The sequence below is a fragment of the Streptomyces sp. NPDC034086 genome, assembly GCF_055575515.1.
In genome coordinates this window covers 279,135-465,880 of record NZ_JBVISM010000001.1, presented here as the reverse complement: position 1 = coordinate 465,880, position 186,746 = coordinate 279,135, and the positions used below count along the sequence as shown (strand labels likewise).

At 73.7% G+C, this 186,746-nt stretch carries 163 protein-coding genes, 2 tRNA genes, 1 pseudogene and 1 riboswitch (1 of these 167 only partly in view); of the genes and pseudogenes, 75 read left to right on the top strand and 91 right to left on the bottom strand.

The window, feature by feature from the left end; all coding sequences use genetic code 11:
• Positions 1 to 131: 131 nt before the first annotated feature.
• On the bottom strand, positions 132 to 1,370 hold the full coding sequence (locus ACZ514_RS02125; RefSeq protein WP_468163098.1) for a PucR family transcriptional regulator: 1,239 nt from the start codon (positions 1,368 to 1,370) through the stop codon (positions 132 to 134).
• A 454-nt stretch (positions 1,371 to 1,824) separates the two neighbouring features.
• Here ACZ514_RS02125 and ACZ514_RS02120 point away from each other — a divergent pair, with 454 nt between their 5' ends.
• From ACZ514_RS02120 to ACZ514_RS02100, 5 genes are all read left to right on the top strand, one after another.
• Positions 1,825 to 2,820 (top strand): hypothetical protein, encoded by a 996-nt coding sequence (locus ACZ514_RS02120; protein ID WP_469123847.1) that lies wholly within the window; start codon positions 1,825 to 1,827, stop codon positions 2,818 to 2,820.
• A complete protein-coding gene (locus tag ACZ514_RS02115; RefSeq protein WP_469123846.1) occupies positions 2,817 to 4,268 on the top strand; it encodes an NADH-ubiquinone oxidoreductase-F iron-sulfur binding region domain-containing protein in 1,452 nt (483 codons plus the stop codon). Before ACZ514_RS02120 ends, ACZ514_RS02115 begins: the two co-directional genes overlap by 4 nt.
• Positions 4,269 to 4,421: 153 nt before the next feature.
• Positions 4,422 to 5,456, top strand: coding sequence for an SCO0930 family lipoprotein (locus ACZ514_RS02110; protein WP_469124181.1), 1,035 nt, complete (start codon positions 4,422 to 4,424; stop codon positions 5,454 to 5,456).
• A gap of 108 nt (positions 5,457 to 5,564) precedes the next feature.
• On the top strand, positions 5,565 to 6,011 hold the full coding sequence (locus ACZ514_RS02105; protein WP_469123845.1) for a hypothetical protein: 447 nt from the start codon (positions 5,565 to 5,567) through the stop codon (positions 6,009 to 6,011).
• A gap of 194 nt (positions 6,012 to 6,205) precedes the next feature.
• Complete coding sequence (locus tag ACZ514_RS02100) at positions 6,206 to 7,771, top strand: alpha/beta hydrolase (protein ID WP_469124180.1); 1,566 nt, start codon at positions 6,206 to 6,208, stop codon at positions 7,769 to 7,771.
• An 88-nt stretch (positions 7,772 to 7,859) separates the two neighbouring features.
• Here ACZ514_RS02100 and ACZ514_RS02095 read toward each other — a convergent pair whose 3' ends face one another.
• The 7 genes from ACZ514_RS02095 to ACZ514_RS02065 form a co-directional block, all read right to left on the bottom strand.
• Positions 7,860 to 8,600: a class I SAM-dependent methyltransferase gene (locus ACZ514_RS02095; RefSeq protein ID WP_468695271.1), complete on the bottom strand. Its 741-nt coding sequence runs from the start codon at positions 8,598 to 8,600 to the stop codon at positions 7,860 to 7,862.
• Between the two features lie 141 nt (positions 8,601 to 8,741).
• A complete protein-coding gene (locus ACZ514_RS02090; RefSeq protein WP_469123844.1) occupies positions 8,742 to 9,155 on the bottom strand; it encodes a PaaI family thioesterase in 414 nt (137 codons plus the stop codon).
• Between the two features lie 55 nt (positions 9,156 to 9,210).
• On the bottom strand, positions 9,211 to 11,235 hold the full coding sequence (locus ACZ514_RS02085) for an oxidoreductase (RefSeq protein WP_469123843.1): 2,025 nt from the start codon (positions 11,233 to 11,235) through the stop codon (positions 9,211 to 9,213).
• A gap of 245 nt (positions 11,236 to 11,480) precedes the next feature.
• Complete coding sequence (locus tag ACZ514_RS02080) at positions 11,481 to 14,504, bottom strand: alpha-mannosidase (protein ID WP_469123842.1); 3,024 nt, start codon at positions 14,502 to 14,504, stop codon at positions 11,481 to 11,483.
• Between the two features lie 121 nt (positions 14,505 to 14,625).
• Positions 14,626 to 15,468 carry a carbohydrate ABC transporter permease gene (locus ACZ514_RS02075; RefSeq protein WP_468163114.1) on the bottom strand — a complete coding sequence of 281 codons (843 nt, stop codon included), beginning with the start codon at positions 15,466 to 15,468 and terminating at the stop codon, positions 14,626 to 14,628.
• Positions 15,465 to 16,358, bottom strand: a complete 894-nt coding sequence (locus ACZ514_RS02070; RefSeq protein ID WP_468163355.1) for a carbohydrate ABC transporter permease — start codon at positions 16,356 to 16,358, stop codon at positions 15,465 to 15,467. The genes ACZ514_RS02075 and ACZ514_RS02070 overlap by 4 nt, the downstream gene beginning before the upstream one ends.
• An 89-nt stretch (positions 16,359 to 16,447) precedes the next feature.
• Complete coding sequence (locus ACZ514_RS02065) at positions 16,448 to 17,779, bottom strand: ABC transporter substrate-binding protein (RefSeq protein ID WP_469123841.1); 1,332 nt, start codon at positions 17,777 to 17,779, stop codon at positions 16,448 to 16,450.
• Positions 17,780 to 18,103: 324 nt separating this feature from the next.
• Here ACZ514_RS02065 and mdlC point away from each other — a divergent pair, with 324 nt between their 5' ends.
• From mdlC to ACZ514_RS02035, 6 genes are read left to right on the top strand one after another with little or no spacing between them, the layout of a single operon-like run.
• Positions 18,104 to 19,714, top strand: a complete 1,611-nt coding sequence (gene mdlC, locus ACZ514_RS02060; protein ID WP_469123840.1) for a benzoylformate decarboxylase — start codon at positions 18,104 to 18,106, stop codon at positions 19,712 to 19,714.
• 55 nt (positions 19,715 to 19,769) lie between these two features.
• Complete coding sequence (locus tag ACZ514_RS02055) at positions 19,770 to 21,185, top strand: FAD-binding oxidoreductase (RefSeq protein ID WP_469123839.1); 1,416 nt, start codon at positions 19,770 to 19,772, stop codon at positions 21,183 to 21,185.
• Positions 21,182 to 22,534, top strand: coding sequence for a cytochrome P450 (locus ACZ514_RS02050; protein ID WP_468695285.1), 1,353 nt, complete (start codon positions 21,182 to 21,184; stop codon positions 22,532 to 22,534). Before ACZ514_RS02055 ends, ACZ514_RS02050 begins: the two co-directional genes overlap by 4 nt.
• A 12-nt stretch (positions 22,535 to 22,546) precedes the next feature.
• On the top strand, positions 22,547 to 23,911 hold the full coding sequence (locus ACZ514_RS02045) for an alpha/beta fold hydrolase (protein WP_468163125.1): 1,365 nt from the start codon (positions 22,547 to 22,549) through the stop codon (positions 23,909 to 23,911).
• Between the two features lie 9 nt (positions 23,912 to 23,920).
• A complete protein-coding gene (locus ACZ514_RS02040) occupies positions 23,921 to 25,837 on the top strand; it encodes a peroxidase family protein (protein WP_469123838.1) in 1,917 nt (638 codons plus the stop codon).
• Positions 25,834 to 26,046, top strand: a complete 213-nt coding sequence (locus ACZ514_RS02035; RefSeq protein WP_468163129.1) for a hypothetical protein — start codon at positions 25,834 to 25,836, stop codon at positions 26,044 to 26,046. The genes ACZ514_RS02040 and ACZ514_RS02035 overlap by 4 nt, the downstream gene beginning before the upstream one ends.
• Before the next feature lie 91 nt (positions 26,047 to 26,137).
• Here the strand turns inward: ACZ514_RS02035 and ACZ514_RS02030 are convergent, their stop codons facing one another.
• The 3 genes from ACZ514_RS02030 to ACZ514_RS02020 form a co-directional block, all read right to left on the bottom strand.
• Positions 26,138 to 26,497, bottom strand: coding sequence for a hypothetical protein (locus tag ACZ514_RS02030; protein WP_469123837.1), 360 nt, complete (start codon positions 26,495 to 26,497; stop codon positions 26,138 to 26,140).
• Positions 26,498 to 26,622: 125 nt separating this feature from the next.
• Positions 26,623 to 27,543, bottom strand: coding sequence for a serine/threonine dehydratase (locus tag ACZ514_RS02025; protein WP_468695292.1), 921 nt, complete (start codon positions 27,541 to 27,543; stop codon positions 26,623 to 26,625).
• A 22-nt stretch (positions 27,544 to 27,565) separates the two neighbouring features.
• Positions 27,566 to 28,222 carry a TetR family transcriptional regulator gene (locus tag ACZ514_RS02020; RefSeq protein ID WP_468163137.1) on the bottom strand — a complete coding sequence of 219 codons (657 nt, stop codon included), beginning with the start codon at positions 28,220 to 28,222 and terminating at the stop codon, positions 27,566 to 27,568.
• 213 nt (positions 28,223 to 28,435) lie between these two features.
• Between ACZ514_RS02020 and ACZ514_RS02015 the strand changes: the two genes are divergently transcribed.
• From ACZ514_RS02015 to ACZ514_RS02005, 3 genes are all read left to right on the top strand, one after another.
• Positions 28,436 to 30,121: a ricin-type beta-trefoil lectin domain protein gene (locus ACZ514_RS02015; RefSeq protein ID WP_469123836.1), complete on the top strand. Its 1,686-nt coding sequence runs from the start codon at positions 28,436 to 28,438 to the stop codon at positions 30,119 to 30,121.
• A gap of 303 nt (positions 30,122 to 30,424) precedes the next feature.
• On the top strand, positions 30,425 to 30,604 hold the full coding sequence (locus tag ACZ514_RS02010) for a hypothetical protein (RefSeq protein WP_468695298.1): 180 nt from the start codon (positions 30,425 to 30,427) through the stop codon (positions 30,602 to 30,604).
• A gap of 68 nt (positions 30,605 to 30,672) precedes the next feature.
• Entirely contained in the window at positions 30,673 to 32,280 is a 1,608-nt protein-coding gene (locus ACZ514_RS02005) for a molybdopterin-dependent oxidoreductase (RefSeq protein WP_469123835.1), read from the top strand.
• Between the two features lie 11 nt (positions 32,281 to 32,291).
• On the opposite strand, the gene ACZ514_RS02000 is transcribed toward ACZ514_RS02005, so the two are convergent.
• Both ACZ514_RS02000 and ACZ514_RS01995 read right to left on the bottom strand, forming a co-directional pair.
• Positions 32,292 to 33,092, bottom strand: coding sequence for a hypothetical protein (locus ACZ514_RS02000; protein WP_469123834.1), 801 nt, complete (start codon positions 33,090 to 33,092; stop codon positions 32,292 to 32,294).
• Between the two features lie 202 nt (positions 33,093 to 33,294).
• A complete protein-coding gene (locus tag ACZ514_RS01995) occupies positions 33,295 to 34,041 on the bottom strand; it encodes a class I SAM-dependent methyltransferase (RefSeq protein ID WP_469123833.1) in 747 nt (248 codons plus the stop codon).
• A 273-nt stretch (positions 34,042 to 34,314) separates the two neighbouring features.
• Between ACZ514_RS01995 and ACZ514_RS01990 the strand changes: the two genes are divergently transcribed.
• Complete coding sequence (locus tag ACZ514_RS01990) at positions 34,315 to 35,058, top strand: TetR/AcrR family transcriptional regulator (RefSeq protein WP_468163155.1); 744 nt, start codon at positions 34,315 to 34,317, stop codon at positions 35,056 to 35,058.
• Between the two features lie 152 nt (positions 35,059 to 35,210).
• Here the strand turns inward: ACZ514_RS01990 and ACZ514_RS01985 are convergent, their stop codons facing one another.
• Together ACZ514_RS01985 and ACZ514_RS01980 are read right to left on the bottom strand one after the other, a co-directional pair.
• Positions 35,211 to 36,287 carry an enoyl-CoA hydratase/isomerase family protein gene (locus tag ACZ514_RS01985; RefSeq protein WP_469124179.1) on the bottom strand — a complete coding sequence of 359 codons (1,077 nt, stop codon included), beginning with the start codon at positions 36,285 to 36,287 and terminating at the stop codon, positions 35,211 to 35,213.
• A gap of 131 nt (positions 36,288 to 36,418) precedes the next feature.
• Positions 36,419 to 37,459, bottom strand: a complete 1,041-nt coding sequence (locus ACZ514_RS01980; RefSeq protein ID WP_469123832.1) for a saccharopine dehydrogenase family protein — start codon at positions 37,457 to 37,459, stop codon at positions 36,419 to 36,421.
• Positions 37,460 to 37,577: 118 nt separating this feature from the next.
• Between ACZ514_RS01980 and ACZ514_RS01975 the strand changes: the two genes are divergently transcribed.
• Positions 37,578 to 38,561, top strand: coding sequence for a helix-turn-helix domain-containing protein (locus ACZ514_RS01975; protein ID WP_469123831.1), 984 nt, complete (start codon positions 37,578 to 37,580; stop codon positions 38,559 to 38,561).
• Positions 38,562 to 38,577: 16 nt separating this feature from the next.
• On the opposite strand, the gene ACZ514_RS01970 is transcribed toward ACZ514_RS01975, so the two are convergent.
• Together ACZ514_RS01970 and ACZ514_RS01965 are read right to left on the bottom strand one after the other, a co-directional pair.
• Positions 38,578 to 39,057 (bottom strand): ATP-binding protein, encoded by a 480-nt coding sequence (locus tag ACZ514_RS01970; RefSeq protein ID WP_468163161.1) that lies wholly within the window; start codon positions 39,055 to 39,057, stop codon positions 38,578 to 38,580.
• A 15-nt stretch (positions 39,058 to 39,072) separates the two neighbouring features.
• On the bottom strand, positions 39,073 to 39,438 hold the full coding sequence (locus tag ACZ514_RS01965) for an STAS domain-containing protein (RefSeq protein WP_468163163.1): 366 nt from the start codon (positions 39,436 to 39,438) through the stop codon (positions 39,073 to 39,075).
• A 517-nt stretch (positions 39,439 to 39,955) separates the two neighbouring features.
• Between ACZ514_RS01965 and ACZ514_RS01960 the strand changes: the two genes are divergently transcribed.
• Entirely contained in the window at positions 39,956 to 41,425 is a 1,470-nt protein-coding gene (locus ACZ514_RS01960) for an amino acid permease (protein WP_468163165.1), read from the top strand.
• An 84-nt stretch (positions 41,426 to 41,509) separates the two neighbouring features.
• Here ACZ514_RS01960 and ACZ514_RS01955 read toward each other — a convergent pair whose 3' ends face one another.
• Positions 41,510 to 42,622 carry a carboxylate-amine ligase gene (locus tag ACZ514_RS01955; protein WP_469123830.1) on the bottom strand — a complete coding sequence of 371 codons (1,113 nt, stop codon included), beginning with the start codon at positions 42,620 to 42,622 and terminating at the stop codon, positions 41,510 to 41,512.
• 64 nt (positions 42,623 to 42,686) lie between these two features.
• The gene (locus ACZ514_RS01950) at positions 42,687 to 43,223 is read right to left on the bottom strand and encodes a cysteine hydrolase family protein (protein WP_468695312.1); all 537 of its coding nucleotides are present in this window, start codon (positions 43,221 to 43,223) and stop codon (positions 42,687 to 42,689) included.
• Positions 43,224 to 43,364: 141 nt separating this feature from the next.
• Here ACZ514_RS01950 and ACZ514_RS01945 point away from each other — a divergent pair, with 141 nt between their 5' ends.
• Entirely contained in the window at positions 43,365 to 44,549 is a 1,185-nt protein-coding gene (locus ACZ514_RS01945) for an alcohol dehydrogenase catalytic domain-containing protein (RefSeq protein WP_469123829.1), read from the top strand.
• On the opposite strand, the gene ACZ514_RS01940 is transcribed toward ACZ514_RS01945, so the two are convergent.
• The 4 genes from ACZ514_RS01940 to ACZ514_RS01925 are packed head-to-tail and all read right to left on the bottom strand — an operon-like array spanning position 44,527 to position 47,840.
• On the bottom strand, positions 44,527 to 45,561 hold the full coding sequence (locus tag ACZ514_RS01940) for an NAD-dependent epimerase/dehydratase family protein (RefSeq protein WP_469123828.1): 1,035 nt from the start codon (positions 45,559 to 45,561) through the stop codon (positions 44,527 to 44,529). The genes ACZ514_RS01945 and ACZ514_RS01940 overlap by 23 nt on opposite strands.
• On the bottom strand, positions 45,558 to 46,232 hold the full coding sequence (locus tag ACZ514_RS01935) for an HAD family hydrolase (protein WP_469123827.1): 675 nt from the start codon (positions 46,230 to 46,232) through the stop codon (positions 45,558 to 45,560). Before ACZ514_RS01935 ends, ACZ514_RS01940 begins: the two co-directional genes overlap by 4 nt.
• A gap of 23 nt (positions 46,233 to 46,255) precedes the next feature.
• Positions 46,256 to 46,579, bottom strand: a complete 324-nt coding sequence (locus ACZ514_RS01930) for a plasmid stabilization protein (RefSeq protein WP_467884369.1) — start codon at positions 46,577 to 46,579, stop codon at positions 46,256 to 46,258.
• Entirely contained in the window at positions 46,551 to 47,840 is a 1,290-nt protein-coding gene (locus ACZ514_RS01925) for a cytochrome P450 (protein WP_468163178.1), read from the bottom strand. The genes ACZ514_RS01930 and ACZ514_RS01925 overlap by 29 nt, the downstream gene beginning before the upstream one ends.
• Before the next feature lie 128 nt (positions 47,841 to 47,968).
• Between ACZ514_RS01925 and ACZ514_RS01920 the strand changes: the two genes are divergently transcribed.
• Genes ACZ514_RS01920 through ACZ514_RS01905 form a run of 4 tightly spaced genes read left to right on the top strand, consistent with a single transcriptional unit; the run spans position 47,969 to position 50,274 of the window.
• Complete coding sequence (locus ACZ514_RS01920; protein ID WP_469123826.1) at positions 47,969 to 48,643, top strand: nucleotidyltransferase family protein; 675 nt, start codon at positions 47,969 to 47,971, stop codon at positions 48,641 to 48,643.
• A complete protein-coding gene (locus tag ACZ514_RS01915; RefSeq protein ID WP_468163182.1) occupies positions 48,640 to 48,894 on the top strand; it encodes a hypothetical protein in 255 nt (84 codons plus the stop codon). Before ACZ514_RS01920 ends, ACZ514_RS01915 begins: the two co-directional genes overlap by 4 nt.
• Entirely contained in the window at positions 48,891 to 49,697 is an 807-nt protein-coding gene (locus ACZ514_RS01910) for a metallophosphoesterase family protein (protein ID WP_469123825.1), read from the top strand. Before ACZ514_RS01915 ends, ACZ514_RS01910 begins: the two co-directional genes overlap by 4 nt.
• A gap of 37 nt (positions 49,698 to 49,734) precedes the next feature.
• Complete coding sequence (locus ACZ514_RS01905; RefSeq protein WP_468163186.1) at positions 49,735 to 50,274, top strand: hypothetical protein; 540 nt, start codon at positions 49,735 to 49,737, stop codon at positions 50,272 to 50,274.
• Between the two features lie 31 nt (positions 50,275 to 50,305).
• Here ACZ514_RS01905 and ACZ514_RS01900 read toward each other — a convergent pair whose 3' ends face one another.
• Positions 50,306 to 50,824 (bottom strand): SixA phosphatase family protein, encoded by a 519-nt coding sequence (locus ACZ514_RS01900; RefSeq protein WP_468695322.1) that lies wholly within the window; start codon positions 50,822 to 50,824, stop codon positions 50,306 to 50,308.
• A gap of 172 nt (positions 50,825 to 50,996) precedes the next feature.
• Here ACZ514_RS01900 and ACZ514_RS01895 point away from each other — a divergent pair, with 172 nt between their 5' ends.
• Complete coding sequence (locus ACZ514_RS01895) at positions 50,997 to 52,028, top strand: glutathione S-transferase family protein (protein ID WP_469123824.1); 1,032 nt, start codon at positions 50,997 to 50,999, stop codon at positions 52,026 to 52,028.
• Here ACZ514_RS01895 and ACZ514_RS01890 read toward each other — a convergent pair.
• Together ACZ514_RS01890 and ACZ514_RS01885 are read right to left on the bottom strand one after the other, a co-directional pair.
• The gene (locus ACZ514_RS01890) at positions 52,018 to 52,518 is read right to left on the bottom strand and encodes a hemerythrin domain-containing protein (RefSeq protein WP_469123823.1); all 501 of its coding nucleotides are present in this window, start codon (positions 52,516 to 52,518) and stop codon (positions 52,018 to 52,020) included. The two genes, ACZ514_RS01895 and ACZ514_RS01890, sit on opposite strands and share 11 nt — an antisense overlap.
• 113 nt (positions 52,519 to 52,631) lie before the next feature.
• Positions 52,632 to 53,075: a flavin reductase family protein gene (locus tag ACZ514_RS01885; protein WP_469124178.1), complete on the bottom strand. Its 444-nt coding sequence runs from the start codon at positions 53,073 to 53,075 to the stop codon at positions 52,632 to 52,634.
• Between the two features lie 230 nt (positions 53,076 to 53,305).
• Here ACZ514_RS01885 and ACZ514_RS01880 point away from each other — a divergent pair, with 230 nt between their 5' ends.
• Complete coding sequence (locus ACZ514_RS01880; protein WP_468163193.1) at positions 53,306 to 53,851, top strand: type 1 glutamine amidotransferase domain-containing protein; 546 nt, start codon at positions 53,306 to 53,308, stop codon at positions 53,849 to 53,851.
• An 87-nt stretch (positions 53,852 to 53,938) separates the two neighbouring features.
• Here ACZ514_RS01880 and ACZ514_RS01875 read toward each other — a convergent pair whose 3' ends face one another.
• Entirely contained in the window at positions 53,939 to 54,094 is a 156-nt protein-coding gene (locus ACZ514_RS01875; RefSeq protein WP_388931438.1) for a hydrophobic protein, read from the bottom strand.
• Positions 54,095 to 54,217: 123 nt separating this feature from the next.
• Between ACZ514_RS01875 and ACZ514_RS01870 the strand changes: the two genes are divergently transcribed.
• Positions 54,218 to 54,406, top strand: a complete 189-nt coding sequence (locus ACZ514_RS01870; RefSeq protein ID WP_469123822.1) for a hypothetical protein — start codon at positions 54,218 to 54,220, stop codon at positions 54,404 to 54,406.
• An 18-nt stretch (positions 54,407 to 54,424) separates the two neighbouring features.
• Here ACZ514_RS01870 and polX read toward each other — a convergent pair whose 3' ends face one another.
• The 9 genes from polX to ACZ514_RS01825 form a co-directional block, all read right to left on the bottom strand.
• Positions 54,425 to 56,161, bottom strand: coding sequence for a DNA polymerase/3'-5' exonuclease PolX (gene polX / locus ACZ514_RS01865; protein ID WP_469123821.1), 1,737 nt, complete (start codon positions 56,159 to 56,161; stop codon positions 54,425 to 54,427).
• Between the two features lie 78 nt (positions 56,162 to 56,239).
• Positions 56,240 to 57,748, bottom strand: a complete 1,509-nt coding sequence (locus ACZ514_RS01860; RefSeq protein WP_469123820.1) for a DUF4246 domain-containing protein — start codon at positions 57,746 to 57,748, stop codon at positions 56,240 to 56,242.
• Positions 57,749 to 57,867: 119 nt separating this feature from the next.
• Positions 57,868 to 59,340 (bottom strand): non-reducing end alpha-L-arabinofuranosidase family hydrolase, encoded by a 1,473-nt coding sequence (locus ACZ514_RS01855; RefSeq protein ID WP_469123819.1) that lies wholly within the window; start codon positions 59,338 to 59,340, stop codon positions 57,868 to 57,870.
• Positions 59,340 to 60,062, bottom strand: a complete 723-nt coding sequence (locus ACZ514_RS01850; RefSeq protein ID WP_468163203.1) for a cupin domain-containing protein — start codon at positions 60,060 to 60,062, stop codon at positions 59,340 to 59,342. Before ACZ514_RS01850 ends, ACZ514_RS01855 begins: the two co-directional genes overlap by 1 nt.
• Before the next feature lie 17 nt (positions 60,063 to 60,079).
• On the bottom strand, positions 60,080 to 60,637 hold the full coding sequence (locus ACZ514_RS01845) for a Gfo/Idh/MocA family oxidoreductase (protein WP_469123818.1): 558 nt from the start codon (positions 60,635 to 60,637) through the stop codon (positions 60,080 to 60,082).
• Positions 60,634 to 61,692: an endo-1,4-beta-xylanase gene (locus ACZ514_RS01840; protein WP_468163207.1), complete on the bottom strand. Its 1,059-nt coding sequence runs from the start codon at positions 61,690 to 61,692 to the stop codon at positions 60,634 to 60,636. The genes ACZ514_RS01845 and ACZ514_RS01840 overlap by 4 nt, the downstream gene beginning before the upstream one ends.
• Positions 61,693 to 61,930: 238 nt before the next feature.
• The gene (locus ACZ514_RS01835) at positions 61,931 to 62,761 is read right to left on the bottom strand and encodes a carbohydrate ABC transporter permease (protein WP_468163209.1); all 831 of its coding nucleotides are present in this window, start codon (positions 62,759 to 62,761) and stop codon (positions 61,931 to 61,933) included.
• On the bottom strand, positions 62,758 to 63,654 hold the full coding sequence (locus ACZ514_RS01830; protein WP_469124177.1) for a carbohydrate ABC transporter permease: 897 nt from the start codon (positions 63,652 to 63,654) through the stop codon (positions 62,758 to 62,760). Before ACZ514_RS01830 ends, ACZ514_RS01835 begins: the two co-directional genes overlap by 4 nt.
• 85 nt (positions 63,655 to 63,739) lie before the next feature.
• The gene (locus ACZ514_RS01825; protein ID WP_468163211.1) at positions 63,740 to 65,032 is read right to left on the bottom strand and encodes an extracellular solute-binding protein; all 1,293 of its coding nucleotides are present in this window, start codon (positions 65,030 to 65,032) and stop codon (positions 63,740 to 63,742) included.
• A gap of 331 nt (positions 65,033 to 65,363) precedes the next feature.
• Between ACZ514_RS01825 and ACZ514_RS01820 the strand changes: the two genes are divergently transcribed.
• The 3 genes from ACZ514_RS01820 to ACZ514_RS01810 are packed head-to-tail and all read left to right on the top strand — an operon-like array spanning position 65,364 to position 70,111.
• On the top strand, positions 65,364 to 66,377 hold the full coding sequence (locus tag ACZ514_RS01820) for a LacI family DNA-binding transcriptional regulator (RefSeq protein WP_469123817.1): 1,014 nt from the start codon (positions 65,364 to 65,366) through the stop codon (positions 66,375 to 66,377).
• 9 nt (positions 66,378 to 66,386) lie between these two features.
• On the top strand, positions 66,387 to 68,606 hold the full coding sequence (locus tag ACZ514_RS01815) for a beta-glucosidase (protein ID WP_469123816.1): 2,220 nt from the start codon (positions 66,387 to 66,389) through the stop codon (positions 68,604 to 68,606).
• A complete protein-coding gene (locus tag ACZ514_RS01810; protein WP_469123815.1) occupies positions 68,603 to 70,111 on the top strand; it encodes a glycoside hydrolase family 43 protein in 1,509 nt (502 codons plus the stop codon). The genes ACZ514_RS01815 and ACZ514_RS01810 overlap by 4 nt, the downstream gene beginning before the upstream one ends.
• A 94-nt stretch (positions 70,112 to 70,205) precedes the next feature.
• Here ACZ514_RS01810 and ACZ514_RS01805 read toward each other — a convergent pair whose 3' ends face one another.
• Positions 70,206 to 71,237: a LacI family DNA-binding transcriptional regulator gene (locus ACZ514_RS01805; RefSeq protein ID WP_469123814.1), complete on the bottom strand. Its 1,032-nt coding sequence runs from the start codon at positions 71,235 to 71,237 to the stop codon at positions 70,206 to 70,208.
• A 271-nt stretch (positions 71,238 to 71,508) separates the two neighbouring features.
• On the opposite strand from ACZ514_RS01805, the gene ACZ514_RS01800 reads away from it, so the two are divergent.
• On the top strand, positions 71,509 to 72,480 hold the full coding sequence (locus tag ACZ514_RS01800) for a glycoside hydrolase family 6 protein (protein ID WP_468695359.1): 972 nt from the start codon (positions 71,509 to 71,511) through the stop codon (positions 72,478 to 72,480).
• Between the two features lie 342 nt (positions 72,481 to 72,822).
• Positions 72,823 to 74,265, top strand: a complete 1,443-nt coding sequence (locus tag ACZ514_RS01795) for an endo-1,4-beta-xylanase (RefSeq protein ID WP_469123813.1) — start codon at positions 72,823 to 72,825, stop codon at positions 74,263 to 74,265.
• Between the two features lie 127 nt (positions 74,266 to 74,392).
• Here the strand turns inward: ACZ514_RS01795 and ACZ514_RS01790 are convergent, their stop codons facing one another.
• Complete coding sequence (locus ACZ514_RS01790; protein WP_469123812.1) at positions 74,393 to 76,864, bottom strand: glycoside hydrolase family 9 protein; 2,472 nt, start codon at positions 76,862 to 76,864, stop codon at positions 74,393 to 74,395.
• Positions 76,865 to 77,001: 137 nt separating this feature from the next.
• Entirely contained in the window at positions 77,002 to 79,926 is a 2,925-nt protein-coding gene (locus ACZ514_RS01785; RefSeq protein ID WP_469123811.1) for a glycoside hydrolase family 48 protein, read from the bottom strand.
• Positions 79,927 to 80,485: 559 nt separating this feature from the next.
• On the opposite strand from ACZ514_RS01785, the gene ACZ514_RS01780 reads away from it, so the two are divergent.
• A complete protein-coding gene (locus tag ACZ514_RS01780; protein ID WP_468695370.1) occupies positions 80,486 to 82,222 on the top strand; it encodes a glycoside hydrolase family 6 protein in 1,737 nt (578 codons plus the stop codon).
• A 163-nt stretch (positions 82,223 to 82,385) separates the two neighbouring features.
• Here ACZ514_RS01780 and ACZ514_RS01775 read toward each other — a convergent pair whose 3' ends face one another.
• Positions 82,386 to 83,441, bottom strand: coding sequence for a LacI family DNA-binding transcriptional regulator (locus tag ACZ514_RS01775; RefSeq protein WP_469123810.1), 1,056 nt, complete (start codon positions 83,439 to 83,441; stop codon positions 82,386 to 82,388).
• 427 nt (positions 83,442 to 83,868) lie between these two features.
• Here ACZ514_RS01775 and ACZ514_RS01770 point away from each other — a divergent pair, with 427 nt between their 5' ends.
• From ACZ514_RS01770 to ACZ514_RS01755, 4 genes are all read left to right on the top strand, one after another.
• Positions 83,869 to 85,236, top strand: a complete 1,368-nt coding sequence (locus ACZ514_RS01770; RefSeq protein WP_469123809.1) for an ABC transporter substrate-binding protein — start codon at positions 83,869 to 83,871, stop codon at positions 85,234 to 85,236.
• A gap of 119 nt (positions 85,237 to 85,355) precedes the next feature.
• Positions 85,356 to 86,408, top strand: coding sequence for a carbohydrate ABC transporter permease (locus ACZ514_RS01765; RefSeq protein WP_468163235.1), 1,053 nt, complete (start codon positions 85,356 to 85,358; stop codon positions 86,406 to 86,408).
• A gap of 4 nt (positions 86,409 to 86,412) precedes the next feature.
• Positions 86,413 to 87,306, top strand: a complete 894-nt coding sequence (locus ACZ514_RS01760) for a carbohydrate ABC transporter permease (RefSeq protein WP_468163237.1) — start codon at positions 86,413 to 86,415, stop codon at positions 87,304 to 87,306.
• A 149-nt stretch (positions 87,307 to 87,455) separates the two neighbouring features.
• On the top strand, positions 87,456 to 88,898 hold the full coding sequence (locus ACZ514_RS01755) for a GH1 family beta-glucosidase (RefSeq protein ID WP_469123808.1): 1,443 nt from the start codon (positions 87,456 to 87,458) through the stop codon (positions 88,896 to 88,898).
• A 174-nt stretch (positions 88,899 to 89,072) separates the two neighbouring features.
• Here ACZ514_RS01755 and ACZ514_RS01750 read toward each other — a convergent pair whose 3' ends face one another.
• Entirely contained in the window at positions 89,073 to 89,783 is a 711-nt protein-coding gene (locus ACZ514_RS01750) for a TetR/AcrR family transcriptional regulator (protein ID WP_468163241.1), read from the bottom strand.
• Between the two features lie 92 nt (positions 89,784 to 89,875).
• Between ACZ514_RS01750 and ACZ514_RS01745 the strand changes: the two genes are divergently transcribed.
• Positions 89,876 to 91,510, top strand: coding sequence for an amidohydrolase (locus ACZ514_RS01745; protein ID WP_468163243.1), 1,635 nt, complete (start codon positions 89,876 to 89,878; stop codon positions 91,508 to 91,510).
• Here the strand turns inward: ACZ514_RS01745 and ACZ514_RS01740 are convergent.
• A complete protein-coding gene (locus ACZ514_RS01740) occupies positions 91,477 to 92,568 on the bottom strand; it encodes a LacI family DNA-binding transcriptional regulator (RefSeq protein ID WP_468163245.1) in 1,092 nt (363 codons plus the stop codon). The genes ACZ514_RS01745 and ACZ514_RS01740 overlap by 34 nt on opposite strands.
• 148 nt (positions 92,569 to 92,716) lie before the next feature.
• On the opposite strand from ACZ514_RS01740, the gene ACZ514_RS01735 reads away from it, so the two are divergent.
• From ACZ514_RS01735 to ACZ514_RS01715, 5 genes are all read left to right on the top strand, one after another.
• Positions 92,717 to 94,333 (top strand): ABC transporter substrate-binding protein, encoded by a 1,617-nt coding sequence (locus ACZ514_RS01735; RefSeq protein WP_468163248.1) that lies wholly within the window; start codon positions 92,717 to 92,719, stop codon positions 94,331 to 94,333.
• Positions 94,330 to 95,283 (top strand): ABC transporter permease, encoded by a 954-nt coding sequence (locus ACZ514_RS01730; protein WP_469123807.1) that lies wholly within the window; start codon positions 94,330 to 94,332, stop codon positions 95,281 to 95,283. Before ACZ514_RS01735 ends, ACZ514_RS01730 begins: the two co-directional genes overlap by 4 nt.
• Complete coding sequence (locus ACZ514_RS01725) at positions 95,280 to 96,158, top strand: ABC transporter permease (protein WP_469123806.1); 879 nt, start codon at positions 95,280 to 95,282, stop codon at positions 96,156 to 96,158. The genes ACZ514_RS01730 and ACZ514_RS01725 overlap by 4 nt, the downstream gene beginning before the upstream one ends.
• A gap of 95 nt (positions 96,159 to 96,253) precedes the next feature.
• Positions 96,254 to 97,210 carry an ABC transporter ATP-binding protein gene (locus ACZ514_RS01720; protein WP_469124176.1) on the top strand — a complete coding sequence of 319 codons (957 nt, stop codon included), beginning with the start codon at positions 96,254 to 96,256 and terminating at the stop codon, positions 97,208 to 97,210.
• 74 nt (positions 97,211 to 97,284) lie between these two features.
• The gene (locus tag ACZ514_RS01715) at positions 97,285 to 98,052 is read left to right on the top strand and encodes an ABC transporter ATP-binding protein (RefSeq protein ID WP_468163365.1); all 768 of its coding nucleotides are present in this window, start codon (positions 97,285 to 97,287) and stop codon (positions 98,050 to 98,052) included.
• 14 nt (positions 98,053 to 98,066) lie between these two features.
• Here ACZ514_RS01715 and ACZ514_RS01710 read toward each other — a convergent pair whose 3' ends face one another.
• Entirely contained in the window at positions 98,067 to 98,753 is a 687-nt protein-coding gene (locus tag ACZ514_RS01710; protein ID WP_469123805.1) for a helix-turn-helix domain-containing protein, read from the bottom strand.
• Positions 98,754 to 99,025: 272 nt separating this feature from the next.
• Here ACZ514_RS01710 and ACZ514_RS01705 point away from each other — a divergent pair.
• From ACZ514_RS01705 to ACZ514_RS01695, 3 genes and pseudogenes are all read left to right on the top strand, one after another.
• A pseudogene (locus tag ACZ514_RS01705) lies at positions 99,026 to 99,232 on the top strand (universal stress protein); the annotation flags it as partial.
• A 109-nt stretch (positions 99,233 to 99,341) separates the two neighbouring features.
• Complete coding sequence (locus ACZ514_RS01700) at positions 99,342 to 99,728, top strand: DoxX family protein (protein WP_468163367.1); 387 nt, start codon at positions 99,342 to 99,344, stop codon at positions 99,726 to 99,728.
• Between the two features lie 133 nt (positions 99,729 to 99,861).
• Complete coding sequence (locus tag ACZ514_RS01695; RefSeq protein ID WP_468163256.1) at positions 99,862 to 100,506, top strand: carbonic anhydrase; 645 nt, start codon at positions 99,862 to 99,864, stop codon at positions 100,504 to 100,506.
• Between the two features lie 75 nt (positions 100,507 to 100,581).
• On the opposite strand, the gene ACZ514_RS01690 is transcribed toward ACZ514_RS01695, so the two are convergent.
• Both ACZ514_RS01690 and ACZ514_RS01685 read right to left on the bottom strand, forming a co-directional pair.
• Positions 100,582 to 102,987, bottom strand: coding sequence for a phosphoketolase family protein (locus tag ACZ514_RS01690; protein WP_468163258.1), 2,406 nt, complete (start codon positions 102,985 to 102,987; stop codon positions 100,582 to 100,584).
• Between the two features lie 266 nt (positions 102,988 to 103,253).
• Positions 103,254 to 103,616 (bottom strand): DUF1304 domain-containing protein, encoded by a 363-nt coding sequence (locus tag ACZ514_RS01685; protein WP_468163260.1) that lies wholly within the window; start codon positions 103,614 to 103,616, stop codon positions 103,254 to 103,256.
• A 123-nt stretch (positions 103,617 to 103,739) separates the two neighbouring features.
• Here ACZ514_RS01685 and ACZ514_RS01680 point away from each other — a divergent pair, with 123 nt between their 5' ends.
• The 5 genes from ACZ514_RS01680 to ACZ514_RS01660 all read left to right on the top strand — a co-directional run bounded on the left by ACZ514_RS01680 (position 103,740) and on the right by ACZ514_RS01660 (position 111,435).
• Positions 103,740 to 105,302, top strand: a complete 1,563-nt coding sequence (locus tag ACZ514_RS01680; RefSeq protein WP_468163262.1) for a sigma-70 family RNA polymerase sigma factor — start codon at positions 103,740 to 103,742, stop codon at positions 105,300 to 105,302.
• 344 nt (positions 105,303 to 105,646) lie between these two features.
• Positions 105,647 to 105,808 carry a hypothetical protein gene (locus ACZ514_RS01675; RefSeq protein WP_468163264.1) on the top strand — a complete coding sequence of 54 codons (162 nt, stop codon included), beginning with the start codon at positions 105,647 to 105,649 and terminating at the stop codon, positions 105,806 to 105,808.
• Positions 105,805 to 108,174, top strand: coding sequence for a non-reducing end alpha-L-arabinofuranosidase family hydrolase (locus tag ACZ514_RS01670; protein ID WP_469123804.1), 2,370 nt, complete (start codon positions 105,805 to 105,807; stop codon positions 108,172 to 108,174). The genes ACZ514_RS01675 and ACZ514_RS01670 overlap by 4 nt, the downstream gene beginning before the upstream one ends.
• Positions 108,175 to 108,214: 40 nt before the next feature.
• The gene (locus ACZ514_RS01665; RefSeq protein ID WP_469123803.1) at positions 108,215 to 110,842 is read left to right on the top strand and encodes an RICIN domain-containing protein; all 2,628 of its coding nucleotides are present in this window, start codon (positions 108,215 to 108,217) and stop codon (positions 110,840 to 110,842) included.
• A 188-nt stretch (positions 110,843 to 111,030) separates the two neighbouring features.
• On the top strand, positions 111,031 to 111,435 hold the full coding sequence (locus ACZ514_RS01660) for an STAS domain-containing protein (protein WP_468163270.1): 405 nt from the start codon (positions 111,031 to 111,033) through the stop codon (positions 111,433 to 111,435).
• A 204-nt stretch (positions 111,436 to 111,639) separates the two neighbouring features.
• On the opposite strand, the gene ACZ514_RS01655 is transcribed toward ACZ514_RS01660, so the two are convergent.
• The gene (locus ACZ514_RS01655) at positions 111,640 to 112,056 is read right to left on the bottom strand and encodes a hypothetical protein (protein WP_468163272.1); all 417 of its coding nucleotides are present in this window, start codon (positions 112,054 to 112,056) and stop codon (positions 111,640 to 111,642) included.
• Between the two features lie 225 nt (positions 112,057 to 112,281).
• Positions 112,282 to 112,355 (bottom strand) — tRNA-Pro (locus ACZ514_RS01650).
• A 116-nt stretch (positions 112,356 to 112,471) separates the two neighbouring features.
• Between ACZ514_RS01650 and ACZ514_RS01645 the strand changes: the two genes are divergently transcribed.
• Complete coding sequence (locus tag ACZ514_RS01645; protein ID WP_469123802.1) at positions 112,472 to 112,975, top strand: DUF309 domain-containing protein; 504 nt, start codon at positions 112,472 to 112,474, stop codon at positions 112,973 to 112,975.
• On the opposite strand, the gene ACZ514_RS01640 is transcribed toward ACZ514_RS01645, so the two are convergent.
• The 4 genes from ACZ514_RS01640 to ACZ514_RS01625 are packed head-to-tail and all read right to left on the bottom strand — an operon-like array spanning position 112,972 to position 116,234.
• The gene (locus tag ACZ514_RS01640; RefSeq protein ID WP_388931210.1) at positions 112,972 to 113,361 is read right to left on the bottom strand and encodes a VOC family protein; all 390 of its coding nucleotides are present in this window, start codon (positions 113,359 to 113,361) and stop codon (positions 112,972 to 112,974) included. The two genes, ACZ514_RS01645 and ACZ514_RS01640, sit on opposite strands and share 4 nt — an antisense overlap.
• Before the next feature lie 4 nt (positions 113,362 to 113,365).
• Positions 113,366 to 113,992: a LutC/YkgG family protein gene (locus ACZ514_RS01635; protein WP_468163277.1), complete on the bottom strand. Its 627-nt coding sequence runs from the start codon at positions 113,990 to 113,992 to the stop codon at positions 113,366 to 113,368.
• The gene (locus ACZ514_RS01630; RefSeq protein WP_469123801.1) at positions 113,989 to 115,482 is read right to left on the bottom strand and encodes a lactate utilization protein B; all 1,494 of its coding nucleotides are present in this window, start codon (positions 115,480 to 115,482) and stop codon (positions 113,989 to 113,991) included. Before ACZ514_RS01630 ends, ACZ514_RS01635 begins: the two co-directional genes overlap by 4 nt.
• Positions 115,479 to 116,234, bottom strand: a complete 756-nt coding sequence (locus tag ACZ514_RS01625) for a (Fe-S)-binding protein (protein WP_468163281.1) — start codon at positions 116,232 to 116,234, stop codon at positions 115,479 to 115,481. Before ACZ514_RS01625 ends, ACZ514_RS01630 begins: the two co-directional genes overlap by 4 nt.
• 18 nt (positions 116,235 to 116,252) lie before the next feature.
• On the opposite strand from ACZ514_RS01625, the gene cobF reads away from it, so the two are divergent.
• Positions 116,253 to 117,005 carry a precorrin-6A synthase (deacetylating) gene (cobF, locus tag ACZ514_RS01620; RefSeq protein ID WP_468695417.1) on the top strand — a complete coding sequence of 251 codons (753 nt, stop codon included), beginning with the start codon at positions 116,253 to 116,255 and terminating at the stop codon, positions 117,003 to 117,005.
• Here the strand turns inward: cobF and ACZ514_RS01615 are convergent.
• Positions 116,992 to 118,149 (bottom strand): aminotransferase class V-fold PLP-dependent enzyme, encoded by a 1,158-nt coding sequence (locus ACZ514_RS01615; protein ID WP_469123800.1) that lies wholly within the window; start codon positions 118,147 to 118,149, stop codon positions 116,992 to 116,994. The two genes, cobF and ACZ514_RS01615, sit on opposite strands and share 14 nt — an antisense overlap.
• 207 nt (positions 118,150 to 118,356) lie before the next feature.
• Positions 118,357 to 120,027 carry a glycoside hydrolase family 71 protein gene (locus ACZ514_RS01610; protein ID WP_469123799.1) on the bottom strand — a complete coding sequence of 557 codons (1,671 nt, stop codon included), beginning with the start codon at positions 120,025 to 120,027 and terminating at the stop codon, positions 118,357 to 118,359.
• A gap of 97 nt (positions 120,028 to 120,124) precedes the next feature.
• On the opposite strand from ACZ514_RS01610, the gene ACZ514_RS01605 reads away from it, so the two are divergent.
• Entirely contained in the window at positions 120,125 to 120,484 is a 360-nt protein-coding gene (locus tag ACZ514_RS01605; protein ID WP_469123798.1) for a hypothetical protein, read from the top strand.
• A gap of 135 nt (positions 120,485 to 120,619) precedes the next feature.
• On the opposite strand, the gene ACZ514_RS01600 is transcribed toward ACZ514_RS01605, so the two are convergent.
• The 7 genes from ACZ514_RS01600 to ACZ514_RS01570 form a co-directional block, all read right to left on the bottom strand.
• Positions 120,620 to 122,839 carry an NADP-dependent isocitrate dehydrogenase gene (locus tag ACZ514_RS01600; protein ID WP_469123797.1) on the bottom strand — a complete coding sequence of 740 codons (2,220 nt, stop codon included), beginning with the start codon at positions 122,837 to 122,839 and terminating at the stop codon, positions 120,620 to 120,622.
• Between the two features lie 182 nt (positions 122,840 to 123,021).
• The gene (locus tag ACZ514_RS01595; protein WP_468163293.1) at positions 123,022 to 123,375 is read right to left on the bottom strand and encodes a DUF805 domain-containing protein; all 354 of its coding nucleotides are present in this window, start codon (positions 123,373 to 123,375) and stop codon (positions 123,022 to 123,024) included.
• Between the two features lie 182 nt (positions 123,376 to 123,557).
• Positions 123,558 to 123,695 carry a hypothetical protein gene (locus tag ACZ514_RS01590; RefSeq protein WP_469123796.1) on the bottom strand — a complete coding sequence of 46 codons (138 nt, stop codon included), beginning with the start codon at positions 123,693 to 123,695 and terminating at the stop codon, positions 123,558 to 123,560.
• 279 nt (positions 123,696 to 123,974) lie between these two features.
• Positions 123,975 to 125,057, bottom strand: a complete 1,083-nt coding sequence (corA, locus tag ACZ514_RS01585; protein WP_468163369.1) for a magnesium/cobalt transporter CorA — start codon at positions 125,055 to 125,057, stop codon at positions 123,975 to 123,977.
• A 126-nt stretch (positions 125,058 to 125,183) separates the two neighbouring features.
• A complete protein-coding gene (locus ACZ514_RS01580; protein WP_469123795.1) occupies positions 125,184 to 126,869 on the bottom strand; it encodes a serine/threonine-protein kinase in 1,686 nt (561 codons plus the stop codon).
• A gap of 39 nt (positions 126,870 to 126,908) precedes the next feature.
• Positions 126,909 to 127,460: a dihydrofolate reductase family protein gene (locus ACZ514_RS01575; RefSeq protein ID WP_469123794.1), complete on the bottom strand. Its 552-nt coding sequence runs from the start codon at positions 127,458 to 127,460 to the stop codon at positions 126,909 to 126,911.
• 62 nt (positions 127,461 to 127,522) lie between these two features.
• Positions 127,523 to 128,428, bottom strand: coding sequence for a LysR family transcriptional regulator ArgP (locus tag ACZ514_RS01570; protein ID WP_469123793.1), 906 nt, complete (start codon positions 128,426 to 128,428; stop codon positions 127,523 to 127,525).
• Positions 128,429 to 128,496: 68 nt separating this feature from the next.
• Here ACZ514_RS01570 and ACZ514_RS01565 point away from each other — a divergent pair, with 68 nt between their 5' ends.
• From ACZ514_RS01565 to ACZ514_RS01550, 4 genes are all read left to right on the top strand, one after another.
• Entirely contained in the window at positions 128,497 to 129,120 is a 624-nt protein-coding gene (locus tag ACZ514_RS01565; RefSeq protein WP_468174400.1) for a LysE/ArgO family amino acid transporter, read from the top strand.
• Positions 129,121 to 129,240: 120 nt separating this feature from the next.
• Positions 129,241 to 130,287 (top strand): NUDIX domain-containing protein, encoded by a 1,047-nt coding sequence (locus ACZ514_RS01560; protein WP_469123792.1) that lies wholly within the window; start codon positions 129,241 to 129,243, stop codon positions 130,285 to 130,287.
• Between the two features lie 109 nt (positions 130,288 to 130,396).
• A complete protein-coding gene (locus ACZ514_RS01555) occupies positions 130,397 to 130,846 on the top strand; it encodes a DUF6153 family protein (protein ID WP_469123791.1) in 450 nt (149 codons plus the stop codon).
• Positions 130,847 to 130,913: 67 nt separating this feature from the next.
• Complete coding sequence (locus tag ACZ514_RS01550) at positions 130,914 to 131,588, top strand: DUF305 domain-containing protein (protein ID WP_469123790.1); 675 nt, start codon at positions 130,914 to 130,916, stop codon at positions 131,586 to 131,588.
• Between the two features lie 86 nt (positions 131,589 to 131,674).
• On the opposite strand, the gene ACZ514_RS01545 is transcribed toward ACZ514_RS01550, so the two are convergent.
• Positions 131,675 to 133,738, bottom strand: a complete 2,064-nt coding sequence (locus ACZ514_RS01545) for a SpoIIE family protein phosphatase (RefSeq protein ID WP_468174408.1) — start codon at positions 133,736 to 133,738, stop codon at positions 131,675 to 131,677.
• A gap of 261 nt (positions 133,739 to 133,999) precedes the next feature.
• A complete protein-coding gene (locus ACZ514_RS01540; protein WP_468174410.1) occupies positions 134,000 to 134,152 on the bottom strand; it encodes a hypothetical protein in 153 nt (50 codons plus the stop codon).
• 533 nt (positions 134,153 to 134,685) lie between these two features.
• On the opposite strand from ACZ514_RS01540, the gene ACZ514_RS01535 reads away from it, so the two are divergent.
• A complete protein-coding gene (locus tag ACZ514_RS01535; protein ID WP_469123789.1) occupies positions 134,686 to 135,291 on the top strand; it encodes an endonuclease in 606 nt (201 codons plus the stop codon).
• Between the two features lie 44 nt (positions 135,292 to 135,335).
• Here ACZ514_RS01535 and ACZ514_RS01530 read toward each other — a convergent pair whose 3' ends face one another.
• Positions 135,336 to 137,165 carry an ABC transporter ATP-binding protein gene (locus tag ACZ514_RS01530; RefSeq protein ID WP_468174414.1) on the bottom strand — a complete coding sequence of 610 codons (1,830 nt, stop codon included), beginning with the start codon at positions 137,163 to 137,165 and terminating at the stop codon, positions 135,336 to 135,338.
• A gap of 116 nt (positions 137,166 to 137,281) precedes the next feature.
• Positions 137,282 to 138,337: a serine hydrolase domain-containing protein gene (locus tag ACZ514_RS01525; RefSeq protein ID WP_468695444.1), complete on the bottom strand. Its 1,056-nt coding sequence runs from the start codon at positions 138,335 to 138,337 to the stop codon at positions 137,282 to 137,284.
• Positions 138,338 to 138,591: 254 nt separating this feature from the next.
• On the opposite strand from ACZ514_RS01525, the gene ACZ514_RS01520 reads away from it, so the two are divergent.
• The 4 genes from ACZ514_RS01520 to ACZ514_RS01505 all read left to right on the top strand — a co-directional run bounded on the left by ACZ514_RS01520 (position 138,592) and on the right by ACZ514_RS01505 (position 141,473).
• Positions 138,592 to 139,194 (top strand): RNA polymerase sigma factor, encoded by a 603-nt coding sequence (locus ACZ514_RS01520; protein WP_468695447.1) that lies wholly within the window; start codon positions 138,592 to 138,594, stop codon positions 139,192 to 139,194.
• Between the two features lie 5 nt (positions 139,195 to 139,199).
• A complete protein-coding gene (locus ACZ514_RS01515) occupies positions 139,200 to 139,508 on the top strand; it encodes a hypothetical protein (protein WP_468174546.1) in 309 nt (102 codons plus the stop codon).
• Positions 139,509 to 139,661: 153 nt separating this feature from the next.
• Positions 139,662 to 140,639 carry a GlxA family transcriptional regulator gene (locus ACZ514_RS01510; protein ID WP_468695449.1) on the top strand — a complete coding sequence of 326 codons (978 nt, stop codon included), beginning with the start codon at positions 139,662 to 139,664 and terminating at the stop codon, positions 140,637 to 140,639.
• 75 nt (positions 140,640 to 140,714) lie between these two features.
• Entirely contained in the window at positions 140,715 to 141,473 is a 759-nt protein-coding gene (locus ACZ514_RS01505) for an MBL fold metallo-hydrolase (RefSeq protein WP_468695451.1), read from the top strand.
• A 119-nt stretch (positions 141,474 to 141,592) separates the two neighbouring features.
• On the opposite strand, the gene dnaK is transcribed toward ACZ514_RS01505, so the two are convergent.
• Both dnaK and ACZ514_RS01495 read right to left on the bottom strand, forming a co-directional pair.
• Positions 141,593 to 143,482 (bottom strand): molecular chaperone DnaK, encoded by a 1,890-nt coding sequence (gene dnaK, locus ACZ514_RS01500; RefSeq protein ID WP_469123788.1) that lies wholly within the window; start codon positions 143,480 to 143,482, stop codon positions 141,593 to 141,595.
• Positions 143,483 to 143,615: 133 nt separating this feature from the next.
• The gene (locus tag ACZ514_RS01495; RefSeq protein ID WP_468697950.1) at positions 143,616 to 144,047 is read right to left on the bottom strand and encodes an Hsp20/alpha crystallin family protein; all 432 of its coding nucleotides are present in this window, start codon (positions 144,045 to 144,047) and stop codon (positions 143,616 to 143,618) included.
• Positions 144,048 to 144,330: 283 nt separating this feature from the next.
• Here ACZ514_RS01495 and ACZ514_RS01490 point away from each other — a divergent pair, with 283 nt between their 5' ends.
• From ACZ514_RS01490 to ACZ514_RS01460, 7 genes are all read left to right on the top strand, one after another.
• The gene (locus ACZ514_RS01490) at positions 144,331 to 144,612 is read left to right on the top strand and encodes a polyprenyl synthetase (RefSeq protein ID WP_468697953.1); all 282 of its coding nucleotides are present in this window, start codon (positions 144,331 to 144,333) and stop codon (positions 144,610 to 144,612) included.
• Complete coding sequence (locus tag ACZ514_RS01485) at positions 144,605 to 145,657, top strand: polyprenyl synthetase family protein (RefSeq protein WP_468697955.1); 1,053 nt, start codon at positions 144,605 to 144,607, stop codon at positions 145,655 to 145,657. Before ACZ514_RS01490 ends, ACZ514_RS01485 begins: the two co-directional genes overlap by 8 nt.
• A gap of 33 nt (positions 145,658 to 145,690) precedes the next feature.
• The gene (locus ACZ514_RS01480; protein ID WP_469123787.1) at positions 145,691 to 146,893 is read left to right on the top strand and encodes an oxygenase MpaB family protein; all 1,203 of its coding nucleotides are present in this window, start codon (positions 145,691 to 145,693) and stop codon (positions 146,891 to 146,893) included.
• Between the two features lie 283 nt (positions 146,894 to 147,176).
• On the top strand, positions 147,177 to 148,004 hold the full coding sequence (locus ACZ514_RS01475; RefSeq protein ID WP_469123786.1) for a helix-turn-helix transcriptional regulator: 828 nt from the start codon (positions 147,177 to 147,179) through the stop codon (positions 148,002 to 148,004).
• Between the two features lie 46 nt (positions 148,005 to 148,050).
• The gene (locus ACZ514_RS01470) at positions 148,051 to 148,986 is read left to right on the top strand and encodes a sterol desaturase family protein (protein WP_468174436.1); all 936 of its coding nucleotides are present in this window, start codon (positions 148,051 to 148,053) and stop codon (positions 148,984 to 148,986) included.
• Between the two features lie 119 nt (positions 148,987 to 149,105).
• Positions 149,106 to 150,944, top strand: a complete 1,839-nt coding sequence (locus ACZ514_RS01465) for an ABC transporter ATP-binding protein (protein ID WP_469123785.1) — start codon at positions 149,106 to 149,108, stop codon at positions 150,942 to 150,944.
• Positions 150,941 to 152,653, top strand: coding sequence for an ABC transporter ATP-binding protein (locus tag ACZ514_RS01460; protein WP_469123784.1), 1,713 nt, complete (start codon positions 150,941 to 150,943; stop codon positions 152,651 to 152,653). Before ACZ514_RS01465 ends, ACZ514_RS01460 begins: the two co-directional genes overlap by 4 nt.
• A gap of 138 nt (positions 152,654 to 152,791) precedes the next feature.
• Here ACZ514_RS01460 and ACZ514_RS01455 read toward each other — a convergent pair whose 3' ends face one another.
• The 5 genes from ACZ514_RS01455 to ACZ514_RS01435 form a co-directional block, all read right to left on the bottom strand.
• Positions 152,792 to 155,665 carry an AAA family ATPase gene (locus ACZ514_RS01455; protein WP_469123783.1) on the bottom strand — a complete coding sequence of 958 codons (2,874 nt, stop codon included), beginning with the start codon at positions 155,663 to 155,665 and terminating at the stop codon, positions 152,792 to 152,794.
• Positions 155,666 to 155,774: 109 nt separating this feature from the next.
• Positions 155,775 to 157,439 (bottom strand): peptidoglycan-binding protein, encoded by a 1,665-nt coding sequence (locus ACZ514_RS01450; protein WP_469123782.1) that lies wholly within the window; start codon positions 157,437 to 157,439, stop codon positions 155,775 to 155,777.
• Between the two features lie 163 nt (positions 157,440 to 157,602).
• Positions 157,603 to 158,715: a S8 family serine peptidase gene (locus ACZ514_RS01445; protein WP_469123781.1), complete on the bottom strand. Its 1,113-nt coding sequence runs from the start codon at positions 158,713 to 158,715 to the stop codon at positions 157,603 to 157,605.
• 569 nt (positions 158,716 to 159,284) lie between these two features.
• Positions 159,285 to 159,782, bottom strand: coding sequence for an allene oxide cyclase barrel-like domain-containing protein (locus tag ACZ514_RS01440; protein WP_468174446.1), 498 nt, complete (start codon positions 159,780 to 159,782; stop codon positions 159,285 to 159,287).
• 252 nt (positions 159,783 to 160,034) lie between these two features.
• Positions 160,035 to 160,108, bottom strand: a tRNA-Pro gene (locus ACZ514_RS01435).
• A gap of 160 nt (positions 160,109 to 160,268) precedes the next feature.
• On the opposite strand from ACZ514_RS01435, the gene ACZ514_RS01430 reads away from it, so the two are divergent.
• Positions 160,269 to 160,970 (top strand): transketolase, encoded by a 702-nt coding sequence (locus ACZ514_RS01430; RefSeq protein ID WP_469123780.1) that lies wholly within the window; start codon positions 160,269 to 160,271, stop codon positions 160,968 to 160,970.
• Between the two features lie 12 nt (positions 160,971 to 160,982).
• Entirely contained in the window at positions 160,983 to 161,879 is an 897-nt protein-coding gene (locus ACZ514_RS01425) for a transketolase family protein (protein WP_468697971.1), read from the top strand.
• Positions 161,880 to 161,903: 24 nt separating this feature from the next.
• Here the strand turns inward: ACZ514_RS01425 and ACZ514_RS01420 are convergent, their stop codons facing one another.
• The 5 genes from ACZ514_RS01420 to ACZ514_RS01400 all read right to left on the bottom strand — a co-directional run bounded on the left by ACZ514_RS01420 (position 161,904) and on the right by ACZ514_RS01400 (position 165,924).
• Positions 161,904 to 162,449, bottom strand: a complete 546-nt coding sequence (locus tag ACZ514_RS01420) for a GAF domain-containing protein (protein ID WP_468174452.1) — start codon at positions 162,447 to 162,449, stop codon at positions 161,904 to 161,906.
• Positions 162,446 to 163,066, bottom strand: a complete 621-nt coding sequence (locus ACZ514_RS01415) for a GTP-binding protein (protein ID WP_468697976.1) — start codon at positions 163,064 to 163,066, stop codon at positions 162,446 to 162,448. Before ACZ514_RS01415 ends, ACZ514_RS01420 begins: the two co-directional genes overlap by 4 nt.
• Positions 163,044 to 163,385: a DUF742 domain-containing protein gene (locus tag ACZ514_RS01410; RefSeq protein WP_469124175.1), complete on the bottom strand. Its 342-nt coding sequence runs from the start codon at positions 163,383 to 163,385 to the stop codon at positions 163,044 to 163,046. Before ACZ514_RS01410 ends, ACZ514_RS01415 begins: the two co-directional genes overlap by 23 nt.
• 122 nt (positions 163,386 to 163,507) lie before the next feature.
• Positions 163,508 to 163,939 carry a roadblock/LC7 domain-containing protein gene (locus ACZ514_RS01405; protein WP_468174548.1) on the bottom strand — a complete coding sequence of 144 codons (432 nt, stop codon included), beginning with the start codon at positions 163,937 to 163,939 and terminating at the stop codon, positions 163,508 to 163,510.
• A 23-nt stretch (positions 163,940 to 163,962) separates the two neighbouring features.
• Positions 163,963 to 165,924: a sensor histidine kinase gene (locus ACZ514_RS01400; RefSeq protein ID WP_469123779.1), complete on the bottom strand. Its 1,962-nt coding sequence runs from the start codon at positions 165,922 to 165,924 to the stop codon at positions 163,963 to 163,965.
• A gap of 261 nt (positions 165,925 to 166,185) precedes the next feature.
• On the opposite strand from ACZ514_RS01400, the gene ACZ514_RS01395 reads away from it, so the two are divergent.
• Positions 166,186 to 166,428 (top strand): hypothetical protein, encoded by a 243-nt coding sequence (locus ACZ514_RS01395; RefSeq protein ID WP_468174460.1) that lies wholly within the window; start codon positions 166,186 to 166,188, stop codon positions 166,426 to 166,428.
• 82 nt (positions 166,429 to 166,510) lie between these two features.
• On the opposite strand, the gene ACZ514_RS01390 is transcribed toward ACZ514_RS01395, so the two are convergent.
• Positions 166,511 to 166,885 carry a hypothetical protein gene (locus ACZ514_RS01390; RefSeq protein WP_468174462.1) on the bottom strand — a complete coding sequence of 125 codons (375 nt, stop codon included), beginning with the start codon at positions 166,883 to 166,885 and terminating at the stop codon, positions 166,511 to 166,513.
• A 116-nt stretch (positions 166,886 to 167,001) separates the two neighbouring features.
• Here ACZ514_RS01390 and ACZ514_RS01385 point away from each other — a divergent pair, with 116 nt between their 5' ends.
• The gene (locus ACZ514_RS01385; protein ID WP_469123778.1) at positions 167,002 to 168,135 is read left to right on the top strand and encodes an amidinotransferase; all 1,134 of its coding nucleotides are present in this window, start codon (positions 167,002 to 167,004) and stop codon (positions 168,133 to 168,135) included.
• Between the two features lie 89 nt (positions 168,136 to 168,224).
• On the opposite strand, the gene ACZ514_RS01380 is transcribed toward ACZ514_RS01385, so the two are convergent.
• A complete protein-coding gene (locus tag ACZ514_RS01380) occupies positions 168,225 to 168,848 on the bottom strand; it encodes a flavodoxin family protein (RefSeq protein WP_468174466.1) in 624 nt (207 codons plus the stop codon).
• Positions 168,849 to 168,903: 55 nt separating this feature from the next.
• Between ACZ514_RS01380 and ACZ514_RS01375 the strand changes: the two genes are divergently transcribed.
• A complete protein-coding gene (locus ACZ514_RS01375) occupies positions 168,904 to 169,809 on the top strand; it encodes an oxygenase MpaB family protein (RefSeq protein WP_469123777.1) in 906 nt (301 codons plus the stop codon).
• A 139-nt stretch (positions 169,810 to 169,948) separates the two neighbouring features.
• The gene (locus ACZ514_RS01370) at positions 169,949 to 170,809 is read left to right on the top strand and encodes an alpha/beta fold hydrolase (protein WP_469123776.1); all 861 of its coding nucleotides are present in this window, start codon (positions 169,949 to 169,951) and stop codon (positions 170,807 to 170,809) included.
• Positions 170,810 to 170,856: 47 nt separating this feature from the next.
• Here ACZ514_RS01370 and ACZ514_RS01365 read toward each other — a convergent pair whose 3' ends face one another.
• From ACZ514_RS01365 to ACZ514_RS01355, 3 genes are all read right to left on the bottom strand, one after another.
• Complete coding sequence (locus ACZ514_RS01365; RefSeq protein WP_468174472.1) at positions 170,857 to 172,092, bottom strand: MBL fold metallo-hydrolase; 1,236 nt, start codon at positions 172,090 to 172,092, stop codon at positions 170,857 to 170,859.
• 137 nt (positions 172,093 to 172,229) lie between these two features.
• Positions 172,230 to 173,015, bottom strand: a complete 786-nt coding sequence (locus ACZ514_RS01360) for an SGNH/GDSL hydrolase family protein (RefSeq protein ID WP_468174474.1) — start codon at positions 173,013 to 173,015, stop codon at positions 172,230 to 172,232.
• Positions 173,016 to 173,178: 163 nt separating this feature from the next.
• On the bottom strand, positions 173,179 to 174,192 hold the full coding sequence (locus ACZ514_RS01355) for a LysM peptidoglycan-binding domain-containing M23 family metallopeptidase (protein ID WP_468174476.1): 1,014 nt from the start codon (positions 174,190 to 174,192) through the stop codon (positions 173,179 to 173,181).
• Between the two features lie 4 nt (positions 174,193 to 174,196).
• Positions 174,197 to 174,359: riboswitch (cyclic di-AMP (ydaO/yuaA leader) on the bottom strand.
• Between the two features lie 318 nt (positions 174,360 to 174,677).
• Between ACZ514_RS01355 and ACZ514_RS01350 the strand changes: the two genes are divergently transcribed.
• Positions 174,678 to 175,496, top strand: a complete 819-nt coding sequence (locus ACZ514_RS01350) for a tyrosine-protein phosphatase (RefSeq protein ID WP_469123775.1) — start codon at positions 174,678 to 174,680, stop codon at positions 175,494 to 175,496.
• A 75-nt stretch (positions 175,497 to 175,571) separates the two neighbouring features.
• On the opposite strand, the gene ACZ514_RS01345 is transcribed toward ACZ514_RS01350, so the two are convergent.
• The 10 genes from ACZ514_RS01345 to ACZ514_RS01300 form a co-directional block, all read right to left on the bottom strand.
• Positions 175,572 to 176,975, bottom strand: coding sequence for an aspartate aminotransferase family protein (locus ACZ514_RS01345; RefSeq protein WP_469123774.1), 1,404 nt, complete (start codon positions 176,973 to 176,975; stop codon positions 175,572 to 175,574).
• Positions 176,972 to 178,003: an adenosyl-hopene transferase HpnH gene (gene hpnH / locus ACZ514_RS01340; protein ID WP_468174482.1), complete on the bottom strand. Its 1,032-nt coding sequence runs from the start codon at positions 178,001 to 178,003 to the stop codon at positions 176,972 to 176,974. Before hpnH ends, ACZ514_RS01345 begins: the two co-directional genes overlap by 4 nt.
• Positions 178,004 to 178,009: 6 nt before the next feature.
• Positions 178,010 to 178,645 carry a phosphorylase family protein gene (locus tag ACZ514_RS01335; protein ID WP_468174484.1) on the bottom strand — a complete coding sequence of 212 codons (636 nt, stop codon included), beginning with the start codon at positions 178,643 to 178,645 and terminating at the stop codon, positions 178,010 to 178,012.
• Positions 178,645 to 180,684, bottom strand: a complete 2,040-nt coding sequence (gene shc, locus ACZ514_RS01330) for a squalene--hopene cyclase (RefSeq protein ID WP_469123773.1) — start codon at positions 180,682 to 180,684, stop codon at positions 178,645 to 178,647. Before shc ends, ACZ514_RS01335 begins: the two co-directional genes overlap by 1 nt.
• 114 nt (positions 180,685 to 180,798) lie before the next feature.
• The gene (locus ACZ514_RS01325; RefSeq protein WP_388930993.1) at positions 180,799 to 181,899 is read right to left on the bottom strand and encodes a polyprenyl synthetase family protein; all 1,101 of its coding nucleotides are present in this window, start codon (positions 181,897 to 181,899) and stop codon (positions 180,799 to 180,801) included.
• Between the two features lie 47 nt (positions 181,900 to 181,946).
• On the bottom strand, positions 181,947 to 183,326 hold the full coding sequence (gene hpnE, locus ACZ514_RS01320; protein ID WP_468174488.1) for a hydroxysqualene dehydroxylase HpnE: 1,380 nt from the start codon (positions 183,324 to 183,326) through the stop codon (positions 181,947 to 181,949).
• 289 nt (positions 183,327 to 183,615) lie between these two features.
• A complete protein-coding gene (gene hpnD, locus ACZ514_RS01315; protein WP_469123772.1) occupies positions 183,616 to 184,566 on the bottom strand; it encodes a presqualene diphosphate synthase HpnD in 951 nt (316 codons plus the stop codon).
• Positions 184,563 to 185,456 (bottom strand): squalene synthase HpnC, encoded by an 894-nt coding sequence (gene hpnC, locus ACZ514_RS01310; protein WP_468698372.1) that lies wholly within the window; start codon positions 185,454 to 185,456, stop codon positions 184,563 to 184,565. Before hpnC ends, hpnD begins: the two co-directional genes overlap by 4 nt.
• Before the next feature lie 475 nt (positions 185,457 to 185,931).
• Positions 185,932 to 186,714 carry an ABC transporter ATP-binding protein gene (locus tag ACZ514_RS01305; protein WP_468174492.1) on the bottom strand — a complete coding sequence of 261 codons (783 nt, stop codon included), beginning with the start codon at positions 186,712 to 186,714 and terminating at the stop codon, positions 185,932 to 185,934.
• A protein-coding gene (locus ACZ514_RS01300) for an ABC transporter permease (RefSeq protein ID WP_468174494.1) crosses the window boundary here: on the bottom strand, positions 186,707 to 186,746 show its 3' end. It continues 890 nt past the right edge of the window; the window shows 40 of its 930 coding nt (coding positions 891–930); its start codon lies beyond the right edge, outside the window; it ends in the stop codon at positions 186,707 to 186,709. Before ACZ514_RS01300 ends, ACZ514_RS01305 begins: the two co-directional genes overlap by 8 nt.

The following is a 186,746-nucleotide window of genomic DNA, read 5'->3' as shown; positions in this document are numbered from 1 at the left end:
TTAAACAAAGGGGGGCGGCGCTTCCCACCAAACCGCGCCGTCCCCCCCCCTGAGGGGCGGCTCCCAGAACCCGCCCCCCCCCGCCCCACCGCCCGTACGCGTGCGTGCGTCCGAGGACGGGCCGCCCCGTCTCACAGTCCGTTGACGCGGGCCATCCGTCCCCCCGGAGGGGCGAAGTCGGCGGTGAGCACCCGTCCGTTCCTGCGGCCGCCGCGGGAGTTCTGGCGTCGTACCTGGGCCATCAGCCGGCGGCTGCGCAGGGCCATCTCCAGCTCGAAGCGGGTGCGGGGGTCGCGCAGTCCGGGTCCGAAGAGCTTCTCGAGCTGCCGCATCCGGTAGCGCACCGTCTGCGGGTGCACGCTCAGCGCCTTGGCCGCCTCCGGGGCGCCGCCGCCCTCCAGCCAGGCGAGCAGCGTGACCTCCAGCCGCTCGCTCTGCCGCGGGGTGAGGTCGGCGAGCGGTTTGAGCCAGCGGGCGGCCAGGGCGTGCGCGAGGGGTTCGTCCTGGAGCAGCAGCAGGGTCGAGAGGTGGTCGTCGACGAAGACGGCCCGGGCGTCCAGGCCGCCGCGGTGCGGTGTCAGGGTCAGCAGGCGCAGCGCCCAGCGCATGGAGGAGGCCGTGTCGCGCAGCGGGACGGCGTGGCCGACGGCCGCGAACCGCCCGCGCAGCGGGAGCTCGAGGGCGGCGCGGGCGTCGGGTTCGGGGCTGGGCAGCAACAGGCACGGCCGGCCCGCGAACATGCCGGCGAGGGCGTCGTCGAGTACGGCGGCCAGCTGCTGGGTCTCGCCGGGGGTGGCCAGGGCGACGGCCCGTACGGCGGGCGGCAGGGGCCAGTGGGCTGCCTCGGCGAGTGCGCCGAGGGAGTTCTCGCACGGGGCGCGGTCGTCGGTGAGGGCCCGGAAGAGCTCCTGCCGCGCCCGCTCGGGCGGGGCGGCGGGATCCTGGCGGGGCGGATGGCCCGGGCCGGAGCCGGGGCCGCCGGCGGGGTCGTGGTCGCGCGCGGTCTCGCGTACGTGCTCCCGCACGTCGGCCCGGGCCTCCTCGACGCGGCCGTCGTGGCGGTCCTCGTCGGGAGCGGTGACGGGAGCCGGGACGGGGGGCGCGGCGGGTTCCGCGGCGGGGGGCGGGCACTGGGGGCCCCGTCCGCCCGCGTCGCGGTATCCGAGAGCGGAAAGAAGGGCTTCCTCCACCCTCAGCCTGAGCAGATCGTCATCGATGGCATCGTTGTCATCGACAAGTGCGGAAAATCCCGGAATTCCATGCAGAAGCTCCTCCACTATCTCCGCGGCCAGCGCGGGGAGTTCCCTGCGCAGGACACGGGTCCACTCTCCGCGCGGGCGGGACCAGATGCGGTTCAGAAGTTCGCACATCGTTTCCTCGTTCTTGCCGGGGTGAGGCCTGTCCGGTGCAGGGGTGACAGGCTCTCCAGGGTTGCCTGCCTCGCCAACCACCCTGTGTGCCAAGAGAGTTGCAGCCACCGCATCCCCTTCTGGAGGGTTCCGGCCACTTTGGGTCCCGCGGATTTGCCTTGTTTTTGCCGTCGGGGACGCATGGATGGCCGGCGATGCGGTGGCCTGTCACGACCTCCACTGGAGGGGAATCTTCCGGGGTTGTTCGATGCGCCGTAGACGCGGCGCGAGAAATTATCACGTTTCGATAAATCCTGTGGAGATGCTGCGCAGCTCCACGATGCTGCTGCACTCCGGCCCCCGAGCCCTTCGGCCGGCGCGGGAATTCACAGCGCTGCCGGCCGCCCCCGTCCCCAACCCCCGGGTGCCGAGCGCCAGGTGGACCGCTCGGAGCCCGGGTGCACAGGAGAACCGCATGCCCCTGCCCCAGCCGCACATACCCCGCTCCCACAGGGCCCGACGCAGGAGTCGCCACGCGGCGGAGGCCGCCGCGGCTCCGGCCGCCGGCCGGCGGGCCGCCCGGCGGCCCCCGCTGCTGCCCGCCCCCGGAAGGCTGCGCCCCAGCGCTCTGTGCGCCGCCGGCGCGGCCCTCGTCTCGTTCCTCGTGGCGGCCCGCGCGGGCGTCCTGACCCGCCTGTGGGAGTTCCTCGACTTCGGGGCGGGCGTGCTCTCGCTCGTCTGCCTGACCGCCACCGTCCTGTGGGGGCTGGTGGCAACCGACCGGGTGCTGCTCGGGTCAGGCCACCGGCTGCTGGCCCAGGGCGTGCACCGCGGCCTCGCCGTGGCCGGGCTGGGCTTCCTCGGCCTGCACATCTGGGTCAAGGTGGCCGAGCGGCAGGCGGACGCCGCCGCCGCCGTGGTGCCGTTCGCGGACCCGGACCGACCCGTCGTCATCGGCCTGGGCACCCTGGCCGGATATCTCTTCGTGGCCGTGGCGGTCTCCGGGGCCCTGCGTAGTGTGTTCGCCACCAAGAGCCGGTCCCTGTGGTGGCGGGCCCTGCACATCGGGGCCTATCCGGCATGGGGCGCGTCGCTGCTGCACGGGCTGAAGGCCGGCCGCGCCGCCGACACCTGGGTGACGGCGGCCTACGGGCTGTGCCTGGCCGGGGTCATCGGCCTGCTCTCCTTCCGCCTCCGGGCCCGCGGGCTCGGCGCCGCCTGGCGGCCCTCGGCCCCGCAGCGCACCGGGGCCGGGGACGCGCCCGCCCCGCCCGGCCGCGTCCGCCCGTTCTTCATCCAGGACGTGCCGCTCGCCGACCTGCTGGTGCGCCCCCGTACGAGCAGGGGTGCGGCTCCCGTTCCCCCGCCGCGCACGGCGCCGCCCGGGTCCGCGCCGTACGCGGGCGCCGCGGCGGGGCCCGGCGCCGGGCGGCGGGCCGGGCGGAGCGGCGACGTGGAGCGGTGGTCGTGAGCGGCTCCGCCCGTCCCGCCCTCGGCTGCGTGGGCACCCCCCGGCTGCTCGCCGGGCTCGACCGGGATCCACGGCTCGGCCGAGACGCCCATCTCGCGGCGCACGGGCCGCTGCCCCGTTCCACCCCGGAGGAACTCGCCGACCTGGCCGCCGACATCGACCTGCGGGGCCGCGGCGGGGCCGGTTTCCCCTTCGCCCGGAAGTTACGGGCCGTCATGGGCTCCGCCCGGGAGCGGGAGGGGCCGACGGCCGTCGTCGTCAACGGCAGTGAGGGCGAGCCGAGTTGCCTCAAGGACACCGCCCTGCTGCTGCACGCCCCGCACCTGGTGCTCGACGGCGCGCTGCTGGCCGCCGCCGCGGTCGCCGCCCAGGAGGTGGTGGTGGCCGTCACCCGGGCGGACGTGGAGCGCTCGGTACGCGACGCCGTCGCCGAACGCGGCCCGGGCGGACGCCGGGTCCGCGTGTCACGGCTGCCCGAGCGTTTCGTGACGGGCGAGGGAACGGCCCTGGTGGGCGGGCTGAACGGCGGCGCGGCCCTGCCGTCGGGGCGACGGGTGCGGACCAGCGAACGGGGTCTGGGCGGGGTGCCGACGCTGCTGTCGAACACCGAGACCTACGCCCAGCTCGCCGTCGCCGCCCGGATGGGAGCCTCCGGCTACCGGACGGCCGGCCTGCCCTCCGAGCCGGGCACCGTGCTGCTGACCGTCGCCGGCCACACGGTGGTCGAGACCCCGACGGGGACCTCGCTGGCGTACGTCCTCGACCTGTGCGGCACCCGCACCGGCCAGGGCGTACTGGTCGGCGGGTACCACGGGCGCTGGCTGGACCCGGGGGCGGCCCGCTCGGCGGACGTGTCCCGGGGGTCCCTGTCCGCCTTCGGCGCGGTGCTGGGGGCGGGGGCGGTGCTGCCGCTTCCCGAGGACACCTGCCCGGCCGGGGAGGTCGCGCGGGTGACGCGCTGGATGGCGCAGGAGTCGGCCGGGCAGTGCGGGCCCTGCGTACGGGGACTGCCCGCGCTGGCCGACGTGCTCGAGGACGCCGTACGGGGCGGGGGGCGCGGTGCGCTCGACGCCGTGGAGGCGCGGCTGAGAGCCGTGCGGGGCCGCGGCGCGTGCAGCCACCCCGACGGCACCTCGCACTTCGTGGCCTCCGCGCTGGCCGCCTTCCCGGAGGAGTTCCGCGACCACGCCCTCGGCAGCGGCTGCGGGCGGCGGACCGTGGGGGCACTGCCGTTGCCCCGGGGCGAGAGCCCCCCGGAGCGGCTGGTGGTGGACTGGACCCTGTGCAAGGGGCACGGGCTGTGCGTGGACGTCCTCCCCGAGGTCGTACGGCTGGACGCGGACGGCTACCCGGCGGAGGCGTCGATGCCGGTGCCGGATCCGCTGCGGCCCAAGGCACTGCGGGCGGTGCGGCGCTGTCCCGCGCTCGCGCTGCGCATCCAGGAATGAGCGGGCGCACGTGCGCGGAACGCTTCCGAGTTCATTCTTGGCGCGATCTGACAAATTCCCGCGGACATCGGCTCCGGCGGCATTTCGCCCCGTATCAATGACCCAGGAAACGAGCACCACGGGACCGAATCCCAAGGAGAGATCGTGAAGACAATGCGCCGGGAGAAAATCGCCGGGTCGGCGATGGCGGTACTGCTGCTGACGGCCGGTTGCGGCGTCGCCGACAAACCCGCGTCGAAGGCGAACGCGGTCCAGCCCGCGGGATCCGGAAAGCAGCTCGGCGCGTACGGATCCGACGGCGGTCCGGGATACGGACCGGGATCCGGAGCCGGCGAGGGAGCCGGCGCCGGCGAGGGATCCGGAGCCGCACCGGCGGCCGGTACGGGGCAGAACGGTCCCGCCGGGCAGCTCCAGGTGCGGGAGACGGCGAACGTGGGCTCCGGCGTCACCGACGGCGAGGGGTTCACCCTCTACCGCTTCGACAAGGACACCGCCAAGCCGCCCAGGTCCAACTGCGAGGGCGACTGCGCCAAGGCCTGGCCGGTGGTCCCCGCGGACGGGGCCTCGGCGGGGGCGGGCATGGACGCGGCCCTGCTCGGTGCCGTCACCCGGGCCGACGGCACCAGGCAGCTGACGGTCGGGGGCTGGCCGGTGTACCGCTACGCCAAGGACACCAAGGCCGGGGACGCCCTCGGTGAGGGCGTCGGCGGCACCTGGCACGTCCTGGGACCCGACGGGAAACCGGCCGGTGCCGCGAAGACCCCGGGGACGGGGGGACACGGAATGGAGAAGGAGGGAGGAAAGGGAACCGAGGAAGAGGCGAAAGCCGCCGCGCTTTCGGTCCGGCAGGATTCCCGGCTCGGCACGATCGCCCAGAACGCGGAAGGCTGGACCCTCTACCGTTTCGACAAGGACAGCGCCTGGCCGATGAAAATCGGCTGCGTCGATTCCTGCACGGACAGCTGGAAGCCCGCCGGACCCGTCGACGCGTCCCGGGTGTCGGGAATCGACGCGAAACTGGTCGGCTCGGTGAAAAGGCCCGACGGCACGGAGCAATTGACGATCGACTGCTGGCCGGTCTACACGTTCACCGGTGACAAGGCGCCCGGAGACGTCAACGGGCACGGCAAGCAGGGACTGTGGTGGGCCGTCACCGACAAGGGGAAGAAGGCCGGGGCCGCCGGCTGAGCCGGCCGGCCCGCGACACCCGAGAGCCGTGGTGCCCGGCCCCCTCCCCTCCCCGCCGGGCACCACACCCCTCCTCCCGCCGCTCCCCCGTCAGTCAGTGAGGTCGCCATGCCCCTGTACGACCGCCGAAGCCGCCGCGTCCTCGCGGCCGGTGCCGCGCTGTGCGGTGCGCTGCTGACGGGGGGCTGCGCCGGAGGTCCGCCCGGGCACGGCGGCGCGGCGGCCCACGCGGAGCACCCGGGCGACGGCCCGCCGGGGAGGACCGCCACGGTGGAGGAACTCGCCGCCGCCCTCGGCTGCACCGCCGAGGTGAGCACGGAGGCCGACGAACTGCGCCAGGGGGCCTGTTCCACCGGCCGGGGCGCCTACCGCCTGACCACCTTCGCCGCCGAGCGGGGGCTGCGGTCCTGGCTGGCCGAGACCCGGGTGTACGGCGGCGTCTACCTGGTCGGGAACCGGTGGGTGGTCACCGCGCCGTCGGCGGACGCCCTGGCCGCGCTCCGCGAACGCCTCGGCGGCACGCTGGAGTCCGGCACGGAGCACTCCGGGCACTGACCCGCGGGGGCCGCCGGTGCGCCGGGAGCCCTTCAACGGGCTCGGCGCGTCGGCCAGTTGTCCGGATCTTCCTCGTTCGCGAGGTGCACGAAGACGTACGAGAGCCGCCCTGAGGGATGATTCGCCCCGCCGCCGGCTTAGCCCAAGGTGGGCAGGGACCGCCCCCTCTCCGAAAGGAACGGCTCTCCGTGCGCATGAAACGGCTCGCGCCCCTGCTCGCCACCGCCGGCCTCCTCGCCACCTCCGTCCCCCTGCTCTCCGCCACCCAGGCGGCCGCCGCCCCCGGCCCCGGCGACTACCGGCCGCGGCAGCCCTCCTGGCACCGCTGCAGCCCGGACCAGCCGGCCGCGTACGAGTGCGCCACCCTCACGGTGCCGCTCGACTACCAGCGGCCCCGCGGCCGGACCATCGACCTCGCGATATCCCGGGTCAAGAGCCAGAACCCGGCCAAGCGGCACGGGGTCATGCTCCTGAATCCCGGCGGTCCCGGCGGCCCGGGGCTCGATCTGCCTCTGATGATGGACCAGGCGATGCCCAAGGAGGTCAAGGAGCGGTACGACCTGATCGGCTTCGACCCGCGGGGCGTCGGGGCCAGCAGCCCGATCAGCTGCGGGCTGAACGACGCGGAACAGAACTTCCAGCGCCCGTACCGGCCCGAGACCTTCGCCTCCGACGTCACCTGGGCGCGGACCGTCGCGGACAAGTGCCGGGAGAAGGCCGGTTCGGTGCTCCCGTACATCACCACCCGCAACACGGCCCGCGACATGGACGCGATCCGCCAGGCCCTGGGCGAGCGGAAGATCTCCTACGTGGGGTACTCGTACGGCACGTACCTCGGCGCGGTCTACACGCAGATGTTCCCGTCCCGGACCGACCGCTTCGTCCTGGACAGCGGGGTCGACCCGCAGCGGCTGTGGCGCGGCATGTTCCAGGTCTGGGCCACGGAGGCCGGGCCGGCCTTCGACCGCTGGGCGCGGTGGACGGCGGAGCGTGATGCCGAGTACCGGCTGGGGGCGACGCCGGAGGCGGTGTCGGCGGCGTTCTGGGGACTGGTGGCCCGGGCCGACCGGGAACCGGTCGAGTACCAGGGCATGAAACTGACGGGTGACGACATCCGTACGATGCGCCCGCTGTTCTTCTCCCCGCAGCAGGCCGCTCCCTTCGTCAGCGCGCTCAAGGCGGCCGCCGAGGGCGTCCCGCAGCCCGCCGGCCTGTCGGTGCCGGACCCGAGGAAGGTGCTGCGCGCGGCGGACCCGGCGTCCGACAACGGCACGGCCGTCTTCTGGTCCGTCGTGTGCGGGGACACCGATTCCTGGCCGCGCGATCCCCGTCAGTACGCGCGGGAGGCGGCGCGGGACAAGGCCCGGTACCCGCTGTACGGGGACTTCGCCTCCAACATCAAGCCCTGTGCCTTCTGGCAGCGGCCCGCCGAGGCGGCCACGCCGATGAGGACCCGGGCGGACGTGCTGACCGTGCAGAACGAGTGGGATTCGCAGACCCCGCTGGTCAGCGGGCAGGGCCTGCACCGGGCGCTGACGGGTTCGCGGATGGTCCTGGCGATGGGCGGTGAGGGGCACAGCGTGTACCTGGCCGAGCCCAACTCGTGCGTCAACGCCCCGGTCAGCTCCTACCTGTCGACGGGCCGGCTGCCCGCCCGGGACGTGACCTGCCGGTCGGTCCCGGCCCCGGCGCAGCGCCAGGACGTCCGGCCGTCTCCGGTGTCGCCGCTGCCGTTCCCGGCCGGCCCCCTGCGGTTCTGACGGCGGCCCCGCCGCGCGGCCGGCCCGCGCGCGTTCCGCCGTACGGAACGCGGGCGGGGGCCGCGCGGGCGGGGACCGGGCCCCGGCGTCAGGCGCGGCAGCGCAGCATGGTCAGCGGGGGGTTGGCCGCGAAGTCGGCCCAGAACTCCTCGCCGTACTCGCGCAGGCCGGCCTCGGAGATCTCCAGGGGGACCCAGGTCAGCTCGGTGAAGCCGGCCGCCCGCAGCGAGTTCTCGTAGACCTCGCGGCGGGGCGGGTGGACGGTGAACGAGATCGGCGGGTCGAGGAGCGCGGTGACCCTGGTGTGGGGCCCGATCTCGTTCTCCCCTCCGACGGCCTCGCAGGTGAAGCCGTACTTGGCCAGGGACGGACCGTCGAAGCGGAAGTCAGGGTTCTGGCCGAAGAGGAAGAACTCGGCCCCCTTCGCGAGACTGCGGTGGACGGCGCGGCACATCCGCTCGATGGTGGCGACGCCGTCGGCGTAGTTGAACGCCTGGACCGCGACACCGATGTCGAACGGCTCGTCGAACGCGCGCAGTTCGGCGATGTCCCCCACCTCGTAGGAGATGCCCAGCGGCTCCTTGGCCTCGATGGACCGGGCGGCGGCGATCATCTCGCCGGAGATGTCGACGCCGAAGACCTCGGACGCGCCTCGGCGCTTGAACTCCCGGCTGTAGAAGCCGGTTCCGCAGGCCAGGTCGAGGACGGACCTGTCCTTCACGTCACCGACGAGGGCGAGGAAGCCGGGGACCTCCCCGTACCGCGCGAGGGGGAGGGTCTTGAAGCCCTCGAACGCCTCGCCGATCTCGTCGTACAGCTGACCACTCATCGCACTGCTCCCCGTGTTCACGGGCGGCGGCCCTTCCCGCGGGCCGCGGCCTCTGACGGAGAGTCTCCACTCTGGCCGGCGGGGCGCCGTACTGGCGGAAAACACGAATACCCGATGTCTTCGTGCTCGTATCGAATGACGTCAGCCGAGCAGGGCGTAGACGGTGGAGGCCTTCGCCGCCGGGTCATCGGCGCCCTCGGGGGTCATGGTGATGTCGGCGAAGGCCATGCGCCTGCCGAGTTTGGTCACGCGTACGTCGATCAGTACGTCGGCGCCGGTCACCGGACGCTGGAAGCTCGTCGACTGCTGGACCGTGGTCATCGGACCGTACGCCCCGCGCGCGGCGCAGACCGCGATGACGGTGGCGGTGTCGGCCGCGGCCATCAGGGCCTGGCCGCAGAGGCCGCCGCCGTCCCGGGCCAGGGAGTCCGACCAGGGCAGCCGCAGGACCGCGTGCCGCTCGCCGGTCTCCTCGACCCTGAGGCCGAGGGCGAGCACCCAGGGGGCGAAGTTGTCGGTGAGGATCTTGTCCGTGTCTGCCGGTGTCAACGTCACCCGCCGATTGTGGCGGCCCGGTGCGGGCCGCCACAACTCCCCCGCGGGGGCGGCCTCAGAAGCCGGCGGCCAGTTCGGTGCCCTGGCGGATGGCGCGCTTGGCGTCGAGTTCGGCGGCGACGTCGGCGCCGCCGATGAGGTGCGCCTCGATGCCTTCGGCGCGCAGCGCCTCGTACAGGTCGCGGCGCGGCTCCTGGCCGGTGCACAGGACGACCGTGTCGGCGGGCACGAGACGCGGTTCGCCGTCGACGGTGATGTGCAGGCCCTCCTCGTCGATCCGCTCGTACGTCGCGCCGGCGACGGAGACGACCCCGCGGTGCTTGAGTTCCGCGCGGTGGATCCAGCCGGTGGTGGTGCCGAGGCCGGCGCCGACCTTGGTGGTCTTGCGCTGGAGCAGGGTGACCCGGCGCGGCGTCGCGGGCCGCTCGGGGGCGGTGAGGCCCCCGGGGCCGGCGTACGCGGTGTCGACGCCCCAGTGCCGGAAGTAGACGTCGGGGTCCTGGGCGGCGCCCTCTCCGCTGTCGGTGAGGTATTCGGCGACGTCGAAGCCGATGCCGCCGGCGCCGACGACGGCCACGCGTTCGCCGACGGGGGCACCGTCGCGCAGGACGTCGAGGTAGCTGACGACGTTGTCCCGGTCCACGCCCTCGATGGCCGGGGTGCGGGGGGTGACGCCGGTGGCGACGACGACCTCGTCGTAGCCGCGCAGGGCCTCGACGTCGGCGCGGGTGTCCAGCCGGACGTCGATGTCGTGTGCGGCGAGCTGGGTGCCGAAGTAGCGGATGGTCTCCTCGAACTCCTCCTTGCCGGGGATGCGGCGGGCCACGTCGAGCTGGCCGCCGATGTGCCCGGAGGCCTCGAAGAGGGTGACGGCGTGGCCGCGTCCCGCCGCGGTGACCGCGCAGGCGAGGCCGGCCGGGCCGGCGCCGACGACCGCGACGCGCTTCTTCGTCCGGGTGGGCGACAGGACGAGTTCGGTCTCGTGGCAGGCGCGCGGGTTGACCAGGCAGCTGGTGATCTTGCCGCTGAAGGTGTGGTCGAGGCAGGCCTGGTTGCAGCCGATGCAGGTGTTGATGGTCTCCGAGCGGCCGGCCGCCGCCTTGGCGACGAAGTCGGCGTCGGCGAGGAAGGGGCGTGCGAGCGAGACCAGGTCGGCGCGGCCGTCGGCGAGGATCTCCTCGGCCTTCTCCGGGGTGTTGATGCGGTTGCTGGTGACGAGCGGCACGCTCACCGCGCCCATCAGCCGCTTGGTGACCCAGGTGTAGGCGCCGCGCGGGACGGAGGTGGCGATGGTGGGGATGCGGGCCTCGTGCCAGCCGATGCCGGTGTTGATGATGGTGGCGCCGGCCGCCTCGATCTCCTTGGCGAGGTGGACGACCTCGTCGAGGGTGGAGCCGCCGGGGATCAGGTCCAGCATCGAGAGCCGGTAGATCAGGATGAAGTCGTCGCCGAGGGCCGCGCGGGTGCGCCGGACGATCTCGAGCGGGAAGCGCACGCGGTTCTCGTACGCGCCGCCCCAGCGGTCGGTGCGCTTGTTGGTGGCGGCGGCGATGAACTCGTTGATCAGGTAGCCCTCGGAGCCCATGATCTCGACGCCGTCGTAGCCCGCGAGCCGGGCGAGGCGGGCGGCGCGGACGAAGTCCTCGATGGTGCGCTCGACCTCGGCGTCGGTCAGCTCGTTCGGGACGAAGGGGCTGATGGGGGCCTGGATGGCGCTGGGGGCGACGAGGTCCTTGTGGTAGGCGTAGCGGCCGAAGTGGAGGATCTGCATCGCGATCTTCCCGCCCTCGGCGTGGACCGCGTCGATGATCACCCGGTGTTCGGCGGCCTCCTCCTCGGTGGTGAGGCGGGAGCCGCCCTCGAAGGGGCGCCCGGCGTCGTTGGGCGAGATGCCGCCCGTGACGATCAGGCCGGCGCCGCCGCGGGCGCGCTCGGCGTAGAAGGCGGCGAGGCGCTCGAAGCCGTGCGCGTGCTCTTCGAGGCCGGTGTGCATCGACCCCATGATCACGCGGTTCGGCAGGGTGGTGAAGCCGAGGTCCAGGGGGCTCAGCAGGTGCGGGTACCGGCTCTGGGAACTCATGAGGGGGCGCCTCCTCGCGCGGGGGTGATGAACCTGTTCTAGCGAGGAGGGCCGGGTTTTGCAACTAAGTGCATAACCGAGCCGGGGTGCCGGAGCCCCGCGCGCCGGTGCCACGGGGCCCGGACGGAACGGGCTGTGGCGCAGTTCACGCGCGGAGAGGGCGGCGGACCGGGGCGGACGCGCACCGGGCGAACCCCCGGGAACGGCCCCGGGAGCCGCCCCGGACAGGCCCGGCTCCCCGGGCCTCACCCGCGCCGGAGGCGGACCGTCACGATCTGGAACGGCCTCAGGCTGAGGGGCACCCCGCCGTCCGGGGCGGGCGTGCCCACCGCCGTACCCGCCAGCGGGCGCTCCAGCAGGTCGCTCTCGACCGCCGCCGCGACCGGGAAGCCCGGCGAGAGCGTGGCCCGTGCGCGGCCGCCCCGCGATTCGTAGAGCCGCACGACCACGTCCCCGCTGCGGTCCTCCGCGAGCTTGACCGCCTCCACCACCACCGCGTCGGCGTCGACGGCCAGCAGCGGGGCGACCGGGCCCGCGCCGGGCAGGACCCGTTCGGGCAGGTTGAAGGCGTGCCCCTCGCGCACCGCGTCCCCGATGTCCGCGCCGGGCGCGAGGGCGAAACGCAGGGTGTGCCGGCCCTGGTCGGTCTCCGGGTCCGGGTAGCGGGGGGCGCGCAGCAGGGAGAGGCGGACGGTGGTGGTCTGGCCGCCGTCCGCCCGGATCCGGCGGGTGACGTCGTGCCCGTACGTGGAGTCGTTGAGCAGCGCCACGCCCCATCCGGGTTCCCCGGCGTGGATCCAGCGGTGCGCGCAGATCTCGAACTTGGCCGCCTCCCAGGAGGTGTTGGTGTGGGTGGCGCGGTGGACGTGCCCGAACTGCGTCTCGGAGGCGGTCCGCTCGGCCTTGACGTCCAGCGGGAAGGCGGCCTTGAGGAACTTCTCCGTCTCGTGCCAGTCCACGTCCGTGGTGATGTCCACGGTCTTCGCCCCGGCCCGCAGGGTCACGGCCTGGGTGACGGCGGAGGAGCCGAAGGAGCGGGTGACCGTGACGGTGCAGGAGTGCGGCTCCCGCTCGGTGACCTCCAGGGAGTCGAGGGCGGTGAGGTCGGTGACCTTGTTGCGGTAGAAGGAGTCGATGTCCCAGGCGTCCCACATGTTCGGGAAGTCGGGGTGGATCTGGAGCAGGTTCGCCGCGCCGCCCGGGGCGAGCGCCTCGCGGCCGCCCTCCAGGTCGTACGCGGAGACGAGCAGCCCCCGCCCGTCGATCTCCACCAGCAGCCGCCCGTTGGCCAGGACGTGCCCGCCGCCGTGCCGCTCCTCCACCGTGACCGGCTGCCCGGCCGCCCGGGCCCGGCCCGCGCCGCCGGCCGGGACGCCGCGCCGCTCGTGGGGGGCGCAGTTGAAGACCAGTTCCTCCTCGCCCCGTCCCGCGAGGGCGGTCTGTGCCGCGAGGATGAGGGCGGTCAGCTCCTCGCGGACCCCCTCGTAGACCGCGCGGGCCTCGCGGTGCACCCAGGCGATGGAGGAGCCGGGCAGGATGTCGTGGAACTGGTGCAGCAGGACGGTCTTCCAGAGGCGCTCCAGGTCCTCGTACGGGTAGCGGAAGCCCGGGACGCGGACGGCGGCCGTCGCCGCCCACAGCTCCGCCTCGCGCAGCAGCGACTCGCTGCGCCGGTTGCCCTGCTTGGTGCGGGCCTGCGAGGTGTAGGTGCCGCGGTGGAGCTCCAGGTAGAGCTCGCCAGCCCAGACGGGCGCGTCCTCGTACTCGGCGCGCGCCTTCTCGAAGAAGGCGTCGGGCCGCTCGATCTCCACGCGCGGGGAGCCCTCGAGGTCCCGCTGGCGCCCGGCTCGGGCCAGCATCTCGCGGGTGGGGCCGCCACCGCCGTCGCCCCAGCCGAAGGGCACCAGGGAGCGTGAACCCCGGCCTTTCTCTCGGTAGTTGCGGGCGGCGTGGCCGAGCTGGGCGCCGCCGAGGTCGCTGTTGTAGGTGTCGACGGGCGGGAAGTGCGTGAAGACGCGGGTGCCGTCGATGCCCTCCCACCAGAAGGTGTGGTGCGGGAACGCGTTGACCTGGGACCAGCAGATCTTCTGGGTGAGGAACCACTGCGCGCCGGAGAGCCGGACGATCTGAGGCATCGCGGCGGTGTAGCCGAAGGAGTCGGGCAGCCAGACGTTCCTGGTCTCGATGCCGAACTCCTCCAGGAAGAACTTCTTGCCGTAGAGGAACTGGCGGGCCATGGCCTCCCCGCCGACCATGTTGGTGTCGGACTCCACCCACATGCCGCCCACGGGCACGAACTGCCCGTCGGCCACCTTCTTCTTGACGCGTTCGAAGAGTGCGGGCCGGTGCGTCCTGATCCAGTCGAACTGCTGGGCCTGCGACATGGCGAAGACGAACTCGGGGTGCTCGTCCATGAGGGCGAGCATGTTGGAGGTGGTGCGCGACACCTTGCGGACGGTCTCGCGCAGCGGCCACAGCCAGGCCGAGTCGATGTGGGAGTGCCCGACCGCGCTGATCCGGTGCGCGGAGGCGTGGGCGGGGGCGGCCAGCACCCCGGCGAGCCGGGCGCGGGCGGCCGCGGCGGTCCCGGCGACGTCCCCGAGGTCGATCTCGTCGAGGGCGGAGTCGACGGCGCGCAGGATCGCGTAGCGGCGTGCGTCGTCCTCGCCGAGCTGGGTCATCAGGTCGTGGAGGACGTCGAGGTCCTGTACGAGTTCCCAGACCTCGGTCTCGAAGACGGTGAGGTCCATCCGGGCGAGCCGGTAGAGGGGCCGGTCCCCGCTGGTGAGCCGGTCGCCCTCGTAGGTGGGGGCGTGCTCGACCAGGACCGGGTTGGAGGCGGCCTCGACGTACCACTCGATCCGCTCGCCGCCCGCCGCGGAGGCGGCCACGCGCACCCAGTCGTTGTACGGGTTGAGGGCCTTGACCTCGCCTCCGTCCGCACGGTGGACCAGTCCCTCGCACTGGAAGCCGGGCATCATCCGGTCGAAGCCGAGGTCGAGGACGGCCTCGACGGTACGGCCCGCCCAGTCGGCGGGCACGGTGCCGGTGACCCTGAACCAGGTGGTGCCCCAGGCCGGGCCCCAGGCGTCGCCGGCCGCGCACGGCGTGTACGGGGCGGCCAGCGCCTCGGCGACCGGGACGGGTTCGCCGGGGGCCTCCCAGCGCTCGATGGTGAGGGGGACGGGGCGGGAGTGGACGGCGGGCCGGATGCGCTCCTTGAGGACCCGGCGGAGACGGTGTTCGGTGATGCTGCGGTCGTCGTGCATGACGGCGGCTCCAGGAGGTCGTTCGGCGACGGGGACGGGACGGGGCGGGGCGCGGGGGCCAGGCGGGGATCGGGGGCGGGCGGCGGACGGGACGGACCGCGGGCGGAGGCGGGCGCGCGGTTCAGGTCTTGACGGCCCCCTCGCCCACTCCCTTGAAGAAGAAGCGCTGGAGGGCGAGGAACAGCAGCACCATCGGCGCGAGCGCGGCCATCGCCCCGGCCGCGACGATCCGCTGGTCGCTGGTCGTGGTGGCACCCGCCAGGGTCTTCAGACCGAGCTGGAGGGTGTAGTGGTCGCTGTCGGTCAGGACCAGCAGGGGCCACAGGAAGTCGTCCCAGGCGCCCATGAAGCTGGTGACGCAGACGACGGCCAGGGCGCCCCGGGCACCGGGGAGGAACACCCGGGTGAAGCGGGTCCACTCCCCCGCGCCGTCCAGCACCGCCGCCTCCTCGATCTCCCTCGGGACGGCCAGGAACGCCGCCCGCATGATCATGACGTTGAGGACGGAGACCGCGCCGGGCAGCCACACCCCGACCAGGGTGTCGACCAGGCCCATCTCCCGGACCGTGAGGAACATCGAGATCATCACGGACTCGAAGGGGAACATCAGCGTCGCCACGAGGACGGTGAAGACCGCCCCGCGTCCCTTCCAGCCGGCCCGGGAGAGGGCGTAGCCGCCCATCGCCGCGAACAGGGCGTTGGAGGCGACCGCCAGCACCGCCACCACCAGGGTGTTGCCGACGTACTGCGCGAGCGGGAAGGACTCCGCGACGCGCAGGTAGTTGTCGAGGGTGGGCCGCGAGGGCAGCAGGCCGTCGTACACGTTCTCGGTGCGGCCGCGGATCGAGGTCAGGAACTGCCAGACGATCGGCCCCACCATCAGCACGAGCGTGAGCAGCAGTACGGCGTACCGTGCGGCGAGGCCGCTCCGGCGGCGTCCGCGTCCCGTCCGTGTGGCGCTCACGCGTCGTCCCCCTTCGACAGGCGGCGGCCCAGCAGGCTGAAGACCAGGGTCAGCAGGAACAGCAGCAGCGAGATCGCGCAGGCGTAGCCCGTCTCACCGGCGAAGCCGAGGCCGACCTGCCGGATGAGGAAGGGCAGGGTGCGGGCGCCGCCACCGGGGCCGCCGCTCTCGCCGCCGAGGACGTAGATCTCGGTGAAGACGCGCAGTGCGGAGATCGCCGAGAGGGTCCCGACGAGCAGCATCATCGGCTTCACCTGGGGGACGGTGATGCTGAAGAAGCGGCGGACGGCGCCCGCGCCGTCGAGGGCGGCCGCCTCGTGGAGGGAGGCCGGGACGTTCCCGAGGGCCGCCAGGTAGAAGACCATGTAGTAGCCGAGGCCCTTCCACACGGTCACGAGCATGGCGGAGAACAGCAGCAGGGTGCTGTCGGTGAGGAAGGGGATCGGCTCGGAGATGAGGCCGAGCGCCTCGAAGACGGTGTTGACCAGCCCGTCGCTGCGCAGCACCCACTGCCAGATCAGACCCACGACGACGGCCGAGGCGATCACCGGGGTGTAGAACGCGGAGCGGAAGAGGCCGATGCCGGGGACCTTCGTCCGGACGAGTACCGCGAGGGCCAGCGGCAGCAGCACCAGGCAGGGGACGACGACCACCAGGTACAGGACGCTGTTGCCGGTGGCGGTCCAGAAGTCGGGATCGGCGAGGGCCCGGGTGTAGTTGCCGAAGCCGATGAAGGAGCCGCCGCTGAGGATCCGGGCGTCGGTGAAGGACAGGAGGACGGTGTTGAGGAACGGCCAGACGCTGAACAGGGCCACCATCACCAGGCCGGGGGCGAGGAAGAGGTAGGGGGTCCACCAGCTGCGGTGGACCAGGCCCGGTTCGGCCTCCATGGCCCGTCGTGCCCGGCGCCGCCGCTTCGCTGCGGACCGGCCGGACGCCGTGGCGCGGTGGGCGGCGGGGGGCGCCGGGGCGGGAGCGGTCACTTCCGCGTCCCGGCGGCCAGCAGCCGGTTGGCCTCTTCCTGGGCCTTGCGCACCGCCGTCCGCGCGTCCTGCTCGCCCTGGATGGCCTTCTGCACCTCCCGCACCACCGCGTCGCCGACCTGGTTGGTCCACTGGACGGGGGTGTTGGCGTCGAGGTCCGCCGTCTTGAGCTGCTCCGCGCCGATGGCCCTGGCCAGGGTCTCGGCGTCCTTGCCGTCGCCCCGGTCGGCGAAGCGCGGGTCGGCCAGTCCCCTGGCGTTGGAGGGGTAGATGGTGGCGTTCTTCGAGAACTCCACCTGGTTGGGGCCGTTGGTGACCCACTTGGCGAACTCGACTGCCGCGTCGGGGTGTTCGGTGTCCTTGCGGATGCCGAGGGACTGGGCGTAGATGCCGATGTGGCCGAGCGTGCCAGTGACGGCTCCCGCGACCCCGGTGCGCGCGTAGACCTGCGGGGCGTTCTGCCTGATGTCCCTGACGAAGCCCGGGGAGCCGGGGCCGAAGACGAGTTTGCCGGCGCCGTAGAGCTGGTTGATGTCGTCGGCCTTCAGGAGGGACTCCTTGGGCATGGCGCCCTTCGCGTAGAGGTCCTTCATCCGTTCGACCCAGGCGACGGCGCGGTCCGTGTCGAAGGTGAACCGGTCCCGCGCGCCGTTGAGCAGCGGGACGCCCATCTTCTGCCAGTCGCCGGGGAGCCGGCCCTTGGGGTCGGCCATGAAGGCGGTGTACTGGCCGCCGGAGCGGGCGGCGATCTGCTCGGCGTAGTCAAAGAACTGCTCGACGGTGACCGGCGGCCTGCCGGCGTCCAGGCCGGCCTTCGCGAAGAGGTCCTTGTTGTAGGTGAGGATCTCGGGGGTCACGTACCAGGGGTAGGCGTACACGCCGTCGCCCTTGCCGGGCAGTTTGAACTGTTCCCAGGCGCCCGGGACGTAGTCCTTGGCGGCGTCCGGGTCGAGCCGGGCCACGTCGGCCAGCATGCCGCGGTCCCCGAGGAGCTGGAAGGAGTCGGTGGAGAGGTTGACCACGTCGGGCAGGGCGCCGGCCTGGGCGTCGGCGACGAGCTTCTCGTTGTAGCCGTCGCCCGGTACGTCCTCCCACTTCACCCGGACCCCGGGGTGCTTCGCCTCGAAGGAGTCGATGACGCCCTGCACGTAGGCGGTGAATTTGGGTTTCAGCTGGAGGGTCCGGAAGGTGATCGCTCCGCTCACCTCACCGGTTCTGCGGGCCTCCTCGCCGGCGCCGCCTGCGTCCAGACCGCATCCGGACGCGGCCAGGAGGCCGGCGGCCACCAGCGTGGCGATGGCCGTGCGGGTCACGGGGGTACGAGTCATCGTCGCCGCCTTCGGGGAGGTTCCGGCTCCGCTGCCGGAGGGCGGTGCCCACGCTGGCGGCGCGGCGGGGAGCCGTCAACGAGGCCCGCGCCGTGATGGCCTGAAGCGGTTTGTCCGACGCGCCGCCGGCGCGCCTGCCGCTCCGCCGTGTCCGGCCCGGCCGGCCTCCCGCGGCTCGGCCCGGACGTCCCGTAACACGCGTGACAAGCGGCTGCCGGGTCTTTTTCGGTGTCCGACCCGAACGGATCATGGATTTTGCCTTGATCAACGCTATGTGATGGATTGATCACCCCCCGCTTCCACCCGCTCCGCGAAGGAACGCCCATGCGCACGGTCCGCGAGTCGGTCCTCGACGTCCTCCGAACCCGTGGGATGACCACGGTCTTCGGCAACCCCGGATCGACCGAACTGCCCATGCTCAAGAAGTTCCCGGAGGACTTCCGCTACGTCCTGGGGCTCCAGGAGGCCGTGGTCGTCGGCATGGCCGACGGTTTCGCCCTCGCCTCCGGCACCACCGGCCTGGTCAACCTGCACACCGGCCCCGGCACCGGCAACGCCATGGGCGCGATCCTGAACGCCCGCGCCAACCGCACCCCCCTGGTGGTCACCGCCGGCCAGCAGGTCCGCGCCATGCTCACCATGGAGGCCCTGCTCGCCAACCCGCAGGCGACCCTGCTGCCGCAGCCCGCCGTGAAGTGGGCGTACGAGCCGCCGCGCGCGGCGGACGTCGCCCCTGCGCTGGCCCGCGCCGTGCAGGTCGCCGAAACCCCGCCGCAGGGCCCGGTGTTCCTCTCCCTGCCGATGGACGACTTCGACGTGGTCCTGGACGAGGCCGACGACCGGGCCGCCCGGCGGACCGCGGCCCGCACCGTGACGCACGCCGCCGCCCCCTCCGCCGAGGCGGTCCGGCGGCTGGCCGCCCGCCTGGCCGGCGCCCGCAGCGCCGTCCTCGTCGCCGGCAACGACGTGGACGCCTCCGGGGCCTGGGACGCCGTCGTGGAACTGGCCGAGCGCACCGGCCTGCCCGTCTGGTCGGCGCCCACCGAGGGCCGGGTCGCCTTCCCCAAGTCCCACCCGCAGTACCGGGGGACGCTCCCCCCGGCCATCGCGCCGCTGTCCCGCTGTCTGGAGGGCCACGACCTGGTCCTGGTGATCGGCGCCCCGGTGTTCTGCTACTACCCCTACGTCCCCGGCGCCTACCTGCCCGAGGGTGCGGAGCTGGTGCAGCTCACCCGGGACGCGGACGAAGCGGCCCGCGCCCCCGTCGGTGACGCGCTGGTCGCCGACCTCGCCCTGACCGTACGGGCCCTGCTCGCCGAGCTGCCGGTACGGGAGGCCGCGGCTCCGGCGGGGAGGATCGCGCGGGCCGAGTCCCCGGAGGAGACCGACGGGGTGCTCACCCCGCTCGCCGCGATGACGGCCATCGCCCAGGGAGCACCCGCGAACACCCTCTGGGTCAACGAGTCCCCGTCCAACCTGGGCCAGTTCCACGACGCCACGCGCATCGACACCCCCGGCTCCTTCCTCTTCACGGCCGGCGGCGGCCTCGGCTTCGGTCTCGCCGCGGCCGTGGGCGCCCAGCTCGGCGCGCCCGGCCGGCCCGTGGTCTGCGTGATCGGCGACGGCTCCGTCCACTACGCCGTGCAGGCGCTGTGGACCGCCGCGGCGTACGAGGTCCCGGTCACCTTCGTCGTCCTCAGCAACCGGCGCTACGCGATCCTCCAGTGGTTCGCCCAGGTGGAACGCGCCCAGGGCGCCCCCGGACTCGAGATCCCGGGCCTGGACGTCACCGCCGTCGCCACCGGCTACGGCGTCCGCGCCCACCGCGCGACCGGCTTCGGCGAACTGACCAAGCTCGTCCGCGAGTCGGCCCTCCAGCAGGACGGCCCGGTACTCATCGACGTACCGGTCACCACCGAGCTCCCCACCATGTAGCCCTCCCCAGCCCTGCGCCCCGTTCCGCCGCACCACACCGCCCCGGAAGGCCCGCATGCCCCCCACCAGTGACACCGCCTCCCCGCTGCTCGGCAGGCTCCGCTCCGCGCTCCCCCCGGAAGCCCTGCTCACCGGCCCGGCGGAACTCGCCGCGCACGCCCGGGACTCCGCCCCCTTCTCCGCGTACGGCACGCCCGCCGTGGTCGCCGTCCCCCGCACGGCCGAGCAGGTCGAGCACGTCATGCGCACCGCGTACGCGCTGGACGTTCCCGTCGTCCCCCAGGGCGCCCGCACGGGCCTGGCCGGCGCCGCGAACGCCGTCGACGGGTGCGTGGTGCTGTCCACCGCCGCGCTGGATCGGATCCTGTCCGTCGACCCCGCCAACCGCCTCGTCCGCTGCGAACCCGGGGTCACCACCCGGCGCCTCGCGGAGGCCGTGGCCGAGCACGGGCTGGCGTACCCGCCGGACCCGGCCTCGTGGGACCGCTGCACCATCGGCGGGAACATCGCCACCGGCGCGGGCGGCATCTGCTGCGTGAAGTACGGGGTCACCGCCGACTACGTCCTCGGGCTGGACCTCGTCCTGCCCGACGGGCGGCGCCTGCGCACCGGCCGGGACACCGCCAAGGGCGTCGCCGGATACGACCTGACGCGGCTGATCGTCGGCTCGGAGGGCACCTTGGCGGTGGTCGTCGGCGCCACCCTCGCCCTGCGGCCCGCCCGCCCCCCGGCGCTGTCGCTGCTGGCCCAGTTCCCCAGCCTGACCGCCGCGGGCGACGCCGTCGCCGCGATCACCGCGGCGGGCCACACCCCGTCGGCGCTCGAACTCCTCGACCGGGCCACGACGCAGGCGATCGTGGACCTCGGCACCCATCCGCTGCTGCGCCCCGGCAGCGCCGCCACCCTGATCGTCGAGAGCGACACCGCCGACCCCTCCGCGGACCTGTCCGCCATGGAGATTCTCTGCAAGGAGGCCGGCGCCGAACACATCGCGGGCTCCGCCACCAGCGAGGAGGCGTACGAGATCATCGAGGCGCGCCGGCTGGTCAGCCCGGCCCTCGCCGCGTACATGGCCGCCCGGGGCGGGGGCCTCACCGCCTTCATCGAGGACGTCGCGGTCCCTCGGACGGCCCTGCCCGGGCTGATCGGCCGGATCGAGGAGATCGCCGAGCGGTACCGGCTGAAGATCTTCACCCTCGGTCACGCCGGGGACGGCAACCTGCACCCCACGGTCGTCTTCGACGAGTCCGACGCGGACGAGTTCCGCCGCGCACAGGAGGCGTACGACGCCATCATGGCCGCCGGGCTCGAACTGGGCGGCACCACGACCGGCGAACACGGCATCGGCACGCTGAAGCGGGACTGGCTGGAGCGCGAACTCGGCCCGGTCTCCCTGGAGCTCCAGCGCGGCCTCAAGCGGCTCTTCGACCCGAAGAACCTGCTCAACCCCGGCAAGGTGGTCACGGTATGACGCAGTCCATCGACGCCCCGGACACCGCGCGCGGCGAGGCGCCGGCGCTGCCCCCCGTCCGGGCCGGCCTGGCGGAGACCGTCCGCTTCGTCGCCACCCACACCCTGCCCGTCTTCGTGCGCGGCGTCGCCAGCCCCCGCTTCCCGGTCATGGCGCTGTACTCCCGCGTCAACCAGCCGGCCTGGTCGAACGCCACGCTGCGGGCGATGCGGGCCCGGCACCGGGGCGCACCCGTGATGGTGCGCGCGCTCTCCGGCGAGATGCTGGTCCTGTTCGACCAGGCCGACATCCGGCGGTTCTTCGAACTGCCCGTCCGGGACCTCGCCATGGACGCGGACGACAAGTACGCCAGCCTGTCCGTCTTCGAACCCACCGGGGTGATCTGCTCGCACGGCCGGGTGCGCGAGGACCGGCGCCGGGTCAACGACCACGCGCTCGCCGCGGACCAGCCGGTGCACCCCTCCTGCGCGGAGTTCCGGACCGTCGTCGAGGAGGAGTGCCGGCGGCTCACCTCCCGCCCGGTCGTCGGCTTCCCGCTGCTGTGGAAGACCCTGACCCGCATCTCCCGGCGGGTGGTCCTCGGCGACCAGGCCTCCGACGACCAGGAGCTGTCCGACTGGCTCGCCACCCTGCGCGGCCAGGCCAACTGGATGGGCCGCAGCAGGCCGGAGGCCGCCAGGGCGCTCTACTCCAGGATCGAAGCCCGGATCACCCGGTACGCGGCCGACGCGCCCGCGCACACCCTGGCTGCCCGCGCCCTGGCGGAACCCTCCCCGGAGGGCACCGACCCGCTGGGCCAGACCCACCACTGGCTGCTGGGCATCGACCTCGCCGCGCCCGTCGTCGCCCGGACCCTGCTGCTGCTCGCGCACCACCCGGCCGAGCAGGACGCGGCCCACGCCGAGGCGGCCGGCGGCGTCCCCGGACTGCCGCGGCTGCGGGCCTGCCTGGAGGAGTCGGTGCGGCTGTACCCGATCGTGCCGGATCTCGTACGGGTGACCCGTACGGAGACCGAGTGGCGCGGGGTGCCCTACCCGGCCGGCACCAACGTCCTGGTGCCGATGGGGTTCCACCAGCGCGATCCGGAGCAGGTCGACGGGGGGAACCTGTTCGCGCCGGGCCGCTGGCTGGCCGCGGACATCCACCGGGACACCCGGGTGGCCCCGTTCAGCCACGGCGGCGCCCGCTGCCCGGGCGAACACGTCGCCCTGCTGCTCACCTCCCTGGTCTGTGCCGAGGTGCTGCGCGGCCACCGCCTCACCGGGGCGCGCCCGGTGCTCGACCCGGGGCGTCCGCTGCCGGGGATCCTCGACACGGCGGGCATCAGGCTCCGCCTCGGCCGGCTGTAGGGGGAATCCGACATGACCGAAGCCGACGCGCCCGTCACCCAGCCGGACATCGCCTCCCTGCACCACGTCTGCCGCGAGCTGGCCGAAGCGGCCGACGCCGTACGCGACGCCGCGCGCCACGCCTCCCGGGTCGCCCTCGGGTCCCGGCTGCCGCTGGCGGCGGCCGGGACCCGCCGGGCCCGCGCCGCCCAGCGCGGCCTGCTGCGGACCCTGATGGACCCGAAGGGCCTGGGCTGGGCCCCGCAGGGCGGCGGCCCGCTCGCCGGGGCCCTCTGGCTGGCCGGGGTGCTGGCCGGCCGCGAGAGCCTGGCCGTCAGCCTGGCCGTCGCCGGGCTCAAGGCACGGATCCGGGCGGCCGCCGTGCGCCACCCGGAGCTGCTCGACAACCCCACCACCTCGCGGCTGCTGCGCGCCATCGACGAGGACCGGCAGGCCGAGGCGGTACGCCTCTTCAGGGGGCTGCTGACCGAGAAGGGCGCGGAGTACGCCCTGGCCCTGCTGGCGCCGTCCTTCACCGACATCATGGCCTGGAACGCGCTGACCGACGAGAACCCCTTCAACGACGCCGCCGGCTGGCAGATCGCCACCGGCCGGCCGCTGACCTCCGACTACCTCCTGGGGGTGAGCAACTCGGTGTGGACGTTCCTCAACCGGGGCCGCGGCCGCGCCGAACCGCACACGCCCTCGGCCGCGCTGCTGGGCAGCATCGACACCTCGTGCACCATCGTCGGCTACGTGCGCAACATCGGCCGGATCGGGGACCGCGGCATGCTCCTCGTCCAGCAGGTGTCGGGGCCGGACGGCGAGCGCCGGTTCGTCGTCCAGCTGCCCGGAATGGGCCCGAGCTTCAACCAGGAGAGTCCGCAGGACCTGCTGGGCGCCATCGACGCGGTGGGCGCCCTCGACACCACCTACACCCGCGCGGTGGTCAGGGCCCTGCGCCGGCTCGTCCCCTCCGGTTCGCAGGTCGCGCTGGTCGGCCACAGCCAGGGCGGGATCACCGCGATGAACCTGGCGGCGAGCCGCGACTTCAACGCGCTGTACACGGTGACGCACGTGGTGGCGATCGGGTCGCCCATCGACCAGAAGCGGGCCGCCGATCCGCGCACCCGGGTCGTGTCGCTCGTCAACGAGCACGACATCGTGCCGAGCCTGGAGGGCCGCTCGTCGGTGTCCCCGTACGAACTTCCGAAGGAGTTCACGGAGTTCACCTGGACCGACGACACCCACGCCTTCCCGCTGTGCCATGCCGCCGAACGGTACGCGCACAACCTCGAGCACGACGTCCCGCACGCGCGCACGCACGTCGACTCCGAGCTCGCCGCCTTCCGCGGCCGGGTCACCGGCACGCACCTCTTCACCCTCCACGACCGCTGAGGACCCCGTATGACGGACACCGACTCCCGTACTCCCCCGACGGACACGGCGCGGTCCGCGCCGGAGCTGCCGTCGCAGACCTCCCGACGGCACCAGCCGCCGCCCGAGCCGCCGCAGCCGTACGGACCGCCCGGCCTGCTGGAGCGGCTGGAGTCGGCGGCCTTCGCCCGGATCAACCGCACCCGCGAGTGGTACGAGCTGCCGGGCCCGCTCGGCCTGCTGAACCTGTCCGTGATCCGCGGGGACCTGCGCCGGCACAACCTGCACGACACCTTCGGAGCGGGCGGCGAGCGCGACCGGCGGCCCACCAAGGACCTCGCGCCGTACCGCTCGTACGACGGCTCGGGCTACGACCCGTACGACGAGGACATGGGCCGGGCCGGCACCCGCCTGGACCGCAACACGCCGCTGCACCTGGCGTACCCTGACGAGGACGAGGCGCTGATGACGCCCAGTCCCCGCGAGGTCAGCCGGCAGCTGCTGGCCCGGCGCGGCTTCACCCCGGCGCCCACCCTGAACCTGCTGGCCGCCGCGTGGATCCAGTTCCAGAACCACGGCTGGGCCAACCACGGGGACAACGAGGAGGCCGAGCCCTTCACCGTCCCGCTCGCCGCCGACGACGACTGGGCCGAGCGGGGCGGCACCTGCCCGATGCAGGTGCGCCGCACCCGCCCCGACCCGGTCGCGCACACCACCCCGGACGTCCCGCCGACGTACGAGAACACCGTCAGCCACTGGTGGGACGGCTCGCAGCTGTACGGGTCCGACGAGGCCCGCTGCCGTTCGCTGCGCACCGGGGAGCACGGGCACCTGATCGTCGACGGCGGGCGGCTGCCGGCCGATCCGCGGCCCGGGATGGGCTGCCTCGACGCCACCGGGATGAACAGCGACTACTGGACCGGGCTGTCGCTGCTGCACACCCTCTTCGCCAAGGAGCACAACTCCATCTGCGACCTGGTCCGTTCGCACCACCCCACCTGGGACGACGAGCGGATCTTCCACACGGCGCGGCTGGTCAACACCGCCCTCATGGCGAAGATCCACACCGTGGAGTGGACGCCGGGGATCCTCGACCACCCCGTGGTGCACCGGGCGATGCGCGCCAACTGGTACGGGCTGCTGCCCCGCTGGGTCACCCGGACCTTCGGCCGGATCGGCGGCGAGGCGCTCAGCGGCACCCTGGGGTCCGGAACCGACCACCACGCCGCGCCCTTCTCCATGACGGAGGAGTTCGTGTCGGCGTACCGGCTGCACCCGCTGATCCCCGACGAGATCACCGTCCGCGACCACCGGCGGGGGGAACGGCGCGAGGTCATCGGCTTCGACGACATGCAGGGCGCGACCACGCGCACCGCGATCGACGCGTACGGGATGAGCGACCTGTTCTACACCTTCGGCGTCTCGAACCCGGGGGCCCTGGTCCTGCACAACCACCCGGACGCGCTGCGCGGCCTCAAGCGGCTCTCCGGCGAGCACGTCGACCTCGGGACCGTGGACGTCCTGCGCGACCGCGAGCGGGGCATCCCCCGCTACAACGCCCAGCGGCAGATGCTGCGCAAGCGGCCCGTCACCTCCTTCGAGGAGCTGACCGGGGGCCACCCGGGCGACACCCCCCTGCTGCGCGAGCTCTACGACGGCCGCCTCGACCGGGTGGACACCCTGGTCGGGAACCTGGCGGAGCCGCGGCCGGCGGGCTTCGGCTTCAGCGACACCCTCTTCCGGGTCTTCGTCCTGATGGCCAGCCGCCGGATCAAGAGCGACCGGTTCTTCACCACGGACTACCGGCCGGAGGTCTACACGGCCGAGGGGCTGCGCTGGATCGACCGGAACTCGATGGTCACGGTGCTGCTGCGGCACCACCCCGAACTGGGCCCGGCGCTGGCCGGAGTGGCCAACGCCTTCGCGCCCTGGAAGGAGCGGTCGTGAGCGGGCACCCCGCCGACGGCCTGCGCAGTCACGCGGCCGCCCTGCGCGAGCGGGCGGACCGGCTGCGCGGTGCCTGTGACGTCCTGGAGTGGAGGGGCCCGCAGGCCGACGCCTTCCGGGCCCGGATCGAGGAACTGGCCCGGCGGTGCGTCACGGCCGCCGACGGTCTCTCCCGCTCGGCCGCCCGGCTGGACGGCCGGGCGGGCTGAGGCGGAGGCGACGGCGACGGCGACGGCGAGGCCGGGGAACGTGGGCGGCATCGGGGGCGGGCGGCAGGCCCGGCCCCGTTCCGCACGGGTGCTACTTCATGCGGTACTGGGCCTTCTCCGCGAGCCTGCCGTCCTTGAAGCAGAACCGGAGCACGTCCTCGGTCCGCCCGTCGGCGGCGGAGAGGTACCAGGCGCAGACGCTGCCGGCGGGCTCGGCCGGACCGCCGTCCTTGAGGGCGTCCTTGACGAAGGTGTCGCCCGAGGGCAGCTTCGCGCGCACCTCGCCCTCGGCGTCGCCGACGCGCACCTCCTCGTAGACCTTCGGGTCGAGCAGGGTCTTGTCGGCCACGTCGAGGACCTTGGCCGCCCCGAAGAAGAGCGCCACGAGCAGCCCCACCCCCACCACCAGCGCGATACCGCACCCGATGAGACAACCCTTGCACTGAGCCATGGCCCCGTTCCTCCGTGCCCTCGACGTGGCGGTGCGGTGCGCACCGGTGCGTCAGAGCCTCGCAGGGACGGGGTGGGCGCGCCGTACTCGAAAGTCGCGGGGCGGGGCGACCATCGTCGCTCCGTTCACAGGTCCCGGGGGTCGGTGTTCGCCCCGCACAGGACGACGGCGACCCGCTCGCCCAGCGGCTCCGGCGCGGTGCGCAGCGCCGCCAGGGCGGTGGCGGCCCCGGCCTCGACCACGATGCGGTGCTCCTCCCACAGGGCCCGGCGGGCGGAGACGATCGCCTCGTCCGGGACGAGCACCGACAGGGCGCCGCCGTGCCGGGCGGCGGCGTAGGCGTCGGCCGAGACCCGGGTGGCGCCGAGGGAGTCGGCCGCCACGGAGGACACGGGGACGTCCACGGGCCGGCCCGCCTCCAGGGCGGCGTTCAGGGCCCGGCAGTGTTCCGGTTCGGCCGCGACCACCCGGACGCCGTGTTCGCGGGCGGCGGTGGCGACTCCGGCGAACAGCCCGCCGCCGCCGACCGCGACGACGACGGCGTCCAGGCCGGGCAGCGCGGCCCGTACCTCGTCGAGCAGGGTTCCGGCGCCGGCGGCGACGAGCGGGTGGTCGTAGGCGTGGCTGCAGAGCGCGCCGCTCCGGCCGGCGAACTCCCGGCAGGCGGCCAGCGCTTCGGCGTACCGGTCGCCGACGAGCCGTACCTCGGCCCCGTAGCCGCGCAGCCGGTCCACCTTGACGCGCGGGGCGTTGACGGGGAGGAACACGGTGGCGGGGACGCCCTGTGCGCGGGCCGCCCAGGCGCAGGCCAGACCGGCGTTGCCGCCGGAGGCGATGGTGACCCCGGCGTCGGGGAGGCCGCCCGCCTCGCGGTGCGCGGCGAGGAAGTTGTGCGCGCCGCGGGCCTTGAAGGAGCCGGTGTGCTGGAGGTACTCCAGGGCGTACCAGACTCCTTCGGCGGCGGGTACCACGGCGGCGGGCCGGACGGCCCCGGCGGTACGGACGGCCGCGGCGCGGACGGCGGCGTAGTCGAGGTGCTGCTCCATGGGGCGGTCTGCCTTTCGCGGTTCAGGACGCGGGCCGCCGGCCGGAGGGCCGGGCGGCCTCGATGAGCTGGCGCAGGGCGCCGTAGTACACCTCGTGGTCGGTCAGCGGGGGCAGTACGTCGCCCAGCGCGCCCGCGAGGACCGGGAACGCGGCCGGGTCCAGCGCGGCGAGGGCGGCCCGGGAGGCGGCGGTGGCCCCGGCCGGGTCGCGGTGGTCGACGAAGGCGGCGCTGCCCAGGGTGAGCAGGTACATCCGCCGGTAGACGGTCATGGCCTCGGCCGGGCTCATCCCGGCGGCGACGCTGTCGGCGAGGGCGGGTTCGACGAGGCGGGCCAGCAGCTGCCGGCCGAGCCAGGGCCGTCCGCCGCGCAGGACCAGCAGTCCGGGGTGGGCGGTGAGCAGCCGGTAGAGGGCGCCGAAGCGCAGCTCGGCGGCCTCGGCCCAGTCGGTGCCGGCGGGGATCTCGGGCAGCTGCCCCGCGAGGTGCTCGGTGCACAGGTCGAGCAGGCCGGCGAGGTCGGTGCAGCGGCGCTGGACGGTGGCGTGGGAGACGTCGAGCCGCTCGGCGAGGGCGCGGAAGCTGAGGGCTCCGGGGCCTTCCTCGTCGAGGAGGCGCAGGGCGGCGGCGGCGATGGCCTCGGGGGTCGCGCGGTCCAGGGCGGCTGATCTCCTCGGCATGAGATACAGCGTATCAGCTGCCGTATCAGCCCACCGTACCGGCCATGGTCTCCGCGCGCGCCCCGGTGCGCGTCCGCCACGGACGTGTGACGTCGACCGCGGCCATATTGCTGGTCATGGGGCCATAACCATCGACTTATGTTGACAGCGGGTAGTCGCACCGCTGCACTGGGCACGAACGTCCGCCGGTACCCCCCACGCCAAGGAGGCCCCGTGCCGCCTCGCCCGCGCGCCTCGCTCCCCTGTCTGACCGCGGCCGCCCTGCTCGCCCTCGCGCTCGGCCCCGCCCCGGCGGCGGCCGAGCCGACCGCGACCTGGGACACCCCGCTCGCGCTCACCCCTCCGATGGGGTGGAACAACTGGGCGCACTACATGTGCGACATCGACGAGGCCACCGTGGTCGCCAACGCCGACGCGCTCGTCTCCAGCGGCCTCGCCGCGAAGGGCTACGACACGGTGACCGTGGACGACTGCTGGATGCTCAGGGAGCGCGACGCGCGGGGCAACCTGGTCGTCGACACCCGGAAGTTCCCGCACGGCATGGCCTGGCTCGGGGAATACCTGCACGCCAAGGGCCTCAAGTTCGGCATCTACGAGGACGCCGGCTCCCTCACCTGCGAGCGCTACCCGGGCAGCGGTTCGCCCGAGGGCGGCGGCCCGGACCACTACGCCCGCGACGCGCGGCAGTTCGCGTCGTGGAAGGTGGACTACGTCAAGATGGACGGCTGCAACCTGTGGATCCCGCCCGGGAAGACCAAGGAGCAGGCCTACCGGGACGCCTACAACTCCGTGGCCCGGGCCCTGCGCGACAGCGGCCGGCCCATGGTGCTGTCGGCCTCCGCGCCCGCCTACTTCCAGCAGGGCGAATGGGGCGGCTCCGACTGGCACAGGGTCCTCGGCTGGGTCGGGGAGACCGGCCAGTTGTGGCGCGAGGGCCGGGACGTCAAGGTGTACGCCCCAAACGCGCCCGCCACCTCCCGGTGGAGTTCGGTGCTCGGCAACTACGGCTACAACCGCTGGCTCGGCCGGTACGCGGGCCCCGGCAACTGGAACGACCCGGACTTCCTGATCGCGGGCGCCCCCGGCCTCACGGACGCGGAGAGCCGCAGTCAGGTCGGGCTGTGGGCGATGATGGCGGCCCCCTTCATCCTGTCCTCCGAGGTGTCCGCGCTCACCCCGGCCGGGCTCGCGGCACTCGGCAACACCCGTCTGATCGAGCTGGACCAGGACCCGCTGGGCCGGCAGGGCGCCGTGGTCTCCTCCAACGCCACCTTCGAGGTGCTGGCCCGGCCGCTGGCCAACGGCGACCGCGCCGTGGCCGTGCTCAACCGCTCCGGCAGCGCGCGGGACATCTCGGTGCCGCTCGCCGACGTCGGACTGCCCGCACCCTGCGCGGTGGACGCCGAGGACCTCTGGAGCGGGCGGCGCGCCAGGGTGGGGGACTCGCTCACCGGACGGCTCGGCGCCCACGACACGATGGTGTGGCGGCTCACCCCGCGCGGCTGCGCCGAGGCGGTGCCGACCGGGCAGATCAACGGGCTCAGCGCGAAGTGCGCGGACGGGGCCAGTGCCGCCGGGGTGGGCGCGGTGGTCCTGGGAACCTGCACCGCCGGGGCCGACCAGCGCTGGACCCTGGGCGGCGGCGGCCGGCTGCGGCTGGCCGGCGAGTGCCTCACCGCCCGCTCGGGCGGTCTGGTGGAGCTGGCCGACTGCGCGCCGGGCCGGTACGCCGGGCAGAGCTGGAGCCACCGGCGCGACGGGACCCTGGTCGAGGAGACCAGCGGTCAGTGCCTGACGGCCGTGGCCCCGCCGGCGACCCCCGACGCCCCGGCCGAGCGGCTGCGGCTGGCCGCCTGCGGCGACCACCGGGTGGACCAGGCCTGGTCCCTGCCGGTCTGACGGGCCCGGTCCCCGCCGGCCTGACGGGCCCGGTCCCCGCCGGCCTGACGGGCCCGGTCCCTGCCGGCCTGACGGGCCCGGTCCCTGCCGGCCGGTCCGAGGCTCGGCCGCCCCGCCACGGCGGCGGGGCGGCCGCCCGTACCGTGCCCCGCCCTCACCCTTCCGGGGGAACCGGCGCCGGGCCGCCCCCGCCCGGCCGGTGCGCTGGGTTCACTGGCCCAGGCCGGGAGGGGGGAGGGCCGGAACGATTCGGCGGGCTCCCCTCCCGCGCCCAGGGCCACGAGGCGACAGGAGTGCACCGACATGTCCGACACCGCGCACGAGCTCACCCCGGCCCCCGTACCGGCCGCCGGCATCACCGACGGTGTCGTCGAGCTGCGCAAGCGCCGCCCGGCGCGCCCCGCCCCGGAGGCGCGCGCCGCCGCCGGGAGCCGCGGCCGCGAGACCGGACGGGCCCAGCAGCCCGGAGCCGCGCACCGGTGACGGCGCCGGCGCTACCGTGACAGGACGGGGGAAGACGGCCGGCCCGTCCCCGGAGGAGGTGGCTCCGGATGACTCGTACGCGGCAGGGACCGGGGCGCCGCCCGCCGGCCCGGGCGGGCGCCGCCGGCGTGACGGCCGCCTCGTTCGCCGGTCTGGCCGCCGCGCTCGCCGGCCTGGCGGCGGCGGAGCCGGCCGCCGCGCTCGTACGCCCCGAGGCGGCCCCGCTCACGGCGGTCGGCGGGGCCGTGGTGGACCGTACCCCGGCGGCCGTCAGGGAATGGGCGGTACGGGCCTTCGGCACCTCCGACAAGCTGGTGCTGACCCTGGGGACACTGCTCCTGCTGGCCCTGCCGGCCGCCGCGGCCGGAATCCTCGCGGTACGCCGTCCCCGCGCGGGCTGCGCGCTCGCCGCGTCCGTGGGGGCGGCCGGAGCGGTGGCCGCGCTCAGCCGCCCCGGGGCGGCCTGGCAGGACGCGCTGCCCTCACTCACGGGCGGGGCGGTGGCGGCCGCGGTGCTGTACGTCCTGGCCGCCGCCCTGCGCCGGCCCCGCCCGGGCGCGGGCCGCTCCGGCGGCACCCGGCCCCTGGACCGGCGCGCCTTCGGCCGGCTGCTCGCGGCCACCGTGGCCGCCTCGGCGGCGGCCGGATACGCGGGCCGGCGTCTCGGCGCCCACGGCTCCGCCGGGGCCACGGCCTCCCGCGCGGACCTGGTCCTGCCGCCCCCGGCCGTCCGCGCGGCGCCGGTACCCCCCGGGGCCGACCTCGGCGTGCCGGGCCTGGGGCCGTTCCTCACCCCCGCCCGGGACTTCTACCGCGTGGACACCGCCCTGGTGGTACCCCGGGTGGACGCGGACACCTGGCGGCTCGACATCCGGGGGGACGGGGTCACCGAACCGCTGACCCTGACCCTCGCGGACCTGCTGTCCCGCCCGCTGACCGAGCACGACATCACGCTGTGCTGCGTCTCCAACGAGGTCGGCGGCCCCTACGTGGGGAACGCCCGCTGGCTCGGCGTACGCCTCGCCGACCTGCTGCGCGAGGCCGGGGTGCGGCCGCCGTCGCGCGGCGGCCCCGCCGACCAGCTGGTGGCCCGCTCCGTGGACGGGATGACGATCGGCACCCCCGTCGAGACGGTCATGGACGGCCGGGAGGCGCTGCTGGCCGTCGGGATGAACGGGCGGCCGCTCCCCTTCGCGCACGGATTCCCGGTACGGATGGTCGTGCCGGGCCTCTACGGGTACGTCTCCGCCTGCAAGTGGCTGCGCGAGCTGCGGCTGACCACCTTCGACGCGTACGACGCCTACTGGGTGCGCCGGTCCTGGGCCCGGCGGGCCCCGGTCAGGACGCAGTCCCGCATCGACACCCCGCGCCCCTTCGCGCGGTTGCCCGCCGGCCCGGTGGCCGTGGCCGGGGTGGCGTGGGCGCAGCACCGGGGGATCGCCCGGGTGGAGGTACGGGCCGACGGCGGGCCCTGGCGGGAGGCCCGGCTCGGCACGGCGGACGGGGTGGACACCTGGCGGCAGTGGGTGTGGCCGTGGGAGGCGGCGCCCGGCCGGCACACCCTTCAGGTCCGGGCCACCGACGGCCTGGGCGCGGTGCAGCCGGAGCGGCGCCGGGGCACCCTGCCCGACGGGGCCACGGGCCGGCACTCCGTCACGGTGGACGTGCGCCCGTAGGCCCTGTGCGCTCAGTACGGGCCGTCGTCCCGGGGGCGGGCCAGGTGGAGCCGGGTGTGGAAGTGTCCCGCCGACTCCTTCCCTGCGGGGTCCTCGCCGAGGGCGGTCACGGCGGCCTCGGCGAGGGCCTGCTCGCGGGGGTCGGTGAAGCGGCGCTGGGGATGGGTCTCCGGGGCGCGTCCGACGGCCAGTCCGTGTGACTCCAGGCAGGCGGTGACGGCCCGGTAGTCGTGCGTGCGCAGGACGAAGGCCGCCACCGGGACGGGGGTGCCGATGGCGGTGAGCAGCCGGCCGAAGGTGCGACCGGTGAGGAAGGTGGTCCCGCCCGTGACGGTGATCAGGCCGACGCCGGGGAGGGAGCGGCGCAGCCGCTCCCCCGGCTCGGCGGTCTCCAGGTCCTCCGCGTAGCCCTCGTCGAGCAGTCCGGCCGCCAGGGCGTACCGCACGGCGGGCCGCGAGACGTCGGTGCCGATGACCCGTACGGCGTCGGGGCGGCGGCGGCCGGCGTAGAAGCGGCGGTCGCGGAGGAGGAGTTCGGCGGTGCTCAGGCGCGCGGCGGAGGGTGAGGTGTAGTGCGCGTACAGCTCGTCCAGGGTCACGTCGTGGTTGAGGAGCGCCGCGTTGATCCCGTACGAGCAGCAGACGTCGAGCACGGTTCGGCGGCCGGGTGCGAGCGCGCCGGCCAGGGCGCGGAACACCGGCTGGGCGTGTGCGGGGGTCTGGTAGGCGTACGGCTGGAGCCGGGTGAAGTAGCCGCGCGGGTCGGGCAGTCCGTAGACCTCGTCGAAGCCGGTCATGGCGGGTGCGTTCATCGGCCTGTGCCTTCCTGGGAGCGGGGGCGGGAGGGGCTTCGGGGCCGGGGCTCCCCCGCCATCCAGCCGTACCCGCGCCGCGCCGGAAAGAGCGCCGATCCGGCCACGCCAGGGGTTCCCGGACCTCGACGGGGGACGGCCGGACGCCCGGCGGCATGCGGTCGAGGTCCGGGAGGCGGGGCCGGCCGGCGGGCACCACCGGCTACCCCTGGGCCGCCGGCGGCCTGCGGAAGAGGGCGGTCCAGAGGAAGGGCTCGCCGAAGAGCGGGGAGCCGGCGTCCTCGTCGCGCATCCGGCGCAGTTCGGTCTCCTCCAGCCCGGAGAAGATCAGGCGCAGGGACTCCGGCGTGTAGGCGAGGCCGCCGCCGAGGACCCCCTGCCGGTAGAGGTCGGCGTCGGGCACCTCGCACCCCATGGCGCCGGAGGCGAAGCAGGTGAGGGCGAAGTGGCCGCCGGGGGCCAGGACGCGTTCCAGGAGGGCCAGGTAGCTGACGCGGCGGTGGGGCGGCAGGTGGTGGAAGCAGCCGGAGTCGTAGACCAGGTCGTACGGGCCGGCCAGTTCGGCCACGGTGAGCCGGAAGGCGTCGCCGCGGTGGAAGCGGATGCCGGTGGCGCCGGCTTCGCGGGCACGCTCCTCACCCCAGGCGATGGCCGTGGGCGACAGGTCGACGGCGTCCACCTCGTAGCCGAGGGAGGCCAGGTGGAGGGCGTTGCGTCCGGCTCCGCAGCCCAGGTCGAGGGCGCGGCCGGGGCGGATGAGCCCCCGGTCGGCGTACGAGGCCAGGTTCTCGTCGGGCTTCGCGACGAAGAACGGCACGGGCTTGGAGCGGTCGGCGTAGAAGCCGTCCCACCAGGAGGCGCCCGCGTCCGTCCAGCGGTCGGCCTCCTGCGCGAAGAGGCCGTCCAGGAGGTCCAGTACGTCCTCCACCGAGCGTATGGTGCGGTCCATCAACTCCCCTTTCTCCAGGGGCAATCATAGCCGGTCCGGGTACATCTCCCCAGGTGGGAAGGGGTGTTGGCGGGGGGCGGGCGGGCCCGTGAAGGCCTGCGGCGAGGGCGGCGGCCGGGGGCGCCCCGGCCAGGGCGGGCGGGGTCGTACGGCCCGCCGGAGGGGCCTGGCGGGGGCGCTCCGGGGGGCGCTCGGGCCGGTTTTCGGGCGGACGTGCGAAACGGGTGTACGCATGCTGCGTACACTGTGCGCACGGGGAGCTAGGGTGAGGGCATGTCCTCTCCAGAGCAGCAGACCGCCGCGCCCGTGCCCTCCGTCTGGACCCGGCCGCGCCGCCAGAAGGAACAGCCCGCGCTCAGCCAGGAGCAGATCGTCGCGGCCGCCGTGCGGCTGCTGGACGCCGCGGGCATCGAGGCGCTGAGCATGCGCAGGCTCGGCGCCGAGATGGGCACGGCCGCCACCTCGCTGTACCGGCACGTGGCCAACAAGGACGAGCTGATCGAGCTGGTCGTGGACGAGGTGTACGGAGAGCTGGAGCTGCCCGCGGGCGGCGGCCCGGACGGGTGGCGCGAGGCGCTGTCGCAGTGCGGGCACAGCCTGCGCGACATGGTGCTGCGCCACCCCTGGGTGGCCTCGGTCCTCGGCCAGGTCGGACTGGCGTACCTGGGACCGAACCTGATCCGGATGTCGGACCGGCTGCTGAGGCTGGCCCTGTCGGCCGGGTTCCCGGCGGCCGAGGCGGACCTCGCGGTGAAGGCCGTCATCTCGTACGTGATCGGCGCCACGACCAGCGAGGCCTCCTACCTCTCGCTGCTCGCCCGCAGCGGGAAGAGCGAGGCGGAGTGGCTGGACTCCCTGCTGCCCGCCGCCGAGGCGGCCCTGGAGGACCACCCGGTGGTGAGGGACCACGCCTACTCCCGGCACGGGCAGGATCCGGAGCGGCTGCGGGAGGAGAACTTCGACTACGGGCTCCAGCGGGTCCTCGACGGTCTTGCGGCCCGGCTCGAGCGGGGCTGAGGCGGGAGCCGCGGCCGGACGGCCCGGCCGGTCCCGTCACGGGGGCGGGAAACGCGGGCCGGGCCCTCGGACGGGCGGCCGCCGGGGCTGACACGGAAGGCCGGGTGGCCCGGGCCGGCGCGCGGCCGCTCCGGGACGCCCGGTGACCCGGATCAGCCGCGGCCGGCCGGCCCGGACTCCGGGAAGGTCAGCTCGCGGCCCTCGCCGAGCGGGGCGAAGTGCCGCTCCACCGAAGCCTGCCGGACCTGGAAGAGGGCGGCCGGGGACCAGCACGGACGCCGGTCCTTGTCGATCACCTGGGCCCGGATCCCCTCCACCAGGTCCGGCATGGACAGCGCGGCGGCGGAGACCCGGTACTCCTGCTCCAGCACGCGCTCCAGCGAGTCCAGCCCACGGGCGCGGCGCAGCGCGGCCAGGGTGACCTTGAGGGAGGTGGGCGACTTGGCGTGCAGGAGTTCGGAGGCCTCCCGCGCGGCCGACAGGCCGGAGCCGCGCAGCCGGGAGTGGATCTCCTCGACGGTGTCGGCGGCGTAGCAGCGGTCGATCCACTCCCGCTCGGCGGCGAGGGGGGACCCGGGCCGGGTCGCGCCGCCGAACTTGGGCAGCACCTCGGCCACGGGCGCGGCGGTCAGCTCGCGGGTGAACTCCTCCAGCCAGTCGGAGGGCAGGTAGTGGTCGGCGAGTCCGCACAGCATGGCGTCGCCGGGGCCGATCGCGGTGCCGGTGAGCGCCAGGTGGGTGCCGAGTTCACCGGGGGCGCGGGAGAGCAGGTAGGTGCCGCCGACGTCGGGGACGAAGCCGATGCCCGTCTCGGGCATGGCAACGCGGGAGCGTTCGGTGACGATGCGGACGCCGCCGTGGGCCGAGAGCCCCACGCCGCCGCCCATCACGATCCCGTCCATGAGGGCCACGTACGGCTTGGGGTAGCGGGCGATGCGGGCGTTGAGCCGGTACTCGTCCCGCCAGAAGTCGAGGGAGCCCGTGGTGCCGGCCTTCGCGTCGGCGTGGATGGCCCTGATGTCCCCGCCCGCGCACAGGCCGCGCTCGCCGGCCCCGCGCAGGAGGACCTGGCTGACGGCCGGGTCGTGCTCCCAGGCCGTCAGGGCGTCGCCGATCCTCAGCACCATGGAGTGGGTGAGGGCGTTGAGGGCCTGGGGACGGTTGAGGGTGATCAGCCCCGTACAACCGTCGGTCTCGATGAGAACGGTGTCTTCGGTCACGTCCGTCAGTATGTCTCGTCCACCGCCCTATGAAGATCGTTTCTGACGATCTTGTCAAGTCTGATCGGGTTTGGGGCGAACGGGCGCACGGGGGCCGCCGGTCCGGCGAACGCGTGCGCGGACCGGCGCGCGCCCGGGGCTCACGACGATCCCCGGGAACCCGTGTCCAGCGAGATGTGCGGGGACAGCGCGCGCAGGAAGTCGGCCGCGTCGAACATCCGGCCCGCGGACGCGACGCCGACCGCGCGGGTGCGGCCGCCGAGGACGCGGTCGAGGGCCTCCACCACGAGGGGCGCGGTGACGGCGTAGATGTCCTGACCGCGGGCGACGGCGCGCCGCTCGGCGCCGCCGGAGCGTACGACGGCGTCGACGAGGAAGGTCTGGCCGGAGCGGCCGCTCCCGTCGGCGGCGGCCGGCGCGGGCGTGTCGGGCGAGACGACGTCGTGGGCCGCCCCGGCGGTCATGTACGTGGTCACGTCCGGGACGGACAGGTGGCTGGGGATGGTCACCACGTCGGCCATGGTGAACTCCCCGATCACCCGGCGCGGCCCCATCGGCTCGGGGAAGGACCACTCCAGGACGGGCGGGGCGTCGGTGCGGCGCTCCCACCGGCCGCCGGTGTAGCGCAGGCGGTGGCCGCCGCGCCGCTCCCGGGAGACCGCGCCGGACAGGCGGGTGCCGGCGGTGGGGTGCCAGTGGCTCAGCCCGTAGGCGACGTGCGCCGAGTCGGCCCCGGTCCAGTCGCCCATCGCCGCCGTGACGAGCAGGTCGCCCAGACCGCCGAAGAAGGCCATCGCCGGGACGATGAGCGCTCCCGCTCCGCGCGCCCGGTCGGAGAAGTGCGCGAACGTGTCGAGGTTGGCCTCGATCTCGGCCGCGACGTCCAGGTACGGGATCCGCGCCCGCAAGGCGGCTTCGACGACGGGGCCCGCCGTCGACGCGAACGGCCCGGCGCAGTTGATCACGGCGGACGTGCCGGCCAGGGCGCGGTCGAGGGAGGCCGGGTCGCCGGCCGAGGCCACCCGGGCGTCCAGGCCGGCCTCGTGCGCCAGCACCTTGAGCTCGTCCGCGTCACGGCCGCTGAGCACCGGGGTGTACCCGCGCCCGAGCAGCTCCGCCACGACGAACCGTCCGGTGTGCCCGTACGCGCCGAAAACCGCCACCCGCTGGTCCGATCCCATGAGTTGCTCCCCGTGTCCGCTGGTCCGCGGCAGCTCCGCGGTGCCGTCACGGACATCCTGTCGCCGGGAGGCACCTCCCACGAGCGTCCGGAACGACACGCCTCGTACACTTCCGGACATGCACACCGTCGCGCTGGCCGTCACCGAGGGCATGCTGCACTTCGAACTGTCCCTGGCGACCGAAGTGTTCGGCTCGGACCTGACCCACCTCGTGGACCCCTGGTACGACTTCTCCCTCTGCGGGCCCGGCTCGGTGCGGCTCGGCCGCTACCGCGTGGACATGGACCACGGCCTCGACCGCCTCCCGCGCGCCGACACCGTGATCGTCCCCGGCTGGGCCGACACGGACGCGGAGCCGCCCGTGGAACTCCTCGACGCGGTGCGCGCGGCCCACGCGGCGGGCGCACGCGTGGTCTCCCTGTGCACGGGCGCGTTCGTGCTGGCCGCCGCGGGCCTGCTGGACGGGAAGCGCGCCACGACGCACTGGGCGCACACGGGGGAACTCGCCCGGCGCCATCCCCGGGTCACGGTGGACCCGGACGTCCTCTACGTCGACGACGGCGACGTGCTCACGTCCGCCGGCAAGGCCGCCGCCATGGACCTGTGCCTCCACCTCGTCCGCCTCGACCACGGCGCGGCGAACGCCAACAAGGTCGCCCGCCGGCTGGTCGTGGCGCCGCACCGCGACGGCGGGCAGGCCCAGTTCGTCTCCACCCCGGTCCCCGATCCCGGCAACCACCCCCTCGCCGGCCTCTTCCCCTGGGTCCTCCGGCGCCTGGACGAGCCGCTCACCGTGGAGGACCTGGCCCGGCGGGCGGGGATGAGTTCGCGCCACCTGGCCCGCCACTTCACCTCGCTCACCGGCACCACCCCGCTGAAGTGGCTGCACGCCCAGCGGATCCGCCGCGCCCAGGAACTCCTGGAGACCACGGACGACACCATCGAGGCCATCGCCGGCGCCACCGGCATGGGCACCTCCACCACCCTGCGACGGCACTTCCACCGGACCGTCGGCGTTCCTCCGGACACCTACCGCCGCACCTTCCGTACCGGCACCGGCACCGGCACCGGCACCGGCACCGAGCGTTTCGGCGGGGGGTGACACCGCGCGGCCGGCGTCAGGTCCACCCGCGGGACCGGCGCGGCTCGGGAAGGCCTCCGCCGAGGGCGGCGGGGCAGGCCACCTCCAGCCAGACGCACTTGCCGATCACCCCGGGCCGCGAACCCCACCTCCGGGCCAGCCGGTCGACGATCATCAGCCCGTGGCCGCCCGGCTGCCGCGGGTCCCTGCCCTCGCGGTCGGCGGGCCGCGTGGGCGGCGTGGGACTGCTGTCGGTGACCTCGATCCGCAGCCGCTCGTCCGTCCAGTCCAGGACGAGGGCTCCGGGCCCGCCGCCGTGCAGGCAGGCGTTGGCCACCACCTCCGACACCAGCAGCATCACGTCCTCCGCCGCCTCCCGGGCGGCCTGCCCCTTCGCCGGCAGCCAGTGCCAGGCCGTCAGCGCCCGCCGGGTGAAGTCACGGCTGCGCAGGACCGGGTCGGGCATCCCCTCGAGAACCAGGAGCCAGTTGCGTCCGGCCGGGCCACGCTGCTCCACGGTTCCCGCCCCCTCTCATCGGCCCCGTACTGATCCCAGCGCCTGGTCCACGTCGGCGTGGACCGGGAAGACCCCGTCCGCGCCGGTGATGCGGAACATGCGGGCGACCGGGCCGCTCAGCCCGGCCAGCTCCAGACTGCCTCCGGCCTCCTGGACGGCGAGGCGGCCGTGCAGCAGGGCGTTCAGGCCGGTCGAGTCGCAGAACTCCAGGCCCGCCATGTCCACCAGCAGCCGGCCGCCCCGGGCGGCCGCCGCGTCCAGGGCCTCGCGCAGCGGGGCCGCCGTGTCGTGGTCCAGCTCTCCGCCGAGGGTGAGCAGTACGGCGTCGTCCACCGTCCGCACCGCGACGGTGAACCGCTCGTCGTCCGTTCCGGAGACCATCCGCCATCACCTTCCGTCAGCCGCCCCCTACGCCTTCCCCGGCCGCGGCGCTCTATGCGGCGTGGCGGAACTCCCGGGGACCTCCGCGCGCCCTCGGCTTTTCCCCCGCGTCCCGCCGCCGGCGCGGCGGCGCGGGCCCGGCCGTGCGCGGGCTCCGCGCTCACGCTGGGTGACGGGGCGCCCCGGCCGCGCGGACACCGGTGGCACGGGTTGCCCGGCTGTCATTCTGCGTTCGCTCAGCGGAGGCTCAGATCCGGATAACGATGACGTCACCGTGCAAGGGTCTTTGGGCCTGGTCACGGGCGAATGGCCGATTTGCCGGTGATGTTCGCCACGGTGCGGAGCCGGACACCGTGGTACATCTTCTCGACCGCCTGCCGGACCACCCACGTCCGGGCAGGGGCGCTGAAGTCGGCCGACCGCCGGCATGCAACTCCATCAGCATCCGGGGGATCGGAACCCGATCCGCTGCCGAGCACGGCGCGGATCGGCATGGAGCGGAAAGGCGCACCAGAGCATGACCTCGACGCAGGTCGAACACCACCACGGCGACGACGCCGCCCCGGGCACCACGCCCGAGGAAGGCTACGAGCGCGGCCTCGGCAGCCGCCAGGTCCAGATGATCGCCATCGGCGGCGCCATCGGCGTCGGCCTCTTCCTGGGGGCCGGGGCGAACATCGCCAAGGCCGGCCCCAGCCTCATCCTCATGTACGCCCTCGCCGGCGTCATCGTCTTCTTCATCATGCGAGCGCTCGGCGAGCTGCTCCTGTACCGCCCCGTCTCGGGCTCCTTCGCGGAGTACGCCCGCGAGTTCCTCAGCCCGTTCTTCGGGTTCGTCACGGGCTGGACGTACTGGCTCATGTGGGTGGTCACCGGCATGGCCGAGCTGACCGCCGCGGCGATCTACATGCACTACTGGTTCCCGAGCGTGCCCCAGTGGGTGACCGCCCTGATCTTCCTGGTGGTCCTGTACGTCGCCAACCTCATCTCCGTGAAGATCTTCGGCGAGATCGAGTTCTGGTTCTCGATGGTCAAGGTCACCGCCCTGATCGGCATGATCGTGATCGGCATCGGCGTCGTGACCTTCGGGTTCAGCGCGGCCGGTGACACCGCCGCGGTGTCCAACCTGTGGGCCTTCGACGGCATCTTCCCCAAGGGCGTCGGCTCCAGCCTGATGACCCTCCAGGGCGTCATGTTCGCCTACCTGGCCGTCGAACTCGTCGGCGTCACCGCGGGCGAGTCCGAGAACCCGGAGAAGACCCTCCCCAAGGCCATCAACACCCTGCCGTGGCGCATCATCGTCTTCTACGTCGGTGCCCTCAGCGTGATCCTGATGGTCGTCAAGTGGACCGAGTTCCAGCCGGGCGTCAGCCCGTTCGTGGCGGCCTTCGCCAAGATCGGCATCCCGGCCGGCGCGGCCATCGTCAACTTCGTGGTGCTCACCGCGGCCCTGTCGTCCTGCAACTCCGGCATGTACTCCACCGGCCGCATGCTGCGCGACCTGGCCGCCAACTCCGAGGCGCCCAAGCTGCTGGGCAGGCTCAGCTCCACGAAGACCCCGGCCGTGGCCATCACCCTGTCCGCCGCCCTCATGGGCATCGGCGTGGTCCTGAACTACGTCGTCCCGGAGAAGGCCTTCGGCTACGTCATGTCGGTGGCCACCACGGCCGGCATCTGGACCTGGCTGATGATCCTGGTCAGCCACATCCTGTACCGCCGCGCGGTGGTCGCGGGCAAGCTGCCCGCCTCTTCCTTCCCGGCGCCGGGCGGCACGGTCTGCAGCTGGATCGCCGTGGCCTTCCTGCTGCTGGTCACCGTGATGATCGCGATCGACCCCGACAGCCGCGTCTCCCTGTACGTGGGCGCCGGCTGGGCGGTCTGCCTGGCCGTCGGCTGGGCCGTGCTGAAGTCGCGCAACCCGCAGATCGCGGCGCGTGCGGCGGCGGGCACCGCCGACGAGGCCCCGGAGCCCGCGGCCCGGTCCTGACCGCTGACCGCACTCCCCCGGCGGGGGCGTGCCGGCCCACCCGGCCGGTGCGCCCCCGCCGGCGCGTGCGGGCCCGGGGGCACCTCAGGCGGCCTCGACGGCGAGGCTCCCCGTGGCCGCGTTCAGGCTGTCGACCACCGCTTCCAGGCTGCCCGTCGCCGCGTACACGGCCCGCTGGCGGCGGGCGCCGGTGCCGCGCCGGCGCAGCGCGGCCCACAGGGCTTCCACCGCGCCCAGGTCGCCGGCCTTCTCCAGACCCGGCGCCGCCCGCTCCACCAGCCGGTCGACGAGCAGGCCGGCGTGCGCCGGCCCGCCGGTCCACACGTCCAGGCCGGGTCCGTCGATCCCGTGCCGCGCGGCCAGGCGGTGGGCGACCCGCAGCACGCGCTCGGGCGGCTCCGGCGGCGGTACGCCCGCGTCCGCCTCTTCGAGCAGCACCGAGGCGAGGCCGCGTACGAGGACGGCCGTCAGGACCACGGTGTCGAGGTCGGCGTTGACGTCGGAGATGCGGATCTCCAGCGTCGGCACGTGTTCCGAGGGGCGGGCGTGCCAGTAGATCATCTTGCGGTCGAGCAGCACCCCCGCGCTGATCAGCCCGTCCACGTGCGCGAGGTACTGGCGCTCGTCCAGCAGCGGCGGCGGTCCCACGGTCGGCCAGGAGGAGTAGGCCACCGAGCGCCAGCTGTCGAGGCCGGTGTCGCGGCCGCAGACGAACGGGGAGTTGCCGGTGATCGACTGGAGCACCGGCAGCCAGGGCCGCATCTGGTTCGCCAGCGCGAGGGCGCGGCCCCGGTCCAGGGAGCCCACGTGGACGTGGCAGCCGCAGACGAGGCGCTCGGGGCCCACGAGCCCGGAGAACCGGCTCGCCATCAGGCGGTAGCGGGCGTTGTCGGTGATCGTGAGCGGCTCGTGCGGCATGATCACGGGGCTGCCGGAGGCGACCGCGAGGCAGCCGGCCCCGTCGGCGGCCCCGGCGACCGAGTTCCGCAGCCGCAGCAGTTGCTCGCGCAGGTCCTCCCGCTCGACGGCGGGCCGGGTGCAGACCTCCACCTGGGTCGTGTAGAGCTCGGCCTGGACCTGACCGCCCAGCTCCGGGACCAGCTCGCGGATCACCTGCGGGGCCCGGTTCACCGGTGCCCTGCTGGCGCGGTCGACGAGGTGGAACTCCTCCTCCACGCCCATGGTCAGTACGTCCATCGGGTCCTCCTAGCCGAGTGCCCCGCACCTACCCGCAGGCCGTGACCCCATGCCGCGGGCCCGGTCAGAAGGACACGTCCGCGGCGTCGCGGACGTCCGCGTCCATGTTCGTCTCCATCATGCGCAGGGCCGCGTCCGCCAGGTCCGCGTGGATGTGGGCCACGGCGTCGCGGACGACGGTCACCTCCAGGTGGCGGATGTGGGCGTCCAGCGCGGAGTAGAGGACGCACTGCTCGGTCACCTGGCCGCACAGCACCAGCCGGCCGACGCCGAGCCGGCCGAGGAGGTAGGCGAGCGGGGTCTCGTAGAAGACCGAGTGGCGCGCCTTGACGACGAAGAGGGAGTCCTCGTCGGGCCGGACCGGCTCGACGAGGTCGGCGTGGGGCCCGTCGAGGGCCGTCTCCAGGATCTCCCCGTGGTGGGAGCGCCACAACCCGAAGTTGTCGTTCACGTAGATCACCGGGACCTCCCGCTCACGGGCGCGGCGGAGCAGGGCCGCGATGGCGGGCAGGGCGCGGCGCGCCGACGGCAGCAGCAGTTCGGCATCGGCGTACTCGTAGGTGTTGATCATGTCGATGACGATCAGGGCGCTGCCCGGCATGCCGCTCACCTCCTGGGTCCCGGATCCGTGCGGCGCCTGCCCCCGCGGGGGGCGCATACTCACGCCGGGGCAAGGGAAGGCGCCGACTGTCGGTTATACCCCCTTTGCACCTTTTCCGGACCCCCTCAGGGAGGCAGGACCATGCGCGCGTTGACCTGGCAGGGCACGCGGGACGTCCGGGTGGAGACCGTCCCGGACCCCCGCGTCGAGCAGCCCACGGACATCGTCGTCAAGGTGACGTCCACCGGGATCTGCGGTTCCGACCTGCACCTCTACACGGTGCTGGGGCCGTTCATCGACCCTGGTGACATCCTCGGGCACGAGGCCATGGGCGTCGTCGAGGAAGCCGGTCCGGAGGTGTCCGCGCTGCGGCCCGGAGACCGGGTCGTGGTCCCGTTCAACGTCTCCTGCGGGCAGTGCTTCATGTGCGACCGGGGCCTGCACTCGCAGTGCGAGACCACCCAGGTCCACGCGCACGGCAAGGGGGCCGCGCTCTTCGGCTACACCCGCCTGTACGGCCAGGTCCCCGGCGGGCAGGCGCAGTACCTCCGGGTGCCGTTCGGCAACACCCTTCCCGTCAAGGTCCCCGACGGGCCGCCCGACGAGCGGTTCGTCTACCTCTCCGACGTGCTGCCGACCGCCTGGCAGGCGGTGGAGTACGCCGACGTCCCGCCGGGCGGCTCGGTCACCGTCCTGGGCCTCGGGCCGATCGGGCAGATGGCCGCCCGGGTCGCCCTGCACCGCGGCGCCGGGCTGGTGATCGGCGTCGACCTCGTGCCGGCCCGGCTGGAGCGGGCCCGCGCGCACGGCGTGCACACGCTGGACCTGCGGGGGCACGGCAAGGGCCTGGCGGACGAGGTCCGGGCGCTGACCGACGGCCGGGGCACGGACTCGGTGATCGACGCGGTGGGCATGGAGGCTCACGGCGCACCCCTGGCCGCGGCGGCGCAGCGCATGACGGCACGGCTGCCGGACGCTCTGGCCCGGCCGCTGATGGAGCGCGCCGGGATCGACCGGCTGGAGGCCCTGCACACCGCCGTCGAGGTGGTGCGCCGGGGCGGCACGGTCTCCATCTCCGGCGTCTACGGCGGCGCCGTCGACCCGATGCCCCTGATGACGATGTTCGACAAGCAGATCCGGCTGCGGATGGGCCAGGCCAACGTACGGGCCTGGGTGGACGACATCCTGCCGCTGCTGGACGACGCGGACCCGCTCGGGGTGGAGGGCTTCGCCACGCACACCATGGGCCTGGAGGAGGCCCCCCGGGCCTACGCGATGTTCCAGGCCCGGGAGGACGGCATGATCAAGACGCTGCTGAAGCCCTGAGCCGGTCGGGTGCGAGCGGGGCGGTGTCCATGCCCTCGCCGCCCCGCAGGCCGTCGAGGAACTCCCTGACGGCCTCCACGGAGGTGTGGCGCGGCTCCCAGGCCAGCACCTCCCGCGCCCGCGCGCAGTCCATCAGCGGCAGCCGCAGTACGGCGTCGAACAGGTCGGGGGACGCCGGTACGAGGCGCAGCCGCCAGGCCGCCGCGAGCGCCGCGCGTACCGGAGCGGTGGGCACCGGCAGGCTCCGGGCACCGAGGATCCGGCCGAGGACGGCGGCGTCCACCGGCGGGCCGGCGGCCAGGTTGAACGCCCCGCGCACCGGGAGCAGGACGGCCGCCCGGTAGGCGGCGGCGGCGTCGTCGGTGTGCATGGCCTGGAAGCGCAGGCCGGGCAGGTCGGGCACGACGGGCACCAGTCCGGGCCGTACCAGGCGGCCGGGCAGCAGCCGGCCCGCGAAGATGCGGCGCTGTTCGGAGGCGGATTCCCGCTTGAAGAGGAAGGCGGGCCGCATCCGCACCACGCGGATACCGGGGTGGGCGGCCTCGTAGGCGTCCAGGACCCGTTCCAGGTAGGCCTTCTCGCGCGTGTACGCGGCCTGCGGCCAGCCGTGCGTGGGCCAGGACTCGTCCACCGCGCGGTCCTTCGGGCCGGGCGAGTACGCCCCCACGGAGGAGGCGTGGACGAGGGCCGGGACGCCCGCGGCGGCGACGGCGTCGAAGACGCGCAGACCGCCCAGGACGTTGGTGCGCCACGTCTCGGCGGGATCGTGGGTGGGCTGGAACTTCCAGGCCAGGTGGACGACCGCGTCCGCGCCGTCGAAGAGCGGCTCGAGGGGGGTTCCGCCGGGCTGGACGTCCACCGCCTCCCACCGCGTCTTCGGCGGCCGCCAGTGGGGCAGCCGGCGGGCCAGGCCCAGCACGGACTCCACCGCGGGGTCCTCCGCCAAGGCCCGCACCACGCTGGTGCCGACGTTCCCGGTGGCCCCCGTGACCACCACTCGGATCCCGGTCATCGGACCGCCTCCCCCAGGGCGAAGGGACTCTCGTCGAGATGGGCGAGCAGGTCGGCCGGGTGCCGGTACACGGCGCGGGCGCCGGCCTCCTCCAGGTCGGCCCGCGGAATGCCTCCGCACAGCAGCCCCACGCAGGCGACGCCGGCCCGGGTGCCGGCCCGCATGTCCCACACCGTGTCGCCGACGAGGACCGAGCCGCGGGCGGGGGCGTCCGCGAGGCCGAGGGCGTGCCGCACCGGGTCGGGGGCGGGCTTGCCCTCGTCGACGTCGTCGGAACTGGCCGTCGCGGTGATGGCGTCACCGGCGTCGACGGCCCGCAGCAGGGCGCCCAGTTCGGCGTCCTTGGCGGAGGTGACGAGCACCACCCGCCAGCCCCGGCGGTCCAGCTCGCGCAGCAGCCGGGCCGCCGAGTCGAGCGCGGGCAGCCGGTCGAAGTAGGTGCCGTAGAGGGTCTCGTGCGCGGCGGACAGCGCCCCGTCCTGTTCCCTGTCGCGGTCCTCGCCCAGCAGCCGCGCGATCAGGTCCTCGCCGGGGAGGCCGATCGCGCGGTGGATGTCGTGCATCGCGACGTCGTGGCCCGCCTGCCGCAGGGCCTCCCACCAGCAGGTGACGTGGAGGTGGTTGGTGTCGGCGAGGGTGCCGTCGACGTCGAACAGCGCGGCCCGGTTCATGCCGGCCTCCCGGGGTTCGGCGGTCAGTAGCCCAGCTCCCGCTTCAGTTCGGCCTTGTCCATGGAGGAACGGCCGTGCAGGTTGCGGCGCTTGGCCTCGGCGTAGAGCTGGTCGTACGTCGGACCCTGCGCGCCGCTGTGGGAGTGCAGCCCGCCCCTCCGGGAGGAGGAGATGTCCTCCAGCGAGGTCCGGCTCGCCGTCTTGGACTCGCCGGCACGGGCCCGTTCCTTGTTCACGGTGCGCGCCGCGATCTCCTTGGCCCGCTCGGGGCTCTCGCCGCGCTCCTCCGCGCTCTCCTTGATGTGCTCGTACTGCCGTTCACGCTTGGGACTGGAACCGCGGGGCATGGTGACTCCTCTGCCGGGACGGGACCGCCACGGTGAAACCGCTGCGCGGCCGGGTCGGGACGCGGTGGAGCGGGATCCTCAGGTCCTGCTCGGGAACGTCGGTGTCCAGGTCGGCCAGGGCGGAGGCGAACTCCGCGAGCAGCCCGACGGTGATGTCCTCGCCGGGGCAGCGGTGGCCGGTGCGGGCGTCTCCGCCGCCCTGGGGGATGATCTCGCCGGGGCCGGGCTCCCGGCCGACGAAGCGGAGCGGGTCGAACCGGTAGGGGTCGGGCCACAGCTCCGGGTCGTGGTGGTGGCCGTACACGTCGAGGAGCACGAGGGTGCCCTCGGGCACCGCCTCCCGGCCGAAGCGCAGGTCGCGGGCCGCGAGACCGCCGACGAACGGCACGAAGGGGTAGAAGCGGCGCACCTCGTGGGCGAAGGCCCTGGCGTAGGTACCGTCGTCGTCGCGCAGTCCGTCGGCGAGGCGCGGGCGCCGGTGCAGGGCGTGCGCGGCGAAGGCCACCAGCCAGGCGACGGCGACGGTGGGCCGGATGACGTTGAGCAGTTCCACGGCGGCCGTGCGCGCGTCCAGCAGACGTCCGTCCGCGTCGCGGTGCCGGGCCACCGTCTCCAGCGCCGTGTCACCGTTCCCCGTGGGCAGCGCCTGGTGCAGGCGGGTCACTCCGCCGCGGAGCTCGTCGATGGTGCGCGCCAGGGACTCCTCCTGGCGGGCCCGGGCCCGGCGGGCCCGCCAGTGGCGCGGTGCCGGCGTCGCGAAGCCGTCGACCATGGCCACGCAGTCCTCGGAGATCTCGCGGGCGGCGTCCTCGGGGACCGCCAGGCCCGTCCAGTCGCAGACGGCCCGGGCGAGCACCACGGCCGCCTCGTCGAAGAGGACGGCCGGACGGCCCCGCCAGCCGTCGACGGCGGCCGTCCAGTGCCCGCGGACGAGTGCGGCCAGCTCGTCCACCGAGCCGTCCCGCATCAGCAGCGACACGAACAGGGCCTTGCGGACGCGGTGGGTGTCACCGTCCAGGGTGTGGACCGCGCCGCGCCCGAACAGGGTGTCGAGTACGGGGCCGGGGAGGGCTCCGTGACGCAGTACGTGCCGCTCGTCGTAGAAGAACTCCACGGCGGCCGGCCCGTGCAGCAGCAGCGCGGGCCGGCCCATCAGCCGGGTCCGGACGGCGGGCGGGTCGCCGTGGCGGCGCCGCAGGTCGGGGGCCCAGGCGTAGCCCTGGGCCAGCAGGGGGACCGTGCTGTCGATCAATCGGGGCATGGCGGGCGCCTACCCGCGGTCCTCCCGCGCACTCCTGGCACCCGGGGGGTTTCGACGGGCCCCGAACCGGTTAGGCGGCATCCATGCCCGACCGTGACACCGCGCAGGCGGAACCAGGGAGGCGCCCCATGGCCGCTCGGACCTCCTCCCTCGGAGGCGTCGCCCCGCCCGAGAGCCTGCGCCCTCCCGCGCCGGCCGAGGGTCCGTTGCCCAAGGACCACACCCAGGCGATCCTGGAGACCACCAAGCGGGTGGCGGCCCTCCTCAAGCGCTCCGGCCCGCCCTTCGCCCTGGCCGGGAGCGTGGCCGCCTTCGCCCACGGGCTGCCGGCGCGCTTCCAGCACGACACGGACTTCTGCGTACGGCCGGAGGACGCCGACCGGGCCGTGAAGGCCCTGGAGGACGGCGGCATCTCCATGCGCCGCGCTCCGGAGGACTGGCTGGTCAAGGGCCGCTCGGGTGGAGAGGAGATCGATCTGATCTTCGAACTGGCCCGGCGTCCGGTCAGCACGGAACTGCTGGAGCGGGCCAGCGTCAAGGCGGTCGACTCGGTGTGGATGCCGGTCCTCTCCCCCACCGACCTCATGGACAGCCGGCTCGCCGCCCTGTGCGAGCACTACTGCGACTTCGGCGACCTGCTGCCCATGGCCCGCATGCTGCGCGAACAGATCGACTGGGCCCGGCTGGAACGCGACCACCGGGCGGCGCCGCTGCCCGACGCGTTCTTCCACCTGCTCGAAAGGCTCCACGTCATCGACCGCGCGGACGGGGCGGGAGATGGACCGACGGGAGAGAGTGCATGAGCGCCACCCGCATCATCGAGTACCGCATCGAGCACCTGCGCGAGCGGCTGGCCCGGGACGAGCTCGCCGAGCTGGGCGTGCGCGTCGAGCTGCACGGCGCCCGCGCCGTCGTCCGGGGCTGCGTCGGCGACGAGGAACGCAAGGCGGCCGTACTGCGGATCGCGGATGAGGAACTGGCGGGCGTCGACTGGTACGACGACATCACCGTGAGCCGCGCCTGCCCGCCCGACCACGCCGAGGAGCTGTCATGATCCGCGTCGCGGCCGTCGGCGACATCCACCTCGGCCCGGGCAGTGCCGGACTGCTGCGGCCCGCCTTCGACACCCTGGGCGAGTGCGCGGACCTGCTGCTCCTCGCCGGCGACCTGACCCGGCACGGCACCCTCGACGAGGCACGCGTGGTGGCCGCCGAGACGGCCGGGCTGCCCGTGCCCGTGGTCGCGGTGCTGGGCAACCACGACTACCAGAGCGACCAGCAGGAGGCCGTCGCGGACGAACTGCGCTCGGCGGGCCTGTGCGTACTGGAGGGCGACGGCGTCCTCCTCGACATCGGCGGCACCGCGGTGGGGATCGCCGGCACCAAGGGCTTCTGCGGCGGCTTCGCCGGACGCAGCGCCAGCGAGTTCGGCGAGCCGGAGATGAAGTCCTTCCTCCGCTCCACCCGTGCCAGCGCCGAGTCCCTCGGGCGCGCCCTGCGCGAACTGCGCGAGGCCGGCAGCGCGGTGCGCATCGCCCTGACCCACTACTCCCCCGTACCGGACACGCTCGCCGGCGAACCCCGGGAGATCTACCCCTTCCTCGGCAGTTACCTGCTCGCGGAGGCGATGGACGAGGAGGGCGCCGACCTCGCCGTGCACGGCCACGCCCACCTCGGCACCGAGCACGGCATGACGGCGGGCGGGGTCCAGGTCCGCAACGTGGCCATGCCCGTCATCGGCCAGGCCTTCTCGGTGTACCACCTCTCCCCCCACGCCTCCCCGGACGGGGGCCCCGACGGGTCGCACCGGGGCGCGCCGCGCTGGGCTCCGGTCGCCGTCCGGGAGACGAGCGGATGACCGGCACCGTCACCGTCACCGGCCGGGAGGGACCCCGATGACCGGTCGGCCCTCCCCCGCCCGCCCCGCCCAGGACCTGCTGCGGGTCTATCTCAACGACCACCTCGCCGCGGCGACCTCGGGCGTGGAGCTGCTGCGCCGCGCGGCCGGAGCCCGTCGTGGCACGGCCCTCGGACCGCCGCTGGCGGCACTGGCGCAGGAGGCCGCGCAGGACCGGGAGAGCCTGCGCCGCGTCATGGCCGCGCTGGACGTTCCGGAGAAGCGGGGGCGCGCCGCGCTCGGGCGGATCGCCGAGAGGATGGGGCGGCTCAAGCTCAACGGGCGCCTGTTCACCCGGTCGCCCCTCAGCGACGTGCTGGAGCTGGAGGCGATGCGCCTGGCCGTCGAGGGCAACGCGTGTGTGTGGCGCTCGCTGCGCGCCGTGGCGGCCGCCGACGGCCGGATCGACGGCGTACGCCTCCGCGAGCTGCTGCGCCGGGCGGAGCGTCAGCTGCGGATCCTGGAGACCCTGCGCGAGGAGCGTGCCGCCGAGGTGTTCGGCCCGGGGGCGGCGCGGACCACGGCCGGCCGGACCTGACACCCGGCCGGCCGCCGGGGACCGGGCCGCTTCAGTCGCCGGGGGCCAGGAGCATGGTCAGCCGGCCGGTGCCGGGGGCGATGTCCGCCCAGCCGCCGGCGAACTCCAGGACGGCGACGGCGCAGGTCGGCATCGACGCGCGGATCCGCCGCAGGAGGTCCTCCGGGCCGTCCCCGGGCAGGGCGGCGGCCAGTTCGTGGATCCCGGGGTTGTGGCCCACCAGCAGGAGTCCGCTCACGCCGTCGTCCGTGGCGGTGACCGCGGCGAGCAGGGTGTCCATCTCCGCGTTGTAGAGCCTGTCCTCGTACACGACCGGCGGCTGGTCCGGCAGCGGGGGCCGCATCAGCTGCCACGTCTGCCGGGTGCGCGCGGCCGGGGAGCACAGGGCCAGGCCCACCCCGAGCGGGGACCCGCCCAGCCGGTGTCCCATCGCCTCCGCGTCCCCGCGTCCCCGGTCGGCCAGGGGCCGGTCGAAGTCCTCGATGCCGCCCTTGGGCACTGCCTTGGCGTGCCGTACCAGGACCAGTCGTCGCTCCTGCTTCGCGGACACCTCTGCCTCCTCCGGGCCGATGCGGGCGCCTGCCGGGTCAGCCGGCCGGCGCCGTGCCCCTGCCCCGGGACCCCTCGGCCAAACCCGCCCCTCCGCACATGGGGCGCGCCCCCGGGCCCGGCCGGGACGGTCCCCCGCGTTCGCCACGGCACCGCGCGGGTAGGCGCACGCAATGAGCTACGTGAATCCCGGCAGGGAGTACACCCGCGACAGCCGGTACATCGGGACGCGGATCACCGCCGACGGGCGCGAGGGCTTCCCCGTGGAGCCCGGGCGCTACCGGCTGGTGGTGAGCCGGGCCTGTCCGTGGGCGAGCCGGGCGGTGGTGGTACGGCGGCTGCTCGGTCTGGAAAGCGCCCTGCCGATGGCCGTCGCCGGCCCGGTGCACGACGACGACAGCTGGACCTTCGACCTCGATCCGGGCGGCCGGGACCCGGTGCTCGGCATCGAGCGCCTCAAGGAGGCCTACCTGGCCCGGGACCCCGGATACGACCGCGGCATCACGGTGCCCGCGATCGTCGACGTCCCGACCGGCGCGGTGGTGACCAACGACTTCGCGCGGATCACGATCGACCTGTCGCTGGAGTGGACCGCCCACCACCGTCCCGGCGCGCCCGCGCTGTACCCGCCGCCGCTGCGGCCGGAGATCGACGCGGTGAACGAGGCGGTCTACCAGGACGTGAACAACGGCGTCTACCGGGCCGGTTTCGCCGGGACCCAGGAGAAGTACGAGGAGGCGTACGAGCGGCTGTTCGCGCGGCTCGACCGGCTGTCCGGCCGGCTCGCGCACTCCCGTTACCTGGTCGGGGACACCATCACCGAGGCGGACGTACGGCTGTTCACCACGCTCGTGCGCTTCGACGCGGTCTACCACGGCCACTTCAAGTGCAACCGGAACAAGCTCGCCGAGATGCCGGTCCTGTGGGAGTACGCGAGGGACCTGTTCCAGACGCCCGGTTTCGGCGACACCGTCGACTTCGACCACATCAAACGGCACTACTACCTGGTGCACTCCGACATCAACCCCACCGGCATCGTGCCGGCCGGTCCGCGGGCGGAAGCCTGGCTGGCCCCGCACGGCCGGGCCCGCCTGGGCGGGCGGCCCTTCGGCGACGGCACCCCGCCCGGGCCGCCGCCCGCGGCGGAGCGGGTGCCGGCGGACCACAACCCCCTGACGGCCCGGTCGCAGGCGCTCACCGGTTGACGACGGCGCGGACGTTCTCGACGCTGCCGCAGTCCGCGTCCAGCAGCCTCTGGCGTTCCTTCAGGAACGCGGCGCCGAGCTCGGCCCGGCGCTCGTCCGGGACGTTCTCCCGGGCGCCGTTGAGGATCGTCCGCTCCTCCTCGTCCAGGTGGTGGGAGACGGCCTTGACCAGGTCCTCCAGCTTGGAGCCCCAGTCCTCGGAGCCGATGTCGTCCACCTCCAGCAGCGCGAGAAGCGCCTCGTTGCCCTCGTCGTGCTCCTCCACGCCGTGCTCGACTTCGTCGTCGTCCACGTTCTTGTAGCGCTTCAGCGCGCCGTAGACCTCGGCTTCCTCCGCCTCGCCGTGGGCGATGAGCAGCGCCGAGAACCGCGCGAGCGCTCCCGCGCGGTCCGCCTCGACGCTGCGCATCTGCCGGAACAGCTCTTCCATGGTCCGGTGGTCCTTGAGGATCACCTCGACGACGTCCTGTTCCTTCGCTTCGGCGGTCATGGGCCGTGCCTCCTTCGTCGGGGTCCGTGTCGTGTGGCGGTTGCTCGTTCGCGGGCGGTTGAAACCCCTGGTGGCGCCATTCGGCGGCCGCCGCAGGGGGCAGGAGGGACGGGTCAGGCGGGGTGGCCGGCCTCGAGGTCGCGGACCCCGCCGAAGCGCAGCGGCCCGGAGCCGTCGGATCCGCCGCCCTGTTCGACCGGGGACAGCACGAAGCCGACGTGGTCGCCGCCCACCGCGAGGGTCTCCTCGACCCGGCCGGTGAACCAGACGCGCACGTCCGACAGCACGGGGCTGCCGTCCCGGCCGGGCCGCCAGCCCGTGCGGGCGAACTTGTCGACGCTGTCGCCCGTCTGCTCGCCGAACAGTTCCGCCAGGGCCCGCTGCTCCCGGCCCAGCACGTGCACGGTGAGGTGGCGGGCCGTGCGGGCGACGTCGTAGGTGTGGTTGGCGGTGGACAGCCACACCGTGAAGAGCGGCGGTTCGATCGAGCACTGCGAGGCGAAGCCGACCAGACAGCCGGCCCGCCGCCCGCCCGAGGCGGCCGTGACGACGTACATCGTGCCGTCCACCGCTTCGGCGAAGGCGCCGAGGCCGGGGGCGGAGCCGGGTCGGGGATGGGGGTCCGTCACGGTGGTCTCCCGGTGGTGTGGGGGCCGCGCCGGGCGGCGCGGGGGTGTCGTCGCCCATCCTCCGCCGCCGTCACCCGAACGCGGGTGCTTGGGCGGCGCGTGTCCGGGCAGGGGCGGGGGGTACGCCCGATCCGTACGATCCGAAGGAGGTGGATTCGGTGCGCATCGCCTTTCTGACCGCGCCCGAAGGCGTCGAGGAAGTGGAACTGACCGCGCCGTGGAAGGCCGTCGAGGGGGCCGGCTGGAACCCCCAGCTGGTGTCGACCGGGGCCGGGCAGGTGCAGGCCTTCGACCACTTCGACAAGGGCGGCCGCTACACCGTCGACCACGTCCTCGCGGGGGACACGTCCGAGGCCTTCGACGCGCTGGTGCTGCCCGGCGGGGTCGCCAATCCGGACGCCCTGCGGATGGACGAACGGGCCGTCGGCTTCGTCCGCAGCTTCTTCGCCGCGGGCAAGCCGGTCGCCGCGATCTGCCACGCCCCCTGGATGCTGGTCGAGGCCGATGTCGTGCGCGGCCGGACCCTGACCTCCTGGCCGAGCCTGGCCACCGACGTCCGCAACGCCGGCGGCACCTGGGTGGACGAGGAGGTGCGGGTCTGCCGCGCGGAGCCGTCGACGCTGGTCACCAGCCGCAAGCCGGACGACCTGGAGGCCTTCTGCGGCGCCGTGCTGCGGGAATTCGACCGGCACGCGCACCCCTAGGGGTGCGGCCCGCTCACCCGAACGGCGGCGGGCACGTCCGGGGGCCCGCCGGACCGGGCGGGCCCCCGGACGATGCCGTGGGCCGCGCTACCACCGGTACCAGCGCCCGCCGCTGCCGCGGGCGACGAACCCGACCAGCCACAGCACGAGCACCGCGATGGCGACCCACCAGAGGACCTTCACCGCGAAACCCGCGCCGAGGAGCAGCAGAATCAGCAACAGGACCAGTAGGAGCGGAACCATGACCCACCTCCGGATCGAACGGGCGGAAAGCGGCGCCCGGGGGCCGGGTCACCGCACGCAGCGCTTGCCCCGGCGCGCCCGCCTCATTCCCGGGCCGGCCGCGCCGGAAGAAAGGTGAACACCGTGACACGTCCCACCCCGCCCGCGCCGGACGGCCCGCAGCCGGACGGCCCGCAGCCGGACGGCCCGGAGCCGGTCCCGTCCGGACCGCAGCCCGTCCCCCGCGAGCCGGAGCCGGCGGAGCCCCCGTCGGCACCCGCCGCTCCCCCGGACGGCAACCCCGAGGAACCGGTGCCGGAGCCCCCGGACTGAGCGCCGGGTACGCCCCGGTCAGCGCGTCCGGCCCCCCGGCTCGCCCAGGAACCGGCGCAGCCTCGCCAGGGGCCAGGTGTTGATGACGTCGTCCGCCGTGAGCCAGCCGCGCTGCGCCGTGGCCACCCCGTAGCGCATGTACGGCAGGTGGGTGGTGGCGTGTGCGTCGGAGTTCACGGCGAACTTCACGCCGTAGCGCCTCGCGCGCAGGACGTCCTCGTCGCACAGGTCGAGCCGCTCGGGATGCGCGTTGATCTCCAGCGCGGTGCCCGTGCGCGCGCAGGCCTTGAAGACCTCGTCGAAGTCGGCGTCGAGGGGCGGGCGCCTGCCGATCCGGCGGGTCGTGGGGTGGCCGATGATGCCGACGTGCGGGTTCTCGCAGGCGCGGACGAGGCGGCGGGTGAGGTCCTGCCGGCTCTGGTCGAAGTGGGAGTGCACGGAGGCCACGCAGACGTCGAAGCCGGCGAGGAACTCGTCGGGCCAGTCCAGGGTGCCGTCGGGGCCGATGTTGAGTTCGGTGCCGTGCAGCAGCCGCATCGCGCGGTGCGCGCCGTCGAGCGCGCGGACCCGCTCCCGCTGGGCGAGGATCTTCTCGCTGGTCATGCGTTGCATGTACAGGTCCGGGGCGTGGTCGGTCACCGCGTAGTAGGCGTAGCCGCGGGCGGCCGCGGCGGCGGTCATCTCCTCCAGCGTCGCCAGGCCGTCGGTGAGGTCGGTGTGGGTGTGCAGATCGCCCCGGACGTCCTTCTCGGTGAGGAGATCGGGCAGTTCACCGCGCAGCCCGGCCGCGATCTCGCCGCGGTCCTCGCGGAGCGTCGGCGGTATCCAGGGCAGTCCGAGGCGGGCGTAGACCGCCTCCTCCGTCGCGGAGGTGACGCTCTCGCCGGTCCCGGCGTCGAAGAGGCCGTACTCGGAGAGCTTGAGGCCTTGGCGCAGGGCGAGCGCGCGGGTGCGGATGTTGTGCGCCCTGGACCCGGTGAAGTACTGGAGCCCGGCGCCCCAGGAGGCCGGGGGAAGGACCCGCAGGTCCACCTGGAGGCCGGTGGCGGTCCGTACGGAGGTCTTCTTCTCCCCCCGCGCGATGATCTCGGCGGTGTCCGGGAGGCCGGTCAGCGCGTCCATGAACGGGCCGGGCCGGCCGGCCGCGACCAGGATGTCGATGTCGCCGATGGTCTCCTTCATGCGGCGCAGGGATCCGGCGTACGTGCACCGGACGCAGCCGCGGACGTCCGACAGCTCGGCGACGAGCTGCTCGGCGAGGTCCATGGCGGCGCTGATCAGGATCCGGCCCTCGCCGGCCTTCCTGAGGAGGGAGACGCCGTGCAGGATCTTCTCCTCGGTCCGCTCCCCGAAGCCCTTCAGGTCGCGCAGCCGTTCCTGGTGGACGGCCTCGACCAGCTGGCCGACGGAGGTGATGCCGAGTTCCTCGTACAGGAGCATCGCCCGGCGGGGGCCGAGCCCCGGAACCGCGATCAGCTCGCGGACTCCGGCCGGCACGGACGCCCGGGCCTCGTCGACGACCGACATGCGGCCGGTCCGCAGGTACTCCAGGATCTTGTCGGCGACGGACGCGCCGACGTTCGGGATCTCGCGCAGGCCTTTCGCGTCGAGGGTCGAGACGTCCCGCGGGTGGCCGCCGACGGCACGGGCCGCCTTCTCGTAGGCACGGGCCTTGAAGGCCTCCCCGCCCCGGATGGCGATGAGGTCGGCGTACTCCTGGAGCATCGCCTCGACCCGGTCGTTGGCTCGGCCCATACCTCCAGGGTGCCCCGCCCGCCCCCGCCGGGCACGCCGGGCGCCCTTTGCGTGGCGGGTGGCGGGTGGCGGGTCGGTTCAGTGCTCGCAGAGGGAGAATTCCCGTTCGTAGAGCTGCTCGTTGTGTTCGTCGACGAAGAACCTGCGCTCCCGCATGAGCTGCTCGCGGTGCTCCTCGGCCTGCGCGCGCGTCATGGTGGAGGTGTCGGACCACGGTTGCTGCGGCGGTACGTCCGAGGTCGAGACGATCCTCCGCGAGGGGTCGACCAGGAAGAACGCCAGGATCTTGCGGTGTCCCGGGCGGGTGGGGTCCGCGAGGCGGAACGGGCCGACCCGGTGTTGCAGGACGTTCGGGAACGCCAGGCAGCGGCCCGCCGGCGTCGCCACCGATCCCAGCACCTGGTTCAGCGCGTCCTCGTCCTCCAGGCCGTACACCTCGCGCAGGCCGTTGTCGTCGTTCTGCTCGTAGTCCGGGTCGTCGAGCGCGGCCCGGAAACCCAGCCGGCTTTCGGTGATGTTCTCGCTGTCCCAGTAGTAGATGCCGGTCGAGACGATCCGCTCGTTCAGCATGCCCTCGACGTGCCACGAGCCGCCGGGGTACTCGGGCTTCCCGGGGGTGAGGTGGACGGTGGCGAGCTTGACGATGACCTGGAGGCGGCGGCCGCGCAGGTCGACCCGGTCGGCTTCGCCGGGCGGCTCGGGCGGGGTGAAGGCCGGGGCGTCCGGGACGACCGGCCGGCGGTTCTCCCACCACTCGTCCAGGGCCGCTTCCCACGCGCGGCGGGCCTGGGCGTAGGCCTCGTCGTCACCGTAGGCGGACTTGTCCGGGTACTCCGGCTCCGAGTCGTACCACCCGTAGGGATCGGTCTCGATCCGCAGGGGCCGCGGGTGGCGCAGGTCGGTCAGTACGTTCTCGAGCAGCGGGCGCAGGCGGGCGAACAGGTCCGGGAGGACGGCGGCCAGTTCGCGGTGGGTCTCGGGGTGGACGTTGTTCACGTACGAGAGGAAGGTGACCTCGCCGTCCGCACTGACGTCGACGTCCGTGGGGAGCCACTGGTACGTCTCCGAGAACTCGTACTTCGAGTAGCGGTCCGCCGGATTCCGCCAGGCTTCCTCAGGCCCCCCGCTCACGCCGCGCACCAGGCAGAACAGTGAGGGGTGCACCAGGTCCAGCACCTGCCCGTCGGATCCGGGATGCCAGTCCCGTTCGGCCTCGGGGACCTCCTCCAGGACCCGGACCGCCTCGCGCAGCCGGGACCTCAGCTCCTCGTCGACCAGCGTGTCCGACTGCCAGACCCCGTCGACGGCGGACACCTCGATGCCGGTCCGGGCGTCCCGCAGCGCCGCGTAGTGCGCGAGCTCGTCGAGCACGTAGCGGACCTGCGCTTCGGTCATGCCCTGGGCGACCGCTTCCCTGGTCCACCTGGCGACGATGGCCTCGTCGTTCCTCTTGTCCGCCCAGCCGGGCTTCGCCCGGATGTGCGCGCTGCACTCCGTCATCTGCAGTTCGCGCAGCGTGCGGGGCTTGGCGAAGGCTATGGAACGGGTCGCCTGGAAGGGCAGGGGGAAAGCGGGCAGGCCGGTCAATTCTCTTGGTCCCTACGGTCGGTGTGCGGTGGCGGGAAGGATAGCCCAGCACGCCGACACCGCTGCCGCGGGCGGGGGCACGGGCCGGCTCCGCGGTGGGGCCGGCCCGTGCCGCGCCGTCAGCGACGCAGTGTCAGCAGGCCCGGCCGGTAGGGCCACAGGCCGTAGTCGCCGCCGACGTTGGGGTCACGCCCCTGGTAGAGGAACTGCAGGTTGCAGGGGTCGACGGTGAAGGTCTGGTCGGCGGTGGTGCGGATGAGTTCTCCATGGCTGATGTCGTTGGTCCAGGTGGCACCGCTGTTGGCCTTGCCGGCGAAGGGGCTGCTCTCGCTCCCGGCCTGGGGCGTCCAGGTGCCGTCCAGGCTGGTGGCCGTGAACGAGCGGAAGTAGCGGCCCTGCGAGCCGTCCGCCTCGACGATCATGAGGTAGCGGTTCTGGCCCTGGAGCTTGTAGACCTGAACGGCTTCGAACAGGTTCTTCGTGGTGTCGCTCATGATCACGGAGGCGTTCGACCCGAAGCTGCCCGGGAAGTTCCCGATCGGCATGGCGGCGCGGTAGATCTTGCCGTTGTCACCGGCGAAGAACAGGTACATGTGGGTGCTGTCGCCGATGATCGTCTGGTCGATCGGTCCCGTTCCGGAGTCGGCGATGCTTCCGGAGAAGAGCACCTGCTGCGGTGACCAGCCATTGGGGTTGGTGGGGTCGCTCGACGTCCGGTAGGAGAAGGCGCTCCCGCCGCCCCACTGGTAGGTGAGCACCCAGATGTTCTTCGGCGCGAAGTAGAAGAGCGTCGGCGCCACGGCGGACGCCGACATCGCGTTCTGGCCGGCCGTGGCCATCTCCGACCAGTTCGTGAAGGGGCTGAAGTTCATCGAGCCCCAGCTCTTGCCGGTGTCGTGGGTCGTCGCGTAGACGAGCTGGCGGCCGTTGTAGGGGGCGACGGTGAAGTCCTTGAGCGAGGCCCACCCGGGCTTGGGCTGCGCCAGCGGGCCCGTGGACGTCCAGCGGTAGGCCGAGGGGAGATCGCACGTGCCGGGGGTGCCGGCGCCGACCCGGACGAGCCGCCACTGCTGGTTGGTGCCGCCCCAGTCGTCGTACTGGACGACGTTCGCGTTGTCGGCGGTGGAGCCGCCCTGGACCTCGAGGGCCTTGTTGCTGTGGCGCGCGATGAACCTCACGTGGCCGTCCGGGCCGTCGGCCAGCCGCCACTGCTGGTTCGTGCCGTTCACGTCGGCCCACTGGACGATCGCGGCGCCGTTCGCGGTGGACCCGTTCTGGACGTCCAGCACCTTGCCGGAGTGACGGGACTTGATGCGGTAGTAACCGCCGCCGGAGTCGACGAACTGCCACTGCTGCTGGAGCTGGTCGTTCCTGGTCCACTGGGTGATGCGGGCGCCGTCACCGGTCGCCAGGTTGTAGACGTCCAGGGCCTTGCCGCTGTTGCGGTTGACCAGCACGTACGAGGCGTCGGGGTCGACGGCCGCGGCCGCCGCGGGCTGCGCGCCGAGGAAGGCGACCAGGAGCAGCAGGGGTGCGAGGACGGCGAGCAGGCGTCGTCCCGGGTGGACCGGGGATGGAGGGCGGGACCACATCAGAAGGGCTCCTTCGGGAGGTGGGTGCGGGGTGATCCCGACGGACCGCGGGGCGGACGCGTCGAGGGGTCGGGTACGGGAGGGGTGTGGAGGCGGCCGCAGATGCCGAAGCGCTGGTGCTGCGGGCGCTCCAGCCGTGACACCTCGCCTTCGTCGAGGTGGGAGAGGTCTCCGGCCCTCAGCCGTTCCAGCTGGCGGCCGGTCGTGACGGCCGCGGCGAGGGCACCGTCGCGCCAGCGGATCCGCCAGGCGTCCAGGAGCCCGCTCTTCAGCCGGTGGGCCGCGAGGTGGAACTCCCGGAGTCCGCCCCCGCGCAAGGCGAGGAAGCCCTCCAGTGCCAGGTCGCGGCGGCGGCGGGCCGCTGCCGCACGGTCGCCGCTCAGGCCGGCCGCCCTGCGGTAGGCGTGGGGATCGGCCAGTACGGGAGCGGGGAAGGTGAAGACGGCGTCGCCCGCCTCGGGCAGTCCGCCGTTCTGCATGAGCACGACGAGGCGCAGGTCTCCGTCGTTGACGAGGCGGTGGATCGTGCCGGGGGTGAACCAGACGACGTCGCCGGGGAGCAGCGGGGTCTCGTCGGCACCGGAGGTGGTGAGGGTCTGTACGCTGCCGGCGCCGGCGATGACGACGTAGGCCTCGGAGCAGACGAGGTGCATGTGGGGCGTGCCGCCGCACAGCCCGTCGGCGGCTTCCCAGTCGTAGACGGTGAGCCCGGAGATCCCCACGCCCCCGGGGAACGGGCTCACCACGGGTGGTCCGCGAGGTGGCGGGTGACGCGGCCGGCGGTCCACGCGCCGTCGGCCACGGCGATCCGGTGGCGGCGCGCCAGGGTGTCGCCGGGGGCCGGTGGCGGTTCCTCGTCGGGCGAGCCGTAGAACGGGTCGGTCGCGCCGGTCTCGCCGCGCCGGACCGGCAGGCCGGTGATCGCGGCCTCGTACAGGGCGGTGACCCGTACCGGCGCGATGGCTCCGTCCCCGAACCGGACCAGGGCCGCGGACGCGTCCTCGGTCTGGACCCCGCGTGCGGGGCGGCCGGCCATCGCCCGTACCCCCACCGCCCGTTCGGCGTGCGGGAACGGAGGCGTGCACAGGTGCACGAGGTCCGGCTCCTGCTCCTCGGGCACCGTGCGCGGGCCGGTGTGGACCGCGGGGACGCCGTGTTCGGCCGCGGGCTCCCCGGCGCGGGCGGGGTCCACGTCGACGGCCGCCACGACCCGGGCCCGGTGCGCCCGCGAGCGGAGGGCCGGGCCGTGGCAGGGGCCCGCGGTCCCGCCCGTTGCGACGATCGCCGTCATGATCATCCGCCCAGCACCTTCCTGATCGCGTGGTAGGCGGGCTTGGGCAGCAGGTTCTCGTCGTAGGGCAGCGCCGCGCCCTCGCCGGGGAAGGCGGAGGGGATCCACGAGTACTTGTCCGTGTAGTCCCAGAGGGTGACGCCGACGCACCTCCTGACCGCCAGGCAGGCCCTGACGTAGTCGGCGTACCAGGTGGCCTGGGTGGCGAGCGTCGCAGGGGTCGCGGGGAGGGTCATCCGGATGTCGAGCTCGGTGACGGCGACGTCGACCCCGAGGTCGGCGAAGCGCTGCATGTTCCGCTGGACGTCGGCCGGGAAGCCGTACTGGAGTGCCAGGTGGCCCTGGATGCCGAAGCCGTGCACCGGGACCCCGTCGGCCTTCAGCTGTTTGATGAGGGTGTGGTAGGCGTCGCTCTTGGGTCCCACGCCGTCGACGTTGTAGTCGTTGAGGTACAGCTTGGCGTGCCGGTCGGCCTCGTGGGCCCAGCGCAGGGCGTCGGCGATGTAGCCCGGGCCGAGCGTCTTGTAGAAGAGCGATTCGCGGTAGGTGCCGTCCTCGTTGAAGGCCTCGTTGACGACGTCCCAGTGGATCACCCGGCCCTTGAAGTGCCGGACCTCCGTCTGGATGTGGTTCTTGAGGACGGCGCGCAGTTCGTCGGCGCTCCAGGTGCCCTCGGTGAGCCATGCGGGGAGCTGGCTGTGCCAGACGAGGGTGTGGCCGCGGACCTTCTGGTGGTGGGCCTTGGCGAACGCGACGACCTTGTCGGCCTCCGTGAAGTCGAAGACGCCGCGCTCGGGCTCGGTGGCGTACCACTTCATGGCGTTGCCGGGGGTGGTCTGGCCGAATTCGCTGCCGAGGACCTTCAGGTAGGGGGCGTCGGTGAACTCGGGGTTGTCGGTGGCGGAGCCGAAGTACTTGTGGTGCGCGGCGGCCAGTTCGCCGAGCGTCCCGGGCCGGGGCCCGGCGGCCGCGGGCGCCGCGGCGAGACCGGCCGTGAGGCAGGCGGCGGCGGACAGGGCGGTGAGGATCCGTGAGAGGGGAACGGGCAGGTGAACGGACATGGCGGGTGGCTCCTCGGGGTGCGGGCGGCTCGGTCGAGGACGATCGGGGTGCGGGTCGTGCGCGCCGCGGAGGGAGAGGGCGGCGGAGACTCCGGTGGCCGCGGCGGTCCCCGCACGGCGCCGTGCGCGGGGGCGGCGGCCTCGGCCGGCCGCGATGTGAGCGCTAACAAAGCTGGCCGTGCGAGTGCGGTCAGTCGTTTCACGGGGTCTCCTCGGGGGTGGAGGCGCGCGGGACGGGTCAGCCCTTGGTGGCGCCCGCGGTGAGGCCGCCGATCAGCTGCCGCTCGGCGACGGCGTAGAACGCGAGGGCGGGGACCATGGCGAGCACGACGTAGGCGAGCACGAGCGCGTAGTCGGTGGAGTACTGGCCCTGGAACTGCTGGACTCCGACCGGGATCGTCTGCCATTTCGGGTCGTTGAACACCAGCAGCGGCAGGAAGAAGTTGTTCCAGCTCGCGACGATCGCCAGCACCGACACCGTGCCGAGCGCCGGACGCGCCATCGGCAGCAGGATCTGCCAGAAGAAGCGGAACTTGCCGCAGCCGTCCATCACGGCCGCCTCCTCGACCTCCGCCGGGATGGTCCGGAAGAAGCCGCGCAGAATGATGATCGTCATGGGTAGCCCGAAGGCCGCCTGAGGGAGGATCACTCCGAGCGGGTTGTCGAGCAGTTCGAAGCCGCGCAGCAGCAGGAACAGCGGCAGGACGGCCACCGCGAACGGGAACATGAGCCCGATCGTGAACAGGGTGTAGAACAGTTCCCTGCCCCGGAAGGCGTAGCGGGCCAGTACGAACGCCGCCATCGCGGACGCCGCCACCGTGCAGCACGTCGTGCCGATCGCGATGCCCGCGCTGTTGGCGATCTGCCGCCAGAACATTCCGTCGCCGAGGATGCCGGTGTAGTTGCCGGTCTCCCAGTGCTCCGGCAGTCCGAACGGATTGGTCGTCAGCTCACCGGTGCTCTTGAAGCCGGAGACCACCGCATAGAGCAGCGGCACGACGACGAACGCGCCGATCAGCCAGACCACGGCGTGCAGCGACAGGCCCCGTGCCGTCCTGCGGGCGTTCATCGGCCGCCTCCCGAGGTGATGGCCCCGCTCAGGTCACGGCGGAGCACGTAGCGCTGGTAGAAGAGGGAGAAGACCAGACTGATCATGAACAGCACCACGCTGATCGCACTGGCGTAGCCGACCTGGTAGCGCTTGAACCCGAACTGGAACATCGAGAGGGCCATCGTCTCCGAGGAGTGGTTGGGCCCGCCCGCGGTCATGACCCAGACGAGGTCGAAGAGCTGGATGGCCCCGATGACCGAGAGGAAGACGCTGATCCGGATCGTCGGCCCGAGCAGCGGCAGCGTCACGTTCCGGAAGCGCTGCCAGGCACCGGCGCCGTCGATGGACGCGGCTTCGAGGATCTCGGCCGGAATGCCCTGCAGGCCGGCGAGGAAGAGCATCATGTGGAACCCGAAGTACTTCCAGGTCATGACCACGAACAGGGTCGGCATGACCGTCGAGGGATCGGCGAGCCACTTGCCCCGCAGCCCCTCCAGGCCGAGGAGGCCGGCGAGGTGGTCGGCCATGCCCGCATCGGGGAGGAAGACCATCGTGAAGAGGACGGCCGTGACCACCTCGGACAGGACGTACGGCGCGAAGAACAGCATCCGGTAGACGGCCCGGCCCCGCAGCCGCTGGTTGAGCAGGACCGCGGTGAAGAGCGCGAAGGGCAACTGCACCGTGACCGACAGGACGATCAGGTACAGCCCGCGCCCCAGATCACCGAGGAACACCTGGTCGTCGAGGAGCTTGGCGTAGTTCCCGAAGCCGGCGAAGTCGTCCATGGGGCCGACGCCGCCCCACGTGAAGAAGCCGGTCCAGACGGCGATCGCGATCGGTGCGAGGACGAAGACGAGGAAGAGGACCAGAGCCGGGACCAGGAACCAGGCGACCGACGCCCAGCTCCCCAGCCCGCGCAGGAGCGACCGTACGGGGGCGGACGGGTGCACCGGCCCGGCGTCCCGCGTCCGCTCCCGGGTCAGGGTGGACACGGGGCTAGGCACCCTTCGCAGCCTCGGTGATCGACGTGGTGACCTGCTCGGGCGTCTTCTTGCCCGCCAGGAGGTCGGCGACGCTGTCGTTGACCTCCTGGCCCACCGCGGGCGGGTAGGCCTGGTCGAGGAAGAGCTGGAAGCCCGTCGCGTTCACCAGACTGTCGGCCACCACCTTCCTGGTGGGCTCGGTGAGCCGGCTCTCCGCGCCCTTGACCACCGGCAGGTAGCCGTTGGAGGCCAGCAGCTCGGACTCGTTCTCCAGGACGAAGAACTTCAGGAAGTCGAGCGTCTCCTTCGGGGCGCCCTTGCGCAGCGCGAACGCGCTGCCACCGCCCAGTACCTCGGTGACCTGGCCGGCGCCGCCCTCGACCGTCGGGAAGGGGAAGAAGCCCAGGTCCGCTCCGAGGTCCGCGCCCGCGTCCTTCTGCACCGACGGCGCCCACTGGCCCATCAGCTCCATGGCGGCCCTGCCGTTGCCCATGGTCGCGGCCTGGCCGCCGGGGGTGGAGTAGCCGGCGCCGAGGAATCCCGTCTGGAACGGCTGGAGGCCGACCAGCTCCTCGAGGTGGGCTCCGGCCCGGACGAAGCCGGCACCGGTGAAGTCGTCGGTGGCCGCCGCCCGCTGGAGCGCGGGGAGGCCCGCGACGCGCATCGCGAGGTAGGCCCAGTAGTAGTGGCCCGGCCATTTCTCCTTGCCCGCGAGGGCGATCGGAGTGACACCCGCCGCCTTGAGCTTCCTGACGTCCTCGAGGAACTCGGCCCAGGTGGCCGGCGGAGCGGTGATCCCGGCCCGGGCGAAGAGCTTCTTGTTGTACCAGAAGCCGACCATGCCGATGTCGTACGGCACCCCGTAGGTCCGGCCCTCGAACTGGTAGGCCTGCAACGAGACCGGGGTGAGCTCGGACGACCAGCCGAACGCCTCGGTGAGGTCCTCGACCAGCCCGGCGTCGACCTGCTGCCGCAGAACGCCGCCGCCCCACGTCTGGAAGACGTCGGGGAGCCTGCCCGAGGAAGTGGCGGCCGTCAGCTTGGACTTGAAGGCCTCGTTCTCCAACGAGGTCGTCCTGATCGTGACGTCGGGGTGCGCGGCCGTGAACGCGGAGGATATCTGCGGGAACAGCGACTTGCCCGGCTCCGTCGTGGCGATGTTCCACCACGCGAAGGACACCTTGCCACCGGCCGCCGGCCCCGGGCCGGGCCCCCCGCCGCCGCAGGCCGCGGTGAGCGGGACGGACAGAGCGGTCAGGCCCGAGAGCGCGAGGAAGGTTCGTCGACTCGGGGGTGTGCTGGCCATGGGACCTCCGGGGTGCGGAATGCCGGTACGGGTCGGTCAGTCGGTTCATCGGTCCGGCCGGTTCAGCGGGTCAGCCGGTTCAGCGGGTCAGCCGGTTCAGCGGGTCAGCCGGTTCAGCGGGTCAGCCGGTTCGAAAATGTTTCGTAACATTCTCGAATTGACGCTGCCACAAACTAGGAACGTCAGGGCCCACGGTCAAGGCTTCTCACCGAATTTCCTTGAGCAGCAAGCCTCTTGTGCCTTGACAACGCCGTCGCGCCGCCCGGAAACTCTTCGAAAGTTTGCGATTACCTGTCGACATCTCACGGCGTTTCCGCGCGAAGGAGAGAAGTTGAGCGAGCAGCGCCCGACCCTGGCCGTCATCGCCGCCGAGGCGGGGGTCTCCCAGGCCACCGTGTCCAAGGTGGTCAACGGCCGCTCCGACGTCGCCCCCGCGACACGCGAGCGGATCGAGGGCCTGCTGCGCTCCCACAACTACCTCCACCCCGGCGCGCAGGCCAGGGCGCGCCGGTCCGGCCTGGTCGACCTGATCATCGGCGGCCTGGACAGCGCGTGGGCGGTGGAGATCCTGCGCGGCGTCGAGGCCGAGTGCGCCCGGCGCAGCGTCGGCACCGTCGTGTCGCTCGTGCCGCCGGGCGAGGCCACGCCTTCCAGCTGGGCCGCGCTGCCGGTCCTGCACCACAGCGACGGCGTCATCCTCGTCACCGCCTCGGTCACCCAGGCCCAGCGCGCCCAGGTCGAACGGGCCGGGGTGGCGCTGGTCGTCATCGACCCGATCGACCTGCCGGGCAACGGTGTGCCGAGCATCGGCGCGACCAACTGGGCGGGCGGCCTCGCCGCCACCGAGCACCTGCTGGAGCTGGGGCACCGCCGGATCGCCGCGATCGGCGGGCGCAAGGAGATGCTCTGCAGCCAGGCCCGCATCGACGGGTACCGCGCCGCGCTGGAGCGGGCCGGGATCGAGGTCGACCGCGACCTGGTCCGGTTCGGCGACTTCCAGCACGAGGGCGGGTTCCTGCGCGCCCGGGAACTGCTCGCCCTCCCCGAACCGCCGACGGCCGTCTTCGCCGGGAGCGACCAGCAGGCGATGGGCGTCTACGAAGCCGCCCGGCAGGCCGGGCTGAGCGTCCCCCGGGACCTCAGCGTGGTCGGCTTCGACGACCTGCCGATGTGCGAGTGGCTGTCACCGCCGCTGACGACGGTGCGCCAGCCGCTGGAGGAGATGGGCCGGCTCGCCGCCCGCGCCCTCTTCCAGCTCCTGGACGGCCAGCCCCTGGTCAGCCCCCGGATGGAGCTCTCGACCGAGCTCAGGGTCCGGCTCTCCACCGCCCCGCCCCGTTCCTAGGAGAACTCCTTGACCGAGCCCTGGCGTGACCCCCTCCTGCCCGCGTCCGTACGCGTCGCCGATCTGCTGGAACGGATGACGCTGGAGGAGAAGGCGGGGCAGCTCGCCGGCTTCTGGGCGCTGCCCTCGGATCCGGGCGCCCCCGTCGCCCCGATGGAGGACGACTCCGGCGAGTCCGCGCCCGCTCTCGACGACATCGTCGCCCAGGGCCTCGGCCAGCTCACCCGGGTGTTCGGCACCGCGCCGGTCACCGCGGAGGCCGGCATGGAGCGGCTCGCCTCGCTCCAGCGGCAGGTGACCGGAGCCGGGCGGTTCGGGATACCGGCGATCGCGCACGAAGAGTGCCTCACCGGGTTCATGACGTTCGGGGCGACGGTCTTCCCCGGGCCGCTGGCCTGGGGCGCCTCCTTCGACCCCGGGCTCGTGCGCCGGATGGCCGCCGCCATCGGCGCGGGCATGCGGCGGGTCGGCGTCCACCAGGGGCTGGCCCCGGTGCTCGACGTGGTCCGCGACTACCGGTGGGGCAGGACCGAGGAGTGCATCGGCGAGGACCCCTACCTCGTCGGGGCGATCGGCGCCGCCTACGTGCAGGGCTTGGAGGGCGCCGGGATCGTGGCGACCCTCAAGCACTTCGCCGGGTACTCGGCCTCGCGCGGCGGCCGGAACATGGCCCCCGTCGCCTCGGGGCCGCGCGAGTTCGCCGACGTGCTGGTCGAGCCCTTCGTACGGGCACTGCGCGAGGGGGGCGCCCGGTCGGTGATGAACAGTTACACCGACGTGGACGGCGTCCCGGTGGCCGCCGACCAGGGGCTGCTGACCGGACTGCTCAGGGACGGGCTCGGGTTCGGCGGTGTGGTCGTCGCCGACTACTACGCCGTCTCCTTCCTGGAAACCCGCCACGGTGTCGCCGGATCGCGGGGCGCGGCCGGCGCGCTGGCGCTGACCGCGGGGATCGACGTCGAACTGCCCACGGCCCGGTGCTACGGCGAGCCGCTCACCGGACTCGTACGGGCGGGCAGGGTGCCCGAGGAGCTCATCGACCGGGCCGCGGAGCGGGTCCTGCTGCAGAAGGCCGGACTGGGCCTGCTCGACCCCGACTGGGAACCCGTCGCACCCGAGCCGGTCGACCTCGACCCGCCGGAGAACCGGGCCCTGGCCAGGCTGCTGGCCGAACGGTCCACCGTACTGCTCGCCAACGACGGCATCCTGCCGCTGCGGCCGTGCCGGGTCGCGATCAGCGGGCCCCACGCCGACGACCCCCAGGCGTTCCTCGGCTGCTACTCCTTCCCCAACCACGTCGCGCTGCCCGGTGACCCCGGGCTGGAGATCCCGACGCTCGCCGAGGCCCTCACCGCCGCCGGGTTCACCGTCACCTCGGACGATCCGGACGTCAACCTGCTCGTGCTCGGGGACCGGGCGGGCATGTTCGGCCGGGGCACCTCCGGGGAGGGCTGCGACGCCGAGACCCTCGAACTGCCCGGCGGACAGGCCGCGCTCGCCTCCGCCGTCCTGGACTCGGAGGTACCGACCGTCCTGGTCGTCGTCTCCGGACGGCCCTACGCGCTCGGCGCGCCGGCCGGACGCGCGGCGGCCGTGGTGCAGGCCTTCTTCCCCGGCGAGGAGGGCGGGACGGCGCTGGCCCGGATCCTCAGCGGTGCCGCGGAACCGTCCGGGCGGCTGCCCGTCTCCGTCCCCCGCCACGCCGGCGGCCAGCCCGGGACCTACCTGCACGCCCGGCTCGGCGGGCGCACGGACTGGAGTTCGGTGGACCCGACCCCGCTGTTCCCGTTCGGGCACGGGCTGAGCTGGACCCGCTTCACCTGCTCGGAGCTCTCCGTGGACCCCGTCGCCGCGACGGACGGGGCCGTCGCCGTCGCGGTCACGGTGCGCAACGTCGGCGAGGTGACCGGAACCGAAGTGGTCCAGCTGTACCTCTCCGACCCGGTGGCGTCCGTCGTCCGGCCGCGGCGGTGGCTCGCCGGCTTCGCCCGGGTCGAACTGCGGCCGGGCGCGGCCGCCCGGGTCACCTTCTCCGTCCACGCCGACCGGACCTCCTTCACCGGGCTCGACCTGCGCAGACGGGTGGAGCCCGGGGAGATCGGCGTGGCCGTCGGACGGTCCAGCGGCGATCTCCCGCTCCGGGGCTCCTTCGTCCTGGAGGGCCCCGTACGTCACCCGGGGGCCGACCGGGTGCTGTCCGTGCCGGTCGAGATCGTCCCGGTTCCATGACCGGTCACCACGGCGATCCCGTGCTCCCGGGGTTCCGGCCCGACCCGTCCGTCTGCCGGGTGGGAGCGGACTACTACCTGGTGACGTCCAGCTTCGAATGGTTCCCGGGGCTTCCCGTGTTCCACAGCCGCGACCTCGTGAACTGGCGGCGCATCGGCTCCGCGCTGGACCGGGCGTCCCAGCTCGACCTCGACCGGTGCGAGCCCTCCCGGGGCCTGTTCGCGCCGACGATCCGGCACCATGACGGGGTCTTCCACCTCGTCTGCACGCTGATGGACGGCCCCGGTCACTTCGTCGTCACCGCGACCGACCCGGCGGGGCCGTGGTCGGAGCCCCACTGGCTGGACGGCGAGGGCTTCGACCCGTCGCTGTTCTTCGACGACGGACCGGACACCGGCGACGGCGACGGCGGGAACGGCGACGGCGACGGGCTCGGCGGGAGCGGGGGCCGGGCGTGGTTCACGGCCGCACGGGTCGTGGACGAAGCCGCGGGCCGCACCGAGATCTGGATGCGCGAGTACCTCCCGCGCGAACGACGGCTGACGGGGCCGGAACACGTCCTGTGGTCGGGGAGCCGCCCCGGCGCCCGGTGGTCGGAGGCCCCGCACCTCTACAGGACCGGCGGCGGCTATCTCCTGCTCACCGCCGAGGGCGGCACCGATGTGGACCACAGCGTGGTGGCCGCCCGCGCCGGCCGGGTGACCGGCCCCTACGAGGGCGCCCCCGGCAACCCGGTGCTGCCGCCCGCCACGGGCCCGGTCACCTGCACCGGACACGCCGACCTCGTCCGGACCCCGGACGGCGAGTGGCGGGCCGTCCTCCTGGGCGTCCGCCCCGGCTCCGCCCTCGGCCGCGAGACGTTCCTCAGCCGGATCACCTGGGACGCGGGCTGGCCGGTCTTCTCCCCCGTCGTCCACACCGACCCCCGCCGCCCCGTCCATGACGACTTCGCGACGCTCTCCGCGGACTGGAGCTGCCTGCGCACACCGCCGGAGCGGTTCTGGAGCACCGGCGACGGGCTCCGCCTCCGGCTCCGCCCCGAACGCCTCGGCGAACGCACCACCCCCTCGCTCCTGGCCCGCCCCCAGGAACAGCCCGACTGCGACGTCTCCGCCGAACTGTGTTTCACCCCCACCGCACCGGGCGAAGAGGCGGGCCTCGCCGTCGTCGTGGACGACGACACCCACCTCCTCTTCCTCCGCACCGCGGAAGGGCTCAGCCTCCGCCGCGGGGCCGAGGTGCTGGCGGAGGTCCCCGTCTCCCCGGGCCCGGTCCGCCTGGGGGTCCGCATCCGCGGCTACAGCCACACCTTCGCCCACGCGGCGCCCGGCGGAACCTGGCAGGACCTGACCACCGTCGACGCCACCTTCCTCACCCCGCTGTTCACCAGCGTCCAGCTCGGGCTCTACGCCACCTCCAACGGCCGTCCCTCCGCCGGCCACGCCCGTTTCACGGGGTTCGACATCACGTACCCGCACCCGCGGAAACCGCCGGGCGGGCCCTGACGCCGCCGGCGCCGCGGGAGAGCCCGGGCCGTCCTCTGGGACGACGACGGCACGGCCGACCACCTGTGGAGCTTCGTCTGAGCCGCCCCGCCGGTCAGGCGGGCGCGGGCGGGCCGGGGGCCGATTCGCGGACGGTCAGGCGGGTCGGGAGGATCAACGGGCTGGGGCGGTGCCCTTCGACGACACCGACGAGCATCCTGGCCATCTCCTGCCCCAGTGCCCGTACCGGCTGATGGACGGTGGTCAGCGGCGGGCTGGTGTGCCGCGCGCTCGCCAGGTCGTTGAAGCCGATCACCGCGACGTCCTCGGGTACCCGGAGCCCGCGTTCGCGCAGGGTGCGCAGGGCGCCGATGGCCATCGCGTCGGAGGCCGCGAACACGGCGTCCGCGTCGGGGTGTTCGCGGAGCAGCCGCTCCATGGCCACGGCGCCGCCCTCCTCGGTGAACTGCCCGGACCCCACCCCGAGCAGCGGCAGGCCCGACAGGGTCAGACCGTCGGTGAACCCCTGCTCCCGATCGACCGCGGCCCTGGTGTCCACCTGTCCGGTGATCATGACGGGCCTTCGGCGGCCCGTGCGCGCGAAGTGTTCGGCGGCCAGCCGGGCACCGCCCCGGTTGTCGGCGTCCACGTACCAGGCGGGCTCCCCGGTGAGCGGGAGTCCGCCGAAGACCACGGGCAGATCGGCCTGCTCCCCGAGGCGCCCCAGCGGATCGTCGCCCCGCAGCGCCATCAGCATCACGCCGTCGGCCCGGCGGGAGCGCAGCAGCCGCTCGAACTTCTCCCGGCCGCGCGGGGTGTTGGCCAGCAGCAGGATCAGTTCCAGTTCGGTCCGCTCCAGCGCCGCGCTGACGCCGACGATGACCTCCGCGAAGAACGGGTCCGCGAACAGCTCCGGTTCGTCGCTGGCGACCGCCAGCACCACCGCTCCGACCCGGCGGGTCGCGAGGGCCTGTGCGGACTGGTTGGGCACGAAACGCAGCTCGCGCACCGCCCGTTGGACCGCCTCCCGCTTGGCCCGGCTGACGTTCGGGGCGTTGTTGATCACGCGGGAGGCCGCCGTGCGCGACACACCGGCGCGTGCGGCCACCTCGTCGAGCGTCGGCATGCGCTTGGGTGACGGCTCCATGGAAGGACTGCTCCTCGGGCTCACGCGGACGGCGAACAGCGGCCATGATTCCATGCGCCGTCCCGGTTCGGACCTGCCCCGGCGGACGCCTCCCACGCCTGGATCCCGGAAGCGCTTCCAACCCATGACGGCAGAGCGGCCACTCCCGGTGATTCTGTGTTCAACCTCTTGACACACCTTGGCGACGGCGCCAATCATCCCCTCAGCGCGATCCGACCCCTCATCAAACTGGAAGCGCTTCCACTTCCCCACCCCCACCGGAGGAAGACCCATGCGCAAGTCCGTCCGAGCCGCGTCCACCCTGCTGGCCGGTGCGCTCACCGCCGGTCTCGCCCTGCTCAACGCCGGCCCCGCGTACGCCGCCGACCCGACCACCATGACCAGCGGCTTCTACGCCGACCCCGACAACTCCGCCCTGCGCTGGGCCGACGCGAACCCCGGCGACGGGAGGGCCGCGGCGATCCGGACCTCCATCGCCCACACCCCGGCGGCCCGCTGGTTCGGCAACTGGAGCGGCGACATCGCCACCGCCGCCGGCGCCTACGTCGGCCGCGCGGACGCCCACGACAAGCTGCCGGTCCTGGTCGCGTACAACATCCCCAACCGGGACATCTGCGCCGGCCACTCCGGCGGCGGGGCGGGGAGCCGCGCCGCGTACGACGCCTGGATCGCCGCCTTCGCCGCCGGCATCGGCAGCCGCCCGGCCGTCGTGGTCCTCGAACCCGACGCGCTCGGCCACGAGAGCTGCATGACCCCCGCTCAGGTCGCCGAGCGCAACGCCATGCTGAAGAACGCGATCGCCCAGTTCCGCACCAAGGCACCCCACACCTGGGTCTACCTCGACGCGGGGAACCCCGGCTGGGTCGACGCCCCGACCATGGCCCGGCAGCTCGCCGCCGCCGGGGTCGCCGGGGCGCGCGGCTTCGCGCTGAACGTCTCCAACTACTTCACCACCGACCAGAACACCTCCTACGGCAACGCGGTCAACTCCGCCCTGCGCGCCTACGGCTACACCAAGCCGTTCGTCGTCGACACCAGCCGCAACGGCAATGGGTCCGACGGCCAGTGGTGCAACCCCGCCGGGCGCCGGATCGGTACGCCCACCCAGCGCGGCGGCGGTGCCGAGATGCTGCTGTGGGTGAAGATCCCCGGCGAGTCCGACGGCAACTGCGGCGTCGGGGCCGGCTCCACGGCCGGACAGTTCCTGCCGGAGGTGGCCTACAAGATGGTGTACGGCTACTGACGACCGTTCCGACGTCATCCGGGCTTTCAGCCGCAGCCCGGCCGAGCGATCCTCATCGAAATGTTTTCGGTGAGGATCGCTCCATGAAAAGCGGCTGCCGGCCTATTCAGAAAGGGGCCGGATTCTCGAAACACTTACGAAACTCTTGACATGTTTCTGCGGTGTTTCCAGACTGAGGCCGAGGCGATACCCCCCGTCTGCGTCCGGGTGCCGGGTGCCGGCCTCGGAAATTCACGCCCCGACGGTGAGCGTCCTTCGTCAATGGACCCGGGCGTCGTTCACGCGGATTCACATTTCCGCGCTCCCATCCTTCCGCGGAATTTCTCTCCTGGAGGCTCTTTCATGGGCTCGAATGCCATTCCCCCGTCCACCGTCCGCCGGAAGGCCGGTGTCCTCCGCACGGCGCTGGTCGCCGGCGTCCTCGGTTCGGCCGCCCTGCTGGTGGTTCCGCTGACCTCGCACGCCGCCGAGAGCACGCTCGGCCGGGCGGCCGGGCAGAGCGGCCGCTACTTCGGCACCGCCGTCGCCTCGGGCAGGCTCGGCGACCCCGCGTACACCTCGATCGCGGCACGCGAGTTCACCATGGTGACGCCCGAGAACGAGATGAAGATCGACGCCACCGAACCCCAGCAGGGCCGGTTCGACTTCGCCGCGGGCGACCGCGTGTACAACTGGGCGGTGCAGAACGGGAAACAGGTGCGCGGCCACACCCTGGCCTGGCACTCGCAGCAGCCCGGCTGGATGCAGAACCTCAGCGGAAGCGCCCTGCGCCAGGCGATGACCAGCCACATCAACGGGGTGATGGCCCACTACAAGGGCAGGATCGCCCAGTGGGACGTCGTGAACGAGGCCTTCGCGGACGGCAGTTCGGGAGCCCGGCGCGACTCCAACCTCCAGCGCACCGGCAACGACTGGATCGAGTCCGCCTTCCGCACCGCCCGCGCCGCCGACCCGGCCGCCAAGCTCTGCTACAACGACTACAACGTCGAGAACTGGACCTGGGCCAAGACGCAGGCCGTGTACGCCATGGTCCGGGACTTCAAGCAGCGCGGAGTCCCGATCGACTGCGTCGGCTTCCAGGCCCACTTCAACAACGACAGCCCGTACCACAGCAACTTCCGCACCACCCTGCAGAGCTTCGCCGCCCTCGGCGTGGACGTGGCCGTCACCGAACTCGACATCCAGGGTGCCCCGGCCACGACCTACGCCAACGTGACCAACGACTGCCTGGCCGTCCCGCGTTGCCTCGGCATCACCGTCTGGGGCGTGCGCGACACCGATTCCTGGCGGTCGGAGCAGACACCGCTGCTGTTCGACGGCAACGGCAACAAGAAGCCCGCCTACACCTCCGTGCTCAACGCGCTCAACGCCGGATCCTCCACCCCCGCTCCGACCCCCACACCCGGCACCGGACAGGTCAGGGGCGTCGGTTCGGGCCGCTGCCTGGACGTCCCCGGCGCCAGTACCACGGACGGCACCCAGCTCAACCTGTGGGACTGCAACAACCGGGCCAACCAGCAGTGGTCGTACACCGCCCAGGGCGAGCTCAGGGTCTACGGCGACAAGTGCCTGGACGCCGCGGGCACCGGCAACGGCACCAAGGTCCAGATCTACGGCTGCTGGGGCGGCGACAACCAGAAGTGGCGCCTCAACTCCGACGGCTCCATCGTCGGGGTCCAGTCCGGCCTCTGCCTGGACGCCGTCGGCAACGGCACCGCCAACGGCACCCTGATCCAGCTCTACTCCTGCTCGGGCGGCGGCAACCAGCGCTGGACGCGCACCTGACGACCCGCCCCGGCGAGGTGCGGGGCGCCTCCACCGCCGACGGCGGCCTCCGCGTCACCACGGCGGAGAAAGCGGCCCGCCCGCACCGGGGAATCCGGTGCGGGCGGGCCGTCCGCGTGGTGACCGGTCAGGCGCAGAGCGCCCCGTTCAGCGTGAAGCGCGCCGGGACCGCGTTGGTCCCCGCGTACGTCGCCTGGAAGCCGAAGGACACGCCGGCGCCGGGCTCCAGCGTGCCGTTCCACCCGGCGTCCCGGGCGGTGACCGTGCTGCCCGACTGGGTCACCGCGGCGTTCCAGCCGTTGCTGATCCGCTGGTCACCCGCGAAGCTCCAGCCGAGGGTCCAGCCGGAGACCGTCGAGGTTCCGGTGTTCCTCAGGGTCACGGTCGCGGTGAATCCGTTGCCCCAGGCGTTGTCGATCCGGTACGCCACCGTGCAGGAGGCCGCCGGCGCGTCGTCGTCCGCCTCCGTCGCCGTGAACGTCGCCGGCCGTACGCCGGGACCCGCGGCCGTGAACGTCGCGCTGCCCGGCGACGCGTCGGCGTCCTGCGCGGCGAGGACCGGAACCTGCTGCGCCGTCGCCCAGTCGGCGGGGGTGAACACCAGGGCCGCGGCGGCCGACAGGTCCTCGTCGCCGGAGTCCCGCGCCACCGTCACCGTCACGTTCTGCGCGGGAGGGGCCGAGAGGCGCACGCCCACCGGCACCGAACCGCCCTCCGGGACCGTCACGGCCGCCGGGGTCACCTGGACGACGGCCGCCGCCGGGGCGCCGCGCCGCTCGGCCGCGAAGGCCGCCAGCCAGGCCAGCGAGGCGTTCCAGTTGATGGCCACCTCGTTGGTGGAGTACGAGCCGATGTCGTCCACGTAGCACGCCGCCGGGGCGCAGCCCGCCAGCTTCTCCCTGGCCACCGGGTCCTCCAGCCCGGCGTTCGGCCCTCCGGCGAAGGACCCGGCCGGCGGGTGCGGCAGCGAGGCGTCGTTCTGGTGCGCCCAGAACCGGTGGTGCTGGTTCTCGGAGGAGCGGTCGCCGTAGCCGGTGACGTAGGAGAGGCCGAGCGCGTTGCGGCCGAGCAGGTAGTCCAGGGTTTCCAGTGCTCCGGCCCGGTAGCGCTGCTGCCCGGTGATCTCGTACGCGACGGCCAGCACCATGGCGTTGTTGGTGACGGCTCCGTTGGAGCCCCACACGTACCCGGTGGCGGGCAGCGGCACCGCGTAGCCCTGGCCGGCCATGGTGGACAGGTGGCCGTCGGCGGCCGCGGTCAGCAGGCCGCGCAGCCGGGTCACGTCGTCGGCCGGCAGGGGCACCCCGGGGACGGTGGCGAGGGTGATGCGGCCGAGCGTCGCGGTGCCGCCCCACCAGAACGGGTCGACGGGCCTGGTGTGGTGCGGGGAGGAGGTGACGGCGTCGCGGTAGGCGGACTCGCCGGTGGTGGCCAGGAGTTCCGCCGCCGCCCAGTAGAACTCGTCGGAGACGTCGGCGTCCTCGTACGCACCGCCGCCGGTGTTGTCGCTCGCCGGGGCGAGCACGTCCGGCTGGGCCTTGGCGGCCGTCCAGGCGCGGCGGGCCGCGTCCAGGCAGCGGGCGGAGAACGCGGCGTCGTACGGTGCGTACACGCGGGCGCACTGCGCGGCCGACGCCGCCAGGTTCAGCGTCGCGGCGGTCGACGGCTTGTGCAGCTCGCGCTGCTCGGCGTCCAGCTCCGGCCGGGTCGGCAGGGCGGTCCACTGGGCGTCGTGCATCTTGTGGAAGGCCATCCCGGCCATCGGCTTCCCGGCCGGGACCTGCATCCGCAGCAGGAACTCCAGCTCCCAGCGGGCCTCGTCCAGCACGTCCGGCGTCCCGTTGCCGCGCTCGGGCACCCGTAGCGTCGCGTCGCCGAGCGCCGCCTCACCGCCCGCACGGCGGGCGCGTTCGTAGGAGTTGACCATTTCCCAGACCGAGATGCCGCCGTTGACCACGTACTTCCCGTGGTCGCCCGCGTCGTACCAGCCGCCGCGCACGTCCAGCCGGTAGTCGCACGCCCCGGGCCGGCAGGGGACGCCGGTGTCACCCTTGTTCGGGGCGACGCCCAGGTGCCCGGCGGGGCGGGCGTACGCGCTGCCGCCCGCCAGGGCGGCGTCGATCGCGATGCCGCTGCGCTGCTGGTAGAAGAACGACATGCTGTCGGCCCGCAGCCCGTCGTACAGGGACGCGGAGATGTCGAAGGGGTGGCTGGTCCGGCCGTCGACGACCAGGGTGAAGCCGGTACCGGTGCCGGTGTACGCGCCGAAGTCCACCAGGTGCGTCGACTGGCCGGACGCCCGGTCGGCGCCGTGCACGGTGGTGGGGCCCGAGGCGGCCACCGCGCCGGAGGCGTCGCGCAGTTGCCAGGTGAGCGGGGCCGTCGCGGAGGCGACCACGGTGGCCCGCTTGGGGCCGTCGGGCAGGTAGCCGAGCTGGTTGACGCGGACGGGCGGGTCGACGGGGGCGGTCACGGGGGCGGCCGCCGCGACCGGGACGGTCAGGGCGGTCGCGGCCAGGCCGCCGACCGCCAGCGCGATGCCGGCGAGCAGGGCGGCCGCGCGACGTGGCACGCCGCGCGCGGAGAGGACAGGAGACACGGTGATGCCTTCCTCGGTGGGGGGGCTGATGGAGCCCTCGGCTGACGGGTTCTCCGCGGACGCGCCGGGGCCGGGCAGGCCCTGGGGGCCTGCCCGGCCTCGTCGTGCGCGGAGCGGTCTCCGGGCGGGGCGCTCCGTTATTCGAGCAGCTCCGCGTACGAGCCCATGGCCAGGGCGATGTCCGCCTGGGCCCAGAACCGGTGGTAGGTGAAGACGGGCGCGGCGCCGCCCGCGAGGTAGGCCTCGACCTTCGGCCAGGCCGGGTCGTTCTTGTAGAAGCCGCGGATCGAGGCGAAGGTGGAGGAGGAGTTCACCGCGTCGCCGTTCGGCATCTTCCCGGTCCACGTGCCGGGCACGTACACCGGGTCGTTGAAGCGCTTGTAGTCGGTCCGGGTCTCCTGGACGGAGAGGCCCAGCGGGTCCCGGTGGTGGGTCCACATGCCGTCGAGCAGGGCCTTGGCGACCCGCTTGGCCTCGGCGTTCCCGGACTTCGCGGCGTAGTAGGTCAGGGTCTTGGCGTACGCGGCGGCCACGCCCACGTCGTCGGTGTAGTCGGCGACGGTGACGTGCAGGCCCGCGTTGGCGCCGGGAGCCGCCGGGTTCCAGGTGTCGGGGGCGCCGGACCACTTGAGGGTGGAGGGGATCCGGTAGGTGCCGTCGGGGTTGACCGTGGTCTTCGACAGGGCCCAGCCCACCCACTTGTCGAGCAGGGTCTTGGCGCCCGCGTCGCCGGTCCGCTCGTAGAGCTCGGCGACCCGCTCCATCGACCAGGCCTGGAAGCCGAACCACTGGTTGGACGGCGGGTCCTGGTAGACCGGCTTCTCGTCGTAGAAGAGGCCGTGGAAGGTGGGGGTGCCGGCAGGCGGCTGTGCGTAGCGCCCCTGCCAGCTGTTGGTGGCGCCGCCCGCGATGGCGCCCTCGTCGGACTGGAGCCAGCGGTAGAACTCCAGCTGCCGGTCGAGGCTGGTCGCCCAGTCCGCGGCGGCGGAGGGCGACGTGGGCTTGAGCGGGGCGTACTCGCTGAGCGCGTAGGCGGCGAGGGGGTTCTGGTACCCGCTGTGCGCGTGGCTCGAGCCGATCCGCCAGGACCAGCCGGCCGCGGTGTCGGCGGCCCCGCCCCAGGCGTAGTACCAGGACATCAGGTAGTGCGCGCTGTCCTTGCCGGTTCCGGCGGGGCAGACGGTGGGGCCGACGCAGTTCCCGGCCTTCTTGAAGTACTTGTCGAACATGGAGTACCGCAGGTAGTCGCCCATCTTCGCCGCCTTGGAGACGGTCGCGGCGACCTGGGTCCCCTTGCCCTGTTCCTTGGCCCAGAGGTCGGCCCAGTAGGCGGCCTGGACGGCACGCGCGTCGGCGTCGGGGGCGTTGGTGAACTTCCACTGCCTGGCGTAGGAGGCGTCGCCGGTGAAGAGGTCGAGGTAGCCGTTCTTGCCGCCGTAGGTGAAGTTGTCGCAGGTGGGGTGCGGCACGGTCTCCCAGACCGATTCCTCGGGTCCGCGCTGGAAGGTGTTGATGTACGAGGGTCCGGTCGCGGCCGGTCCGGCGGAGCACTTCCCGGGCTCGTTGCCGTAGCCGTAGACGTTGTCGACGTCCTGGAGCCAGTGCATGCCGTAGATGTCGTCGGTGCCGTACGCGCTCTTCAGCTCACCGGCGATCGGGTCCGCGCCGGCGGCGACTCCCCCGTCGAGCCTGGCCGGGTACTGCGAGGGGAGGTCGTGTTCGGGTGCGTAGGTGGCGGGTTTGGAGGCGTTGTAGGAGCCGGTCGTCGGCTGGTCGGCATGGGTGGGGATCATGAACTTCTCCATGGTCTCCCACGCGCCGTTGAACTTGGACCAGTCCCCGGTGATCTTCCCGTACATCGCCTGGAGCCAGATCAGGTAGCTGTAGGCCTCCGAGGTCGTCTGGTGTCCGTGGTCCGGGGCCTCCACGATCAGCGTCTCGACGGAGTGGTACGGAATGCCCTCGGGCGAGAAGTAGCCGTTGGCCGGGTCGGTGATCTTCCCGTGGAGGTCGAGGAAACGGGCGTCGTACGTGGACCCGGCGGCCAGCTCGGTGACCGTCACCTCTGCCTTCGCGTGGCCGGGGGCGGTCACGGTGAAGACGGCGGAGCCGCTGCCGGTGGTCCCGGCGGTGACCGTCACCTTCTGGGCGGTGTTCCAGTTCGCCGGGGTGAACGTGAGCGCGGCGGGTGCCGCGGTGAGGTCGGTGTTGCCCGAGGTGCGGGCCACGCCCACCGTGACGTTCGCGGCGGGCTGCTTGGAGAGCTTCACGTCGAAGGCGCCCGTCTCGCCGCGGCGTACGGAGAGCCGCGCCGGGGCGGCGACGAGCGCGGGGCCGGCGGCGACGGTGATGCCGACGGGGGCCGACTCGGCGGAGGCCCCCAGGCTGTCGTAGGCCTTCGCGTAGAGGGAGTGGGGACCGGCCGCGAGACCGGTGGTGTCCAGGGTGAAGGGTGCCGTGGCGTCCGTGCCCAGGAGCGTGGTGTCACTGTAGAACTCGACCTTGTTCACGGTGGCGCCGTCGGCCGCGGCGGCGGTGGCGGCCAGCGGGACGGGAGTGCCCGCCGTGTAGACGGCGCCCGCGGTGGGGCTGGTCAGGACGGCGACCGGGGGCTGGTGGGCTCCCGTGCACGGGGTGCCGTTGACGGCGAAGGAGGTGGGGGCGGCGTTGGTCCCGCTGTAGCTGAACTGGGCGCCGGTGGTGACGGCCGCCCCGGCGGCGATGGTCCTGCTCCAGTCGGGGGCGGCGACGCGGACGCTCTTGCCGGACTGCGTCCACACGCCGTTCCAGCCGTTGGTCAGCCGCTGGTCGCCGGAGTAGTCGTAGGTGAGGTTCCAGCCGTCGAGAGCGGTCGTCGAGCGGTTAGTGAGGGTGAGCTCGGCGGTGAAGCCCGAGCCCCAGTCGTTGGTCTTGTAGTCGACGCTGCACTGCACCGCCGCGGCAGCGGCGGTGGGGGCGCCGACGGCCGTGAAGCCCAGGGGGAGGCAGAGGGCCACGGCCGTGGCGGACGCGGTCAGCAGTCCGCGCCGTCCGTGGGATCCGGGTGGGGGATGTGACGACATGCGGATGGTTCTCCTCGCGGCTCGGGGAGACGGGATGGAGGAACGTTTGCGCACAAGCTCCGAACCAGTGGGAGCGCTCCCACTGTGCAGAGGCGTTCCGGCGGCGTCAAGACGCGTGAAGAGTCGAAAGGAATCCTCGAGGAATTTGCCCGCCCCCTCTTTTGCTTGGCGGCCCTTGACGCTACGGTCTGGCCCCAACCAGTGGGAGCGGTCCCATCAGTCGGCGTGCCGTGAGGGCGCATCCGGCCGGGAGGGCCCGCTCATCGGCTCCCCCGGTCCCCGGGATCGCCCACGACGGCCCGAGCCGGTGCTCACCCACCCCGCCCCGGTCGCGGACCGGGCCCCCGGCCGGGGGCCGGGCGGCGGGCGCACTCCCCGCGGACACGCGTTCACCGGCCGCCCCACGGCCCGGTTCCGACGGCCGCATCCGCTCCGTACGCCGGCACTCCCCGCACGACGGCACCCCTCAGCACGACGGCACTCCCCGCACGACGGCACTCCCCATCCGGCACCGGGCGCGCTACCGCCTGCGCGCCCCGAACTGAGAGGCACCCCCGACATGAGCCGCACCATCCCCCGCACCGCCTTACTGGCGGCCCTCAGTCTCGTCACGGCCGCCGGCGCCACCGCCACGGCGTTCGGCACCAGCGCCGGCGCCGCCACCGCCGGCTGCAAGGTCGAGTACCAGATCTCGAACCAGTGGGGCACCGGCTTCGGTGCCAACGTGATCGTCACCAACACCGGTGACCCGGTCGCCTCCTGGACCCTGGAGTGGTCCTACGCGAACGGCCAGCAGGTCACCCAGGGCTGGAACGCCGCCCTCACCCAGTCCGGGGCCGCGGTGACCGCGAAGAGCATGTCCTACAACGGAGCGCTGGCCACGGGCGGTTCGGCCTCCTTCGGGTTCAACGGTTCGCACACCGGCACGAACGCCGTCCCCGCGGCCTTCAAGCTCAACGGCGTCACCTGCAACGGCGCCACCGACCCGACCACACCCCCTACGACCCCGCCGACCACCCCGCCGACCACGCCTCCGCCCACCGGCGGCAAGGTCGACAACCCCTACGCCGGCGCCAAGATGTACGTGAACCCCGAGTGGTCCGCCCATGCCGCCGCCGAGCCGGGCGGCAGCAGGGTGTCCAACCAGCCCACCGCCGTGTGGCTGGACCGCATCGCCCTCGTCACGGGCACGAGCGGCACGATGGGTCTGCGCGACCACCTGGACGCGGCTCTGACGCAGAAGGGCAGCGGCGAACTCGTCGTCCAGCTGGTGATCTACAACCTGCCCGGGCGGGACTGCTCCGCGCTCGCCTCCAACGGCGAACTGGGCCCCACCGAGATCGACAAGTACAAGACGCAGTACATCGACCCGATCGCCGCCATCCTCGCCGAACCCAAGTACGCGGGGCTGCGGATCGTCACCACCGTCGAGATCGACTCACTGCCGAACCTGGTCACCAACGTCTCCGGCCGCCCCACCGCGACGCCCAACTGCGACGTGATGAAGGCCAACGGCAACTACGTCAAGGGCGTCGGCTACGCCCTGAACAAGCTCGGCTCCATCGCCAACGTCTACAACTACGTCGACGCCGGCCACCACGGCTGGCTCGGCTGGGACGACAACCTCGGCGCCTCCGCCGAGATGTTCAAGCAGGCCGCGACCGCCGAGGGTTCCACCCTCGCCAAGGTGCACGGCTTCGTCGTCAACACGGCCAACTACAGCGCCCTGAAGGAGGACCACTTCAAGATCGACGACTCCGTCAACGGCACCTCGGTGCGCCAGTCGAAGTGGGTCGACTGGAACCGCTACACCGACGAGCTGTCCTACGCCCAGGGCATGCGGGCCAAGCTCGTCTCCCTGGGCTTCGACGCCAACATCGGCATGCTCATCGACACCTCCCGCAACGGCTGGGGCGGCACCGCCCGCCCGACCGGACCCGGCGCGCTGACGAGCGTGGACACCTACGTCAACGGCGGCCGCTACGACCGGCGCATCCACCTCGGCAACTGGTGCAACCAGTCCGGCGCCGGACTCGGCGAGCGGCCGAAGGCGGCCCCGGCCCCCGGCATCGACGCCTACGTGTGGATCAAGCCCCCGGGCGAGTCCGACGGGGCGAGCAAGGAGATCCCGAACAACGAGGGCAAGGGGTTCGACCGGATGTGCGATCCCACTTACACGGGCAACGTGCGCAACGGCAACAGCATGTCGGGAGCCCTCCCGGACGCACCGCTCGCCGGCCAGTGGTTCTCCGCCCAGTTCCAGGAGCTCATGAAGAACGCCCACCCGGCGCTGTGACGCGGGGCGGGTGACGAGCCCGGAGCCTCGTGGAAGCACTCCTTCCGCGGGGTTCCGGGCCTCGGCGCGCTCCGGGCGCGGCGACGGCGGGCCGCCGCCGCTCCGCAGGAGTCCCGCTCCGCAGGAGTCCCGCCGAGGGGGACCCCGCTCAGGCAGACCCCGCTCAGGAGGAGTCCCGCACGACCAGTTCCGTCGGGAGCACCCGGCGCGGCTCCTCGCCCCCGTCCCGGCGCGGGGCGGCGCCGGTTCCGGGGTCCTCCGCGATCTTCCGGAGCAGGAGCCGGGTCATCGTGCGGCCCATCTCCTCGATCGGCTGGCGCACGCTGGTCAGCGGCGGGTCCATCAGACGGGCCACCGTGGAGTCGTCGACCCCGACGAGGGCGACGTCCTCGGGGACCCGCCGCCCGGCCTCGCGCAGCACCCCGCGCGCGCCGGCCGCCATCACGTCGGAGGCGGCGAAGACGGCGTCCAGGCCGGGGGCGCGTTCCAGGAGTTCGCGCATCGCCAGCCGGCCGCCCTCCTCGGTGAAGTCCGCGGTCGCCTCGAGCGACTCGTCGGGCCGGAGCCCGGCCTCGGCCAGGCCCGCGCGGTAGCCGCCCAGCCGGGCGCGCGCCACGTACATGTCCAGCGGCCCGGTGATGGTCGCGATCCTGGACCGGCCGCGCCCCGCGAGGTGGGCGACGGCCGCCCGTCCCGCACCGATGTTGTCGGAGTCCACATAGGCCACCGGCTCGGCCTCCGAGCGCCGCCCGTTCATCACCACCGGCAGGCCCAGCCTGGCGATCCGGTCGGGCAGCGGGTCGTTCCCGTGGACCGATGCCAGCAGGACGCCGTCGACCCGCTGGGCCGCCAGGTAGTGCTCGAACCGCTGCCGCTCGGCCTCGGTGCGGACGAGGGTGAGCAGCAGCTGCTTGTCCGCCTCGGCCAGCTCGGCGCTGACCCCGCGGATCAGGTCGAGGAAGTAGGGCTCCGAGAACAGCCGGGCCTCGGTCTCCGGGATGACCAGGGCCACCGCGTCGGTCCGGCTGCCTGCCAGCGCCCTGGCCGCCTGGTTGGGGACGTACCCCAGTTCCGCGACGGCCCGGGCCACGGCGTCCCTGGTCCGCTCGCTCACCCGCGGCGAACCGTTGATGACCCGGGAGACCGTGCCCCGGCCGACACCGGCCAGGGCCGCGACCTCTTCCAGAGTGGGTCTGGCGCCGCTCTGCCGTCCGCTCACGCTCGTGGACTCCCCTCGTGTTCCCTCGCACTCCGCACCGGGCGCGGGCCCGGCCCGCTGATCAGTTCAGCAGGACGGGGCACCCGCCCGCAGCCGGGGGACACGTTACGCCGACGAACGGGTGGGAGCGCTCCCACAATAGCGCCACATCCCCTGCCGCCACCACGGTCACGCTCAGCCCCCGGCAGGGACAGCACGCCTACGCGGGAGGGAACCCGCACCCGTGACCCCTGTGTAATGAATTCCCGTTCCTCTCTTGACACTTGCACCCGCGAGGCAGCAACCTTCCGGCAACGACGTGGGAGCGCTCCCATCCATGGGTGCGACAACGGCTTTCACATCAGGTCCGGACGGGCCCTGGCCGAGCCGCGAACAGCCCGCCGGACCCTGGCGCACAAACGGCAGCACCTTGGACGAGGAGAGTGGCATGCGCACTTCCAGCAGCAGACACGGACGCGGACGCGGACGCCGCACCGTGGTCAACGCGGTCGCCGCGGTCGCCGCCGTGGCGACCGGTACGGCCCTGCTCGCCGGCTGCGGCGGTGACGGCGACGGGGGCAAGGGCGGCGGCGCGGCCGGCGGCGAGCAGATCACGCTGCGGATCGGCACCTTCGGTTCCTTCGGCTACGACGACGCGACCGGAGCCAAGCTCTACGCCGAGTACATGAAGGCACACCCGAACATCAAGATAGAAGAGTCGAACGTCGCGGACGGCCAGAAGTACTGGGACACCCTCAAGCTGCGCCTCTCCCGCAACAGCGGCCTCGCGGACATCCAGGCCCTGGAGGTCGGCTACATCGCGGAGGCCACCGGACCCGCCATGGCCGACAAGTGGACCGACCTCGGCAAGACGGGCGGCGCGGACCTCGGCGCGTTCCTCGGCTGGAAGGTCAAGCAGGCCACGACGGGCGACGGCAAGGTGATCGGCCTCGGCACGGACATCGGCCCGATGGCGATCTGCTACAACAAGGACCTCTTCGCCAAGGCCGGCCTGCCGACCGACCGCACCGAAGTGGGCAGGCTCTGGGCGGGCGACTGGACGAAGTTCATCCAGGCCGGTGAGGCGTACAAGAAGAACGCCCCCGAGGGGACCTCCTTCCACGACTCCGCGAGCGGCCTGTTCAACGCCGTGATCGCCAGCGAGCCGGTGCAGTACGCCAACGCCAAGGGCGAGCTGGACTACGAGAACAGTCCGGGCGTGAAGAAGGCCTGGGACACCGCCGTGACGGCGGCCAAGGGCGACTTGACCGCGAAGCTGCGCCAGTTCGACGAGAAGGGCACGTGGAACGCGGCCTTCAAGAACGCGAAGTTCGCCACCGTGGCCTGCCCGAGCTGGATGACCGGCATGATCAAGGAACAGGCGGGCGCGGAGAACCAGGGCAAGTGGGACATCGCCTCACCGCCCGTGGCCGGGAACTGGGGCGGCTCCTTCCTCGCCGTCCCGAAGTCGGGCAAGCACGCCAAGGAGGCTGCCGAACTCGCCGCCTGGCTCACCGCTCCGGCCCAGCACGCCAAGGTCTTCGGCGTGAACGGCAACATCCCCTCCTCCAAGGACACCCTCGGCTCCCCGGCGGTGCAGGGCGCCAAGCTGGCGTACTTCGGCGACACCCCGGTCGGCAAGATCTACTCGGAAGCCGCGGCTGGCATCACGCCCGCTCCGATCAGCCGCTGGGACGGACAGGTAAAGACCTTCCTCACCGACAACGGCATCCTCGACATCGAGCAGCGCGGCACCGACCCGGCGAAGGCCTGGGAGAACGTCAGGAAGCTGGTCGCGGACAAGATCGACAAGTAGTGGGCCCGCGGCGCCCCGCCCCCGCCCGCCTCCCGCCGCCTCCCCGCGGACGGCGGCGGCGGGCCGCCGCCGTCCGCGCCACCGCGCCACCGCACGCATCGACCTGGAAGGACGCCCCCGTGGCCACCTCCGTACGGGCGACCAGTGGCGGCCCCCCGCCGCCCGCCGCGCAGCCCCCGGCCCCCAGCACCGGCTCCCGCGAGCAGCGGCCCTCCGGCCGGGGCGGACTGCGCAGCACGCTCTACCGCCTGGACCTGAAGGCGGTCCCCTACGTCTTCCTCGCCCCCTTCTTCCTCACCTTCGCCGCCTTCGGACTCTTCCCGCTGATCTACACGGGCTGGCTCTCGCTCCACCGGGTGGAGCTCGGCGGCAGCGCTCAGTGGAAAGGGCTGGAGAACTACACCTCCCTGGCGGGCAGCGAGTTCTTCTGGAACGCCCTCGCCAACACCTTCACCATCGGCGTCGTCTCCACCGTTCCCCAGCTGCTGATGGCCCTGGGCCTCGCCCACCTGCTCAACTACCGGCTCCGCGGCCGCGGTTTCTTCCGCGTGGCGGTGCTCGCCCCGTACGCCACCTCGATCGCGGCGGCGACGCTCGTCTTCGCGCAGCTGTTCAACACCGACTACGGGCTGATCAACACGCTGCTGGGCTGGGCCGGCTTCGATCCGGTCGCCTGGGAGTCCTCCAAGTGGCCCTCCCAGATCGCGATCTCGGTCATCGTGACCTGGCGCTGGACCGGCTACAACGCCCTCATCTACCTGGCCGCGATGCAGGCCGTCCCCCAGGACCTCTACGAGGCCGCCGCGCTGGACGGGGCTTCGCGCTGGCGCCAGTTCCTCAGCGTGACCATTCCCTCGATCCGGCCGACGATCCTGTTCACCGTCGTCGTCTCGACCATCGGTGCCACCCAGCTCTTCGGCGAGCCGATGCTCTTCGGCGGCAGCGTCGGCATCAGCGGCGGCAGCGGCAACCAGTTCCAGACGCTGAGCCTGCTCATGTACGAGAAGGGCTGGGTGACCGGCGCACTGGGCCAGGCCTCCGCCATCGCCTGGGTCATGCTCCTGCTCCTCCTGCTCATCGGCGGCCTCCAGGCGCTGGTCTCCCGCTCGAACCGCAACCGCGCCCGCAGCCGCGAGCGGGCCGGCCGCACGCACACGAAGGCGGGGAGCTGAACCCATGAGCCGCACACTCGACACGGCCCCCGCCAGGCCGCCGCGCGCCGGGCGTCTTCGCCCGGCGGCCGGCCGCCAGCACCACGCCGGACCGCTGACCTACGTCCTGCTCGGCCTCGCCGCCCTGGTCTCCCTCTTCCCCCTGTACTGGAACCTCGTCGCCGCCTCCCACACCGGTGAACGCGTGGTCGAGGCTCCGGCCCCGCTCCTGCCGGGGCCCCGGCTGTTCGACAACCTCTCCTTCGCCTGGAACCAGGTCGACATGGGCGAGGCACTGGTCAACACGACGGTCGTGGCCGGGCTCGTGGCCCTGTCCACCGTCCTGTTCTCCACCCTGGCCGGCTTCGCCTTCGCCAAGCTGCCCTTCCGGGGCAAGGGCGCGCTGCTGGCGCTCGTGGTGGCCACCATGACGATCCCGCCGCAGCTCAGTGTGATCCCGCTCTACCAGATCATCACCGGCCTGGGCTGGGTCGACCAGCTCCAGTCGGTCGTCCTGCCGTCGCTGGTCGCCGCCTTCGGCGTGTTCTTCATGCGCCAGTACCTGATCGAGGCCCTGCCCGTGGAGCTGGTGGAGGCGGCGCGGATGGACGGCGCGCACAGCCTGCGCATCGTCTGGCACGTGGTGTTCCCGGTCGCCCGGCCCGCGATGGCGGTCCTGGGCATGCTGGTCTTCGTGCAGGCGTGGAACGACTTCTTCTGGCCGTTCATCGCACTGACCCCCGACGGGAACCCCACCCTCCAGGTCGCCCTGGCCGGACTCGGCGCGGGAAACCACACCGTCGACCAGGCCGTCGTACTGACCGGGGCGCTCCTCTCCACCCTGCCGCTGCTGCTGGTCTTCGCCGTCCTCGGCAAGCACATCGTGGGCGGCATCACCGCCGGCGCCGTCAAGAACTGACGCCGGCCGGCGAGGACGGCAACCCCGGCTCCTTCCGGCGGGGCCTCCGGCACCACCGCGTCCGGCACCACCGCGTTCGGCACCACTGCGTCCGGCACCCACTCCATCCGGCACCACTTCATCCAAGCCCGCGTTGGGAGCGCTCTCCTATGACCGCGTCCGAGACCCGGCCGCTCACGGCCGCCCGCACCTTCCCGCCCGACTTCCTCTGGGGCACGGCCACCGCCGCGTACCAGATCGAGGGCGCCGCCCGAGAGGACGGCCGGACCCCGTCCATCTGGGACACCTTCTCCCACACCCCCGGCAAGGTCTTCGAAGGCCACACCGGTGACGTGGCCGTGGACCACTACCACCGGTTCCCCGAGGACGTCCGTCTCATGTCGGAACTCGGCCTGGGCGCCTACCGGTTCTCCGTCTCCTGGTCACGCGTCCAGCCCACCGGCCGGGGCCCCGCCGTCCAGAAGGGCCTGGACTTCTACCGCCGGCTCGTCGACGAGCTGCTCGCCGCCGGCATCACGCCCGCCCTCACCCTCTACCACTGGGACCTCCCCCAGGACCTCGAGGACGCGGGCGGCTGGCCCGAGCGCGCGACCGCGGAGCGGTTCGCCGCGTACACGGGCCTGGTGGCCGACGCCCTCGGGGACCGGGTGAAGCACTGGATCACCCTCAACGAGCCCTGGTGCAGCGCGTTCCTCGGCTACGCCTCCGGCGTCCACGCACCGGGCCGTACGGACCCGGTCGCGGCCCTGCGTGCCGCCCACCACCTCAACCTCGGTCACGGCCTCGCCGTCCAGGCGCTGCGCGCGGCGCTGCCCGGGGACGGTCGGGTCGCGGTCTCCCTCAACCTCCACGAGGTGCGCCCCCTGACCCCGTCGGCCGAGGACCGGGAGGCGGCCCGGCGCATCGACGCCGTCGGCAACCGGATCTGGCTCGGGCCGATGCTGGAGGGCGCGTACCCCGAGGACCTGCTCGCGGACACCGCGCACCTGACCGACTGGTCCTTCGTCCGGGACGGGGACACCGCCGCCGTGCACCAGCCCCTGGACCTGCTCGCCGTGAACTACTACACCCCGACGGTCGTCTCGCACGCGGCGGGGGGCGGGCCGGTGCCGCAGGACGACGGGCACGGGCACAGCGCGCACTCGCCGTGGCCCGGGGCGGAGGGCGTGGCCTTCCACCGGGCGCCCGGCGAGCTCACGGCGATGGACTGGCCGGTCGACGCCGACGGCCTGTACGACCTGCTGACCCGGACCGCCGCCCGGTACCCCGGGCTGCCGCTCGTGATCAGCGAGAACGGGGCGGCGTACGAGGACGAGGTCGGCCCCGACGGCACGGTCCACGACCCGCAGCGCGCCGCCTACGTCCACGCCCACCTCGACGCGGTGCACCGGGCGATCACGGACGGGGCGGACGTGCGCGGCTACTTCCTCTGGTCGCTGCTCGACAACTTCGAGTGGTCCTACGGCTATGCCAAGCGGTTCGGCGCCGTCCACGTCGACTACGACACCCTGGAGCGCACACCCAAGTCGAGCGCGTACTGGTACTCCCGCGTGGCCCGGACCGGCGAACTGCGCCCTCCCGGCGGAGCGTAGCGGGCGTGCCGGTGGACCGGCGGCGGTACCGGGCCCACTGACCGGGCCGGTCAGGCCCGTCCCGCTGGGCCCGGTGGAGCGGGCGCTGGTCCCGGCGACCGCAGGAGGGACGGCAGGTCGGGTTCCGGGTCGAGAACGGGACGGGGCGGGGCGGGCACGCGCGGCCGACGCGCCTCAGGCCCCGGCCGACGCCGGGCGGAGCGCCGCCAGCGCGCCGAGCATCAGCTCCAGCGCGAAGGGGTAGCCGCTGTCCCGCATGTCGGCGGCGAGCAGCGGGAAGACCGCGGCGATGTGCGGGTGGGTGTCGGCCGACAGCCTGCCGTAGACCGAGTTCCAGACCGCCGCGTCCGCCTCCCGGGCCGCCTTCGGCAGCGCGAGCGCGGCGGCGTCCTGGGCGGCGAACGCCAGGGCCTGGTCGACGAACGCGTGGTAGGCGCGGACGGCGAGGGGGTCCGGGAAACCTGCCGAGCGGAGGATGCCGACGATGCGCTCGACGGCCCGGGTCTCATGGGGCCGGCCCGTGGTGCGGTACGCGCCGAGGACGGCCGCCTGGGGGTGCGAGAGGTAGCAGGCGTGGATCCGCAGGCCCATCGACCGCAGGTCCTCCCGCCAGTCCCCGGTCGCCTCCCAGCCCTCCTGGGCCCTGCCGATCAGTTCGTCCGCGAGGGCGAGGAGGAGCGCGTCGGTGTTGCGGAAGTAGCGGTAGAGCGCGCTCGGATCGGCGCCGAGCGCGGCGCCCAGCCTCCGCACGGAGAGCGCTTCGGCGCCGTGCTGGGCCACCAGCCGCAGCGCCGTCTCGACGATGAGCCCCTCCGAGAGGACCGCGCCCTGCTTGGTGGGCCTGCGGCGCCGGCGCCCGCCTTCGGGGATGACACGTTCGGACATGGCCGGGACCTTACGTCAACACCATTGACGTGTAAACGGCCTTGCCGCTTCCATGGCGCCACGCCCGTCGTCTCGCGCTCAGGAGTTCTCGCATGGCCCAGGCCGATCTGGTCTTCACCCGCGGTCCCGTCTTCACGGTGGATCCGGCCCGCACCCGGGCGACCTCGCTCGCCGTCATCGGCGACCGGATCGCGGCCGTCGGCCACGACGAGGTACGGGACCTCGTGGGGCCCGGCACCGAGGTGGTCGACCTGACGGGGAAGCTGCTGCTCCCCGGCTTCCAGGACGCCCACACGCACCCGGTCTTCGCCGGGGCGGAACTGGCCGAGTGCGATCTGACCGGCACCGTCGGCGTGGACGACTACCTGGCCCTGGTCCGCTCGTACGCGGACGCCCACCCCGACCGCCAGTGGATCACCGGGGGCGGCTGGTCGATGGAGAGCTTCGAGGGCGGGCTGCCGACCCGTCACCTGCTCGACTCCGTCGTCCCGGACCGTCCGGTCCTGCTGTCCAACCGGGACCACCACGGCGCCTGGGCCAACACCCGGGCCCTCGAACTCGCCGGAATCACGGCCGCCACCCCCGATCCCGCCGACGGCCGGATCGAGCGCGAGCCGGACGGCACGCCCAGCGGCATGCTCCAGGAGGGCGCCACCTCGCTGGTCGGCCGGCTGCTGCCCGCGAGCACGCCGGCGGAACTCCTCGCCGGGCTGCTCCGGGCCCAGGAGCTGCTGCACTCCCTCGGCATCACGGGCTGGCAGGACGCCATGCTCGGTGACCTCAACGGACGGCCCGACCCCTCGGACGCGTACATGACCGCCGCGGGGGACGGCTCGCTCACCGCCCGCGTGACCGGAGCGCTCTGGTGGGACCGGGCGCGCGGCGCCGAGCAGATCCCCGAACTGGTGGCCCGCCGCGAGAAGCTCCGGGCCGGACGGTTCCGCGCGACCTCGGTGAAGATCATGCAGGACGGTGTCGCGGAGAACTTCACCGCCGCCATGACCTCCCCGTATCTGGACGGTTGCGGCTGCGCCACCGCCAACAGCGGCCTGAGTTTCGTCGATCCCGCGGCGCTGCGCGGCTACGTGACGGAGCTCGACGCCCTGGGCTTCCAGGTGCACTTCCACGCCCTCGGCGACCGGGCCGTGCGCGAGGCCCTGGACGCGGTCGAGTCGGCGGTGGCGGCCAACGGACACCGCGGCAACCGGCACCACCTCGCGCATCTCCAGGTCGTGCACCCCGAGGACCTCGCCCGCTTCGCCCGGCTCGGCGCCCTGGCCAACGTCCAGCCCCTGTGGGCGGCCCACGAGCCCCAGATGGACGACCTGACCATCCCGTTCCTGGGTCCGGAGCGCGCCGCCTGGCAGTACCCGTTCGGCGACCTGGTGCGCGCGGGCGCGACCCTGGTCGCCGGCAGCGACTGGCCCGTGAGCAGCCCCGATCCGCTGGCGGGCCTCCACGTGGCCGTGAACCGGCGGGATCCCGAGGCCGGACACGACCGGGTCTTCTACCCCGAGCAGCGGCTCGACCTGCCCACCGCGCTGGCCGCCTACACCGCCGGGGCCGCCCATGTGAACGGTCACGACGACGCGGGCAGCCTGCGGGCCGGCCACCTCGCGGACCTCGTCGTCCTGGACCGCGACATCCTCACGGCCCCCGCCGAGGAGATCGCCCAGGCCCGGGTGGAGCGGACCTATGTCGGCGGCCGGCTCGTGTACGCGGGCTGAACCGGCCGGACCGATGACGCACGGACGTCCAGGCGGGTCGGGACGAGCACCCCCGCCGCCTCCCGCTCGCCGTGTTCCAGGACCGCCACGAGCATGCCGATGCCCGCCTCCGCGACCGCCTCGGGCCGCAGGCTCAGGGTGGTCACGGGCGGCGCGGTGTGCTCGGCGGTGACGTCCTCGCTCACACAGACGAGGAGCAGGTCTCCGGGGACCTCGTAGCCGAGCCGGCGGGCCGCGTCCAGGACGAGGGGCGGACTCGCCTCGGCCACGACGAGGAGGGCGTCGGGCCGTGCCGGGCCGGCCGCCGGGTCACCCGCGAGGGCCGTCTCGACGGCTCGGACGACGGGGCCGTTGCCCGGCGCCGGGGCACGTACCACCCGTTCCGGCAGGCCGTGGGCGGCGCACCACTCCCGGTGCGCGGCGAACACGTCGGTGTGGAAACGCGTGGTGCTGTCCGGCACCACGAGGACGGGCCGCCGGGCCCCCTGTTCCCGGAGGTGGTCCAGGGCGCCGCGCACGGCGGCGCCGGCGTCGACGTCCACCCAGTACGCCCCGGGGCGTCCCTCGACGGAGCGGTCGCTGAACACCGGGATGCGGGCGGCGAGGAGGTCCTCGACGACCGGGTCGCCGGCGACCGGGTCGGCGACGACCACCGCGTCGAGTGCCAGGTCGGCCCACTCGCCCTGCAGGGACCCGGCGGGCAGCAGCACCATGGCGTAGCCGCGTCGCAGCGACGTCGCCGCGGTGGCCGCGGTCAGCCGGGCGAAGTACGGCGACTCCAGGAAGGTCCAGGGGGCGTCGGCGAACTCCCCGACCACGTATCCGATCGACCGGGCCCGTCCCGCGCGCAGCCGGCGCGCAGTGGCATTGGGCCGGTAGCCCATCCTGCGCGCGGTGTCGCGGGCTCTGTCCCGGACTTCGGGAGAGAGCCTTCCGGTGCCGTTCAGTGCCGCCGAGACGGTCGTCTTGGACAGGCCCGCCTCGCGGGCCACGTCGACGAGGCGCACGCGTGGGAGGGGCGGCGAGGGCTGCCCGCCGTGCGGGGAGGCTTCGGTCATGCGACTGATGCTGCCACCCTCGTGACCTTGGGAAAACCGTTCCCGCACGGCCTTGTGCGGGAACGTTCCCGCATCAATACTCGCTCCATCCCCAGCGCCCGTCACTACACCCGTAAAGGGGTGGGTCTGCATGCGCATGTCCCGAAGCATGGCGTTTCTCCTCTGCGCCGCCGTCCTCGCGGCCACCACCGGTGCCTGTTCCGGCGCCACCACGCCCGCGGCCGGCGGCGGCACCGGCTACGAGGTCGCTCCGCTCTCACCGGCCGCCCAGGGCCCGCTGGACTCCTTCACCTGGTCCCTGTACGCCGAGCCGTACACGCTCGACTACGCCCTCGCGTACGACTATCCGCCGAACACCGTGCTCGCCAACGTGTGCGAGCAGCTCATGCGGGTCACGCCCGACATGAGGCTCGAGCCCGGTCTCGCGGTGACGTACGACCGCCCCGACCCGCTCACGCTCGTCTACACCCTGCGCCCCGGGGTGCGGTTCCACGACGGCACGACCCTGACGGCCGACGACGCGGTCGCCTCCCTCCAGCGCCAGATGGACCCGGGGACCGGCTCCCCCTGGGCGTCGGCGTTCAAGAACGTCCGCGCCGTGGAGAAGACCGGACCGCTGGAGGTCACGCTCCGCCTCACCAAGCCCGACGTCCTGCTCCACGAGCTGATGGCCGCCTCCCCCGGCACCATCGAGAGCGCCGCCACCCTCGCCGGGGCGGGCAAGGACTACGGCACCCCCGCGGGCAAGGTCAACTGCACCGGCCCGTACGCCCTCGACACCTGGTCCCCGGGCGCCGAGATCACCCTGAAGAAGCACGACGCCTACTGGGACCCCGGGCTCGCCCCCAGGTCCGCCGCCGTGAGGTTCACCTTCGTCGAGGACCCGGCCGCCCGCACCAACGCCTTCCTCTCCGGGACCGCCGACGGCGGGTACATGGTGGCCCCCGCCACGATCGGACAGCTGCGTTCCGGCGGCAAGGGCAGCGTCCTCTTCGGTCCCAACACCGCCGCGTCGAACCTCGCCGTGCTCGACTTCGGCGGGCCGCTCGGCGACGTGAAGGTGCGTGAGGCCCTCTCCCTGGCGCTCGACCGGAAGAACATCATCAAGGCCGCGGCCGGCGGCGTCGGCGTCCCCGCCAAGGCCCCCGCCGCGCGCGGCGCGTGGGCGCTGGCCCCGGAGAAGACCGCCGCGCTCTACGACACCCTGCCCGATCCCCGTCACGACCTCGACGCCGCGAAGCGGCTCGTCCAGGAGGCGGGTGCCGCCGGCCGCAGGATCACCCTGGCGACCAGCACGCTCGCCCCCGAGATCAGCGTCGTCGCCAACGCCGTACAGGCCGCCGGCCGCGCGATCGGCCTCGACGTCGAGCTGAGGCCGGTACCCCCGGAGGCGTACAGCAGCATCTTCGTCGACCCCGCCGCACGCACCGGCCTGGACCTGGTCATCACCAACGGGTACGACAACACCCCGGACCCGCTGGAGTTCTACCAGTACCTGCGCACCGGCGACTTCGGGAACTACGGCAACTGGTCGGACACCGCCTTCGACGCCGCCTTCGACCGGGCCAACGCCGAACCGGACGCGGGCAGGCGCGCGGAGCTGACTGCCGAACTCCAGAGGATCGCGATGCGCGAACTGCCGGTCATCCCCCTGTACGAAGCGCCGTACGTGCTCTTCCTCGGCAAGCGCGTGACCGGCGCCCCGACCGGGATCGCCCAGCTGTACTACCCGTGGGCCGCCACGATCGGGGCCGCGGCCAAATGACGCGCTACCTCGTCGGACGCGTCCTCGGCCTGGTGGCCGTGCTGTTCGTGACCTCCCTCGTGGTCTTCGGCAGCGTCCACCTGGCCCCGGGCGACCCGGTGTCCTTCCTGCTGCACGGCCGGCCCGCGACCCCCGAGGCGGTGGCGGCCCTGCGCGCCCAGTACCACCTGGACGACCCGCTGACCGTGCAGTACGCCACGTGGCTCGGCGGCGTCCTGCGCGGCGACTTCGGCAGCTCCGCCCAGTTCCACCAGGACGTCTCCGCGCTCATCGGGTCCCGGCTGCCCGGCACGGCCCTGCTCGTGGGGTACGCCGCCCTGCTCGTCGCCCTCATCGGCGTGGCGGCGGGCGTCCTCGCCGCACTGCGTCCCGGGCCGCTGGACCGCGCGGTGCTCCTCGGCAGCGGACTCGCCACCGCCACCCCGCCCTTCGTGACCGCGATCGCGCTCGTGTCCCTCTTCTCCGTCCGTCTGGGCTGGTTCCCCGGCCCCGGCGCCACGGCCGACGGGTTCTCCGCAAGGCTGCACCACCTGACCCTGCCGGCCCTCGCCCTGGCGCTGACCTTCGCGGGGCTGCTCGCCCGGGTGACCCGCTCGGCGATGCTCGACGAACTCGGCCGGGAACACGTCGAGGTGGCACGCGCCCGCGGTGTCCCGGGGCGGACCGTGGTCCGCCGTCACGTCCTGCGCAACGCGCTCGGCCCGGTCGTCACCGTCGGCGGCACGATGCTCGCCGGACTCCTCATCAGCACCTCGATCGTCGAGACCGCCTTCGACGTGCCCGGCCTCGGCTCCCTGCTCGTCCAGTCGGTCACCGCCAAGGACTTCGCCGTCGTGCAGGCGATCACCCTCCTCAGCGTGGGCGCCTTCGTCCTCGTCAACCTCGCGGTCGACCTGCTCGCACCCCTCATCGACCCCCGGCTGTCGCTCCACGGGGAAGGCGCCTCATGACCACCACCGCACCACCGGAGCCCGCCGTCCTGCGCCGCAGGCCCGGGCTGCGCCCCCTGCGCCTCGTCGCCCAGGGGCCGTTGTTCACCGCCGCGGCCGCGGTGCTCGCCGCTCTCGCCCTGACCGCCGTACTCGCCCCCGTCCTCGCCCCGTACGACCCCGAGGCCCTCGACCTGTCGGCGAGCCTGGCCGGGACCACCGCCGAGCACCTCCTCGGCACCGACCAGTCCGGCCGGGACGTCCTGTCGCGGCTGATGCACGGAGCCCTCACCGGGCTGCTCGGCCCGCTCCTCGTCGTCGGCGTCTCCACCCTGGCCGGCACCCTGCTCGGCGTGGTGGCGGCCTGGCGCGGCGGCTGGGCGGACTCCTTCCTGTCCCGCTCGATGGACATGGTGTTCGCGGTCCCCGGACTCCTGCTCGCGATCCTGCTCGTCTCCGTCGTCGGCCCGGGGATGACCGCGCCCGTGATCGCGATGGCGGTGGCCTACACCCCGTACGTGGGGCGCCTCGTCCGCGGCATCGCGCGCCAGGAGAAGGCACGCCCGTACATCGAGGCCTACCGGGTGCAGGGCTGGTCCGGCTGGAACGTCTGCCTGCGCCACCTGCTGCCCAACATCGCCCCCACCGTCTTCGCCCAGTCCGCGATGAACTTCGGGTACGCGCTGATGGACCTGGCGGCGCTCTCCTACCTCGGCTTCGGCGTGCAGCCGCCGACCGCCGACTGGGGCGCCATGATCAACGAGGGCCAGTCGGCCGTCCAGCAGGGGGCGATGCTGCCCGCCCTCGCCCCCTCCGCGTGCATCGTGCTCGCGGTGGTGGCGTTCGGCATCGTCGGCGAGGGCCTCGCCGACCGGATCTCGAGGCGGAAGCGGTGAAGCGCGTGAAGGAACGACGCGAGCAACGCGAACATCGGGAACGGCGGGAACGGACGGACGCGGCCGCGGTCCCGGCCGGCGGCGGGGACCCGGTCCTGGAGATCGACGGGCTCGGGGTCCGGCTGACCGCCGACCGGGCCGCGCGGCCGATCCTGGACGGAATCGGCCTGCGGGTACGCCCCGGTGAGAGCGTCGGCCTCGTCGGCGAGTCGGGCTCCGGCAAGTCGGTCGCCTGCCGCAGCGTCCTCGGGCTGCTGCCCGCCGGAGCACGCACCAGCGGCGAGGTCCGGGTCGCCGGACGGGACGTACTCGCCATGAGCCGCGCCGAGCTGACCGGGCTCCGGGCCCGGCAGGTCGCCATGGTCTACCAGGACCCGCGCGCCTCCGTGAACCCGCTGCGCCGCGTCGGCGACTTCCTCACCGAAGGGCTGCGCGCGGCCGGTACCCCGGCCGCCACGGCGACCGCGCGGGCCCTGGAGCTCCTCGACGCGGTCGGCATCCGGGACCCGCGCGGCGCCCTGCGCCGCCGTCCGCACGAGTTCTCCGGCGGCATGCTCCAACGGGTGGTCATCGCCGCCGCGCTCGCGGCCGAACCCGCGCTGATCGTCGCCGACGAACCGACCACCGCCCTGGACGTCACGACCCAGGCGGAGATCGTCGGACTCCTCACCCGGCTGCGCGCCGAGCGGGGCACCGGCCTGCTCTTCGTCACCCACGACCTCGAGCTGGCCGCCACCGTCTGTGACCGGGTGTACGTGATGTACGCGGGCCGGATCGTGGAGACGCGCGGCACCGGCGAACTGTTCGACCGTCCGCGCCACCCGTACACCGCGGGGCTGCTCGCCTGCACGCCTGCCATCGACGCGGGCGCGCCGGCACCCCGCCCCATCCCCGGGCGTCCCCTCTCCCTGGCCGAGGCGCCGCCGGGCTGTGCCTTCGCCGCGCGCTGCGCCCACGCGCTGCCGCGCTGCTCCGCGGAGAAGCCCGTACTCACCCGGCACGGCGACGGACTCGCCGCCTGCCACCGCGCCGACGAAGGGATCACGCTGTGACGGCGGAAGCGGAACCGGCAGCCGAGGGACGGCCCGGCGAAGGACCGGCCGGCGCAGGCCCGTTCGGCGAGGGATTGGTCGTCGAGGGACTGCGGAAACGTTACGGGGACCACACGGCGGTCGACGGCGTGTCGTTCTCCCTGGCGCCGGGTGCCTGCCTCGCGATCGTCGGCGAGTCGGGCAGCGGCAAGACCACCACGGCGCGGATGCTCGTCGGCCTGGAGCGCCCGGACGGCGGGACCGTCCGCCTGGACGGCCGGGACCGCACCACGCGGCCCCGGCGGCGGACCGAACGGCTGGCCCGGGCCCGGGAGATCCAGATGGTCTTCCAGGACCCGTACCTCTCGCTCGATCCCCGGGTGACCGTCACCGGATGCCTGGACGAGGTACTGCGCCTCCACACGGCCCTCGACGCGCCGGGCCGCGGCGCCCGGGTCGCCCAGCTCCTGGACCAGGTCGGTCTCGGCACGCGCGAGGCCGCCGCCCTCCCCCGTGACCTCTCCGGCGGCCAGCGGCAGCGCGTGGCGATCGCGCGCGCCCTCGCCGTGGAGCCGCGGGTCCTCGTCCTCGACGAGGCCGTGGCCGCGCTCGACGTGTCGATCCAGGCACAGGTACTCGAACTCCTCGCCCGGATCCGCGGCGCGTCGGGGATCGGCTACCTGTTCGTCACGCACGACCTGGCGGTGGTCCGCCACATCGCCGACGAGGTCCTCGTCCTCAAGTCGGGTCACGTCGTGGAGACGGGCCCGGTCTCCCGGGTCCTCGGGACTCCGCGGCACCCGTACACCCGGCTCCTCCTGGACTCGGTGCCCCGGCGCGGCCGGTTCCCCGCGGGCCGGTGAACGCCGCCGGTGCGTCACCGGTCGCGGACGACGATGCGGCGCCCGCTCACCCGGCCGGGCGTCACCGCGATCCACAGGTCGCGTACGCCGCCCGCCCACGGGCGGCTGCGACTGTGCGTCTCGAGCCGCCGCACGGCATCCGGTTCGGTGACCGTCCGCGCGTCGCCGACGACCAGGACGCTCCAGCCCCGGCTGAAGGCGTCATCGATGCGGTCCACCTCGAAGGCGACCTCATGGCCGGCGGCTTCGGCCGGTCCGGCGTCCGCCGACGTCCGGTAGGCGACCTCCGCCCCCACGGACACGTAGTTCACCGGGAAGATCGCCGGCCCGGCCGCGGTGGCCACCGCGATACGGCCCACCCCGTGGCCGCCGAGCAGTTCCCAGCACTCCTGCGTCCCCAGTTCGACGAGTTCGGGGTGGTGGGCCGCCTCCCCCACCCCGGGAGGAACGTCCGCCATCGCCCCCGTGAGGTCCTGGACCGAGGTCTCGAGGGCATCCGCCAAACGCAGCAGCAGCCCCATCTCCGGCACCGAAGGGTGCGTCTCCAGGTACTCGACGTAGTCGGGGGCGGCTCCGATGTGCGCGGCGACGTCCTGCCGGGACAGTCCCAGCTGCTCCCGACGGGCCGCGACCCGGCGGCCCAGGTCGCCCCGGGCCCCGGGCCCGCCCGCGGGAAGACCGGTCTGCGGTCGGTCGGACATGACGGCTCACTTCCCTCGTCGGCGGCGGGCCCGGCGGCCTGAACACCGGACGGGCACCCGTGCGTTCTCACGCTAGGCACCGATCCCCGCCGCCGCACGACGAACACCGGACCCGCCCGCCACCCGAAGCCGACCCGACGCCCGGGCCGGGACCCCATGGCCGGGAAACAGAACCGATGGGCCCTCCGTGGAACGCCGCCTCCCCACGGATGCTGAGGTCGGGAAGGGGCGGCCGCAGCGGCCGTGCCCGTCGAACCGTACGGAGGCACCCCATGACCAGCGCCATCACCGTAGGAGTGGACGGTTCCGCGGAGAGCCTGGCAGCGGCCGGCTGGGCGGCGCGCGAAGCCGTACTGCGGGGGTTGCCGCTGCGCATCGTGCACGCCTGGCTCTGGGAGCCGCTGGACGTCCCCGTCGTGCAGGACGAGGAGACGGCGGCCGAGTCCGCCGGGTGGCCGAGGGCCGGAAAGCGGCCGCGGCCGGCGCCGGGGCCGCCGCGTGAGCGTCACGCGATCCGCCCCCGCCGCCCCGACCGGTCGGTATGCTCGGACGCCTGCCGCTGCCCGTCCTCCCGGCCGAAGGAACCCCATGACCCCTGCGCGTTCCGCGCTCCTGCTCGCCGGGCTGATGGCCTCCGCGGGTGTCGCTCACTTCGTCGCACCCGCGAACTTCGACTCCATCGTGCCGCGTTCCCTGCCGGGCAGCCCCCGGGCCTGGACGAAGGCCAGCGGCGCGGTCGAACTTGCCTTGGCCGCCGGTCTGGCGCTGCCGGCGACCCGGAGGGCCGGCGCCCGGGCCACCGCCCTGTTCCTCGCCGGGGTGTTCCCGGCGAACGTCAAGATGGCCTACGACTGGCGTCACCGCTCGACGGCCGCGCGAGCCGTCGCCTGCGCGAGGCTTCCCCTCCAGGTCCCGCTGATCCTCTGGGCCCGCCACGCCGGTGGGCCGGACGCCGGGCGTGGCGCCGACGGGTGAGGAGGGCGGCCCGGTGGCGGCACGTGCCGGCGCCCGGGCGGGGACGGCGCGATCGCGCTCGTGGACCGGGCCGGCCCCGCCGAGTGCCGGGGCGGCCGGTGCGGGGGCCGGCGCCACCTCGTAGGCTGCCGCCATGACCGAGAAGATCCAGACGCCGACGCCCCGCGACGCTTTCGACCTGCTCATGGCCGGCAACCAGCGCTTCGTCTCCGGCGCCCCCGAGCACCCGAACCAGGACGCCGCACGCCGCACCCAGACGGCACCGTCACAGCAGCCCTTCGCCGTACTGTTCGGGTGCTCCGACTCCCGGCTGGCCGCCGAGATCATCTTCGACCGGGGCCTGGGCGACCTGTTCGTGGTCCGCACCGCCGGCCACGTCGCCGGCACGGAGATCCTCGGGTCCATCGAGTTCGGCGTCGCCGTCCTCAACGCGCCGCTGGTCGTCGTCCTCGGCCACGACTCGTGCGGCGCCGTCGCCGCGGCCTGCTCCGCCCTGGAGAACGGGCAGACGCCGGGCGGCTTCGTGCGCGACGTGGTCGAACGGGTGACCCCCAGCGTGCTGGCGGCCCGCGCCGCCGGACGCGACACGGCCGACGAGATCCTCGCCGAGCACATCGAGCACACGGTGGACCTGCTGCTCGACCGCTCCCGCGTCCTGGCCGAGGCCGTGGCCGCGGGCCGCCTCGGCGTGGTGGGGCTGTCGTACCGGCTGGCCGACGGCAGTGCGCAGCTCGTCGCCGCGCGCGGCATCGACACGGCGGTTCCCTCCGCGTCCTGACCCCCCGGCCACCGGCCCGGTCACGCCCCCGGCCCGCGCCGTACCGGTACGGCGCGGGCCGGGGGCGTGCCGCTCTCACCGGTCGCCGGCAGGCCGGTCGTCGCCCCAGGCCCAGTCGGTCACCTCCGGCATGTCGGTGCCGTGTTCGCGGATCCAGGCGTGGTGGCGGACGCGGGCGTCCGCCATGGCCTGCCGTACGCCCACGGCCCGTACGGCGAGTCCCGGCACCCGGTCGATCACGTCCATCACGAGGCGGTAGCGGTCGAGGTCGTTGCGCACGACCATGTCGAAGGGGGTCGTGGTGGTGCCCATCTCCTTGTACCCGCGGACGTGCAGGTTCGCGTGGCCGGTGCGGCGGTACGCCAGGCGGTGCACGAGCCAGGGGTAGCCGTGGTAGGCGAAGACCACCGGCTTGTCGCGGGTGAACAGGGCGTCGTATTCCAGGTCGGTCATGCCGTGGGGGTGCTCCTCGTGGGGCATGAGCCGGGTCATGTCCACGACGTTGACCACGCGTACGGCGAGCCCGGGCAGATGCTGCCGCAGGAGGCCGGCCGCCGCGAGGACCTCCTGGGTGGGTACGTCGCCGGCGCAGGCGAGGACGACGTCCGGGCCGCGCGTGCCGTCCTCGGTGCCCGCCCATGCCCACGCGCCGGCCCCGCGGGCGCAGTGCGCGCGGGCCTCGTCGAGGGAGAGCCAGTCGAAGCACGGCTGCTTGCCGGCCACGATCACGTTCACGTAGTCGCGGCTGCGCAGCGCGTGGTCCGCCACCGACAGCAGGGTGTTGGCGTCCGGCGGCAGGTAGACGCGGACGACCTCCGGGCTCTTGTTCAGGACGTGGTCGACGAAGCCGGGGTCCTGGTGGGAGAAGCCGTTGTGGTCCTGGCGCCACACGTGGGAGGTGAGCAGGTAGTTGAGGGAGGCGACGGGTGCGCGCCAGTGCAGGGCGCGGGAGGTCCTGAGCCACTTGATGTGCTGGTTGACCATGGAGTCGACGATGTGGACGAAGGCTTCGTAGCAGGAGAACAGCCCGTGCCGCCCGGTCAGCAGGTAGCCCTCGAGCCAGCCCTGACAGGTGTGCTCGGAGAGGATCTCCATGACCCGGCCGTGCCGGTCGAGGTGTTCGTCGGTCTCCAGGACCGGCTCCTGCCATGCCTTGCCGCTCGCGGCGTACACGGCCTGGAGGCGGTTGGAGGCGGTCTCGTCGGGGCCGACGAGACGGAAGTCGCGGCGCTCGCCGGTGGCGGCCATGATGCTCTCCAGCAGCCGTCCGAGTACCCCGGTCGGCTCGTGGCGGGTGGCGCCGGGCCGGTCCACGGGGACGGCGAAGCGTTCGAGCGGGGGCAGGGGCAGGTCGCGGAGCAGCAGGCCGCCGTTGGCGTGCCGGGTCGCACCCAGCCTCCGTTCGCCCTCCGGTACGCATTCCAGCACCCGGGGCCTCGGCCGGCCCGTCTCGTCGAAGAGCTCCTCGGGGCGGTACGAGCGCAGCCACGCCTCCAGCTGGGCCCGGTGGCCGTCGTCATCGCGCACTTCCGCCAGGGGCACCTGGTGGGAGCGCCAGGTGCCTTCGACGGGCAGGCCGTCGACCTCGGCCGGTCCGGTCCAGCCCTTCGGCGTGCGCATGACGATCACCGGCCAGCGCGGCCGTCCGGCGGCGGCACCGGTACGGGCCTGCCGCTGGATGTGCCGGATGCGGTCGAGGGCCGTGTCCATCGCCGCGGCCATGGCCCGGTGGACCTGGTGCGGGTCGTCCCCGGTGACGTGCAGCGGGTCGTGGCCGTAGCCCCGTAGCAGTTCGTCGAGCTCCGCCTCGGGCAGCCGCGCGAGCACGGTCGGGTTCGCGATCTTGTAACCGTTGAGGTGGAGGACCGGCAGGACCGCGCCGTCGTGGACGGGGTCGAGGAACTTGTTGGAGTGCCAGGAAGCGGCGAGCGGTCCCGTCTCCGCCTCGCCGTCGCCGATGACGCAGGCCACCAGGAGGTCCGGGTTGTCCAGGGCGGCGCCGTAGGCGTGCGACAGCGAGTAGCCCAGTTCACCGCCCTCGTGGATCGAGCCGGGGGTTTCGGGCGCCACGTGGCTCGGCACCCCTCCGGGGAAGGAGAACTGCCGGAACAGCCGGGTCATGCCGTCCTCGTCCCGGCTCACGTCCGGGTAGACCTCGCTGTAGCTGCCCTCCAGCCAGGAGTTGGCGAGGACGGCCGGCCCGCCGTGCCCGGGACCCCAGACGCACAGCGCGTCGACGCCGTGCCGCTTGATGATCCGGTTGAGGTGGGTGTGCACGAGGTTGAGGCCCGGGGAGGTGCCCCAGTGGCCGAGCAGCCGCGGCTTGATGTGAGCCGGTTCCAGCGGCTTCCTCAGCAGCGGGTTGTCCATCAGGTAGATCTGTCCGGCCGACAGGTAGTTGGCGGCCCTCCAGTGCGCGTCGAGCGCACCGAGTTCCTCGTCGGTCAGCGGTACGTCGGCCGGACGCTCGTCCTTGCGCATGCTTCCTCCGTCGTGTGGGGCCGCGGCGGCAGCCGGACCGGTGGAGCGGGACCGTCCGACGCCCCGCGCCACAGGAAGGCGAACCGCCGCGACCGGGGCCGGGGCGGTTCACCCCGCGGTCCATGGACACGTGCCCCATGGTGGCCAGTGCACCCGCCGCCCACGACGCTGACACAGCCGAGGCGTCGCGGTAAGGGCCGGATGGGCCACGCGTGAGCACGGGCTCCCGCCTGGGCCTCCCGGGCACCGGCCGCGACGCACCCGCCCTACCGGGTGGCCAGCACCAGTGCCAGACCGATCAGCGCCGGAACGGTCTGCACGAAGAGGATCTTCCGGCTGGCCGTGGCGGCACCGTACGCGCCGGCGACGGCCACACACGCCAGGAAGAACACCTTCGCCTGGAAGCCCACCGGGTCGGACGCCACGGCGCCCCACACCAGCCCGGCGGCGAGGAAGCCGTTGTACAGACCCTGGTTGGCCGCGAGCGCCTTCGTCGCGGAGGCGAACTCGACGCTGGTCCCGAACGCGGCCCGGGCCCGCGGCCCGGTCCACAGGAACATCTCCAGGACCAGGATGTAGGCGTGCAGGGCGGCGATGAGCAGCACCACGACGGTTGCGAGGATCGACATGGGCACCAGGCTCGCACACCCGCCCGCCGTCGGCGTCCGGTCCCCGCCGGGGGAACGGGCTTTGGTCGCACACCTTTGCGGACGCTAGGGTCTGACGCCGTGTTGAGGAAGGTGATGGGGCTCATGGACGAGGACCACGCGGGGCTGGTCGTCGCGGCGCAGGCCGGGGACGACCGGGCGCGCGAAGAACTGATCGCCGCCTACCTGCCCTTGCTCTACAACATCGTCCGGCGGGCGGTGAGCGGACATGCCGACGTCGACGACGTCGTCCAGGAAACGCTGTTGCGCGTGGTGCGTGACCTGCCCGCCCTGCGCGCCCCCGACAGCTTCCGCTCCTGGCTGGTGGCGATCACCCTGCGCCAGATACGCGCCCACGGGCAGCGGCACCGCGTCCTCGCGGGCCGGACGGCGGTCATCGACGAGGCCGTCGACCTGCCGGACGCGGGCCCCGAACCCGAGGACGCGACGATCCTGCGTCTGCACGTGTCGGACGAGCGCCGCCAGATCGCCGAGGCCGGGCGGTGGCTCGACCCCGACCACCGGGTGCTGTTGTCCCTGTGGTGGCAGGAACGCGCCGGACTGCTGAGCCGTGAGGACACGGCCGCCGCGACGGGCCTCACCGTCGCCCATGCCGGAGTGCGCATGCAGCGCATGCGCGAGCAGCTGGACCTGAGCCGGACGATCGTCGCCGCGCTGGAGGCCCGCCCGCGCTGTCCGCGGCTGGGCGAGACCGTCGCCGGCTGGGACGGTCTGCGTACATCGGTGTGGCGCAAGCGGATCGCGCGGCACACCCGCGACTGCCCGGTCTGCTCGGCGACGACGGCGAACCGGGTCCCCGCCGAGCTCCTGCTCCTGAGCCTCGCGCCCCTGGCCGTCCCCGCCGGACTCGTCGCCGCGCTGACCGCCAAGGGCCTGCTGTCGGGGTCGGCCGCCGGCGCCGTCGGCTCGGCCACGGTCCCCGTCGCCGCCGGCACGGCGACGGCGACGGCGGGAGGCGGTCTGCAGGGCGCGCTGACCGGCATGCTCCAGACGGTGACCGCCCATCCGCTGGCGAGCCTCGCCGCCGGCGCGGTCCTCGTCACCGGGGCCGCCACCTACACGACCTGGCCGGAACCGGCGCACCGGGCACCCGGCGCGATCGCCGCTCCCACGCCCGGTGGCCCCACGGCCGTCCGTCCCGCGCCGGCCCCGTCGAGCACCCCCACACCGGCCGGGCCGCCGTCCGCGAGTCCGTCCGCGGTCGCGGGCACGGTTCCGCTCGGCGCACGGTCACTGGAGTCCGTGGACGCACCCGACCTCTACCTGACGTACTCCGGCGACTTCGCGACGCTGGGCGGAGGGTCCGCGTCCGGTGGTGCGCAGGCACGGCAACGCGCGACGTTCACCGTGGTGCGGGGGCTGGCCGACACGGGGTGCGTCACCTTCCGCGCGGCCGACGGCCGGTACCTGCGCCACCACTACCTGCGGCTGCGGCTGAGCACCGACGACGGCAGCGACCTGTTCCGGAAGGACGCCACCTTCTGCCCGCGCCCCGGGTCGGTCCCGGGGTCGGTGACCCTGCACTCCCACAACTACCCCGGATCGGTCATCCGCCACCGCGACGGCGGCATCTGGCTCGATGGCTCCGACGGCACCCGCGCCTTCGCCGGCCAGGCCTCCTTCGTCGTCCGCGCGGCCCGGTCCTGACCACCGCTCCGTGACCGTTCGGGACCGGGCCGCGCACTGACGGCCGGTGAGCCGGCCGCCGGCTCCGGCCCGGCCCGCCCGGCTCCGGTACGCCCGGCTCCGGCACGCCCGGCTCCGGCACGCCCGGCCCACCCCCGGCGGTGAGCCGCCCGCGCGCCTCGCCGTAACACTTTTCGCCTGCGAGATGGATCACGGGCCGATCTCCGGGGTACCGCCGCTTTTCCGTTACGCGGCCCCGTGCCCGGGAGCCTCCACTCCGTGGGGTTCTTTCCCGCCGCTCGCCCCGCGAGCCGGCGGCGAAGAACCCCACCCCCCATCGGCACATCCGCAGGAGAAAGCTCCCCATGACGCGACACACCCGTGAACCCCGCGCGCCCCGTACGCAGGACCGGCACCTCGTCCCGCTCCGCGGCCGCACCCGCACCGCCGCGGACCGGGCCGTACCGGCCGGCGCGCCCGCGCTCACGCACCCCCAGCCGACCCGGGACCACCGAGGAGCGGCGTGAAGGGCCTGCACCGGCGCGGCCGGCGCCGCCGCACCCTGACGATCGGGCTCTCGGCCGCGGCCCTGGTGGCGGGTGTCGTGACGCTCCTCCCCGGCTCCGCCGGAGCGGCGACACCCCTGGGCACGCAGGCGGCGCCCTCGGGCCGGTACTTCGGCACGGCCGTGGCCGCCGGCCGGCTCGGCGACCCGGGCTACGCCGCCGTCCTGGACCGGGAGTTCAACATGGTCACCCCGGAGAACGAGATGAAGTGGGACGCCGTCGAACCGTCCCGCGGCAGGTTCACCTTCGGCCCGGCCGACCAGATCGTCAACCGTGCCGCGGCGCACGGCCAGCGCCTGCGCGGCCACACCGCGGTCTGGCACTCCCAGCTCCCGTCCTGGGTCAGCTCCATCGGCGACGCGAACACGCTGCGCGGCGTGATGAACAACCACATCACCACCTTGATGACCCGCTACAAGGGCAGGATCCACTCCTGGGACGTGGTGAACGAGGCGTTCGCCGACGGGTCGAGCCAGCACCGCGGCTCGGTGTTCCAGAACGTGCTGGGCAACGGCTTCATCGAGGAAGCGTTCCGCACCGCCCGGGCGGCCGACTCCTCCGCCAAGCTCTGCTACAACGACTACAACATCGAGAACTGGTCGGACGCCAAGACCCAGGGCGTCTACCACATGGTCAAGGACTTCACGTCCCGTGGCGTGCCGATCGACTGCGTCGGGTTCCAGAGCCACTTCCGCGCCGGCGGTCCCCCGGCGAGCTTCCGGACCACCCTGGCCAACTTCGCCGCCCTGGGCGTCGACGTCCAGATCACCGAGCTGGACATCGCCCAGGCGTCGCCGGCCCACTACGCCAACACGGTGAAGTCCTGCCTGGCCGTGGCCCGGTGCACCGGCATCACGGTCTGGGGCATCCGGGACGGCGATTCCTGGCGCAAGGGCGAGAACCCCCTGCTGTTCGACAACGGCGGCAATCCCAAGGCCGCCCACACCGCCGTCGTGAACGCCCTCAAGACCTCCCCCGGCACCACCTCCGGCACCGGCACGATCAAGGGCGTCGCCTCCGGCCGCTGCGTCGACGTCCCGGGCTCCGCCACCGCCAACGGCACCCGGGCGCAGCTGTGGGACTGCCACGGACGGGCCAACCAGCGCTGGACCCACACCTCCGGCAAACAGCTGACGGTCTACGGCAAGAAGTGCCTCGCCGCCAAGGGCGGGGGCACCGGCAACGGCACCCCGGTGGTCATCGAGGACTGCGACGGCGGCGCCGGCCAGCAGTGGAACATCAACACGGACGGCACGATCTCCGGCGTCCGGTCCGGGCTGTGCCTCGACGCCGTCGGCGCGGCCACCGCCAACGGCACCACGATCCAGCTGCACTCCTGCTGGTCCGGCGGCAACCAGAAGTGGACCGGCCCGTCCGGGACGCCGACCCCGACGACTCCCGCGCCGACGGGCACGTGTGCTCTTCCGTCGGCCTACCGGTGGACGTCGACGGGTGCGCTGGCGCAGCCGGCGAACGGGTGGGCCTCGCTGAAGGACTTCACCCACGTGACGCACAACGGCAAGCACCTGGTCTACGGGTCGAACTTCTCGGGATCCTCCTACGGCTCCATGATGGCCGGGCCCTTCACGGACTGGCCGGACATGGCGTCGGCCCGCCAGACCGGCATGACCCAGGCCGCGGTGGCTCCCACACTGTTCTACTTCGCGCCCAAGAAGATCTGGGTGCTCGCGTACCAGTGGGGGCAGTGGCCCTTCATCTACCGCACGTCGAGCGACCCGGCCGACCCGAACGGCTGGTCCGCGCCCCAGCCTCTGTTCACCGGCAGCATCCCCCGCACCGAGTCGCCCACCGGCCCGATCGACCAGACGCTGATCGCCGACGACCGGAACATGTACCTGTTCTTCGCCGGGGACAACGGCAGGATCTACCGGGCGAGCATGCCGATCGGCGACTTCCCGGGCAACTTCGGCTCCTCGTACACGACGGTCCTGAGCGACACGCCCGACAAGCTGTTCGAAGCCCCGCAGGTGTACAAGGTCAAGGGCCAGAACCAGTACCTCATGATCGTCGAGGCGAAGGGCGCGCACCAGACGCGCTACTTCCGTTCGTTCACAGCCTCCAGCCTGAGCGGCTCGTGGACCCCGCAGGCCGGCAGCGAGAGCAGCCCCTTCGCGGGCAAGGCGAACAGCGGCGCCACCTGGACCGACGACATCAGCCACGGCGACCTGGTCCGCGACGACCCCGACCAGACCATGACCGTCGACCCCTGCAACCTGCGGTTCCTCTACCAGGGCAAGGCGCCCGCGGCGGACGCCCCCTACGACCGGCTGCCCTACCGGCCCGGTCTGCTCACCCTGCGGCGCTGACCCGCCCCGATCCACCGTCCTACGCAAGGAGAACGACCCCATGAAGAACCCCACGAACGGCGAGCGCCGCGGACGTCACCGCCGTCGCCGGATCGGGACCGGAGTGCTGCTCGGCGTGCCCGCCGTCCTCGTGCCGTACCTCCTGTACGCGCAGGAGGACTCGCAGGCCGCGACGGTCGACGGCAGCGCCTACTACCGGCTGGTCTCCGTACGCAGCGGCAAGGCGCTGGACGTCAACGCCTTCTCCACCGCCGACGGTACCCGCCTCCAGCAGTGGACCGACCAGAACACCGCCAACCAGCAGTGGAAGCTGCGCCCCACCGGGGACGGCTACTACGAGCTGGTGAACCGCAACAGCGGCAAGGTGCTGGGCATAGCCGGCGACTCGACCGCCCAGGGGGCCGCGGTCGAGCAGCAGTCCGACGGCTCCTCCACCTCCCAGGAATGGCGGATCGACGACGTGGACGGTTCCGGCGCCGTCGTCCTCACCTCCCGCAGGAGCGGCCAGGTCCTGGACGTCTCCGGCGGCTCCACGGCCGACGGCGCGGCGGTCATCCAGTACCGCGGCCACGGCGGCGGTAACCAGCAGTGGAAGCTGGTGAAGACGGCCGGGACCAAGGAGCCCGGATCCGGACCGTACACCTGGCGCAACGCCCAGGTGGTGGGCGGCGGCTACGTCACCGGCCTGGTGTTCCACCCGAGGGAGAAGGGCCTGCTGTACGCGCGGACCGACATGGGCGGCGCCTACCGCTGGGACACCGGGGCCGAGCAGTGGATCCCGCTGACCGACTGGATCGGCGAGAAGGACTGGAACCTGCTGGGCATCGACGCGCTGGCCACCGATCCGGCCGACGCCGACCGGCTCTACCTCGCCACCGGCACCTACACCAACGACTGGGCGGGCAACGGAGCGATCCTGCGCTCCAAGGACCGCGGCCGCACCTTCCAGCGCACCGACCTGCCCTTCAAGCTGGGCGGCAACGAGGACGGCCGCGGGGCGGGCGAGCGGCTCGCCGTCGACCCCTCGGCCGGCGGCACGCTGCTGCTGGGCACCCGCAAGAACGGCCTGTGGCGCAGCACCGACCACGGCGCCACGTGGAGCCAGGTCTCCTCGTTCCCCGTCAAGAACGGGGCGAGCAGCGGCGCGGGCATCTCCTTCGTGACGTACGGCCCGGCCGGCAGCAAGACGGTCTACGTCGGCGTCGCCGACAAGTCCACCTCCCTCTACCGCTCCACCGACGGCGGCGGCACCTGGCAGGCGGTCCCCGGGCAGCCGACCGGCCAGCTGCCGCAGCACGGCGTGCTCTCCGGTGACGGCTCGCTGTACCTGACGTACACCAACGCCCCGGGCCCCAACGGCGTGACGGGAGGGTCGGTGTGGAAGCACACGCCCGCCGCCGGGGCGTGGAAGAACGTCTCCCCCTCCCAGGGCACCTACGGGTTCTCCGGTCTGGCCGTCGACCCGCGCAGGCCCTCCACGGTGATGGTCACGACCCTCGGCCGCTGGTGGCCGGAGGACGAGGTCTACCGGACCACCGACGGCGGCACGACGTGGAAGGCCCTGGCCGGCACGTCGGTGCGGGACGCCTCCGCCGCTCCGTACGTGGGCACCGGGACCGGGCACTGGATGACCGCCCTGGCCATCGATCCCTTCGACTCCGGGCACGTGCTGTACGGCACCGGAAGCGGCATCCTGCGCAGCAAGGACGCGGGCGCCTCCGACAGCGGCGGCACCAGCCACTGGAGCGTGGGGGCCCGCGGGCTGGAGGAGACCGCGCTGCTGGACGCCATCGCCCCGCCCGGCGGGGCCCAGGTCATCACGGCCATGGGCGACCTGGGCGGGTTCCGCCACGACTCCCTGACCGAGGTGCCCGGCGGGCGGCTGAACAACCCGATGATGACCAACAGCACCTCGATCGACTTCGCGCAGTCCAACCCCTCGATGATGGTCCGCGTCGGCCGTGGCGGCGCGCAGGACGGCGCCTACTCCACCGACGGCGGGCGCAGCTGGAACGGCTTCCCGTCCGAGCCGGTGGCCGGCGCCGACAGCGGCCGGGTGGCGCTCTCCGCCGACGGCTCGGTCATCGTCTGGACGCAGGCCGGCCAGGCCCCGTACCGCTCGGCCGACAAGGGAGCGACCTGGTCGAGGGCCGGCGGCCTGGGTGCCGGCGCCGTCGTCGTCGCCGACCGCTCCTCGGCCAGGACGTTCTACTCCCTGGCCGGCGGCACGCTCTACGCCAGCACCGACGGCGGGGCGACCTTCGGCGCCCGGGCCGCCGGCCTGCCCGCCGGCGGCCGCCTCGAGGCCGTTCCCGGAGCCGAGGGGGACCTCTGGATCGCCGGCGGCGGCCAGGGGCTCCTGCACTCCACCGACGGCGGCCGCACCTTCACCGGGCTCGCCGCGGTGAAGTCCGCCTCCGCCCTCGGTTTCGGCAAGCCGGCACCGGGCACCTCGTACCAGGCCCTGTACCTGATCGGCACCGTCAAGGACGTCACCGGAGTCTTCCGCTCCACCGACAAGGGCGCCACCTGGCTCCGGGTCAACGACGACGCCCACCGGTGGGGCGGCATCGGCGGCACCGGTGTCATCACCGGCGACCCCGACACCTTCGGCCGCGTGTACGTCGGCACCAACGGACGCGGCCTCCAGTACGGCGACCCGTCCTGACCCGGCGTCCGGACGGGGCCGCGGGGCACGACCGTGCCCGAGCGGCTCCGTCCGGGCGCTCCCGGGGCGGCCGCGGTGGGGCCAGGTTGGTGCGGAACACCAGCGAGCCTCACACCTGTACGGGGGAACGTCACGCCAGGATGGAGCGGCCCCGAGGGCCCCAGCGCCCCGGGCGGGAGGAGAACGCATTGATCACCACGGACATCCAGCGGAACGGCACGGTCCTGGTCAGCGTCACCGGGACACTCGACGAGGACGCGGGCCCAGCGCTCCAGCGGGCGCTGGACGAGGTCACCGCGGACGAACGGGACCTCATGGTCGACCTGCACGGCGCGGCGTCCATGGACGCGGACGGTCTGCTCCACCTCCTGGCCCTGCACCGGCGCGCGGAGAACCTGGGCCTGCGCGTCCTGGTCACGGGCTGGCAGCCCCAGCCCCAGCAGCTCATGGCCGACGTCGCCGGCATCCGCGGGCCCGGCTCGGCCACCGGGGAGCGGTACGCGCTGGCGGGCTTCCGCCGGCTGATCGAGGAGCGGGCCCAGCGGGCACGGGACCTCTCGGATTTCGGTGCCGGATGGCTGTCCCGCGTCTAGGGGCGGGCTGACGGGCCGGTGACGGACGGGTGCGGGCAGTCCCTCCACGGGCACGACCGGCTGCCGGCTCCGACGTGAGCGGCGCACCGCGGCCCGTCGCCCGGGGCGACGGGCTTCGACCGTCTCGCGCAGACGCCCTCGACGGCGGGGACGGCCGCCCCCTCCTCCGGTCGGAGGAGGGGGCGGCCGTCCGGGCGGACGGTCTCAGGCGGAGGCGATGCGGGCGAGGGCGCTCTGGAGGCGGCGGACCACGTCCTCGGCTTCCGCGTACTCCTGGGGGGTCGGTACGACGGCGCCGAAGGTGTGGCCGTCCTCGGCGGGCAGGGCGCGCCAGTGCAGGAGGGGCGTGAGCACCGTGGCGGCAGCGCCGAGGAACCAGGCCGTGTGCCCGTGGACGTGGGCGAGGGCGATGGCGACAGCGGCCAGCGCCTCCCGCAGGTGCTCCAGGCGGTCGATGACGGGCAGCGCCTCCTGCTCCTGGGAGGCGCCGACGGCGGCCTGCAGGTCGACGGCGGCCTTCGCGACCACCGCGCGATGACCGGGCGTCAGAACCCACACCCCGTCACTGATGAGCCCTTCGGCTTCCCCCACCAGATCCTCGACCAGCGTCCTCATTCCCATGCACGACACCCTATGCCGCCGGCGGAGGCTGCCGCTCCATGGCCTGCGCGAGATCGCCGGTCCCGGCCCGCTGACCACCCCTCAGCATTGCCCGCACCCCGGCGTCCGCAGGACCACCCCGACCCGGCCCCGCCGGCGCCCCGGTCCCCACGCGGCCCCCGGAAACGATCGAGGGGCCGTTTCGGATTGCTCCGAAACGGCCCCTCGATCTGCGACTCTCTCGAGTCGGGACGACAGGATTTGAACCTGCGACCCCTTGACCCCCAGTCAAGTGCGCTACCAAGCTGCGCCACGTCCCGTTTACCGCTTCGTGCCCTTCACCTGGGGTTTCCCCTCGTGCCGGGCACATGCAGAACATTACCCCACGCCGAGGGGTGTGTGTGCACGGGTGATCGGCGGCGGGCAGGATGGCCCGGTGAGCGAACGGGAACGGGACCGGGACGGTGAGGGGCGGGCGCGCAGCGCGCGGCCGCGCGACGGGTTGGGGCGGCCGCTGCCGTACGGGGCCGAGGGGGTGGAGCGGCAGCCCGAAGGGGTGGTGCGCACGCCGGCCGGGACGGTGGCGGAGGCGCAGCGGCTGCTGGACGGCGGGAGGCCCTTCCACGCGCACGAGGTGTTCGAGGACGCGTGGAAGTCCCGCCCCCGGGCGGAAGAGGCCCTGTGGCGGGGGCTGGCGCAGCTGGCGGTGGGGCTGACGCACGCCGCGCGGGGGAACGCCGTCGGCGGGGCGCGGCTGCTACGGCGCGGGGCCGGTGCCCTGGCCGGGTACGGGGAGGCGGCGTACGGGGAGGCGTACGGGATCGACGTGGCGGGGCTGGTCGGGTGGGCCCGGGCGCTGGCGGGGCGGGTGGAGGCCGGGGAGCGGATCGACGCGGCGGCCGAAGCCCCCCGGCTGGCCGGGCCGCCGGGCATCCCCTAGGCCGGCTGGAGCAGGTCCCAGCGGTTGCCGTAGAGGTCCTCGAACACGGCGACGGAGCCGTACGGTTCGTGGCGCGGCTCCTCCAGGAAGCGGACGCCCTCCGCGGTCATCCGGGCGTGGTCGGCCGCGAAGTCGGCGGTGTAGAGGAAGAAGCCCACGCGGCCGCCGGTCTGGTCGCCGACGCGGGAGCGCTGGGCCTCGTCCTTGGCGCGGGCCAGCAGCAGGGCGGACTCCTTGGCGCCGGGCGGGCGGACCACGACCCAGCGGGAGCCGTCCGGCCGGGGGGTGTCCTCGGCGAGTTCGAAGCCGAGGGCGCGGGTGTAGAAGTCGATGGCCTCGTCGTAGTCGTGGACGACGAGGGCGGTCAGGGCGATGTGGGAGGGCATGGGCCTATTGTGCGCCGAGGAGGACGACTTCCAGGGTGCGGGGGCCGTGCACGCCTTCCACCCGGTCCAGTTCGATGTCGCTGGTGGCCGAGGGTCCGGAGATCCAGGTCAGCGGGCGGGCGGGGTCGAGGCGTTCGAGGGCCTGCGGGACGGAGTCCACGACCTGGTCCGGGACGCGGACCACGCAGACGTGGTGGTCCGGGATCAGGGTGATGCGCCGCCGGCCCTGGTCGGGACCGCCGTCGAGGACGAGGGTGCCGGTTTCGGCGACGGCCAGGGCGCAGCCGGTGACCACGCTGTCGACGCGGTCCAGGTCGTACGGGGTGGAGTCCGCGCGGTCGTGGACGAGGGCCGGGTCCGCGGCGGAGAGCCAGTGCGGGGGCAGGGCGGGCGGGACCAGGACCGTGCGGGCGCCGCGCTCGGCGAGCAGCCGCGCGAGCAGCGGCGGGAGGCCGTCGTCGTCGGTGCGGTGGACCCTCGCCCGGTACTCGGTGAGGTGGGCGGCGAGCAGGTCGGCGCTCTCGGCCGGGGTGCGGGTGCCGTGGACGCGGAGGTAGTCGCGGGGGACGGCGGGGTCCGGGCCGGAGGCGGCCCTGCGGATGCGGGCCAGGATGCGGTCCTTGCTGCTCACGGTCGGCTCCCCCGTTCGCGGGTCCACCAGTCGCGGAAGGGTTCCGCGGGGATCTCGGGCAGTTCGCGGGTGTCGGTCCAGGCGCGGCCCGGGCCCGGCAGCCGGCGCGGGCGCAGCCGGCGGGCGCGGGACAGCAGCCGCTCCCCCGCCCGCAGTGCGCCGGGGCGGTCGAGGAGGAGCCGGGCGGCGCGCAGGGCGGCCCGTTCGGCGGTGTGGCCGTGCGCGGGCCGGATCCGTACGCGGACGCCGTCGCGGGTCACGGGCCCGCCCTGGACGACGCGTTCGCGGAGGTGGACGAGGACCTCGGGGATGTCGATGGCGACGGGGCAGACCTCGTAGCAGGCCCCGCACAGGGTGGAGGCGTAGGGCAGGCTGGCGTCGACGGCGCTGCCGGTGCCGCGGAGTTGGGGGCTGAGGACGGCGCCGATGGGGCCGGGGTACACGGAGCCGTAGGCGTGGCCCCCGGCGCGTTCGTAGACGGGGCAGACGTTCAGGCAGGCGGAGCAGCGGATGCAGCGCAGGGCCTGGCGGCCGGTCTCGTCGGCGAGGGTGTCGGTGCGGCCGTTGTCGAGGAGGACGAGGTGGAAGGCGGAGGGGCCGTCGCCGTCGGCCCCGTGCGACGGTCCCGTTCCGGTCCACATGGTGGTGTACGGGTTCATCCGTTCGGCGGTGGACGAACGCGGCAGGGTCTGGAGGAAGACCTCCAGGTCGCGGAAGGTGGGGACGACCTTCTCGATGCCGACGACCGAGATGAGGGTGTCGGGCAGGGTCAGGCACATGCGGCCGTTGCCCTCGGACTCGAGGACGACCATCGTGCCGGTCTCGGCGACCATGAAGTTGGCGCCGGAGACGGCCACTTTGGCGCGCAGGAACTTCTCGCGCAGGTGGAGGCGGGCCGCTTCGGCGAGTTCCCTCGGGTCGTCGCCGAGTCCTTCGGGGGCCGGCCGGCCCCAGGCGGCCATCTCGGAGCGGAAGAGGTCGCGGATCTCCCCGCGGTTGCGGTGGATGGCGGGGACGAGGATGTGCGAGGGCCGGTCGTGGGCCAGCTGGACGATGAGTTCGGCGAGGTCGGTCTCGTAGGCGGCGATCCCGGCGGCTTCCAGGGCTTCGTTGAGGCCGGTCTCCTGGGTGGCCATGGACTTGACCTTGACCACCTCCCGCTCCCCGGTGGCGCGGACCAGGCCGATGACGATCCGGTTGGCCTCGTCGGCGTCGACGGCCCAGTGCACGGTGCCGCCGGCCGCGGTGACGGCCGCCTCCAGCTGGAGCAGGTAGCGGTCGAGGTGGCGCAGGGTGTGCTCCTTGAGGGCCTTGCCCGCCGCGCGCAGGCCCTCCCAGTCGGCGAGTTCGGCGACGGCGCGGGCCCGTTTGTCGCGGATGGTGTGGGTGGCGTGCCGGAGGTTGGCGCGCAGTACGCCGTCCCGTACGGCCTCGCGGGCGGCGGCGGGGAACGGCGGGAAGGCGGGCATGCCCAGGTGCGTACCGGTCATGGCAGGGGGTCCTCCTCCGTGGCGGCCAGGATCTCGGCGAGGTGCAGGGTGCGCAGGGGGTCCCCGGCACGGTGGAGGATGCCGCCGAGGTGGGCGAGGCAGGAGTTGTCGGCCCCGCACAGCACCTCGGCGCCGGTGGCCCGGGCGGCCGCGGTCTTGTCGGCGCCCATCGCGGCGGACACGTCGGGGTTCTTCACGGCGAAGGTGCCGCCGAAGCCGCAGCACTCCTCGGCACCGGGCAGCTCGACCAGTTCGAGGCCCTTGACGGCGGCCAGCAGCCGGCGGGGGCGTTCGCCGAGGCCGAGGGAGCGCAGGCCGTGACAGGAGGGGTGGTAGGTGACGGTGTGCGGGAAGTACGCGCCGACGTCGGTGACCCCGAGGACGTCCACGAGGAACTCGGTCAGTTCGTGGACGCGCGGTACGAGGCCCTCCGCGAGCTCCGCCAGCGCGTTCCCCCGCCCCTCCTCGGCGGCCTTGCGGCCGATGCGGGGGTAGTGCTCGCGGATCATGGCGGCGCAGGAGCCGGAGGGGGTGACCACGTGGTCGTGGCCGGCGAAGGCCTCGGCGGTGCGGCGCAGCAGCGGCTCGGCCTCGTGGCGGTACCCGGTGTTGTACTGGGGCTGGCCGCAGCAGCTCTGGGCGGCTGGGAAGTCCACTTCGACCCCGAGGCGCTCCAGCAGCCGTACGACGGCGATGCCGGTCCGGGGGTACAGCGCGTCGTTGACGCAGGTGACGAACAGGGCGGCGCGCATGATGGGCACAATAGCCCGGTGAAGAAGTTCTCAGTCATCGGCATAGGCGCGGGCGACCCTGACCACCTGACCCTCCAGGCGGTCCGGGCGATCGGCGCGGCGGACGCATTCCTCATCCTGGAGAAGGGGGAGGAGAAGTCGGACCTGACGGGTCTGCGGCGGGCGATGCTCGACGCGCACGCCCGTCCCGGGCACCGGCTGGTGGAGGGCCGCGACCCGGACCGGGACCGCACCCCCGCCGACTACACCCCGACCGTCGACGGCTGGCGCAGCGCGCGGGCCGAGATCTTCGAGCGGTTCATCGCGGAGGATCTCGCGGAGGGCGAGACCGGGGCCTTCCTGGTGTGGGGCGACCCCTCGCTGTACGACTCCACGCTGGCGATCCTCGACGAGGTGCTGGAGCACGGCCGGGTGGCGTTCGAGCACGAGGTGGTGCCCGGCATCAGCAGCGTGTCGGCGCTGCTGGCCAGGCACCGGACCAATCTGAACCGGGTCGGGCGGCCGGTCCAGATCACCACCGGCCGCCGGCTCGCGGAGGGCTGGCCGCAGGACGTGGACGACGTGGTGGTGATGCTGGACGCCCGGCACGCCTTCACCGCCCACCTGGACCAGGACCTCTACATCTACTGGGGTGCCTACGTCGGCACGCCGGACGAGATCCTGGTCCAGGGGGAGCTGGCCGAGGTCGCGGGCCGCATCGAGGAGCTGCGGACCGAGGCCCGGGCCCGCAAGGGCTGGATCATGGACACCTACCTGCTCAGGCGCCCCTGAGGAAGCCGGGCAGGGCCGCGGCGAGGCGCTCGTACTCCTCGGCCCGGTTGTAGAGCTGCCCGCAGACCCGGATGCCGCCGCCGCCCGGCCGTGCCCAGACCAGCACGCGGATGCGGAGCTTCGCCGCGAGTTCCTCGCGCATGGCCGCGGCTGCGTCCTGGGTCTCGGCGGTGCCGGGCGGCAGCAGCAGCGACCGCATGGCCACGCCCGGGGTGTGCGGGAGCGGGGTCAGGCCGGGGACCCCGGCGAGCAGGTCCGCCCCGTAGGCGGCGAGGGCGCTGTTGTGGGCGCGGACCCGGTCGGCGCCGAGCCGTTCGATGAGGTCGAGGCCCTCGGGGGCGGCCAGCCAGCCGGTGTAGTCGGCGGTGGCGCGGAACTCGACGGAGCGCGGGAAGCCGTGGTGGTCCTGCCAGGACGGGGAGAAGGAACGGACCCGGGCCCGGTGGGCGGGGGCCACGGCGAGGAGGGCGGTGCCGGAGGGCGCGTAGCCCCATTTGTGGAGGTTCCCGAACCAGAAGTCGGCGCCGGCGGGGACGGGTGCGGCCAGCATGCCCGGGGTGTGGGCGCCGTCGACGACGGTGGTGACGCCGCGGGCGGAGAGCTCGGCGAGGAGCCGGGGGCCGGCGATGAGGCGGGCGGTGGGCGAGCTGACGTGGTCGAGCAGGGCCACCTTGGTGCGGGGGGTGAGCGCGGCCAGCACGGTCTCGCGTACGGCGTCCTCGTCGGGCAGGTGCGGGTCGAGGGCGACGGTGGTCACGCGGGCGCGGCGGGCGGCGGCCGCGGTGACGGTGCCGTAGCCGTGGTCGGTGGCGAGGACCTCGTCGCCCTCGGCCAGCGGGATGGCTTCGAACGCCAGGTTGGCGCCCTCGGTGGCGTTGGAGACGAACGCGAGGCCCTCGGGGTCGGTGCCCAGCCGGGCCGCGATCCGCGCGCGGGCGCCGGCCAGCCGGTCGGGGAGGCCGTGGAAGAAGGCGTCGGGGTCGGCGTGGGCCTCGGTCCGCAGGGCCTCCTGCGCCTCGTGGACGGGCAGCGGGACCGCGCCGTAGGAGCCGTGGTTGAGGTGGGCGACGGCGGGGTCCAGCCGGAAGAGGCCGGGGCCGCCGGGGAAGGCGGGCGGGGCGGAGGGGGTGGACGGCGCGGGCACGGGTACCTCCGGACGGGACGAGTCGGGTGCGGGCTCCGCGGCCCGCACCCGGAGCATGCGGGCTCGCGCGCGGCGGCGGAAGGGCCGCCTGGGCCGAATTGGCCTGCCCGGCCGCGGGCCGACCCCCGGGCGTGGCCGGTCCCGCGGTGGCGGCCGGTCCCGCGGTGGCGGCCGGTCCCCCGGTGGCGGGCGCTCCCGCCCGTCCCGTCAGCCCGGGCGGCCGCTGGTCGCCGCGTAGTACTGGAGGTCCTGCACCGGTACGCGGTGGTCCACGGGGTACGGCAGTTCCACCCGTACGGCGGCCTTCCCGGCGCGGACCACCTCCGCCGCGCTGGTGCCCGGACGCAGCGGGAGCAGTTCGGCGTGGACGCCGGCCGGGGCCCGGTGCTCCCGCGCGGCGGAGCCGACGACGCTGCGGACGGTCGCGGGCTCCGTCAGGAAGCTGAGCACCTCGACCGCGTCCCGGGCGGCGGCGCTGCCCCTGCGCAGGGACATCACCAGCGACTGGTCGCCGGTCGGGTCGGCGGCCGCGAACTGGGTGCGGCCGGTGAGGTAGAGGGTGTCCCGGACGATCGGGGGCCAGCCGCCGGTCTTGAAGCGGGTCAGGTAGTAGGAGGTGAGGTCCAGGTAGGCGTGGCCGTTGTTCCGGGACGGGGCGAACTGGCTGCCCTCGGAGTAGTCGTTCCAGGTGGTCAGCTGGACCCAGTCGGCGCCGTCCTCGATGGCGTGGGTCCACGTGGCGCGCAGGGTGGCCGTGTTGCCCGCCTCGTCGTAGACGCCCTGGTTCGGGCGGGCGTCCTGCACGGAGACGGGCTGCATCCAGATCTTGCCCCGCTCGTGCGCCCGCCGGACGTCGGCGGTGGTCCCCTCCTGGCCCGCGTAGCTGCGGCTGCCCCACTCGGAGAACCCGTGGCTGATGGGTGCGAAGGCTTCGTGGTGCGGGCCGAAGTCGAGGAAGAGGGGGACGAAGGCGGTGCGGATCCCGTGACTCGACCTCAGCCGGTCCAGGACGCGGCGCCACCAGTCGGCGCTCTTCTGCTCGGCCTTGAACGGCGACACGACGAGCCGGCCGTCGTCGAGCCGGTGCGCGGCCGGGTGCCCGCCCAGGGCGGCCAGGGCCCCGGCGACCACGGCGGGGTCGTCGGTGTCCAGGGAGGTCATGTCGGGCATCAGCATGACCTTGAAGGCGGGGTCGACCGCGTGGGCGGCCCGCATCAGCAGCCCCGCGCGCTCCCAGTTCTTCCCGGAGAGGGAGAGCAGGTCGAGGGTGAAGCCGTCGATGCCCGCGTTCCGGGCGGTGCGGACCTCCTGCTGGAGGTTGGCGTACTCCCAGTCGCCGTCCTTCGGCGGGACGGGCAGCGGGCGGTCGCGCAGCAGGCCGCCGTACCGCTGGTGCTTGCCGTTCTCGCCCCGGGGGTCGAGGTAGTGGCGGGTGTAGTAGTCGGTTTCGGCGCTCGCGTTGTCCAGGGAGAGCGGGTACGGGGTGAAGTAGTGGGCGAACACCAGCTTGCGTCCGCCGGCGGCCGAGCGCAGCGCGGCGGGTGCGGGCAGGTCGAAGGGCAGGGCCCCGGGCGGGCGGGCCGCGGCGGCGGTGCCGGTAGGGGCCGCGGTCCCCACGGGGGGCGGTGTCCGGTCCTCGTGCCCCGCGCCCGGTCCGGTGGAGGAAGGGACGGGGGCGTCGGGTCCGGTGGAGGCGGGCCCGGCGGGGGCGGGCCGGGCGACGTCCTGGCCGGCCGCGGCCGTGAAGGGGTTCCAGGCGACGCCGGCCGCGACGCAGACGCCGGCGAGCAGGAAGGCCGTGACCAGCAGGGCGAGCCGGCGCCCGGGCGGACGCGAGCGGAGCCGGTGGGACGGGGGTCCGTGCCGGTGCCCTGTCATCTGGATCCCTCCCCTGGACACGCCCCGCCGCCGGGGCTGTTCAGCAGTAGAGCGGATTACCGCCGCGCGGACAACCGTTCCCCGGGAGCCGGGCGCGGTGACGGGCCCTTTCCAGGAGGCGCGGAGCCTGCTGGTGCGGGACGTCGCCCGGCGGCTCTCGTCCCACTTCCGCGACGGCGCCGCGCTGGTCACGGTCAGCCCGGACGGCGGCGTACGCGGCCTCGTGGCCGCGCTGGGCCGCGTACCGGGGACGTCCTTCCTGCCGTGCGGAACGGCCGACGCGGCCTCCTGGCCGGCGGAGCGGGACGTGCTGCTGGTCCTGGACGGCAGCGACCGGCTCGGACCGGAGGCGCTGGCCTGGCTGCGGGAGCCGCTCGCCGCCGCGCCCGGGCCGCGCGTCCTGGCCGCCGGCCGGCATCCGCTCGCCGTGGGCCAGGGCCTGGTCTACCGGCTCTGACCGGCGCCGCCGCCCACCGGGCCCGGGTCCGGTATCCGGTATCCGGTATCCGGGCCCCGGGTCCGGATACGGGTCCGCCCCGGCCGGGCACGGGGCCGGCCGGGGCGGAACGCGTACTGCCTACTGCCGTCGGCGTCAGCCCAGGAGGGCGAGCGCCTGGTTCAGCGTCTCGGAGGGACGCATCACCTTGGCGGCCTTGGCCGGGTCGGGCTGGTAGTACCCGCCGATGTCGGCCGGGGAGCCCTGCACCGCGTTGAGCTCGGAGACGATGGTCTGCTCCCGCTCGGCCAGCGTCTTGGCGAGCGGCTCGAAGGCGGCGGCCAGCTTCGGGTCGTCGATCTGGCGCGACAGCTCCTGCGCCCAGTACATGGCGAGGTAGAAGTGGCTGCCGCGGTTGTCGATGCCGCCGAGGCGACGGGTCGGCGACTTGTCCTCGTTGAGGAAGGTGCCGGTGGCGCGGTCCAGGGTGTCGGCCAGGACCTGGGCGTGGGCGTTGCCGGTGGTGGTGGCGAGGTGCTCGAAGCTCGCGGCCAGGGCGAAGAACTCGCCGAGGCTGTCCCAGCGCAGGTAGTTCTCCTTGACCAGCTGCTGGACGTGCTTCGGGGCGGAGCCGCCGGCGCCGGTCTCGAAGAGGCCGCCGCCCGCCATCAGCGGGACGACCGACAGCATCTTGGCGCTGGTGCCCAGCTCCAGGATCGGGAAGAGGTCGGTCAGGTAGTCGCGCAGCACGTTGCCGGTCACCGAGATGGTGTCCTCGCCGCGGCGGATGCGCTCCAGGGAGTACTTCGTGGCCTCGACCGGGGAGAGGATCTCGATGGTCAGGCCCTCGGTGTCGTGCTCCGCGAGGTACGTCTTGACCTTGGCGATCAGCTGCGCGTCGTGGGCACGGGTCTCGTCGAGCCAGAAGACGGCCGGGGAGCCGGTGGCGCGGGCGCGGGTGACGGCGAGCTTGACCCAGTCCTGGATCGGCAGGTCCTTGGTCTGGCAGGCGCGGAAGATGTCGCCGGCGGCGACCTCCTGCTCGATGACGACGTTGCCCGCGGCGTCGACGACGCGGACGGTGCCCGCGGCGGCGATCTCGAAGGTCTTGTCGTGGCTGCCGTACTCCTCGGCCTTCTGGGCCATCAGGCCGACGTTCGGCACCGAGCCCATGGTGGCCGGGTCGAAGGCGCCGTGGGCGCGGCAGTCCTCGACGACGGCCTGGTAGACGCCCGCGTAGCTGCTGTCCGGGAGGACGGCGAGGGTGTCGGCCTCGGCGCCGTCCGGGCCCCACATGTGGCCGGAGGTGCGGATCATGGCCGGCATGGAGGCGTCGACGATGACGTCGGACGGCACGTGCAGGTTGGTGATGCCCTTGTCGGAGTCGACCATCGCGAGGGCCGGGCCCTCGGCGAGCTCGGCGTCGAAGGAGGCCTTGATCGCGTCGCCGTCGGGCAGGGCGCCCAGGCCGTTCAGGATGGTGCCGAGGCCGTCGTTGGGGGACAGGCCGGCGGCGGCGAGGGCCTCGCCGTAGCGGGCGAAGGTCTTCGGGAAGAACGCGCGGACCACGTGGCCGAAGATGATCGGGTCGGAGACCTTCATCATCGTGGCCTTGAGGTGCACGGAGAACAGGACGCCCTCGGCCTTGGCGCGCTGGATCTGGTCGTTCAGGAAGGTGCGCAGGGCGTCGACGTGCATGACGGACGCGTCCACGACCTCACCGGCGAGGACGGGTACCGACTCGCGCAGGACCGTGGTGGCGCCGTCGGCGGCGACGTGCTCGATGCGCAGCGTGCCGGCCTCGGACATCACGGCGGACTTCTCGGTGGAGCGGAAGTCGTTCTCGCCCATGGTGGCGACGTTCGTCTTCGACTCGGGGCTCCAGGCGCCCATGCGGTGCGGGTGGGCCTTGGCGTAGTTCTTCACCGAGGCGGGGGCGCGGCGGTCGGAGTTGCCCTCGCGCAGGACCGGGTTGACGGCGCTGCCCTTGACCTTGTCGTAGCGGGCGCGGATCTCGCGCTCCTCGTCGGTCTTCGGGTCGTCCGGGTAGTCCGGAAGGGCGTAGCCCTGGCCCTGGAGCTCGGCGACGGCGGCCTTGAGCTGCGGGATGGAAGCCGAGATGTTCGGCAGCTTGATGATGTTGGCTTCGGGGGTCTTCGCCAGCTCGCCGAGTTCGGCGAGGGCGTCGGCGATCCGCTGGCTCTCCTCGAGGTACTCGGGGAAGACGGCGATGATCCGACCGGCCAGGGAGATGTCACGGGTCTCGACATTCACACCGGCCGTCGACGCGTACGCCTGCACCACGGGCAGGAAGGAATACGTCGCGAGGGCCGGGGCCTCGTCAGTGTGCGTGTAGATGATGGTCGAGTCAGTCACCGGATGCTCCGCTCCACAGTCTGCGTCTCTCGTCTGCAACATTGCTCGACATCAAGATATCTCGTGATCGGGGCTGTCCGGACAGCCCCCTCCGCAAGACGTGGCGAGACGCGCGTCACGGGAACGCGAAAGGCGCCGCCACGGGCCCGGGGGCCGGCGGCGGCGCCGTCGTGTCGTGCCCCTCAGGCGGTGAGCCGCTTGGGGTCCGCTCCGTACTGGTTCGGTCCGGCGTCGCCCTCGAGGGCCATCAGGACGATCATCCCGATCCAGCCCACGAAGGGGACGAGCCCGACCAGGTACCACCAGCCGGACCTGCCGGTGTCGTGGAGGCGGCGGACGCTGAGCCCCAGCGTGGGCAGGAGGACGCCGAGGTTGTAGAGGTAGAAGAGGACCGGGTAGCTCCCGAGCGCGAAGTCGAGCGCGACGAACACGGCCACGACCGGGATGCTGCACAGGACGAACATCCAGTATTCCTGGCGGCGCGCGCGGCCGGAGAAGTCCGCGTAGCGCTTGATGACGTCGACGTAGTAGTGCACGAGTCCCCCCTAAGGACGGCATCGACGGCTGGCTCCTCGGCCCGAAGGGGCCGGGCCCGCTTTATGCCCTCCGACCGCCGCGTTCAAGCCATCACGGGACACCCGTGCGAGGCCAAAGGCGTTGTTTTCCACGGGAGTTGAGCACATCCGTGACGGGTGTGCCGGCAGGGGCGGGGCCGGCGTCAGCCGGTGCGGCCGGCCACCCGGGACGCCAGGCGCTCGCGCAGGGCGGCCTTCGCCGCGGGGCACTCGGGGCGGGTGAGCGCGTGGACGACGGTGTCCCGGAGGTGACCGTCCCGCATCACCGTGTGCTGCCGCATGATCCCCTCCTCGGTCGCACCGAGACGGGAGATCGCGGCGCGCGAGGCGGCGTTGCGCGCCGCGACGGCGGCGGTGAAGCCGCGTACGTCCTTGGGTGCGGCACGTTCGGGTGCGGCACGAGGGCCACGCCCAGTTCCCAGAGGGCATCTCCGGCCTGCCCGTTCCCTCGGTTCCCGTGCTGTCGACCGGACCCTACGCGGCGGGCCGGCCGGCTTCACCCGGGTTTCCGGGACGGGACGGGCCGGCGGGAGTGGCGTGCCGCGCCGGTGCGTCGTGGGTCAGATCCAGCCGTTGCGCCGGAACCCCCGGTGGAGGAGGAAACAGGCGACCGCCATCACGCAGAGGACCAGCGGGTACCCGTACGTCCAGTGCAGCTCGGGCATGTGCTCGAAGTTCATGCCGTAGACCCCGCAGACCATGGTGGGCACGGCCACTATGGCCGCCCACGCCGTGATCTTGCGCATGTCCTCGTTCTGGGCGACCGTGACCTGCGCGAGGTGGGCCTGCAGGATCGAGTCGAGGAGGCCGTCGTAGGCGCCGATCTGCTCGGTGGCCCGGGTCAGGTGGTCGGCGACGTCGCGGAAGTAGGCGCGGACCTCCGGCGGGATCACCGGTATCGGCTGCGTCGCCAGGTGCTGGAGCGGACGGCCGAGCGGGGCCACCGCCCGGCGCAGCTCGAGGAGTTCGCGCTTGAGCTGGTAGATCCGGCCCGCGTCGCCGCGTCCGCCGTGGTCGCTGAACACGGCCGTCTCCACCGCGTCCATGTCGCTCTGCACCGCGTCCGTGACGGCCACGTAGTCGTCGACCACGTGGTCCGCCATGGCGTGCAGCACGGCCGCCGGTCCCTTGGCCAGCTGCTCCGGCTCGGCTTCGAGGGCCTCGCGGACGGGGCCGAGGGTGCCGCGCCCGCCGTGCCGGATGGTGATGACGAAGTCCTGGCCGATGAAGGCCATCAGCTCGCCGGTCTCCACCACCTCGCTGGTCGCGGTCAGCTCCTCGTGCTCGACGTAGCGGACGGTCTTGAAGACGGCGAAGAGGGTCTCGTCGTAGCGCTCCACCTTGGGCCGCTGGTGCGCGTGAACGGCGTCCTCGACGGCGAGGGGGTGCAGGCCGAAGAGGGCGGCGAGCCCGGCGAGCTCCTGCTGCGAGGGTTCGTGCAGGCCGATCCAGACGAAGCCCCGTCCGGTCTTGCGGACCCTGCGCAGCGCCTCCTCGGCCTCGGCGCACCCGTCCTGGCGGATGCCGTCCTGATAGACCACGCAGTTGACGACGGCGCTGCCGAGCGGGGAGCGGGCGGGGTGGCTGAGGTCGACGGCCCGCCGGTAGCCGCGGCGCACGGCACGGCGCAGGTTGCTGAACATGGACACGGACGTACTCTCCTTCGGCGGATCAGCGGCCAGTCTGCCACCGCCCCGCCGACGGCCCGCCACGCGCCCGCGCCGGGGCGCTCCTCGCCGCCGCCCTCCCGGCGGCCCGCGCGGCGCGGGCTAGCACGCCGGGGAGGAGCCCTTCTGGCGGGTGAGGTCGCGGTTGTACAGCCAGCCGGTGGTGTTGGTGCCGTCCACGCGCACGAACGTCCACTGGTTGCCGTACGAGTTGACGATGTAGCAGTGGTACCAGAGCTTCGTGCCGCTCTTGACCAGGGTGCCCTTGGCGCACTGCTGGTACGGCGCCGCCAGCAGGTGGTGGTCGCCGGAGATGTAGCCGTAGGTGCCCGGTGTCGGGTCCCGGTGGGTCCAGCCGGCGCAGCCCGTCGGCACGGGGCTGGGCTTGCCCGGGGCGGGCGAGGAGGACTTCCCGGACGGCGAGGGCGTGCCCGGCTTCTTCGAGGCGCTCGCGGACGGCGTGGCCCGGGTCGCCGAGCCGGAGGGCGAGGGGGCCGGGGTGTCCGCGCCCGGCCGGCCGCCGGGCGCCGGGGAGCCGCCGGGCGCCGGTGTGGGCGCCGCCGCGCTCCCCCGGCCCTCGCCGCCGCCGGAGGTCACGGCGTAGGTGACGCCCCCGGCGGCGAGTACGGCGGCCACCGCGACGGCCATCGCCGCACGGCTGCGGCGCCGCGCGCGGTCCAGGGCCGTCGAGCCGGGGTGGCCGGCCGTGACGGGCTGACCGGACGGGGCTCCCTGCGGCGGGAAGCCGGGCCGGGGGGTGGGGCCGTAGGGCTGCGGAAACGATACGGCGCCGGGGCCGGCCGCGAGCGGGGGCCCGAAGCCCGGCACCGGCGCGGGCGCGGGCGCGTACGGGGACGGCGGGACGGGGGCCGACGGGACGGGGGCCGACGGGGCGGGGTCGGACGGCTGCACGGGGGCGGCGCCGCCCGCGGCCACCTGCCGCAGCATCGCGCGGGCCCGCTCGGCGGTCGGCCGGTGCTCCGGCTCCTTCGCCATCAGCTCCCGCAGCACGGGAGCCAGCGGCCCCGCCCGCCGGGGCTCGGGCAGCGGGTCGCCGACGATCGCGGCCAGCGTGGACCACACCGAGGTGCGGCGGAACGGCGACAGGCCCTCCACCGCCGCGTAGAGGGTCATCCCGAGCGACCAGATGTCCGAGGCCGGGCCGGGCTCCCTGCCCTGCGCGCGCTCCGGCGGCAGGTAGTCGAGCGAGCCGACCAGCTCACCGCTGCGGGTCAGCTTCGCCAGGGCCTCGTCGCCGGAGGACTCGATCGTGGCGATGCCGAAGTCCGTGAGCACGACCCGGCCGCCCCGCTCCAGCAGGACGTTCCCCGGCTTCACGTCCCGGTGCAGGACGCCCGCCCGGTGCGCGGCGTCGAGCGCGTCCATCAGCTTGGCGCCGATCGCGGCGGCCTCGTACGGGTCGAGGGCACCCTGCCGCGTCACCAGCTCGTCGAGGGAGGGTCCGTCGACCAGCTCCATGACGATGACGGGCAGGCCCTGCTCGTGGGTCACGTCGTGGACGGTGACCACGCCCTCGTGCCGGATGCGGGCGGCGGCCTGCGCCTCGCGCTCCATCCGGGTGCGCAGGTCGGCCAGTTCGGCGTCACTGGAGTCGGTGTACGCCCGCAGCACCTTGACGGCCACCTCGCGGGCGAGCAGTTCGTCGACGGCCCGGGCGACCACGCCCATGCCGCCGCGGCCGACCACGGAGGTCACCCGGTAGCGCCCTCCGAGCACCTTGCCGACGAGGTCCCCGTCGTTCGCTTCCCCCGTTTGGCCCGCTGGCACCACATGCTCCGTTCCCGACCGGTCGTCCGTCCCGACGATCTACGGGGCACAAGCGTAGAGGCACGGCCTGCGGGCGGACCGGGCGGCCGCCCCCGCGCCGGACTCCCCAGGCCGTCTCTTCCGGATCCTGCCGGTTGGGCCCGCGTTGTCCGGTGCCGTGCGTCGCAAGGCGGAGCGGCTCCCGATGACCGGACGTCCTCGGGTGCCGCGACGACGCGGCGGGGTGCGGTGCCGGGCAGCGCGGGTCGGGCAGGATCCGGAAGAGACCGCCTGGCCTCCGGTGCGCGGCAGAGGGGTCTTCGCTTCCCGGTCGCCGGCGCTGCCGGGCCGCTCGGCGGGGGCGTGGAAGAGGTTGGGCACGCCGGTGCCGAAGGCCTCGCCGGCGAGCCGTTCCAGCGGCACCGCGGGACCGCCTTCCTCGAAGAGGCGCATGCCCTCGCCCAGCACGACGGGGTGGACGAGCAGCGGGAGGCGGTCCAGCAGCCCCGCGGCCAGCAGGTGGCGGACGACGGAGACCGAGCCGCTCACCACGATCGGGTCCTCGCCCGGCTCGTTCTTCCTTCCAGCAGACGCCCGGGCAGGGACCGCCACACCCGCGGGCCGGGCCCGTCCGTCGGGTTCGCGGCCCGGCGGCCGGGGCCGGGCGGGTCCGGTCAGGCCGGCCGCAGCTCCTCCATGGCCGTTTCGGCGACGACCCGCGCGACCAGCGCCAGTGCGGGCGAGTCGAGCTTCCACTGCTGCCAGTACAGCGGTACGTCCAGCCACCGGCCCGGGGCGAGCGGTACCAGCGCTCCGGCCTCCAGCAGCGGCTCCGCCTGCGGTTCGGGGACGAGCCCCCACCCGAGGCCCGCGGCGACCGCGTCCCGGAAACCCTCCGAGGTCGGTACGAGGTGCCGCGCGGCCGAGGCCGGCGCGGCGCCGCCGGTCAGGGCCCGGACGAAGTCGTCCTGGAGGACGTCGCGCCGGTCGAAGACGATCAGCGGAGCCTCCCGCAGGTCCCGGGCCGGGGCCCCCGTCAGGTGCCGGGCGGCGAAGTCCGGGCTGGCCACCGGCAGGTAGCGGGCCAGCCCCAGCGCCCGAACGGTGCACCCGGCCACCGGGTCCGGGGAGGAGGTGACGGCGGCCATGACCTGCCCCTCCCGCAGCAGGGCGGTGGTGTGGGACTCGTCCTCGCGGTGGAGCTCGAAGCAGATCGGCGGCTCCTGCGGCACGCGGGTCAGCGCGGGCAGGAACCACGTGGCCAGCGAGTCCGCGTTGACGGCGATCGGCATCCGGACCGGTCCCAGCCCCTCCGCCGTCCCCATCCCGAGTTCGGCGCGCGCGTCCCGCTCCAGCCGCGCCAGCTGCCGGGCGAAGCGGATGACCACCTCGCCCGACTCCGTCGCCCGGACCGGCTTGGTCCGCATCAGCAGGACCCGCCCGGTGCGCTGCTCCAGTGCCTTGACCCGCTGGCTGACGGCGGAGGGCGTCACGTGCAGGGCCGCGGCGGCCGCGTCGAAGGTGCCTTCGTCGACGACCGCGAGCAGCGTCCGCACCTGGTCCAGGGGAAGATCGTCCATCACGAGCGCTAATGATACGTAAATATCTTTAGCTGTACTCAGTGACACGCCATCCGTACGGTCGGAGCATGACGAACGGCATCACCCCCGCACTCCTGGCCGGTTTCGGTACCGGCCTCTCCCTCATCGTCGCGATCGGCGCGCAGAACGCCTTCGTGCTGCGCCAGGGCGCGCGCCGGCACGCCGTGCCGGCGGTGGTGGCCATCTGCGCCGTCTCCGACGCGGTCCTGATCTTCCTGGGCGTGGCCGGGGTCGGCGCGTTCGTCACCGCCTGGCCGGCCGCCCTGACCGCCGTCGGGATCGCCGGGGGCGGCTTCCTGATCTGCTACGGGATCCTCGCGGCCCGGCGCGTGCTGCGTCCCGTCCCCGGGGCGGCGCTGAGCTCCGAGGGCGCCACCGCGGGCTCCGCCCGCGCGGCGGTGCTCACCTGCCTCGCCATGACCTGGCTCAACCCGCACGTCTACCTCGACACCGTGCTGCTGGTGGGCTCACTGGCCGCCGACCGGGGTGATCTGCGCTGGGCCTTCGGCATCGGGGCCGGGCTGGCCAGCCTGGTCTGGTTCGGCACCCTCGGCTACGGCGCCCGGCTGCTCAGCGGTCTGCTCGCGAAGCCCGGCGCCTGGCGGGCGCTGGACGGGCTGGTCGCCGCGACGATGGTCACCATGGGCGGACTGCTCCTCGTACGGGCCTGAAACCGCGCCGCCGCGCCCGGACGCCGTCCTGGGAACGTGGTGCGGGGCCACCGTCCCGGGACGTGGTACTGATTCCGGTACGACCCGGTCCCGCCCGACCCCGATCCCGGAGCCGCCGCCGTGCCCGACCGCCCCACGCCCGAAGCCGTGCGCGCCTACTACGCCGGCCGGCCCGCCCCGCTCGTGGCCGCGACCGGGATCGTGCTGGACCCGCGCGGGCGGGTGCTCGTGCTGACCCCCTCGTACAAGGACGGCCTCGAACTGCCCGGCGGCACGGTGGAGGACACCGAGACCCCCGAGGAGGGCCTGGCCCGGGAGCTGGCGGAGGAGCTCGGCCTCTCCGTCCCGGTCGGCCGGCTGCTGGCCGTGGACTCCTGCCCGCCGGGCGCGCTCGGCCGCTCGATCGTGGTCCACGTGTACCTCGTGGGGCCGCTGGCCCGCGCCGCCGTCGACGGGATCACCTTCGCGGACGGCGAGGTCGCCGAGGCCCGCTGGCTCACCCCGGAGGAGGCCGCGGAGCAGCTGTCCGGCCGGCTCGCGCCCCGGCTGCGCGCCGGGCTGGCCGCCCTGTACTCCGGTTCCGTGGCGCACCTGGTCGACGGCGTCCCACAGCCCGGCTCCCCCGCCGGGCTGGATCCGGCCGACCGCGCCGCCCTGGAACACGCGGGCCGTTACGACGCCGCCGGCCACCGCGCCGCCCGGCCCAAGGCCCTCACCGCCGCCAACGTGGTGTTCACCGACGGGGCCGGCGGGGTCCTGCTCGTCCGGCCCGGGTACGGCGAGCCGGACCGCTGGCTGCTGCCGGGCGGCGGCGTCGACAGCGACCTGGGCGAGACCCCCCGGGACGCGGCGGCGCGCGAGGTCCGGGAGGAGACCGGGCTCGAACGGGTCCCCGGCCGCCTCCTCGCCGTCGACTGGACCCACCGGACGGGTTACCCGGCGCGGATCCGCTTCCTCTACGAGGGCGGGGTCCTCGGCCCGGCCGACCTCGCGGCGGTCCGGCTGCCGCCCGCCGAACTGGTGGAGTGGCGCACGGCGCGCCGCGAGGAGCTGCGGGGGCTGGTCAAGCCCCGCCTGCGCCGGCAGATCAAGGCCTGCCTGACCGCCCTGGCCGAAGGCACCGGCCCGCTGGAACTCCACTCCGGCCGCCCGGTGACCGCGGCCTGACCCGACCGGTTCCCGCCGCGCGGCCGCCCGGCGCCGGCACAGCCGAAGGGCGGCTCGCCATACCCCCTACCCCTTTGGAGTATGGCGGGGCGGCCTCTACGATGCCGCCATGAGTACGGGTACCGGTACGAGCACGGGCGCGCGGGCCGCGGGCGGGGCGAGGCCCTCCCCGCCGGCCCTCCGGCTGCTCCTCGTACTGGCGGTGCTCACGGGGATCCTCGGCATGCACGGGCTCGGCCCGGGAGCGGCCCCGCCGGCCGCGGCGCACGCGCCCGCGGCGGCGCACGCCTCCGCCGCCGGGCACCCGTCCGCCGGCCACGGTGGCCGCGCCCACGCGGGCGACGCCCGGCACGACGGCCCCGCCGACGGGCACGCCCAGCACGCCGACCCCACCTGCGCGGCACCGGGGACCAGCGGTCCGCCGGCCCTGTACCCACCGGCGGCCACGCCCGGCGGGATCCCCGCCGCGGTCCGGGCGGCGCACGGCACCGTCCTCCGGGCGACGGCGTACGGCCGCGCGCCCCCGTCCCTCGGCGAACTGCAACTCCTGCGCGTATAGGGCGGCCCCCGCCGGCGTTCCACCCGGCCGAGGATCCCGTACGACCCAGCACAGGAGAGACACCATCATGACCGTCACGCGTTCCCCGCTCCGCCGCACCACCGGGCCGGCCGCGGCCGCCACCGCCGCCCTCGTCCTCGTCCTCGCCGCCTGCGGTGGGAACGACGGCTCCAGCAGCCACCATGACGGGGCGTCCGCGTCCCCGTCCACGTCCGCCTCCCCCACCGCCCAGCCGTCCGGACCGGCCTCCGCCGGCACCGCGCAGGCCCCGAACAACGCCGCCGACACCGCGTTCGCCCAGGGGATGATCCCGCACCACCGGCAGGCGGTGGACATGGCCGGCCTCGCCACGACGCGCGCCGGATCGGCGGAGGTCAAGGAACTCGCCGCCGAGATCAAGAAGGCCCAGGACCCGGAGATCAGGACCCTGACCGGCTGGCTCGGCGCCTGGGGCGAGCCCGTCCCGCCGGCCGGTACGGCGCACGACGGCGGACACGGCGGCCACTCCGCGTCCGGGATGATGACCGCCGAGGAGATGGACCGGCTCACGAAGGCCAGCGGCGAGGCCTTCGACACCGCGTTCCTCGAGCTGATGGTCAAGCACCACGAGGGCGCCGTCGCCATGGCCCGGCAGGAGCGGTCCAGCGGCAGGTACCAGCCCGCCAAGGACATGGCCGCCGCCATCATCACCTCGCAGAGCGCCGAGATCGCCCGGATGAACGCGCTCCTCGGCAAGCGCTGACCCGGTCGGCCGGGGTCCCCACGCCCCTCGGGGCCCCGGCCCGCCCGTCCCCGTTCCGGCCGCCGGTCCGGGTCCCGGACCCGGGATCAGCCGCCGACCCGCGCGACCATCAGGGCGATGTCGTCGTCGGCCGCCGCCGGGACGAGGTGCGTGATCAGCGAGTCGCACACGTGGTCCAGCTGGCGCTGGGGATCCGCGAGGAGCTGCGTCAGCTCCTTCAGCCGCTCGTCGAGGTCGCTGCCGCGCGCCTCGATGAGTCCGTCCGTGTAGAGCACGAGGAGGCTGCCCGGGGGCACCTCCACCTCGGTGGGGGTGAACGCGATCCCGCCGACGCCCAGCGGGACGCCGGGCGGGGTGTCCAGGAGGCGGACGGTGCCGTCGGGGAGGGCGAGGGCGGGCGGCGGGTGCCCTGCGCGGGTGACGGTACAGCGTCCGGTGGCCGGGTCGCAGACGATGTAGAGGAAGGTCGCGAGCATGGGCTCGGCCAGGTCGGCGAGCGCGGCTTCCATCTGGTGCAGTAGCCGTACGGGCGAGAGGTCCAGGCGCGAGAGGGAGCGTACGGAGGCGGAGAGCCGGCCCATGACGGCGGCGGCGGCGATGCCGTGGCCCATCACGTCACCGATCAGCAGGGCCGCCTTGCCGCCGGACAGGGCCAGGACGTCGTACCAGTCGCCGCCGACCTCGTTGACGTCGCTCGCGGGCAGGTAGCGGTGGCTGACCTCGATGCCGGGCGGCGGGGTGATGTGCTGCGGGAGCATGCTGCGCTGGAGGATGACGGCGGTCTCGTGCTCGCGGTGGTAGAGCCGGGCGTTGTCGATGCTGAGCGCGGCGCGGGCGGCGAGTTCCCCGGCGAGGGTGACGTCCTCGGCGGTGAACGGTCCCAGGGGGCGGGTCCGGTAGAAGGTGGCGACGCCGAGCACCGAGTCCCTGGCGACCAGGGGGGCCATGGCGAACGAGTGCACTCCCGCGGTGAGCAGCTGCGCCGGTTTGGCCGAGTGCCGGGCGGCGGGGGCCACGGCCTGCTCGTCGAGGCGGGCGATGAGGAAGGGCTGCCGGGCGGCGAGGGCCTGGGTGTAGGGGGCGGTCATGGGGAAGGTGAGGGTGCGGCCGAGGGGGGCGAGGATGTCGGTCAGTTTCGATCCGGACAGCGGTGCCCGGCCGAGCCTGCGCAGGGCCACCCCGCCGGTGAGGCCCATGCCGGGCTCGTCGCCGCGGGCCAGGGCGTCGAGCACGTCGACGGTGACGGCGTCGGCGAGGCGCGGTACGGCGAGGTCGGCGAGTTCCTGCGCGGTGCGCTCCAGGTCCAGGCTGGAGCCGACGCGGATGCTGGCCTCGCTGAGCAGGGCGAGCCGGCGCCGGCCGGCCTCGGCCTCGAGGTGGTCGCGCTGCTGCTCGGTGATGTCGACGAGGGAGGCGATGACCCCGATCGGCATCCGGGCGGGGTCCTCCACCCGGACGTAGGAGCACGACCACACCCGGTCGTGGTCCGGCTGGGAGGGGGTCCGTCCGACCCGGCGGCGGTCCAGGACCGGCTCCCCCGTCTCCAGGACCTGCCGCATGGCCTCCTCCATCTCGAGGGCGTTCACCTCGGGGAGGATCTCGGCCAGGCGGCGTCCCACGTGCGCCGACTCGGGCAGCCCGTTCATGGCTTCGAGGGCGGCGTTGACCTGGAGGAACCGCAGCTGGGTGTCGAGGATGGCGATGCCGACGGGCGAGCGCGCGAAGAGGCCGTCCCAGACGGCGGAGGACCCCCGGATGCGCCGGGCCGCGTGGGCGTCGGCGGCGAACACCAGCACCGTCGAGCCGTGCTGCCGGTCGGACACCGGGGTGGCCCAGATCTCGACCTCCAGGGGGTGCCCGTCGCGGTGCCAGGCCGTGACGGTGCCCATCACCCCGCGTCCGGAGGCCGCCGCCTCCCACAGGGAGCGGCCCAGGCTGCGGTCGGAGCCCGGGTGCAGCAGGTCGGCGATGTGGCGGCCGAGCATCTGGGGCGGGGTGTAGCCGAGCAGTTCCTGCGCGACCTGGTTCCAGCGCACGATCGTCCCGTCGGCACCGGTGGCCACGAGCGCGACGGGCAGCGCGCCCAGCCAGCCGCCGGCGGACTGCGCGGCGCTGCTGATCAGCTCCTCGACCGGGACCTGCTCGTTCATGGAGCCCCGCTCACCCGGCCGCCCCTCACGGGGCCCCGCTCGTGTGGCACCTGCACGCCTCCATCGTCTGCCGCCCGGCCCGCCCCCGCCTCCCGGCGCACCCGCCCGAACGGACGCCGCGGCCCGGCGGGCGGTCCGCGGCCGGTCGAGACGGCTGCCGCGCGGCTTGCCCGGAGCCGGTCCGGTGGCGTCGCGGTACGCCGGCCGGTGTCTCCTCGCCGGTGCTCGCCTCGGCGCGCCGGTCGAGATCCGGCCGGGACGTCAGGCCGTGGGTCCCGCATCCGCGTGAACCACCTCCGCCTCGACTGAGCGCTGCCGCAGCCCGGCGGCGATGAGTTCCATCTCGACCCTGGTTCCCACCAGCCCGGTCTCTGTCAGCTCGGCTGCCCTGGCCTTTGCCTGCGTGAGCGTCACGCCAAGCACCTCGCGAAGAGCGCGCAGGACGTTGACCGGACTTGACCCGGGCCGGGTCAGAAGGAGCCGGGCAGGTCCGTGTTCGGACAGGAGCGCCTGGCGGATCTCGTCAGGAGTCTCACCGCCGCTGCTCTGCTCGCACCACCCCAGGGGGCATGACCCGCAAGCACCTTCCGTCCCCCACCACAGGCGTCCGCGGTCGGTGAACTGGCCGATGTCACGTGTCAGCACACCCCCGCAGGCATCGCACCGTGCCGCGGTCTTCACACCCTGGGTGATCACCGTGCTCCTCGTCGTCGGCCCCTGCTCCGTATCGTGATCCAGCGGCCTCCGTACGTCGACCGCGTATCTTCGCCGTCGCGCCGCGGCCACGGCCGTACTCCCGCTCCGCGCAGGGGCCGGCTCACCGTGCGGCTCCGGCGGTGGCCCTCCGCCGCGGCGGCGCGTCGCCGGCTGCCGGGAACGGTGGGGTCCGGCCGCTCGCGGTGGCGGGGAGCGGGTAGGTGCGGGGCGGGGTGGGGAAGGAGGGAGCCGTGGCAAGGGACGAGGTGGTCGCGCGGCTGTTGCGCGAGCACGGGCGGACGTACGCCGAGGAGGCCGGGATCAGGCTGCGCGACAAGCCGGCGCCGCTGTACCGGCTGCTGGTGCTGACCGTCCTGTGCTCGGCTCCGATCAGGGCGGCGACCGCCACGGCCGCCGCCCGGGAGCTGTTCGCGGCCGGGCTGCGCACGCCCCGCGCGATGGCGGGCTCGTCGTGGCGGACGCGGGTGGCCGCCCTCGGGCGGGCGCACTACGTCCGCTACGACGAGAGCACCGCGACCGCCCTGGGAGACGGCGCGCGGCTGCTGCTGGAGCGCTACGGCGGCGATCTCCGCCGGCTGCGGGACCGGGCCGCGGGTGACCCGGAGGCGCTGCGCGCGCTGCTGCGCGAGGTTCCGCGGATCGGGCCGGTCGGCGCGGACGTCTTCTGCCGGGAGGTCCAGGCCGTCTGGCCCGCCCTGCGCCCCTGCTTCGACGGGCGCTGCCTGTCGGCCGCCGCCGGGCTGGGGCTCCCGCGCACCGCGGACGGCCTCGCGGCCCTCGTGGCTCCGGACGGTCTGGCCCGTCTCGCCGCCGCCCTCGTGCGCGCCGGGCCGTAGGGGCGCCGGCGGGCACGGCGGGCTGCGGGGTGCGGGGCGGCGGGTCACGGAAGCAGGTCGGCGCCGGCCGTGGGAGTGTCGTCGAGGAAGCCGCCCGACTGGTGCTGCCACAGCTTGGCGTAGGCGCCGTCCGCGGCGAGCAGCTCCTGGTGGGTGCCCTGCTCCACGATCCGGCCGTGGTCGAGGACGACGAGCCGGTCCATGGTGGCGACGGTGCTGAGCCGGTGCGCCACGACGAGCGCGGTCCGCCCTTCCATGAGGCGCCAGAGGGCGTCCTGTACGAGGATCTCGCTCTCGGAGTCCAGGGCGCTGGTGGCCTCGTCGAGCAGCAGGATCGGGGCGTCGCGCAGGATCGCCCGGGCCAGCGCGACCCGTTGGCGCTGTCCGCCGGACAGCTTGACCCCGCGCTCGCCGACCATGGTGTCGAAGCCGTCCGGCAGGGCGTCGGCGAACTCCGTGACGTGCGCCGCCTCGGCGGCCCGGCGGATCTCGGCGTCGGTGGCGTCCGGGCGGGCGAACGCGATGTTCTCCTTGAGGGTGCGGTGGAACATCGCCGGCTCCTGCGGCACGTACGCCATCAGGCCGCGCAGGTCGGTCTGCGACACCCGGCTGATGTCCTGCCCGCCGACCGTGATCCGTCCGCCGTCGATGTCGGTCATCCTCAGCAGCAGCCGGGTGAGGGTGGTCTTGCCCCCGCCGGAGCGACCGACGAGGCCGATCTTCGTCCCGCTGGGTACGGCCAGGTCGAGCCCGTCGAAGAGCGGTTCCGCGCCCGCGTGGGCGAAGCGCACCCCTTCGAAGCGCACGTCCGCTCCCTCGGGCAGCAGCGGTTCCGGGGACTTCGGGTCGAGGACGGTCGGCGGGGTGAGCAGCAGCGCGGTGAACTGTGCGGCCTCCGTCATCGAGCTTTCGAGGCGGCGGTAGATCTGGTTGAACTCGAACATGATCCGCGTCGCGTTGCTGTAGTAGGTGAAGGCGACGACGACCGTTTCCACGCCGTGCCCCCTCCCGGCGAGCCCCACGGCGATCAGCATGCCGAGCGCGTTGGTCAGTACGGACATCGGCGCGACCAGCGTGTCGATGCGCAGGTTGCCGTAGTCCCACGAGCGCACCATGAGCCGCCGCGATTCCGCGACCCGCCCACGGTGTTCGGCGGCCTCGCGCGCCTCGGCGGCGAACGCGCGGACCGTGTCCATGTTCATCAGGCTGTCGGCGACGTGGCCGGAGACCCGGGCGATGGCCTCCTCGCGCTCGTCGACGAGGGCCTGGCGGCGGCGGATGAGGGGGGTCGCGCACAGTGCCGTCAGCGCGATCATCGTCAGGAGCGCGACGACGAGGAGCGGTTCGTACTGCCACAGCACCACCGAGCCGAAGATCAGGGGTACGAACTTGCCGGCGATCTGGAAGGTGAGGGTGTCGACGAACTCCTCGAAGCGGGAGGCGAAGCTGAGGACGCGCTTGGTGAGCGAGCCGGCGAAGTTGTCGTGGAAGAACGCCGCGTCCTTGGCGAAGAGTTCGTCCATGCCGAGTACGTAGAGCCGTTCGACGCCGTAGGCGTCGACGCGGTTGAGGCAGTGCAGTCCGAGCCGCCACAGCGCCTCGGACACCAGGAGGACGGCGCCGAAGCCGATGACGTACGGCAGGACCGGGCCGATGCCCGCGGCGACGGCTGCGTCGTCGCCCGCGATCCGGCCGACGAGTTTGGCGACGACGAGCGGCGCGATGTAGTTGATGCCGATGTTGCCCAGTGCGGGGAGCAGCATGGCGGGCAAGGCCAGCCACCGGAGCCGGACCAGCTCCCGTCCGTAGTGGCGCAGTGCGAGGAGTACCGGGCCCCTGCCCGGAGGACTTTGCTGTGACTCAGGAGATCCCATACCAACCCTGTGCGGTGTGAGCGGCGTCAGGACAGGAGTCGCAGTGTTCCGCAGGACCGCTGACGCCGTCCAAGCGTTTTCTCCGTCTTTCCGTCGATCGGATGGTGTCTGCCCCCTTACCGCACGGTGGGCCCGCCCCGGGGTCGGCCGGCGGTGATGGTCTTCAGGGCGAGGGCGCGCAGGGGGGCGGTGCGGCGGCGGGCCTCGCCGTGGTAGACGGCGTTGGTGAGGACGGCGAGGTAGCGGCCCGAACCGGGGGCGAGGTAGAGGCTGGTGCCGGTGAACCCGTGGTGGTGCGCGACCCCGCCGGGGGTGCGGATCCAGGACAGGCCGCGGTCGGCGCCCGGCTCGATCGGGGCGAGGGGCAGGACGGAGGCGCGGAGCCAGTCGTGCGGCCGGCCGCCGGGGGCCAGGAGGTGCTCGGCGTAGCGGGCGAGGTCGCGGGCGGTGGAGAAGACCCCGGCGTGGCCGGCGACGCCGCCGAGGAGGGCGGCGTTGTCGTCGTGCGCGGTGCCCCAGATCCGGGGGGCGCCCGGGACGCGGGGTTCGGTGGGGGCGACCCGCGGTCCGCGGGCGACGGGTCCGTACGTGGTGCCGCTCATGCCGAGGTCGTCCCACAGGGCGCGGGCGAGTTGGTCGAGGGGGGTGCCGTGGGCGTGGGCCAGGGCCAGGCCGAGGAGGATGTAGCCGCGGTTGACGTACCGGTGCGCGCCGGGGGTGCCTTCGAGGGGTTCGCGGCACAGGAGTTCGTGCAGTGGCCGGCCGGTGCCGCGGTAGCGGTCCAGGCGGGTGGAGGCCTTGAGACCGGCGGTGTGGGTGAGGAGCTGCTCGATGGTGGCCTCCCCGCTGGGTGCCGGTCCGTCGATCGGGGGCAGGACGTCGCGCACCGGAGTGGTGCGGGAGAGGACCCCGGCGTCGAGGGCCCGCCAGACGAGCGGCCAGGTGGCGACGACCTTGGTGAGGGAGGCGAGGTCGTAGACCGTGTCGGGGTCCGGTGCGGTGTCACCGAGTTCGTCGGCGATGCGGCCGGCCCGGAGGAAGCGCGGGGGCTCGCCGAGGGTGCCGAGGGCGATGACGCCTCCGGGGGCGGCGCCGTCGGCGACGGCCTGGCCGAGGGCTTCGGCGAGGCGGGTGGTGTCGTCGGACGTGAACGGGACGGGCGTCATCGTCATTCTTGCCTCCGTGGTGGTGGTGTCGTCACCGAAAGAAAGTCGGGCCGGGGCGAATCCTTCCGGTCCCTCCCCGCCTCTTGTCCGTGTACCGATCGAACACACGGCAACCCGGAGGAACCCCCATCATGATCACTGGTCTCGTAGCGGTCGGAGTCCTGCTCGTCGGCGCGTGCGGCTGGCACCTGATGCGGCGCTACAGGAGCCGGGGCTGACCAGCGACCGCACTCACGGCACCCGCCGGAAATGAGCAGCACATGAACCAACGCTTCCACTGGCCGGACGATCGGCTGATCAAGGCCGCGCAGGACGGGGACGTCCCGTCGCTCACCACCGTCGTGATGGAATCACAGCCCCACGTACGGAAGTTCGCGCTCACGCTGTGCGCCTCGCCGCAGGACGCGGAGGACGCGGCGCAGGAGGCGCTGATCATCCTCTACCGGAAGATCGGCTCCCTGCGGGCCACCGGCGCGCTCGCCTCGTGGATGTTCCGCATCGTGCGCAACGAATGCCTCCGGCAGGTGCGCCTGCTCGCCCCGCGGGGCGACGGGGCGCCCGCCGGAGCGGAGGACGCCGCGGAGCCCTCTGCCGAGGAGGCGGTCCTGCGCGGGCTGGAGGCGGAGAGGATCGCGGCCGCGGTCAGCGCCCTCCCCCGGGACCAGCGCCAGGTCCTAATCATGCGGGACGTACAGGGCCTGCCCGGCAGGACCGTCGCCCACGCGCTCGGCCTGAGCACCGCCGCGATGAAGTCGCGGCTGCACAGGGCACGCGCGGCCCTTCGCCTCGCGCTGGCCTCGCCGGCCGGCCCGGGGACCGAGGGGGCCGTCACCCCACCAGTCGGAGGAGACACACGACCGTGAACCCCGTGGACACCGTGAAGCCCGTACGGCCCGCCCCTTCCGGCCCGGACTTCGCGAGCAGTTCCGTCCCGCGTCATCTGGTGCGCGGCGCCATCGGCTTCGGCCTGATCATCGGCTCGATCGCCCTGGTGCCCGCTTTCGGCCCGGTCGTCCTGCTGGCGGCCCCGCTGTCCCTGATCGCGTTCCGCGGCTGCCCGACCTGCTGGATGGTGGGGCTGGCGCAGACCGTTTCGCGGGGCCGGCTGGAGCGCCAGTGCGAGGACGGCGTTTGCACCCTCACCCGCGCGACCCCGGCGGCCGACGCCCGGACGTGAGCGAAGGGGCCGTTCCGGACCGCTCCGGAACGGCCCCTTCGCGTGCCGGTGGGCCCGCTCGGCACCGCCACGGGGCGCACCCGCCGCCCCGGTGTCCGGATGTGACAGAACATGGTCATTGCGGCCCTCCCGCCGGCGCGGAATGATCGGCGCATGCTTCCACCGCACAGAGTCGTCCTCACCGCCTTCCCCGGTGTGGAACTGCTCAACGTCACCGGGCCGGCCGAGGTCTTCTCGATCGCCACCCGGGTCGCCGGCGCCGGCCGGCGCGGCTACACCGTCCGCATCGCGACCCCCGGCGGTGAGCCGGTGGCCACCGCCGGCGGGATCCGGCTGATGGCCGATCTCACGCTGGACGAGGTGCACGGCGACGTGGACACCCTGCTCGTGTCGGGTGCCGTCCGGGTGGACGGCCACGGGGTGGAGCCGGTGCTCGACGCCGCGTTCATCGACTGGCTCCGCGCCGCGGCGCCGGGGGCGCACCGGCTGGGATCCGTCTGCTCGGGCACGCACCTGCTGGCCGCGGCCGGTCTGCTCGACGGCCTCTCGGCCACCACCCACTGGAGGACGGCCGCGCGGCTGGCCGCCGATCATCCGCTCGTCACCGTCGATCCCGACCCGATCTTCATCCGGGAGGGCCGTCTGTGGACCTGCGCCGGCATCACCTCGGGGTTGGACATGGCGCTGGCCATGGTCAGCGAGGACCACGGGCCCGAACTGGCCCTGGCCACCGCCCGCACGATGGTCATGTACGTCAAACGCGCGGGCGGCCAGAGCCAGTTCAGTGTCCCGCTCGCCGTTCCGGCCGACCCCGGCGACCGGATCGACGGCCTGCGCGCGTGGATCGGCGAACACCTCACCGAGGACCTGTCCGCCGAGGCCCTGGCGGCGCGGCTCCACCTGAGCGTGCGCCACTTCTCCCGGCTCTTCCACCGGCGCACCGGCACCACCCCGGCCGCGTACGTCGAGTCCGTCCGGCTGGAGGCCGCCCGCCGGCTGCTCCAGGACAGCGGCCGCGGCCTGCCCGAGGTCGCCGCCCTCAGCGGCCTCGGCTCCGTCGAGAGCCTGCACCGTTCCTTCCGGCGCCGCCTCGGGACCACTCCCGCCCAGTACCGGCGCCGTTTCCACTGATCCGCCCGTCACCGGCCCCGGCGCCCGCGGACCACCGCGCGCGGCGGAGCACGGTCATGCCCCCAGGAGAGAGCCATGTCCCGAACCAAGGTCGTCCCCATCCCGGTCATGGGCCGGCACCACATCAACGCGTACCTGCTGCTGGGCCGCCGGCCCGTCCTCGTCGACGCGGGCGTGCCCGGCAGCGGCCGCAGGATCCACGAACAGATCGCCGCGCACGGTGTGGACCCCGCGGACCTGTCGCTGATCGTCCTGACGCACGGCCACATCGACCATTTCGGTGCGGCCGCCGAACTGCACCGCCTGACCGGGGCGCCCGTGGCGGGACACGTCGCCGACCTCGGTCCCTTCCGTACCGGCCGCGTCCGCGAACCGTACCTTCCGACCGGGCCGATGGGCCGCCTCATGGCCAGGAACAAGAACCTGCACGTACGGGTCGAGCCGTTCGAACCCGAGGTCCTGCTGACCGGCGAGACGGACCTGGAGGACTTCGGGATCGCGGCGCGCGTCATGCCCACCCCCGGGCACACCGCCGGGTCGGTCTCCGTCCTCACCGGCGAGGGCGACCTCGTCGCCGGCGACCTGATCGCCAACTCCTTCTTCGGTCTCGTCCGGGGGCGGCCGGCCAACCCTCCCTTCCACGACGACCCGCTGCTCAACCTGGCCAGCCTGCGCAGGATGCTCGCCCTGAACCCCACCCGGCTCCACGTCGGACACGGCACCCCCCTGGACCCGGACCGCGTCCGGCGCTGGGCCTCCCGGGAGCACGAGCGGCTGTCCCGGCTGGAGGCGGCCGGGCGGATCCGCGTCCGCACCGAGGACGCCACCGCCTGACCCGCCCGCTGCGGGGTCACGGGGCGCCGGCGCGGCCCGGCTCCTCCCCGTCCCGCGGTTCGCTCACGTGACCTGGGCCGGGCGCAGCAGGTGCGGTCCGCCGGAAGCCGTCGGCGGGGTCATCGCACGCCTCCCTTCGCGTTCTCCTCGTCGACGATCTCCGCGTCGACGACCTCTTCCTCCGTGCCGGACGATCCGCCGCCGGTCGATCCGCCGCCTGTCGATCCGTCACCGGACGGCCCGCCGCCGCCCGCTGCTGCTTCCCGGGTCTCGTACAGGGCGGTTCCGATCTTCTGCGCGGCGGCACCGGCGCGTTCCGTCGCCGCGCGGATGGCCGCCGTGTCCTGGCCCTCGAGCTTCTCCTTCAGGTCCCCGACCGCCGTCCCCGTCTCCGTCCTGACCTCGTCCGGGATCTTGGACTCGTTGTCGCGCAGCAGCTTCTCCGTCTGGTGGACGAGCTGCTCGGCGCGGTTGCGGGTCTCGGCCTCCTCCTTGCGGCGGCGGTCCTCCTCGGCGTGCTGCTCGGCCTCGCGGACCATGCGGTCGATGTCCTCGCGGGGCAGGGAGGAGCCGCCGGTGACGGTCATCTTCTGCTCCTTGCCCGTGCCGAGGTCCTTGGCCGTGACGTGCATGATGCCGTTGGCGTCGATGTCGAAGGAGACCTCGATCTGCGGGACGCCGCGCGGGGCCGGCGGCAGGCCCGTCAGCTCGAACATGCCGAGCTTCTTGTTGTACGCCGCGATCTCGCGCTCGCCCTGGTAGACCTGGATCTGCACCGACGGCTGGTTTTCCTCGGCCGTCGTGAAGATCTCCGACCGCTTGGTCGGGATGGTCGTGTTGCGCTCGATGAGCTTGGTCATGATGCCGCCCTTGGTCTCGATGCCGAGGGACAGCGGGGTCACGTCGAGGAGCAGGACGTCCTTGACCTCGCCCTTGAGCACACCGGCCTGGAGGGTGGCGCCGATGGCCACGACCTCGTCCGGGTTGACGCCCTTGTGCGGGTCCTTGCCCGTCAGCTCCCTGACCAGCTCCGTCACGGCCGGCATGCGCGTCGAGCCGCCGACCAGGATGACGTGGTCGATGTCCGAGACCTTGATCTTCGCGTCCTTGACCGCGTTGTGGAACGGCGCCTTGCAGCGCTCCAGGAGGTCGGCGGTCAGCTGCTCGAACCGCGAGCGCGTGAGCTTCTCGTCCAGGTGCAGCGGCCCCTGGGCGGAGGCGGAGACGTAGGGCAGGTTGATGGTCGTCTCCGTGGCGGCGGACAGTTCGATCTTCGCCTTCTCGGCCGCCTCGCGCAGACGCTGGAGCGCCATCCGGTCCTTGGACAGGTCGATCCCGTACGCGTTCTGGAACTGCTTCACCAGGTGATCGACGATCTTCTGGTCCCAGTCGTCACCTCCGAGGTGGGTGTCGCCGTTGGTGGACTTGACCTCCACCAGGCCCTCGCCGATCTCCAGGAGCGACACGTCGAACGTGCCGCCGCCCAGGTCGAAGACGAGGATCGTCTGGTCGTTCTCCTTGTCCAGGCCGTACGCGAGCGCCGCGGACGTCGGCTCGTTGATGATCCGCAGCACCTTCAGGCCCGCGATCTCGCCCGCCTCCTTGGTCGCGGTGCGCTGGGCGTCGTTGAAGTACGCCGGGACGGTGATCACCGCGTCCGTGACCTCCTCGCCCAGGTACGCCTCGGCGTCGCGCTTCAGCTTCTGCAGGACGCGCGCCGAGATCTCCTGGGCCGTGTACCGCTTGCCGTCGATGTCACCGGCCTCCGGGAAGCGCCAGCCGGTCTCGCCGACGTGGCGCTTCACGGACCGCGCGGTGCGGTCGACGTTCGTCACCGCCTGCCGTTTGGCGATCTCTCCGACCAGGACCTCTCCGCCCTTGCCGAAGGCCACCACGGAAGGGGTGGTCCTGTTTCCTTCGGTGTTGGTGATGACCGTGGGCTCGCCGCCCTCGAGGACCGCCACGACGGAGTTGGTCGTGCCCAGGTCGATCCCGACTGCGCGTGCCATCATCGGCTCCCTTCAGGTCGATTCGGACGTCATCGCCTTTCGGTCGGTCGTGTCCGTTCCCTCGTTTCGGGCTGTTCAGGACGCCGGGCGGCCCGGCGAAGGCCGCCCGCCTCCACGTCCCGCCGCGCGCCCGTCAGGCGTCGATCTCCTTGCGCGAGCCGTCTCCGGCCGCCCTGATCTCGACCTTCCGGGGCTTCGCCTGCTCCGCGACCGGAATGCTCAGCCGGAGCACGCCGCCCTCGTAGGAGGCCTCGATGCGTTCGGTGTCCAGGGTCTCGCCGAGGAACAGCCGGCGGCTGAAGGTGCCGGAGGGACGCTCCGCGATCAGCACGTCGCCGTCGTCGCCGGAGGCGGTGGTCCGCCGCTCCGCCCTGACGCTGAGGACGTTCTGGTCGACGTCCACGTCGATGGACGCGGGGTCGACGCCGGGCAGGTCCATCTCGACGACCAAGGCGTCACCCTCGCGGAAGGCGTCCATGGGCATGCCCTCCGGCCGGGTGGCGGTCCCCAGGAAGCGCTCGGTCAGCCGGTCGAGTTCGCGGAAAGGATCGGTTCGCATGAGCATCGTCGTTCACTCCTCTCCCGCACGTCACTGATGCACATGGCAACACCACCTCTATAGCGCGCGGCAATAAACTTGACAAGAGTCGACTCAAGGGAGGGTGGCGGACCCGGGGCCGGTGCCCGCCGCCGCGGACCTCAAACAAAGATCACTCGATGGTGCATTCGGGCCGCTCGCGGCGGGCGCGGTCGCCAGACTCGAACCGCGTGGCGCGGAACACCGTTGCGCGTGCTCCGCGCCGGCCGGCACGGAGCCGGGACGGGCCTCGCCGTGCGGGAGACATGCTGTGACACACCACGACGGCCGCGAGCCGCGGCTGACCGAGGACGCCGTGGCCCTGGTGGCCGGCCTCGCCGATCTGGCGGTCAGCGGTCTGAGCAGCGCGGTGGACGGCCTGAGCGGCCTGCTGCGCCGCGCCGACCTCGGGGACCTGCTGGCCGACGGGCAGGAGGAGACCAAGGCGCGCGGCCGCCTCTTCCTCGACCGGCACGCCGCCCCGCCCGCCCACCTGGAGATTCTGGCCCGCACCGTCGCCGCCCGCGTCCGGGCGGAGAGCGGCGATGAGTGAAGGGGAAGCGCACGCCGTCCTGAAGGACCGCGTCGACCGGGTCCTCGACGGTTTCGTCTCCGCGGAAGCACGGGCGCTGGCGGACATCGACGCCTCCCTGGCACCGGTCGCGGAACGACTGCACGCCGCGACCGCACACGGCAAACGCCTGCGGGCGGCGTTCTGCTACTGGGGATGGCGCGGGGCCGGCCAGCCGGACAGCGAGGCACTGGTGCGCGCCGCCGGCGCGATCGAGCTGGTCCACGCGGCCGCGGTCGTCCACGACGACCTGATCGACCACAGCCGCACCCGGCACGGCCGGCCCACCGGGCAGATCGCCCTGCGCGGGGTCCTCACCGGCCATCCGCGGCCGAAGGCCGGCGCACGGGCCCTGGCCATGCTGGTGGGTGATCTGCTGATGTCGATGGCCGGGGACCTGTTCAGCACCTCGGGACTGCCCGGCGCCTTCCTGAGCAGGGCCCGGCCGCTATGGGCGGTCCTGGCCCGCGAACTGGTGGCCGGCGAATGCCTGGAAGTCCTGCGCACCGGCTCCGCCCCGGACCCCGGCGCGTCGGTCAAGGTGATCCGCTACAAGACGGCCAAGTACACCGTGGAGCACCCCCTTCGGATCGGCGGCCTGCTCGCCGGCGCCCCACCCCGGCTGATCCGCGCCTACAGCGAGTACGGCCTGCCGCTGGGCGAGGCGTTCCAGTTGCGCGACGACCTGCTGGGGCTGTTCGGCGATCCGGAACGGACCGGCAAGGACCCCGCGGACGACCTCGCGGGCAACCGGCCCACCGCGCTGATGGCCCACGCGCTCACCTCCGCCACCGAGGCGGAACGCGGCGAGCTGCGCCACCTGCTCGGGCGGGCGGATCTCGGCGAGCGGCAGGTGGAGCGGGTGCGGGAGATCGCGCACCGCACCGGGGCCGTCGCCCGCGTCGAAGACATGATCACCGCCCGGTTGCGCGAAGCGCACGACGCCCTGGCGGACGCCGACGTGACCACCGAAGCCCGCACGGCACTGGCGGACCTGGCGACGCTCTCGGCCACCCGCGTCCACTGACCGCCATCCCACCGGAACACCGGGAGCAGCACGATGACCTACACCCAGGCGTCCATGGACGCCCTGCGCACCACGGGGGACGAACTCGCCGACGCGACCGTGGCGGCCCTGTTCGAACACGGCGACGTGGGCAAGTTCAACACGCTCATGCGCCACTTCTCCAGCGTCGGGCAGGACCTCCCCGAGGGCCTGCCCGAAGTCGCCCGCGCGTACCTGCACGAGACCGCCACTCCCCCGGCCTGGGTGGACTGGGGCGAGATGGAGAAGGCGCGGATGTTCTTCATCGACAACAACGTGCACATCTCCACCGCGCTGTCCTTCGCCTCGATGCCCGCCTGCTACGTCCTGCCGCACGTGGCCAGGCTGCTGTCGGCCACCCACTCGCTGAAGTACCCGTCCAAGCGGATGGCCGAGACGGGCCAGTTCACCGTCTACCTCATGCGGCCGGACGCCTTCGAAGCGGGCAGCCGCTTCATCCCCGCCGCCCAGAAGGTACGGCTGCTGCACGCCTCCATCCGCCACCACCTCGGGCGCGAGGACCGCTGGGACACCGCCGCCCTGGGCACGCCGATCTGTCAGGAGGACATGATCGGCGGGCAGATGATGTTCTCCCTCCAGGTCCTGGACGCCCTGCACCGCCTCGGCATCCACATGAGCACCGAAGGCGCCGAGTCGTACTACTACGCCTGGCGGGTGGTCGGCGCCATGCTCGGCGTCGACCAGGACCGGGCACCGGAGGACCTGCCGTCCGCCCGCGCCTTCTCCGACCTCTACATGACCCGTCACATGGGCCCGAGCGAGGAAGGCGCGCTGCTCACCCGCCAGCTCATCGACCTCTACGAGGAGGTCGTGCCCGGCACCTTCTTCGACCCGCTCGTCTCCGCCCTGATCCGCTACCTGATCGGCGACACCTGCGCCGACTGGCTGCACGTCCCCCGCACCAGCTGGGACACCCTGGTCAAGGCCGCCCCCGCCCTGCTGGGGGTGCTGGAGACGATCGAGGACCGCTCACCCCTGGCGGGCTGGGCCCTCGACCGGCTCGGACACCTGACCAGCGTCCTCGAACTGTCCGCCCTCACCCGCGGCCGCGTGATGCACTACGCCATCCCCGAACAGCTCAAGAACGACTTCGGGGTCGGCGGCACCATCCCGCCCAGGAGCCGCTGGACCCCGCCGCCGGCGACCGTCTCCCCGGCATGCCAGGAACCGCCCGGCGCGCCGGGCTCCCCGGGGTGAGGTGACCGTGCCGGGCCGCGGCACGGCGCGGGCCCAGCCGGTGGCGGCTCCCCCGCCGCCGGGCGGCCCCCGCCTCCGTATACTCCCGGTGTTCCGACGGGGGCCGGTGGCGCGCGGGACACGACCGGGTGGGGAGGATCATGCACGTGGGCTTGACGAGGGACCCCGGCCGTCCGCATCGGCCCGTCAGGGCGGCGGGCGCGCCGGCCGCCGTTCGGCGCACCCGGACCGGCGGGGGCGACGGCCTCCCGGGACCGCTCCGTCCGCCGGGGGCGGGGCAGCCGTGAGCACGGGCACCGTGGAGCCCGCCGCGTCGCCGCCCGGGGGCGGTACCGACGCCTGGCGGGTCGAGGTCGACGCGGCGCCGGGCCGCCTGGTCGTGGCCGGGGTGATCGGCATGGCACGGGAGCACGCGCACGCCGCCGTACAGGTGCTGGCGTGCGGCACCGGCAGGGTGCTGCTGAGCGACGGGCGGGACGAACTGCCCGTGCGAGCGGCCGTCATCCCCGCCGGGCACGCCCATCGCGTGCGTCCGGCACCGGGGCCGACGCCGATGGGGGTGATGGTCTACCTCGACGCGGACACCACCGCCGGACGCGCCCTGCACGACACCGCGTCCGGTGGCGGCGTGGCCTGCTGGGCGGCCGCCGCGTCCGTGTTCGCCGGGGCCGGCTCGCCGTCCGCCGCCGTGTCGGTGGCGGGCGTGCTGCGGGCGCTGGACCGGCTCGGCGCCGCCGCCCCCGGGCAGCCCCGGCACCCGGCCCTCGCGGCGGCGCTGGCGGCGCTGCCGGGCGCGGTGGCGGACGGGCCGGTGCGGATGGGCGAGGTCGCCGCCCGGGCCGGGGTGTCCGCGAGCCGGCTGGGGCACCTGTTCGCCGAGCAGTTGGGCTGGTCGTTCCCGGCGGCGGTGCGGTGGGCGCGGCTGCACGCCGCGATCGTCTCGGTGCGCGGTGGGGCGAACGCCACCGAGGCCGCGCACGCCGCCGGGTTCTCCGACAGCGCCCACCTGACCCGCGTGTGCAAGGCCATGTTCGGCATCACCCCCTCCCAGGCCCTGGCCGGCGCCCACTGGACGCCGACGGCCGGCCCGGACACGGGGCCGGACCGGTAGCGGATCCGTTCAAGCCGTCGGACACCGCGGCCGCGAGGCTGTCGGTATGCCTACAACGACCGCCGCGGCGCCCGCCGTCGGCCCCGCTCGATTCCTGGTCCGGTACGCGTACGTGCCGTTCATGCTGCTCGGCGTCAACGGTGCCGCGATCTGGCTGGTCGCCGCCGGCGCCCCGAAGCCGTGGCTGCTGGCGCTGCTGGCGTTCGCGGTGGGCTGCTCGTTCGTCGCCGAACGCGTGCTGCCGTACCTGCCCGCGTGGAACACCCCGGACGGGGACGGCCGCCGCGACGCCGTCCACGCGTTCGTCAACGAGGTGTTCACCCTTGCCGGACTCGCCGTCGTGCCGGCGGCCGCCGCGCTCGCGCCGGCCGGAGGGGTGTGGCCGGACAGCTGGCCGCTGTGGTGCCAGGTGCTGCTCGCCATCGCCGTCGCCGATCTCGGGATCACCCTGGTGCACCGCGCCAGCCACCACGTCGGCTGGCTGTGGCGGCTGCACGCCGTCCACCACAGCGTCAAGCGTTTCTACGGCTTCAACGGCCTGATGAAGCACCCCCTCCACCAGAGCCTCGAGACGCTCGGGGGCGTCACCCCGCTGCTGCTGCTCGGCATGCCCCTCGACGTCGCCTCCGTCCTGGCCTTCACCGTCGCCGTCCAGCTGCTCCTCCAGCACTCCAACGCCGACTACCGCACCGGCCCGCTCAACAAGGTCCTCGCCCTCAACCAGGGCCACCGGTTCCACCACCTGAAATGGGCCGGCATCGGAGACGTCAACTTCGGCCTGTTCACCCTGGTCTGGGACCACGCCATGCGCACCTACACCTACGACCCGGACCGGCGGTTCACCTCCGAGGACCTGGGCATGGCCGCCAAACCCGACTACCCGGCCTCCTACCTCGCCCAGCTCGCCGAACCGTTCCGGTCCGGCAAGCCGGACACCGGCGCCCCGAACACCGGCGCGCCGCGGACCGGCGCCCGCACCTGACGCCCAGCCGGGCGTCCTTGATCACGGCGTGCGGCCACCGCCGCACCCCCACGCACCCCCATGGCCGCCGGCCCGCCTCCGGGCCCGGCCGCGACGGGATCGACGAAGTCTGGAGGACCATGACCACCACCGACCCCCTCCCCGCCAGGGAGCGGTCCGCACCACCGCCCGCGGCCGGTTCCGCGGCGGGAGACGCCACGACGGGGCTGCTGCGCCCCCACTACACGAGCTTCGCGGTCGTGGTGACGCTGCAGGTCATAGGCGCCCTCGCCGGTCTGATGCCGCTGCTGGCCGTCGTCGAGCTGGGGCGCACCCTGCTGGCGCCCGGCCCGGTCGATGAAGGCCATGTCCGGGTCGTCGTGCTCGCGGGTGCCGCGGGCCTCTTCCTGCGGCTCCTGTTCACGGCCGCTTCGTCAGGACTCGGACACGTCGTGGACGGCCAAGTGCAACTGGCGCTCCGCCGGCGGCTGGCCGAGCGGCTCGGGCGGGTACCGATCGGCTGGTTCTCCCGGCGCCGGACCGGTGAGCTGGCCAAGGTGGTGGGGGACGACGTCAGCGCGGTGCACCCGTTCATCGCGCACGCCCCCGGCGAGCTGGTCTCCGCCTTCGTGGTCCCGCTGGCGTCGCTGGTCTACCTGTTCACCGTCGACTGGCGGCTCACCCTGATCACGCTGATTCCGGTCGTGCTGGCCGTAGCGCTGGTCCCCCTGATGATGACCCCGGCCCGGCTGCGCGAGCAGCGGGAGTTCGACGCGGCCATGGGACGGATCTCGAGTTCCGTCGTCGAGTTCGTCCAGGGCATCGCGGTGGTCAAGGCGTTCGGGGCGTCGGGGCGCGCCCACCGCAGGTTCCTGACGGCCGTGGACGACTTCGTCGCCAGCTTCTTCGGAATGGTGCGCGGGCTCGCCGGCATCGCCGCGGGGATGCAGGTGGCGCTGTCGCCGCCGTTCGTACTGTCGGTCGTCCTGATCGGCGGTACGACTCGGATCACCACCGGTGGCATGGCTCCGGCCGACCTGCTGCCCTTCCTGCTCCTCGGACTGGGACTGACCGCTCCGGTGGCGGCCCTCGGCCACGGGTTCGACGACTTGCAGGCCGCCCGCCGCGCCGTGGGCCGGATCCGGGAGGTCCTCGCGGTGCCGTCGCTGCCGGAGCCCGCGCGCCCGGTGGCACCGCGGGGTCACCGGGTGGAACTGCGCGGCGTCCGATTCGGCTACGAAGCCGGCCACGAGGTCCTGCGCGGGGTCGACCTGGTCCTCGAACCGGGGACGACCACCGCGGTCGTGGGGCCGTCGGGCAGCGGGAAGTCCACGCTGGTCCAGCTGCTGCCCCGGTTCTTCGACCCGACCCACGGTTCGGTGACCCTGGGCGGCGTGGACCTGCGCGAACTGGGCAGCCGGGAGCTCTACCGGACGGTCTCGTTCGTCTTCCAGGACGTCCGCCTGCTGCGCGCGTCGGTCGCCGACAACATCGCGCTGGCGGTACCGCACGCCGGCATCGACGACGTGATGCGCGCCGCCCGGCTGGCGAACGTCCACGACCGGATCCTCGAACTGCCCCGCGGATACCGGTCGGTGATCGGTGAGGACGCCGGGCTGTCGGGTGGTGAGGCACAGCGGATCGCGCTCGCCCGCGCACTGCTCGCCGACGCGCCCGTCCTCGTGCTCGACGAGGCGACCGCCTTCGCGGACCCGCAGACCGAGCAGGCCGTGCGGCGGGCCCTGGCGACGCTGGAGGGCGACCGGACGGTCCTGGTCATCGCCCATCGCCTGGAGACGATCGCCGACGCCGACACCGTCGTGATGCTGGAAGACGGACTGATCGTCGAACAGGGCCGGCCGGCCGAACTGCTGGCGCGGTCCGGCAGGTTCGCCGCGTTCTGGCGATCCCGGAGGACGACGCCGGCCGACCCGGTCGCGACGCCGGACGACGTACCCCAAGGAGGCGGGACCCGATGATCCGCATGCTGCTGCGCGTGCTGGGCCGCGAACACGCCCGGCCGGTGCGTCGCACCGTGGCCCTGATGACCACGACCGCGGTGGTCGAGGGCCTGTCCTACGCCCTGCTGGTTCCCGTGCTGCGGGCCCTCTTCGGCAGCACGCCCGAAGACGCCTGGCCCTGGCTGATCGCGTTCGGGGCCGCGGTCGCGGGCTACGCGGTACTGCGTTACGTCAGCGACCGGTCCGGTTTCCACGCCGGGACCACGCTGCTGCGCGGCACGTACCACCGTCTCGGCGATCACCTGGCCCGGCTGCCCCTCGGCTGGTACGACGCGGGCCGCCTCGGAGAGGTGTCCGTCATGGCCAGCCGCGGCGTCCTCCAGGCGATGGGCGTGATCGCACACCTGCTGGGCCCGTTCATCTCCGCCTGCGTGACCCCGCTGACGGTCGTCGTCGTCATGCTGGCCTTCAACTGGCAGCTCGGTCTGGCCGCGATGGCCGCCGTACCGATCGTGGCGGTGATCCAGATCCGGACCGGCCGCTCGATGGCCGCCGCCGACGCCGAGCGGCACGCACGCGACCGCGAGGCCACCGGCCGGGTCATCGAGTACCTCCAGGCCCAGCCGGTGCTGCGCGCCGGAGGCCGGACCGTCGAACGCTTCGGGCTGCTCGACGACTCGCTGCGGGACGTCGAGCGCGCGTCCCGGCGCTCCGCGCTGTCCGCGCTGCCCGGCGTGGTGGGGCTGACGCTCGCGGTCCAGACGGCGTTCACCGTGGTGCTGGCCCTGGGCGCCTACCTCGCGCTCGGCGGGGACATCGGCGCGGCGGAGGTCCTGTCGATCCTGGTGCTGGCCGCCCGCTGCGCGGACCCGCTGCTGTCCCTGGCGGACCTCGGCGGCCAGCTCCGCGGCGCACGGTACGAGCTGGCGAGGCTCGAGGAGGTGCTGCGCACCGAGCCGCTGCCGCAGGCTCCCGAACCGGTCCGGCCGGTGCGCCACGACCTGGAGTTCGAGTCCGTCTCCTTCCGGCGCGGCGGCCGCACGGTGATCGACGGCCTGTCGTTGTCGTTGCCGCAGGGGCAACGGCTGGCCGTGGTCGGCCCCTCGGGTTCCGGCAAGAGCACGTTCCTCCAGCTGCTCGCGAGGTTCTACGACGTGGACGCGGGCTCCGTGCGCGTGGGCGGTGTGGACGTACGGGCGGTCGACCCGCAGGTGCTGATGGAGCAGTTCGCCATCGTCTTCCAGGACGTCTACCTCTTCGACGGCACGATCGAGGAGAACGTGCGCCTGGGCCGCCCCGACGCCGACGAGGCCGAGGTACGGGCGGCAGCGGCGGCGGCGCGGCTGGACGAGGTGGTCGAGCGCCTGCCCGGTGGCTGGTCCGCGCATGTCGGCGAGGGCGGGGCGCTGCTCTCGGGTGGTGAACGCCAGCGCGTCTCGATCGCGCGGGCCCTGCTGAAGGACGCGCCCGTCGTGCTGCTGGACGAGGTGACCTCGGCACTGGACCCGGTGAACGAGGCGGCCGTCCACGAGGGCATCGAACGCCTGATGGCCGGCCGGACGGTGGTGACGGTCGCCCACCGGATGCGGACCGTCCGACGCGCCGACCGCGTCGTCTTCCTGGACGGCGGCCGGATCGTGGAGGAAGGCAGCCACGACGAACTGCTGCGCCTCGGCGGCCGCTACGCCGATTTCTGGAACGTCTCCCTGGCCGCGGGCGGCGCGTGACGCGCCGGGCCACGGCGGTCGGACCGGGCCGGCGGCCCTGCCGGAGCAGGTGCGCCGGCCCGGTCCGGGCCGCAAGACGCGCAGGCCGTATGCGTCCGGCGGTCTGACACCTGGGTCAGGCGCGGTCCGGACGCGCCGCTACTCGGCGGCCCGGGGTTTCGTGGTCGTCGCGGCAAGGGCGTCCGCGAGGCGGGTCCTGCTGCTCACTCCGAGCTTGCGCAGGGCGTTGGCGACGTGGTGTTCGGCGGTCCGGGGCGAGAGGCTGAGCTGCTCGGCGATGGCGCGGTTGGAGAGTCCTCGTGCGGCGAGCACGGCGACCTGGTGTTCCCGGGGGGAGAGCTGGTCGCCGTATCCGACGGGGCCGCGCTTGTTGGTACGGGTGAGCCCGTGGTGGCGCAGCAGGCGGTTGCCGTTGCCGCTGTCCCAGGTCGCGCCGATGCGTCCGTAGATCTCCAGCGCCCGGTCGCCGAGCTCCTGTCCCCGCCGGCGGTCGGCCGGAAGCACGCAGCGGGCGGCGCCCTGGACGGCGTGTCCGGTCTCGAGCGGTCTGCCGGCCTCGGTCCAGGCCCGGGCGGCCCGGGCGAAGAGCGCCTCGGCGGCATCGGGGCGCCGGCCGGCCGCGGCGAGGTGGGCGCGGCAGGCGAGGAGCGACGCGGTGGCCGCCGGGGCACCGCGTCCTTCGATGCCGTCGGCGAAGTCCCCGACGAGCTGCCGGGCTTCGGCGTGGCAGCCGGTCCGGACGAGGGCCTCGACCGCGACGGGGGCCAGATCGGTGGCCCAGAGCCATCCGCCGGTGCGGCGGATGTGGCCGAGGGTGTCCGCGGCGGCGGCGTGGGCGTGGTCGGGGCGGTCGGCGGCGAGGTGGATGCGGGCGAGGGCGGCGGCGGAGGCGGGCAGGACGATCCCGGTGTCGAGCTGGGAGGTACGGGCGGCGTTCGTCAGGTCCTGGCGCGCGGTGGCGGTGTCCCCCCGCTGGTGGAGGGCGAGCAGCCCGCGGACGAGGAGGGCCTCGGCGGTGAGGTCGCGGATGCCGGCGTAGAGGTGGACGGCGCGCTCGACGCGCGCGGCGAGGCCGTCCCAGTGGCCGGTGGTCCAGGCGAGGAGCAGGTGGGCGGTATCGGCGAGCCCTTCGAGGTAGGGGATGCCGTCACGTCTGAGGAATTCGTCCGCCTGGGCGAGGTGGCCGCGGGCGGCGGTGGGGTGGCCGAGCGCGATGGTGGCGTGGGCGAGGTTGACGCGGGCGCGGGCGAGCTGGACCTCCTCGGCCGGGCCGGAAGGGGTCCGGGGCAGGGCCGCTGCCGCGTTCCACGCTTCCGGGTCACCGGTGAACATGAGGACGCTGGCCCGGTTGACGGCGATGGCGGTGCGCTGGACGGGGTCCGTGATGCGCGGGACGAGCGCTTCCGCCCGCTCCAGCCATCCCAGGTGCTGGGTCAGCGGCCAGCCTTGGACGACGGGGAGGGCGATGGTGGACATGGCGCGGGCGGCGAGCTCGGGGGCGGTGTCGGTGAGTTCGTGTGCGGCCCGGGCGAGCTCGGCCAGCCCGGCCAGTCCGAGACCCGCCTGGTTGCGCATGAGGGTGCCCAGGTAGAGGCGCAGCTCGGCGGCGGCGGCACGGGGCGGGTCGTCCTCGGTGAGCGTCCGGCGCAGGGCGGGGATGATGGCGTCGTCCGGCATCGCCGACAGGGCGGCGTTGCCGAGTTTGAGGCCGAGCCGGATCCGGGCGGCGGCGCAGGGGTGGTCGCTCAGCGCCGTCAGGTAGTGGCGGGTGGCGGTGCCGGTGTCGCCCTGGGTGGTGGCGCGGTCGCCGGCGGCTTCGGTGTAGCGCAGGTACGCCTTGGTGTGGCCGGCCTGCTGGTAGTGGTGGGCGATCTGGGCGAGGGGCGGTGGTGAGACGTGGGCGAGGACGGCCTTGGCCGCGCGCAGGTGCAGGGGACGCCGTTCGAACTCGCAGACGGCTTCGTAGGCCGCCTGGCGGGCCAGGGCGTGGCGGAAGTCGAGGGTCCCGGCGGCGGCGGGGTGCAGGACGCCGTGTTCGAGTGCCAGGGTGACGGCCCGGCGGGTGTCGGCCTCGTTCAGTCCGGTGATATCGGCGAGCAGGTCGACGGTGACGGGACCCGCTGCCACGGCGGCGGCGGCGATGACGTCGCGGGCCTGCTCCGGGAGGAGTGCCAGACGTTCCAGGAACACGCGCCGCACCGGGGCGGGCAGGATGATCGTGTCGTCGTCTTCCAGGGTGCTGCCGTCGCCGTCGCCGTCGGTGATCAGCCGGATGACTTCCTCGATGGCGAAGGGGATGCCGGCGGTGCGGCGGTGCAGACGTTCGGCGCAGTGCTCGGACGTGTGGTCCGCGCCCATCAGCCGGGCCGCCAGCTCTCCCGTCTCCGCCGCGGTCAGGGGGCCCAGCCGGACTTCGTGGACGTGTGGGCCGGACAGCCAGGAGGCCGGTCCGCGAGGTCCTGCGGCGTGGGGAGCGTCGTCCCGGTCGGTGAGTACGACCGTGAGGCCGGCGGGCAGGCAGGTGGTCAGGACCCGCAGGAACTCGCGGGTGCTCGCGTCGGCCCAGTGGACGTCCTCCAGGATCAGGACCGCCGGGTCTATGGACCGGAGCAGTGCGTAGATGGCTCCGTGCAGGCGGTAGGTCTCGGCCGGCTCGTAGCTGATGACGGAAAGTGACGGTGGCAGGAGGTCCGCGAGGTCGGGCAGGAGGAGACGCAGGGCGCCCGCGAGTGCGGGTACGTCCCGCAGCGCACGGGCCGGGAGACAGTTGAGCGCGGCGATGACCGGTCCCAGGACCGGTGTTCCCGCCGTCTCGGAGCACTGCCCGATCAGGTGCGGGAGGCCCTTCAGCGCGGGGGCCCGAAGGAGCTCCTGGACGAGTCGCGTCTTGCCGATGCCGGCCTCACCGGTGATGACGATGATGCTCGGCGGCCGGGCCGCCACGCGCGACAGCGTCGCGAGCTGGGCCGCGCGTCCGATCAGGGGGGTGGGGATGGGCCGTGAAGCGTGCACGGGAGGCTGGCTCTCCTGGGGGGTGATGCGGGGGGATGCGCCGCGCGGGGGCTCTGCCACGAGCCGTACGGGCCCGCCCCCGCGGGGCCCGTACGGCGGTGCCGTGGGGTCAGTGGCGTTCCGACAGCTGCTGGTCGTAGAGGCTGGCGGGTGCCACCGCCTTGCCGGGGCTGACGACGGTCCCGAGTGCGGGTGGGGTGGGGAGTTCCTTGTCGTGCTTGCCGGGGACCTGCTTGCCGGTGATTCCGTAGGCCCAGTTGTTGGCGGTGGGCGGCGTCAGGATGGCGTACTTCGCGGCCTTGGTGTTCCAGAACATGTTGTTGGCGCCCTGCCAGCCGTGGCCGGTGCCGCCGTCCCAGGCGTTGGCGGCGATGAACGCGCCGTCGCCGCCGCTGATGGTCAGCTGGTCGTACAGGGTGCCCGAGGCCCAGCGCATGTGCGGGCCGGCGTCGACCTGTCCGTGACCGGTGACGGACGTGGCGGTGGAGCGGGTGAAGACGTTGGGGCCGGCGGCGAAGGCCTGGGTGGTCCATGCGTGGACGCGGTCGCCGGTGACGGTGGTGTCACGGACCAGGACCTGCTGCCCGCCGACCATGAACGCGGGCGGCGGGGCCAGCCCGTCCGGGACCGCCATGTTCAGGTCGGCGGCCCGCTCGATGGTGACCCGGCTGGCGTTGTCGTTGACGTAGAACCCGGAGCCGAAGCGGGTCAGCTTCACGTCCTTGACCCACACGTCCCGTGCGGCGCCGATCGTCACCAGGCGCGAGGCGAAGGCGCCGGCGTCCTTGTTCTTGCCGTCCTCGGGCCGCCCGTAGTCGGGGTCCTCGGTGAAGGCCTTGGCGTCCGCGGCCAGGTTCTCCACGCCCGCGTCGGTGACCTGGCCGGCGAGGGTGTAGTGCCAGGCGGTGCCGCCGCCGTACTTGTTCTCGATCGCGGTGGTGATCGGGGCGTCCAGCGTGAGGGTCTTCCCGGAGACGGCCACCACGGTGCGTACCGCGAGGATGCCCGAGTTCGGCGTCCAGGACTCCCCGCCGGGGATCTTGTTCATGCCGATCGCGTCGATCCACTCCTGTGTGGTCGGGCGCTGGACCACGATCCGCTCGCCCGCCTTGAACGAGGAGGCGTCCTGGAGGGTGACCTTGGTGGCGCCGACGGGCACGTCGTCGGCGATCGCCACCCGCTGCCCCGTCCGGGTGTAGTCAGCGTCCCCGCCGATGGTGATCAGCGATCCGGGCACGCCCTTGGCCTCGAGCAGGGTCCCTCCCTTGCCGACGTCGGTGCCGGAGCCGCGCAGGACGACTCCGTCCGCCAGCTTCAGGGAGGCCGTGACCCGGAACCGGCCCGGGCCCAGGAGGACCGCCACGGGCCCGCCGGCGGTCTTGGCCTTCTTCGCGGCCGCGTTGACGGCGTCCTGGATGCGGGGGGTGTCGTCACCGTCGCCGGCGCGCTCGTCGACGCGTATGACGACCGCGGCGGCGGGCAGGGCGACACCGCCGCCCTTGTAGCCGGCCGAAGAGAAGTCGGGGATGCGGTTCCCGGACGCGTCCGGCGTGTAGGACAGCTTGCCGTTGACCAGCTCCAGCGAGGGCACCTTGGCCGTGCCCGGCGGTGTGGCCTGCGCCGCCTGCTCGTCGCTCTGCACCCACACGACCGCCGTCGTCGCGAGCGCCGCGACCGCGCAGGCGGCGGTGATGCGGCCCGCGCTCATCGTCCTGCTGTGCCGCCCCTTGCCCTTCCGGTCCGGTGCCGGCTTCTTCGTACGCCTGGCGCTCATCGCGCTGCTCCTCAAAAGTGGTGCGGGGGCCCTACTACCCGGTAACAGGAAATCGTAGGTCCAATGGAAAATCTAGTCGAAGATTCTTTGGTGATAGAACCGTGATGCGTAAGGATCTGCGGTCAGGACCCGCCGGGCGGAATGGCCCGGCGGGCCGACGGGGTCAGAACTTGAGGGACCAGGCGTTGATGGAGCCGGTGTCGTCCTTGGCGTTGTCGGCAACGCGCAGGTTCCAGGTCACCGTCAGGGCCGCCGGCGCGTTGCCGCCGACCCCGGAGGCGCCGCTCGGCGGCGGAGTCGTGCCACCGTTGCCGACGCGGAGCAGCTTGTTCGGGGATCCGGCCCTGGCGTCGGTGACCTCGTCGGGGGTGGCGTCGGCCCCGAGCTCGTCGCGGACCCGCGCCGTCGGCCAGGACGGGTTCGCCGCGAGGACCAGGGCGGCCGCGCCGGCCACGTGCGGGGAGGCCATGGACGTGCCGCTCTTCACCGCTGTCGCCGTGTCGCCGGAGCAGGAGGCCGAGGTGATGTTCACGCCCGGGGCGAACACGTCGACCCCTCTGATGACGGTCGACCACGGAGCGGACCCACCGCGGTCCCGCACCCGTACGGCGACCGGCTTCGCGCCCTTCGCGACCCCGTAGGCGCTGCCGCCGGCCGTTCCGGCGACGTGGGTGCCGTGGCCGCTGCAGCCGAAGGCGTCGGAGTCGTTGGAGTCGTTGGGGTCGTTGTCGACGAAGTCGTAGCCGCTGACCGCCCGGCCGCCGAAGTCCTGATGGGTGAGGCGGATGCCCGTGTCCACGACGTACGCGGTCACGTTCGCGGCGGTACCCGGGGAGGCGTACTTCCCGTCCAGCGGCAGGTCCCGCTGGTCGACGCGGTCCAGACCCCAGGTCGGACCGGGCTGCGTCTCCGCGGCGCGCGCCATGCCGTCGGCCTCGACCCGGGTCACCGCCGGGTTCGCGGCGAGACGCTTGGCGGCGGCCTCCGGCAGACGGACGGAGAAGCCGCGCAGCGCGTCGGTGTACACGTGACCCAGCGCGCCGCCGTGCGCCTCCACCAGGTCGCGGGCGTGCCGCTCGACCTCACCGCGTCCGACCGACGCGTTCAGGGTGACGATGCAGGAGTCCCTCACCACGTCGGCGCGCCCGGCGCCGACGATCACCCCCTCATCGAGGGAGGTGGGGGCCACGCTCACTGCCGTACCCGCCCCGACCAGCAGGGCAACACTCGCGCATCCTGCGGCCACCGCGCGCAGACCCACAGCGTGGGAACTCATGCAGATTCCTCCTCGACGACTGTCCGGACCACGCCGGCCCGGCAACCACGGAGCGACCCCCGCCTTCGGGGCAGGACGAAACCAGGCCGCGGCGGCCTGGCGAAGCCACCGCGACCCGGATCCGTACCCTTGGGCCCCACGACCGTCCGGCCCGTGCCCGCGGTCCCCGCAGCGTGGGGCGGGCACGACCGCGAGACCCCTGCGGCCATGCCCACGCTCGACGGCCACTCCCCTGGGGGAGGCTCCGTGGCACATCCGGCCGCGTTCGAGCGGGCGGCCGGGGTGTGCCTACGGACGAGCCGCCGTCGAACTCCCCACAGCATCGTCCGAGCAGGGGGAACGAGACAATCCGTATCGGTACCTAAAAATTTCGCCGGCCGCCCGGCCGGCCCGACAGGTCCCGGAAAACGAGCAAGGGGCCGTTCCGGATCGCTCCGGAACGGCCCCTGCGCGTTTCCCGCCGACACCGACCGCACGGTGATCGCGACCGGCGCTCCGCTGCGCACGGTCGGGCGGGCGGGTCCGGGCCGCGGGCGCGGGAGTGGGGGTCAGGCGGACGTCGGGGTCCGTCAGACGAGGTGGATCGTGAAGCGCCTCACGACCTGGGGGGTGGTGGCGATCGTGTCGGAGTGGACCCAGCCGCGGGCCTTCTTGTACTCCCCGGTGCCGCCGGTGATCGCGCTGTCGAAGGGACCCTGGTCGAGGTAGTTGAAGTACACCCCCTGCGTGGTGAGCTGGCCGCCCGGCAGGACGTAGGTCACGAGGCACTGCTCCGCTTCGTCGGCGCCGCCCCGGGTGGTGGTGCAGGTGCCGTGGGTCTCGCCGACCCTGTTGTGGTCCTCGTCGAAGAGGACCGAGCGGACGACGACTTCATCGCCCTGCGAGACGCTGCCGGGGGTGACGGGGAAGCGGCTCAGCTGCTGCACCTCGGCCAGGAGGGTGATGGTCCGGTCCTTGTCCCTGTCCTGGGCGGAACCGGTGTCCGTCGCGGCGGCCGCGACGGGGGTGCAGGCGAGGAGGGTGACCAGCGTGGCCGTGCCGAGGCAGGCCGCTCTGATGGGGCGCATCGTGCGTCTCCTGAGGTCGGTGTTCGGGAATGACCGGATGGCGAACTTCCATCCGATTTTGTTCGATTCCCTTCATACCTCCGCCCCCGCCGCACCACGGAGCACCCGGGCACGAACCACCGGAACATCCAGCCGGTCGGACCAAAGCCGACCCGCCCGCACGGGCCGTCCCGGCCCCGGCAGGTCCAGAAAACGATCAAGGGGCCGTTTCGGATTGCTCCGAAACGGCCCCTGATCTGCGACTCTTTCGAGTCGGGACGACAGGATTTGAACCTGCGACCCCTTGACCCCCAGTCAAGTGCGCTACCAAGCTGCGCCACGTCCCGATGCCCGTTGACCTGGGGTTTCCCCCCGGCCCGACCGGCACGAGAACAATACCGCACTTCGAGGGGTGGTCGCGCGCACCTTTCCGGCGCCGACGCCGGGCGGGGTGCGGGCGGGCCGGGGCTTGACCTCGAGCATGCTTGAGGTCCGATCGTTGCCCGCATGACACGGGTATCCGCGGACACCGGGCTCCGCTACGACGATCTGGACCGGCTGATCGCGCTCATGACCGGGGCCGAGAAGCACGGGCCCGCCGCCACCTCCACGCTCGACGTGCTGTGGGTGCTGTACGACCGCGTCCTGCGCGTCGGTCCCCGCAGCGCCCAGGACGCCGGGCGGGACCGGTTCCTGCTGTCCAAGGGGCACGGCCCGATGGCCTACTACGCCGTGCTCGCCGCCAAGGGGTTCTTCCCCGTCGACTGGCTGCCCGGCTTCGGCACGTACGATTCCCCCCTCGGCCACCATCCCGACCGCACCCTGATCCCCGGCGTGGAGATCGGCAGCGGCTCCCTCGGGCACGGCCTGCCGCTCGCCGTCGGCAGCGCGCTCGGGCTGCGCGCCCAGGGGCTGGACGAGGCCGCCGTGTGGGTGCTGACCGGGGACGCGGAACTCGACGAGGGCAGCAACCACGAGGCCATCGCCCACGCCGGCTCGGCCGGGCTGGGGGCACTGCACACCGTGGTGATCGACAACGACTCCGCCACCCACGGCTGGCCCGGCGGGATCGCCTCCCGCTTCGAGGCGGCCGGCTGGAGCGCCGTCACCGTGGACGGACGGGACCACGCGGCGCTGCACGCCGCCTTCACCGCACCGCATCCGGGCCGGCCGCACGCCGTGGTCGCCCGCGTCGAGAAGAAGTCCTGAAGGGGGAACGGCATGGACACCATGCGGGAGCGGTTCATCTCGGTCACGTCGCGGCTGCTCGACGAGGACCCCCGGCTGGCCCTCGTGCTCGCCGACATCTCCGTGGACGGGTTCCGGCCCGCCCTGGAACGCCACCCGGACCGGGTGATCAACGTCGGGATCCGCGAACAGCTGCTCGTCGGCGTGGGCGGCGGGCTCGCCCTCACGGGGATGCGCCCCGTGCTGCACACCTTCGCCGGCTTCCTCGTCGAGCGGCCGTTCGAGCAGGTCAAGCTGGACTTCGGGCACCAGGGCACGGGCGGGGTCCTGGTCAGTGCCGGCGCCAGCCACGACTGGCCGGCCGGCGGGTTCACCCACATGGCACCCGGCGACGTGGCGCTGCTGGACACCCTCGACGGCTGGACGGTCCACGTGCCCGGCCATCCCGACGAGGCCGAGGCGCTGCTGCGGGACGCGTACGCCGCCGGGGACGACCGGGTGTACGTCCGGCTCTCCCAGCAGTCGAACGGCGCGCCGCGCTCCGTCGGCGACCCGCGCTTCCAAACCGTACGGGAGGGCCGCGCGGGCGTGGTGCTCGCCGTCGGCCCGCTGCTCGACAACGTCCTCGCGGCGACCGGGGGCCTGGACGTCACGGTCCTGTACGCGGCCACCGTGCGCCCCTTCGACGACGCGGCCCTGCGCGCCGCCGCCGGGCGGGCCGCGGCCGACGTGGTGCTGGTCGAGCCGTACCTCGCCGGCACCTCGGCGGCGGCCGCGGGGCAGGCCCTGGCCGAGGTCCCGCACCGGGTGCTCGCCCTGGGCGTCGGGCGGGCGGAGCTGCGCCGCTACGGGACCGTGGACGAGCACACCGCCGCCCACGGCCTGGACGCCGGCTCCCTGCGGCAGCGGATCACCGCCTTCCTGCGGTGAGCGCGGCGGGCCGCCGGGGGCGCCTCACGCGCGGCGGTCCTCCCGGCGCCGCAGCAGCTCCGCCAGCTCGGCGGCCAGCGCCTTGACCGTCGTGAGGCCCTGCGTCCCCCACCGCCTCGGCACCACGTCCACCGCGCACACCGTGCCGAGGACGAAGCCGCGCCGGTCGGTGAGGGGCGCTCCGAGGTAGGAGCGCACCCCGCTCTCGTCGACGACGGCGTTGCCGGCGAAGCGCGCGAAGTCGCGTACGTCCTCCAGGACCAGGGCCCTGCGCCGGACCACCACGTGCGGGCAGTAGCCGTGGTCCCGGGGCAGCGCCCGGGCGGGGTAGCCGCTCGCCGCGGCGTCCGGCGCGTGGTGCAGGCCCGCGAAGAACTGCCGTTCCTCGCCGACGAAGTTGACTCCCGCGTAGGGGGCCTCCAGCGTCCGGGCGACCCGGCGCGCAAAGGCGTCGAGTTCCTCGTCGGCCCGCTCGCCGAGGTCCATCTCGCGCAGCCGTACGGCCCGCGCGGGTGCCTCCCGGTCCACCGGGGTGAGCAGCAGGTGGCCGGTCGACTCGTAGTAGGTCATGGTGGTTCCCCCGGATCGGTATGTGGTGGGCGGCCCTGCCGGGCCGTGGACAGCAGGTGGTGGACGAGGGCGGCCAGGGCCCCCGTACCGGAGCGGGTCAGCCGGGCGTCGCAGCGCACGACGGGCACGTCCGGGCCGAGCCCCACGGCCTCGCGGACCTCCTCGGTGGTGTAGCGGTGGCTTCCGTCGAACTCGTTGACGGCGACGATGAAGCCGATCCCGCGGCGTTCGAAGAAGTCCACGGCGGGGAAGCAGTCGGCGAGGCGGCGGGTGTCGGCGAGGACCACCGCGCCGAGCGCCCCCGCGCACAGCTCCTCCCACAGGAACCAGAAGCGCTCCTGCCCGGGGGTGCCGAAGAGGTACAGGACGTGCCGGTCGTCGAGGGTGATGCGCCCGAAGTCCAGCGCGACCGTCGTGGCCGTCTTCGCGGCCGGCCCGTCGAGCCGGCCGGAGCCCTCGCCCAGGCCGCTCAGCAGCTCCTCCGTGCACAGCGGCTCGATCTCGCTCACCGCGCCCACGAACGTGGTCTTCCCGGCCCCGAACCCGCCCGCGACCAGGATCTTCAAGGTCGGGGGCAGAGCCGGGGCCTCCGTCTCACAGCCGTCGGCGCAGGCCATCGAGCACCGCCCTCAGCAGCGACAGGTCGTCGGCGGCGAACGAGCCGCCGCCGCGGGGGAACCGGGGCGCCTGTGCCATGACGGCCCCGTACTCCATCAGGTCGGACAGCAGCACCTTCACCACCACGGCCGGGAGCCGCAGCTGGCCGGCCACCTCGGCCACCGTCACCGCCGCCGCGCCCGCGCACAGGCGCAGGGCGAGGGTGTGCTCGGTGCCGAGCGGGACCCCGGGGCGGACGCCGGTCGCGGTCATCACGGACAGCAGGTCGAGGGTGACGGAGGGGCGGGTGCGGCCGCCGCTCGCCGTGTACGGGCGCATCACGCGGCCCGCGGAATCGTCCAGCCAGGGGGTGTCCCGGGCCGTGGGGAAACCGCCGACCGGGAAACCGCCGACCGGGTAACCGCCGACCGGGTAACCGCCGGCCCCCCTCGCCCAGGCCCTCATCGCTCCGTGTCGGCGACGGGCCGGCGCGGCGGAGCGGCGAGGTACGGCCGTACGCTCTTGACCAGCATCGCCATCTCGTAGCCGAGCACGCCGGCGTCGGCCTCCCGGTCCGCGAGCACGGCCAGGCAGGTGCCGGAGCCGGCCGCCGAGACGAAGACGAGCGCCGTGTCGAGTTCCACGACCACCTGCCGGACCTCGGCGCCGTCCCCGAAGCGGGCTCCGGCGCTGCGTCCCAGGGAGTACAGGCCGCAGGCGAGGGCGGCCATGTGGTCGGCGCTGTCGGAGTCCATGCCGTGGACGCAGGTGACGAGTCCGTCGGCGGTGAGGAGGACCGCGCTACGGGTGTACGGCACCCGTTGGACGAGACCGCTGAGCAGCCAGTCGAGATCGGAGAGGCTGCTTGTCCTGGTCGCCAGTTCGCCGGCCATGGGGGTGTGCTCCTTGCTGGGGTTCATGCCTGTTGGTCCGACTGGGCGAGGCCGAAGCCCCGCTGGAAGGCCGCCATCAGGCCGGGGTCGTGCACGGGTCGTTCGGTCGCGTCGGTCCGCCGGGGGGCGGGGGCGTCGCGCAACTGGGGCGCGAGGTGCTGCTGGGCGTCGCGCCGGGGCAGGGACGGCCGGGCCGTCTCGGGGGCGGGGGTCTGGTGCGGGATGCGGCGCGGCAGGGGGGCGGGGGCCGGTGTCCCGGCGGGGGCGGGCCCCGGCCGCGGTTCCGCCGGCCGGGCGGCCGCCGGGTGACCTCCCGGGCCGGGCCGCCTGACGGGTTCGAGTCCCGGGGGCGGGGCCGGCTCCGGGGTCTCCCAGGGGGCGTGGCCGGGCTCCGGGCCCCGGACTTCGAGCGGCCCCCGCGTCGCGGCAGGGCCCGCCTCCGGGTGGGTGCCGGGGGCCGGGGCGGGGCCCGCGTCCGACGCCCGGGCAGCGGCCTGGGCCGGGTCCCCCGCGTGACGCCGGTCCGGGACCGGGCCGCCGTCGGGGACCGGAGGCGAGGGCGGGTCCGCGTCCGACGCCCGGGCCGGCGCGGCCGACAGGTTCGCGGGGCGGACGGGGGCTGCCGCCGGGACCGGGGTCTCGGGGAGAGCGGGAGCAGGGCTCGCGGCGGGAACGGGGGCCTGGGCGGGGGCGGGAGCGGGGGCCGGGGCGGGGGCGGGGGCGGGCCAGGAGACGGTGCCCCACGAGGTGGCGCGCGAACCGCCCGCCGCGTCGGCGGCGTCCGGGGGCTCCGCGCCCAGCAGGCTCTGGGGCAGCACCAGTACGGCGAGCACCCCGCCGTAGATGTTGGACTTCAGCTCGACGGCGATCCCGTGCCGCCGGGCCAGCGCCGACACCACGAACAGGCCGATCCGGCCGTCGGCCAGCAGGTGCCGGACGCTCACCTGGTCGGGGTCGCGCAGCAGCGTGTTCATCCGGTGCTGCTCCTCCGCCGGCATGCCCAGTCCGCGGTCCTCCACCTCGACCGCGATCCCGGCGGTGACCCGCTCCGCCCGCACCACCACGTCCGTGTCGGGGGCGGAGAACACGGTGGCGTTCTCGACCAGTTCGGCCAGCAGGTGCACCACGTCGGCGACGGCGTGGCCCCGGACGGTGCCGCCCGCCGGGGGCACCACCTTGACCCGCGTGTACTGCTCGACCTCGGCGACCGAGGAGCGCAGCACCTCGCTCAGGTCGATGGGCCGGGTCCACTGGCGCCGGGAGGCGGCCCCGCCGAGCACGGCGAGGTTCTCGGCGTGCCGGCGGATGCGGGTGGCGAGGTGGTCGACGTGGAAGAGCTCCTTCAGCAGGTCGGGGTCCTCGACGGTGTCCTCCAGCCCGTCGAGCAGCGTGATCTCGCGGTGTACGAGCGACTGGAGCCGGCGGGCGAGGTTGACGAACACCTCCACCTTGCGGTCGCTGTCGGTCGGAGGGGCCGGCAGGGCCACCCGTACGAGGGTCGCCCGCGCCTGCTCCCGCGCGACCCGCAGCTCCTGCGCGAGGAGCCAGAACTCGTCCACCGCGGCCTGGTCGTCCCGGGGCGGGGTGCCGGTCCGGTCGCCGCGCGCGGGGCGGGCCACCGCCTCGCCGCGCTGGAGCCGCTCGCCGGCGGTCCGCAGCTCCTCGCGCCCCCGCACGCTGGAGCGGCGCAGCGCCTCGCAGCGGTCGCGGACGGATGTGGCGGCGCGCCGGGCCCCGAGGAGGGCGGCGGCGAGCGCGCCGACGGCGAGCAGGGCGCACCCCGCGAGCACCGGCCACAGCCGGTCGTCCCGTCCGCCGGAGCCCCCGCCGAGGTGGAGGGTGAACATGACCGCGGCCGCCCCGCTGAGCCCGGCGGCGAGCGTGGGCAGCACGGCGGCGCGGACGATCTGGGGGCGGATCTGACGGCCCGGACCCGTCACGGCGTGTCTCGACGGGGCGTGGCGGGCGGCGCGGAGTGCGGACATCGGCGTCCTCGGTACGTGGGGCCCGGCCCCCAGCGTGTCGCGGGGTCCGGTGTTGATCACCGGATACCCACGCTAGACCGCACGGTCCCGCGGAAGGCGCCCAGTTGGGGAACTTCACCGGGGTGCTTCCCGCTCCCGACGGAGCGCTCGCACGACAGCCCGAATGCGCCGGTCGCACGGACATCGGGCCGTTCCGCCCCGCATGGGCGCGGGAGGCGCGGGCAGGGGCAGGGCCACGGGACGAACCAGGAGGGAGCAGTCATGGAGGACACGGCGCAACGGGGTCGGGAGCCGCGGAAGGGCCGGGAGGAGCAGGCGCAGGACCATCCCGGCCCCGACCCGGTGCACCCGGAGGCCAGCAAGCCGGTGGCGGGCGCGACGCCCGAGGACCTCAGGAGGCGGCAGGAGCGGAGGATGGGCGGCGACCACGGCGGGGACAAACGGCACGGCGAGCGAGGTGACCACGGCGGCCACGGCGAGGACGGCGGCCACGGGCGCCGCTGACGGCCGCGGAGTGCGCTGACGGTCCGGGGGCGGGCCGGCGGCGCGTCGGCCCCCGACCGGGCCGGCGCGGCCGCGGCTCGCCCTACGGGCCTTCGTCGTACGTACCGGCCTCGATCTCCAGCGCGAGTTCCTGGAGGACCTCGACCGAGGAGATGTCCGTCCGGCCGCTGTCGTGCGCCATCGCCAGGCTGGTGAAGGCGAGGCTGAACCCGGAGACCATCGTGTGCAGGGCCGGGCCCAGCGCCCGGGCGACCAGCGCCGCCACCTCCTGGGGGGAGGCGTCGGCGGGCACCCGGATGGAGGGCAGCATCTCGTTGAGGAGCAGGGTGGCCACTCCCGCCGTGTCCGGCGGGGCGTCGTCGTCCTCCGCGAAGTCCCCCGCCTCGGCGGCCCGGCGGATGTCCTGGGCGTCGGTGAGGATGCCGATCACCCGCTTGAGTACCTCTGCGCGTTCCATTCCGGGAGCGTAGTCCCGCGCACCGCCCCCGCCCAGGGTCACGCGCGGCCGCGCGTGACGGTGGCGCGCTCGCTATCGTGGGTCACCGAGCAGCCCGTCGAGCGAAGGCGGTGAGCATGGCGGCAGTCTTTCCGGAACCACCCGCCGGGTCCACGGCGACCGAGGCGCCCCTGGTCTCCCCGGTCGGTTCCCACAACGAGTGGGACCCCCTGGAGGAGATCATCGTCGGGCGCCTCGACGGCGCGACCTTCCCCTCCCGCCATCCGGTCGTGGCCTGCAACATCCCTCCGTGGGCGGCGCGCCTGCAAGGGCTGGCGGCCGGCCGCAGGTACCCGCGCGTGCTGGTCGAGTCGGCCCGGCAGGAACTGGAGGACTTCGTCGCCCTCCTCCAGTCGCTGGGGGTCACGGTCACCCGCCCGGACCCGGTGGACCACTCGCGGCGGTTCGCCACCCCCGACTGGTCCTCGCGCGGCTTCTGCCACAGCTGCCCCCGGGACAGCATGCTCGTCGTCGGTGACGAGATCATCGAGACCCCGATGGCCTGGCCGTGCCGGTACTTCGAGTCGCACGCCTACCGCACCGTCCTGAAGGACTACTTCCGGCGCGGCGCCCGGTGGACGGCGGCCCCGAGGCCGCAGCTCACCGAGGCCCTGTACGACCCGGACTACCGCGTCCCCGAGGACGGCGCGCCCATGCGCTACGTCCTCACGGAGTTCGAACCGGTCTTCGACGCCGCCGACTTCGTACGGGCGGGGCGCGACCTGTTCGTGACGCGGAGCAACGTCACCAACCGCATGGGGATCGAGTGGCTGCGCCGCCATCTCGGACCGGGCTACCGGATCCACGAGATCGAGAGCCGCTGCCGGACGCCCATGCACATCGACACCACGTTCATGCCGCTCTCGCCCGGCCGGGTCCTGGTCAATCCCGAGTACGTCGACGTGGACCGCCTGCCCGAGGTGCTGCGTTCCTGGGAGGTGCTGGTGGCGCCGGAACCGGAGCCGGTCGAGGGGGCGCTGCTCAGGCTCACGTCGATGTGCGGCAAGTGGCTCAGCATGAACGTCCTGATGATCGACGAGAAGCGGGTGGTCGTGGAGCGCCGGCAGACCGGCATGCTCAGGGCGCTGGAGGCCTGGGGCTACGAGCCGATCCCGTGCGACCTGCGGCACTACGCGCCGTTCGGGGGTTCGTTCCACTGCGCGACGCTCGATGTGCGCCGCCGCGGCACGCTGGAGTCGTACGTCCCCTGAGGTCGGGGGCCGGCCCCGTCCGGGCCGCCGGGCCGGGCCGGGGCGGAGGCGCCGCCCGACGCCCCGGCCCCGGCTCGCGGCCGCGCCGGTCAGGTGGCGGGGTAGGGGGCGTACTTGAGGCGCCGCGCGAGGTGGGCGGTGTTGGCGGCCAGCGTGGCGGTGGTGGCCGCGGTCTTCTTCGGCGTTTCGCCGAGATCCTGGTAGTCGGTGCCCTGCATGGCCTCGCCGACCCAGTACGTGACGGCGTTCGCCGGGAGGGTGAAGCCGACGTCGTTCAGCCCCTGGAAGAGGTCGGCGCTGACCTTGTGGGCGCCGTCCTCGTTGCCGACGACGCAGACGCCGGCGACCTTGCCGTAGGTGAGGGGGCGGCCCTCCTCGTCGCTCTCCCCCAGTTCGGCGTCGAGGCGTTCCAGGACGCGCTGGGCGACGCTCGCGGGATGGCCGAGCCAGATCGGCGTGGAGAGGATCAGGATGTCGGTGCCGAGGATCGTCTCGCGGATCTCGGGCCACGCGTCGCCGTCCCCCATGTCGGTCCGTACCCCGGGGCGGACGTCGTGGTCGACGACGCGGATGGTCTTGCCCGTGACGCCGTGGTCCGCGAGGGCGGCCATGGTCTGTTCCGCCAGCAGGTGCGAGCTCGAGGGGGCGGGGGACGGCGTCAGCGTGCACACCAGCGCGACGGCGCGCAGCGGGGTGGTCTCTTTGGCTTCCATGCCGCGCGCTTACCCAGAACGCCGCGACCGACCCGGCCGGGCGCATACTGGCCCCATGACCGGGGCGACGGCCGCCGTACGGAAGCTGCGGCGGCAAGCCGGCGAGGCGGTGTTCCTGCGCGTCGCCGGACCGGACGGCGCGCGCAACCGCGAGCGGATCCACGGCACCCCCGGGCCCCGGTGGTTCGAGCCGGGGCGGCCGGTGCGCCGGGTGCACGGGGACGCGTCGATGTTCGTCGGCGGTCTGGCGGCCCTGCTGCTCCAGTCCCTGCACCCGCTGGCGATGGCGGCCGTGGCGGCGCACTCGGGGTACCGGGGTGATCCGTGGGGGCGGCTGCAGCGCACCAGCACCTTCCTGGCGGTCACCACCTTCGGTACGAGTGCCGACGCGGCGGCGGCCGTGGAGCACGTCCGGGAGGTGCACGCGCGGATCCGGGGCCGGACGGCCGAGGGGGTGCCGTACCGGGCGGACGACCCGCGGCTGCTGACCTGGGTGCACATCGCCGAGGCGTACTGCTTCCTGAGGGCACACCAGCGGTACGGCCGGCACCCGCTGGACCCCTCGGGCCGGGACGGGTACCTCGCCGACACCGCGCGGGTGGCCCGGGCCCTGGGCGCGGAACGGCCCCCGGAGGACGAGCGGGAGCTGGCGCTGCGGATGGCCGAGTACCGGCCCTCGCTGCGGCCGACGGCGGCCTCCCGGGACACCGCCCGGTTCCTGCTGACCGATCCCCCGCTGCCGGGAGCCGCCCGGGTGCCGTACGCACTGCTGGCGGCGGCGGCCGTGGAGCTGCTGCCGTCCTGGGCGAGGCAGGCCGTCACGTCCGCTCCGGTGCCCGTGGCCGCGCGGGTCCCGGCGCCGGTGGCCCGCGCCGGTGGTCATGCCGTGACGCGCGCGCTGCGCTGGGTGCTGTATCCGCCCCCGCCGTCGGACCCGTCCGGTCCGCAAGGGGTCCGCTGACGGAGCGCGGCTGGGGCGGCGCCCGTTTCCGGCAGCCCCCGCGACAAGACGCGACGTCTCGTATTGACGCACTTCCGCACCTCCGGCACACTGATCACCGAAACAATAAGACGGAACGTCTCGTCTCCAAGGAGGGCCCGTGAAGCAGCGAACGATCCCCGTCAGCGCCGAGGTGCGGCTGTGGGCGCAGGAGCACGGCGATCCCCGGAACCCGGCCCTGCTGCTGGTCATGGGGGCCGGCGCCTCGGGCCTGGGGTGGCCCGACGAACTGGTCGCGGCACTCGCGCGGCAGTACCGCGTCATCCGGTACGACCACCGCGACACCGGGCGCTCCAGCTGGTCCTTCGACGCGCACCCCTACCGCGTCCTCGACCTGGCCGAGGACATCGTCGCCGTCCTCGACGCCCACGGGGTGGACCGTGCCCATGTGGTCGGCATGTCCCTGGGCGGCATGCTGACCCAGCTGCTCATGGCCGACCACCCCGAACGGGTCATCAGCGCCACCCTGATCGGAACCTGCGCGCTGAGCAGCCGCGCCCCCGACGAGGAGCTGCCGGGCATCGACCCGGAGATCCTCGGCATCTGGGCGACCCCCTGGGAGGACCGCGGCCTCGAAGCGGAACTCGACCGCAGGGTCGGGCACTGGCGGGCCCTCAACGGCACCGGCACGCCCTTCGACCCCGAGGAGTTCCGCGCGCTGGAACGCCGGATCATCGCGCACGCGGGCCGGTACGACGCCCCCATGACCCACGGGCGCGCCGACCATGCCGGCATGGACCGCACCGAGCAGCTGGCCCGCAACGAGGTGCCCACGCTGATCACCTCCGCCGACGCGGAACCCGTGTTCCCCCCGGCGCACGCCCGCCACCTCGCCCGGACGATCGCCTGCTCCCGCCTCGTCGAGATGCCCGGCATGGGCCACGCCCTCCCGCGGGCCCGGCTCCCGCGACTGGCCGAAGCGGTCCTCACCCATGCCGCCCGGGCGGACCGGCGGCCGTAGGGGCCGACCGGCCCCCGGGGGCCCGGAGCAGCCGCGCCCCCGCGCCGTTACCGCTCGTCGGCGAGGTCCAGGTCCCCCGCCCGCGACTCCTCCGGAGCGCGTTCCACCGGCGCGGGGCGACGCCACGGCCGCGCGATCGGGTGCGAGACGGGACGCCACCACGGCTCCACCGGCAGCGTCCCGGCGGGCTCGAAGGGCTCGCCGGGACGGGGGAGCGCCACCGGCTGGCCCGCCTCCCCGGCGGCGTCGACCGTCCACTCGCCCGGCTCCGCCCAGGCGTGGAAGGCCAGGTTGAAGGTGCCCCAGTGGATCGGCAGCAGCACGCCGTGCGGCTCGGAGCCCTGCAGGTCGAGGTGGGCCCGGACGCCTTCCTCGGGGGTCATGTGGATGTCCGGCCACCCGCCCGGCAGCGGGGTGTAGTCCGTGTGGTTCTCGGGCCAGTGCTCGGAGTAGGCGCCGATCTGGATCATCGTGGCGTCGAACGGCCCGTGCTCGGCGCCGATCTCCTTGAAGCCGGGGAAGTAGCCGGTGTCACCGCTGTGGAAGATCCGGTGCTCGCCGCTGCTCACGACCCAGGAGGCCCACAGGGTGAACTGCTGGTTGCGCAGCCCCCGTCCGCAGAAGTGCCGGGCGGGGGTGGCGGTCAGGGTGAGCCCGGCGACCTCGGTGGCCTCGTTCCAGTCCAGCTCGCGCATCCGGTCCGGGGAGACGCCCCAGCGCTCGAGGTGCGCGCCGACGCCGAGGGGGACCGCGAAGACCGTGTCCGTGCCGGCGAGGGCCTTGATGGTGGGGAGGTCGAGGTGGTCGTAGTGGTCGTGGGAGATCACGACGACGTCGACGGCGCCCAGCGAGGCCAGGGGCACGGGGACCGGATGGAGCCGCTTGGGCCCGGCGAAGGGGAAGGGCGAGCAGCGCTCGCCCCACACGGGGTCGAAGAGCACGCGGCGGCCGTCGATCTCGGCGAGCACGCTGGAGTGGCCCATCCAGGTCAGGCGCAGCCCGCTCGCCGGCGGCCTGGCCAGGTCGGCGAGGGTGGTCGGGTGCACGGGGATCGGCGCGCCGGGGCTGCGCCGGACCCGCTGCGCCTTGTCGAAGTAGGTCTTCGCGAACTCCGCCATCGACCCGGAGGGCCTGATCCGCGCCCCGACCGGGTTCCGGAAGACGCCGTCGGCGAAGTTCGGCGAGCGGAGGATCCGCTCCAGCCGTGCGCCGGAGGGGTCCGCGCCGAAGGTTTCGGGCCGCAGGGCGCGCAGCCGGGGACGCAGGGGAAGGGAGCCGGTCAAGGCGCCTCCTGGGAAGGTGCAGGCAGGGACGGTCGTACGACTACGACCTTCCCAACGCCCACCGGCCCCGGAGGATTCCGCCGCGCCGGGCCGGGCCGGTGTCGTCACCGTCACCCCGCCCCTCCCCCGCGTCCGCGCTACAGCGGCAGCAGGTCCGGGCGCTTGGCCTCGACGTGGTCGCCGGAGGACTCCCCGCGCAGCCGGCGGCCGATCCACGGCACGAGGTGCTCGCGCGCCCACTGGATGTTGTCGCGGGTCACGTCCACCGAACCGCGCGGCGGGACGGGCGGCCAGGGCTGGTCCGGATCGGTCGGCACCTCGTAGCCGAGGACCTGCGCGGCGCGCAGCGCGACGCGGGTGTGCCCCTCGGGCGAGAGGTGGAGCCGGTCGCCGTCCCAGGCCCGCCGGTCCTGTACGGACTTCAGGGACCAGAGGTCGAGCACGGGGCAGCCGTACCGGTCGGCGATGGCGCGGACGTGCGCGCTGTACGTCGCGACCTTGCCGCGCAGGTGCTTGAGGACCGGCACGCCCCGGGTGTCGAAGCCGGTCGTCACCATCACCAGGCCGACGGAACGCGTGAGGTCGGCCACGGCCGCCTCGAACCGTTCCGCGACGTCGTCCGGGTCGCTGCCGGGGCGGATGATGTCGTTGCCGCCCGCGCAGAAGCTGACGAGGTCCGGAGCGAGTTGCTTGGCCCTGGGGACCTGGTCGGCCACGATCTGGTCGAGGACTTTGCCCCGCACCGCCAGATTCGCGTAGCGGAAGTCGTGCTCGTCGCGCTGGTCGGCCAGGAGCACGGCGAGCCGGTCCGCCCAGCCGAGATAAGAATCCCCGGGTCCCGGGTCCCCCACGCCCTCGGTGAAGCTGTCCCCGATCGCCGCGTACGAGCCGATGGTCTTCAGTGTCGTCTTCGTCGCTGCCACGGGAAGACATCCTTCACCTTGGCAACCAACCTACGCCAACGTAATGAGGGGTTGACGGGCCGTGATCTATACCACGCGGGGGATAAGGAATAAGTACACGCGGGGCCGGGACCCCCCTCGGGTCCCGGCCCCGCGCGCGTCACCGTGCCGACGGCGGGTGCCGTCAGATGCTCACGCCCTTGGAGCGGAGGTAGGCGAGCGGGTCGATGTCGGCGCCGTAGGAGGGACCCGTCCGGATCTCGAAGTGGAGGTGCGGGCCGGTCACGTTGCCGGTCGCGCCGGAGAGGCCGACGGTCTGGCCGCCGGTGACGCTCTGGCCCACCGAGACGGACAGCGAGGAGAGGTGGGCGTACTGGGAGTACTTGCCGTCGGCGTGCCGGATGACGACCTCGTTGCCGTACGCGCCGCCCCAGCCTGCGGAAACGACGGTTCCGGCGCCGACGGCCCGCACGGTGGTACCGGTGCGCGCGATGAAGTCGACGCCCGTGTGGTAACCGGAGGACCACATGGCTCCGCTCGCCCGGTACTGCGTGGAGACGCCACCGGTGACGGGGGCGGTGAACCCGGAGGCGCCGGCGGGCGCGGGGGCCTTCTCGCTCTTGGCCGCGGCGCCCGAGCCCGTGGCGGCCGTACCGCCGGAGGCGCGGGTGGCCTTGCCGCCGGAGCCCTTGGCCGCGCCCTGCGCGGTGCCCTTCGGGGACGTGCTCCCGCCGGTCTTGCCCTCGGAGGCGGCCGGAGCGCCGCTCGAGGATCCCTCGGCCGGGGCCGCAGGGGCCTTCGGGGCGGGGGCGGGGGCGGCGCCCCGGCCCCCGCCGATGGTGAGCTTCAGGCCCGGGTGGATGAGGGAGGGGTCGGCGCCGACGGCCTCGCGGTTGTCGGCGTACAGGCGCTCCCAGCCGCCGTCCAGCCGGCGCTCGGCGGCGATCTTGGAGAGGTAGTCGCCCGGCACGACCGTGTAGACGGTGGGCGCGGCGGCGGGGGCCTGCGCCGGGAGGGCTTCGGGGACCCGCGCGCTCTGCGCGGGGGCGGCCTCGGCCGGGGCGGCACCCGGGGCGGCGTGGGCGCCGGCGGCACCCATCAGCGGGAGCGCGAGGGCCGCTCCGCCGGTTCCGGCGGCGGCGAGACCGCGGGATATCGAACGGGACTTCGGACGTCGGTGCTTACCCTTTGCGGGCATGGCGGATTCCTCTCCGGCGCCTGCGAGGTGAGCTGTCGGGTTCGGACTGGAGATGTCCGGCCGTACGTGCGGAGCACGGGTTCGGCTTCACCCCTAGCTGTGCCGGAAACGCCCCGGAACAGCGGCCTACCTGGTTCCCCCGCTCCTGCCGCGCGCGATGGTCGGGTGCGGTTCCCGGGCGGCGGCAGGATTAGGCGGTCCACCCGGATCGATCGCGAAGGTAATCGAGCGGGGCGCCGGGCAACAAGCCGTGAATTACCTGACGGAATCACAGAGACGAAGGATCAATGGAATTCCGGTCACCCTGTGTCCATTCCGCACCATCAACATCCCCCTCCACAAGGCAATTCGGTTTCCGCGATCAGGCACGCACGGTCACCGTATGATCTGGCTCACGGGGCCCCGCCCGATCTCGCCTCCACAAACGGCAAGTTGCTCCCAACCGGATCAATTCGGACACCACAGGACCACGCGGAGGAGTACACGTGACCCAGCAGATACCCCACCCCCTTCCGGCCGGACACCAGCCCGGCGCGGAGCTGGCCGGAGTGCGCAACTTCCGTGACGTGGGCGGATTGCCGACCACCGACGGACGGAGGGTCAGGGTGGGACGACTGTTCCGAAGCGGACATCTGGCGCATGCCACCGAAACCGACGCAGAGTTCCTCGGATCGCTGGGTCTGCACACCGTCTTCGACTTCCGCAACGCGGCCGACCAGGCCCTGGAGGGCCCGGACGTCGAACTGCCCGGCGTGCGCAATGTGAACATCCCGCTCACTGACCCCGCCGACGGCCGCGCATTCTGGAAGATGGTCCGCGACGGCGAACTGGACCAGCTCCGCGGACTCCTGGGCGGGGGCGGGGCGGCCGCCCGCATGAGGGAGTCGTACCGCACGATCATCCACACCCGCACCGCCGAACAGAGCCGCGTCGTGCACGCCCTCGCGCTGGACAGCGTCCCGGCGCTCATGCACTGCGCCGCCGGCAAGGACCGGGCGGGGCTGTCGGTCGCGGTGACGCTGCTCGCCCTGGGCGTGGAGCGGGAGGCGATCGTGGCGGACTACCTGGAGTCCAGCGCCCCGCACAACCGCTACCGGGTGCGCCGGGGCAGCGACGCGCCCGAAGCCCGCTCCCCCGAGGTGATGGAACTGCTGGCGCCGCTCTTCGACGCCCGCGCGGAGTACCTGCTCGAGGCCTTCACGGCCATCGACGAACGCTGGGGCGGCGTGGACCGCTACCTCGCCGAGGGGCTCGCGCTGGCCCCCGAGACCCTGGAGCGGCTGCGGGACCGGCTCCTGGACTGAGCGCGGGGCCGGACGGCGGCCAAGAGGCCGGGCGGCGGCCGGAGGGGCCATGGACGGACCCCTCCGGCCGGCGGCTCAGCGGTTGCCGACCGCCTGCTTCATCAGGGTCCTGCCGAAGTCCCACATGAGCCCGCCCCCGCCGTGCGCCTCGTCCATGACCTCCTCGAAGGCACCGACGAACCTCTCCACGTCCGCCTCGTCCACGATGAGCGGCGGGATGAGCTTGATGACCTCCAGGTGGTCCCCGGAGACCTGGGTGAGGATCCGGTGCCTGCGCAGCAGCGGCACCACGACCATCTGGGCGAACAGCCCCTTGCGGGCCGCCTGGAGCACCGCCCAGCGGCTGCGCAGGCCGAGGGAGGAGGGCCTGCCGAACTCGATGCCGATCATCAGCCCGCGCCCGCGCACCTCGTGCAGCAGCTCGTACCGGTCCACGAGCGCCGCGAGGCGTCCGCGCAGCAGGTCGCCCATGGCCCGGGCGTTGGCCACCACCTCCTCGTCCTCCATGACCGACAGCACCGCGAGCCCGGCCGCCATCGCCTGGGCGTTGGAGCCGAAGCTGGCCGAGTGCACCAGCACCCGGTCCATGGACGAGTACACCTTCTGGAAGATCCAGTCCTTGCCCAGGGTCGCGCCGACGGGCACGTAGCCGCCGGAGAGGGCCTTGGCCACGCACACCAGGTCCGGTTCCACCCCGGGCTCGTGCTGGTACGCGTAGAAGTCCCCGGTCCGTCCGAGGCCGGTCTGCACCTCGTCGGCGATGAGCAGCGCCTTGTGCCGGTGCAGCAGTTCCTGTGCGGCGAGCAGGAAGCCGGGCGGGGCCGCGTGCACCCCCTTGCCCTGGACCGGTTCCACCACGAAGGCGGCCACGTCGCCGCGCGCGAGTTCCCGTTCGAGCGCCGCCAGGTCCCCGAGCGCGATCTTCGTGTCGGGCAGCAGCGGGGCGAATCCGTCGCGGAAGCCCGCTTCGCCGTTGACCGACAGCGAGCCCGTGGTCAGCCCGTGGAAGGCGTGGTCGCAGTAGAGGATCCTGGGCCGTCCGGTGGCGTACCGGGCGAACTTCAGGGCGGTCTCCACCGCCTCCGTGCCGCTGTTGCCGAAGAAGACGCGGTCGAGGTGCGGGCTGTACGAGAGCAGCTTCTCGGCCAGCAGCCCGGGCAGCGGCTGGCAGTCGAAGCGGGTCAGGTCGGCGAGCTGGGCGTCCAGGACGTCGTGCAGGGCCTGGCGGACCACCGGATGGTGACGGCCGAGGCCCATCACCCCGAACCCGGCGAGCATGTCGAGGTAGTCGTTGCCCTCGGCGTCCCAGAAGTGGGCTCCCTCGGCCCGCTCGTAGACCTTGTCGAAGCCGATGGTGTGCAGCATGCGGGGCAGCTGGTGGTTGAGGTGGCGGGCGTGCAGCTCGTAGCGCTCCCCGCCGCGCTCGGCGAGCAGCGCGGCGAGGTCGAAGCCCGGGCGCCCGTCCTGTCCGGGGGTCATGCCGACGGTTCCCTGTTTCCGCCCACCGTCTCGCGGGCGGCGCGCAGGGACTCCTTCAGGGATCCCATGGTGGCGAGGACGGCGGTGGGCTCGTAGCCGCAGTGCGCCATGCAGTTCGCGCAGCGGGGGTCCTTGCCGCGGCCGTACTTGCTCCAGTCGGTGTCCTCGATCAGCTCCCGGTACGTGGGCACGTAGCCGTCGCTCATCAGGTAGCAGGGGCGCTGCCAGCCGAAGAGCGAGTAATTGGGAATGGCCCAGGCGGTGCAGGGGAAATCCGCCTTGCCTTCGAGGAAGTCGAGGAAGAGCGGGGAGTGGTTGAGCCGCCAGCGGCGCCGGTTGCCGCCGGCGAAGGCCTTCCTGAAGAGTTCCCGGGTCTGTTCGACGCCCAGGAAGTGCTCCTGGTCGGGTGCCTTCTCGTAGGCGTAGGCGGGCGAGATCATCATCTCGTCGACCTGGAGGTCGTCATTGAGGAAGTTCAGGACCTCGATGATCGTCTGCGGGGTGTCGGTGTTGAAGAAGGTGGAGTTGGTCGTCACGCGGAATCCGCGGCGCTTCGCCTCCTTGATGGCCGCGACCGCCTCGTCGAAGACGCCTTCCTTGGCCACGGATTCGTCATGGCGTTCGCGCAGGCCGTCGATGTGGACGGCGAAGGCGAAATAGGGGGAGGGGGTGAACTTCTCGATCTTCTTCCGGAGCAGGACGGCATTGGTGCAGAGGAACACGTATTTCCGGCGTGCCACCAGCTGGCGCACGATCTCGTCGATCTGCGGGTGCATCAGGGGCTCGCCGCCCGCGATGGAGACCATGGGCGCGCCGGATTCCAGGACGGCGCCGACCGCCTGGGCGACGGGCATGCGCTGCTTGAGCACCCCGGCCGGGTGCTGGATCTTCCCGCAGCCCTCACAGGCGAGGTTGCAGGCGTAGAGCGGCTCCAGCTCGACGATCAGTGGGAACTTCTCGCGCTTGCGGAGCTTCTGTTCGAGAAGATAGGTCCCGACCCTGATGGACTGTCGCAAGGGCATGGCCATCTGGATTCACCTCCTGGGAAGCAGCAACGAACGGTGCCATTCATGAAACGCGGGCAGTACGGCACGCAGGACACGGAAGGCAGATATTCCACCCCTGACCGTGCCGATGCGGACGAGCTCGTGCTCCGGAGCGTCCACGACCACCCGGACGGCCGCAACGGGACGGCCCGGTGCCGCGGCGGTCCACAGCGTGGCCGCGGACTCCATGTCGACCGCGACGGCGCCGGTGGCGCGCAGCCGCGCGCGCTCCTGGCCGCGGACGACGTGGTCGGATCCGGTCAGTGCGCCGGTGTGCACGGTCCGGCCCGGAACCGCCCGGGCCAGTGCCTCGGCGAGCAGGGCGGTGCCGGTGCAGGTGACCACCCCGCGGGGGTCCCGGGTCTCCTCCGCGACGACCAGGTCGCCGGGGTGCATGCCGGGTACCAGCCCTGCGCAGAAGCCGGTGGCGAGGACCGCCGCACTGCGCATCCCCGGCCGCTCCAGGGCCCGGGCGACGGCCCGCTCGGCCGCGCGGGGGCCCATGCCGGTGCGCAGCAGGGCGCCGGCCGCGGGACCGCCGCGGCCCGCGCCGCGCAGGGCCACCCGCTCGATGCGCAGGGCGCAGGCGACCAGCAGCGGCGGCGGGTCCGCTCCGGCGGGCATCAGGACTCCCCGGCGGCCGGGAAGGGCCGCCGGTCCGGGGCGAACGGCTCCCCGTGGAGGTACCGGCCGAGGGCGGTGAGCGGGAACACCTGCCGGTAGAGGTGGTAGTTGATGGAGAAGTCCCAGGGGAAGCCGGTCCCGGTGAAGTGCGGCTCGTCCCAGGTCCCGTCGGGGCGCTGGGTCTCCACCAGGTACGCCAGGCCCCGCCGGACGGCACGGCCCTCGCGCTCGCCGGCCGACAGCAGGGCCATCAGCGCCCAGGCGGTCTGCGAGGGGGTGGAGGCGCCCTTCCCGGCCCAGGAGCGGTCCTGGTAGGAGCGCTGGTCCTCGCCCCAGCCCCCGTCCTCGTTCTGTACGGATTCCAGCCAGCGCACCGCCCGCCGGACGGCGGGGTGGGAGGGAGCGATCCCGGCGGCGGTGAGGGCCGGGACCACCGAGCCGGTCCCGTAGACGTAGTTGGTGCCCCAGCGGCCGAACCATGAGCCGTCCGCCTCCTGTTCGGCGAGCAGCCAGGCGATGCCCCGCCGGGTGCGCGGGTCGGCGGCCCGGCCCTCGGCGGCGAGCATCTCCACCACGTGGGCGGTGACGTCCGCCGAGGGCGGGTCGATGACCTCGCCGAAGTCGCAGAAGGGCAGCCGGTTGGGGAAGGGGCTGGTGTTGTCGGCGTCGAAGGCGCCCCAGGCGCCGTTCCTCGACTGCATCCCGAGGTTCCAGGACACCCCGCGGGCGATGGCGGCCTCGACCCGGGCCGGTTCGGGGTGGCCGGGGCCGATCCGGCGCAGCGCCAGGACCACTTCGGCGGTGTCGTCGATATCGGGGTAGTTGTCGTTGTGGAACTCGAAGGCCCAGCCGCCGGGCTCCAGTCCGGGCCGGCGCACGGCCCAGTCCCCGGGGCGGCGGATCTCCTCGCCCAGCATCCAGTCGGCGGCCTTCACCAGGGCCGGGTGGTCGGCGGGGAGGCCCGCGTCGGCCAGGGCGATGGCCGCGAGGCAGGTGTCCCAGACCGGGGACTGGCACGCTTCCACCATCCGGGCACCGTCCTCGCGCCACACCGCGAAGCGGTCGAGGGATTCCAGTCCGGCGCGCATGACGGGGTGTTGCAGGTCGTAGCCGAGCAGGTGCAGGGCGATCACCGAGTACACGGCGGGGGGCTGGATCCCGCCCCAGCAGCCGTCGTTCTCCTGGCGTTCGATGATCCAGCGGGCGGCGGAGTCCATGGCCGCCTTGCGCAGCCGGCGCGGTGCGAACCGCCGGTAGACGTGCAGGGCCTTGTCCATCCGCTGGAAGGCCCCGTCCCAACTGGCCAGCGGCGCCAGGGGTTTCGCCGGGACGGGGTTCCGCGCGTCGGTGTGCAGCTCGTCGAGGGCGAAGGGGGCGGGGCGGACGGGGCGCAGCGCCGAGACCACGGTGAGCGGGACGATGGTCTGGCGGGCCCAGCAGCCGAAGTCGTAGATGTTCAGCGGCACCCAGGGCGGCAGGAACACCAGCTCGGGCGGCAGCTCGGGCAGGTGGTCCCAGCTCCACCAGCCGAACAGGGCCAGCCAGATGCGGGTGAAGACCCGGGCGGCGGCGATCCCCCCGTGGGCGCGGATCCAGGCCGAGGCGCGGGCCATGTGCGGGGCGTCGGGCGGGTCCCCGGCCAGGCGCAGGGCGACGTAGGCCTCGATGGTGGCGGAGAGGTCGGGCGGTCCGCCGTGGAAGGTGGCCCAGGTTCCGTCGTCGCGCTGCTCGCCCCGGACGAACAGGGCGGCGGCGTGGGTGACGGCCTCGTCGCGGATGCCGAGGAACTGGCGCAGCAGCAGGTCCTCGGCGTCCATGGTGACGTTGGTCTCCAGGTCGCCCTTCCACCAGCCCGCCGGGTCCTGGCGGGCCAGCAGTGCGCCGGTGGCCCGGTCGGCGGCGTCCTGGACGGCCTTCCGCAAGCCGGTGCCGCCGCCGGCGGACGGTACCGTGGCCACGGCGGCCGGGACCGCCGTGCTGTCGTGTCGCGGATCCGCGCCGTCGGTGATCGCACCGCCGCCGTCGGTCGTCGCTGTCATGGCTTCCCCTTCGAACAGTGCTTCGGCTGTGCCCGGGTCTGCCGTCGGCCGGGGACCCTTCAGAAGGGGTCCCCGGCCGGCGACTCGCGATTCATATCCACTTTCCGGCGGAGATCACCTCTTGCGCACGACGACGAAGTCGGCGAGGGCGACGAGCTGCTCGCGCACCCGCTGCGGCATGTCCACGTCGTCGAGGGCCCGGATGGCGATGGTGTGCTGGCGGCGCGCCTCGTCGGCGGTCCACTGGCGGCCGCCGGCGGCTTCGATGAGGGCGGCGCGGTGGGCGAACTCCTCTTCGGAGAAGTTCTCGAAGTCGTTGCTCTTGGCGTCGGCCGCGAGCAGCCGCGCGAGTTCCTCGCAGGCGGGCCCGCCCGCGGCGAGGGCCGCGACGACGGGCAGGGACTTCTTGCGCTGGCGCAGGTCGCTCCAGGTCTGCTTGCCCGTGGACTCCGGGTCGCCCCAGATGCCGAGGAGGTCGTCGACGGCCTGGAACGCGAGCCCGAGGTGGTAGCCGTACTCCTCCAGCTTGTCGGCCGTGCGGTCGTCGGCGCCCCCGAGCACGGCGCCGATCGACACCGAACACGCGAGCAGGGCTCCGGTCTTGTTCCCCTCCATCTCGAGGCATTCCTGAACGCTGACGCGCTCGCGGTGCTCGTACGAGATGTCCTGCGCCTGGCCGTCGATGAGCTTGCGGCTGGCGGTGGTCAGGCGGCGGGTCGCCCGGCCGGCCTCGACGGTCCCCAGCTCCAGCAGCACCTCGTTGGCGAGGGCGAACAGGGCGTCGCCGACCAGGATGGCGAGGGCGGGGCCGTGCACCTTCCACACGGTGTCGCGGTGGCGGCGCTGTTCGTCGCCGTCCATCAGGTCGTCGTGCAGCAGCGAGAAGTTGTGGACGAGTTCCACGGCGACGGCACCGGGGACGCCGACCTCGGCGGCGGCGCCCGCCGCCTCGGCGGAGAGCAGCGCGAGCGCGGGGCGCACGGCCTTGCCGCTGTCGCCGTCCGCCGGGTTGCCCTGGGCGTCGATCCAGCCGAAGTGGTAGGCGGCGACGGTGTCCATGGGTGCGGCGAGCCGGCTCACCGCCGCGCGGAGCGCGGGCGTCGACAGCGTGCGGCCGCGTTCGAGGAGGGCCAGGGTGTCGGACTTCTCCACTCCCCCGCCGGCTCCGCCCGTGCCGGCATCCGTGTTCTCGACAGCCGGGTTCCCCGGGTTCACTGGCTCTCCTCTGGTTCCTGTGCGTGCTGTGCTGGTGGTAGTGGTGCTCATACCGCCTCCTGCAAAGGGTGTTCGCGGGGGCGGCCGAGAGCGGCCAGCGCGGCGTGGGCCGCGCCGAGGCCGCTGCGGACGGCGCTCTCCATGGTCGCGGGCCAGCCGGTGGCGGTCCACGCACCGGCGAGGTAGAGCCCCGGCGTGTCGGTGCGGGGGCCCGGGCGCAGCCGGCCGACGCCGGGGCTGGGGGCGAAGGTGGCGGTCCGCTCGCGGGTGACGAAGAAGTCCCGTACCTTCGCGCCCCGCGCGGCCGGCAGCAGCCGCTCCAGCTCGGGCAGGTAGGTGGTGCGCAGGGCCGATACGGGCTCGTCGATGTCGTCCTGGGCGGCCGACTGGGACAGGGCCAGGTACTGGCCGCCGTCGGTGAGTCCTGAGGCGTCCGTGCGGTCGAAGACCCATTGGACGGGGGTGCCCAGCGCCGCGAAGAAGGGCTGCTTGAGCACCTTGCGGTCGTAGACGACGTGGACGTTGAGGATGGGGGCGGTGCCGATGTCGAGGAGCTTGTCGGGGTCGGACAGCGCTCCGGCGGGCAGCAGGGCGTGCGCCTCGCGCTGCGGGACGGCGAGTACGACGGTGCCCGCGTCGAGGGACTCGCCCTCGGTGTCGACCCGCCAGGCCCCCTCCGCGGTGCGGGAGACCGCGGTGACCCGGGTGCGCAGCTCGGTGCGCACCCCGGCGGCGTCGAGGGCCTTGCGGGCGAGGGTGTCGTGGATGTCGCCGAGCGGGACGCGGGCCCAGCCGATGTCGGCGGCGCCCTTCTCGGAGAGCAGGCCGGTCTTGAAGACCATGGCGGCCAGGCCCAGCGAGGACTGCCCGGCGGTGGCGTTGAGGGTGGCGATGCCGACGAGGTCCCACAGGGCGTCGACGGTGCGCGGGGACTGCCCGTACCGGGCGAGCCAGGTGCCGAAGTCGAGGCCGTCGAGGGCGGGGTCCGCGGGGTCGAGACGGCGCAGCGCGAGGGCGGCGCGTCCCACGCCCGCCCGCTCGGCGAGCGAGAGGTGCGGGTAGGTGGCCAGTGAGGCGGCCAGGTGCAGGGGCACGGGCAGCGCGCTGCGGCGAAGCCGTCCGAGGCGGGGTCCGCGGGGGTGTGCCACGTCGAGGACGGGCACGTCGAGGCGGTCCTGGAGCGGGGCGAGGTCCGCGCCGTCGACGCGGTCGAGGAACCACCGGTAGGCGGTGCAGCAGCGCAGGTAGACGTGCTGGCCGTTGTCGACGGTCAGGTCGCCGCGTTTGAAGGAGAAGGCGAGGCCGCCGAGCCGCGGACGCCCTTCGAGCAGGGTGACCCGCAGTCCGGAGTCGGCGAGTTCGAGCGCGGCCGTGACGCCGGCGAGCCCGCCGCCGATGACGACGGCGTGCTGGTCGCTGCCGCTCATGACGCCTCCTGGGTGGTGCTCCGGCCCTCCGGGCCGAGGGGTGCGGCGCCGCGGCCGGCGCCCGCGGTGGGGGACGCGTACGGGCCCGGCCGGGTTGCCCGGGCGGCGCCGGTGGCCGGGGCGGTGCCGCCCGGGCGCGTGGCCCGCGCGGCTCGGCCGCGGCCGTGGGCCGAGGGCGCGGCGGCGGACGTGACGGGGGGACGGTGACGGACGCCGGCCGGTCCGGCGGGGGCGGCACGGACCCCGTCGTCCGCGCGGCCTGCCGGGCGCGGGAGGTCCGTGGGCGGCATCAGGCCCGCCTCCGGGTGCTCTGGCGCGAGACGGTGCGGGCGTCGAGGCCGGACAGGCCGCGCACCGCCACGTACGCCTTCTCGTGGGGCGGCAGCGAGACGCGTCCGCGCAGCACCGCCTCCGGTTCGCGCTCGATGCGGTCCAGGAGGCGCCGGTAGATCCCCGCCATGGCGGCCACGCAGGCGCCGCTGCGCCGGTCGAGCATCGGCAGCAGCCGGTAGCCCTCGGCGAACAGGGCGCGGGCGCGGCGGACTTCGTGGTGCACGAGCCCGGCGAAGTCGGAGCCGGCGGGGGCGCGGCCGCCCTGGAACCCCTCGGAGCAGCCGAACTTGGCGAGGTCCTCGGCCGGCAGGTAGGTGCGTCCGTTGCCCGCGTCCTCGCGGACGTCGCGCAGGATGTTGGTGAGCTGGAGGGCCAGGCCGAGGGTGTCGGCGTACTCGTCGGCGCGGTCCGCCGGGCCGACCGTGCCGAACACGCCGAGCGAGAGCCGCCCGATGGCCCCGGCCACGCAGCGGCAGTAGGTCCTGAGGTCGTCCCAGGTCTGGTACTCCTCGCCGCGGACGTCCATCAGGACGCCGTCGATGAGTTCGTCGAGGCCGCCGAGGGGGATCGGGAACCGGCGCGCGGCGTGGGCGAGGGCGACGGCGACCGGGTCGGTGTCGTCCTCGTCGATCTCCTCGGCCCGGATCCGGCCGAGGAGGGCGCGGGTCTCCTCCAGCCGGGCCAGTTTGGCGTCGGGCGCCAGGGTGCCGTCGCCGATGTCGTCGACGCGCCGGGAGAAGGCGTACAGCGCGGACATCGCCTGCCGCTTGTCGGTGGGCAGCAGCCGGATGCCGTACGCGAAGTTGCGCGCCTGGGTGCCGGTGACGGCCTCGCAGTAGCTGTAGGCCGCGAGGACCTGGGCGGACGGTGCTGACGCGTGTGTGGGGCCCTCCACGTTCGGGCTCACCCCTTTCTCGGCGCTGTACGCATGACGGCGGCCACCTCGCGGAGCAGGAGGCTCCGGGTGGGCTTGGGCGGGCCGGGCAGCACGTCGAAGCCGGCGGCGGAGACGGCGCGCAGGGCGGCGCGCCCCCCTCCCACGAATCCCGCGAGCAACAGCCGCAGCCTGCCGTGGACGCTACCCACGAGCGGGGTGCCCTCATCCAGGAGTTCGCGCGCGCGTTCGGCCTCGAAGGCGATCAGGGAGCGGACGGAGGCCCCGGCGGTGGCGGCTCCCAGATCGGCCTCGCTCACGTGGAAGCGGCGCATGTCCTCGGCCGGGAGGTAGATCCGGTCGCGGCCGAGGTCCTCGGTGACGTCCTGGAGGTGCTCGGCGATCTGGAGGGCGGTGCAGACCGCGTCGGAGCGGCGGACGCGCTCGGGGGTGCTGGTGCCGGTGAGGGCGAGCACGAGGCGGCCGACGGTGTTGGCCGACAGCTCGCAGTACTCAAGGAGTTGCCGGTACGTGGCGTAGCGGGCCACCCGCTGGTCCTGGCGGTTGGCCTCGATGAGCCCGAGGAAGGGTTCGGGGGTGAGCTGGTGGTCGCGCACGACGGGCCGCAGGGCCAGCAGCAGGGGGTGGCGCGGGGGGCCGTCGGTGCCGCCGAAGACGCGCAGCAGGTCGGCCTCGAAGGCGTCGAGCATCGCGAGCCGGTCGCCGGCCGCGGCGGCGTCGAGGCCGAGGAGGACGGCGTCGCGGCCGCCGGGGGCGAGGTCGCCGTCGCCGATGTCGTCGACGAGGCGGGCGTACCCGTAGACCGCCATGAGGCCCTCGCGCCAGGCGCGCGGCAGGAAGGCGGGGGCGACGGGGAAGTTCTCCGCCGCGGCCTTGCCGAGGGTGGCCCTGGTGTGGAGCAGGTCGGTGGTGCCTTCGCCGGCCGGCGGCGCGGGACGGATGCCGTGCCCGGGGGTCACCGCCCGCCGCCCGGGGCGGGGACGGCCGTTGTGCCTGGGGGCCGGAGGATTCCCGTAGCCATTGCCGTCACGTCTCCCGTTCTACACTGCCGACCCAAGTCATCCTATTTCGGACACGCCGCCGGGCCTTGCCCGGGGGTATCCCCACGGAGCCGGCTGCGGGGAATCGTCCCCTCTTGGCGCGATTGAGAACTGGTCCAGCTTACGCTGTACAACGCCGCGCGGGCCTATCGGGTGTTCCCCGCGCCCCGGAATGTCGGCCCGGGCCACGGAATCCCCCGCTCCGCGCTCTCGGCCGCCGGGCGTTCCCCCGCGCCGGCCGTTCTCCCGCACCCGCCGCCCGCTCCGGACCACGGCGAGGCCCCCGCCGCGGTGAGCGGCGGGGGCCTGCGGTCCGGAGCGGCGGTGGACCCCCGGGTCAGTGGCCGCTGGCCTTCTCGTACGCCGAGACCACTTCCTCGGTGGGGCCGTCCATCAGGAGCTCGCCCTTCTCCAGCCACAGCACCCGGTCGCAGGTGTCGCGGATGGACTTGTTGTTGTGGCTCACCAGGAAGACCGTGCCGGCCTTCTCCCGCAGTTCGCGGATCCGGTTCTCGGAACGCACCTGGAAGCTGCGGTCACCGGTGGCCAGCGCCTCGTCGATCATCAGGACGTCGTGGTCCTTGGCCGCCGCGATGGAGAAGCGCAGCCGCGCGGCCATGCCGGAGGAGTAGGTGCGCATCGGCAGGGAGATGAAGTCGCCCTTGTCGTTGATCCCCGAGAAGTCGACGATGTCCTGGTAGCGCTCCTTGATCTGCTCGCGGCTCATGCCCATCGCGAGACCGCCGAGGACCACGTTGCGCTCACCGGTGAGGTCGTTCATCAGGGCGGCGTTCACGCCCAGCAACGAGGGCTGGCCGTCGGTGTAGACCCTGCCGGACTCGCAGGGCAGCAGACCCGCGATGGCGCGCAGCAGGGTCGACTTGCCGGAGCCGTTGGAGCCGATGAGGCCGATGGCCTCGCCCCGGTACGCCGTGAAGGAGACGCCCCGCACGGCGTGGACCCGGCGGACGCCCGGGGCGTCGCCCTTGCCCCGGCGCAGGATCTTGCTCAGCGCGGCGGTGGCACTGCCCTTGCCGGAGCTGCCCGTGTTGACGCGGTACACGATGTGCACCTCGTCCGCGATGACGGTGGGGACGCGCCCCTGGGTGTTGTCAGCCACGGCCGTAACGCTCCTCAGCCTTCCAGAAGTAC

Bases quoted from the DNA above. Each gene is read 5' to 3' on its own strand.
- ACZ514_RS02125 (WP_468163098.1), bottom strand. From the start codon at position 1,370: ATGTGCGAACTTCTGAACCGCATCTGGTCCCGCCCGCGCGGAGAGTGG.
- ACZ514_RS02120 (WP_469123847.1), top strand. From the start codon at position 1,825: ATGCCCCTGCCCCAGCCGCACATACCCCGCTCCCACAGGGCCCGACGC.
- ACZ514_RS02110 (WP_469124181.1), top strand. From the start codon at position 4,422: ATGCGCCGGGAGAAAATCGCCGGGTCGGCGATGGCGGTACTGCTGCTG.
- ACZ514_RS02105 (WP_469123845.1), top strand. From the start codon at position 5,565: ATGCCCCTGTACGACCGCCGAAGCCGCCGCGTCCTCGCGGCCGGTGCC.
- ACZ514_RS02100 (WP_469124180.1), top strand. From the start codon at position 6,206: ATGAAACGGCTCGCGCCCCTGCTCGCCACCGCCGGCCTCCTCGCCACC.
- ACZ514_RS02095 (WP_468695271.1), bottom strand. From the start codon at position 8,600: ATGAGTGGTCAGCTGTACGACGAGATCGGCGAGGCGTTCGAGGGCTTC.
- ACZ514_RS02085 (WP_469123843.1), bottom strand. From the start codon at position 11,235: ATGAGTTCCCAGAGCCGGTACCCGCACCTGCTGAGCCCCCTGGACCTC.
- ACZ514_RS02080 (WP_469123842.1), bottom strand. From the start codon at position 14,504: ATGCACGACGACCGCAGCATCACCGAACACCGTCTCCGCCGGGTCCTC.
- ACZ514_RS02070 (WP_468163355.1), bottom strand. From the start codon at position 16,358: ATGGAGGCCGAACCGGGCCTGGTCCACCGCAGCTGGTGGACCCCCTAC.
- ACZ514_RS02065 (WP_469123841.1), bottom strand. From the start codon at position 17,779: ATGACTCGTACCCCCGTGACCCGCACGGCCATCGCCACGCTGGTGGCC.
- mdlC (WP_469123840.1), top strand. From the start codon at position 18,104: ATGCGCACGGTCCGCGAGTCGGTCCTCGACGTCCTCCGAACCCGTGGG.
- ACZ514_RS02055 (WP_469123839.1), top strand. From the start codon at position 19,770: ATGCCCCCCACCAGTGACACCGCCTCCCCGCTGCTCGGCAGGCTCCGC.
- ACZ514_RS02050 (WP_468695285.1), top strand. From the start codon at position 21,182: ATGACGCAGTCCATCGACGCCCCGGACACCGCGCGCGGCGAGGCGCCG.
- ACZ514_RS02045 (WP_468163125.1), top strand. From the start codon at position 22,547: ATGACCGAAGCCGACGCGCCCGTCACCCAGCCGGACATCGCCTCCCTG.
- ACZ514_RS02040 (WP_469123838.1), top strand. From the start codon at position 23,921: ATGACGGACACCGACTCCCGTACTCCCCCGACGGACACGGCGCGGTCC.
- ACZ514_RS02030 (WP_469123837.1), bottom strand. From the start codon at position 26,497: ATGGCTCAGTGCAAGGGTTGTCTCATCGGGTGCGGTATCGCGCTGGTG.
- ACZ514_RS02025 (WP_468695292.1), bottom strand. From the start codon at position 27,543: ATGGAGCAGCACCTCGACTACGCCGCCGTCCGCGCCGCGGCCGTCCGT.
- ACZ514_RS02020 (WP_468163137.1), bottom strand. From the start codon at position 28,222: ATGCCGAGGAGATCAGCCGCCCTGGACCGCGCGACCCCCGAGGCCATC.
- ACZ514_RS02010 (WP_468695298.1), top strand. From the start codon at position 30,425: ATGTCCGACACCGCGCACGAGCTCACCCCGGCCCCCGTACCGGCCGCC.
- ACZ514_RS02005 (WP_469123835.1), top strand. From the start codon at position 30,673: ATGACTCGTACGCGGCAGGGACCGGGGCGCCGCCCGCCGGCCCGGGCG.
- ACZ514_RS02000 (WP_469123834.1), bottom strand. From the start codon at position 33,092: ATGAACGCACCCGCCATGACCGGCTTCGACGAGGTCTACGGACTGCCC.
- ACZ514_RS01995 (WP_469123833.1), bottom strand. From the start codon at position 34,041: ATGGACCGCACCATACGCTCGGTGGAGGACGTACTGGACCTCCTGGAC.
- ACZ514_RS01990 (WP_468163155.1), top strand. From the start codon at position 34,315: ATGTCCTCTCCAGAGCAGCAGACCGCCGCGCCCGTGCCCTCCGTCTGG.
- ACZ514_RS01980 (WP_469123832.1), bottom strand. From the start codon at position 37,459: ATGGGATCGGACCAGCGGGTGGCGGTTTTCGGCGCGTACGGGCACACC.
- ACZ514_RS01975 (WP_469123831.1), top strand. From the start codon at position 37,578: ATGCACACCGTCGCGCTGGCCGTCACCGAGGGCATGCTGCACTTCGAA.
- ACZ514_RS01965 (WP_468163163.1), bottom strand. From the start codon at position 39,438: ATGGTCTCCGGAACGGACGACGAGCGGTTCACCGTCGCGGTGCGGACG.
- ACZ514_RS01960 (WP_468163165.1), top strand. From the start codon at position 39,956: ATGACCTCGACGCAGGTCGAACACCACCACGGCGACGACGCCGCCCCG.
- ACZ514_RS01955 (WP_469123830.1), bottom strand. From the start codon at position 42,622: ATGGACGTACTGACCATGGGCGTGGAGGAGGAGTTCCACCTCGTCGAC.
- ACZ514_RS01950 (WP_468695312.1), bottom strand. From the start codon at position 43,223: ATGCCGGGCAGCGCCCTGATCGTCATCGACATGATCAACACCTACGAG.
- ACZ514_RS01945 (WP_469123829.1), top strand. From the start codon at position 43,365: ATGCGCGCGTTGACCTGGCAGGGCACGCGGGACGTCCGGGTGGAGACC.
- ACZ514_RS01940 (WP_469123828.1), bottom strand. From the start codon at position 45,561: ATGACCGGGATCCGAGTGGTGGTCACGGGGGCCACCGGGAACGTCGGC.
- ACZ514_RS01935 (WP_469123827.1), bottom strand. From the start codon at position 46,232: ATGAACCGGGCCGCGCTGTTCGACGTCGACGGCACCCTCGCCGACACC.
- ACZ514_RS01930 (WP_467884369.1), bottom strand. From the start codon at position 46,579: ATGCCCCGCGGTTCCAGTCCCAAGCGTGAACGGCAGTACGAGCACATC.
- ACZ514_RS01925 (WP_468163178.1), bottom strand. From the start codon at position 47,840: ATGCCCCGATTGATCGACAGCACGGTCCCCCTGCTGGCCCAGGGCTAC.
- ACZ514_RS01920 (WP_469123826.1), top strand. From the start codon at position 47,969: ATGGCCGCTCGGACCTCCTCCCTCGGAGGCGTCGCCCCGCCCGAGAGC.
- ACZ514_RS01915 (WP_468163182.1), top strand. From the start codon at position 48,640: ATGAGCGCCACCCGCATCATCGAGTACCGCATCGAGCACCTGCGCGAG.
- ACZ514_RS01910 (WP_469123825.1), top strand. From the start codon at position 48,891: ATGATCCGCGTCGCGGCCGTCGGCGACATCCACCTCGGCCCGGGCAGT.
- ACZ514_RS01905 (WP_468163186.1), top strand. From the start codon at position 49,735: ATGACCGGTCGGCCCTCCCCCGCCCGCCCCGCCCAGGACCTGCTGCGG.
- ACZ514_RS01895 (WP_469123824.1), top strand. From the start codon at position 50,997: ATGAGCTACGTGAATCCCGGCAGGGAGTACACCCGCGACAGCCGGTAC.
- ACZ514_RS01890 (WP_469123823.1), bottom strand. From the start codon at position 52,518: ATGACCGCCGAAGCGAAGGAACAGGACGTCGTCGAGGTGATCCTCAAG.
- ACZ514_RS01885 (WP_469124178.1), bottom strand. From the start codon at position 53,075: ATGTACGTCGTCACGGCCGCCTCGGGCGGGCGGCGGGCCGGCTGTCTG.
- ACZ514_RS01875 (WP_388931438.1), bottom strand. From the start codon at position 54,094: ATGGTTCCGCTCCTACTGGTCCTGTTGCTGATTCTGCTGCTCCTCGGC.
- polX (WP_469123821.1), bottom strand. From the start codon at position 56,161: ATGGGCCGAGCCAACGACCGGGTCGAGGCGATGCTCCAGGAGTACGCC.
- ACZ514_RS01855 (WP_469123819.1), bottom strand. From the start codon at position 59,340: ATGTGGTCCCGCCCTCCATCCCCGGTCCACCCGGGACGACGCCTGCTC.
- ACZ514_RS01845 (WP_469123818.1), bottom strand. From the start codon at position 60,637: ATGATCATGACGGCGATCGTCGCAACGGGCGGGACCGCGGGCCCCTGC.
- ACZ514_RS01840 (WP_468163207.1), bottom strand. From the start codon at position 61,692: ATGTCCGTTCACCTGCCCGTTCCCCTCTCACGGATCCTCACCGCCCTG.
- ACZ514_RS01835 (WP_468163209.1), bottom strand. From the start codon at position 62,761: ATGAACGCCCGCAGGACGGCACGGGGCCTGTCGCTGCACGCCGTGGTC.
- ACZ514_RS01825 (WP_468163211.1), bottom strand. From the start codon at position 65,032: ATGGCCAGCACACCCCCGAGTCGACGAACCTTCCTCGCGCTCTCGGGC.
- ACZ514_RS01810 (WP_469123815.1), top strand. From the start codon at position 68,603: ATGACCGGTCACCACGGCGATCCCGTGCTCCCGGGGTTCCGGCCCGAC.
- ACZ514_RS01805 (WP_469123814.1), bottom strand. From the start codon at position 71,237: ATGGAGCCGTCACCCAAGCGCATGCCGACGCTCGACGAGGTGGCCGCA.
- ACZ514_RS01800 (WP_468695359.1), top strand. From the start codon at position 71,509: ATGCGCAAGTCCGTCCGAGCCGCGTCCACCCTGCTGGCCGGTGCGCTC.
- ACZ514_RS01795 (WP_469123813.1), top strand. From the start codon at position 72,823: ATGGGCTCGAATGCCATTCCCCCGTCCACCGTCCGCCGGAAGGCCGGT.
- ACZ514_RS01785 (WP_469123811.1), bottom strand. From the start codon at position 79,926: ATGTCGTCACATCCCCCACCCGGATCCCACGGACGGCGCGGACTGCTG.
- ACZ514_RS01780 (WP_468695370.1), top strand. From the start codon at position 80,486: ATGAGCCGCACCATCCCCCGCACCGCCTTACTGGCGGCCCTCAGTCTC.
- ACZ514_RS01770 (WP_469123809.1), top strand. From the start codon at position 83,869: ATGCGCACTTCCAGCAGCAGACACGGACGCGGACGCGGACGCCGCACC.
- ACZ514_RS01760 (WP_468163237.1), top strand. From the start codon at position 86,413: ATGAGCCGCACACTCGACACGGCCCCCGCCAGGCCGCCGCGCGCCGGG.
- ACZ514_RS01755 (WP_469123808.1), top strand. From the start codon at position 87,456: ATGACCGCGTCCGAGACCCGGCCGCTCACGGCCGCCCGCACCTTCCCG.
- ACZ514_RS01750 (WP_468163241.1), bottom strand. From the start codon at position 89,783: ATGTCCGAACGTGTCATCCCCGAAGGCGGGCGCCGGCGCCGCAGGCCC.
- ACZ514_RS01745 (WP_468163243.1), top strand. From the start codon at position 89,876: ATGGCCCAGGCCGATCTGGTCTTCACCCGCGGTCCCGTCTTCACGGTG.
- ACZ514_RS01740 (WP_468163245.1), bottom strand. From the start codon at position 92,568: ATGACCGAAGCCTCCCCGCACGGCGGGCAGCCCTCGCCGCCCCTCCCA.
- ACZ514_RS01735 (WP_468163248.1), top strand. From the start codon at position 92,717: ATGGCGTTTCTCCTCTGCGCCGCCGTCCTCGCGGCCACCACCGGTGCC.
- ACZ514_RS01730 (WP_469123807.1), top strand. From the start codon at position 94,330: ATGACGCGCTACCTCGTCGGACGCGTCCTCGGCCTGGTGGCCGTGCTG.
- ACZ514_RS01725 (WP_469123806.1), top strand. From the start codon at position 95,280: ATGACCACCACCGCACCACCGGAGCCCGCCGTCCTGCGCCGCAGGCCC.
- ACZ514_RS01710 (WP_469123805.1), bottom strand. From the start codon at position 98,753: ATGTCCGACCGACCGCAGACCGGTCTTCCCGCGGGCGGGCCCGGGGCC.
- ACZ514_RS01700 (WP_468163367.1), top strand. From the start codon at position 99,342: ATGACCCCTGCGCGTTCCGCGCTCCTGCTCGCCGGGCTGATGGCCTCC.
- ACZ514_RS01695 (WP_468163256.1), top strand. From the start codon at position 99,862: ATGACCGAGAAGATCCAGACGCCGACGCCCCGCGACGCTTTCGACCTG.
- ACZ514_RS01690 (WP_468163258.1), bottom strand. From the start codon at position 102,987: ATGCGCAAGGACGAGCGTCCGGCCGACGTACCGCTGACCGACGAGGAA.
- ACZ514_RS01685 (WP_468163260.1), bottom strand. From the start codon at position 103,616: ATGTCGATCCTCGCAACCGTCGTGGTGCTGCTCATCGCCGCCCTGCAC.
- ACZ514_RS01680 (WP_468163262.1), top strand. From the start codon at position 103,740: ATGGACGAGGACCACGCGGGGCTGGTCGTCGCGGCGCAGGCCGGGGAC.
- ACZ514_RS01675 (WP_468163264.1), top strand. From the start codon at position 105,647: ATGACGCGACACACCCGTGAACCCCGCGCGCCCCGTACGCAGGACCGG.
- ACZ514_RS01665 (WP_469123803.1), top strand. From the start codon at position 108,215: ATGAAGAACCCCACGAACGGCGAGCGCCGCGGACGTCACCGCCGTCGC.
- ACZ514_RS01655 (WP_468163272.1), bottom strand. From the start codon at position 112,056: ATGGGAATGAGGACGCTGGTCGAGGATCTGGTGGGGGAAGCCGAAGGG.
- ACZ514_RS01640 (WP_388931210.1), bottom strand. From the start codon at position 113,361: ATGCCCTCCCACATCGCCCTGACCGCCCTCGTCGTCCACGACTACGAC.
- ACZ514_RS01630 (WP_469123801.1), bottom strand. From the start codon at position 115,482: ATGACCGGTACGCACCTGGGCATGCCCGCCTTCCCGCCGTTCCCCGCC.
- ACZ514_RS01625 (WP_468163281.1), bottom strand. From the start codon at position 116,234: ATGCGCGCCGCCCTGTTCGTCACCTGCGTCAACGACGCGCTGTACCCC.
- ACZ514_RS01610 (WP_469123799.1), bottom strand. From the start codon at position 120,027: ATGACAGGGCACCGGCACGGACCCCCGTCCCACCGGCTCCGCTCGCGT.
- ACZ514_RS01590 (WP_469123796.1), bottom strand. From the start codon at position 123,695: ATGCGGCAGCACACGGTGATGCGGGACGGTCACCTCCGGGACACCGTC.
- corA (WP_468163369.1), bottom strand. From the start codon at position 125,057: ATGTTCAGCAACCTGCGCCGTGCCGTGCGCCGCGGCTACCGGCGGGCC.
- ACZ514_RS01570 (WP_469123793.1), bottom strand. From the start codon at position 128,428: ATGGACGATCTTCCCCTGGACCAGGTGCGGACGCTGCTCGCGGTCGTC.
- ACZ514_RS01565 (WP_468174400.1), top strand. From the start codon at position 128,497: ATGACGAACGGCATCACCCCCGCACTCCTGGCCGGTTTCGGTACCGGC.
- ACZ514_RS01555 (WP_469123791.1), top strand. From the start codon at position 130,397: ATGAGTACGGGTACCGGTACGAGCACGGGCGCGCGGGCCGCGGGCGGG.
- ACZ514_RS01550 (WP_469123790.1), top strand. From the start codon at position 130,914: ATGACCGTCACGCGTTCCCCGCTCCGCCGCACCACCGGGCCGGCCGCG.
- ACZ514_RS01545 (WP_468174408.1), bottom strand. From the start codon at position 133,738: ATGAACGAGCAGGTCCCGGTCGAGGAGCTGATCAGCAGCGCCGCGCAG.
- ACZ514_RS01530 (WP_468174414.1), bottom strand. From the start codon at position 137,165: ATGGGATCTCCTGAGTCACAGCAAAGTCCTCCGGGCAGGGGCCCGGTA.
- ACZ514_RS01525 (WP_468695444.1), bottom strand. From the start codon at position 138,337: ATGACGATGACGCCCGTCCCGTTCACGTCCGACGACACCACCCGCCTC.
- ACZ514_RS01520 (WP_468695447.1), top strand. From the start codon at position 138,592: ATGAACCAACGCTTCCACTGGCCGGACGATCGGCTGATCAAGGCCGCG.
- ACZ514_RS01510 (WP_468695449.1), top strand. From the start codon at position 139,662: ATGCTTCCACCGCACAGAGTCGTCCTCACCGCCTTCCCCGGTGTGGAA.
- ACZ514_RS01505 (WP_468695451.1), top strand. From the start codon at position 140,715: ATGTCCCGAACCAAGGTCGTCCCCATCCCGGTCATGGGCCGGCACCAC.
- dnaK (WP_469123788.1), bottom strand. From the start codon at position 143,482: ATGGCACGCGCAGTCGGGATCGACCTGGGCACGACCAACTCCGTCGTG.
- ACZ514_RS01495 (WP_468697950.1), bottom strand. From the start codon at position 144,047: ATGCTCATGCGAACCGATCCTTTCCGCGAACTCGACCGGCTGACCGAG.
- ACZ514_RS01485 (WP_468697955.1), top strand. From the start codon at position 144,605: ATGAGTGAAGGGGAAGCGCACGCCGTCCTGAAGGACCGCGTCGACCGG.
- ACZ514_RS01480 (WP_469123787.1), top strand. From the start codon at position 145,691: ATGACCTACACCCAGGCGTCCATGGACGCCCTGCGCACCACGGGGGAC.
- ACZ514_RS01470 (WP_468174436.1), top strand. From the start codon at position 148,051: ATGCCTACAACGACCGCCGCGGCGCCCGCCGTCGGCCCCGCTCGATTC.
- ACZ514_RS01465 (WP_469123785.1), top strand. From the start codon at position 149,106: ATGACCACCACCGACCCCCTCCCCGCCAGGGAGCGGTCCGCACCACCG.
- ACZ514_RS01460 (WP_469123784.1), top strand. From the start codon at position 150,941: ATGATCCGCATGCTGCTGCGCGTGCTGGGCCGCGAACACGCCCGGCCG.
- ACZ514_RS01450 (WP_469123782.1), bottom strand. From the start codon at position 157,439: ATGAGCGCCAGGCGTACGAAGAAGCCGGCACCGGACCGGAAGGGCAAG.
- ACZ514_RS01445 (WP_469123781.1), bottom strand. From the start codon at position 158,715: ATGAGTTCCCACGCTGTGGGTCTGCGCGCGGTGGCCGCAGGATGCGCG.
- ACZ514_RS01440 (WP_468174446.1), bottom strand. From the start codon at position 159,782: ATGCGCCCCATCAGAGCGGCCTGCCTCGGCACGGCCACGCTGGTCACC.
- ACZ514_RS01430 (WP_469123780.1), top strand. From the start codon at position 160,269: ATGACACGGGTATCCGCGGACACCGGGCTCCGCTACGACGATCTGGAC.
- ACZ514_RS01425 (WP_468697971.1), top strand. From the start codon at position 160,983: ATGGACACCATGCGGGAGCGGTTCATCTCGGTCACGTCGCGGCTGCTC.
- ACZ514_RS01420 (WP_468174452.1), bottom strand. From the start codon at position 162,449: ATGACCTACTACGAGTCGACCGGCCACCTGCTGCTCACCCCGGTGGAC.
- ACZ514_RS01415 (WP_468697976.1), bottom strand. From the start codon at position 163,066: ATGGCCTGCGCCGACGGCTGTGAGACGGAGGCCCCGGCTCTGCCCCCG.
- ACZ514_RS01410 (WP_469124175.1), bottom strand. From the start codon at position 163,385: ATGCGCCCGTACACGGCGAGCGGCGGCCGCACCCGCCCCTCCGTCACC.
- ACZ514_RS01405 (WP_468174548.1), bottom strand. From the start codon at position 163,939: ATGGCCGGCGAACTGGCGACCAGGACAAGCAGCCTCTCCGATCTCGAC.
- ACZ514_RS01400 (WP_469123779.1), bottom strand. From the start codon at position 165,924: ATGTCCGCACTCCGCGCCGCCCGCCACGCCCCGTCGAGACACGCCGTG.
- ACZ514_RS01395 (WP_468174460.1), top strand. From the start codon at position 166,186: ATGGAGGACACGGCGCAACGGGGTCGGGAGCCGCGGAAGGGCCGGGAG.
- ACZ514_RS01390 (WP_468174462.1), bottom strand. From the start codon at position 166,885: ATGGAACGCGCAGAGGTACTCAAGCGGGTGATCGGCATCCTCACCGAC.
- ACZ514_RS01385 (WP_469123778.1), top strand. From the start codon at position 167,002: ATGGCGGCAGTCTTTCCGGAACCACCCGCCGGGTCCACGGCGACCGAG.
- ACZ514_RS01380 (WP_468174466.1), bottom strand. From the start codon at position 168,848: ATGGAAGCCAAAGAGACCACCCCGCTGCGCGCCGTCGCGCTGGTGTGC.
- ACZ514_RS01375 (WP_469123777.1), top strand. From the start codon at position 168,904: ATGACCGGGGCGACGGCCGCCGTACGGAAGCTGCGGCGGCAAGCCGGC.
- ACZ514_RS01355 (WP_468174476.1), bottom strand. From the start codon at position 174,192: ATGCCCGCAAAGGGTAAGCACCGACGTCCGAAGTCCCGTTCGATATCC.
- ACZ514_RS01345 (WP_469123774.1), bottom strand. From the start codon at position 176,975: ATGACCCCCGGACAGGACGGGCGCCCGGGCTTCGACCTCGCCGCGCTG.
- hpnH (WP_468174482.1), bottom strand. From the start codon at position 178,003: ATGGCCATGCCCTTGCGACAGTCCATCAGGGTCGGGACCTATCTTCTC.
- ACZ514_RS01335 (WP_468174484.1), bottom strand. From the start codon at position 178,645: ATGCCCGCCGGAGCGGACCCGCCGCCGCTGCTGGTCGCCTGCGCCCTG.
- shc (WP_469123773.1), bottom strand. From the start codon at position 180,684: ATGACAGCGACGACCGACGGCGGCGGTGCGATCACCGACGGCGCGGAT.
- hpnE (WP_468174488.1), bottom strand. From the start codon at position 183,326: ATGAGCGGCAGCGACCAGCACGCCGTCGTCATCGGCGGCGGGCTCGCC.